We start from the raw sequence: 230,686 nt of genomic DNA, 5'->3' as shown, positions 1-230,686 counted from the left end.
AAGATCTTGTCCTCCGTCCAATGAACTGCCCGCACCATATGATGATTTACAAAAACGAGCCGCATAGCTATCGCGAATTGCCAATTCGGATTGCAGAGCTTGGTACAATGCACCGTTATGAAATGTCAGGTGCTTTATCCGGCCTTCAGCGTGTTCGAGGGATGACATTAAACGATGCCCATATCTTTGTTCGTCCAGATCAAATCAAAGACGAATTCATTCGTACAGTTCGCCTAATTGAAGAAGTGTATCAAGACTTTGGCTTGAATGACTACACATTCCGCTTATCTTACCGTGATCCAGAAGATACTGAGAAGTATTTCGACGATGATGCGATGTGGAATAAAGCGCAGTCTATGCTGAAAGATGCAATGGACGAGCTTGGACATGACTACTATGAAGCAGAAGGCGAAGCGGCATTTTATGGTCCGAAGCTTGACGTCCAAGTAAAGACAGCTCTTGGAAAAGAAGAGACTTTGTCTACTGTACAGCTAGACTTCTTACTTCCAGAGCGTTTCGATCTCACATATATCGGAGAAGATGGAAAACACCATCGTCCAGTTGTCATTCATAGAGGAGTTGTGTCCACAATGGAACGCTTCGTTGCCTTCTTAATTGAAGAATACAAAGGAGCCCTTCCAACATGGCTGGCACCTGTACAATTCCAAGTCATCCCGGTTTCACCATCTGTCCATCTAGATTACGCGAAAAAAGTGCAAGAACGTTTGCAGCTTGAAGGACTGCGTGTAGAATTAGACAGTCGTGATGAAAAAATAGGATACAAAATTAGAGAAGCGCAAATGCAAAAGATTCCGTACATGCTAGTTGTCGGTGATCAAGAAGCAGAAAATGGCGCAGTTAATGTAAGAAAATATGGGGAACAAGATTCAGAAACAATGGACCTCGAAGCTTTTGTGAAACATGCAGTCGCAGAAGCAAAAAAATAATGAAGGCGAACGAAACAGTCAGTGATCTCATCTATTGAGGTTGCTGGCTTTTTTCTTATGGAAAAAAATTCTCCACTAGTGATCCATTTGCGCAAATGATACGTTTAGATAGTACGAAAGTATGGGTAAGTATGTACTATTAGAGAGAGGCAAATTGGGGGAATGAAAGCGATGATTCAAACAACAAATACTATATCAACACAAGTATTAGAGCAATCAGCTGTGCTTCGTGCGTTAGAGCACTCACTGGCGATGATTGAATTTGATGTCACAGGTAAGGTCCTATGGGTCAATGATATTTTTGCAAAAGCCATAAGATATTCAAAGGAAGAAATGATTGGTTTAAAGCATAGACAGTTTTGTCCTCCGCATATTGCAGAAGACGCAAGTTATCAAATGTTTTGGAAGCGTTTGAAGAATGGTCAAGTGTTTCAGGAAAAGGTGCAGCGGATCACGAAGTACGGTGACACCTTATGGCTTGAAGCGACGTATACACCAGTGCTCAATGAAGAGGGGAACGTAGTGGCTGTCGTGAAAGTGGCAACAGATATTACGGAGAGAGAAAACACAATGAAGCAGGTAGTAGAAGACCTAAAGGATATGTCTGCTAAATTAATGGAGCGAGCGGAAATCGGCATCCAGCATAGTCAAAGTGTAAATGCTTCTTTTGAACATATTGCGAATGAAACGGATCAAAACATGAGTTTGCTAGAAGGGTTAACAGAGCAGGTGGAGTCGATCAGCTCAATTGCTACAACGATTAACAGTATCGCTTCCCAAACACAGCTGCTCGCATTGAACGCGGCCATAGAAGCTGCGCATGCGGGTTCCTATGGAAATGGCTTTAGTGTCGTCGCGGCAGAAATCCGTAAGCTTGCGACAGATTCAAAGGAAGCGATTGTAAAGGTGGATCGTTATGTGAAGGCGATCCATTTAGAAGTTGAAAAGGTCAGCAACGGAACAAGCCGTGCAAAGACAAGCGTGTTTACAAACCGGGATCTTGTCAAGCAAGCAAGCGAGGAATTCATGAATGTAGGAGATGCAGCACGCGGCTTAGATCGTCAAGCACAAAGTCTAGCAGCAATTGTATAGCCGAAAACGAAAAAACACCAATCTCGATCAGGAGAAGGGTGTTTTTCCTATGGTTTATTTTAAAATATCAAACAATTCGTGTAAGTCTTTAATTTCATAATCTGGTGTCACATCTGTTTCATTTTTCTTGCCATGACGATTGATCCAAACCGTTTGGATGCCAGCGCGAGAAGCGCCGAGAATATCTGTTTTTGGATTATCCCCTACCATGATGACATCATCTTTTGTGAGATTTAACAGCTGAAGGCAGTGCTCAAAGATGCCAGGATCAGGCTTTCCTTTCCCGTAATCTCCTGAAATCACAATTTCATTAAAGTAAGGGGCAAGTTCCGGGACACCTGCAAGTTTTTCTTTTTGCAGACTAGGATCTCCATTTGTTAAAAGAAGTAATTCATAGCTGCCCTTCAGGCGCTCTAAAACAGGATACGTTTCTTCATAGACATACGGGCGTTTTCTGCGCTCTGCTGCAAAGAAGTCTGCTAAGTATTGACCAAATGCTTCATCGTCAATTCCTGCCTCTTTTAAGCCGTTCGTCCAAGCATTTTTGCGATACTCTGGTGCAAGGGCGTTCAGCTTTTGAAAGCCTTCGCTAATCGGCTCACTAAAATTGGACCACAGTCCTTCAAAAGGATTAATGCCAATCATGACAGTATAATCATATGTTTCATAAGAAGAGTACAGCTTTCTTGCTTCTTCACGCACAATCTGTTCAAACGATTCTGGATCAAGTCCATATTTCTTTTCCGCTTCCCTGCATGTTTCCTGAAAAGTGGTATGAATGCTTTTTTCATCCCAAAGCAAAGTATCATCTAAATCGAAAAATACGGCTTTCATGATCTTCTCCCTTGTTATGTATGTAGTTACCCTCAATTGCATGTGACAGGCTCATGTTCATTTTACAATAGAAGTTTTAGAGTTTAAATAGATTATTTAGTAATAAAAAAAGTGCACAAAAATGTGCACTCTTACATTATTTTGATAAATCAATGGTCTTATACTTACCGCCAGTCCATCCTAATCCTGATGAGACTTGAAGTGAGAATTTCTTTTCGTTTGGAACTTCAAAAGCAATTCTACCTTTTTTAGATAATTTAGGATTTATTTGTTTTAAGAAGAAACTTGAATCCGTATCATTTACATACATATTATTTGTTGCAAGTGATTTGTATTCTGTGCCGTCTTTGCCAATTAACCTGAACATCTCAGTATCTACCATTCTACCTTTTTTACCTGTATTTTTGACCGTTACTTCAACAATTACAAATTTGCCGTCTGTCGTTACATCGCTCAAATACTGTTTTTGCAAAGATTTCGCTTCTGTTACGCTGTTTACTTGATAAGTAAAGTCTTCGACTGCTACTTTATCTCCAATTTTATGCGTTTTTTCTTTATCATTTTTCTTTTCGCTACTCGTTACTGCATTTTTAGAACCAGTATTTGATGTATTATCTTTTTTGCTGCCGCCCCCAGCCATACAAGATACAAAGATAATAATCAAAATGAGAATAATGATACTAAGACACCCAATCTTAAAAAACTTTTTCAAATAAATCCCCTACTTTTCCTTATTTTATTAAATGAATTTGAATACTTCTCCAATGATAAGTCTAAAGAATTATAAAATCAATCATTTTTTTGAAAAAATAGATATAATACCCTTTTTTATATGGAATATGGTTTATATTTTGGTTTTTTATGTATACAACTTGATTTATATCGGTGTGTTAATGAAATATTGAAGGAATTGAAGAGACTTTTTTACTTTTTAAATAAGTCTTGCTCAAATCATTTCGTCATGCTAAAATGAAAAAGTTGTTTCAAGAGTTCGGTTACTTGACGGACAAATGAAAATTGTGTAGAATAATTAACGAATTGAATAGATATCACAAGCAGAAGCACCCGCTTCTCACCTGATTGACACATGTTTGTAGTTGACAGGTTGACCGTACATTTATTTTTTCATGCAAATGTTCGCAGTGTGGGTGTTTTATATGCCCACACTTTTTGTTTGCCTGTAAAACATACAACGAAATGGTCAAAATGAATTGTGAACTCAATTCAAAATCTCATGGAGGTGGCTCACTATTAGCAAAGATCAATTAGTTAATGAAGGTATTCGTGCGCGTGAAGTTCGTTTGATCGGACAAAATGGCGATCAGCTTGGGATTAAAACCCGCCAGGAAGCTCTGGAAATTGCTACGAAAGCCAATCTTGACCTTGTGTTAGTTGCTGCAAATGCAAAACCACCTGTTTGCCGAATCATGGACTATGGTAAGTTCCGATTCGAACAACAGAAGAAGGAAAAAGAGGCACGTAAGAATCAAAAAATCATTAGCTTAAAAGAAGTTCGGTTGAGCCCGACAATCGATGAACATGATTTTAACACGAAGCTCCGTAATGCAATCAAATTCCTTGAAAAGGGAGATAAAGTGAAAGCTTCTATCCGCTTTAAAGGCCGTGCGATTACGCATAAAGAAATCGGACAGCGCGTGTTAGACCGTTTCTCTGAAGCTTGCGCTGAAGTAGCAACAGTAGAAACAAAACCTAAGATGGACGGACGCAGCATGTTCCTCATGCTTGCACCAAAAGTCGAAAAGTAAAAGTAACAGAGGGAGGAAACATCCAATGCCAAAAATGAAAACTCACCGCGGATCTGCTAAACGTTTCAAAAAAACAGGTTCTGGTAAACTTAAACGTTCTCATGCGTACACAAGTCACTTGTTCGCTAACAAATCTACAAAGCAAAAACGTAAATTGCGTAAGAGCGCAATCGTAAGTGCTGGAGATTTCAAACGTATCAAACAACAACTTGCAAACATCAAGTAATCTGGAATAGGAAACATAGGAGGGAATTACAATGCCAAGAGTAAAAGGCGGAACTGTGTCGCGTCAGCGTCGTAAAAAGGTTCTTAAATTAGCAAAAGGTTATTTCGGTTCAAAACATAGATTATATAAAGTAGCAAACCAACAGGTGATGAAATCTGGAAACTACGCTTTCCGTGACCGTCGTCAGAAAAAACGTGACTTCCGTAAACTATGGATCACTCGTATCAATGCTGCAGCTCGTATGAACGGTCTTTCTTACAGCCGTTTAATGCATGGCTTAAAGCTTTCTGGTATCGAAGTAAACCGCAAAATGCTTGCTGATCTTGCTGTGAATGACCTAAACGCATTCAACCAGCTTGCTGATGCTGCAAAAGCACAACTAGACAAGTAAGTCATATAAAAGATCATTCCGCCAAGGAGTGATCTTTTTTTCTCATCATGTGAGGTGAAATCAATGAATATCGCTCTGATCGTGCTGCTCATCTTGGTCAATGTCTATGGGTTTTGTCTCATGGGAGAGGATAAACGCCGGGCGAAAGCACACAAATGGAGAATATCAGAAGCGCACTTATGGAGTGCCGCAGTACTTTTTGGTGCTGCTGGGTCATTTCTTGGCATGCAGTATTTCCGTCATAAAACGAAGCATCCTGCTTTTCAAATGGGTATGCCTGCTTTAATTGTTGTCCAATTGGTGATATTGGTCTATTTCAATCTCATCTGAAAAGGGAGCAGACGCCGTTAAGTCGGCGTGTCTGCTCCCTTTTTTTGTTTGATTTTTTTGATGGGCTGATCCCAATCAATTTTTGTTTGAGGATACCGTTCAATGATGTTTTCCTCAAGTTTTTCAAAGTCTTCTAATATGAATTCATTTAGCTTCTCAGGTGACTCCGTCCAAACGTAAATGGAGTGGACAAACAGAGGATGATCCTTAGAAGGAACATGCTTCTCCCCTTCAAACAAGACACCTTTATAGACGAAATTAAAATTTTTACGGGCATTTTGCTGTTCGTCCATAAAATAAAAGCCTTCTTTTAATTGTGCTTGTTTCAGCTTTCTTCTCGGGTTTGAGAAGAATTTTACCGCCATGTAGAAAATATAGACAAGCAATGCAACAAGAGCAAGTCTAATGAGGATGACAAACATGACAGGATGCACCTCCAATACCGTTATCTGATGTACTACGAATGAGAAAGACAAAAGGTTTCAACTTTTTTTAAAAAAATATTTCGATTAACGAAAAAATATTCATAAAAAGATCGTATTGAACGAAAGAGGTTTTGTATAATAAGAATGCACCATGAAGAAAAAGGAGGATACACAGAATGACAAAACTAGATCAAACATTAACTATGCTGAAAGACCTAACGGATGCAAAAGGGATTCCAGGAAATGAACGTGATGTAAAAAAAGTCATGCAGTCATACATAGAAACATATGCGGATGAAGTCTCTACAGACCGCCTTGGCAGCTTAATTGCTAAGAAGGAAGGAAATGCAAATGGGCCTAAAGTGATGCTTGCTGGTCACTTAGATGAAGTAGGATTCATGGTGACAAAAATCGATGACAAAGGCTATATTCGTTTTCAAACGGTCGGTGGCTGGTGGTCTCAAGTGATGCTGGCGCAGCGTGTCACCATTGTGACGAAAAAAGGAGACATTACAGGTGTGATTGGTTCTAAACCGCCACATGTCTTATCACCAGAAGCACGAAAGAAATCAATCGAAATCACAGATATGTTCATTGATATTGGGGCTTCGAGCAAAGAACAGGCAATGGAATGGGGAGTCCTCCCTGGAGATCAAATCGTACCTTACTTTGAGTTTACGGTAATGAATGACGAAAAAATGCTTCTTGCAAAAGCCTGGGACAACCGTATCGGCTGTGCAGTAGCGATTGATGTCATGAAGAATTTAAAGGATACTCAGCATGAAAATATTGCATACAGTGTAGCAACTGTCCAAGAGGAAGTTGGCTTACGCGGAGCTAAAACAGCTGCAGCTACCATCCAGCCTGATATTGGATTTGCTATTGATGTTGGAGTAGCAGGTGATACACCAGGTATTACTGAAAAAGAAGCAACAAGCAAACTTGGCAAAGGACCAACGATTGTCGTATTCGACGCTTCCATGGTTTCTCATAAAGGGCTTCGCGATTTTGTTGTCCAAACTGCGGATGAATTAAACATTCCTTATCAATATGATTCCATGCCAGGTGGAGGAACAGATGCTGGAGGTATTCACTTAACAGGTCATGGCGTTCCATCACTATCCATCGGGATTCCGAGCAGATATATTCATACCCATGCAGCCATGATTCATCGAGATGATTATGAAAATGCGGTGAAGCTTTTAACAGAAGTCATTAAAAGACTTGACCAAAAAACGGTAAACCAAATTACGTACGGTTCTTAAGACGAAGCCTTTCTCCAATATGGGGAAAGGTTTTTTAATTGCGTTGAATTTCCCAGGAAATGAACGTTGGAATGTAAGTTGTGTCAAAAGAACTGTTTTCAAGTAAATGAAGTGATATTTTTCTAGTGAGGAAGGCACATGTGATCCATCTTGTATTTATGTAAGATGAAATCAATAAAAAAGGACAGAGCCTCAAACTTGCTCTGTCAAAAGAGAGTTTATGGAAGTAGGTGAAGCTTATTTTAGATTAAATCAATTATTCATATTTGTCAACTTGGTTTTAAAAGAAAGAAAAATCACTCAATTTATGTTATATTTGTAACAAATTGTTTATACAAAGGGGATGGTTAAATGAATGCGGTTTCAATTGTGATAGGATCGATGTGTATTTTAGCGATTGCCTATCGCCTCTATGGCACGTTTATGATGGTGAAGGTACTAAAGGTCACAGATGATCATCCTACACCGGCTCATGCACTCGAGGATGGGAAAGATTATGTGCCAACAAACAAATGGGTCACATTTGGGCATCACTTTGCTGCAATTGCCGCTGCCGGTCCATTAGTTGGTCCGATTTTAGCCGCACAATTTGGGTATTTACCTGGTCTCCTTTGGCTCTTAATTGGAGCGGTGATTGGCGGAGCTGTTCATGATCTTGTGGTCTTGTTTGCTTCGATGCGAAAAAAGGGGAAATCACTATCCGAGGTAGCGAAAGAGGAGCTTGGTCCTGTGGCAGGATTTTGCACAGGGCTCGCCATGTTATTTATTATTACAATTACAATGGCAGGACTGTCCATGGTTGTGCTTCATGCTTTAGAACGAAATCCTTGGGGAACCTTTGCAGTTGGTATTACCATTCCAATAGCGATGGGAGTCGGCCTTTATTATAAAAAGACAGGCAATTTAAAGCTGGCGACATCTGCGGGATTCATATTACTGATGTTGGGGGTATTCCTTGGACCGAATATTCAAGGAACAGCACTTGGAGAATTGTTAACACTTGATACAAAAACGCTTGCCCTTGCCCTGCCAATCTATGCGTTCTTTGCTGCGGCCCTGCCGGTTTGGTTGCTTTTGGCACCAAGAGACTATTTAAGCAGTTTTATGAAAATTGGTGTTTTCATCGCGCTGATTGCGGGAATCTTTGTGGTTAATCCAACCATCCAATTTCCGGCGTTTACGGAGTTTGTAAATGGAGGAGGGCCTGTCTTAGCTGGACCTGTATGGCCTTTTATTTCGATTACCATTGCTTGTGGCGCGATTTCTGGTTTTCATGCATTTGTTGGCTCAGGCACAACGCCAAAAATGCTAGATCGTTGGAGTGATATGAAGCCGGTGGCGTTTGGCGCGATGCTCGTAGAATGTTTAGTGGGAATCATGGCGTTAATTGCCGCTACTGCGCTTCATCCGGGAGATTATTTTGCAATTAATAGTACACCTGAAGTGTTCCGTACGCTTGGTATGAGTGTCGAGAATCTTCCTCAACTAAGCAAAGAAATCGGTCTTGACTTAGAAGGAAGAACAGGTGGAGCTGTTACATTAGCTGTAGGGATGGCGTACATCTTTACGGGTATTCCGTTCTTTAGTCATTTGGCCTCTTATTTCTTCCAATTCGTGATTATGTTTGAAGCCGTCTTTATTTTAACGGCGATTGACGCAGGAACCCGTGTCGCGCGATATTTGATCCAAGACTTCTTTGGAGAAGCATATAAACCGCTGAAACGAAATGACTGGGTACCAGGGTCAGTCTTTGCGAGTGCACTTGCTTGTTTTATGTGGGGATACTTGCTTTACTCTGGAGACATTGGGTCCATTTGGGCACTCTTTGGTGTGTCAAACCAACTAATGGCCTCGGTCGGATTAATCATTGGGGCGACGGTTGTGTTAAAAATTGCGGATAAAAGGCGGTATATGTTGACTTGTTTAATTCCACTTGCTTACTTATATGTGACGGTGAATTATGCGGGTTATTGGATGGTTGCGAATGTCTATCTCAATCCTGAAGCATCTGGCTACAGTGTACTAAATGCCGTGCTTTCGATGATTATGCTGATTTTAGGTTTTGTCATTATCGTGTTCGCTATTAAAAAATGGGTCGAGATCTGGCGCGATCCAGCTCTTCGAATGGAGACGCCAATCACTGGCTAAATGAACAAAGCCGGCTTGCTTATAGATAAGCAAACCGGCTTCTTGTTATTGCTGATGCTCAGGCTTTAAGCCCTGCTCTAATGTTTCAAGAATTTCATTCTTTTCATCTTCTGATGCCTCTTGCCATAACACCTCAAACAAAACGCCAAGCCCTGGTAGCATTTTTTCCTCGCCACTTTGAATCGCATCTAAAATCGTATGCTCAAGCTGCTCTTGATTATGGCCAGTAATGTTTTGAATCACTGCGCCTCTTAAATTAAAATCCATTGCCCACACTCCTTTTTTGATGGTGATAGCCCTATTCTGTCTCAAAGACAGGTTTATTATGTAGTGTGCTTGAGATATAATAAATTCATGATATTTAAAGGAGTTAAAGTCGCTTGAAATATATAGAATCAGCTAAAAACGCACACATTAAACAATGGAAAAAGCTCCATACAAAAAAAGAACGAACGAAAACAGGGCTATTCCTTGTTGAAGGAAAACACTTAGTAGAAGAAGCATTAAAAAGCGGGGTTGTGAAAGAGTTAATGATCACAACACCTGACATGCTCCCTGCTGACATCGAGCCTGACATTGAGCTGTATGAATTAAGTGAAGAGGCTTTTACTGCGATGACGGAAACGGAAACACCTCAGCAAATCGCAGCTGTTTGTACCATTCCTGTATTTGAGGAGAAAAAGTATGAACGAATGCTTCTGTTAGATGCAGTGCAGGATCCGGGGAATTTAGGCACACTCATTCGGACAGCAGATGCAGCGGGGCTTGATGCTGTGGTCCTAGGGGATGGAACCGTTGATGCGTTTAACGGAAAAACGCTCCGTTCAGCACAAGGGTCTCATTTTCACCTGCCTATCTTAAAACAAACACTTCAACAGACAATTCCAGCATTAAAGGCGCAAGGTATACCTGTATATGGCACTGCTTTAAAAAATGCGAAAGAGTATAGACACATAGCATCAGAAGGTCCATTTGCATTAATTGTTGGCAACGAGGGAGCAGGCATTGATCCAGAGATTTTGCAAATGACAGACCAAAATTTATATGTGCCAATGTACGGCCAGGCAGAATCTTTAAATGTAGCTGTGGCAGCAGCGGTTCTTGTCTATCATTTGCGCGGATAGTGTTGCAACACGTCCTGTTTTTCACTATAATGAAACTAATATTTTAAAAACCATGATAGAGGAAGATTGTTTCACGGAGCGTCCTAATAGGGAGAATGCATCGTAGACTGAAAGTGCATTTAAGGAATGCTGAAACAGGAATTCACCTCTGGAGTTGTCACCGGGACCGCAGGTTTTGCGTAAAGGTGGACCGGATTCGTTTGATTCCGTTATGTCAATGAAGCTTATTCGCACATATATTTGTGCTTAACAAGGGTGGTACCGCGACCACAACTCGTCCCTTCTTTTATGGAGGAACGAGTTTTTTTATTGTCTTCAAACAATCAAACACCCGTTTATTCAGACGGTTTTGTATATTAAAAGGAGGATCACACTCATGCAAGAAACGTTAAAACAGCTTGAAACAGAAGCGATAGCGAAGGTAGAAGCAGCCAGCTCGCTCAAAGAAGTCAATGATATTCGTGTTCAATATTTAGGGAAAAAAGGTCCGATTACAGAAGTGCTGCGCGGAATGGGCAAGCTTTCCGCTGAAGAAAGACCAAAAATGGGCGCACTTGCAAATGAAGTGAGAGAGCAGATTGCTGGTGCCATTGCTGAAAAAAATGAGCAGCTAGAAGCAGAAGAAGTGAAAAAGAAACTGGCTTCTCAAACCATTGATGTCACATTACCAGCAAGTCCGATCAAAATCGGGGCAAGACATCCATTAACGATTGTCGTAGAAGATATTGAAGATTTATTTATCGGCATGGGCTATACCGTTGAAGAGGGCCCTGAGGTGGAAACAGATTACTATAACTTTGAAGCGCTCAATCTTCCAAAAGAACATCCGGCACGTGATATGCAGGACAGCTTCTATATTACTGAAGACACACTCATGAGAACGCAAACATCACCCGTTCAAGCACGTACACTTGAGAAATATAAAGGCCAAGGCCCTGTGAAAATCATCTGCCCTGGTAAGGTATATAGACGTGACAGCGATGATGCCACTCACTCCCATCAATTCATGCAAATTGAAGGACTTGTGGTCGATCACAATATTAGCATGAGTGACCTCAAAGGAACGCTTGAGACAGTCGCAAGAAAAATGTTTGGTGAGGATCGTGAAATTAGACTGCGCCCAAGCTTTTTCCCATTCACAGAACCTTCCGTTGAAGTTGATGTGTCATGCTTTAAATGCGGCGGGAAAGGCTGTTCTGTATGTAAAGGAACAGGCTGGATTGAAATTTTAGGTGCAGGAATGGTTCACCCGAATGTATTAAAAATGAGCGGATTTGATCCAGATACTTACCAAGGCTTTGCTTTTGGAATGGGTGTTGAACGTATTGCGATGCTCAAATACGGCATAGATGACATTCGTCATTTCTACACAAATGATATTAGATTCACGAAGCAATTTAAGCAGGACTAAGAGGAGGAAATCAACATGTTTGTTTCATATAAATGGTTAGAGGACTATGTCGATTTAGAAGGCATTCAGCCGGATGAATTAGCAGAGAAAATCACAAGAAGCGGAATTGAAGTGGAAGCCGTTGAGTATAAAGGCGAAGGCATCAAAGGTGTTGTCGTTGGACACGTCATTGAACGTGAACAGCATCCGAATGCGGATAAATTAAACAAATGTCTTGTTGATATCGGCGAAGACGCACCGGTGCAAATTATATGCGGGGCTCCAAATGTGGATAAAGGACAGCATGTGGCCGTCGCAACGGTTGGTGCAGTCCTTCCTGGAAACTTTAAAATTAAAAAAGCAAAACTGCGCGGTGAAGAGTCTCATGGCATGATTTGTTCTCTGCAAGAATTAGGCGTAGAGAGCAAGCTCGTACCAAAAGAATATGCAGAAGGCATCTTTGTTTTCCCGAATGACGTGAAACCAGGGGATGATGCCCTTCAAGCACTTCAATTAGATGATGCGGTACTTGAGCTTGGCTTAACACCAAACCGTGCTGATGCCCTTAATATGCTAGGTGTCGCTTATGAGGTTGCCGCCATTTTAGGGAGAGACATCAAGCTTCCTGATACAGCGCATGACACTTCTTCTGAAAAAGCAGCAGACTATATTTCTGTTAAAATTGAGGATCAAGAAGCGAATCCACTTTATGCAGCGAAGATCATTAAAAATGTAAAGATTGGACCAGCACCACTTTGGATACAAACAAGATTGATGAATGCAGGTATCCGCCCAATTAACAACGTCGTGGATATTACGAATTTTGTCTTACTTGAATACGGCCAACCTCTACATGCCTTTGATTATGACCGCTTTGGTTCAAAGCAGGTGGTCGTACGTAAAGCGGCTGAAAATGAAATGATTCAAACTCTGGATGAACAAGAACGTACATTGTCTTCGAAGCATCTTGTCATTACAAATGGCACAAAAGCGCATGCTGTTGCAGGCGTCATGGGCGGTTTTGAATCAGAGGTGCGTGATGAGACGACAACGATTCTTTTAGAAGCGGCATATTTCAACGGTCAAACCGTCCGTCAAGCATCTAGAGACTTAGGGCTTCGCAGTGAATCAAGCACAAGATTTGAAAAAGGGCTCGATCCGCAGCGGACGAAATCAGCAGCCGAAAGAGCAGCGCAATTGATCAGCATCTATGCAGGTGGTGAAGTGTTAAGCGGGACTGTGGAGGAAAACCACCTTGAAACAAGTATGAATGTCATCCACGTATCAACTGAGCGTGTGAACAAGGTGCTTGGTATGAGCATTTCAAAAGAAGATATGATTCAGATTTTCAACAAACTAGGCTTTACTGTGGGCGAATCAAATGATGTGCTTGTCGTAACGGTTCCTTCCCGCAGAATGGATATTACGATTGAAGAAGACCTCATTGAAGAAGTCGCGAGATTATACGGCTACGACAATATTCCATCTACACTCCCTGCGACAGCTGGTACCGTTGGCGGTCTCACGCCATACCAAGTGAAGCGCAGAAAGGTGAGACGTTTCTTAGAGGGCGCAGGGCTTTCTCAAGCGATTACGTATTCATTAACGAATCAGCATAAGTCCACAGCCTTTGCTTTAAATCCAGCTTATCAAACAAGACTTTCCTTGCCGATGAGTGAGGAACGAAGTGTGTTGAGACAAAGCCTTCTGCCAAACTTACTTGATTCTGTTGCATATAACTTAGCAAGACAAGCTGATTCTTTTGCCTTTTATGAAACGGGTTCTGTGTTCTTAGCAGAAGCTGAAGGGGCAAAACCGGTGGAGAAAGAACATGTCGCTGGTGCGCTGACAGGCTTATGGCATAAAAATCTTTGGCAGGGCGAGAAAAAAGCTGTCGATTTTTATGTAGCGAAGGGTATTGCAGAAGGGCTGTTTGAAAAGCTTGGTGTATCAGGAGAGATCACGTATGTTCAAGCAGAGCGTGAGGGCCTTCACCCAGGACGTACAGCCGATGTTCATTTAAATGGAAAAGTGATTGGCTTTGTAGCTGCACTTCATCCAGTAGTGGAAAAGGAATTAGATTTAAAAGAAACGTATGTATTTGAATTTGATTTAACAGATGTAATGACGTCTGAAACAGAGGATATGAAATATACGGCTATTCCAAGATTCCCAGCAGTGACAAGAGACATCGCACTTGTCGTCGATCAGCATATTTCAAGCGGACAGCTGGAGCAAGTCATTTATGAAGCTGGCGGACAATTGCTCACAGATCTTTCCGTCTTTGATGTGTATGAGGGTGAGCATATGGAAGAAGGTAAAAAGTCTGTTGCATTCTCTCTGCAATATTTGAACCCAGAACAAACGTTGACCGAGGAAGAAGTCACGGCTGTTCATACAAACGTATTGAAAGCATTAGAAGATACGTATCAAGCCGTCTTGCGCGGATAATCAAAAGAGCTATCGCTTTATGGGCGATAGCTCTTAGCGTGTAGACAAACCCTCGCATTCGTTGTCAGTCCTGCGCGCTGGTACTCACGAATGTCAAATTCGCTCTGTGCCAGTGCTCGTCCTTCCTAGGGCTGCAAAGGTTTTCTATCACGCTAAAAGAAGACAAAGGGCTAAAATCAAGTTCATTTTAGCCCTTTGTCAATAATCTGAGAGCTATCACCTTATGGGCGATAGCTCTTTTTTAATTATAACCATTTTTTCGCTTTTTGGGTGTTGGCAAAATGAAGTTTTGTAAATTGGCGTAAAGCCTCTTCGCCGTGCTGTTTCATCAGCTTTGCTGCCGCTTTGTCAACATGCGGACCGGCCCCTTTTGGAATGTCAAAGCCCGCTGCTTTTGATAATTTATCCATTTCAATTAAAAAAGCATATCTTGCAATAATAGAAGCTGCAGCAACCGATAAGTGGATGCCTTCTGCTTTCGTACTAAAATATGTACGCTCCCGAATGATCTTTTTCCCCGCAAGGTGCCTGAAATAAATGCCTGGTTCGGCAAATTGGTCAATGAGAATGGCTTCTGGTTTCTTGCCATCCAGTTTTTCTAGCACGGAGGTGATGACTTGGTTATGAAGCAGTGCCTTCATTTTTCCTTGGCTCATACCCTTTTCCTGCATCGCATTGTATTTTTCATTCCGAAGCACGAGAAGGCTGAACGGGATGGTTTTGATCAAGTCTTTGGCAATGTTGATAATCTGCGGATCTTTGAGTCCTTTTGAGTCTTTCACCCCGAGCTCTTTCATGAGAGCAAGCTGACTGGAATCAACATAAGCCGCACAGACCGTAATGGGTCCAAAATAATCGCCAGTACCGACCTCATCTGAGCCAATAACCGACATGGAAGCAATGCCGGGTGGTGGGCTGTACTGTGTGATGGATGGTGTTTTTTTGCTTTTTGTTTCAGCTGCTTGTAAATGGTTGAACTGACTCGCTTCAGCTTCTGCCTTTTGTCCTTGGAACAGCACTTTTCCAGATTTGTAGGCTGTAATCGTACAGCCGGGAACCTTTGCTTGAAATAGAGCGCCTGGCGGCAAAGTGTCAGTTAAATGCTGAGCGTACACGCTCTTCATTTTTTTCATGTCTTCTGATGTTGCTTTTAAGACGGATTGGGGCACAGTGGATAACTCCTTTTTACCTTGATATCATTGATTTCTAAAGTGTACCATAACAGGGAAGGGCTCGTCTTTCCATTCAATGTCTAAACATGTTATGATAGAGACTAGGATTCTCGTGGAATGGAGGAGAAACGTTGTCTGACGGCGGTAAAACGAAAACAACAGTTGAGATTTACGGACAGTCCTATACGATCATCGGTCAAGAAACGAAGATGCATATGCGACATGTTGCTTCAATTGTTGATGATAAAATGAGAGAAATCAATGAAAAAAATCCATACCTTGATATAAACAAATTAGCTGTACTGACAGCAGTCAATGTCGTCCACGACTACTTGAAATTAAAAGAGCAATACGAAAAACTAGAGCTTCATCTAAAAGAAAAGGAATGAAATTACCGTGATCGATATCATCATTTTGTTTTTGCTTCTTATGGGAACGCTTGTCGGTCTAAAACGCGGGTTTATTCTTCAATTTATTAAATTGATTAGCTTTGTTGTTTCTATTTTAGTGGCTTCTCTGTTTTATCAGTCACTTGCACCACAGCTTACGTGGATTCCAGCACCTAATTTTAGCGGCGGTCAAGCGCAGCTTGCTTTCTTTAGTGGGAATCTAGAAACAGCTTATTATAATACCATTGCGTTTATCATTCTGTTTATCTTGACGAAAATCCTGCTAGCTATCATCGGCGGATTGCTCACAACCATTGCAAGTATCCCTGTGATTAAACAGGTCAACAAACTGCTTGGCGCTGTTTTAGGATTTCTTGAAACCTATCTATTTGTGTTTATTCTATTGTTTGTGGCCGCATTACTTCCAGTCGATGCGCTTCAAACGATGATGAGCAAATCAATGTTAGCAGATGTGATCGTAAATAGCACCCCTTACCTGTCCGGTCTTGTCAAAGACCTCTGGTCGACGTATGGAGTTTAAGAACTTCTCCTTTCTTGGAGAAGTTTTTTCTCATTCCATGACAGAAAGTTGTCGGATGAAGGGAAAGTTTGTATATTTATATAGGAAGATGCCAAAGCGGCTGGAGGATGAGAGATGAATAAAAAAGATATTATCAAACTTCTTGAAACAATTGCAGTTTATATGGAGCTAAAAGGAGATAATCCTTTTAAAATTTCTGCCTTTCGTAAAGCAGCTGCGGCACTGGAACAAGATGACCGCAGCCTTTCTCAAATAGATGACCTATTAGCATTACCCGGCATTGGCAAAGGAACCTTTGCTGTGATCACAGAGTATATCGAAAAAGGACAGTCTGAAACACTCGAACAATTAAAAAAAGAAGTGCCTGAAGGACTTGTCCCGCTCTTAAAATTGCAAGGACTCGGCGGGAAGAAGATTGCTAAGCTCTATCAAGAGCTTGGTGTTCACGATGCACAGTCTTTAAAAGAAGCATGTGAAGCGGAAAAAGTACAAACGCTTGCTGGGTTTGGCAAAAAAACAGAAGAAAAGATTCTTGCCGCTCTTGAGGAGGCAGGAAAGCAGCCAGAACGACTGCCAATTGGCTTTGCATTAGATGTGGCAGAGCGAATTGATGATGCGCTGGAACAGATGGAGGGAATCATCCGTTTTTCAAGAGCGGGCAGTTTAAGACGTGCGCGTGAAACGGTTAAAGATTTAGATTACATCATTGCGACTGATAACCCTGAACAAGTGAGAGAACAACTTGTTGCTCTTGATGATGTCAAAGATGTCATTGCGAGCGGTGATACGAAGGTATCTGTCATGCTTGCACTTGATTTTGAAATCAGTGTAGATTTCCGGCTTGTGACAACGGATCAATTTGCAACAACGCTGCACCATTTCACTGGCTCAAAAGATCATAACATTCGTATGCGACAGCTTGCGAAGGAGCGCGGTGAGCGTATTAGTGAATATGGGGTTGAAACGATCGAAACTGGGGATGTGAAAACATTTGAAGACGAAAGCGCTTTTTATGCACATTTCCAACTTCCGCTCATTCCGCCAGAAATTCGTGAAACCGGAGCAGAGATTGATACGTATAAAGAAAGTATGCAATTTGTGGAACGAAAAGATATCAAAGGCGATCTTCATATGCACTCGACATGGAGTGATGGCGCTTTTTCTATTCGCGAAATGGCAGAGGCATGTATCGCAAAAGGCTATGAATACATGGCCGTTACAGACCACTCACAATATTTAAAAGTAGCAAACGGTTTAACAAAAGAACGTTTGCGTTTGCAAGCAAAAGAAATTGACAAGCTGAATCAAGAATTCGAGCATTTTCACATTTTCAAAGGGGTCGAAATGGATATTCTGCCGGATGGATCGTTAGATTATGATGATGACTTTCTAGCAGACATGGATTTTGTCATTGCGTCTATTCATTCTAGTTTTTCTCAGCCGGAGGAAGTCATTATGGAGCGCCTAGAAAATGCCTTGAATAATCAGCATGTGGATTTAATTGCCCATCCAACTGGCCGTTTGATCGGTAGACGAGACGGCTATGCTTTAAATATTGATCAGCTCATAGAGCTTGCGAAAAAAACGGGCACTGCACTGGAACTCAACAGCAACCCGTCAAGACTTGATTTAAAAACAGAGCATTTAATGAAAGCAAACGAAGCGGGTGTGAACATCATGATCAACACAGATGCACACAACATCGCCATGCTCGATCATATGGACGTCGGTGTCACAGCTGCAAGAAAGGGCTGGACACCAAAAGCAAATGTCGTGAATACATTTTCACTCAATGAGATGAAAAAGTTTTTAACGCGTGACAGGTAGTCGTTAGGAGGCTGGACCATGCTGCAACAAAAAGTGTTAGCATCATTAGAATTTCATAAAGTAAAAGAAAAAGTCATGTCCTATACTGCTTCGACTTTAGGGAAAGAAAAAGCGCAGGACTTAATACCACTCACAGATATCGAGAGCATTCAGCATCTGCTAGAAGAGGTAGCAGAAGCGCAAGATGTGATTCGTTTAAAAGGATCTGCGCCGTTTGGCGGGTTAATGGATATTAGACGAGGCGTCAAACGAGCAGAAATAGGCAGTATATTAAGCCCTGCTGAGCTGATGGAAATTGCGGCGCTGTTATATACCACAAAAAACATGAAGCACTTTCTCACCTCTATGTATGAGGACGGAGTAGAGATACCCCGTCTTCATACATATGCAGAATCGCTGATTTTACTGCCAGACGTGAGAAAAGAAATCGAAAGCTGTATTGGTGATAATGGAGAAGTGCTTGATCACGCAACGCCTGCACTCCGCACCATACGAACGCAGTTACGATCACTAGAATCAAAAGTACGAGATAAATTAGAATCAATGATTCGTTCACAATCTGCCTCGAAAATGCTGTCAGACACCATTGTGACCATTCGTAATGATCGGTTTGTCATTCCCGTAAAACAAGAGTACCGCTCGAATTATGGGGGGATTGTTCACGATCAATCTTCTTCAGGCGCAACTCTTTTTATTGAGCCGCAGGTGGTCGTGGATTTAAATAACACCTTGCAGCAAACTCGCCTAAAAGAAAAGCAAGAGATTGAAAAGATTTTGCAAATGCTAACAGCGAGTGTGTCAGAGCATATTGATGAATTGCTTCATAATGTGAATGAACTTCAGACATTAGATTTTATTTTCGCCAAAGCCAAATATGCAAAAGCAGAAAAAGCCACAAAACCTACTGTGAATAACCAGGGGGAGATTTATTTAAAACGGGCAAGACATCCCCTATTGCCTCGAGATCAGGTTGTGGCAAATGATATTGAGCTGGGCAAAGATTTTTCTACGATCGTCATCACGGGTCCAAATACAGGCGGTAAGACCGTCACTTTAAAAACACTTGGACTTCTTACGCTGATGACGCAGGCAGGTCTTCATATTCCAGTCGAAGAAGGATCAGAAGTGGCTGTATTCGATCAAGTCTTTGCTGATATTGGAGACGAGCAGTCTATTGAACAGAGCTTGAGTACATTCTCATCTCATATGGTCAATATTGTGGATATCTTAAAGCATTTGACGTCTAATTCACTTGTGTTATTTGATGAATTAGGTGCAGGGACAGATCCTGCTGAAGGTGCAGCACTTGCAATGAGCATCTTAGATGAAGTTCATCAAACAAATGCGCGCGTCATCGCAACGACTCACTATCCTGAGCTGAAGGCATACGGGTATAACCGAGAAGGCGTCACAAATGCGAGTGTAGAGTTTGATATTGAAACCTTATCACCTACATATCGCTTGCTCATCGGGGTGCCGGGGCGAAGTAATGCATTTGAAATTTCCAAGCGTCTAGGATTGCCTCATCATTTAATTGACCGTGCAAAAGCAGATATGCATGCGGAACATAATGAAGTCGATCAGATGATTGCTTCATTAGAAGACAGCAAAAAACAAGCAGAAGAAGAACTGCATGAGACGGAATTCTATAGAAAAGAAGCAGAGAAGCTCCATAAAGAATTGCAAAAACAAATCCTTGAATGGAATGAACAAAAGGACAAACTGCTTGAAGAAGCCGAACAAAAAGCGGCAGAAAAAATTGAACAAGCAACAAAAGAAGCAGAAGAGATTATTCAAGAGCTTCGGTCCATTAAAAGTGAGCATCGTTCGTTCAAAGAACATGAACTCATTGATGCGAGAAAGCGTCTTGAAGAAGCTGTCCCTGAGTTTGACCGTAAGAAAAAATCAGAGCCAGTGAAAAAAGCAGCAAGACAGCTAAATCCAGGCGATGAAGTCAAAGTGCTGACGTTTGGCCAAAAAGGAACGCTCATCGAACAAACGGGTAACAAAGAATGGAGTGTCCAAATGGGCATTCTGAAAATGAAAGTAAAAGAAAAAGATATGGAATTTATCAAATCAGCACCGGAATTTAAGCAAGAGAAAGCCATCACGGCGGTCAAAGGAAAAGACTATCATGTATCACTTGAGCTTGATTTAAGAGGAGAGCGGTATGAGAATGCCTTAAGCAGAGTCGAGAAATACTTAGATGATGCCGTCTTAGCTGGCTATCCGCGTGTGTCGATCATTCACGGTAAAGGCACTGGCGCCTTGAGAAAAGGGGTCCAGGAATTATTAAAACAGCACCGTAGTGTAAAAAATGCTCGTTTTGGAGAACAAGGCGAGGGAGGATCAGGCGTCACCATCGTCGAATTAAAGTAAAAAGGAGAAAACGCATGAAAGCCTTTTGGGAAAATGAACTTGTGGAAATTGCCGCCTATTACAGCGTGGCCGTCCTATGTCTTGTCTTATTTCTGACCATATTTGAACTCGTGACCTCCTATAAAAACTGGGAAGAGATTCAGCGGGGGAACTTAGCTGTTGCTATGGCAACCGGCGGGAAGATTTTTGGGATTGCCAATGTCTTTCAGCATTCCATCGCCCAGCACAACTCGCTTCTTCAAATGGTCGGATGGGGCGTATACGGCTTTGTGATGCTGCTCGTCAGCTATTTCATTTTTGAATTTTTAACACCACGATTTAAAGTAGACAAAGAGATTGAGAATGATAATAGAGCGGTCGGGTTTATTTCACTCATTATTTCTGTTGGGCTGTCTTATGTAGTAGCAGCCGGCATTTAAGGAGACGACATGGAAAAACTAGCCAAAGTATTAATTGTAGTTGCCTGCACTTTTGCGGTTATTGGTGCCGTTTACATGTTCCTGTAAAATGAAGAATACATTCTAGAAAGCTGTCAGGGAAAACCTTGACAGCTTTTCACTCATCAAAGGCGGCGAATCAGAATGAATCAAATCTTGCAAAAAGACGAACTCATAAAGCGCATTGACACTTGTCTCAAAAAGACATCTCTTCCCCAAGACATATATGAACCGTATATTGCACGTCCTTTTCAAACGACTGGTTTTTTTGATGATTTGAGCCCCTATATTGAAATTGATCCAGCCGGCTATATTCTTATTCAATATGAACGAGGGATTAAAGTGCTTCATAAAAGAACAAAAGAGGCGGATGAAGTCGTTTATTGGATTTTAGAAGACACCATCTTTCTAACTGTGTATCTAGACATGATGAGACAATATCAAGTGGACAACATCCACACACATTTACCTAATGACCCTAGTATCCATAAACAGATCGTGGAGAGAGTCCATGAGTCATTTCGTGCGATCGGTGGATTATACGAAAAGTGGCATCATGAAGGGAAAAGAGCCTCTATAGAAACACCGTCGAAAAAATGAAGATGTGTCATGGAACGAGCTCGATTTGAAAAAAGCAAACAGCCATAAGGAAAAGTTTGCTATAATAAAATAGTACGAAAGTTCAGGAAGGAGGGTTTTTATGCAGTCAGATAAACGTTGGCTTCTGCATTACCCGAATCAAATTCCCCACGAACTCACCATCCCAAATGAAACGTTGCAATCTTACTTATTCAGCTCCGCAGAGGCAGCACCTGAGCATACAGCCATTCATTTTTTAGGAAAAAACATCACCTACCAGCAGTTACAAGAAGATGCACTGAAATTAGCCAGTCACTTGATTGACATCGGTGTCAAAAAAGGCGACAGAGTAGCGATTATGCTGCCAAACTGCCCGCAATCGGTGATTTCTTATTATGCGGTTTTAATAGCAGGCGGCATTGTCGTTCAAACCAATCCGCTTTATACGGAGAAAGAACTGGAATATCAAATGGAGGACAGCGGCTCTAAGGTGCTGATCACTCTCGATCTACTGTATCCAAAGGCCTATAAAATGAAAGCGCTGACAAGTATGGAGCATTTGATCATCACAAAATTACAAGATTACTTGCCATTTCCGAAAAACATATTGTTTCCGATTGTCCAGCGAAGGAAAAACAACATGGTCATCCAAGTGGAGAAGAGTGATTCCATTCATCATTTCTCACAGATCATGAAAGAGTCGTCAGGAGAACAGATTCCGCAAATATCCTTTCAACCGAAAAAGGATGTCGCAGTTTTGCAATATACAGGCGGAACGACCGGTTTACCAAAAGGGGTCATGCTCACACACGAAAATATAGTAGCCAATACAGAAATGTGTACATCCTGGATGTATAAAACGAACCGCGGAAAAGAGCGGATTCTTGGAATCATTCCGTTCTTTCATGTATACGGCATGACGACCGTGCTAAACCTTGCAGTCAAAGAAGGTCATCAAATGATTCTTCTTCCGCGTTTTGATGCAGCGGATGCCTTGAAGACCATTGAAAAACAGAAACCGACGCTGTTCCCAGGAGCACCAACGATGTATATTGCCCTGCTTCATCATCCGAATATTGAGAAGTATGACCTATCATCCATCACCGCATGCTTAAGCGGATCGGCCGCTCTTCCTGTTGAAGTCAAACAGAGTTTTGAAAAACTAACAGGAGGAAGGCTGGTGGAGGGGTATGGACTTTCAGAAACTTCTCCTGTCACTCATGCCAATTTCTTATGGGGAGCGAACAAAATAGGAAGTATCGGGTGCCCTTGGCCGAATACGGATGCCGGTATTTATTGTGAAGAAACGGGTGGACTCAAAGCGCCATATGAGCATGGAGAGATTATCGTCAAAGGTCCTCAAATCATGAAAGGGTACTGGAATCAGCCGGATGAGACAGCGGCAGTGTTAAGAGACGGCTGGTTTTTCACAGGAGACATTGGGTATATGGATGAGGATGGTTTTTTCTATATCGTAGACCGGAAAAAAGATGTCATCATCGCGAGCGGCTATAATATTTACCCAAGAGAGGTTGAAGAAGCCCTTTATGAGCATGAGCTTGTACAAGAAGTGGTTGTGGCGGGTATTCCAGATCCGTATAGAGGGGAAACAGTAAAAGCCTTTGTTGTCCCGAAAAAGGATGCCTATGTAACAGAGGATGAACTGGATCGTTTTGTTAGAACAAGAATTGCCTCATTTAAAGTGCCGCGTGTCTACGAATTTAAGGAATCACTGCCTAAAACGGCTGTAGGGAAAATCTTGCGCAGAGTGTTAATTGAAGAAGAAAAAAGAAAGCAATCGTCTTCAACAGAAGAACCAGTCGATCAATGAGAGAATGAACCAGCATCATCCGGTCAAGCGGCCGGATGATTTGAATTGTACGTGTCTGCTCTGGTATGCTAAAGGTTGAAAAGAAAAAAGAACATCACTTGACAAATCACTCGTTTCTTTTTAACATAAAGTTATGAATGAATGCTCATTCAATTTAGAAAGGGACGAAGCACATTGAAGCAGAAAAGACCGAAGTACATGCAAATTATTGATGCAGCCGTTGTGGTGATTGCAGAGAACGGCTACCATCAATCACAAGTTTCAAAGATTGCCAAACAAGCAGGAGTAGCAGACGGAACCATTTATCTCTATTTCAAAAACAAAGAGGATATTCTGATCTCGTTGTTTAAAGAAAAAATGGGACAATTCATCGAACGGATGGAAACAGATATTCAAAAGAAACCGTCTGCCAAAGAAAAGCTTCTTCTCCTCATTCGAGAACACTTTCGCCTGCTATCGCAAGACCATCATTTGGCCCTTGTGACACAGCTTGAACTCAGGCAGTCAAACCTTGAACTGCGCCAAAAAATCAATGAGGTGCTGAAAGGGTATTTAAATATGCTCGACTCCATTTTAACCGAGGGAAAGAAGACAGGAGAATTTAGACAAAATCTAGATGTCCGCTTAGCGAGACAAATGGTATTTGGGACGATTGATGAAACCGCTACAACATGGGTCATGAATGATCAAAAGTATGACCTGCCTGCACTCGCAGAAAGTGTACATGATCTTCTCTTAAACGGAATACATCAATCTTAAAGACAATTGAAAAAGGATGATTGACATGGAAAAAATACTTAGCTTACACCAAGACGAACAGACAGCACTCATCACGATTCAACACCCGCCTGCAAATGCCTTATCCTCTCAGCTTCTCACTGAACTCAATGACATGTTTGATCAGCTTGAACAAAACAGTGAAGTGAGAGCGATTGTCATTCATGGAGAAGGTAGATTTTTCTCAGCAGGTGCTGATATTAAAGAATTTACGACCTTGCAGGAAGAGTCTGATTATGCCAGCCTTGCAGACAGAGGACAGCAAGTGTTTGAACGAATTGAACAATGTCCAAAACCGGTGATTGCTTCCATTCACGGGGCAGCATTAGGCGGCGGGCTTGAGCTGGCGATGTCGTGTGATATTCGAATTGCAACAAAAGATGCAAAGCTGGGACTGCCGGAATTAAATCTCGGTATTATCCCAGGATTCGGCGGAACGCAGCGCCTGCCTCGCTATGTTGGATCAGCTAAAGCACTTGAAATGATGGGAACAGCTGAGCCAATTACAGGAGAAGAAGCATTTGCCTGCGGACTTGTTTCAAAACTTGCGGAAACAGAGGAAGAAGCGCTGGAAACAGCGAAAACATTGGCGGCGAAATTTGCAGCGAAAAGCCCTAAAACGCTTGAGTATGTGCTTGAGTTATTGAATGCGACAAAAGTGTACTCATATGATGGCGGAATGAAGCTGGAAGCCAAAAAGTTTGCTGAAGTGTTCCAGTCGAATGATGCCAAAGAAGGCATCCAGGCTTTTATTGAAAAACGTAAACCGAATTTTAAAGGGGAATAAGGGATTAGTACGACACAAGGGGGAGAAATGAATGAATATTTTTGTTTTAATGAAGCGTACGTTTGACACGGAAGAGAAAATCTCTATTCAGTCTGGTGCTATTCAAGAAGATGGGGCAGAGTTCATTATTAATCCTTATGATGAGTACGCAATTGAAGAAGCGATTCAGCTTCGGGATGAGCACGGGGGAGAAGTAACGGTCGTGACAGTGGGCAATGAAGATGCGGAGAAGCAGCTTAGAACAGCACTTGCAATGGGCTGCGATCAAGCCGTTTTATTAAATGTTGAAGATGATTTGGAGGAGTGGGATCAATTTTCCGCTTCTACAATTCTATATCACTATCTCAAGGATAAAGAAGCTTCCTTGATCTTAGCAGGGAATGTAGCGATTGACGGCGGGTCTGGACAGGTGGCTCCGCGTCTTGCTGAATTACTCGGCTTTCCATATGTCACAACCATTACAAGTATTCAAATCGACGGCGGCTCAGCTTCAATTGAGCGAGATGCAGAGGGTGATGTGGAAGTGATTTCTGCCGAGCTCCCGCTAGTGGTCACCGCGCAGCAAGGTCTCAATGAGCCTCGTTATCCATCGTTACCAGGCATCATGAAGGCAAAGAAAAAGCCTTTAGAAGAATTAGAATTAGACGATCTAGATCTAGATGAAGACGATGTGCCATTTAAAATCAAAACAATCGAACGTTTCTTACCGGAGAAAAAAGAGGGTGGCAAGGTGCTGAGCGGCGAGCTTCAGGATCAGGTCAAGGAACTGACAGACCTGCTAAGAAATGAAGCAAAAGTCATCTAAACATCCACTTTACGATATCACGAGAACAAGGGGGAGCTTAAAGGATGAGTAAAAAAGTTGTTGTACTTGGAGAAAGTCGTGACGGTAAATTAAGAAATGTGACGTTTGAAGCGATTGCTGCCGCTCACGAGGTGGCTGATGGCGGTGAAGTGATTGGCGTTTTAATAGGGGATCACGTCAAAGATCAAGCGGATGAACTGCTTTATTATGGAGCGGATCATGTGATGATCGTCGAGCACCCGCATCTTTCTTATTATACGTCTGATGGTTTTGCGCAGGCGCTTCAAGCAATATTAGATCAAGTCAATCCTGATGCAGTGCTCTTCGGTCATACATCGATCGGAAAAGACTTGTCACCCAAAATAGCTGCGCGCCTGCAAACTGGCTTAATTTCAGATGCAATAGATGTAAGCGTTACCGGTGAACATCTTGTTTTCACTAGACCGATTTATTCAGGAAAAGCTTTTGAAAAAGTCATTTCAACAGATCGTCTGCTTTTGGCTACTATCCGCCCAAACAACGTGGCACCGCTGGAGCGTGATGCGTCACGCAGCGGAGAAGTGACGCCAGTTTCTGTCGATATTCAAAACCTAAGAACAATTGTGAAGGAAGTCATTAAAAAAACATCAGAAGGTGTAGATTTATCTGAAGCGAAGGTCATTGTCGCCGGAGGACGAGGAGTTAAAAGCAAAGAAGGCTTTGAACCGCTGAAAGAACTTGCCCAAACGCTTGGTGCAGCAGTCGGTGCCTCGCGTGGTGCATGTGACGCTGACTACTGCGATTATGCCCTGCAAATTGGTCAAACCGGTAAAGTGGTCACACCTGACCTTTACATTGCTTGCGGGATTTCAGGAGCTATTCAGCATTTAGCCGGTATGTCCAACAGTAAAGTCATTGTTGCGATCAACAAAGACCCAGAAGCTGAAATCTTCAAAATCGCTGATTACGGAATAGTTGGTGACTTATTCGAAGTCGTTCCGCTTTTAAATGAAGAGTTAAAAAACATGAATATCCACTCTTAACGCTCATACACTCAGAATGCCTAGGTATTCTGGGTTTTTTTGTATGTCATCACGAAACAAAGGAGCGGTTTATAAGTGAATGGGACAGTAAAAGTCAATGAAGTGATTGGACGCATTTCTAAACACATCTATGGGCACTTTCAAGAGCATTTAGGAAGAGGAATTTATGACGGAATTTGGGTAGGGAAAGATTCAGAGATTGATCATGTTGAAGGGATTCGTACTGATGTGCTAAAGGCCCTTCAAGCATTACATATCCCGGTGCTGAGGTGGCCGGGTGGCTGTTTTGCAGACGAGTATCATTGGGCAAACGGCGTCGGTGACCTTAGTGAACGAAAGCCGATGGTGAATACTCATTGGGGTGGCACCGTTGAATCAAATGCGTTTGGTACACATGAATTTATGAGACTGTGTGAATTACTTGAATGTGAGCCTTATATTTGTGGAAACGTTGGAAGCGGCTCTGTTCAAGAATTAGCAGAATGGATTGAATATATCACATTTCCTAAGGGGACACCTATGTCGGATTGGCGCATTCAAAATGGAAAACAAGAACCGTGGGAGCTGACGTATGTTGGTGTAGGCAATGAAAGCTGGGGATGCGGTGGAAATATGACGCCAGAGTATTATGCAGACTTATATAAACGCTACCAAACGTATGTGAGAGAATTTGCTGGTCAGCGCATTTACAAAATTGCATGCGGTGCGAATTCAAATGATGTGAATTGGACAAAAGTATTAATGGAGCGTGCAGCGCCTTGGATGGATGGGCTCAGTTTGCATTACTATACGGTCCCAGGAACATGGGAGAAAAAAGGGTCAGCGACCGATTTTGATGAGGATGAGTGGTTTACAACGCTGAAAAAGGTGTATGAAATGGAGCGGCTTGTCGTGGAACACGGAAAAATCATGGATCGTTATGATCCAGACAAGCGAATCGGGATGATTATTGATGAATGGGGGACATGGTATGATCCAGAACCGGGGACAAATCCAGGGTTTTTGTATCAGCAAAACACATTAAGAGATGCCCTAGTCTGTGCCTTGCATTTTCATATTTTTCATCGCCATTGCCAGCGGATTCATATGGCGAATATTGCCCAGACCGTCAATGTGCTGCAAGCGATGGTGTTAACGCAGGACGAAAAGATGCTCCTGACGCCAACCTATCACGTATTTCACATGTTTCAAGTACATCAAGAAGAAGAAGCGCTTGAAGTAGAATTGAATGCCCCTTCGTATGAACGCCGGGGTGAAAAAATCCCTCAAGTCAGTGTGTCAGCCTCGCGGTCATCTGACAAGATGCATATTAGTTTCTGTCATGTGAATCCCCATGAAAAAGCAGACGTATCTCTTGCGATAGAGGGAATCGATGCAAAAACGAAGGTCACTGGCCTTGTGCTGACAGCTGATCGGATGAATGCGCACAATACGTTCGATGATCCTCAATCCGTTCAGCCTGCGGACTTTCGGCAATTTGCTGTTAAGCACGGCGAGCTGACTATTGATCTGCCGCCTATGTCGGTTGTCATGTTGACCGTCGATCTGGCTTGATCGCATATTTCAATGTTTGATGAGAAGAATGTTGGGGCATCATACATTGTAAATGAAGCGGAAAGGGAGTTATGTCATATGCTTAGAACCATTCTGATGATCATTGGTGCGATTGTTGTTATTGGTGCGATTATACGGTTTGTTTTTTAATTCATTTCATAAAAAATGATTCGTAAGCATTTCATTCGCAAGTCACTTTGGTAGATGCTATACTAAAAAGCATAATTTACATTGGAGGAATGAATAATGGCAATCGTAAAAGCTACTGACGCAACATTTTCACAAGAAACTGCAGAAGGTGTTGTTCTTGCAGATTTTTGGGCACCTTGGTGCGGACCTTGTAAAATGATTGCTCCAGTTCTTGAAGAACTTGATCAAGAAATGGGCGACAAAATGAAAATTGTAAAAATTGATGTAGACGATAACCAAGAAACTGCTGGTAAATACGGCGTTATGAGTATCCCAACACTTCTTGTTTTAAAAGACGGTGAAGTCGTCGAAACGTCTGTTGGTTTCAAACCAAAAGAAGCACTAGCTGAGCTTGTAAACAAACATCTATAAACCGATCTATGCCCGCGTGGCATGATCTCAAAAAGCGGTTCTCGTATAGTCGAGAGCCGCTTTTCTTTCATCATGGTATAAAACAAGTGTTCGTGATACACTAGAAGGAGTGAAAGAGGAAAACAAGGACGGATGAAAATATGAACAAATTAATTAAAGAAAAGCTGTCAGTCCTGCCGGATCAACCAGGCTGTTACTTAATGAAAGATAGACAAAATACGATCATTTATGTAGGTAAGGCAAAAGTTTTAAAAAACAGGGTACGCTCTTATTTCACTGGATCACATGACGCCAAAACGCAACGGCTTGTCAGTGAAATTGAAGACTTTGAATACATTGTCACCTCTTCTAATATCGAAGCGCTCATTTTAGAGCTGAATTTAATCAAAAAATATGACCCAAAATACAATGTCATGCTCAAGGATGACAAAACGTACCCTTTTATTAAAATTACGAATGAACGTCACCCTAAGCTGATTGTCACCCGCAATGTGAAAAAGGATAAAGGGAAATACTTCGGTCCATATCCGAACGTACAAGCAGCAAGAGAAACGAAAAAGCTGCTCGATCGTTTATATCCACTTAGAAAATGTGCAACACTCCCTGACCGAGTCTGTCTTTATTATCATCTTGGACAATGTCTTGCTCCGTGTGTGTATGACATTTCTGAAGAAACGAATAAACAGCTCGTGGACGAAATCACAAGATTTCTAAACGGAGGTCATCAGCAAATCAAGAAAGAATTAACAGAGAAAATGCAAGAAGCGGCCGAACAATTAGAATTTGAGCGGGCAAAAGAACTGAGAGATCAAATCGCATACATTGACTCAACGATGGAAAAGCAAAAGATGACGATGAGTGACTTATCTGATCGCGATGTGTTTGCCTATGCTTATGATAAGGGCTGGATGTGTGTCCAAGTCTTCTTCATCAGACAGGGGAAATTAATTGAACGTGATGTCAGCCTATTTCCGATGTATCAAGACCCTGAGGAAGAATTTCTCACGTTTATGGGGCAGTTTTATGAAAAGAACAACCACTTTCTGCCGAAGGAAATTTTGGTGCCAGACAGCGTCGATCAAGAGTTGATTGAGCAATTGCTTGAAACGAATGTTCATCAGCCGAAAAAAGGAAAGAAGAAGGATTTGCTTTTACTTGCCCACCAAAACGCCAAAATTGCTCTCAAAGAAAAGTTCTCGCTTATAGAGCGTGATGAAGAACGGACAATTGGTGCAGTGAAGCAGCTTGGAGATGCACTCAATATTTATATGCCATACCGGATTGAGGCTTTTGATAACTCCAATATCCAAGGAGCAGACCCCGTTTCCGCTATGGTTGTCTTCCAAGACGGGAAGCCGTATAAAAAGGAATACCGAAAATACAAAATTAAAACCGTTGAAGGGCCTGATGATTATGCTTCCATGCGTGAAGTCATTAGAAGGCGGTATACCCGTGTGTTAAAAGATGAACTGCCGCTTCCTGACTTGATTTTAATCGATGGAGGAAAAGGACAAATCAACGCAGCCATAGATGTGCTCGAAAATGAATTAAATCTGTCTGTTCCTGTGGCAGGTCTTGTGAAAGATGAAAAACACAGGACATCGAATCTGATGATGGGTGATACGCTTGAAATTGTTGCGCTCGAACGTAATAGTCAGGCCTTTTATTTATTGCAGCGTATTCAAGATGAAGTGCACCGATTTGCGATTAGTTTTCACCGGCAGCTGCGCGGGAAGAATGCATTCCAGTCTATTTTAGACGATGTCCCAGGTATCGGGGAAAAGCGCAAAAAGCAGTTGCTTAAACATTTTGGCTCTGTGAAAAAGATGAAAGAAGCCTCTATCCAGGATTTTCAGGACGCTGGTATTCCGAAACAGACGGCTGAACTTTTAATGGATGCATTAAAAAAATAGATTGTACTTTTTCCGAAAGTCTGTTAAGATGTGACTAATTTAATAAATGAACGTGTTGTTTGTTGAAGATAGAGGTGCGAACTTCAAGAGTAAGCCTTCAGAGATCGAGGGGATCTAGGAAGAGGGCTGAAAGGGGAGCGTCGCCGAAGTGAATAAAATCCACTCATTTTATTCGCTGGCTGTACATTGAAGAAATGTAGGGCTGTCAAGAATGTATTTCTTGGAGGGCTATCTCATTGTTTGCATCGTTTGATGATGATTTTAAAGCAATGGGAGATTTGTTCTCTCATTGCTTTTTTATTTGCAGTGACGAGAGCAGTCTCCGCAGCCTCTTCTCTCACACGTGATCTTTTGAAAAAGGGTGGTAGACATGGGACTAATTGTACAAAAATTTGGTGGAACATCTGTTGGATCGACAGAAAAAATTCGCAATGCCGCAGAGAGAGTCATCGCTGAACGCGAGGCAGGAAATGATGTGGTCGTGGTTGTGTCTGCGATGGGAAAATCAACGGATGTTCTAGTAGACCTAGCGAAAGAACTCACAGATGATCCAAGCAAAAGAGAAATGGATATGCTACTGACAACTGGTGAGCAGGTGACCATTTCATTATTAGCGATGGCACTGCAAGCAAAAGGTTATGATGCCATTTCCTTTACAGGCTGGCAAGCTGGGATGAAAACAGAGAAGGTGCACGGAAATGCAAGAATCGTGGACATCGATGAAGCAAGAATCAAAGAAGAACTGAGTGCGGGAAAAGTCGTCGTCGTAGCAGGTTTCCAAGGAATTGCGGATGATCTACATATTACAACACTTGGGCGTGGTGGATCAGATACGACAGCAGTGGCATTAGCTGCGGCACTCAAAGCGGACAAATGTGATATTTATACGGACGTACCAGGTGTGTTTACAACAGATCCCCGTTATGTGCCGTCTGCGCGAAAACTTGCAGGAATTTCATACGATGAAATGCTTGAGTTAGCCAATTTAGGAGCAGGTGTGCTGCATCCGAGAGCGGTCGAATTTGCGAAAAATTATCAAATCCCACTAGAAGTCCGTTCTAGTATTGAAAATGAATCGGGTACGTTAATTGAGGAGGAATCATCCATGGAACAAAATTTAGTTGTAAGAGGCATTGCATTTGAAGATCAGATGACACGCGTGACGGTATGCGGCCTTTCAAGCGGTTTAACAACGCTATCGACGATTTTTACGACACTTGCAAAGCAAAATATCAATGTCGATATCATCATTCAGTCTGTCACAAGCACCAATCAGACCTCCATCTCTTTCTCTGTGAAAACGGATGATTTGTCTAAAACAGTTGAAGTATTAGAAGAATACAAAGGTGCGCTTGGTTATGAGCAGATTGAGACAGAAAGCAAATTAGCCAAAGTATCTATCGTTGGCTCTGGTATGGTCTCAAACCCAGGCGTTGCGGCTGAAATGTTCGCTGTGTTAGCTCAAAAAGACATTCAAGTGAAAATGGTCAGTACGTCTGAGATCAAAGTCTCAACAGTCGTTGATCGTGAAGATATGGTGAAAGCTGTAGAAGCCCTTCATGATGCGTTTGAATTATCAAAGGTGAGCGCCGCTGCTCATTCTTAAATCTTTAAAAGAGGTGTATCCCATAAAAAGATACACCTCTTTTTTATATTGGAAATCATCAGCATATGAAGAAAGAAAAACATGCGTAAACCGGTACGCCAACTGTGCTATGATAGAAGGGTATATAAAAAAGGCGTGACACGAAGTCATCGCCTTTCATAAACAGTGTTAGCTAGGGTCTCTTAAATCCCATTTAACGGTTAAAATGACTTTATCAGCACGCTTTTTTACTTGTTCATAGGATTCAGCCACGTGCTCATTGAGAAGCTGAATCTGTTCAGCGATAAAACCTGCTTCCATTTGAAAGCATGGCTCCTTTTGATAGCTGAGTCGATTCGATACAAGTGGACCTTCGAGCTCAAACTCAATTTCCTGTTTTTTAGAATGGACCATCGTGAGAGTTCCCCATCCGGCATCATGGAAAAATTCGGGGATCTTCTCCCATGACTCTTGAGGAAATTTACGAGCAAGCAGTTTACCCGCAAAATACATCATAGATGAATGATCCTGACCAAGAATGTCAGGCAGCAGAACTTCGCGTATCAGCTCGTAGGCAAATCCATTGACTTCAATTTCTTTTAGCTGTTCTAAGTTAGATTCGAATTTATTCATTGTATGGCTCCCCTCTTTCAACAATTTATTATAGCTTATGTGGGCATATGATGACAGAGTTTTCCCTGAAGTCTAAGAAATTCTTATTGTAGTAAAACGAATTTTGATTTAAAACTTTTAAATTTCGGAAAATTTTAATTTATGTACGCGGTTTCTTGACGCTTTTTTGACATAGGAGTAAAATGAAATTGTCAATAAATTTGAATAAAGTGCTTACAATTGAAAGAAGCGGGGGTAAGACAATTTTCAAGCAATTGCACTTTTTTTACTAGGGGGTAAAGTAATGTCGGGGAACAAAGAATTTTTTTATCGGAGATTGCATTCTTTGCTTGGCGTCATTCCGGTCGGTCTATTTTTAGTACAGCACTTAGTGATTAACCACTTTGCGACGAATGGACCAGAGGCGTTTAACAAAGCTGCACACTTTATGGAACAGCTTCCATTCAGATATGCACTTGAGCTGTTCGTGATTTTCTTACCACTGATCTATCATGCTGTTTATGGGGTGTACATAGCCTTTACGGCACAAAACAACACGTCTCGCTTCAGTTACTTAAGAAACTGGTTGTTCAGACTGCAACGGATTACAGGTATCATCACATTGATTTTTGTCACTTGGCACGTATGGGAAACACGCATTCAAGCGCAGCTTGGAGCTGAAGTAAACTATGACATGATGGCGAATATTTTAAGCTCTCCATTTATGCTAGGTTTCTATATTGTCGGCGTTTTATCTACTATTTTCCACTTTGCTAATGGCTTGTGGTCATTTGCTGTCAGCTGGGGAATTACAGTTTCACCACGCTCACAAAGAATCTCCACATATGTGACATTAGGTATATTTATAGCGCTTTCATATGTAGGGCTAAGAGCAATTTTCGCTTTTGTTTAAGAGGAAATAGATTAGTAGAAGAGGGAGAGGGGCTACAATGAGTAATTCTAGCATCATCGTTGTCGGAGGCGGCTTAGCTGGTCTCATGGCAACTATCAAAGCAGCAGAAGCGGGAACAGCTGTTAAACTATTTTCAATCGTACCTGTGAAACGTTCGCATTCTGTTTGTGCACAGGGCGGAATTAACGGAGCGGTCAATACAAAAGGTGAAGGAGATTCACCTTATGAGCATTTTGATGACACGGTATATGGCGGAGACTTTTTAGCTAACCAGCCGCCAGTAAAGGCAATGTGTGAAGCAGCGCCGTCCATTATCCACTTACTTGATCGTATGGGTGTAATGTTTAACAGAACACCAGAAGGATTACTGGACTTCCGCCGTTTCGGGGGAACACAGCACCACCGTACAGCATTTGCTGGTGCGACAACAGGTCAGCAGTTATTATATGCACTAGATGAGCAGGTTCGCCGTTATGAAGTAGCGGGGCTTGTGACGAAATATGAGGGCTGGGAATTCCTTGGTGCTGTGTTAGATGACGAGGAAGTATGCCGAGGCATTGTGGCGCAGAACTTGACGACAATGGAAATTGAATCCTTCCGTTCAGATGCTGTCATCATGGCAACAGGCGGCCCTGGTATCGTATTCGGTAAATCAACGAACTCCATGATTAATACCGGATCAGCTGCATCGATCGTTTATCAGCAAGGTGCTCATTATGCTAATGGAGAATTCATTCAAATTCACCCAACAGCGATCCCAGGAGATGACAAGCTGCGTCTCATGAGTGAATCAGCTCGTGGTGAAGGTGGACGTGTTTGGACATATAAAGACGGAAAACCTTGGTACTTCCTAGAAGAAAAGTACCCAGCATACGGGAACCTTGTACCGCGTGACATTGCAACGCGTGAAATTTTCGACGTATGTGTGGAGCAAAAGCTTGGCATCAACGGAGAGAACATGGTGTACCTAGATCTTTCTCACAAAGATCCAAAAGAGCTTGATATTAAGCTTGGTGGAATCATTGAAATCTATGAAAAATTCATGGGTGATGACCCGCGTAAGCTTCCGATGAAAATTTTCCCGGCTGTTCATTATTCAATGGGCGGATTATGGGTTGATTATGATCAAATGACGAATATCAAAGGCTTGTTTGCTGCAGGAGAATGTGATTACTCTATGCACGGCGGAAACAGACTTGGTGCAAACTCATTGCTTTCTGCGATTTACGGCGGAATGGTTGCTGGACCAAATGCTGTGAAATACATTAGCGGTCTTGAAAAGTCTGCAGAAGATTTATCATCTGCAACATTCGACAGTGCCGTGAAGAAAGAGCAGGAGAAATGGGACAACATCCTTAGCATGGATGGCACAGAAAATGCATATGTGCTTCATAAAGAGCTTGGAGAATGGATGACGGACAACGTGACAGTGGTTCGTTACAACGAGAAGCTCTTAAAAACAGATCAGAAGATTGAAGAACTGATGGAGCGCTATAAGCATATTAACATCAACGATACAGCTTCATGGAGCAACCAAGGCGCTGCCTTCACGCGTCAGCTTGACAACATGCTTCAGCTGGCACGCGTCATTACGATTGGGGCTTACAACCGGAATGAAAGCCGAGGCGCACACTATAAACCGGAATTCCCAGAAAGAAACGATGAAGAATTCCTAAAAACAACGATGGCTACGTTCAAAGGGAAAAACCAAAAACCTGCATTCCACTATGAGGACGTCGATGTATCGTTAATTGCACCTCGTAAACGAGATTACTCGAAGAAAAAGGTGGAGAAATAAGATGAGTGAAAAAAACACGATTCAATTTATTATCACACGTCAAGATACAGCAGATGGCAAGCCTTATGATGAGGAATTCGAAATCCCTTACCGTCCGAATATGAACGTCATTTCTGCACTTATGGAAATCAGACGTAATCCGGTCAATAAAAAAGGTGAAAAAACAACGGCGATCAACTGGGACATGAACTGTCTTGAAGAAGTATGTGGCGCTTGTTCCATGGTCATTAATGGAACGCCTCGCCAGTCATGTACAGCACTGATCGACAAGTTAGAGCAGCCGATTCGTCTTCAGCCGATGAAAACGTTCCCGGTTGTGAGAGACTTGCAGGTTGATCGAAGCCGTATGTTCAATTCATTGAAAAAAGTCAAAGCATGGGTGCCAATCGATGGCACATATGATCTTGGACCTGGACCAAGAATGCCTGAGAAAAAGCGTCAATGGGCGTATGAGCTTTCAAAATGTATGACATGTGGTGTCTGCCTTGAAGCTTGTCCAAACGTGAATGATAAGTCTTCCTTTATGGGCCCTGCACCGCTTTCACAAGTTCGTCTATTTAACGCACATCCGACAGGTGCAATGAATAAGTCTGACCGTTTAGAAGAAATTATGGGTGATGGCGGTCTCGCAAACTGCGGGAACTCTCAAAACTGTGTGCAGGCTTGTCCGAAAGGAATCCCGCTCACAACATCAATTGCAGCACTTAACCGAGATACAACATTACAAGCTTTCCGTAACTTCTTCGGAAGCGATCACGCAGAATAACATCACATTCAGTCCTCCTTGCCAATCATGATGAGTGTTTACAAGAGGCTGGATGCAAAAACATAACAAACGCCTCTTCCAATACGGGAGAGGTGTTTTGTTTGCGAATAAGGAGTGGATCAAATGAGACTGCCGTCATATATTGAAGAACCGTTTGAAGAGTGGAGGGCATCGTTTCGATTTTATGTGGAAACAACCGTCCGTTTTTCAGAAACGGATATGTTTGGTCACATGAACAATGTCACCCCGTTTGTGTATTTTGAAGAGGCGCGGATTGCCTTCTTTCAAAAAACGGGAATTGTAGATAAACGAATGAAGCGAGCGAGAGAGACGATTACGGTCGTGGCAAACCTTCAATGTGATTACATCAAGCAAGTGGAAATCGGTGAGAGGCTGCGTGTGTATGTAAAGCCAGAAAAGGTTGGATCAAGCTCTCTCATCCTTCATTATTTAGGAGAAAATGAACAGCAAGAACCGTGTTTTACAGGCTCAGTCACGATGGTGCAAATAAGTAAAGACACCGGTGCCCCTGTACCGTTTACAGAAGAGGAAAAAGAGACTTTTCAGGCCCAGCGACATTAAAGAATCACGGTCACATGTTTCATTTTGTTATAATAAAAAGATCATATGAAGATGAAACAAAAGGAGAGCACATGAAGATTTTTCAATACGACACCATTGATAGTACAAATAATGAAGCGAAAAGGCTCATTCAGCAAGGAGAAATCCCTTCATTTGCTGTATATGCCCGGCAGCAGACAGCAGGGAGAGGCAGGCTTGGCAGACCGTGGGAAACGCCTACAGGAAATGTGGCTGTCACGATGACAGTAAAACCGCCAGTAGATATCTCCACCCAATCAACGATTGCCCCGCTGACGGCACTCGCGATTTATGATGTACTCAAACCACTCATGAGAGCAGAGGATCAGCTGGCGATCAAATGGCCAAATGATCTATTGATTAATGAAGCGAAAGTATCTGGCACATTAATTGAAGCAGACCGTAGCGCCATTTACATCGGTGTGGGCATCAATGTAGAGACAAAGCCCGAGCACGTTCCGTATAAAACCGTTTGCCTATCAGAACTGACTGAGGTGAAAGCGGACCAGCTAGTGAAAGATTTGGTAGCGGCCTTTGAAAAATACCATGCACGCTGGCAAATGGAAGGATTTGAAGCCCTCACTGCCCTTTATAACAAACGATTATATCGGCTGAATCAACCGCTTCGTATTTCACTAGATCGTGAAAAGCAAACATGGCAGGAAGGAACTTGCTGTGGTGTGAACCGTTATGGTCATATTCAGTTAAAAGATGATCAAGGACATATAAAAGCCCATTCAGCAGGAGATATTGATGCACCGCCCAATTAGACAATTTCTCGTTCGATGAGTGTGTATAAAACCGTTGCATTCGATGTTAGAACGGATTGCTTTAAGATCTTCACACTGAAAAAAAGACAAAGAGCTAAAATCAGTTCATTTTAGCTCTTTGTCGACATGATGACGTCTCATTTATGCTTCTCTTTTTATTTGAGGTTGAACCATGTAGTCTTTTTTTGTAAAGACCACTCCATCTAGGATTTCTCTTGCGGTTCGAATGACTTTCACTCTATTTTGTGAGATATCAATTTCAGTTTGCATAATACCAGCAGGATGACCAATTCGAAGTGTATCATCTTGACCTTGAAACAGCTGTGCCGGAAGCGTTTGATCCATGAAACAGCTGGCTGACACACAGACAGATCCGGTGATGGCAAGTGCTTGGTGCGGTCTTTGCATCGATAGCATCCGAACGATGATGTCCATATCTGCTGCTCTTCTCAATATTCCATTTGTATCTACATAATCAGCAGGCTCGCTGATAATTGCAAGCTTAGGAACAGCTGGAGACTGTAATGTGGCCAGTTCTTTTGGTGCAAAGTGGCACATTTCAGCAGCGATGGAACGAATCTCTTCTAAATCATCCAGCAATTCGTCTGTAAACTCCTCAGGCAATTCAGTTCCTTTTAATTGAATATCTTTGGCACGGACAAAGGCGATTGGATTTGCAATGTCTACGATTGAGATCGGAATCTCTCCAAACTTTGTCTGGATCGTATCCATTTTGTTTCCAGTCGGAAAGGTTTTACCTGTGACAGCGCCTTCAGGTTTCTCAAAGGATAAATAAATGGGAGAACCTGTTCCTTTCACTCCTGGAATTTCTGCCTGTCCTTCAAATTTCACTTCTCCATTCTCGACTTCTACCTCTGCCACAATGATTTTATTCGTGTTGGTATTCAAAATACGTACCGTTGTGACAGGCTCAACTGCTTGGACAAGTCCTTTAATGATGGCATACGGTCCAACTGCTGATGAGATATTCCCACAGTTTCCTTTAAAGTCGACAAACCTTTCATTGATGCTGACTTGTGCAAACGTATAGTTTACATCCACATCTGGACGAGTGGCTTTATCGATAATGGCCACCTTACTTGTTAAAGAATTACCGCCCCCGATTCCATCAACTTGCAGCCGGTCAGGGCTGCCCATAATGTCTAATAGAAATGCTTCGAGCTCATCGTGTTCGTAAGGTGCATCATTTGCTTGAATGAAGACCCCTTTGCTTGTACCGCCTCGCATGATTGTGATTGGAACTTTTCTCATTGCTCTCACCCTCAATTGTTTAGTTACTATTTATCTAATCAAAATGGTAAAGTATAATAAGAAATAAGTTAAATACATTATTTTAAGAGAAACTGATAAAATATTTTTATAACAAGGTCAAAAGGAGGGCACACAATGGATGAGAAAGATTGGCGGTTTTTAAAGGTGCTATATGAAGAGAAGAACATCACAAAAGCGGCAGAAAAATTATTTGTATCGCAGCCTGCCTTAAGTTATCGATTGAAACAGCTTGAAGAGGAATTTGACATGAAGCTTTTCTTTAAAAGAAAGCGAGGCATTGAATTTACATCAGAGGGCGAATACTTGGCTAAATACGCAAATGACATGCTCAAGCAGCTCCAGCAAACGAAAGATGGCATGCTCAATATGCAAAAAAAGGTCAAAGGAACGATCAGGTTAGGGGTGTCGAGTAACTTTGCTCAATATAAACTGCCGGAAATTTTAAGAGAGTTTTCTAAGCAGTATCCACATGTTCAATTTATGGTGAACACAGGATGGAGCACAAAAGTCATGGATTTATTAGGGACATCAAGTGTACATTTAGGGATTTTAAGAGGAGATTACGACTGGAATGGAGAGCGATTTTTGCTTGATAAAGAACGCCTTTGTATCATTTCAAAATCAGAAATACAGCTAAAGGACCTTCCGAAACTGCCGCTCATTGACTATCACACGGATAGTTCATTAAAACGATTGATTAACAGATGGTGGCAGGAGACGTTCACGATGCCTCCGCTTGTGACAATGGAGACAGACAGGCAAGATACATCAAAAGAGATGGTGAAGCATGGTTTAGGTTATGCCATTGTCCCGGAAATTTGCCTCAGACCAAGTGATGAGCTATTTGTAAAAGGTCTTTCGTATAAAGATGGACAGCCTGTTTTAAGAGATACATGGCTCATGTACCAGCCGGATTCCCTTCATTTGTCTGTTGTGAAAGCATTCATTGAGTTTTTAAGAAGTCAGCAAGGCTAATTATAAAAAAAATTTATTGAATAGACGAAAAAATCGATATTTTCATTATAAAAAAAGCTATTATATCCTTGAAATAGAAAGCGCTAACATTTCGGGCCGCAAGTGCAAAAGGGGCGCTTGTGGATCGTGTAAAGAAGAGGATGGAGGGATATGAAGTGCTAGCTATTTTAGGGATCTTGATGGTTGTGACTTTTACATTTCTTATTATGACAAAACGTATGCATCCGGTGGTGGCTCTAACCGTTGTGCCAATCATCTTTGCATTAATCGGTGGATTTTACAGCGGATTAGGGGACATGATGCTTGATGGACTCAAGACCGTTGCACCATCTGCTGCTTTATTGTTATTTGCCATCTTATTCTTCGGTGTCATGCTGGATGCTGGATTGTTTGACCCATTGATCAAACTGATTTTACGTCTTGTGAAAGGCGATCCGGTGAAAATTGCTTTTGGGGTAGCGATTTTGTCTATGCTTGTTGCATTAGATGGTGATGGAACGACAACGTACATGATTACCGTATCAGCTATGCTGCCACTTTTCTTAAGAATTGGGATGAACCCACTGATTTTAGGGACGATTTCATTATTATCATTAGGCATTATGAGTGGAATGACGCCTTGGGGCGGTCCAGCCACTCGTGCGATTGCTGCACTTGGTTTAGATGCAGCGGAATTCTTCATTCCATTACTCCCGACGATGATAGGGGGCGGTCTTTTTATCCTTTTTACAGCGTATGTTCTTGGAAAAAAAGAACGGAAGCGCATTGGGGTTGCCGAGATTCAGTATAAAGAAGAGGTCTCGATCTCTCCTGAATTGGCGGCATCAATTGAAGATGGCGTTGCAGATATGAAGAGACCAAACCTGATTTGGGTCAACTTCTTCCTGACGATTGCTGTCATGGTGACACTTGTATTGGATATCGTACCGATTCCTGTACTCTTTCTCATTGGCTTTGTCATTGCGCTTATGATCAACTATCCAAAAGTTGAAGATCAGCGTGAGCGGATTTTATCGCATGCAGGAAATGCCTTAACGGTCATTACCCTTGTGTTTGCAGCAGGAATTTTCACAGGCATTTTTTCGGGAACAAAAATGGTGGAGTCCATTGCTCACTTGGTCATTTACATGATTCCAGATTCATACAGCTCATTTTTTCCACTCATTGTCGCGTTGACGAGTATGCCATTTACATTTGTTCTTTCAAATGATGCGTATTATTTCGGGGTGCTGCCAATCTTAGCTGAAGCCGGCGCAGCTTACGGAATTGATCCAGTAGAAATTGCGCGCGCCTCTATTATCGGACAGCCTGTCCATTTACTGAGTCCGCTTGTGGCTTCCACATTACTACTTGTGAGTATGCTGAATAAAGATATCGGTGATTTGCAAAAGTACGCACTGTTATGGACCGTACTCACAGCCCTGTTTACAACACTTATTGCTCTTTTAACAGGAGCCATTTCGATATTTTAAAAGCTTGTTTGATCAAGGACGATGTCTCTATAGGGGACTCGTCCTTTTTTGTGCGGTTTGAAGGGGAGCAAATTGGACGCTCATCTACGGGAATTCTCGATTTTAACGTCACCTACCTCAAGTACCCGGCATATGATATCTCGACTATACAGAATCCCATTCTATAGAGACTAGAGCTCTCACCTTAGCAAGGAGGGTTACAATACTTGAAGGAGAAAGAGTTTCAATCCAAGCCGCTATTAACCAAAAGAGAAAGAGAAGTATTCGAATTGCTCGTCCAAGATAAAACAACAAAAGAAATTGCAAGCGAGCTTTTTATTAGCGAAAAGACTGTTCGAAATCATATTTCGAATGCCATGCAAAAGCTAGGAGTCAAAGGTCGTTCACAGGCCGTAGTCGAGCTTCTGCGTATGGGTGAGCTAGAGCTCTAACGTCAGCCGGTTTTCCTTCCGCACCAGGGAGGAGCCGGTTATTTCTATATGGTTTCCATGAGTCTCTTCTTGCAATTTCATTGAAAAACAAGGAAAATAGGAATGTACGTTTTAATCAAAGTGAGATGCTATAGTGAGGTATCAATGAAATGGAAACGAATGAGTCAGGCCATGTTGCAGAAATTGAAAAATCATTGCGTCATATTGCTGCAATCATTAAGCAAAAAGGTAGAGAAATTCTGAATCAATATACGATTACACCTCCTCAATTTGTAGGGCTTCAGTGGCTTTATGAATTCGGAGATATGACAATAGGTGAGTTATCACAAAAGATGTATTTGGCATGCAGCACGACAACCGATTTAATTGATCGAATGGAAAAAAGTGAACTTGTTGAACGGGTGAAAGATCCGTCTGACCGCCGCGTGGTTCGCATTCATTTATTGCCTGAAGGTGAGCGGATCATTCAAGAAGTGATTGTCAAACGCCAAGAATACGTCAGTGAACTTCTAGGGGCTTTCTCAGAAGAAGAAGCCATCGTTTTCAACCAATCTTTAACGAAACTACAGCAGCAAATGAAAAGAAAATGAGGCGATTTTGTTGGATCAACCAATCGGCGTGATTGATTCCGGCGTAGGCGGTTTAACCGTTGCGAAGGAAATCATGAGACAACTGCCAAAAGAAAAGATTATTTATGTAGGCGACACAAAACGATGTCCATACGGCCCTCGAGCAGAAGAAGAGGTTCTTCAATATACATGGGAAATGGCACACTACCTATTAAGACATCACCATATTAAAATGCTTGTCATTGCGTGTAACACTGCGACGGCGATAGCACTTGATGAAATTAAAGCAACACTTGATATCCCGGTCATTGGCGTAATCCAGCCCGGAGCCCGCACAGCGATCAAGGTCACAAACAATCAGCATATTGGCGTCATCGGCACAGTCAATACGATCAAAAGTGAGGCCTATAAAGAAGCACTGCTTTCTTTAAAAGCAGGACTAACTGTTCAAAGTTTGGCATGTCCATTGCTTGTGCCATTTGTGGAAAGTGGTACGTTTTTAGATCATGCAGCAGATGAAGTCGTAAAAGCTTCTCTTGAACCGATGAAAGAAACAGGCATTGATACACTCATTCTGGGCTGCACACACTACCCGATTTTAAAAGAACCGATTCAGCGCTTTATGGGCAGTGGCGTCAACATCATTTCTTCAGGAGACGAGACAGCGAGAGAAGCGAGCACCATTCTTTCATATAAAGGGCTGTTAAATGACTCGAAGGAAGAGCCTGTTCATACGATTTACACAACAGGGCAGCAACAAAACTTTCAAAACATCGCTCAAGACTGGTTCGGCTACCTGCCAGGAAAGGTCGAAACGGTTTCGCTTGAACACGTATATCAGCAATAACCTACTTCTCATGGAAGTGGGTTATTTTTTTATGAAAAGGGTCTAATCCTCTGAGGGAGCTCGTATACATACTAGTACAAACCACTAGAGGAGGGTGAAGTATGCTGAAAAAAGGAACTACAGCAGCTGTTACGTGTATTGCGTCAGCCATGCTTTTATCAGGATGCGGATTGTTTCAAACAGACCAAGCGAAAACAGAGATTGATCCACCACAAAATGTCACGTTTGTGAAAGAAAATAAAGAAGAGAAACAAACAGCGAAAGAAGGAAAAGAAGAGAAGCAAGCAGATACCGTCATGAGAGAATTATATTTAATTGATAAAAATGGCTATGTTGTGTCTCAATCCATTCCGCTGCCGAAAAACGAAGGAAGTGCGAAACAAACACTTGAATACCTCGTAGACGGGGGACCGATTTCTAACCTGATGCCAAATGGATTCAGAGCCGTGCTGCCGGCGGACACGAGCGTATCTGTCGATATTAAAGATGGCACTGCGGTTGTTGATTTCTCAAATGAATTCAAAAACTATAAAAAAGAAGACGAACAGCGCATTTTGCAATCAGTCACTTGGACATTAACGCAGTTTGACTCAGTAGCGAAAGTCAAATTAAAGATGAATGGCCATGAATTAAAAGAAATGCCTGTGAATGGGACGCCGATTTCAGATGATTTAAGCAGAGAGGACGGCATTAATATTCAGCACGAGGCTGCGGCTGATATGACATCGACAAAGCCTGTGACCGTCTACTATTTAGCTGAATCTGATGAACAGACGTACTATGTCCCGGTGACCAAAAGAGCACCAAAAGACGAGGATGATCCAATTACAGCAGCCATTGATGAGCTCGTCTCTGGGCCAAGCAAAACAAGCCAATTGCTGACAGACTTTGATCAAGATGTGAAGCTAAATGATGTCCCGAAAGTAAAAGACGGTCATGTGACCCTTGATTTCAATGAATCCATTTTTGGTAGTGCAGATGAAAAGAAAAAGGTCATATCACAAAAAGTTCTTGATAGCATTGTGCTGACATTAACAGAGCTGCCAGATGTGAAAAGCGTGTCTGTGAAGGTAAACGGAAAGGCAGAGCTTGTGAACGAAAAAGGAACAGAGCTTACAAAGCCGGTTTCACGACCAGAACAAGTGAATACAGGTAGTTTTTAACGTCACACATTGATATAATGGATAAAAAGAGGCATGCACATTCGCTGCCTCTTTTTTATTCCAAGCGATTAGAACGGATCGAGGTTGTCAAAGTTAATAGGAGAACCCCGCTGACACCCGCGCGGAATGTATATTGTAACGGAGGTAAAACATGAGATTAGATGAAAGACAATACGACGAATTAAGAAAAATTGAAATACAGGCAGGCTATATTACGCACCCAGAAGGCTCTGTCTTAATCTCAGCGGGAAATACGAAGGTGATTTGTAACGCATCTATCGAGGACCGCGTACCTCCTTTTTTAAGAGGAGAAGGAAAAGGCTGGATTACAGCAGAATATAGCATGCTTCCAAGAGCAACAGCTCAAAGAACGATAAGAGAATCATCTAAAGGAAAAGTCACAGGACGTACAATGGAGATCCAGCGTTTAATTGGACGAGCTCTGCGCGCTGTCGTTGATTTAGAAAAGCTTGGTGAACGCACCATTTGGATTGATTGTGATGTTATTCAAGCAGACGGCGGAACACGCACAGCTTCTATCACAGGTGCATTTGTGGCCATGACACTAGCGATTCAAAAGCTTCAATCAGAAGGCGTTTTGAAAGAAAATCCGATCACTGATTATTTAGCCGCGATATCCGTCGGAATTGATTCTAAACAGGGACTTCTGTTAGATTTAAATTATGAAGAAGATTCTTCAGCTGAAGTGGATATGAATGTCATTATGACAGGCGCTGGACGCTTTGTTGAACTTCAAGGTACTGGCGAAGAAGCGACATTCTCAAGAGAACAACTAAACGGACTGCTTGATTTAGCCGAAAAAGGCATCAAAGAATTAATTGAAAAGCAAAAAGCAGTGACAGGAGAAGTTATCGAATAAAGAGAAGGGTTTGATCAGGATGAAAACTGCCATCATCGCAACGCACAATGCGGGCAAAGCGAAAGAATTCAAAGCCATTCTTGAGCCAAAAGGATTCACGGTCAAAACACTTGCGGACATCGGATTTACGAAAGAGATCGAAGAAACAGGACATACCTTTGAAGAAAATGCGATCATCAAAGCCGAGGCCATTCAAGCCAAAGCAGGTGAAATGGTGATTGCAGACGACTCGGGTCTGTCGATTGATTACCTTGGCGGAAAACCTGGCGTCTATTCAGCGAGGTACGCGGGCGAGCATAAAGACGATGCCGAGAACGTGGAAAAGGTGCTAAGTGAGCTGCAAGGCATTGAAAAAGAAGACCGCACTGCTAGATTTAGATGTGCCCTTGCTGTCAGTATACCGGGGAAAGAAACAAAAACGGTAGAAGGATCAGTAGAAGGCTTTATCGCAGAAGAACCGATCGGCGAAAACGGCTTCGGATACGACCCAATTTTCATCGTCAAAGACAAAGACCAGACGATGGCCGAGTTATCACCAGAGGAAAAAAACAAGATCAGCCATCGAGCGGTCGCGCTTCAAAAGCTTTCATCATTGCTAGACGCAAATGAATAAGGGGGAATGAAGCCATGAAGATACTCATCATTAGTGACAGTCATGGACTCACAGACGAACTTCAAACCATTGCCAAACGGCATGCGGCTGAAGTGGACATGATGATTCACTGCGGAGATTCAGAACTCGAAACGAACCACCCAGCACTCGAAGGATACAAAGTCGTCAAAGGAAATTGTGACTTTATGGGCGATTTTGAAGAAGAGCTCCTGCTCCCACTGGATGGAGGCGGAAAACTATTTCTCACTCACGGACATCTGCATGGCATCAAACAATCCTTGCTTCAAGTCTACTACCGTGCAGAAGAGCTAGGCGCAGACATTATCTGCTTTGGCCACTCGCACATCCCTGGCAGTGAACTGCTAAGAGGAAAACTCCTCATTAACCCAGGCAGCGTGCACCTGCCAAGAGTGCGCAAAGAGCGCAGCTATGCTATACTGACACTAGATGGAAGCGAAGCAAACGTACAGTTTTTCACGGACGAAGGTCACGTCATACAAGACCTCGAAAACACTGTCACATTGGAAGGTATTTCATAAGGGTGCAGCATTTGCCCCTTATGAAAAAACTTTCGAAAAACCGTTGACTTTAAAGAACAATAGTAATATAATAAATCTTGTCGCTGAGGTAATACGCCAAAGCACACTACATAACAACATGTCCCAGTAGCTCAGCAGGATAGAGCAACGGCCTTCTAAGCCGTCGGTCGGGAGTTCGAATCTCTCCTGGGACGTCATAATACTTACATATAAACGGTGTTAATGCCGTATTGTATAAGCCTTTTAATTCGTTAGTTGAAACGGTCGAAGAATCGGTCAACAAACAAATTAGGAGGTTTATTTTTTATTTCAAAAAGAAAAAACATTAACTGTGAAAACTGATCTTTCTGACATTTTCAACGCAAAACAAGAGTGCAAAGTTATGCAAGGTTATCCAGTAGAAAAAGTACTTGCAGCTGTCCTTCGTCAAATGAAGGTAGCAGGACTAAGAGAACGCACAATAAGTATTTAAGAGCTTCATGTGACCCATTTCAATAAATTCGCTGGAGTAAAAGTAATTGAGGAATTGACAGCAGACCATATTTATTTATGGTTGTCTTCTATGAATGTTAGCAATCAAACAAAATTAACTCGGCTAAAATGCCTGAAGACTTTTTTCAGCCGTTGTTTTAATAATGCTTGGATTGAAGTTGATTTTTTGAACAATCTCAAAATAAAAGTCGATAATCTAGTAAAAAAAGAGAAACTGATCGAGAAATAAAAATATTACTTTCCATGCTTGAATTAAATCAACCAAATATAAAAATACTCGCTAAAGCATTAGTAGACATTTATATAGACGGAATTAGACCAACTAGGGATAACCAAGAGAGTTGTATTGGAGAGATAGTGAACTTTACTGAAAATAAATATCTATTGGTGAAAATTTAAAGCTTTCCCTTGTGGAGAGCTTTTTTCTTTGTAAACTACTAGCCTAAAGTGTCCTTTTTTGTAATAATTTGAATTATAGAGATTGGGGGAATACTTTTGTTAAATAAACGGACAATCCACACTTTTTATGACTTACTAACAGGCTACGGCACACTTGCAACCATTCAAAAGCTTTTTGAATGTGAATACATTTTTGAAGCTGAAAATCATGTTTCCACTTTAAGTGGACAAAGACGTTTACTTGCTGACTCTTACGTTTCTTCGATTAATTTAAATAATCCTAGCGATCTACGAAAATTGTTCAATGTAATCGAAATGTTCTACCTCGAAAATGAAGAAAACGAATACTTTCAAAACGATACAACTTGGAAGCAATTTGTAAAGTTGTTAGAACGCGATGGCTATGCTTTTGCAAATGGGAAGGTTCAATATGAAAACTCTACATTCATTCCACATGAACTTGAGAGCTTCACTGGGGAGTACAACATTCAACACGTTGAGAATGATTGGAATAGAGCTTTAAGTCAAGCAAAGACTGATCTAGAAGACGCAATTACTGCAACAAGAGCGATGGTTGAAAGTACATTGAAATGGATTCTAGACGACATTGGAGAAGAATATAAAGAAACGGACAACTTGAACCAATTATATAAGAAGGTTGCTCAATTGCTTAATATGTCTCCAGACCAACATGGTGAAGAAATTTTTAAACAAGTTCTTGGTTCAATTAATGGGGTTGTAACAGGACTTGGAGCATTGAGAAATGCTTACGGTGACTCACACGGTAAGTGGAAAATCTATTATAAGCCAAGTGAACGACACGCAAAATTTACAATCAATTTAAGTGGAACACTTTGTATTTATCTTTTAGAAACATACTTGGTCAGTAGAAAGACTCCTTCAACTAAGTGAGCAAAGAGGTGAGGAATTTATGGCAGCAAAAGACGAACATTTAGCTCTCAGTTCTGGTATTGGTTTAGCAGGATTAGCTGTTTCGAATTTTTGGGATTATAGTTCAGAAGCATTTTCTTGTTTCAAAGACGAAATTATTGAGAGTATTGTTAAACCAAATAAAATGACGGCAATTCATCACTATTTGTATTTCTTTCAAGACATTGAAGATGAATTGGACAAAATATATAAAAACGTCGACGAGCTAGAATGGATTTATAACTTCATGGTGAGAACACTTGAAGGAGTAAACTTGCAACCAAACATACCGACTCCAGTCTTTAAAAGTTGTAAAGACGAATATCATGAAGAATGTAATTGTAGAGATATTGTTGAACAGCTAATGGACTACATAAATGAACACCAAGAAGAAATTGATGAACTGATTGTTCACGCAGCATTTCAATTTATTTTTCAAGATAGAAAGTTCTTGCATGATTTTCATTTGGAGCTTTCTGCATTTATTCAAAAACACATGGACGAAATTGAGGAGCAATATCCAGAGTATGTTACAAGTAAGAAACGGATTAAACGAGTTTACTTTCCGAAATGGTTGACCGAAGCTGTTTTTTATCGAGACAAAGGAACTTGCTCAAATCCAGCATGTCGTTGTGACCTTTCCAACTTGATCAGAACACAAAACACAAAGCACATTGACCATATTGTTCCATTGGACTTGTATGGCAGCAATGACGCTTCCAACTTTCAGTTGTTGTGTCAACCATGTAACACTTCAAAAGGAGCAAGGTCGACTGCGAGTAGTTCGGTAAATGCACCGTATTGGAATTTAGATAAGCCAGATAAAGTGTAAGGAGGGAGAACGAATGAGCGAACAGGTTCAGTTGAACGTGTGGTACCTAAACATAAAAGAGAGCAATTCATTTTAATTTATAAAAAATTGCAAGAAAAGTTCGGTACAACAATGGAGACCCTTTTTAATGATATTGAAGGTTCTGCAAATGATTATAAAGAAAGATTGGCTGAAGAATACGGAACTGCCTACAATTATGAAATCGTTGACCCTAGTCACATTTTTGAACAAATTGAAATGAAATCTTACGAGTATTCCAAAGCTGAAAAACTCATGGAATACAATTTCCAATTATCGTTGTTAGCAACAGCATATCAAATTTTTGAGCAGCAATTGAGAGGATTTATTTATTCGGAGCTAAACCATAGAACAAGTCCGATAAAAACTAAAGAGAAATTCTCTAAATTTGGTTTTAATATGGCTCAAATAAAAGAAGCGTACGAATTTTTAAAGTACGATTTAACAAAGACTTCCCAATGGGAGACGGTAGAACTATTAGCTGATCTTGTGAACACATACAAGCACGGAGACGGGCGTTCTGCTAATAGGCTGTATAATAAGAATCCAGACTTGTTCTTAAAAGGTTACCTTGGTGACGAGAGACTTATGGACGTTGAGCTAACAACCAATAGTGAGATTGTTTTCGATATTGAGAAGGTTGGTTTTAAGAAATATACAAAAGCATTAATTGGATTTTGGGAAGACTTTCCTGAACACTTAAATCCTATTGTGACAATTGATTAAATGTAAGACTATTTTCTCTCTTTAATCGTCTTATGCAAGAAGAACGCCGCATCTTGATTATGCTCTACATGCACGCCGTAGAAATGTATAATTATGAAATTTATGCTGACTTTGCTCTAAGCAGGCAAGGGGAAAATAAAGCTATAGATAAATCAGTGGCATACCGCATTCTTAGAGAAGCAGCTGAACAAGTAAACATTACTGAAATAGGCGCACACATTAAGGAAGACCTTCGGCTACCATTTCTATAAAAAGACAAAGGATGTGGCCATACTACAAGAAATATTCAATCATTCTAGTCCAGATATCACATTGAGGTACATCGGAATTAATCAAGACAATATGGATTACGCAATGATGAAGTTTAAGATATAATTGTTAAAATATTACTACATCAAAAAATATCATAGAGTGCAGTCGTTAGAGAGGTTTAGAATTACCTTTATGTATTAAGGGTTACAGCGATTCCGCGAGTACAACACACTATATGTTATGGTGTAGTGAGAAGGAGAGAAATATTGATGTCTATCAAGATTGAAATTCCTCAAATGATATTCAGTTTTAAAAAGGGTGAACTGCATAACATTCCACATCGAAGCGGGATATATATCATCTTTGGATGTAATGATGACGTTTTGTATGTTGGTAAGGCAAAAGAATTGAGAGGTAGAGTGAAAGGACATTTCGCAGGGACAACATCGCTGAAAGATGTGGCTCATAACTTTTATGAAGTGAGTGGTTTCTTTAGTGATGATGAAACGGAAAGAGACATCTATGAAACATACATAATCAATATATTGAAACCTAAATTAAATATTGAAAAGGCATATACCTATAAAACTTCAAGGTTCGATGATGTATTTCTAAGTGAAGAAGCTAAGCAGCGTAGTTTGGAGAAGCTGAAGAGAATTGATGAGTCAATGGATCAGTTTGGACTTTAATGTGAAAATGGTGGGAGGGACTACTTTGTTTAAAGAAGAAGATTTCTGCAAGTGTCAGGATAATCCGGGAGTTTATACGGTAAATGGAGAATGGGGTTACTGGATGCATTGTACAAAATGCGAAAGGCCATTAGAGGATGAATTTCATTATTATAATGAACCTGAATTATATTGATTTGAAAAAGGCACACTTTTGGCACGATATTGGCAAAGCATTTTGTCTGAGAGCGGCTTCCATTGCAGAGGTCGTTTTTTCGTTCGACAAAATTTGCGAATAATAAAATTTTCACATGACAGGTCGATATATCATCTGGGGGATCATATATGACTAGGAAACTTGGAGAATCTAAAGCTGTTACAAAATATTTAAAAGGTCGTTATAAAAAAAAGTATAAAAAAATATTAAAAACAACTTTCGACGAAGATGTTAAATTACAAAAAGACATTATCTTAGATCATGATAAAGATGAATTAAACATGATGTTAAAAAGAATTGAAGCTTCTATAGAAGTAGAGAAAGACACTCAATCTTTATACAGTCAGCCTTTTTCAATAATACTTGTTATGGTAACTGTTATGATGTCAGCATCAATGGCAATGGTATCAAGTTTTATGTCACTTATGAATAATATCTTTGGTAAATATTTAGACAGTCAAGATATTAAAAAGATTAATTTTAACGAGTTGTTTGACTCTCTATCTAGTTTTAAACATGTAATTCAATATGTGTTAGTAAGTGCTGCTGTGCCTTTTTTGGTTTTGATGGTTTTTTGGACTTGTATTTATGCAAAGCGGCATAAATCCATTGGAAGGTTATATGCAACCTTGGTTTTATTGGAAGAGTGTATAGAGAATTATGATCAAGTAGTAAAGCAGCAAGTTAATACTTGATTAATATAAGAAATGGAATATGGTATTAGGTGATAAATTGAGAGCGGTTTCCATTGCGGAGGTCGCCTTTTTTATTGGTAAGAGAATGGAGCATTAAAAGAAATGATGAATTAATGAAGTGTATTTTTTTGAATTATCAGCTCTGAATGATATGTAATAATTTTCTAGTGGTCTTAAAAATACTTTTAAAAAACCGATGTTAAAAGAAAAAAGGTGATTATGAATGGAATTTGATTATGTGCATAACAAAATTAATAACTATCTACAAATGGATCAAGAGTTAAATCCTTTATATCATTATACTAGTGTGCACGGATTAGAAGGAATTATAAAGAATAAAGAACTCTGGGTTTCGCATTCAGATTTCTTAAACGACAAGACAGAGCGACAATATACATTTAATTTATTTTATAAGATATTAGTAGAGAGAGTTAAAGAGGCTTCGTTAGATTTTCTTTATGTGGAGTGGATAATACAAACTATAATTAAATTGGAATATCCAGCATATGTTTTGTCTTTATCTAAAAATGAGGATTCAAATTTACTCTGGTCAAATTATTCAAAAAATGATGGTTATAACATAAAATTTGATTTTACCTCTTACAGATCAGACTTCTTCATAGATCAAGATAAAGTTGCTGGTCGCAATGGTTTATTTAAATCTAAAGTTATATATGATGAAAAAACACATCACCAAGCTATAAATGAACTAGTTGATGATTATATAGGATTATTTAATAAGTACGTTGATCTTGATAAAAAGAGCCTTGAGGAAGATCCGTATATTACTCAAACAGCAACTAGTCTACATATAACTTTCCTGTTATTTTCAGCTTTTTTTAAAGATGCGTGTTTTAAACAAGAGGAAGAGCATAGAGTTGCCATTGTTCCAACAAAAACAGGAAATATAAATTATGATTGTCGAATCTTAAACGGTGCATTTATCCCTTATATAAAAATTAAACTTAAAGACAGTCAAATTAAAGGAGTTACAATTGGACCAAAAAATAAAATGGATATATCCGAGGAAGGTCTAAGATACTTTTTGGAGCGAAATAATTTGAGTGAAATAGATATTAACCAATCAAAAATTCCTTATAGATATTGATGTTTTGGCTTAAGAATGGCACACTTTTGGCACGATCTTGGCATAGCATTTTGTCTCAGAGCAGTTATGATGGTATTAGGTGATAAATTGAGAGCGTCTTCTATTGAGGAGTCGCTTTTTTATTGAATTATTATAAATCAATCAATCCCTTCCGATATATGTATAAGGAGGGATAAGATGTCTAGTGATGAAAATAAATATATTGAAGCGGCGAGAATAGCAGCAGAAACAGCCTCAAGTAATACACAACTAACGATGATTTTTTCTATAGTAGGTGCCATATTAGCCTTTATAGGTGTGTGTGTTACTGCATGGATTACTTATAGGAATGCAACTCGGAGCACTGTAATTGATGCACTCACAAAACAAAGGATAGAATGGTTAAATAGTGTAAGGAAAAATTTTGTTGATTTTAATAATTTAACTCATGAGCTTTTTTTTGCATTCAATCTTAAAGAAGAAAAAAGCTACATCCATGAAAAATATTACATGTTAGAGAAAGCCAAAACTAATATTAGCTTATTGTTAAATCCAAAAGAGATATGGGTTCGAAGTCTTAATGATAAATCTAAGGAGTTATTAGATGAGATTATGTCAACAAATACTGAGGGAAATGAGATGGATAAGATAAAATCTCTTCGTGAATCTATTTATTTCAATCAACAAGTTATCTTGAAATCTGAATGGAAGAGAATAAAAGATGAAATAAAAAAAGGTAGAGAACTCAAACCAAATGAGGTCGATTCCATTTACGAACAAACATCTTTTGAAATCAAAAAGTTTATTTGAATTAAGTTAATTTTTAAGCATCCTTCGGGGTGCTTTTTATTTTGGGGAGGGACACAACGTGGACAGCTCACTCAGGGAACTAATCATTAACACAGCAATTGGACACGCAATAAGGACAGACCAATTATATAACGGTCTTAAAGCTCTTAATAAAAGGGGGTGTATATGGGCGGATGGGGAGATCATCAGGGGGGTAGGGATGCTTGGGTCTTATGGTGTGAGGGATAGGCAAGCTATAGACAGCCTTCTACATGTCAGCCAGTCGATGACCTATGAAGCAGCTCGATCCTATCTAGCGTCATATCAAAGGCAGTATAGGGAGTTTTATGCTGTACAGAAAGTGGGGCATCTTCATGCCTTTGTTTTGGTTGCGATGATAGATGAGAGGAAAGCTGGTGAATCCAATGCCACCTAAACCATTGAGGGAGTGTAAGGTGCGAGGGTGTAGAGAGTTAACAAGGGATGGTTATTGTCCTACTCATGCTGATGGCAAGCAACAGGAAGCGAAGTATTACAACAAACATGTTCGCGATAAACAATCAACAAGTTTTTATAAATCAAGAGAATGGAAACAGACAAGACAACTTGTTCTAATGCGAGACAATTACCTTTGTCAAAGCTATTTAAAATAAGATCGTGTGTTTCCTGCTGACATGGTTCATCACATATTGGAATTAGACTTAAACAAACGCCTAGACTTAAACAACCTTGAAAGCATGTGTATATCACGTCTGCTTCTGAATATCACGATGGGTAACAATAGTAAACTGAAAAGCCCTTCCATAATAATGAAGGGACTTTTTTGTTATTTAACACGATCGATGTTAGTATCTACTTCCGAGATCCATTTTTTTGTTGTGGTTGTTTTGTATTTGCCGTTAACATATATTTTTGTGGTTGCTTGGTATTCAGCTTTAGTATACTTTTTAATCCATCTATACTTTTGTACTGCTTTTAATTTTATTTCACCTTTTGCCGAGACATAACCAGATACCATCCAAGCAAACGCAGCAGCTGCAGCAGGTCCAAGCTGTAAAGTTGCGGTTAAGTATCTTGTAATATGAAACATCCCATAGGTGGCAGCTGATGCAACTACATAAGAAGGTATAGTGTAATTAGATGAGAATTGTCCGTCCCATTTTGCTCGAGCTTCCAATTCATTATTTAATAAGTTCTCACTAGTAACATATAGGGAAGGTTCATAGTTTATTTGATTTTTAGAAATCACTTCATTCTGCTGCGCCAATAAAGGAGTGCTGTTGACAGAAAGCATTAACACCAAAGACATACTAACAAGAAACAAAGATCTAAAGAAAATGTAATATAATTTATTATAAGCAAAAAGGTGTTTTAATTCCAATTTTTATGTAATAAAATGTATATGATTTAAACAAAGGGGTGAGATGGCGGTGAAGCATTTTTTAACGGCAATCGTAGTAGCTATCATTGTGGGGATCATTGTTTATGTTGCAGATAATCGTTTAGGTATGTTTCCGTTGATGCTAATTTTAGCGGTTGCGATCTATATCGTAAGCAGGATTAGTGAATCATTGATAAAAAAATACTCCAAAGAAAATAGTTAATAACACAGCCCCTCCCACTGGAAGGGCGTTTTTTAATGAACCTTCATTTTTTCTTCTCTTTATCTCATCCTAATACACCATTAATTAAGACAAGCTTCTTAACAGCCTTACGAATCTCCTGCTCAGTCATCGCAGAGATTAATGTTAAATAGAAAGAACATTCTTTCTCTAACTTAAAAAATTAAGGTGTATAGTAGAAGGAGAATATGAAATGAGTAAGGAGGAATTCTGGGGTGTACAAAATCAAATCAGTGATTGACAAGGGGAGCAGTTCTTTGGCTATAGAGTTGATACTGGAAAAGGGTATTTTATAGAAGAGCATGCTTTGAGATTTATACTTTCCGAACATGATTACATATATGATGCACTTGAAGAGAAATTTGAGAAATGTTATGAGGATACAAGAAGCTAGTTAGTCACGCGCTTTCAGGAGAAACCTGATTTAGAGATCTTTTCTATTGGTTTTGGGGACAGTGTGTATCAAAGCTTTTGAGGGCTGGATGAAAACGTGGAACTTGTTTGCCTTGTGACGGATTTTTTAATAACGGACTGAGAAGAAACCCATGAATCATGGGTTTTTTTGATGGAGGAATACAAAAATATGAATTGATTCTAATGAGGAAGTCTGATTTTGGAAATTTATAGGCGCATTGGGGAAGCAGTAAGTAAATAAGTAATAAATATATATATAAGTAACAAAAACATGAAAAAAATAAATAACTATCCGATATTTGTTGTGTAAACAAATTGAAGGAGTGTGGTTATCTTGAAAAAATGGTTTTTTATTTTCATTTTATTATTTTCTGCATTAAGTTATCCATTACAATCAATAAAAGCAGAAACGCTTGAATGGGAAAAACGAGAAGAGCTACCAGATGCAAGAGTAGGAGCTGTAAGTGAAGTATATGATGGGAAAATCTATGTAATAGGTGGAACGGGTCCAAGTAAGGCATATTCTAATACTACTTATGTATATGATCCGAAGTTAGATAAATGGTCAGAAAAAGCTGGTATGAAGACAGGCCGCATGGGTGCTGCTAGTGTAATTGTTGATGATCGTATATATGTAATGGGGGGGAGAACAGAACAAGGATTAACAAATAGCGTAGAAGTTTATAATATCAAAATGGATACTTGGGAAGATTCAGTAGAGCTCCCGTTTGAAAGAAAGGTATCTGCTTACAATTTATATGCAGGTGCCATTGATGGGAAGATCTATGTAGTTGGATACGATAGTGCATTAAAGGCAGATAGGTACAACAATACCTTTAGTTATGATTTGAAAACAAAAGAATGGACCAAAAAGAAAAAATTTAATTTTGAAGCTACTTCGGGAAATGCAGTGGTTGTGAAGAATAAGCTTTACATTTTATCTGGATCAGAGGTCTTAGTAAAAGGAATTTATGAATATGATCCTATAGTAGATCAATGGAGGGGAGTTAGTAGTGGTGGAGCTATTGCACCCTATTATTCTGCAGTCATGTATGAAAATTATATTATAAGAACGGGTGGAGTTTCTAGAGTTACACTCTATGATTTAGAAACTAAGACATCAAAAACTATACCTAACACTTCTGCACCTTATCGAATGGGACATGTATCCGCACTTGTTAATGATACGCTCTATGTAATTGGAGGAGTTGAACAAAGTTCAAGTGCCCCAACTAACGCTAGAGCAAATTTCAAATCTAATTTATCTATCTCATTAAAGAGTCTTAAAAACACTGAAACTGAACCACCTGGCGACAAAGACCCAGAACCAACCACACCACCAAAAGACGATACAACAGATGAAGACGGCGATGCTCTCCTCATCATCACAATGGTCAATGGCTTACAGAAAGAGTATGACCTTTCAATGAAAGAAGTCAACGCCTTTCTATCCTGGTACAAAAAGCGAGATGCCGGCGAAGGTCCAGGGTTTTATGAGATTGACGAGCATGACAACAACAAAGGTCCTTTTGAAAGTAAAAAGGACTATGTGGTATTCAACAACATTCTCATGTTCGAAGTGAATAAATATAAAAAGTAAATAACAACAAAGCCATCTAGTCTAACTAGGTGGCTTTTGCGTTTGTTCGACAGCTTTCACCAATTTTAAGGCAAATTTAAGCTTCTATTTCATTTCAATTACATTAAATCTTTGTTACAATAAGACAGCTTTGCCTGAAGACACGTTCATACTTTGGACATCTTTTTTTCATCAATTCTTAAAATTTTTATGTTTTGATATGAAACTCTTTTGATGATCCATGCGTCTTTATAAGTGTCAAAAGAAAAGAGGTTATCAATATGCTATTCAAAAAGCTATCAGAAAATAAGTCTGTAAAATGGATAGGATATACAAGCTTTCACTTACTTATTTTGCTATTATTGTTCTTTATTTACGGATTCCATACAGCAAATACGGGATCATTCATTTACAACGATTTTTAATTGGAGATTAAACTATGAAACTATTACACACGATTCATGAATACCAACAAACGAAACCGACACAGCCAGCATTTGTTTCTCAACATGCTTCGATCACATATGATGAGCTTTGGCGTCTATCAGACCAAATGGCTGGTGCGATCGATGCAGTCGCAGCTGGCAGTGAACCTGTCATTGTATACGGTCATATGGAGCCAGAGATGCTGATTTCTTTCTTAGGTACTGTGAAATCAGGCAGACCCTATATTCCGGTCGATATCTCAATACCTGTCGAGCGCATCGTCTCAATCATTGAAAGCTCAAAAGCCAGTCTATTGATATGTGCAAATGAGCAGAATGTATTAGATGTAGAAGAACATATTGAAGTGAAGAGTGCGGCATCGCTTTTAGCACTTGAAAAAGAAGCACCCCCATCCACGCAGTGGGTTCAACAAGATGATGTTTTCTACATTATTTACACGTCTGGCAGTACCGGAAAACCGAAAGGCGTTCAGGTAACAGCCAATAATTTAGAAAGTTTTACAGAGTGGATGTGCCGCGATTTCCCAATTGGTGAGGGGCGCACGTTCTTAAATCAAGCGCCGTTTTCTTTTGACTTATCAGTGATGGATCTCTATCCAACGCTTCAATCAGGCGGCACGCTTTACTGTTTAGTGAAAGATCTTGTGAATAAGCCGAAGGATATGTTTGCAGCGCTTGGTCAATCTGACGTTGAAGTGTGGACATCCACACCTTCCTTTGTGCAAATGTGCTTAATGGATCCTTCCTTTACAGGGGAGCTTTTACCAAAGCTAAACGTTTTCCTTTTCTGCGGTGAGGCACTTCCTGTCTCTGTAGCAAGTGCGCTTCTTGAGCGTTTTCCTAAGGCGCAGGTCTTTAATACGTATGGTCCAACTGAAGCAACTGTTGCGATTACATCGATTGAAGTCACGCAGGAGATTCTTGATCAGCACGATTCTTTACCAGTGGGTTATGCCAAACCGGATACAGATATCGTCATTTTAGATGAAGAAGGCAAGACACTCCCTGATGGGGAAAAAGGGGAAATTGTCATCGTGGGGCCAAGCGTCACGAGAGGCTACTTAGGTGAACAAGCCTTAACGGATAAAGTGTTCTTTGAATACGAAGGACGCCCTGCTTACCGCACAGGTGACGCAGGTGTGGCGCAGGATGGTTTGATTACGTGCCACGGTCGTCTGGACTATCAAATTAAGCTACATGGATACCGAATGGAGCTTGAAGAAATTGAATATCATGTAAGCGAGACAACCTATGTCAATGCTTGTGTGATTGTGCCGTTTCAGCCAAACGGGCATGTGGAGTACTTAATTGCAGCAATTGTCCCAACCGAGCATTCCTTTGAAAAAGAATATCAGCTGACAAGTGCGATTAAGAAAGAAATGGCGGATTCACTGCCTGCGTACATGATTCCAAGAAAGTTTGTCTATCTTGAGCAGCTGTACATGACGCCAAACGGGAAGGTTGACCGTAAAAGAATCGCGAAAGAGGTTCTTCTATGATTCCGTTTAGTTCATTCTTTTTCTTCATTCTAATTGGTATTCTTCTTTTGCCGACGATGATTCTTGGTCTTCGCGGCAAAAGAATGCAGGGCTACAACATGTTTGCAACGGTTGTGGCGCTGGCGCTTATTTTCTCAAAGGATGCACATGGCGCTTTGCTGCTGTTCCTGTTTACAGTATGGCAAGTCTTGATTATCCGCCTATATCTTGCGTACCGGTTGAAGGCGAACAAGGCGTCTGTCTTCTATATGGCAGTGGTGGCATCTATTTTGCCGCTTGTACTATCAAAGGTTTTACCGTTCTTTTTAACTCATCAGCCGCATCAACCGCCGCCAATGAACTGGCTGAGCTTTTTGGGGATCTCGTACTTAACATTTAAAGGTGTTCAGTTAATTATCGAGACAAGAGACGGCTTGATTAAAAAGAAAATCCCGATTCACCGTTTGGTTTATTTCATCGTCTTTTTCCCGACGATTTCATCAGGTCCAATCGATCGTTACCGCCGGTTTGAAAAGGATATGGATACACCGCCTGAAAAAGAAGCGTACAGTGACCTTCTATATGCAGGGATTCATAAAATTTTTATTGGGTTCTTATATAAGTTCATTATTGGTTATCTCATTCACACGTATATTCTCATGAATATTCATCACATTAGCAGCAGTCACTTTGTTCAACAGTTAACGTATATGTATGCGTACAGTATGTATTTGTTCTTTGACTTTGCTGGATATACAGCATTTGCTGTAGGTGTGAGTTATATCATGGGCATTAAATCACCAGAAAACTTTAATAAACCGTTTATCAGCCGTAATATTAAAGACTTCTGGAATCGCTGGCACATGTCGCTATCCTTCTGGTTCAGAGATTATGTGTTTATGAGATTTGTGTTCTTTATGACAAAGAAGAAGTGGATCAAGAACCGGATGGCTGTATCAAATATTGGGTACTTTGTCCTCTTTCTATTGATGGGTGCTTGGCATGGTCTAGCCCTTCAATACATTATTTACGGACTATATCACGCAGTTGTGATGTCCGGTTACAATTTATTTGAGAAGTGGAATAAAAAGCACAAGTGGTGGCCGGATAATAAGGCCACAATGGTTGTGTCGATCATTATTACATTCCATGTGATTTGTTTCGGATTTTATATTTTTTCAGGAAAACCATTTCATCATTAATGATTAAGGGAGTAGAAAATTATGGAATTTAAAAATCAAGTATACGGTATTATTGCAGAGGTTTGTCAGGACGACGTTGTGAAAGAAAATCCAGAGATTGCAATTTTTGACGAAGGTCTTCTAGATTCATTTGGTACAGTAGAACTACTTATGGCAATTGAAAGTCAACTTGGAATTACTGTTCCGATTACAGAGTTTGATCGTGATGTGTGGGATACACCGAATCACATTGCTGAGCAGCTGGCAGAGATGAAGTAATGAAAAAGCGTTTTTTTGGGCCGCTTATTTTAGCGGCTGTTCTATTCATTGGTGTTCTTCTTGTACCAAATGCATGGCTCTCACATCTGATCCCAAAAGACAAATTACAAAAGTCAGCCACAGAATTAGATCCAGGGATGTTTCAAGGGCTTTATTTACAAGATGAAATGCTAAAAGATCCAACTTATTTGCCGATCTATGGATCTTCTGAACTATCACGTTTTGATCCATATCACCCTTCGAATTTCTTTCATGAAAATCCTCAAGGGTTTACACCTTATCTTGTTGGAAAAGGTGGATCGCAATCATTAATTCATGCCATGAACTTTGCAGCGCATATGGATGAATTAAAAGGGAAAAAGCTTGTGTTTATCGTGTCCCCGCAGTGGTTTGTCAAATGGGGATCAGACGAGAATCACTTTGCTCCTAACTATTCAGCGCTTCAGGCGCTTGATCTCGCTTATAATAAAGAAATTGATCCAGCTGTGAAAAAAGAGCTCATCAAAAGAATCATGAAGTTTAAGGCAGTAAAGAACGACATGGTCATCACAGAGCTTTTTAAAGCAGAGCTTTCTGGGAACAAATTCGCCTATGGCGCGATTTCTCCTATTGCAAAAATGTATTATGGCATGCTTCAAAAGAAAGACATGTACTATACGATCGGGTCTGGGCATGAGCGCAAGCTTCGTCCGTCTCCTTCAGTGAAAGGGAAAACATGGACTGAGCTTGAAAAAGAAGCGAGCGTATTAGGATCTGAAAAAGCAGGGGACAACCCGTTTTATATTGATCAGAGACTGTTTGACCGCAAGCTGAAGCCGATCATGAAAAAGATGAAGGATTCTCGTCGCGACAATTCTTATGCAGAATCACCTGAATATAAAGATTTCCAGATCATGCTGGATATTTTAAAACAGGCAGGGGCGAAGCCTTTATTTGTGACGATTCCCGTCAACGGAAAATGGTATGATTACACTGGTTTTCCGAAAGAGGGACGTACAGATTATTATCAAAAAATCAATCGTCAAATTCGAGATAATGGGTATGAAGTCGCAGATTTGACTTCTCATGAGTATGACCCATATTTCTTTAAGGATACGATTCATGTGTCGTATAAAGGATGGGTATACATCGATAAGGCGATCGAAAAATTTTACAAAGAGCAGTAGATTGCAGCAGCTTTCTGCTGCTTTTTGTTTGTCGAATGAGTGGATTTCTTGTATAAATAAGGTGGAAGGGCTATGCTGAATATGGAGGCGATACGATGAATCGTTCTGAGAAAAAAGAACTATTAAAGCGTTCAAAGAAGCATTTTAATGATCATGCCTTTTGGAAAAAGTTAAAAAAGACGGCACAAAAAGCTGGAGTTTCTCTTGTCTATGCTGTGTTATTACTTTATTATACATTGCAAAAACCCGAAGTACCGGTTAAAGCGAAAACCCTCATCATTGGGGCGCTAGGGTACTTTATCCTTCCGATTGATCTGATCCCTGATACATTGGTGGGGATCGGCTACACAGATGATCTAGGCGCCATCACATTTGCTCTGCTTCAAGTGGCAATGTACATTGATGACGATGTCAAAGGAAAAGCGAAAGACAGGCTGGGAAAATGGTTCGGTGAAAAAAGCGATACGTCTTTCATTGATCAAAAGCTTGAAGATGGCGGTATGCCGTCTGCTTAAAGAAAAGCCTCTTAAAAGTGTAGACAAACCCTCGCATTCTTTGTCAGTCCTGCGCTTCGGTGCTCGTTCTTCCTAGACTTCAAGGGTTTTCAACTACGCTGAAAAAAAGACAAAGGGCTAAAATAAAGTTCATTTTAGCCCTTTGTCAACAATCTAATGCCTCCTAAACGGAGGCTTTTTTCATTACCCTAAAAATTTCACGCAAACCGGATGCGGAACGGTGATGTCTGATTGTAAGACAGTGAGTCGACCGGTTTCTTTGTCACGTTTGTATAACACAAGGTTGCTAGATTCTTGGTTTGAACCAACGAGAAATTCTTCTGTTGGATCAAGGACAAAGTCTCTAGGCCAATTTCCTTCAGATGAAGCAATTTCAACGAGGCTTAGTTTGCCGTCATGATCTGCTTTGAAAATGGCAATGCTGTCATGTCCACGATTTCCTGCATACACAAATTGACCGTCAGAAGACACATGAATGGCGCTGCCTTGATTATTCTCTGTGAAGTCATTAGGAATGGTTGCGATCGTTTGGATCTCTTCGAAATGACCATCTTCAAAGTAACGAAGTACAATGACCTCTGAGCTGAGCTCTGTCATGACATATGCCACAGGTTTCGTTGGGTGGAATGTGATATGACGAGGGCCGCTGCCTGGTTTTGTTTCAAATGTATGGGCAAGCTCAAGTTTGCCGTTTTCTTTCTTATACGTATAAATACCGTCTGTGCCAAGGTCAACAGCCACCGCAAATTGTTCATCAGGCGTCAAACCCATAAAGTGGGTGTGCGGTTTTTCTTGACGGTCTTCGTTTGGTCCAGTGCCTTCATGCTGCGCCTGTGACAGTGTGCGGATCAATGAGCCGTTTTCAGCATCAATTTCATACATCTCTGCTGTTCCTTTATGATAGTTTGCTGTAAACGCCGTTTTCGTTTGGCTGTCCACGCTGACGTGACAAGGAGAAGCCCCATCGGCAAGCTCTTGGTTGATGAAACGAAGTGCGCCGGTGTCGGCATCAATTTGATACGCAGCAAGACCGCCCTGTGCTCCTTCTTTCACAACAGCATACACAAACTTTTGAGAATCTGAGACAGTTAAATATGTAGGATTTTCAAGTTCTGCAGCCACTTCTACTTGTTCAATCTGCTGCTTGTCCGTATTTAAAGTAAAAGAATAGATTCCTTTGCTGTCTCCCTTTGTATACGTTCCGATATAACCTCTGATGTTAGCCATGTATTGCCCTCCTTCTATTAGATGCTCTCATTCTATCACAAATTCATAGGAAAACGCTTTAGAAAGGCATACTGAAGGAAAAAACAAACGCAATGAAATCTCACAATATTCTTCAAAAACCATGTGAAAAAATATCACAAAAGCTTGTTCAAAAGAAAACCGTTCATGTAGAGTAAATAAATTGAAGAAAAAATACAAAAAATTTTAGGTTTTTTCATTCCTTGTCTAGCAAAGGTGTAAGCGTATACATTTTATTTTGATTAGTCTAAATTGTCTAATAATTTTAAAAATGCTGTTGACACTGTATGGAAAGCGGCGTAAGATGGGTTCAACAAAAGCAAACAGACACGCAGAGTAAGCGTGAGACACTTCAATATAAAGTGTCTGAAAATTCAACTACTTTTTGTTTGAAAGAGAGGGTGCTCACTGAAGATGGAAGACCAAAAGGAACAGTGGATCTTTTTAAACGATGAACTCGTGAAAAAAGAGGATGCGAAAATTTCAGTTTATGATCATGGCTTCTTATATGGTGACGGTGTGTTCGAAGGAATACGTGTATATAACGGAAATATCTTTCGAATGAAAGAACATTTAGACCGCCTGTATGATTCCGCTAGATCCATTATGCTGAACATTCCATATTCACTTGAGGAGCTCACTGAAAAAATGATTCATACAGTTGAAAGGAACGGCCTAAAAGATGCCTATATCCGCCTTGTTGTCTCAAGAGGAGCCGGTGATCTTGGCTTAGATCCAAACAACTGCGGGAGAGCCAACACAGTGATCATTGTAGAGCCGCTGGCCATCTTTCCAAAGCACCTATATGAAACAGGTATTGATATTGTGACAGTACCAACGAGGCGAAATCGTCCTGACGTATTGAGTCCAAAAGTGAAATCATTAAACTATTTGAATAACATCCTTGTCCGAATCGAAGCCCATATGGCCGGTGTGAGTGAAGCGCTGATGCTGAACGATCAAGGGTACGTGGCAGAAGGTTCTGCAGACAATGTGTTTATTTATAAAAAAGGTAAGCTCTATACACCGCCAGGTTATATCGGCGCTCTTGAAGGCATCACAAGAAATGCCATCATGGAGATAGCAGAAGACTTAGGCTACGAAGTGAAAGAAGAACCTTTCACAAGACATGATGTGTATACAGCTGAAGAAGTCTTCCTGACAGGAACCGCTGCCGAAGTCATCGCTGTTGTAAAAGTTGACGGTCGTATCATTGGCGAAGGAAAACCAGGGTTCCACACAAACAAACTTCTTGAACAATTCCGTAAGCGAGTCGTTGAAGAAGGAGAAAAAGTAGTCTTTACCGATGAGAACATTCACGCAAGCTAAATAGATATCGATAAACGTTGAAGAGGACTAGTAGCTTTAGAGTCAGTATCTACAGAGAGCCGGTGCTAGCTGGAAACCGGTGTTACTTTCTAAAGTGAACTCACCTCTGAGTGTCTGCTTGAAATGATAGTAGGGCAGACCGAGTGACATTGCATCACTCGTTACCAAAATGGATGAAAGATGTCCATGAGACGGCAGCATGATTTGCCGTGAACAAGGGTGGTACCGCGAAAAACAAAGCTTTTTCGCCCCTTTGACCTAGTGAAAAGTAGTGTCATTGTGGGGTGAGAAGGCTTTTTTATATGGTCTCATATCTCTATCTTGAATGGAAAAGGGTGAAAGGACTTGACTGAAGCAAGACAAAGAGGAGGAAATCAAATGGGGACAAATGTACAAATGGAGACGGAAAAATCAAATGCACCACAAACGATGAACGGTGCACTCATGTTAATTGAAGCACTCAAAAGAGAAAAAGTAGAAGTCATTTTTGGTTATCCTGGCGGAGCCGTTTTACCGATCTACGATAAAATTTACGATTCTGGTTTATTTCATGTCCTGCCAAGACATGAGCAAGGAGCGATTCACGCAGCGGAGGGATACGCAAGAGTATCTGGTAAACCAGGCGTTGTTATTGCCACATCAGGACCGGGGGCAACAAACCTAGTCACTGGAATTGCAGATGCGATGATTGATTCACTACCTATGGTTATCTTTACTGGACAGGTGGCAACCTCAGTCATTGGATCAGATGCTTTTCAAGAAGCAGATGTACTTGGTATCACAATGCCAATCACAAAACACAGCTATCAAGTGAGACGCCCAGAAGAGTTACCAGGTGTCATTAAAGAGGCATTTCACATCGCAACAACCGGCAGACCTGGTCCAGTCTTGATTGATATTCCAAAAGATGTCGCTGGCATTGAAGGGACATTTGAATACGATCAGCCAATCGATTTGCCTGGTTATCAGCCGAAAATTGAGCCGAATTATTTGCAAATTCGCAAGTTAGTAGAAGCTGTAAGCAGAGCAAAGAAACCAGTTATTCTAGCAGGAGCTGGCGTTCTACATGGCAAAGCGTCGGAAGAATTAAGGCAATATGTAGAGCAGCAGCAAATCCCTGTCGCTCATACATTGCTTGGACTTGGCGGATTCCCGGCAAAGCATCCTCTTTTCCTAGGAATGGCGGGTATGCACGGCACATATGCAGCGAACATGGCACTTCATCAATGTGACTTACTCATTTCAATCGGAGCGAGATTTGATGACAGGGTAACCGGCAACCTCAATCATTTTGCAAAACATGCGAAGGTGGCTCATATTGATATCGACCCAGCGGAAATTGGTAAAAACATTCACACTCATATCCCTGTTGTTGGTGATAGTAAGCTAGTGCTTCAAGAACTGATCAAACAGGACGGGAAACAAGGTGAATCAGACGAGTGGAAGAGCCAGCTAAATCAGTGGAAGGAAGAATATCCACTCTGGTATGTCGAAAACGAAGCTGAAGGCTTTAAGCCTCAAAAGCTGATCGAATACATTCATCAATTTACAAAAGGTGAAGCCATTGTGGCAACCGATGTTGGGCAGCACCAAATGTGGGCTGCACAGTTCTATCCATTTGAAAATGCCGATAAATGGGTGACATCTGGTGGGCTTGGCACAATGGGATTTGGTTTACCGGCAGCGATTGGCGCGCAGCTAGCTGATCAAGAGGCAACGGTTGTGGCGATTTTAGGAGACGGAGGTTTCCAAATGACCCTGCAAGAACTTGCCGTTATCCGTGAGCTGAACCTTCCGGTGAAAGTGATTGTTCTCAATAATCACAGTCTTGGAATGGTAAGACAATGGCAAGAAATTTTTTACGAAGAACGCTACTCACATTCTAAATTTTCAGAGCAGCCAGACTTCGTGAAATTATCTGAAGCTTATGGCATTAAAGGGATCAGAATCTCATCAGACGAAGAGGCGCAAGAAAAACTCGAAGAAGCCTTAACCTCTAGAGAGCCTGTTTTCATCGATGTCAATGTAGCGAGAGATGAAAAAGTATTCCCGATGGTAGCACCGGGGAAAGGACTTCATGAGATGGTGGGGGTGAAACCTTGAAAAGAATTATTGTGTTGACTGTATTAAATCGATCAGGCGTACTGAACAGAATCACAGGCCTCTTTACCAAAAGACACTACAACATTGAAAGCATTACGGTCGGCCATTCTGAGATTCAAGATGTATCACGCATCACGTTCGTCGTCCATGTAGACCAAGAAAAAGACATCGAACAGCTGACAAAACAGCTGAACAAACAAATCGATGTTCTGAAAGTAACAGACATTACAAACCAATCAATCGTTCAGCGAGAGCTGGCTTTGATAAAAGTCGTATCTGCACCAGCATCTAGAATGGAGATCACGGGGGTCATTGAACCTTTTAGAGCTTCTATTGTAGATGTGAGCAGAGAGAGTGTCGTCATTCAGGTGACAGGTGAGTCTTCAAAAATTGAAGCACTCATTGAATTACTTAAGCCATACGGCATTAAAGAAGTCGCCAGAACTGGCACCACGGCCTTTGCGAGAGATAATCAGCAAAAGCTGCAAACAAATAAAACAATTTCAATTGTCTAAACAAAAGGAGAGAGTCAAATGGTAAAAGTATATTATAACGGTGATATTCAAGAAAACGTATTAAACGGTCAAAAGGTAGCTATCATTGGTTACGGATCACAAGGTCATGCACATGCATTGAACTTAAAAGAGAGCGGCGTAGATGTGATTGTCGGTGTGAGAAAAGGCGGATCTTATACAAAAGCACAAGAAGACGGTCATCAAGTATTCACAGTAAAAGAAGCAGCAGCACAAGCAGATGTCGTCATGGTATTACTTCCTGACGAACAGCAAAAGAAAGTATATGATGAAGAAATCAAAGATCAATTAGAAGCTGGCAACTCTCTTGTATTCGCACACGGATTCAACGTTCACTTCCATCAAATTGTTCCTCCAAGTGACGTAGATGTGTATCTTGTGGCTCCAAAAGGTCCAGGACATCTTGTCAGAAGAACATATGAGCAAGGCGCTGGTGTACCTGCACTATTTGCTATCTATCAGGATGTATCAGGTCAAGCGAAAGACAAAGCACTTGCTTATGCAAAAGCGATTGGCGGAGCAAGAGCGGGCGTTCTCGAAACAACATTTAAAGAAGAGACGGAAACGGATCTATTCGGTGAGCAGGCAGTTCTTTGTGGAGGTCTTACTTCATTAGTTAAAGCAGGTTTTGAAACATTAACAGAAGCTGGTTATCAGCCAGAGCTTGCATACTTCGAGTGTCTGCATGAACTGAAATTGATCGTTGACCTTATGTATGAAGAAGGATTAGAAGGTATGAGATATTCAATCTCTGATACAGCGCAGTGGGGTGACTTCGTATCAGGACCACGCGTTGTGGATGCAAAAGTAAAAGAATCAATGAAAGCAGTTTTGACTGACATCCAAAACGGAACATTCGCGAAAGAATGGATTGTTGAAAACCAAGTGAATCGTCCACGTTTCAATGCGATCAATGCAAATGAAAATGAGCACCAAATTGAAATCGTCGGAAGAAAGCTTCGTGAAATGATGCCTTTCGTTAAACAAGGAAAGAAAAAGGAAGCGGTGAGCGTCGGTGCGAAAAATTAATTTTTTTGACACAACACTTCGAGATGGAGAGCAATCACCAGGAGTGAACTTAAATGCACAAGAAAAGCTAATCATTGCTAAGCAGCTTGAGCGCCTTGGGGTTAATATCATTGAAGCGGGTTTTCCCGCTTCATCCCGAGGGGATTTCTTAGGCGTACAAGAAATTGCAAGAACGATTAAGAACTGTTCAGTTGCAGGACTTGCACGATGTGTGAAAGGTGACATTGATGCTGCATGGGACGCATTAAAAGATGGAGCTCAACCAAGAATACACGTCTTTATTGCGACTTCTGACATTCACCTCAAACATAAACTAAAGAAAACACGTGAAGAAGTGGTTGAACAAGCTGTTTCAATGGTGAAATACGCGAAAGAGCGCTTCCCAGTTGTTCAGTGGTCAGCAGAAGATGCATGCCGGACAGATCTTTCTTTCCTAGCAGAAATTGTAGAAAAAGTGATCGACGCAGGCGCAAGTGTCATTAACTTGCCTGATACTGTTGGATACCTAGCACCAAAAGAGTACGGAAATATCTTTAAATATATGAAGGAACACGTTCCAAATATCGATCAAGTCATCTTGTCAGCACACTGTCATGATGATTTAGGAATGGCTGTAGCGAACTCACTTGCTGCCATTGAAAATGGAGCAGATCAAATTGAAACAGCTGTCAACGGTATTGGAGAGCGCGCAGGGAATGCTGCTTTAGAAGAAATAGCAGTTGCCCTTCATATTCGCAAAGACTTTTACCAAGTCGAATCAACTATTCAGTTGAATGAAATTAAGCGCACAAGTGATGTAGTGAGCAAATACTCAGGTATGATTGTACCGCGTAATAAAGCAGTCGTTGGAAACAATGCATTTGCCCATGAATCAGGTATTCACCAAGATGGATTCCTCAAAGAAAAAACAACCTATGAAATTATCTCTCCAGAGCTTGTAGGCGTCACAACAGATGTGCTTGTCCTTGGTAAACACTCCGGAAGACACGCGTTTAAAGACCGCTTAAAAACACTCGGCTTTAAATTGACTGAAGAAGAAATCAATAAGTTCTTCGAAACATTTAAGAACTTAACAGAGAAGAAGAAAGAAATCACAGATGATGATTTGATCTCTATTATATTAGAAGAAAAAGTAGCAGACCGGAAAATCGGCTATGAATTTGAAAGTCTTCAAGTTCACTATGGGACAGAGCAAATGCCGACAGCAACAGTCTCTCTTAAAAATCAAGAAACGCAGGAAGTCATTCAAGAAGCAGCTACAGGTGCAGGCAGTGTAGAAGCTGTGTACAACACGCTTGAGCGCTGTATGGAGGAAAGAATTCATTTGCTAGATTATCGTATTCAATCCAATGGAAAAGGCAGAGACGCACTAGCGGAAGTATATGTCACTGTTTCAATAGAAGGAAAAGAAACAGCAGGACGCGGTGTAGCACAAGATGTGCTGGAAGCATCGGCTAAAGCTTACGTCAATGCAGTGAATAGACATTTAATCTTTAAATCAAACCTAATAGAAATTGAGAAACATCACGCCATCTCATAAGAAAGGAGGAAGGGACTCATGAAAAAGAAAATTGCACTTTTGCCCGGCGATGGAATCGGACCGGAAGTCGTCACATCAGCCGTCGCTGTCCTGAAAGAGACAGCGGCTCAATTTCAACACGAATTTGAATTCGAAACAGCTCTCATTGGCGGTATAGCGATAGATGAAAAAAACAATCCGCTCCCTAAAGAAACAGTAGAAGTGTGCAAAAGCGCAGATGCGATTTTATTAGGAGCCGTTGGCGGACCAAAGTGGGATCAAAACCCGCCAGAACTTCGCCCAGAAAAAGGCTTGCTCTCCATTCGCAAGCAGCTGGACTTATTTGCGAACATCCGCCCTGTCAAAGTATTTGATAGTTTGAGTGAGGCTTCACCGTTAAAACAAGATCACATTAGCGGAGTAGATTTCGTCATCGTTCGTGAATTAACTGGAGGCCTCTACTTTGGCGAACCAAGTGAGCGCTACACGGATGATGAAGGAAAAGAAGCTGCGGTTGATACACTTCTTTATACAAAGGAAGAGATTGTTCGTGTATTAAAAGAAGCGTTCGACATGGCATTAACGAGACGGAAAAAAGTAACGTCTGTGGATAAAGCAAATGTTCTCGCTTCGAGTAAACTATGGCGGGATGCTGTAGAAGAAGTTGCATCCCAATATCCAGATGTCGCATATGAGCACATGCTCGTCGATAATGCCGCGATGCAGCTGATTTATAAGCCCGCTCAATTTGATGTCATCGTGACAGAGAATATGTTTGGTGACATTTTAAGTGACGAAGCATCTATGATTACTGGCTCACTCGGCATGCTGCCATCTGCTAGTTTATCAAGCACCGGCCTTCATTTATATGAGCCGATTCATGGTTCAGCACCCGATATTGCGGGGCAAAATGTCGCAAACCCTCTGGCTACTATATTGTCAGCAGCCAGCTTGCTTAGAACATCCTTTGCTTTAGAAGAAGAAGCGGCTGCAATTGAAGCAGCTGTGGAAGCCGTGCTTGCCTCTGGCAAACGAACAAAGGACCTAGCATCAAAAGAGGGAACGTATGAAACGACTGATGATATCACGAAAGCCGTTGTAGATGCACTCAAACAACGGGCGAAAACCATTGTATAAATAGAAATCTTGTTGAATTAGGTAGAGGGAGGAAAAAGGGTTATGCCTCGAACAATCATCGAAAAAATATGGGATCAGCATGTTGTCAAAAATGGCGAGGGAAAACCAGACCTTTTATATATTGATCTGCACTTGGTGCATGAGGTGACGTCACCTCAAGCATTTGAAGGATTAAGACAAAAAGGGCGCAAGGTGCGAAGACCACAAAACACATTTGCGACGATGGATCACAACATTCCGACTGTGAATCGATTTGTGATCAAAGATGAGATTGCGAAGAAGCAAGTCAGTGCTCTAGAGCGCAACTGTGCTGAATTTGGGGTCCGTCTAGCTGACCTTCACAGTGTAGACCAAGGAATCGTTCATGTCGTTGGACCAGAGCTTGGTTTAACACTTCCGGGGAAAACAATCGTGTGTGGAGATAGTCATACATCTACTCATGGCGCATTTGGTGCACTTGCCTTTGGGATTGGCACAAGTGAGGTTGAGCATGTGCTTTCCACACAAACACTTTGGCAGCAGCGTCCGAAGACACTAGAAATTAGAGTAGACGGAACGCTTCAAAAAGGGGTAACAGCCAAAGATGTCATTTTAGCAGTCATTGGCGCACATGGCGTGAAGTTCGGTTCAGGTTATGTCATTGAATACACTGGGGAAGTATTCAGAAACATGTCAATGGATGAGCGGATGACCGTTTGTAATATGTCAATTGAAGCAGGCGCAAGAGCAGGGTTGATCGCACCTGATGAAGTGACCTTTGAATATTGCCGCGGACGCAAATACGCACCGCAGGGTGAAGATTTCGAAGCAGCGATCAAAGAATGGAAAGAACTAAGAACAGATCCGGGTGCGACCTATGATAAAACCATTGTTTTAGATGGAAATCATATTTCACCAATGGTCACGTGGGGAATTAACCCAGGAATGGTGCTACCTGTGGATGCAGCCATTCCAGGACCTGAAGACTTTGCACAAGAAGATGACCAAAAAGAAGCAAAACGTGCTTATGAATACATGGGGGTTCACCCGCATCAGCGTATTGAAGATATTACGATTGAGCATGTGTTTATTGGCTCATGTACGAACTCAAGAATGACTGATTTACGCCAAGCCGCTTCTATGATTGAAGGACAAAAAGTAGCTGATCATGTCAGAGCGATTGTGGTTCCTGGCTCACAAAGTGTCAAACTGCAAGCAGAAGAAGAAGGTCTTCATGAAATTTTCCTAGAAGCAGGATTTGAATGGAGAGAATCTGGCTGTAGTATGTGCCTCAGCATGAATAACGATGTGGTGCCAGAAGGTGAACGCTGTGCATCTACATCAAATCGTAACTTTGAGGGACGTCAAGGGAAGGGTGCAAGAACGCATCTTGTCAGCCCGGCAATGGCTGCAATGGCTGCCATACATGGCCGATTTGTCGATGTCAGGAAGTTTAATCAAGAGAAAACAGTCGTGTAAGGAGTTGTGTCATAGATGGAGCCTTTAGTCACTCATAAAGGAAAAGCCGCTGTGCTTAACCGTATAAATGTAGATACAGATCAAATCATTCCGAAACAGTTTTTGAAAAGAATCGAACGAACAGGATATGGCCGATTTGCCTTCTTCGACTGGCGATATTTAGCAGATGGCAGTCCGAATCCAGATTTTGAACTCAATCAGCCGATTTATGAAGGAGCCTCTATTTTGATCGCAGGCGAAAACTTTGGCTGCGGATCATCAAGGGAACATGCGCCTTGGGCACTTGATGATTATGGTTTCAAAATTGTCATTGCCCCATCTTTCGCCGATATTTTTCATCAAAACTGTTTTAAAAACGGGATGCTTCCAATCCGCCTTGATTATGATGTGTGGAAAACGTTTGCTGCATCATATGAAAACAAAGGATATGAAATGACAGTTGATCTGGAAAAACAACAGATTCAAGACCATGAAGGGAATGTTACTCCTTTCGATGTAGATCCACACTGGAGAGAAATGCTCCTGAATGGCTATGATGAGATTTCATTAACATTGTTACTAGAAGATGAGATTCAAGCATTTGAAGAGAAACGTAGCAGCTGGCTGCGTGCATAAACAACGAGAAGCCGTCCCCGTGGTGTGACGGCTTCTTTTTTGCATGAAAACCTCTCGTTACTTGTGTTTACTAACCTTCGTTGGTAAACTGATAAAAAATATGCGCCCGAAAGGAACGTAAGCATGAAACATGACAAGAAGAAAGATAATGTCATTTTGTTTCCTGGTCTGAAAGAAAGACTGATTGAAAAAGGAATGGCAGCATTAAAAGATAAACAGTATCAAGAGGCGCTTCACTTATTTTCAGAAGCGAAATCGTATGATGACGATGAAGAATCCGATATTCATCTCGGTATGGCGATTTGTTTTCTAGAGCTTGGTGAGCTGCAGGATGCAAAGCGAGTATGTGAAAAGATGCTACATGAAGGATATGGACACTATTTCACTGTGCTTCAAGTGTATATGACCATCTTAATTCAGCTGAAAGAGTACGAGGAAGTCAAACAAACAATTGAGGCTGTCCTTGAAGAAAATCATCTTCCAGCAGAAAGTGCGGAGCATTTTTATAAGCTGCTTGAATTTAGCAGAAAGATGATTGAATCACCAGAAGAGATTTTAGACGAAGACGAGGAAGGCAGCGGAGAAATCAATATAGATGAAATGCTCGAGCGGCCAGAAGAGCAGGTGCAGTTCATCCATTCGCTGAAAGACCGAAACATCACGCCGCATATGGGTCTATTAAATACGATCCTACAAAAGCCTGATGGAAACCCTTTGGTCAAATCATTGATCCTGCAACTTCTGTCAGATCATGATGTGGCAAAGCCGGTTCATGTGACGAAGTTCGGTGATTCATTAACGCTTGTTCCTTCTGAGGCTGTCAAGCCAGAGCAAATGCCACTGCTTCAGCAAGTCCTTCGAAAGCTCGATGACACACTCGGCAATGAGAACCCAACCCTTTACCAAGGGGTTGAAGAGTTATGGCGCCGTCACTTATTTGTGCTGTATCCATTTCTTCCTAAATATACGGATCCGAGTCTTTGGGCTGCGGCACTTCATAAAGTCGGCTATGAAATGCATGGAATCGAGATTGACCTCGAAGAATTGCATTTATTGTATGATTTTAACGAACGAGAGCTGAGAGAAGCTTGTACAATGCTGAAAGATATTGAAGAAATTTCTTATTTGTAATTTGTCGATTTAGTTGAAAGACGGACTTGTTATGTTATAATATAATGGTTGTATTTGTGCATATATCGTGCGGTTGTAAGATTCCAACGGTTGAAAGACGTTATGTATAATCAAGTCAAATGTTGTATACATAAGACCGCTTCTTTAGCGGAGTGCGTGGTTTTTGATTGGACGAAGTCTTTATGATGCTTTAGAATGTAACAACGCACAATCTGAATAGATTTTTGGAGGGAAACACACATGTCAGTAAAATGGGAAAAACAAGAAGGTAACGAAGGCGTCTTAACAGTAGAAGTTGACGCTGAAACATTTAACAAAGCACTTGATGATGCATTTAAGAAAGTAGTTAAGCAAGTATCAATCCCTGGATTCCGTAAAGGGAAAGTACCACGTGGTCTTTTCGAGCAGCGTTTTGGAGTAGAATCTCTTTATCAAGATGCACTAGATATTCTTCTTCCAGTTGAATATCCGAAAGCAATCGACGAAGCTGGTATCGAGCCGGTTGACCGCCCTGAAATCGATGTTGAGAAAATCGAAAAAGGCGAAAGCTTAATCTTCACTGCAAAAGTAACAGTGAAGCCAGAAGTAAAACTTGGTGACTACAAAGGTCTTAACGTAGAAAAAGACGACACATCTGTATCTGATGAAGATGTCCAAGAAGAGTTAAAAGCTATGCAAAACCGTCAAGCTGAGCTTGTTGTCAAAGAAGAAGGCGCAATCGAAAACGGCGATACAGTTGTTCTAGATTTCGAAGGATTCGTTGATGGAGAAGCATTCGAAGGGGGAAAAGCTGAGAACTACTCTCTTGAAGTAGGTTCTGGTTCATTCATCCCTGGTTTCGAAGAGCAATTGGTTGGTCTTGAAGCAGGTGCAGAAAAAGACGTTGAAGTGACATTCCCAGAAGAATATCATGCTGAAGACCTTGCAGGTAAACCAGCTGTATTCAAAGTAAAAATTCATGAAATCAAAGCAAAAGAACTTCCAGCACTTGACGATGAGTTCGCTAAAGATGTTGATGAAGAAGTTGAAACGATTGCTGAATTAACTGAAAAAACGAAGAAACGTCTTGAAGAAGCAAAAGAAAACGAAGCAGAAGGCAAACTTCGTGAAGAGCTAGTAGCAAAAGCTTCTGAAAATGCGGAAGTTGACGTTCCTCAAGCGATGGTTGACACTGAGCTAGACCGCATGATGAAAGAATTCGAACAACGTCTTCAAATGCAAGGGATGAACCTTGAGCTTTACTTCCAGTTCTCTGGACAAGATGAAGAGGCGCTAAAAGAGCAAATGAAAGAAGATGCTGCTAAACGCGTAAAATCTAATCTTACTCTTGAAGCAATTGCTGCTGCAGAAGACCTACAAGTGTCTGATGAAGAAGTGGAAGAAGAACTTTCAAAAATGGCTGAAGCATACAACATGCCAGTTGAAAATATCAAACAAGCGATCGGTTCTACTGAAGCAATGAAAGAAGATTTAAAAGTTCGTAAAGCAATTGATTTTCTTGTAGAAAACCGTTAATATGGTGCATAATAATAAAACAGGGCGCGAGTGACTCGTGCCTTGTTTTGTACAATTTTTGACTTATCATCGCTTCTTTTGGAAACGATAGTGTAAGTCGCATCTTTCTGTCATACATATCTCAATGTGCAGTGTTACAAACACATCATTACCGTCTTTTAGGAAAGTATGGTAAAATGCATACATACTGGACCCAGAAGGGTAGCTGACTGTTAGCTACAGGCAAGTGAAGAAGAATAAGGGGTGAAAGAATGTTTAAATTCAACGAGGAAAAAGGTCAATTAAAATGCTCGTTTTGCGGAAAAACGCAAGATCAAGTGCGTAAACTGGTCGCAGGACCTGGCGTATATATATGTGATGAATGTATCGAGCTTTGCACGGAAATAGTTGAAGAAGAGCTCGGTACTGAGGAAGAAGTTGAATTCAAGGATGTTCCGAAACCTCATGAAATCCGGGAAATTCTTGATGAATATGTCATCGGACAAGAGAATGCGAAGAAATCCTTAGCTGTAGCGGTTTATAACCATTACAAGCGAATTAATTCCAACAGTAAGATTGATGATGTTGAGCTTTCGAAAAGTAACATTTCTATGATTGGACCTACAGGAAGCGGTAAAACATTACTTGCTCAAACGCTTGCACGTATTTTAAATGTTCCATTTGCGATTGCAGATGCGACGTCTTTAACAGAAGCAGGTTACGTTGGGGAAGACGTAGAGAATATTTTACTAAAGCTGATCCAAGCAGCAGATTATGATGTAGAAAAAGCTGAAAAAGGCATTATCTACATCGATGAGATCGATAAAGTAGCAAGAAAATCAGAAAACCCTTCTATCACTCGTGATGTATCTGGGGAAGGTGTACAGCAAGCCCTTTTGAAAATTCTTGAAGGAACAGTCGCTAGTGTACCGCCTCAAGGTGGACGTAAGCATCCTCATCAAGAATTCATTCAAATTGATACAACAAATATCCTCTTCATTTGTGGTGGAGCCTTTGACGGCATTGAGCAAATCATCAAACGCCGCCTAGGTCAAAAAGTCATTGGATTCGGTGCGGAAAATAAAATTGAAGATCTTGAAAAAGAAGTCCTTCTATCAAAAGTTCTGCCAGAAGACTTACTTCGCTTCGGTTTAATCCCAGAATTCATCGGTCGTCTTCCGGTTATTGCAAGCCTAGAGCCGTTAGATGAAAAAGCACTTGTAGAAATCTTGACGAAGCCTAAAAATGCGCTCGTTAAGCAATATACAAAAATGCTTGAGCTTGATGATGTTGAGCTTGAGTTTGAAGAAGATGCTCTTAGCGAAATTGCGAAAAAAGCAATTGAGCGTAAAACAGGAGCTCGTGGTCTTCGCTCCATCATTGAAGGCATCATGCTTGATGTGATGTTTGATCTTCCATCTCGTGATGATATTGAGAAATGTGTCATTACTGGTGAAACGGTTGCTGATGGTGAGCCGCCACGTCTTGTCTTAAAAGACGGTACAGTCGTGAATAAAGATACAAAAACATCAGCATAAGCCCATTTGATGACTCCTGAATCTTTTGATTCAGGAGTTTTTTATTTATCGTGGAAGTTGTGTTTATTCCGTCCAGCTCTAGGAAATACTAGCAGACAGAAACCAATTACATAACGATAGATGAAGGAGGGAGCACCGATTGAGCTGGACAGGAATCGTATTATTCATACAACTGTTCTTTGGTATCGTCATCGGGTTGTACTTTTGGAACTTACTGAAAAATCAGCGCACACAAAAGGTGACGATCGATAAAGAATCAAAAAAAGAAATGGAAGCACTCAGAAAGATGCGATCCATTAAACTGAGTGAACCTTTATCAGAGAGAGTCCGGCCAAAGGGGTTTCAAGATATTGTAGGGCAGGAAGACGGTATACGTGCACTTAAAGCTGCCCTGTGTGGACCGAACCCGCAACATGTCATCGTCTACGGGCCGCCTGGTGTTGGAAAAACAGCTGCTGCTCGTCTAGTAATGGAAGAGGCGAAGCGTCACGCTGATTCACCATTTAAAAAAGATGCAGTATTTGTTGAACTTGATGCCACAACGGCAAGATTTGATGAACGAGGCATCGCAGACCCCTTAATTGGTTCCGTACATGATCCCATTTATCAAGGAGCAGGGGCCATGGGACAGGCAGGCATTCCGCAGCCGAAACAAGGAGCGGTCACACATGCTCATGGCGGCGTTCTCTTTATCGATGAAATTGGAGAACTGCATCCGATTCAAATGAACAAAATGCTCAAAGTGCTAGAAGATCGAAAAGTGTTTTTAGACAGTGCTTATTACAGTGAAGAAAATACGCAGATCCCGAATCACATCCATGATATTTTTCAAAATGGGTTGCCCGCTGATTTTCGACTGATTGGTGCTACGACAAGAACACCGGACGAAATTCCGCCGGCTATTCGATCAAGATGTTTGGAGATTTTCTTCAAGGATTTGGATCAGCATGAGCTGAAAATTGTTGCAGCTAAAGCAGTCGAGAAAATACAGAAGGAATTAAGTGACGAAGGACTGAACCTGCTAACATCCTATGTGAAAAATGGACGTGAAGCGGTCAACATGGTACAGATTGCCGCAGGTATGGCTGTCACTGAAAACCGAAAGGATATTACGATCGCCGATGTAGAATGGGTCATTCATTCAAGCCAGCTGACACCAAGATATGAACAAAAAGTACCGGAAAAGCCAAAGGTAGGAGTAGTAAATGGTCTTGCCGTGTATGGACCGAACAGCGGGGCTCTGCTTGAAATTGAAGTGAACATTTGTAAAGCGCTTGAAAAAGGCAGTATCAATATTACTGGTATTGCGGAAGAAGAAAGCATCGGCAATCAGTCGAAATCGATCAGACGGAAAAGTATGGCGAAGGGCTCAGTTGAAAATGTCTTAACCGTGCTTCGAAACTTAGGCATACGAACAAATGAATATGATATCCACATTAATTTTCCGGCTGGTGCCCCGATTGATGGGCCATCTGCTGGAATTGCGATGGCCACAGCCATTTTCTCAGCCATTCATCAAATCCCGATTAATCATTTAACGGCGATGACCGGTGAGATTGGATTACAAGGTCAGGTGAAGCCGATTGGCGGTGTCATACCAAAAATCAAGGCAGCCAAACAAGCGGGTGTCAAAACAGTGATCATCCCTTATGACAATCAGCAGTCGATCTTAAAAGAGATTGAAGGGGTTACGATTGTGCCTGTGAAGCATTTCCAAGAAGTGCTGGATCAGTGTTTGGTCAATCCGCCAGATGAGAAGAAAGATGGACTAGAAGAAGAAATGAAAAGGAAATCTGTTTAATCCCCATCTCATATGGGGATTTTTTAGTGAAATAGATCTTTTTTTCTTTTTCAAGATAAAAAGAAAGGGTATACTACGGTAAGATCATCATTTCTCAAGTCTTTTACATTGTACAAGACTGAAACAGGTATATTATAATGATTCATACTAGTGACGGAGGTGTCTATCAACATGGCAGATGAAATCAAAAAGAATGTTCCGCTCCTTCCACTGCGAGGCTTGCTTGTTTATCCAACAATGGTCTTGCATTTGGACGTTGGGCGCGAAAAGTCTGTTCAAGCATTAGAACAGGCCATGATGAACGATCATATGATTTTTCTAGCAACACAGCGGGAAATTTCAATAGATGAACCAGGTGAAGAGGAAATTTTCAAAGTCGGCACCTACACAAAAATTAAACAAATGCTGAAGCTGCCAAATGGAACGATCCGTGTGCTCGTCGAAGGCTTAAATCGAGCGCAGATCGAATCCTACATGGAGCTAGAAGACTATACGTCAGTCGATATTAAAGAGTTGACAGAAGAAGAATTAAAGGACGCAGAAGCAGAAGCACTCATGCGCACTTTGTTAGATCACTTTGATCAGTACATAAAAATTTCAAAAAAAATCTCAGCTGAAACATATGCAACGGTGACGGATATTGAAGAACCTGGAAGAATGGCGGATATCGTCGCTTCCCACCTTCCTTTGAAATTAAAAGACAAGCAAGAAGTGCTGGAAACAGTCGATGTCAAAAAACGGTTGAATCGGGTCATCAGTCTCATTCACAATGAAAAAGAAGTGCTAGAGATTGAAAAGAAAATTGGCCAGCGTGTCAAACGTTCAATGGAGCGAACGCAAAAAGAATATTATTTGCGCGAACAAATGAAAGCTATTCAAAAAGAGCTTGGAGACAAAGAGGGGAAAACAGGCGAAGTCAGTACGCTTATGGCTAAAATTGAAGAGTCCGGCATGCCAGATTCCGTTCGTGAAACGGCTTTAAAAGAACTGAACCGTTATGAAAAAATCCCTTCAAGCTCTGCTGAGAGTTCTGTCATTCGCAATTATATTGATTGGCTGATCAATCTGCCGTGGGGCACTTATACAGAAGATCGTCTAGATTTAAAGCTTGCAAGCGAAATTTTAGATGACGAGCACCACGGGCTTGAAAAAGTAAAAGAGCGGGTACTCGAATATCTTGCTGTTCAAAAACTAACAAATTCATTAAAGGGACCGATTCTTTGCTTGGCAGGACCTCCTGGGGTAGGGAAGACGTCACTTGCAAAATCCATTGCTAAATCACTTGATCGAAAGTTTATCCGTATCTCTCTTGGCGGTGTACGTGATGAATCTGAGATCCGTGGTCATCGAAGAACCTATGTAGGTGCGATGCCGGGCCGTATCATTCGCGGGATGAGCAAGGCGGGCACAATGAATCCGGTCTTTCTTTTAGATGAAATTGATAAAATGTCTTCTGACTTTAGGGGAGATCCGTCTTCTGCGATGCTTGAAGTGTTAGATCCAGAGCAAAATCATAATTTTAGCGATCATTATATTGAAGAGACATTTGATTTGTCTCAAGTCTTATTTATCGCAACTGCCAACAATTTAGCAACCATTCCAGGTCCACTTCGTGATAGAATGGAGATTATCACGATTGCAGGGTATACGGAAGTTGAAAAAGCAGAAATTGTGAAAGATCACCTTCTGCCGAAGCAGCTAAAGGAGCACGGATTAAAGAAAGGGAACTTGCAGCTTCGTGAAGCAGCGATTTACGATATGATTCGCTATTACACGAGAGAAGCAGGAGTCCGCGGGTTAGAGCGTCAGCTAGCGGCGATTTGCCGAAAAGCGGCAAGAGCAATTGTGGCTGAAGACCGCAAACGCATCACAGTGACGGAAAAGAACTTATCTGAATTCCTCGGAAAAAGACTTTACCGTTATGGTCAGGCGGAAACGACCGATCAGGTCGGCGTTGTCACAGGCCTTGCATATACCACAGTTGGCGGAGACACCTTGTCCATCGAGGTCTCACTCTCGCCGGGTAAAGGCAAGCTTTTGCTGACAGGTAAGCTTGGTGATGTCATGAGAGAATCTGCGCAGGCGGCATTCAGTTATATTCGTTCAAAAGCAGATGAACTGAACATTGATCCTCAATTTAATGAAAAGCACGATATTCATATCCATGTTCCAGAGGGTGCGGTTCCAAAGGACGGGCCATCAGCTGGTATTACCATTGCGACGGCTCTTGTATCAGCACTCACAGGACGTCCTGTTTCAAAAGAGGTTGGCATGACAGGAGAAATTACGTTAAGAGGAAGAGTGCTTCCGATTGGCGGATTAAAAGAAAAAGCATTAGGCGCACATCGTGCAGGACTGAAAACGATTATTCTTCCAAAGGACAATGAGAAGGATATTGATGATATTCCTGAAAGTGTGAGAGAAGGATTAACTTTTATTCCGGTTTCACATTTAGATGAGGTGCTTGAGAAAGCGTTAGTAGGAGAGGGAAGATGAAAGTAACAAAATCAGATATCGTCATTAGTGCGGTGAAACCAGAGCAGTACCCGAGCGGGGGACTGCCTGAGATCGCACTTGCTGGACGATCAAATGTTGGAAAGTCCTCGTTCATTAACTCATTGATTAATCGGAAAAATTTAGCGCGTACGTCTTCTAAACCAGGAAAGACCCAGACGCTTAATTTTTACATTATTAATGATATGCTCCATTTTGTGGACGTCCCAGGTTATGGCTTTGCCAAAGTATCAAAAACAGAGCGCGAAGCATGGGGGAGAATGATCGAAACGTATATTACAATGCGTGAAGAGTTAAAAGCAGTCGTCCAAATTGTGGATCTGCGTCATAAACCATCCGCAGATGATGTGAACATGTATGAATTCCTTAAATACTATGGAGTTCCTGTGATCATTATTGCGACAAAGGCCGATAAAATTCCAAAAGGCAAATGGGAAAAGCATGCGAAAGTCGTCAAACAGACACTCGACATCGATCCATCAGATGAATTAATCCTTTTCTCTTCTGAAACAAAAAAGGGAAAAGATGAAGCCTGGAATGCGATCCTTGCGAAGATTAACAGCTAAAAAAAGGCATCTGCTATATGCAGATGCCTTTTTATTGTATAAGTTATTTCCTTTTTAAAAATAATAAGAGGAGACTGACGGCAATCAATACATATGGCCAGTACAATTCAAAACCGGAAGTAGGGATCGAAAGTGTGCTAAGTTGCTTTGTAATTTGTTGAAAGAAATAAAGGAATAGACCGAGTGCAATGAGAACAATACTTTCTATTCGATATTCCTTTTTCTGTGATGACTTCATCAAAAGTGCGAGGCCGACGATGAACACAATCATCGTAAATGTATCTGGCCAGTGTTCTAATTTCGGCTGAAGGATAAAGTGTAGCGCAAGGCCTGTCATGAGCATACCGATAAACACATGAGAGGTTTCCTGTTCCTTCTTTCCTTGATATAAGAAAGCAAGGCCAAAAAGCAGTACAAGTGTATACCATTTCTCCTGATCTTTCCAAATGTCAAATTGATCTCCTGAGAGAATGGCATATAGCGCTACAGCCAGCAAAGTGAGCGGCAGCAAAATAGATTTCTTCTTCAAAGATGTCACCTTCTTATAAGCAGATCATTTGTCCGCACGCGCCAAATCTGATAAATTGCTTGAAGTGATGATATGGCATTCGATGTCGAACATTTTTCTACTATATCACAACATTTTTGAAATCTGTTCACAATTTTTATCCAGTTAAAAATGAATATATGTTATAATCATTATAAATAATAAATTCTATATTGTAATTATTATAAATTAGACAGGGCGTTGGGGGTGCAAGCTGAAGTTATGCATATTCTTGTTGTGGGTTTAGATTATAAAACAGCCCCTGTTGAGATACGGGAACAGCTGAGCTTTGAACCGAGCGAGCTCGGAACAGCGATGTCCAAGCTTAAAGAAGAAAAAAGCATTCTAGAGAATATCGTCATCTCAACATGTAATCGGACAGAGATCTACGCAGTTGTAGATCAGCTTCATACTGGTCGGTTTTATATAAAAAGATTTTTAGCAGATTGGTTCGGTTTAGTAAAAGAAGATGTCTCTCCATATTTGAAGTTTTATGAAAATGATGGAGCGGTTGAGCATTTATTCCGTGTTGCCTGTGGACTTGATTCTATGGTCATTGGTGAAACACAAATACTCGGTCAAGTGCGCTCAAGCTTTAAAGTCGCTCAAGAGGAGAAGACCATTGGTACCGTTTTCAATTATTTATTTAAGCAGGCGGTAACAGTTGCGAAGCGCTCTCATGCGGAAACAGATATTGCGTCTAATGCTGTATCTGTCAGCTATGCGGCAGTGGAACTTGCCAAAAAAATCTTTGGACGTCTTTCTGATAAGCATGTCCTTATTCTTGGTGCGGGTAAAATGGGCGAGCTGGCGGCTCAAAACCTTCAAGGTCAAGGGATTGGTCAGGTAACAGTCATCAATCGAACGTTCGAAAAGGCCAAAGAACTGGCCGGCCGTTTTTCAGGAGAGCCTAAGAGCTTGAATCAATTAGAAAAGACATTATCTGAAGCGGATATTTTAATTAGCTCTACTGGGGCTAAACAATTTGTGATTACAAAAGAAATGGTCGAAAAAGCGAACAAACAGAGAAAAGGCAGACCTCTATTCATGGTGGATATTGCAGTACCGCGTGATTTAGATCCAGCTATTTCTGAAGTAGAAGGTGCTTTTTTGTATGACATTGATGACCTTGAGGGCATTGTGGCAGCTAACCTGAAAGAGCGACGTGCAGTAGCTGAAGAGGTGGAGCTTCTCATCGAAGCTGAAATTGTGGAATTTAAGCAATGGCTTAATACGCTCGGAGTGGTTCCTGTGATTTCTGCTTTAAGAGAAAAAGCACTCTCAATTCAAGCGGATACGATGCAAAGCATCGAACGAAAGCTTCCAAATCTCACAAATCGTGAAATGAAGCTGTTAAATAAACATACGAAAAGCATCATCAATCAAATGCTGAAAGATCCTATCTTAAAGGCCAAAGAAATTGCCGGGGAGCCGAATGCAGAGGAAAAACTTTTACTCTTTAAAGAAATCTTTGATTTACAGGTTGAAGATGAAGAGCAAAAGGCAGAGCCGATGCAGGTGGAGCAAGGGGCATTTCAGCTGTTCAAATCAAATATGGCACAAGGCCTTGCTACAGTTGCCAGTGAGTGATTAGGCGATGATGGAATCCATTGTAGCGAGACTAGGCGAAGCGACGATCTTGATCTATGCACTCAGTGTCTTGTTCTATTTCATAGATTTTCTTCAACACAACCGGAAGGCTGGAAAAATGGCTTTCTGGTTGCTTTCTATTGTCTGGCTGCTGCAAACAGTCTACATGTTTTATATTATGATGGAAACAGACCGATTCCCTGTGTTGAATGTAGCAGAGGGGTTATATTTTTATACGTGGGTGCTTGTGACATTGTCACTTGTTTTGACAAAAGTATTACGCGTTGAATTTATTGTCTTTTTTACAAATGTGATTGGTTTTTCCATGATGGCGATTCACACCTTTACACCATCCGATCTTCATTCTGCCGAACTGACGGGAAAGCTGACGAGTGAGCTGCTCGTCATTCATATTACGATGGCCATTTTATCATACGGCGCTTTTTCACTTTCATTTGCTTTTTCACTACTCTATCTATTTCAATATCGTTTGCTGAAAAAGAAAAAATGGGGAAAATGGCTTTTGAGAATTGAAGACTTATCAAAGCTTGATCATATGGCGTATGTCTTAAATATTATTGGCGTACCGATGCTCTTGCTTAGTTTAATTCTTGGCATTATATGGGCATATATTTCGTATGATACGTTGTACTGGACAGATGCAAAGGTGCTCGGTTCGTTTATTATGCTGTTTTTATATGGCTTTTACTTATACATTAGACTGGTGAGAAATATGCAAGGCAAAATTGTGGCGCGATGGAATGTCGCTTCATTTCTTGTGCTGATGATCAATTATTTTCTGCTTGGTAGCTTATCAACCTTTCATTGGTTTCAATAATGATGAGTCTTAAGGGCATTGTCGGGAGGAAGACGTAATGCGTACAATTAAAGTAGGTTCTAGACGAAGCAAACTTGCGATTACACAAACAAAATGGGTCATTCAAAAGTTGTCTGAACTAAACCCTTCTTATTCTTTTGAAATTAAAGAGATTGTGACAAAGGGTGATCAAATTTTAGATGTGACCTTATCAAAGGTTGGCGGAAAAGGTCTGTTTGTTAAAGAGATTGAACAGGCAATGCTGAACCATGACATCGATATGGCAGTACACAGCATGAAAGATATGCCGGCTTCTCTTCCAGAAGGTTTAGTCATCGGCTGTATTCCTGAGCGTGAAGATGTGCGGGATGCATTGATTTCAAAGGATCATCTCCGTCTTCATGAACTACCAAAGGGAGCGATTGTGGGAACGAGCAGCTTACGGCGCAGTGCTCAGCTTCTTCAGGAGAGACCAGATCTTGAGATTAAATGGATCCGTGGAAACATTGATACGAGACTCGAAAAACTGAAAAATGAAGAATATGATGCGATTATTCTAGCGGCTGCCGGATTGTCTAGAATGGGTTGGAGTCAAGAAGTCGTGTCGGAATTTTTATCTCCTGATACTTGCCTTCCTGCTGTGGGGCAGGGCGCATTGTCGATAGAATGCCGCGGAGATGACGAAGAGCTCTTGCAGCTGTTAGCTCAATTCACAAATGAGTATACAAAGAAAACGGTCCTTGCTGAAAGAGCCTTCCTTAAGCAAATGGATGGAAGCTGTCAAGTGCCGATCGCTGGTTACGCAACGATGAATGAGCGTGATGAAATTGAATTGACAGGTCTTGTGGCATCTGCGGATGGGCATACGATTATTCGAGAAACCGTAACAGGTACTGACCCTGAGGCAATCGGAACAGCATGTGCGAAGCACATGGCTGATAAGGGAGCAAAGGATTTGATCGACAAGGTGAAAAAGGATCTGTCTTCCCAATGACGATAGCCAAATCGCTTTACGGACAGACGGTGCTTGTCACTCGAAATGAACGTCAAGCGGGTGCGTTTCAGCAGAAAATTGAAGCGCTGAACGGCCATGCTGTTTTAACCTCTCTTATCAGGTTTGAACCAACGCTTACAAAAGAAAAAGCGAAGGCATTTTTAGAAGACTTAGAAGCAAGCCATTGGCTTGTGTTTACAAGTGTAAATGGTGCGTCTTTTTTTCTTAGTTATATAGAGAAGCATCAATTACATCAAAGCTTATCCCACTTGAAAGTGGCGGCTGTAGGTGAAAAAACATCTGCCTATCTGATGCAGCACGGCTTAAAAGTGGATGTGGTTCCAGAACGTTTTATAGCAGAAGAACTGGCAGATGCTTTAATTGAACATGTACATCCAGAAGAATGTGTCTTTGTAGCAAAAGGCCACCTGTCACGAGATGTGGTGAAGAATACCCTCGTTCCGCTTGGCATTGACGTAAAAGAGTGGATTATATATGAAACAGTGAAGGATGAGGACGGAATTATCGCACTCAAGTCGGCAATGATGGAGCAATCATTTGATTTTATTACATTTACAAGCTCCTCCACTGTTCATTCTTTTATGCACGCCATGGAGGCTGATATCGATAGATTAGCTGCATCAGACACATGTTTTGTGAGCATTGGTCCTCTTACACAAGAGGCACTGCTTCAATACGGGATTTCTTCTGAAACCCCAGATACTTATACGATAGACGGGATGCTTGATTTGATGTGCCGTTTATCTGAAAGGAAGTTGAACCAATGATGAAATTTAACAGACACCGCAGATTGCGTACAAGCGCAGGAATGAGAGAATTGGTGAGAGAAACATTTTTAAGACCCTCTGATTTCATTTATCCCATCTTTTTTGTAGAGGGAGAGAATGTCCGGAAAGAAGTCCCTTCAATGCCGGGTGTCTATCACATTTCAGTTGATCTTGTGAAAGAAGAAGTCCAAGAGCTTGTTGACCTTGGGATTAAATCTATCATTGTTTTTGGGGTACCAGACCATAAAGACCATGTAGGCAGTGAAGCTTATCACGATCATGGGATTGTTCAAAGAGCAACGCTTGAAATCAAAAAGCATTTCCCTGAGCTTGTGGCCATTGCTGATACTTGCTTATGCCAATATACAGATCACGGACATTGTGGAATCGTTGAAGATGGAGAAATTTTAAATGATGAATCTCTTCAGCTCTTAGCGAAAACCGCTGTCAGTCAGGCTCGTGCAGGTGCAGATATCATTGCTCCATCAAACATGATGGATGGCTTTGTTATCGCAATTCGTGAGGCGCTTGATGAGGCCGGCTTTGTTCATGTGCCTGTCATGTCATATGCTGTGAAATATGCAAGTGCTTTTTACGGTCCGTTTCGTGATGCGGCGCATAGCACACCGCAGTTTGGAGATCGTAAAACGTATCAAATGGACCCTGCAAACCGCTTAGAAGCACTGAGAGAAGCGCAGTCTGATGTAGAAGAAGGCGCTGACTTCCTGATTGTGAAGCCGTCACTTTCATACTTAGATATCATGCGTGATGTGAAAAATGAATTTACACTTCCTGTTGTTGCTTACAATGTGAGCGGAGAGTATGCAATGGTGAAAGCAGCAGCTCAAAATGGCTGGATTTCTGAAAAAGAGCTTGTTCTTGAAATGCTGACTAGCATGAAACGTGCAGGCGCAGAATTAATCATTACGTATCATGCAAAAGATGCAGCAAAATGGCTCTCAGAATAAAGAACGGATAGACAGGAGGACGTTGAAATGGGACGTAGCTATGAAAAGTCAAAGCAAGCATTTAAAGAAGCGCAGCAGTTAATGCCGGGTGGTGTGAACAGCCCTGTGCGCGCATTTAAATCAGTCAATACAGACCCGATTTTTATGGAACGAGGCAAAGGCGCAAAAATATACGATATTGACGGAAATGAATATATTGATTACGTCTTATCATGGGGACCGCTTATTTTAGGGCATACAAATGACCGTGTGGTTGAAAGCATTCAACGAGTAGCTGAACATGGTACAAGCTTCGGTGCTTCTACTTTAGTTGAAAATGAATTAGCTAAGCTTGTATCAGAACGAGTTCCTTCTATTGAGGTCATTCGTATGGTCAGCTCTGGAACAGAGGCGACGATGAGTGCGCTTCGTCTAGCACGTGGTTTTACAGGCAGAAACAAAATTGTGAAATTTGAAGGCTGTTATCATGGCCACGGTGATTCTTTGCTTATTAAAGCTGGTTCGGGTGTGGCAACGCTTGGACTTCCGGATAGCCCTGGTGTCCCTGAAGGTACAGCAAGTAATACGATCACCGTTCCATACAATGATTTAGAAAGCATCAAAGTCGCTTTTGAAGAATTTGGAGACGACATTGCAGGTGTCATTGTAGAACCAGTTGCAGGAAATATGGGGGTTGTCCCTCCGCAAGAAGGTTTCTTGCAAGGATTGAGAGACATCACCGAACAATATGGCTCTTTACTCATTTTTGATGAGGTCATGACAGGCTTCCGTGTGGATTATCATTGTGCCCAAGGCTATTTTGGCATTACGCCTGATCTGACATGTCTTGGTAAAGTCATCGGAGGCGGCCTGCCAGTTGGTGCTTATGGCGGTAGAGCGGACATTATGAGACAAATTGCGCCAAGCGGCCCGATTTATCAAGCAGGAACGTTATCCGGTAACCCGCTTGCGATGACAGCAGGTCTTGAAACATTAAAACAGCTGACACCTGAGTCTTATGAAGAGTTTAGACGCAAAGGAGATCGTTTGGAAGAAGGCATTTCAAAAGCGGCGAAAGCACATGGGATTCCATTAACATTTAACCGTGCCGGTTCCATGATCGGATTCTTCTTTACAAACGAACAAGTCGTCAATTACGATACAGCGAAAACAGCTGACCTCGCTTTATTCGCTGAATTCTACAAGGAAATGGCTGATCATGGCATCTTCCTTCCGCCTTCACAATTCGAAGGGCTGTTCCTATCAACTGCTCATACGGATGAAGACATCGAGTATACAATTGAGACAGTTGAAAAGGTATTTCAAAAATTAGCTCAGTAACCAAAAGCCGATATGGAGACATATCGGCTTAGATCGTTGACAAAGGGTTAAAATGAACTTTATTTTAGCCCTTTGTCTTCTTTTCAGCGTGAAAGAAAACCTTTGCAGTCTAGGAAGGACGAGTACTGGAGCGGAGCGAATTTGACATTCGTGAGCACCAGCGCGCAGGACTGACACCGAATGCGAGGGTTTGTCTACACGCTGAGCCGATATGGAGACATATCGGCTTTTTGCTTTGCATAAAACCAATCATATTTTCACTGCCTCCTTCATACACCTGTATTGACATCTAATTTTATTTTGAAGGATTAGATGAAAGGAGGACACCGACTTGTCTCAAAACAATCGATTACAGTTTTCGGTAGAAGAGTCCATTTATTTCAAAAACGGACAGGAAGTCAGTGAGCTACTGTCAATTTCTCTCGATCCTGACATTCTCGTTCAAGAAGTGAATGATTATGTTTCCATTAGAGGTTCACTCGAGCTAACAGGAGAATACAACATAAATCAAGAGGAGCTAATGGGTGAATCCAGTTCCTATGCATCATACAGGCAGGCTGATGAGGTGAAGGTAAGAGAGGACGGAACGGCGGAGCTGCTGCATCAATTTCCGGTGGATATCACGATCCCCAAGAACAAAATTAGTCATTTAAATGATGTATTTGTGTTTATTGATGCATTTGATTACCAGCTGACAGAAAGTCGTTTGCTCACGATTCAGGCTGATTTGGCCATTGAAGGTCTGTTAGATGAAGGAACGCCTGAACCGCTTGTAGAAGGGCCATATGAATTTGTCCATCGTGCTGAAGAGGAATATGGCGATGTCACTTATGAATATCAGGCGCAGCCTGAATATGAAGAGCAAGAAATGCTGCCACGTGAAGAGCATGAAGAAAATGCAGAACAGCATGCTGCTTTGCAACATGAAGCGCGAACTGAACAAGAAGAGGATGAAATAGACATCGAGACGGTGATGGTGGAAGAAGCAGAAGAAGAGGAGGGAAATGAGGAAGAAGAAGCCGTGGCGCTTGGGTATCGTTCCTTCCCAGAAGCTCAAGTACAAGAGCCGCCATTCTTTGACCCGCCTAAGCTGTTAGAAGAAGAGGAGCGGGATGATACGTTCTTTGAGGTGGAAGTGAGGAAAGACCCTGAAGCAGAGAGCAAGGAAGAAGAAGAGCCGCCAGCTTATCCAGCCTTTGAATCACCTGCTTATCAGATGGAACAGACACAGGAAGAGCGGGATGACAGCTATCAGTTCGAACGATTATATGAACGTGAAGCACCAAAGGTGTATGAATCAGCTCAAGAAGCTGAGGAGTTTGAACATGACCAGAGAGAAGCGTCTGGCAGTGAGAATTCTCTTTATTTAACGAAGCTGTTCGCTAAGCAGGAGGAGGAAGATTTTTCTCGCATGAAAATATGTATAGTTCAGCAAGAAGATACGGTCGATCGTATTTGTGAGCGATATCAGTTGAATGTGCAGCAGCTCCTTCGAACGAATTCATTGTCGGTGGATGCAGAGCTTGAAGAAGGGCAGATTCTTTATATTCCTGAATATCAAAAAAGCAATGCATAGTATGAGATGATGGACCGAGAAAATGTGGTGAGAGAACGTGGATGAAATCCAATCTGTCCTATACGAATATGGGCTTGAGGCTGAATATATCGAACCTGTCAGTCCAGCTGTCGTTAGAGTGTATACAAAGCAGGGCGTATTTGCACTAAAGCGAGTAAAACCCCATCGACACATGCAATTTACAGAGCAAATGCTTGAACTAGAATCAAAAGGCTATCGCTCCTTTGTGCCGATTTATCGCACGAAGAGCGGTTCCTTTTTCTCTAATCATCGAGAAAGCCAGTACACGTATTATCTCATGCCATGGCTGACGAATGAAAAGAGAGAAGAGCAGGACGATAAACATGAATATTTATTTCAAGAGATTGCAAGACTTCATAAACGAACAGAAGTCATGATGGACATTACTGAGCAGGAAATAGAGGCTCACTACACCCAAATGAAAAGCAAATGGGAAACAGAGAAAGACATGTATGAACGATTTATCGAGCGGGCAGAACAAACATGGTATATGTCGCCATTTGAGCTGGCTGCTGCTATGTATTTTTCAGAAGCGATGTCTGCAAGTGAATTTGCACTTGAACGTTTAGAGGATTGGCATGAGGAAATGAAAGACCAAGAGACGACACGTATTGTGTTAAACCATGGGCAATTGTCAATCCATCATTTTTTGTACAATGATGTAGGTACAGGACATTTCACCAATTTTGAGCGGTCCAAAAAGGCTGCCCCCATTTATGACCTTTTGACCTTTTACTATCGCACATTCAAAACCTACCCTACTCCTTGTCCTGAATGCACATCTTTGTTTTATACGTATCAAAAGGGAAATAAACTTCGTGAGGAAGAGATTCATTTGTTCTTGAGCTACCTCGCTTATCCGCAGGGTTTGTTTGATACGGTGAAAGCCTATGAAGCAGGCGGACAGGATGAGATGGAAAGTTGTCAGGAGCTGTTAAGGGCGTATTGGCAAATGAAAAATTCTGAGCCGACCGTCATGAAAATACACGAAATTGAGCAGGCTAGACGCCTTGAAGAAGAACAAAATGCCTCGTCATCAGAAGAGTGACGAGGTTGTTTGCTGTTGCGCTATGAAATGTCTAACGAGGGATGACCTATACATAAGAGTGAGCCTGCAGCTTTCAGCTCTCTTAAAACCAATCAAGATGAAAGGCACAGGCGAGAAATATAAGAATTCCTAAGATGAGGACGTCAAATGTTGTGGGAAAAATGATCGTGCGAAAGCCTTGAAATATGGCAATCGGGAGAACGACTTGGGAGGCAACTGCCCGAATTTGTCTAAGCCATGGGGGGAGTGTGTAAGGATTGATCTTTTTCAAAATAAAACGCCCTCCTTCTTTATTTTGTTATTATCATATGGGCAAAGAGGCAAAGGGTGCCTGCCCAATTTGTATAAAGAAGAAGAAAAGCGGAAAAGATGATTGACGAAAACAAAAGGCATTTAGTAATATTAATAAAAGATGAGTATAAGCTGATGAACGTGATATATCGTAAGCGTGGATCAGGAAGAGTACGAGCAAGACCCTAAAGAGAGGGAAACCAATAGCTGAAAGGTTTTCTAGGATGCACTTGTTTGGAAGGTCGCCTGTGAGCTTAATTTCTTGAAACATGTAGTAGAGAAATTCGGGAGATCCCCGTTATCCTTTAGAGAGTACGGGACACGTCTAAGTGTTTCGTGAAAAAAGGTGGTACCGCGAAAAAGCTTTTTCGTCCTTTTATAAGGATGAGAAGGCTTTTTTATGTTTCATCAGCCGAAAAAATGTGGAGGTAACACAAATGGAAACAAATAATCAAGAAATGCCAACAAAGTACGATCCAAATGCGATTGAAAAAGACCGCTATACGTACTGGCTTGAAGGGAAATTCTTCGAAGCACAAAATGACAAAACGAAAGATCCATATACAGTCGTCATTCCTCCACCAAACGTGACAGGAAAATTACACTTAGGGCATGCTTGGGATTCAACCCTTCAAGACATCGTGACTCGTATGAAACGGATGCAGGGCTATGATGTTTTATGGCTGCCAGGAATGGACCATGCGGGTATTGCAACACAAGCAAAGGTAGAGGCAAAGCTTCGCGAAGAAGGCGTGAGCCGCTACGATCTCGGACGTGAAAAATTTGTAGAAGAAACGTGGAAGTGGAAAGAAGAGTATGCCGATTTTATTCGCAGCCAGTGGGCGAAAATGGGTCTAGGTCTAGACTATTCGCGTGAGCGTTTCACATTAGATGAAGGCTTGAATAAAGCAGTCCGCCAAGTGTTTGTTCAATTGTATGAAAAAGGATTGATCTATCGCGGAGAATACATCATTAACTGGGACCCAGCAACAAAAACGGCCCTTTCTGATATTGAAGTCATCTACAAGGATGTGCAAGGTGCGTTTTATCACTTGAGATATCCGCTTGCAGATGGATCAGGTTCGATTGAAATTGCGACAACAAGACCTGAAACGATGCTGGGAGATACGGCAGTCGCTGTACATCCTGAAGATGAACGCTATCAGCATTTGATTGGGAAAACAGTTATTTTACCAATTACAGGCCGAGAGATTCCAATCGTCGGGGATGACTATGTTGATATGGAATTTGGATCAGGAGCTGTAAAAATTACCCCGGCTCATGACCCGAATGACTTCGAGCTTGGAAACCGTCATAACCTAGAGCGCATTCTTGTGATGAATGAAGATGGCACAATGAATGGAAACGCACTTCAATACAAAGGAATGGACCGCTTCGAATGTCGTAAACAGCTTGTGAAAGATCTTCAAGAAGAAGGCATTTTGTTCAAAATTGAGGACCACATGCATTCAGTTGGTCACAGTGAGCGCAGTGGCGCTGTAGTGGAGCCATATTTATCAACACAATGGTTTGTGAAAATGCAGCCGCTCGCAGATGAAGCCATCAATCTGCAAAAAGGTGATGAGCAAGTTCAATTTGTTCCAGACCGATTTGAAAAGACGTATTTACACTGGATGGAAAATATCCGTGACTGGTGTATTTCTCGTCAACTATGGTGGGGACACCGCATTCCAGCTTGGTATCATAAAGAAACGAAGGAAGTATACGTGGGACTTGATGCGCCAGAAGATATTGAAAACTGGGAGCAAGATAACGATGTACTTGATACATGGTTTAGTTCAGCGCTTTGGCCTTTCTCTACAATGGGCTGGCCAGATGCAGAAAGTGAAGACTTCAAGCGCTACTACCCAACCAATCTGCTTGTAACAGGCTATGACATCATCTTCTTCTGGGTATCTCGTATGATCTTCCAAGGTCTTGAATTCACAGGAGAAAAACCATTTAAAGACGTCCTCATTCATGGTCTTATTCGCGATGAACAAGGGCGTAAAATGAGTAAGTCACTTGGCAACGGAATTGATCCAATGGAGGTCATCGACAAATACGGTGCGGATTCACTGAGATATTTCTTAGCGACTGGAAGCTCTCCAGGTCAAGATTTACGTTTTAGCTTTGAAAAGGTTGAATCCACTTGGAACTTTGCGAACAAAATTTGGAACGCATCCCGTTTTGCTCTCATGAATATGGATGGTTTAACGTATGATGAGCTTGATTTGACAGGAGAAAAATCAGTTGCTGATCAATGGATTTTAACACGCTTAAATGAAACAATTGAAAGTGTCACACAGCTTGCTGATAAGTATGAATTTGGTGAAGTGGGCAGACATTTATACAACTTCATTTGGGATGATTTCTGTGATTGGTACATTGAAATGGCGAAACTTCCGCTTTATGGAGAAGATGAAGCGGCGAAGAAAACGACTCGTTCGATCCTTGCGTATGTATTAGATCAAACGATGAGACTTCTACATCCGTTTATGCCGTTCTTAACAGAAGAAATCTGGCAGCATCTGCCTCACGAAGGTGAGTCTATTACGGTTGCGAAATGGCCTGAAGTGAAGCCTGAGCTTTCAAACGAACAGGCTTCTGCTGACATGAAGCTGCTTGTTGAACTGATTCGTTCTGTTCGTAACATTCGCAGTGAAGTCAACACACCAATGAGCAAACAAGTCGAGCTATATATCAAAGCATCCACATCTGATGTACAGGAACGTTTAGAGAAGAACCGTTCATATATTGAGCGCTTCACGAATCCAAGTGTGCTTGAAATTGGCACGGATGTTCCTGCTAGTGATAAAGCGATGACAGCAGTTATTTCTGGAGCAGAGCTCATTCTTCCGCTTGAAGGTTTAATCAATTTAGACGAAGAAATTGCCCGTCTGCAAAAAGAGCTTGATAAGCTGACAAAAGAAGTTGAACGCGTACAGAAAAAACTTGGCAATGAAGGCTTTATGAAAAAAGCGCCTGAAAGTGTCGTAGAAGAAGAGCGTGCGAAAGAACGTGATTATGTCGCAAAACGCGAAGCTGTTCAAAAGCGTATTGAAGAGCTGAAAGCATAAGAGTGAAAAGACGGCTCCTAATGAATTGGAGTCGTCTTTTTTGAAAATTTCGTATGAAATGAGAGATGACATTGTTTACAACCTATCATGAAGCCATTGAATGGATTCATAGCAGACTCGCTTTCGGTGTCAAACCGGGACTTGAACGAATGAAATGGCTGATGGACAGACTAGACCATCCTGAACAAAAAATAAAAGCGGTGCATGTAGCTGGAACAAATGGAAAAGGATCAACGATTGCATTTACTCGATCCATTTTACAGTCAGCGGGCTATTCAGTTGGAACCTTCACCTCACCATTTATTTTAACGTTCAATGAACGAATTAGTGTTAATGGGGAGCCGATTTTGGACGAAGAGTGGCTGAGTTTGGTGAACGACATCAAGCCTTTAGTTGATGAATTAGATGATACAGAGCTTGGTGCAGCAACAGAGTTTGAGATCATTACAGCCTGTGCGTTTGCTTATTTTGCCCATGTGCACCAAGTAGACTTTGTCCTCTTGGAAACAGGGCTTGGCGGAAGACTTGATTCTACAAATGTGGCTGCGCCCATCTTAACAGCAATTACGTCGATTGGTCACGATCATATGGCCATTTTAGGCGACACACTTAATCAGATTGCAGCAGAAAAAGCTGGCATTATTAAAGCTGGGATTCCGATGATCACGGCCGTTCATCAAGCGGAAGCTCTTACTGTGATTCAACACAAAGCAGAAGAAAAGAATGCGCCGTTTATCTCGTTACATGATACTTGTACCTTTAAGGACCAGCAGCCGACTGAAACAGGTGAACGCTTCACATTCACTACCCCAAAAAGGGAGTACTCGCAGCTAGAGACAGGGTTAATCGGAACGCATCAAAGGCAGAACGCCTCCCTTGCCGTTCTACTGATCGAATGGCTGGAGCAAGAAGGATATATCCATGTGCTAGATGAGCAAGTGTATGAAGGAATTCGGCAAGCGGTGTGGGCTGGAAGATTTGAAAAGATCCAAGATCAGCCTCTTGTTTATTTAGATGGTGCTCATAACGAAGAAGGAATGGACCGTTTAATCGAAACTGTACAAGCTCATTTTTCCAGTAAACAGGTTCATGTTTGTTTTAGTGCGTTAAAAGATAAACCTTACAAACAAATGATCGAAAAGCTTGAAAGGATTAGTTCATCGATTCATTTTGTTTCCTTTGACTTTCCAAGAGCTGAATCAGCGGAAAAGCTTTATGCTTGCAGTCATTTAGAAGCAAAATCGTTTGATGAAGACCCTCGTGCAGTGCTTGAGTTCATTCAGAAAAAAAGCGCTGATCCTGCAGCAATGATTCTGGTGACAGGTTCGCTTTATTTTATCTCAGATGTACGAAGTCGTATTTTATAGTAAGGAAAAGACGCAAATTGCTTCTATGCAGTGTGCGTCTTTTTTCTTTTGATATGTAGGAGAGGGGGAAATTCACTTTTTCGCAAGGTGATCAAAGGTGAATCGCTATGGTACAATCCGGTCTATTCTATTTCCGGAAGGAGTCACCTAATTTGATCGATTTTTTTATGTTTTTCACAGGCATGGTCATGGGGTCATTTCTTCACCTAGTTGGTGAGAGGCTTCCAATGAAGCGGTCTATTCTTTTTCCTCGTTCACACTGCGGAGCTTGTAAAGAGCCGCTTTCTTTTCACGACATGCTCCCGCTTGTTTCTTATGTTGTATTGAAAGGGTCATGTAAGCATTGTGGAACCCGGCTCTCTTTGCTTTATCCACTGGTTGAGCTGTTGACAGGCGGCCTTTTTTTACTCGTTTATAGACATGCTGGTTTCTCTTTTGAGGGCCTTTTTCTTGTGAGTCTATGTAGTTTATTCGTGATTGCTGTCGTGAGCGATCTTTTTTATATGAGAGTACCCAACGAGCTCTTTCTCTTCTTTTTTCCTCTTTTCGTCATATACCGCACGCAAGAACCGCTTTTTATTTGGTGGGAAGGAGCGGCATCCCTTAGTTTAGAACATTTCAAGCCAAATAGTATGGGGGGAGCGGATGTCAAACTATTTGGTGTGCTTGCATTTTGCTTCGGATTTAAGCCATTTCTGATCATTCTTTTTCTTTCGTCTGTCACGGGAATGGTTTACGCAAAGGTGTTTTCTTACAAGGCAAATGAACCCTTTCCTTTTGTTCCTGCCATCGCTTGTTCTTTCTGGCTTTATCTTTTTTGTGGTGATTTGTTAAACCCAATTCGCGATTTTTTTGGATGAGAAAATTGGCGAACACTTTTTGAACCTGCCGACAAAAGTCTTGTTCTTTTTTTTATTGGCTATGTTAAAGTGTGAAACAGAAAGAAGGACGGGTTACATTCGCGCTATTTCATTGGACAGAAAGGTCTTTCTTACAAACAATGTCAGAAAGCGGGGAATGACAGTGAAAAAAAGGCAGGCAAAAAAACAAGGGTTAAAGGTCAATATTAATGGCAAGGAAGAAATGCTGCATGGAGAAGAGCATCAACCTCAAAAACAGCAAGAGGATCAAGTGACGTTTTCGAACTGGGAGGAAAAGAGGCAGTCGGAACAGGAGACAGCCGCTTCCGAGGAGGAACCGTCCAAACCGAAAGAAGAAGATTTTCAATGGGACGATGCAGCTGATCACATTTACCATTCGGATCCAAAGGTCGTCACACCTTATCAAAAGAAAAAAGGTTCTTTTGACCAGAAGTTCAGTAAAAACCGCGGTCCCTTCAAACGAGTGATGACTACGATTGTGTTTGCAGTCGTTCTAGGGACAGGCCTCGGTGTATTTGCATTAAGTTTAAGTAAAGATGGGTCTGCCAATCCATCAGGAGGCGATCATATCAGCGTCTCAGCATCTGGAAGCGGACCTTCGGCGAAAGCTGGGGGAGATGCGCCACCGGCTGATCTTGCAGATACGTCAAAGGACAATGAAGGTGAAAAAAGTGCATCAGGTCATTTTTCAACCTTTGTGGTGCAGGCTGGAAAGTTTTCTTCTGAAAAAGGAGCAGATGACTTAGTTGACAGTTTAAAAGAGGCTGGATATGCAGGTAAAAAGGTATCAATGGATGATGGATATTATGTGATTGCCGGACTTGCCACAGAACAGGGCATGACAAGTGCCGTTGGGAAAAAATTGATCGATCAGCATTTTGAAGCATGGGGAGGAAAAGAGCTCTCGTTTCAAGTGCCAGATGAACTGACAGGTTTAATAGAGAAGGCATCTGTCTTATCCTCTAAGGTGATTGCAGGAGAAGATGTGGATCAAAAAGAAGTCACTCAGTTGATTTCTGAGCTTGAAAATGCCAAAACAACCGACGCACCAGCTAAAAGCAGTTTGCTGAAAGCTGTACAGCTTTTAAATGACCCATCTGCTGAAAATGGCTGGAAATCTCAGCAAGCGCTATTAGATCAACTAAATACGTAAAATCATGTTTTTAACAGCCAAACTAGTCAAAAAATGACTAGTTTTTTTCTTTTGCTTCCAACATAATGATGTAGGAACATGAAAATGGCATTTTCGTCAATTGTCGGTAAGATGTTCATTTGATAGGATGAATGGGTATCTTACTTCTTAGGCTAAACCCTGAAAGGATGAACAAACATGAACCAGTTAATACTCGCATCTCAATCACCTAGAAGAAAAGAATTGCTTGATTTAGCAGGGTTTTCTTATGACATTCAAGCAAGTGATTTAAAAGAAGAAATAAATCGAAACCTTTCTCCTGCTGAGAACGTCCAATGGTTGGCAGAACAAAAAGCAAATGATATTCAAAAAATACATCCCAAAGCTGTGATCATTGGTGCAGATACAATTGTTGCAATTGATGGCAACTGTCTTGGAAAGCCAAAAGACAAGGAAGATGCAGCCTCAATGCTTCAATTATTGTCAGGTAAGACACATCAAGTCTTGACTGGTGTCACGATTCAATCAGAGAATAGAAAAGAAACATTTTATGAACAGACAGACGTGACATTTTGGCCACTTACACAAGATGAAATAGACCGCTATATTGAAACAGGTGAGCCTCTTGATAAAGCTGGAAGCTACGGCATTCAAGGAAAAGGTGCCCTGTTTGTACAAAAAATAGACGGTGATTATTTTTCCGTTGTAGGACTCCCTATTGCTAAAACAGTCAGAGTGCTTGAAACATTTGGTATCACCCCTTTTTGATGACGGGAAGGAATCAAAAAAGGAGTGTAGATCTTGAATCATTTCCCTATGCTGCTGAAGCATTTTCCTCATGATGAAAAGCCGCGCGAACGATTTGTCAAATATGGTCCAAGCAGCTTATCAAACCATGAACTTGTCGCGATTCTTTTGAGAACAGGCACAAAAAAGGAATCAGTTCTTCAAGTGTCCGCAAGACTTTTACAAACATTTGGTGGTCTTCGTTCTGTGAAGGAAGCTTCGATTGAAGAACTGTCAAAGATTCGAGGAGTTGGAAAAGCGAAGGCGATCTCTCTTTTAGCTGCTTTAGAACTCGGCACTAGATTACACCATCAAACGACGGACAATCGTTATGTGATCCGCACGCCGGAAGATGGTGCGAATTTTGTGATGGAAGATATGAGATTTTTGACGCAGGAGAATTTCGTTTGTCTTTATCTCAATACCAAAAATCAAGTTCTTCATAAACATACTGTGTTTATCGGAAGTCTAAATTCGTCGATTGTTCACCCGCGCGAAATTTTTAAAGAGGCCTTTAAACGTTCGGCCGCTTCATTTATATGTGTGCACAACCATCCATCTGGAGATCCGACGCCCAGCAGGGAAGATATTGAAGTCACACAGCGACTTTTTGAATGTGGGAAGCTGATTGGAATACAGCTGCTTGATCATCTAGTGATCGGTGATCAAAAATTTGTGAGTTTGAAGGAAAAAGGGTATTTGTAACACTTTTTTTTTCAATGTTTTACGATATAATAGAGTTTATGAGTTTTTCCCTAAAGGGAATTTTGGTTTAAGAAAGGAAGATACATACATATGTTTGGAATTGGTACAAAAGACCTTGGAATAGATCTTGGAACAGCGAATACGCTTGTTTTTATTAAAGGAAAAGGCATTGTTGTGAGAGAACCTTCGGTCGTAGCTTTGGAAACTGATACGAAGTCTATAGTGGCGGTTGGAAATGACGCTAGAAACATGATCGGTCGTACACCTGGTAATGTTGTGGCACTGCGCCCAATGAAAGACGGAGTCATTGCAGACTACGAGACGACAGCAACAATGATGAAATATTACATTAATCAAGCATTAAAAGGTAAAGGGCTTTTTGCTCGTAAACCGTACGTGATGGTGTGTGTACCATCTGGTATTACAGCAGTAGAAGAGCGTGCAGTCATTGATGCAACAAGACAAGCTGGTGCTCGTGACGCATACCCTATTGAAGAGCCATTTGCTGCGGCAATTGGTGCTAACCTTCCTGTATGGGAGCCAACTGGAAGCATGGTTGTAGATATTGGCGGCGGTACAACAGAAGTAGCCATTATCTCACTTGGCGGTATTGTGACATCTCAATCGATCCGTGTTGCAGGAGACGAAATGGATGATGCGATCAGCAGCTACATTCGTAAAACGTATAATCTTATGATTGGTGATCGCACGTCAGAAGCGATTAAAATGGAAATCGGTTCTGCGCAGCCTGACGTACATGATGAGATGGACATTCGCGGCCGTGACCTTTTAACAGGTCTGCCAAAAACGATCTCTATTACGGCAGAAGAAATTGCAAAAGCGCTTCGCGATACGGTGGAAACAATTGTCGATGCGGTCAAAATGACACTTGAAAAAACGCCACCTGAGCTGGCAGCAGATATTATGGACCGTGGAATTGTATTAACAGGCGGCGGTGCATTGCTACGTAATCTTGACAAAGTCATTAGTGATGAAACAAAAATGCCGGTCATTATTGCTGAAGATCCGCTTGACTGTGTGGCGATCGGAACAGGGAAAGCACTAGAACATATTCACTTGTTCAAAGGAAAATCTAAAGATAATCGATAATTGGGCGTAAATAAAGAGGTGTAAGACATGCCGCAGTTTTTTATGAATAAAAGATTAATGTTGCTCCTTGTCTGTGTCATCGTACTGGTGGCCATGATTGGTTTTTCAGTGAAAAGCGGCAGAGGTGCTTCATGGCCGGAAAAATTAGTGGGGGATACGACAGGCTTTTTTCAAGGTGTCTTTCATAAACCATCACAATTTATTGCCGGTATTTATGGGAACGTACAAGATTTAAAAAACACATATGATGAAAACGAGCGTCTTCGAAAAAAACTTGATGGACAAACCCAATATGAGGCGAAACTTCAAGAACTAGAAGATGAGAACAAAAAGCTTCGCAAGCAGCTCGGGTATGTGAACTCTATTCGTGACTACACGCCCATTCTTTCAACAGTCATTGCGAGAAACCCGTCCCTTTGGGATAGTTTTGTCATGATTGATAAAGGAAAAAAACAAGGCGTTGAAAAAGATATGGCGGTCACCAATGAGAGCGGTGCGTTAATTGGGAAAATTGAAAGTGATAAGCTCAACAATTTTACGTCGACTGTAAGGTTGCTAAGCTCTACAGATCAAAATAATAGAATTTCAACGAAAATTTTTGCGAAAAAGGGCAAAGAAGAACTCAATGGAATTATTAACGGTTATGACAGCAAGAAAAAAATGCTGACAATGAACATTTTAAAATCCGATGCTGATGGGGATGTCAAAAAAGGAGATCTTGTTGAAACATCTGGAGCGGGGGGCGTATTCCCGCAGGGCTTGACGATTGGGAAGGTAAGTGAAATTGAGCCGGACCATTACGGACTGACAAAAATTATTTATGTAGAACCAGCTGCTGAACTCAATAATTTAGACCGTGTGATTGTTGTGAATCGCAGCACAAGTACGGCAGATGCATCTCAATTAACGAAGGAGGAAGGCTCGTGAAACGTGTCCTTCTTGCTTTCGTCATGTTGTTTATTTTCGTATTTGACAGTATTTTTGTCGATTTAGTGAAGCTCCCATTTGTTTCAGACAATCAAATTTTAGCACCTCATTTCATCTTACTCGCACTTGTATTTATGACAGCTTTTGTGAATCAAAAATATGGTGTGATTTATGGATTTGTCTTTGGACTTTTATATGATATTTCGTATACAGGTATTCTTGGTGTTCATATGTTTGGCTTTGGTGCGCTCTGCTATTTGTTAGCAAAAGCCTTCAGAGTCCTCCAAACGAATATGTTAGTCGTTGTCTTTCTGTCGGTGATTGCTGTTGCAGTGATGGAGTTTTATGTGTACGGTGTTCAAGCGACGATTCAACCAAATATTATGCCTTTTAATACGTATGTCATCGAACGCTTTATTCCAACGATTCTTTTAAATACTGCTGCGTCTCTCATACTTGTTGTGCCGCTTAGGCTCTTTTTCATCAATGTGAAACAAGGACTGATCGACGAATAAAAGCAGGAGTTTGTCCAATTACGGCGAAATGAGTATGTTGTTGAGGTGAGCATCTTGAAAACTCAAAAACAGCAGTATGTGACAATAAAAGGTACAAAAAACGGATTAACATTACAGTTAAATGATGACTGTTCGTTTGAAGACCTTCTTTCTGGCTTGCGAGAGGTTCTATTACTTGAGCAATATACAGACGGAAGAGAAGGACATAAAGTCAATGTGCATATTAAACTTGGTTTTCGATATTTAACAGAGGATCAAGAGGCGCGTTTAACTGAAGCGGTGTCTGAAAATGAACATCTTGTCATTCACTCTATTGAAAGTGACGTCATGTCAACTGAAGAGGCGAGACGTTTAAAAGCAGAGGCTGAGATTACTTCTGTAGCAAAAATTGTACGCTCTGGACAGGTGCTTTATGTCGAAGGGGATCTCTTATTAATAGGAGATGTCAACCCTGGCGGAACCATTCGTGCAGGGGGGAATATTTTTGTGCTCGGTGCGTTAAAAGGTGTAGCGCATGCTGGATGTAATGGAAACAAGCAAGCTGTGATTGCAGCATCTCATATGATTCCAACCCAGCTTCGCATCGCACAGGTGTTTAACCGTGCACCGGATCAAAAAGAAGATGGAAATGAAATGGAATGTGCTTATTTAGATATAGATGGCAATATGATCATTGAACGCCTGCAGCAATTGGCTCATATAAGACCTAATCTGACAAGGCTTGAGGGAGGAATGTGAAATTGGGCGAGGCTATTGTGATTACCTCAGGAAAAGGCGGCGTTGGCAAAACAACAACATCTGCAAACTTAGGCACAGCACTAGCAATTCAAGGAAAAAAAGTGTGTCTAGTTGATACCGACATCGGCCTTCGGAATTTAGATGTCGTGATGGGGCTTGAGAACCGCATTATTTATGATCTAGTCGATGTAGTAGAAGGAAGATGCAAGATTCACCAAGCGCTTGTGAAGGATAAGCGGTTCGAGGATCTTTTGTATCTTTTACCTGCTGCTCAAACAAGCGATAAAACGGCGGTAGAGCCGGAGCAGATCAAAGAATTAATTCAATCATTGAAACAAGACTTTGATTATGTTGTCATTGATTGCCCTGCTGGAATTGAGCAAGGCTTTAAAAATGCTGTATCAGGTGCTGACAAAGCGATTGTGGTCACGACACCTGAAATCTCAGCTGTGAGAGATGCAGACCGAATTATCGGCTTGCTGGAACAAGAGGATATTGAACCGCCTCGTTTGATTGTGAACCGCATTCGTACACACATGGCGAAAAATGGCGATTCGATGGATGTGGATGAAGTTGTCCATCATTTATCAATTGATCTTCTCGGCATTGTAGCCGATGATGATGATGTCATTAAGGCTTCAAACAATGGTGAACCGATTGTCATGGATGCTAAAAATAAAGTTTCCATTGCGTATCGCAATATTGCTCGCCGCGTACTAGGTGAATCTGTTCCTCTTCAATCCTTTGAAGAAGAAAACAAAGGGATGTTTGCAAAGCTGAAAGCATTTTTCGGTGTAAGAGCATAATGATTTACTTGAGATGAGACCGATTCGATGAGAATCGGTCTTTTTGTTGCATATCATATGATGTCGCCACATAAAATGTACAAACTGTTTGTATGTAAAGGGTGATCTTATGAAAAGAGTGGACGAGTATCGAAAGAAAATAGCGCAGCGCCGTAAAATGAAGCAGCCAGCTGCTGCCCCTAAGAAGGCAGCTTTCAAGAAGAAAGATGATATTCCACCATGGGTCATGTTGACAGAAGAAGAAAAGCATTCTGGCTCGGCTTCCTACGAGTCAAATTCTCATCAGCCGAAAAAATTTCGCCATCCGTTATTTCATTCAAATACATTTGTGCTTAAATGTTTACTTTCTGCCTCTCTTGTACTGATTGCCGCTATTTCATTTAAAGGGCAGGCGGGGCCTTTTCAGCAGCTGAAGCCGATGATCAGTCAAACGTTTGAACAAGATTTCCAATTTGCCGCCGCCAACCGGTGGTTTGAGAAAACTGTCGGAAACCCACTTGCCTTTTTAACCGATAGAAAAGAAGGGCAAAAGGACGTACAAGCCAATCAAGAGCTGGCTGTCCCTGCCTCTGGAAAAGTGCAGGAATCCTTTACGCAAAATGGTGCCGGAGTGAAAGTTGAAACATCTGCTGAAGCCATCGATAGTATGAAAGAAGGCTATGTCGTAGAAGTGAAAAAGAAAAGTGATACAGGGCTCACCGTCGTGGTGCAGCATGCAGATAACAGCTACAGCTGGTACGGCCAACTAAAAGAAGCTGATGTGGCTTTATACGATTTTGTCGATAAAGGGGAAAAAATTGGTCAAATTGCGCTTGATGAACAAGGCAAGGGGACATATTACTTTGCCATTAAGCAAAATGAACAGTTTATTGATCCCATTCAGGTGATGACCTTTGAATAGATGGCTGCTCATGCTGACAAAGGTCCATGTTCACCCGCTCCTTTGGATAGTCATGGCATTTGCCATGCTATCAGGTCAAATTAAGCCGCTGCTTTGTCTGCTCATTATCGTCTGTGTCCATGAGCTTGGACATGCAGCGGCTGCTTGTTATTATCACTGGCGGATTCGGCGGATTTTTTTACTGCCATTTGGCGGGGCGGTAGAAGTAGAAGAGCATGGCAACCGTCCGCTAAAAGAAGAACTGGCGGTCATTTTATGCGGACCGATTCAGCATGTCCCGCTCCAGCTCGTCGCCTGGCTTCTCATGGAAGCCTCACTTATTTCATATGACGTCTTTACGATGTTTACTTTTTATAATATAGCGATTTTTCTAGTGAACCTTTTGCCCATTTGGCCGCTTGATGGCGGAAAATTATTCTTTTTGCTCTTATCTGTTTTTTACCCTTTCCAACAGGCACATGCCCTTGCAATAAAAGGCTCACTCATTTTTTTCGGTCTTTTGACAGCAGGGTTACTCTGTTTTGCTCCGCTGCAATTTAACGGATGGATCCTGCTCACTTTTTTAGCCTACTCGCTTGTGATGGAGCACCGGCAGCGGCATTATATCAGGGTACGTTTTTTACTAGAACGTTATTACGGTAAAAAAGAGCAAAAGGTAGAGAAACTCATTCCGCTGAGAGCCAGTGCTGAGGAGAAAATATATGAAGTGATGGCGCGATTCCAAAGGGGCTGTAAACATCCCATTATTATCGAACGAAATGGTGTGAAAATGAGCCAGCTCGATGAAAATGAATTGCTCCATGCTTATTTTTCAGATCGAAGAACCACCTCTTCCATGGAAGATCTTCTTTTGCCGTACTAATGGTGAAAATACATTGACATTCAGCGTCTAATTTGATATATTTTTTAATGTTATGGATATGTAGCACCCGTGCTACAACCGCGCGGAGCAGGTGTAAAGTGCCTATTGGCCCCCTGTATTCGGCGAGTCTGAGTTTATTAGGAGGTGCAGAGATGTACGCAATTATCGAAACTGGTGGTAAACAAGTAAAAGTTGAAGAAGGTCAAACTGTTTATGTTGAAAAACTAGCTGCTGAAGCAGGTGAAACAGTTACTTTCGAAAACGTATTGTTTGTCGGCGGAGACACTGTCAAAGTGGGTAACCCTTCAGTTGCTGGAGCAACAGTAACGGCTAAAGTTGAAAAACAAGGTCGCGGTAAGAAAATTACTGTGTTCAAGTACAAACCGAAGAAAAACAACCACAAGAAACAAGGTCATCGTCAACCTTACACTAAAGTTGTTATCGAAAAAATCAACGCTTAAGGCGTGTGAGTGATATGATCAAAGCAACCATTACTCGGTCGCCAGCAGATGAAAGCATTACGTCTTTTCAGATGACTGGACATGCCGAGTTTGCTGAAAAAGGTCAGGATCTCGTTTGTGCAGGTGTATCTGCTGTTGTTTTCGGGTCAGTCAATTCAATTATTGCACTGACAGGAATGGATCCACTGCTTGATATTGGAGATGAAGGCGGGTATTTCTCTTTTGAACTGCCAGCTGATACAGATCCAGTCACCTTTGAAAAAGCCCAGTTGCTTTTAGAAGGCATGGTCGTTTCCTTAGAAACAATTGAACGAGATTATCACGATTATGTGAGAATATCTACAAAAAAATAGGAGGTGAACTTCATGCTTAGATTAGATCTTCAATTTTTCGCATCTAAAAAAGGGGTAGGTTCTACAAAGAACGGACGTGACTCTGAGTCTAAACGTTTAGGCGCTAAACGTGCTGATGGTCAATTCGTAACTGGTGGTTCTATCCTTTATCGTCAACGTGGAACGAAAATCTATCCAGGTGAAAACGTTGGACGCGGAGGCGACGACACTCTTTTCGCTAAAATCGACGGAACAGTTAAATTCGAACGTTTCGGTCGTGACCGTAAAAAAGTGAGCGTATATCCTGCGGCACAATAATTGCTAAAAACTCCGGTCATTGACTGGAGTTTTTTTCACTATTCAGGGAGCTTTTGCGCTTTTTACAAGTAGTACCGAAGATGATAAAAGAAGATGCACTCCATAGAATATCAAAGAATGTTTGCTGACTTTGCCTCATTTTCTCCTATACGATCAGAAAAAACAACCTTTCCTCACATAACTAGTGTTTTTCTAAGCTGTCTTCTCTGTTATAATTCAGGGAGACATATTGATGATAAGACTCCTAAAAGAGAGACCAAACGATTGGGAGTGCGATAATGGAAGAGATACCAAGTAAACAAAACGAAAAATTAACTCACGTTGCATTAACGAATGAATTGATCCATCTGCTTAGTCGTTCAAGACACGACTGGATGAATAAATTGCAGTTAATCAAAGGCAACTTGACATTAGAAAAATATGACCGAGTGTTCGAAATAATAGAAGAAATGGTCATTGAAGCACAGCATGAATCCAAACTCTCAAATTTAAAAATTCCCCAATTGGCCTATTACTTTCTAACCTTTAATTGGGAGTCGCATTTTATCACCCTAGAATATGAAGTGCTTGGTGAAACCCGAGACTTATCAGCATATGAATCGCAGCTGCTAACGGTATCACGGGAGTTGTTTTCGATATTCGATCAATCAGTTTGCCAAAAAACTGAAAATCATTTAACGGTCACTTTCCAAACGGATCATGAAGAGAATGATGTGATCTTATATTTTGATTTCAAAGGAAAATTAACAAGTTTGGATGCGTTAAATGCGTTTCATGACGCAAACTATCCATGTATGAGTATAACGCAATTTCATGTGACGAATCATGAGTCCATGATTGAGCTTTGTTTGAGGCAAGAACGAGATATGTGATGCAGAGAAACGGAGGAAGTTATGTTTGTAGATCAGGTTAAAGTGTATGTTAAAGGCGGTGACGGCGGAAACGGTATGGTGGCGTTCCGTCGTGAAAAATATGTGCCAAAAGGCGGGCCAGCAGGCGGCGACGGCGGAAATGGTGCAGATGTAGTATTTGAAGTAGACGAAGGACTTAGAACGTTAATGGACTTTCGTTATAAGCGTCATTTCAAGGCGGACCGCGGTGAGCATGGAATGAGTAAAAACCAGCATGGCCGAAATGCGGAAGAAATGATTGTTAAAGTTCCGCCGGGTACAGTTGTGACAGATGCTGAGACGGAACAAGTACTAGCTGACTTGACAGAGCATGGACAGCGGGCTGTGATTGCCAAAGGTGGACGTGGCGGACGTGGAAATTCACGCTTCGCAACACCAGCAAACCCTGCACCACAGCTGTCTGAAAACGGTGAGCCAGGTAAAGAACGTGACGTCATCTTAGAATTAAAAGTACTTGCAGATGTTGGACTTGTTGGTTTCCCAAGTGTCGGGAAGTCAACACTGCTTTCGATTGTCTCTTCTGCGAAACCAAAAATTGCGGATTATCATTTTACAACGCTTGTGCCAAACCTCGGAGTTGTTGAAACAGACGATAACCGAAGCTTTGTCATGGCGGATCTGCCAGGACTGATCGAAGGAGCGCACGAAGGTGTTGGCTTAGGTCATCAATTTTTACGCCACATTGAACGTACACGTGTCATTGTCCATGTCATTGATATGTCTGGACTTGAAGGACGTGACCCATACGAAGATTACGTGACGATTAACGAAGAGCTTGAGCAATACAATATGAGATTGACAGAGCGTCCGCAAATCATTGTAGCGAACAAAATGGACATGCCGGATGCAGCTGACAATCTAGCGGCATTTAAAGAAAAATTAACAGATGACTATAAAGTGTTCCCAATTAGTGCGATCACAAGAGAAGGGCTTCGTGAGCTCTTATTTGAAATCGCCAATCAGCTTGAAACAACACCGGAATTCCCGCTCTACAATGAAGAAGAGCTCTCTGATAACCGTGTGATGTACAAGTTTGATGAAGGAGAAGCAGCATTTGAGATCTCAAGAGATCCTGATGGTACGTTTGTCTTAACTGGTAAAGCACTTGAGCGACTGTTTAAAATGACAGATTTCTCAAGAGACGAGTCAGTGAAACGATTCTCTAGACAGCTGCGCGGAATGGGCGTTGATGATGCCCTGCGTGAACGTGGTGCAAAAGATGGAGACATCATTCGTCTGCTTGAATTTGAATTTGAATTTATCGATTGATCAAAAGGAGGGTCCAGTTCATGGGCTCTCCCGTTTTTAAAAGGGGAGAAAACAGGTGAAAGAAGAAACGTTCTATTTAGTAAGAGAGGATGTACTTCCGGATGCGATGCGAAAAACGCTTGAAGTCAAAAAGCTTCTCGATCGCAAAAAAGCGGATTCAGTTGCCGATGCTGTTCAAAAAGCGGATTTAAGCCGCAGTGCTTTTTATAAATATCGAGATGCTGTTTTTCCATTTTATACGATGGTCAAAGAGCAGATCATCACATTGTTTTTCCACCTGGAGGATCGGTCTGGGGCTCTGTCTAGGCTACTGCAAATTGTGGCTGACTCTGGTTGTAATGTGTTATCCATTCACCAAACGATTCCGCTGCAAGGAAGAGCGAATGTTACCCTGTCGATCAGTACGGCCGGCATGGCAGATGATATTAATACAGTCATGAATCAATTAAGAAAACTTGAATTTGTCGAAAAAGTTGAAATTCTAGGTTCTGGGGCGTAAAAGGAGAGATCATAGCAGATGAAGCAATTAACGGTAGGTTACTTTGGACCAGAGGCCACATTTACTCATTTGGCTGTCTGTTCTTGTTTTCCAAAAGATGCAGAGCAGCGGGCTTATGCAACCATTCCGCAATGTATGGATGCCGTGTCAAAGGGAGAAGTAGATTTGGCGGTCGTTCCACTTGAAAATGCACTCGAAGGATCTGTGAACTTAACAATTGATTATTTAATTCATGAGGACGCTTTGTCCATTGTGGGCGAAATGACAGCACCAATTCGCCAGCACCTGCTTGTCCATCCATCGAGAGCGGAGAGCTGGGAGACATTAGATGTGATTCAGTCACATCCGCACGCCATTGCGCAGTGTCATCAATTTTTGAAGAGACAGTTTCCTGATATTCCGCATCGGCCAGTGGAATCAACAGGCTATGCAGCAAAATACATCAGTGAGCATCCAGATGAAGCTGTTGGTGCGATTGCAAATGAAATCGCCGCAAAAACGTATGGATTGACGATTGCGAAAAAAGACATTCATGATTATCCGCACAATCATACACGCTTTGTTATTTTACATAAAGAGGCGAAGGCATCGTTCCCAATGAATTCTGGTTTTTCTTCAAAGCCAAAAACGACCATTGTTGTCAGCCTGCCAAAGGATGATCAGTCAGGTGCATTGCACCGCGTGTTATCAGCTTTTTCATGGCGGAATCTCAATTTGTCCAAAATTGAATCGCGTCCGACAAAAACAGGCCTTGGACACTATTTATTTATCATTGATATCGAAAAAGAGATGGATGATGTACTTGTCCCTGGCGCCATTCAAGAATTAGAAGCGATTGGCTGTGAAGTGAAACTACTCGGCAGCTATCAAACATATGAATTAACGAATGAAAAATAGTGTCCTCATGGGGACACTATTTTTTAGTCTTTAATGAGAAATCCAGCGTCATCAAGCGCTTGAATGGCTTGGTCAATCTGCTTTTGGCTGTAGGAAGTAAGGGTATGTAAGTGTACGCCGTCTGTCAGCTCTGATAAGTAGGAGGCGCCCGTATTAGAAATATGATGAACGAAGTCAGCCACTTGTTTGCGCGTACTCACTCGAATAGAGGCCGTCAGCTCCCCGTAGACAGGGTGCTCAATGATCACATCTTTCACCGTTACACCGTAGTCTACAATCAGTGTCAGCTCCTCTTCTGTACGATGAGGATCGTGCTTGCAAGCGATAATCTGTTCAATTTCAGTTTCCGGTGTATGCTGCGCCATATACACATAGCCTTGGCTTGTGGCAATAATGGGTTCATTTTTTGCTTTGAGTAATGAAATATCTTGTACAATGACTTGTCGTGAGACAGCGGCTTTTTTAGCTAAAAAACTTCCGGTGAGTGGTGTATCAGTCTCTTTCAGCCACTTTAAAATGGCGTTTCTTCTTTCTTCGCCAATGAGTTTTCTCTCTTGTTCCACGTTTATGCTCCTTTCTTCTCCTTTTGCAAGCTTTCAAATGTATGCAAAAGCTGATCGATGTCATCCTTTGATGATCCACGACCAAATGATAGTCGAATGAATTGAAGGGCATCACGATCTGATACATGTAATGCCTTTACAGCAGGGGAAGGGTGATGATAACCAGAAGCGCATGCACTTCCAGTAGATATACAAATTCCCTGCCGATTACAAGCTAACATTACATATTGTCCTTCAAACCCTTCAAAAAAACAACCAATAATATGAGGGAGCGTGCGGCGCTGGTCACTTTCTTGCAGCATACGGACAGACAGCTTCCGTTTTTTTAGCTGCTGAAGAAAATAATCGCGAAGCTGAATATCCAGCTGCTGCTGTTGATCTATTTTCAACATGATTTGCTCGCTCGCGGCAACAAAAGCACCGATGCATGGCACGTTCACTGTCCCTGGGCGTAGACCATTTTCCTGTACAGTATGTTGATATATAGGCTTCCAAGGGACATGTGCCCCCATATAGACAGCACCGGCGCCCTTAGGTGCATACACTTTATGACTCGAAATGGAGAGGGCATCAACCCCAAGTTCTTTAATCGACACATGCATTTTTCCGAATGTCTGCACTGCATCTGTATGAAAAAGAATATCTCTTTCTTTTAAGAGCGTTGCTAATTCAGCTAATGGCTGAATAATCCCAGTTTCTGAGTTGGCATGCTGGATGGATACTAGTCCGGTTTCAGGCAATAGAGCCTGTTTGAGAATCTCCTTTGTGATAATTCCTTCTTGATTCGGTTCTATGACCGTCACCTTCACACCGAGACGCTGTAAGGCATTGACCGCATGATGAACGGAAGGGTGCTCTACTGATGTGGTAATGACATGCTGTTTATGTGGAGGCAGCCCATTTATGATCGATTGAATCGCAAGGATATTGGATTCAGTTCCGCCACTTGTAAAGTAAATACTATCAGGTTCGCCCCCTAGAATCGCTGCAAGTGATTGTCTGCTGTAAGCCAAGATTTCATTTGCTCTTCCTCCTGCATCATGCAGGCTGCTCGCATTTCCGTAACATTCTTTGCTCAACTGCTGAAATACATGCAGTGATTCCTCAGAAACAGGTGTAGAAGCTGCATAATCTAAATAAATCAAATCCATCCATCTCCTGTGTGAAAATTTTTTCTTGTATTTATTGTAGTGTTGTGTAATGATATGTGTCAAGACAGGTGTAAATGACAGGAGGGGCGATTGTGTCATCTATCAAAAAAGTCATTGTGGTGGGGTCGGGCATTGCGGCTCTTTCCTTTGTGAATACGATCTCGGAGAACTGCCAAGTCATCATGATGACAAAAAAACAATTTTCCTCTAGTAATTCCATGCTCGCACAAGGGGGAATCGCTGCAGCCTTTTCCGCACATGATTCTGTCGATCAGCATGTGCAAGACACTTTAGCTGCGGGGTGTGGTCACAATGATGACAAAACTGTACAGGAGATCGTCCGTCATGGAAAAGATCTTGTAAAGAAGCTCGTAGAAGAGGGCTGCCCATTTGATCGAGATGAAACGGGAATTCCGCAGTTAGGTAAAGAGGGAGCCCATACGACCCATCGTATTCTGCATGCAGGAGGAGATCAAACGGGAAAAACCCTCGTGCAGTTTTTGAAAGGGAAGCTCGGCTCACACATTCATGTATACGAAAATCATCATGTCATGGATCTATTAGTTCATGAAGGGGTATGTACCGGTGTTGTGTGGAAAGACGAAAAAGGTCATGTACATACAATGACCGCGGATGCAGTTGTATTATCCACTGGCGGCTGTGGATCCTTATATGAAACAAACACAAATGATCCGTCTGTGACAGGAGATGGTCTGATGATGGCCTATCGCGCAGGGGCACAGCTAGTAGATCTCGAATTTGTGCAATTCCATCCGACCCTTTTGACCACTTCAGGTAAAGCGATCGGTCTCGTATCAGAGGCAGTCAGGGGAGAGGGCGCCTATTTAGAAGATGAATCAGGCAGGCGGATCATGAAAGGAATCCACCCGCAGAGCGATTTAGCGCCTAGAGATGTGGTGGCAAGGACCATTTTCCATGAGCAGCAACTCGGTCATTCCATTTATCTTAACATCCGTGATATTCCGCATTTTTCTGCACGTTTTCCTGCGATTGCTTCGATGTGTCAGCGTGCGGGAGTTGATATGGCAAGCGGAAGGCTGCCAGTTTCACCCGGTATGCACTTTTTAATGGGTGGAATTAAGGTGAATGAACATGGAGAAACAACTGTTCCATCACTTTTCGCCATTGGTGAAGCAGCTTGTACAGGTTTACACGGCGCCAATCGACTGGCAAGTAATTCGCTCTTAGAAGGTCTCGTTTTAGGAAACAAGGCGGCACGGTATGTTGAGCGGTTGCAAGCCCAGCAAGATAAAAACCCTGCTCTTTCCATTCAAGAAGTATGGTCTGTCCCAACGGTGTCACAGGCTCAGCTCAGAAAATGGATGACAGCATATGCCGCAATTGTGAGAGATGAGAAAGGCTTACAGACTTTGCTCGATCATTTAGAACAAGTCTCTTTTCAGCAAATTAATGTGAAAAATATCACAAATGAACAGATCGAAATAACGAATCAATGGGCTTTAGCCATATGCCTTATCAAATCCGCATTACTCAGAACAGAAAGTAGGGGCGGTCATTATCGCACAGATTATCCTAATCGGCATGATGCTTCGTGGCGAGCAAAACAGATTGTACATGAACAGGGCCATATTTACATCGTAAAAAATGAAAGGATTGGTGCCAAATGGAACGTTTACAGTTAAAGCAAATGCTCACTCATTTTTTAAAAGAAGATATTGGGTTTGGAGATGTATCCGCTGATGCCATCTTTGGAGACAAGAAAGGAACAGCTTACATCATGGCGAAACAATCAGGCGTATTGGCCGGGACACAAGTCATTGATATGGGATACAAACTGCTGAATGAACAAGTTCAAACTGAGCTGTTTTTCCAGGAAGGTGATTGGATTCATGAAGGGGCTGTACTGGCACAAATAACTGGCCCCGTCAACGATTTGCTGAAAGGGGAGCGGGTGGTGTTGAATATCCTGCAAAGAATGACAGGGATTGCTACACTAACGCATGAAGCAGTAGAGCGATTAGCTGATCCATCTATTACGATTTGTGATACGAGAAAGACGACACCCGGTTTGCGCATGCTGGAGAAGTACGCAGTAAAAGTCGGAGGCGGAAAGAATCATCGTTTCGGCTTATCCGATGGTGTGATGATTAAAGATAATCATATTGCGGCTTGTGGTTCTATCAGGGAAGCTGTGGAGAAAGCAAGAGCATACGCCGGTCATATGGTGAAAATTGAAGTGGAAATTGAATCAGAAGCACAGCTGATGGAAGCCATTGATGCCAAAGCAGATGTCATCATGTTTGACAACTGCTCTCCAGACGAAGTGAAGCGCTTTAAACAAATGACCCCTGAAACCATATTGACAGAGGCATCAGGCGGCATCACGTTAGAGAATGTGGCTAACTACCGGGGGACAGGTGTAGACCTTATTTCACTTGGATTCCTCACACATTCTGCTCCATCATTCGATTTTAGTATGAATATGGAATTCAGCCATAAAGGGGGAACGACTCATGTCCATGCTTGATGTGTTAGCAGCGCAGCATACAGCCATGATGCCAGATGAATATAAACAGCGCTCTTATGATGAAATGAAAGAGAGAGTATTAGAGATTAAACGCGCTTTTGGATCAAAGCTTTTTATACCGGGTCATCATTATCAAAAAGATGAAGTCATCCAATTTGCTGATGTGACAGGTGATTCATTGCAGCTTGCACAAATTGCTGCTGACAATCACGAAGCAGAATACATTGTATTTTGCGGGGTTCATTTTATGGCAGAAACGGCCGATATGTTATCAAAAAAGAATCAGCACGTCTTTTTGCCAGATATGAGAGCAGGTTGTTCAATGGCAGATATGGCGAATATGAAACAAACAGACAGGGCGTGGGATCAGCTCACTGAGCTGTTTGGAGATACGATCCTTCCGCTGACTTATGTAAACTCAACGGCTGATATTAAAGCATTTGTCGGCAAACATGGCGGATCGACTGTCACATCTTCAAACGCTAAAAAAGTATTAGAGTGGGCGCTGACCCAAAAAGAGCGAATTCTTTTTCTTCCTGATCAGCATTTAGGGCGTAACACAGCCTATGATTTAGGGATTCCGCTAGAGGAAATGGCTGTCTGGGATCAAATAGAAGAAAAGCTCATCACCGACCAACCGCTTCATCGAATCAAAATGATTTTATGGAAAGGTCATTGCTCTGTTCATGAGAAATTTACCATTGAGAATATTGAACAAACGAGAAAACGTGACCGTGACATACAGATTCTTGTTCATCCAGAGTGTACGCATGAAGTCGTAAAGGCTTCTGATCTAGCTGGTTCAACGAAATTTATTATTGATACGATCAAGCAGGCACCAGCAGGAAGTAAGTGGGCCATTGGAACAGAAATGAATTTAGTGAAACGCATCATTGACCAGCACCCTGACAAACAAATCGAATCCCTCAATCCAGATATGTGTCCATGTTTGACAATGAACCGTATTGATCTGCCTCATCTACTATGGTCACTTGAAAGCATTGAAAAAGGGGAGCCGGTCGGTTTGATTCAAGTGAATGAAGAGACGACAAAAGAGGCATTGCTCGCTTTAAATAAGATGCTCACCATTAAATAATGAAGTGTCCCCTCCTATCAGAAAACAAGTTTTTATCATATTGGCTTGTAAATAGGCATAAATTTATGTTGAAACATATTGTACTTCTGACATAACCGCTACGTTCACGTTTTGCATAGGAGGGGAAAACGTTGAAAATTCATATTGTGCAAAAAGGAGACTCCCTTTGGAAAATTTCAAAGAAGTACGGAGTCGACTTTCAAGAATTGAAAAAATTAAATTCGCAGCTCAGTAATCCAGATTTGATTATGCCAGGAATGAAAATCAAAATTCCATCTAGTGGTGTTCCTGTCAAAACCGATCATCACAAAGCAAAAGAAATGCCAAAAGCAAAAGAACACCCGTATGTAAAAGAAAAGCCAAAGGATGTCGTGCAAGTTCAAGATACGAAGCCGAAGGAAAAGCCGAATGAACCGGTACCTTATGTGCCACCAGTACCAAAGATTGAACAGCCAGTTTTTCCACAAGTTGATGTAAACTATTATCAGACGAATCTCTACCAGCCATTCACGCCTCCTCCCAAAAAAGAACATCATGAGAAAAAAGATCACGTTCATGAGAAAAAGGATCATAAAGATCACAAGGACCATTTTCATCATGAAAATAAGGATCATTTCAAAGATGAAGTGGCAAAGGGATATGATCCATTCATTCATATCCCACATCAAAAAGAGGAGGGAAAAGATATGGAACATAGTAATTACCCAAACCTTCCTAATTTCCCGCAAATGCCGAATGTTGGAGGGGCAGCAGTAGGGGGCATGGCTGAAAATAAAGAGCATCACCACCATCATCAAGAGTCATATGATCCTTATTATGGTTATGGTCATTACATGCCAGCAATGTATCCATATCCGCAGCAAATGGTACCCGCTTCTCCTATTTTACCGGGATCAGGCCTTTGTTATCCGGTACAGCCGTATTATCACCATCACATGATGCCGTATCCTTACCCGGCGGCTCAGCCTTATTATCCTGCGTATCAAGCACCGGCTTATTATGGTGAACATCATGAGCATCATGCAAACGATGGGCATCACTGGCACCACCATATGCATCCAAATGCAGGAGCGAATGCGAATGCCAATCAAGGCTTTTATCCAAACGCTCCAAATGAAGCATATGGCAAGGAAGACTGCGGATGCGATGATGGTATGAAGCATCATCAGCCATGGCCTGGACATTATCCAAACCCTGTTCCATATGGTCAAATGGGTGCTTATCCAGCTCAGCCTTATATGCAGCAGCCTTATCAAAACCCATCTGTCTTTGCAAGACCAGAAGAAGACGAAGAAGATTAATGACACAAGGGACGATCTCAATCGTTCCTTTTTTTGTTTATAACTGACAGCTTGTTTTTGTCCTCAACTGTACATGCTAAAACAGAGCCTGTTTTGCGCTCATGAGATTCAATTTGTACAGGGGGTTTTTCGTTTGAGACAAAAATGGCAAAAAACAATCGCCTTAGTGCTTCTACCTATTGGATTAACGGCATGTGGTACAAATAACAATGCGGGTGTAGATACACGTCATAATCAATCAGGCCAGCCAGTTGGATACCACTCCAATCAACAGGCAACAGACAACAATCAAGATCATCAAGGACCGGTTTCTGAGCTTATGGAGGGAATGAACGGAAGAAATACAACGAATGTTGATGATCGTTCACGCCCTACACAGGATCAAGTGAGAATGCCGCTTACTGGTGGAGATGGACGCTACAGTCATGGAGATATGAACTATCATAACCAAATGTCGTTCTCTGGCTACGATAAACAAGAGAACATCCAGCGTTCAAGAAAAATCGCCAACCGAGTGAACAAAATGAACCATGTGACAGACTCACAAGTCATGGTGACGGATGAAAATGTGTATATTGCTCTTAAAACAGATGGGCGCTTGACATCAGAGGGTGTATCACAAGTAGAAGAAGCAGCGACTCGTTATGCAGATGGAAGAGCTGTCCAAGTCATTAAAGACGAAGGCGTATTTACACGCTTCAGAGATATGAGAAAAACGCAATTTGAAACAGGTCAGACAGGCATGACCCGCTAGGCGGGAATAAAAAAGGCTAAAGTTCATGACGAACTTTAGCCTTTCTTTAAAAATAAACTTTGATCCCGATATAAAATTCATAAAAGAAATAACAGCCAAACCCAAGTAATAAAATACCGGCAATAATGGATGTCCACTTGATCATTGTTCGATTCATCACTTTTCTTGTTAGGGAAACAATCGTGAGAAGACCGATGTCATGAAGAAGAATCCCTGCCAAAATACCCGCAGCAGCCAATATAAATTCAGATGAATTTGTATTCGTATAAGCATCTGCCAGTACAGCACCAAACACAGATACCCAGAACACAAGGTTTCCAGGTGATACCGCGACGAGCAGCCCATTTCGGTATGTTTTAGCGAATGATTTATTCACTTTTTCTCCTGCTAAATGGATGTCTTGATCCGCATTTTTAATCGAATCGTAGGCAAGAATCATTAAAAAGATGGCACCGATCAGCCAGAGCGGAATTTGGATAAAGGGCAAAGATAAAAATTGAGCAAATCCAGCATATAAAGCCAAGATGAGCAATATATCGATGGTCATACCACCAGCACCTACAGTTAATCCATGAAAGAATCCGTTTTTTAATCCCTGCTTTGTCATTTCAACCGTGATCGCTCCAACAGGTAGAGCAATTGAGAATCCAACGACGATAAATGTAAGAAATGTTTGCAATCGACTAGAACTTCCTTTGAATCATGTTTGTATAAAAATTCTCCGTTTAGATTAATTATACATATTAGGAGAAAAGGATCAATGATTATTTCTGATTTAATCGAAATGAGAGAGATAAATCGTGTATAGAAAGATGTATATCGTGAAGATCGTGTATTCATTATAGGGGAAAGGAACTATTTTCCTGAAACTTCTTTTTTTCATTTCTCAGCTATGCTACACTGTTGTGGAAATCAATATAAGTGACTAGGGGTGCCCGGAAATGCGGGCTGAGAGAGAAGACAAGCTTCTTAACCCTTTGGACCTGATCTGGCTCGTACCAGCGTGGGGAAGTTGAAGATGATACATGTGCCATATGAATGGCATACATGTTTTTTTCTGACGACGAAACCAGGTTCTTTACATAGAATCTGGTTTTTTGCTGGTGCTGATTCCATCCTGTCCAGTGACACGAAAAGAAGGAGAGAACAGCAAATGAATGAAAAGACAAATGTTCCATCAACGCAATCTTTATTATCAAACTTTGAAGGCAGTCGAAAGGTATATGAACAAGGCTCAAGACCTGACATTTTGGTGCCAAAAAGAGAAATCGTGCTCACAAATACAGTGACACAAGCAGGTGATATCCAAAATGAACCGATTCGTGTGTACGATACAAGTGGACCGTATACAGATGAGGAGGCTCATATTGATGTCACAAAGGGATTAAAGCGCCTGAGATCAGCATGGATTAAGGAAAGAGAAGATACTGAAAGCTATGAAGGGCGTCAAGTAAAGCCAGAAGATAATGGATATCGCTTGAATGGGAAAGAATCCTTTCAAGCTGCCCAGACAGATTTTCATCATATACCACTCCGCGGGAAACAAGGTGCTTGTGTGACGCAAATGCATTATGCAAAAAAGGGCATCATTACACCTGAAATGGAGTTTATCGCTTTGAGAGAACAGCTAAGTCCTGAGTTTATTAGAGAGGAAGTGGCTAGTGGGAGAGCGGTCATTCCAGCGAATATCAACCATCCTGAAAGTGAGCCGATGATCATCGGAAAGAATTTTCACGTGAAAATTAATGCGAATATTGGCAATTCAGCTGTGACATCGTCCATTGAAGAAGAGGTGGAGAAGATGACATGGGCAATTAGATGGGGGGCAGATACGATGATGGACCTGTCTACAGGAAAGGACATTCATACAACGAGAGAATGGATTATCCGCAATTGCCCAGTCCCAGTAGGAACTGTCCCGATTTATCAAGCACTTGAAAAAGTGAATGGAATCGCAGAAAATTTGACGTGGGAAGTATACCGAGACACATTAATTGAACAGGCAGAGCAAGGGGTTGACTACTTCACCATTCATGCGGGCGTCCTGTTAAGGTATATTCCGCTCACAGTCGACCGGGTCACAGGAATTGTTTCCAGAGGCGGAGCCATTATGGCAAGATGGTGTCTCGCTCATCATCAAGAGAACTTTCTGTATACCCATTTTGAAGAAATTTGTGAAATCATGAAAACATATGACATTGCCTTTTCGCTTGGGGACGGACTCAGACCTGGATCCATTGCGGACGCAAATGACGAAGCGCAGTTTGCAGAGCTGGAAACGTTAGGGGAATTGACAGAGATCGCTTGGAAACATGATGTACAGGTCATGATTGAAGGACCTGGTCATGTTCCAATGGATAAAATCAAAGAGAATGTCGATAAGCAGATGGAGATATGCAAAGAGGCACCTTTTTATACGTTAGGCCCTCTAACAACAGATATTGCACCGGGATATGATCATATTACATCCGCAATCGGTGCGGCGATGATCGGCTGGTACGGAACAGCCATGCTGTGCTATGTGACACCAAAAGAGCATTTAGGTCTGCCGAACAAAGAAGATGTAAGAGAAGGCGTCATCGCCTATAAAATTGCCGCACATGCAGCTGATGTAGCAAAAGGACATCCTGCTGCTCAAAAGCGTGATGATGCCTTATCAAAAGCGAGATTTGAATTCAGATGGCGGGATCAATTTCACCTGTCACTTGACCCAGAACGAGCGCTGGCATTCCATGATGAAACATTGCCTGCTGAAGGTGCTAAAACCGCTCATTTCTGTTCCATGTGTGGACCAAAGTTTTGCAGTATGAAAATATCCCATGACATCCGCAACCAATCAGAAGAAGTGAAAAGAGAGATGGAGAAGAAGGCAAAAGAGTTTATCAGTCAAGGAAGTCAAATCTACCAATCCTAAAAAAAACCTCGCACTCCTCTAGTGCGGGGTTTTATAAAACGGCTGAAATGGCTTTTCTCACGAGGTGGAAAAATGCTTTTACTGCAATCGCCATCGTTTCAATACTTGGGATGAGGGCATCTGTTAAATGAAACAGGACTGTTTGTCTCTCTGGAGATGTTCGTTTTTTCTTTTGTTTCATAAAGGCAGCCTCCTTTTCATTCAATATACTTCTTTTGAAGAGTATATAGATAGATATGTTGTGCGAATTTAAACAAAATTTAAACTTCTTGTGTTTAGAAGGAAAGAAGCAGGGGAAACGGATTGAATAGAGAATGAATGAAAAGAGCTGACCGATCCGGTTAGTGAACAAGACAGAGTGGAAGGTGATCTTATGATGAAAGTATTTAAGGTAACATTTCATATGAACAATGGGGAAGTGCTCGATTTCGAGCTGAAACGTCCAGCTACCTATGATGTGTATAAAAAAATTGAGGAAGCCAATCATTGGTTTAAGCTGAATAATGAAATCATTAACCTATTAAATGTGAATAGTATCCATGTAGAAACAGAATAAAACAGAAAGCCGCTCAAAGAGAGCGGCTTTCAGCGTGTAGACAAACCCTCGCATTCGGTGTCAGTCCTGCGTGCCGGTGCTCACGAATGTCAAATTCGCTCCGCGCCAGTACTCGTCATTCCTAGGGCTGCAAAGGTTTTCTATCACGCTGAAGAGAAGACAAAGAGCTAAAATAAAGTACATTTTAGCCCTTTGTCAACAATCTGAAAGCCTCTCTTTTCGAGCGGCTTTCATTATGCAGTAAAATCATTTCGATTGTTCAGCTGACCTCGAGACAGCCAGTTTTTCTTATACAAATAGGCAATCACTTCAAGCCACAGACGCGGCGCTTTTTTAGGGAAAAAAGGTTTTTGATAATAGGCGTATGCAGCTTTTAAATCATCCCATTGATGACATGTTTTCGTTTGCGTGAAGCGGGCGACGTCAATGACCCTGACGCGGCCATCCTTTGTTAAAATTAAATTTCGCAGATGAATATCAGAAGGATTTAAACCTTTCGCGCGTGCTTCTTCCAATGCATCATCTACTTGTTCAATCATTTGTTTTTTGATCGGAATTCCTTTTGTCAGGCATTCATAGAAAGTATAACCTTTAATATATTCCATTAAAATATACTGATCCCCAGACTCGTAAATCTCAGGATAATAGGAGGAGCCGGAAAGTTTTTCATAAATTGCAGCCTCTTTGCGGGCGATGTTTCGATAAGAAGGAAAAAAGACTTTTAACGCCATTTTCTTGCCGTCTTTTTTGTATGAAAATACATAGGCACTTCTTCCTTTGCCGCACAGCTCAAGCTCAGCCGGTTTAAAGACGAGCTTATTAAAACGCTTTTCTTCTTGATACTGAATCGATTCGGCTAATCTTTTGACATCTGACATTGACTTCACCTTCTTTGGTTTCAGTTTATGCGGCTGAAAAACGAATGATGAAAAAACCATGTGATTCGGTAGAGCAATGGATTGTATAAAACATAACATTTACGCACGAAGGATACAACGAAAGACGCTCAATATGTGTCAAGACATCGATTTGGTTAATGTGGAGCAAAATGGGTCAAACTACATATGTCATGCATCGATCTTATGTTCTAAAGAGGTGTAAATAGTGAAAGTGAAAATAAAGTATTTCGTTACAGGACTTATCATGACAAGTGTACTCTTTTTCGCTGTTGATATGGAAGCAGCAGAACACTTGCAAAAAGAGTCAAAAACCATCAACGTTCAGCTTGAAAAGGTCTATCTAGACGGCGATGTAAGTATTGAAAGACAGCGGGCATCATTAGAAGACAAAGACACATTTTGGGCCCAGTATAAGGGCTGGACATTGGTAGAACAGCGAGAGGATTTTGCCCTTTTTAGAAAGCAAATTGACGATATATCGCCTTTAAGTAAAGCAAATGGATATATCGGATTATCAGAAGACGGCGTGATTTCTACGTTTCATGGAAGGCCTGACGGGTGGGCGGAGCCTATTCATCTCTTTTTTCAAATTGATACGTCCCGCTTGGAAAGTCATGTAGAGCAACAGCTTGCACAAGGCATTCCGTTTCGAACAAAAGATGAATTTGAGCATGTGCTTGAAGTCATGAAACCTTACCGAAATGAACAATCGTTTTAATCGTATGACAGCTTGCTGGTGTGAAGACCGCAAGCTCTTTTTCATGGGTTGACGATGAAAAAAGGCTGAGCGAACGTATGTTAACTTTTATTACGGTTTTCTCTTCGATTTATGTTACAATGGAGAACAGTCAAAGAGGTGAAAACGGTGATAGAGTTTGTAAAAGGGACCATTGATTATGTGTGCCCGCAATATGTTGTCATTGAAAACGGCGGAGTGGGATATCAAGTCTATACCCCAAATCCGTTTATCTATCGAGTAACAAAACAAGAAACGATTTATACGTATCATTACATAAAGGAAGACGCTTTTTCGTTATATGGATTTCAAACACGAGAAGAAAAAGCGTTGTTCACAAAACTGTTAAATGTCACAGGGATTGGACCGAAGGGTGCGCTTGCGATTCTTGCTTCCGGTGACCCTGGCGCTGTCATTTCAGCGATCGAACGAGAGGATGAAGCTTTTCTCATTAAATTCCCGGGTGTTGGCAAAAAAACAGCACGTCAGATCATTCTAGATCTGAAAGGGAAGCTCGCAGATGTGGTGCCTGAAATGATAGGAAACTTATTTAACCACGAGGATCATATCCAGATTGAAACGCAGCAAAGCGCTTTAGATGAAGCGGTTGAAGCCTTAAGTGTCCTTGGGTATGGTGATCGTGAAATCAAAAAGGTTCTTCCTTTATTAAAAGAAGAGAAGAATCTTACAACCGATCAATATGTGAAAAAAGCTTTACAAAAAATGTTGAAATAGGGTGATGTCTCATGGATGAACGGCTCGTCTCAACTGAAGCAGACAACCATGAATCAGCCATTGAGCAAAGTCTGCGTCCACAGACGCTTAGTCAATATATTGGCCAGCAGAAAGTAAAGGATAATCTCAGCGTATTTATTGAAGCTGCACGAATGAGGCAGGAAACGCTGGATCACGTTCTTTTATATGGACCGCCGGGACTTGGGAAAACAACGCTTGCGTCGATCATTGCCAATGAAATGAATGTTCAGCTGCGTACAACGTCTGGACCAGCGATTGAACGCCCTGGCGACTTGGCGGCGATCTTAACATCTCTTGAACCTGGCGATGTTCTGTTTATTGATGAAATTCATCGCTTGCAGCGTTCAATAGAGGAAGTGCTATATCCAGCGATGGAGGACTTTTGTCTAGATATCGTGATTGGAAAAGGAGATACAGCACGCTCTGTGCGGCTTGATTTACCGCCATTTACGCTTGTAGGTGCTACAACCCGTGTTGGGCTTTTAACAGCGCCGCTTCGTGATAGGTTTGGGGTTCATGCAAGATTGGAATACTATGAGCAAATAGATTTGGCTCACATTGTAGCAAGAACAGCCGAGCTGTTTGAGATTGGGATCGACATTCGTTCAGCTGAAGAGATTGCAAGAAGATCTAGAGGCACACCGAGGGTCGCCAATCGTCTGCTCAGAAGAGTAAGAGATTTTGCGCAGGTGCTAGGAAATCATGCGATCACACAAGACATTGCAGAAGATGCTCTTGAGCGTCTGCAAGTTGACAGACTCGGACTTGATCATATCGATCATAAGCTACTTTTAAGTATGATTAAAAAATTTAGAGGCGGTCCTGTTGGACTTGATACGATCTCAGCGACAATTGGAGAAGAATCACATACGATTGAAGATGTGTACGAACCGTATTTACTGCAAATTGGTTTTCTGCAAAGAACGCCAAGAGGGCGGGTCGTCACAAGAGAAGCGTATGAACATTTTCATATGGAGGTTCCGATTCGTGACTGAATTCCCTAAAATGTTGATGATTTTAGGTGGTGTCCTTTTTGCCGCAGGTTTAGTGTTTCAATTGGTTGGGAAACTTCCAGGCGATATTTTCGTGAAAAAAGGGAACGTAACGTTCTTTTTTCCTGTGATTACATGCATTGTCATTAGCATCGTCCTAACCATTTTACTCAATGTCTTCGGACGGATGAAATAACGTTAACTAGTTAACTACAGAATAGGTGAAGGAAATGAAGTTAGAACTATTTGATTTTGATTTACCAGAAAGATTGATTGCACAAGTCCCGCTTGAAAAACGAGATGCATCAAGACTGATGGTCTTAAATAAACAAACAGGTGACATCACACATGATACATTCTCGCAAATCACAGATTACTTTCAAAAGGGTGATTGTCTCGTTTTAAACAATACACGTGTATTGCCTGCACGTCTGTTTGGAACGAAAGAGGATACGGGTGCTAAAGTGGAGCTGCTTCTTTTGAAACAAGAAGAAGGAGACAAATGGGAAACGCTCGTGAAACCAGCAAAACGTGTGAAAAACGGAACAGTCATTACATTTGGTGATGGACGATTAAAAGCGGTATGTACAGAAGAACTGGAACATGGCGGAAGAAAAGTTGAGTTTCAGTATACAGGCATTTTTTATGAAGTACTTGAATCCTTAGGTGAAATGCCGCTGCCTCCGTACATTAAAGAGCAGCTTGACGATCGTGAGCGTTATCAAACCGTTTATTCCAAAGAGGTTGGTTCGGCTGCTGCGCCTACTGCCGGTCTTCACTTTACAAATGAACTGCTGGATGCACTGAAAGCAAAAGGAGTGCATATTGCGTTTATTACGCTCCATGTAGGGCTTGGCACATTTCGACCGGTCAGTGCTGAACGCATTGAAGAACATGAAATGCACGCAGAGTTTTACGAAATGAATGAAGAAACGGCAGAAGAACTTAATCGCGTGCGCAAAGAAGGCGGACGGATTATTTCAGTCGGAACAACTTCGACAAGAACGCTTGAAACCATTGCAAGTGCTTATGATGGTGAATTCAAAGCGTCAAGCGGCTGGACGTCGATTTTTATTTATCCAGGCTACACATTTAAGGCAATTGATGGCATGATCACGAATTTCCACTTGCCAAAATCGTCTTTAATTATGCTTGTCAGTGCATTAGCTGGACGAGAACACGTCCTAAAAGCGTACAATGAGGCTGTAAAAGAGGAATACCGATTCTTCAGTTTTGGCGATGCCATGCTGATTCAATAACATCATACAACAAAGACAGGAGGGCTCATTTTTGTCGCAATTACCGATACGTTATGAGTTCATTAAATCATGCAAACAAACAGGTGCACGTCTTGGACGCGTTCATACACCGCACGGCTCCTTTGAAACACCTGTATTTATGCCAGTTGGTACACTGGCTACAGTGAAAACAATGGCGCCTGAAGAGTTAAAAGCAATGGAAGCAGGCATCATTTTAAGCAATACGTATCATCTATGGCTGCGCCCGGGGCATGACATTGTCAAAGAAGCAGGCGGCCTGCACAAATTTATGAACTGGGATCGAGCGATTCTAACAGATTCAGGCGGTTTCCAAGTGTTTTCTTTAAGTGAATTTAGAAAAATTGAAGAAGAAGGCGTTCACTTCCGTAATCACTTAAATGGAGATAAGTTGTTCCTTTCTCCTGAAAAAGCGATGGAGATTCAAAATGCGCTCGGCTCAGATATTATGATGGCATTTGACGAATGCCCTCCGTATCCAGCAGAGTACGATTATATGAAACGTTCTGTAGAGCGGACAAGCAGATGGGCAGAGCGCTGCTTAACAGCGCACCAGCGTCCAGAGGATCAAGGGCTGTTTGGCATTGTGCAGGGCGGAGAATACGAAGAGCTTCGTAAACAAAGTGCAAAAGATCTTGTTTCACTTGATTTCCCAGGCTACGCCATTGGAGGTTTATCTGTTGGTGAACCAAAAGATGTGATGAACCGTGTGCTGGAGTTTACAACGCCATATTTACCGGCAGACAAGCCAAGGTACTTAATGGGTGTCGGCTCGCCAGATTCATTAATTGACGGTGCGATTCGCGGTGTCGATATGTTTGACTGTGTACTGCCGACGCGAATTGCCAGAAACGGTACGCTCATGACAAGCGAAGGACGTCTTGTTGTGAAAAATGCTAAATATGAGCGTGATTTCAGACCAATCGATGAAAACTGCGACTGCTACACATGTAAAAATTACACACGCGCTTATATTAGACATTTGATCCGTACAAATGAGACGTTCGGAATTCGATTAACAACTTATCATAATCTTCATTTTCTGTTAAAATTAATGGAGCAAGTGAGAGAAGCTATCCGTGAGGATCGTTTAGGTGATTTTAGAGAAGAGTTTTTTAAGCGTTATGGCTTTAACAAACCGAATGCGAAAAACTTTTAACGCATAAACGAAAAGCTTTACAATGCTTTAGAAAGGGGTGAGATAGAATGGATGGTGGTATGGGTTCAATCATTATGATTGTTGTCATGTTTGCTGTGCTTTACTTCTTGTTAATCCGTCCACAGCAAAAGCAACAAAAAGCTGTGCGTCAGATGCAGCAATCTTTATCAAAAGGCGATAAAATTGTCACAATCGGTGGTTTACACGGTGAAATCGACTACATTGATGAATCAAAAGTGGTCATCAAAACAAGCGAAAACAACCGTTTAACTTTTGACCGACGTGCTATTAGAGAATTAGCTGACAAAGGTTAATCCTCCAATACATAGCGATAAAAAAAGAGCGATATCATTCGCTCTTTTTTTATTTGCCCCGAAGATTAACGCCAATCATTCCCCCTAGCATACAAATTCCCAAAAAGGCTGCATGATAGATGAATTGTTCTGGTGAAAAGGTTTCTCCAAACCCTAAATATTGAAATAAAAAAACAGTGAGTGAAAAGATAAAAGAGGTCATGGCGCCAATGAGCCAGCCCCGTTCCTTTGCTTTCCCTCCAGAAATCATTCCTCCTAGAAAAAGTGCCGCAAAGGACAAGATCATGATCATCCATTTAAACGATGATTCCTGCATACTTGTGAAGGTAAGCATCAGTGATACAAGTAAGCTTGTGACAATCATCACGACAAAAATAGCAATTAAGCCAGATAAAATGCCTTTTCCTATTTGTTTCGTTTCCTGCATGTGATTCGTCTCCTCTCCAATTGACCGAAGCTTGTCTTTTACTAAAATGTATTCACGGAGAAGAAAAAATAGACATGTTTCTCGTGATAAAAACCGAGGCTTTCTTTTCTACATAAATAAAGTGTTTTGACGCAAGCTATGGTGGAGAAGGAGGGGTTACATCATATGCAGGACATCTTAATTATCTCCATGAGAACGATCATTTTATATTTTCTCATTTGGTTTATCTTTCGTTTAATGGGCAAAAGGGAGATTGGGGAACTGAGTATTTTAGATCTTGTTATTTTTATGATGATCGCTGAAATTGCGGTGCTCGCCATAGAAGAAGTAGAGGATCACATGTTACATACAGTATGGCCGATCCTGCTGTTAACCTTCATTCAAATCACCCTTGCCTATTTGTCATTAAAATTTCAAGGTGTCCGGCGTTTTCTCGACGGTAAGCCAGCCCTGCTCATCATCAACGGAAAAATAGATGAGGGTGCGATGAGAAAACAGCGATACAATTTTGATGATTTGCTGATTCAATTAAGAGAAAATAACATCGATAGTATCCAGGATGTCTCATATGCCATCTTAGAGCCTTCAGGGAAGCTCGCCGTTGTTGAAAAAGAAAACAAGCGCAAACATGCAGCGCTTGAGCTCCCTCTTATTGCAGACGGTGTGGTTCAGCATGATCATCTTAAGCAGATCAACCATGATGAACAGTGGCTGATAAAGGAGCTTGCCAAAAGAGGCTATGATGACATCGAGCAGATCTCCTACTGTAGCTTTAATCAGAAGGATTTTTATATTGATTTGAAAGATGAAGTGATCAAGAAAGAATGAGCTAAAGCAGCTTCCCAATAAACGGGATGCGGCGAAGCTCTTCTCGTTTCACTAGCCCAAGACAGATTAATAGAATGACATACAGCACGCACGTCAAAAAGATCATCATGACAAGCTCCAAAGGGGCGGAAAAGAGTCCGCTCGCTTGATGTTTCATCCATAAACTGACCGCCCCAGTACCGATGATCACAAGGACGCAAAGTCCATATTCTTTTAATGGTAAATGAATAGGCAGCACTTTACCGACAGTTGCCGCATGGAGCAATGTGACAAGGACGATGCCGATGAGTATCGCAAGCGCTGCGCCCATAATGCCAAAGCTTGGCTGTGAAGCAAGAACAAAGATCATGCCTGTTTTCACAACAGCTCCTATCAAGCTGTTGGTCATCGCTGCCCCAGCTAAATTTAATGCTTGAAGGACAGCCTGCAACGGCCCTTGAAAGTAATAGAGCAAAAAGAAGGGGGCCATGAATTTTACATAGACAGCGGCATGAGATGAACCATACATGAAGAGGGTTAAATTTTCTGCATACACGAAAAGGATAATACATGAAATGCCCCCGCTTAATAAACAAAGGCGCATCGCCTGCTTGAGCCGGTATTCGACCGTTTTGCGTTTGTTCTGTTCCATCCCCTCACTAATCGCTGGAACTAGTGCGGTGGAGAGAGAATACGTGATAAAACTAGGAAGTGTCAAAAGGGTGAGCGCAAGTCCTGTCAATTCTCCGTACTGCCTTGTTGCTTCTACAGCTGCATAACCGGCAATCGCAAGGCTTTGCGCGACGACAATCGGTTCTAAAAACCAAGAGATATTGCCGATGAAACGGCTGCCTGTCGTTGGCAGGGCAATACTCATGAGCTGTTTAAACGTATCCTTCCCATCATGAATTGCCTTGAAAAAACGTTTTCGGATACGGATGGTCTTTTTATAACGAAAGGCAATCAGTAAGTAAGCAAGTGAAATCATTTCCCCGATGACAGATGAAATCATGGCGCCTGCTGCTGCATATTCAATTCCATAAGGCAGGAATGCTGTTGTACATACTGCCACGAGTGAAATTCTTGCGACCTGTTCTAGTACTTGTGACATCGCAAGCGGGCTCATTTGCTGTCTTCCTTGGAAATAGCCCCTTAACACACTAGAGATCGCAATAACGGGTACGACTGGTGTAATGGCAAGCAGAGGATAGACCGTTCTAGGATCTGTCAGCATATTTTCCGCCATAATAGGGGCAAACCATAAAAAGAGCGGCGTGAAAATCAGGCTGAGTGTTCCTGTTATTGCAAGGGACATCACTAGAATGCGTTTTGTTTTCTGTTTGTCACCACGGGCTTCTGCTTCTGCGACTAGCTTACTAATCGCAACAGGAAGTCCGAATTGTGTCAGCGTCACGGCGAGAAAAAAGGTAGGCGCTGCCATCATATAAAGCCCTACGCCTTCTTCACCAATGAACCTTGCAATCACAATTCGATTGACAAAACCCAATATTCTTGTAATAAAACCTGCTAAAATTAAAATAATCGTCCCTTTTAAAAACGTTTGCTTCGTCAAATCACAGATCACCTGCCTTCTCAAACGACATAGAATCATATACAATAAGATATGCGTGTATATCGTCCAAGCATGACAAGTCTCTCGATAAAAAACTGAAAAGGGGGAGCCTCACATTGACACAACATCCGGCTGCTATATACAAAGACCATCTAAAGCCTTTTCTGTTCAGTAAGCTTGAAGAATTCATCGTTTTGGGCTATAAAGATGTAGATTTAGAGGAATTATGGTCATACTTAGAGAATAAGAAGTGGAAGAAAAAACAAGAGTATCCGATTCATGAAATGGTTGCAGATATTTTATCTGTGAAAATTGGCGAATTTATGAACTATGCAACCGTTCAGTCGTTTAAAACGTCTGCTTTTTTGGACAGTGAAGATGGCAAGAATATGCTGGACGAACTGTTGAAATAAGCCATCTAAATGGATTCAGGTGTTTAAGGAGGAAATACATAATGAAAAAAGGGCGCATACTTGCGTTTTTCTTAGTGGTTCTGTTAATCGGAACTGGTGTGGGCTTATTAACGAAGCCCGTTGCGAAAGATATGACGCTAGGGCTGGACTTACAGGGTGGATTTGAAGTTCTGTATGATGTACACCCAGTGAAAAAAGAAGACAAGATCACAAATGGTGTTCTCGTCAGTACAGTAGAGGCTTTAAACCGAAGAGCCAACGTGCTTGGGGTCAGTGAGCCGAACATTTCGATTGAAGGAAACAACCGTATCCGCGTACAGCTTGCGGGTGTAAAAGATCAAAACAGAGCACGGGAGATTCTATCGACTGAAGCACAGCTTTCCTTCAGAGATACGAATGACAAAGAGCTTCTAAACGGATCTGATCTTGTTGAAAATGGTGCAAAACAAACATTCAATCAAACGAATGAGCCGATCGTGACAGTCAAACTAAAGGATGCGAAAAAGTTTGGTGACGTGACAAAAAAAGTAGCGGCGATGGCACCAAACAATCAGCTTGTCATTTGGCTTGATTATCATAAGGGAGATTCCTTCAAAAAAGAAGTCTCTAAATCAAATCATAAGTATGTATCTGCGCCGAATGTAAACCAAGAAATTAACAGCAGTGACGTACAAATCGAAGGAAACTTTACGGTTCAAGAGGCAAAAGACCTTGCGAGCATTTTAAATGCCGGCGCATTGCCAGTAAAATTAACCGAAAAATATTCAACATCTGTAAGTGCACAGTTTGGTGAGCAAGCACTAAACGAAACAGTCTTCGCAGGAATTGTAGGAATCGCATTTATCTTCTTATTCATGCTGTTTTATTACCGATTACCAGGTCTTGTTGCTGTCATTACACTGTCAGCTTATATCTATATCACACTTCAAGTCTTTGACTGGATGGGTGCGGTCATGACACTGCCTGGAATCGCTGCATTGATTCTTGGGGTAGGGATGGCTGTCGATGCCAATATTATTACGTATGAACGGATTAAAGAAGAGCTCAAGCTCGGTAAATCTGTCCGTTCTGCTTTCAGATCGGGTAACCGCAGATCGTTTGCCACGATCTTTGATGCAAACTTAACAAGTATCATTGCCGGAGGGGTTCTGTTCTTCTTTGGAACAAGCTCTGTCAAAGGATTTGCAACTATGCTTATCCTATCGATTTTGACAAGCTTTATCACGGCTGTCTTCCTATCAAGATTCCTTCTTGGGTTACTTGTAGAAAGCCGCTATCTCGACCGCAGAAAAGGCTGGTTTGGGGTTCGTCAGAAAGACATTATTGATATTCATGAAACAACTGAAAATACTGAACCGAAAACACCATTTGATAAATGGGATTTCGTCAGCAAACGTAAAGGCTTTATGATTTTCTCAGCAGCCATTACCATTGCTGGAATCATTGTGCTTTCAATCTTCAAGCTCAACGCAGGTATTGACTTTGCAAGTGGTACTAGAGTTGATATTCAAAGTGACCATAAGCTGTCAACAGAACAGGTGGAGCAAGATTTTAAAAAGCTAGACCTTGAGACAGACAGTGTTGTGTTATCGGGTCAAAAAGAAAATCAAGCAGCAGCTCGATTTGTCGGTGTTCCAAATAAAGAAAAAATTGCTGAAGTGAAAGATTACTTCAAAGATAAATACGGAACGGAGCCTAACGTAAGTACAGTGTCTCCGACAGTTGGAAAAGAGCTTGCGCGTAACGCATTATACGCTGTCATCATTGCTTCTATCGGGATTATCTTATATGTATCCGTCCGATTTGAGTATAAAATGGCGATTGCAGCGATAATCTCTCTGCTTTACGATGCATTCTTTATCGTTGCCTTCTTTAGTATTACGCGCTTAGAGGTGGATGTCACCTTCATTGCAGCGATACTCACGGTCATTGGGTACTCGATCAATGACACGATTGTCACCTTCGACAGGGTGCGTGAGCAAATGAAGAAACGCAAACCGAAAACGATCGAAGATTTATCGTACATTGTGAATTTAAGTTTACAGCAAACCTTTACACGTTCTGTGAACACTGTACTCACTGTACTTGTAGTGGTGATTGCACTTCTCATTTTCGGTTCAGCATCTATTACAAACTTCTCCATCGCCTTACTTGTCGGCCTATTAACAGGGGTGTATTCATCCCTTTACATTGCGGCACAAATTTGGCTGATATGGAAAGGCCGTGAGCTGAAAAAGCCGGCTAAAATAGATACAGAACAAGATATTTAAACAAGAAAGACTGCCACCTTGGCAGTCTTTTTTTCATGCATCATACTTGTCATCGTCACAACAATAAGATGATATGTAAAAACATTTCGGGTTTCATTGATCTTGAAATGGTCTTTTGCTATAATGACATACGTTTAGATCAGTATAGAAAGCAAGTGTCCGTTTGGGGCATTTGGCTTTTATTCATTGGAGGGGCTGTTATGAAGGTTCGGGAAACTGAACTGCCAGGTATCGGTCACAAAGCCGAAATGATCACAAGAAATAATGAGAAGCTTGCTATTATCACACATGATGACGGCAGAAGAGAGATGTATCATTTTCAAGAAGATGATCACGAAGAATGTATTTCTGGTATCTTGCTTAGCGATGAAGAAGCAAGACAAATCTCGGCTATTTTAGGCGGCATGGTCTATAAACCAAAAGCGCTTGAGACAGTGGAGGTGGCCATTGATGAACTCATCATTGAATGGTTTAAGATTGAAAAGAACGCACCGGCTGTTAACCAGACGATCGGAGACCTGAGTGTTCGCCAAAACTATCAAGTGACAGTCATTGCCATTGTGAGAAAATCACATGAGAAAATTTTAAACCCAGGACCAGATACGGTGATTGAAGAAGGAGACACCCTTGTCATCTCTGGAGAAAGAAAAGAATTAAAGAGCCTCATTAAAGAAAAACTCAGCAGCTAAGCGCCCATGCTGATAGAAAACCTTCCGCAATTTTCTTTCTGTGTTTAAAAAGGACAAGAAAGAGGGAAGAATAAAAGAAAAAGCTTGGGGGATTTGTAGATGAATAAACAACAATGGACCATCATACTCGCATTTATTTTCGTATTAATTGTCTCAGTATTTGCTGTTATTAACGTGCGGCCTGTACAGGTAGACTACTTATTTGGAACGGCTGAATGGCCGCTGATCCTTGTCATTATCGGTTCTGTTCTTATGGGCGGACTCATTGTGGCTTTTGCGGGGATTTTCCAAATTGTGAAACTAAAACGTGAATTAAAAACATTAAAAGCTGAACACGCAGCCGCTAAAGCAAGCCCTGCTTCTTCTCATAAAAAGGCGGACAAAGACGTTCAAAAGAAAACGAATGTCACACCTTTAAAAGAACAGCCAGCGTCTTTTGACCGGAAGGAAAAATAATCTTCCAGTACAATTTCATAAAATAAAAATTGAAACCCCTCAGTCCACTCTAGTATAATAGTGTGGTTGAGGGGTGAATTTATGTTATTATCCAAAATGCGTTGGGAATATGAACATCCTAGCGAAGAAAAAGTGAAATCACTCTCTGAAAATCTGAATATTTCAGCGCTGACTGCATCACTTCTTGTACAAAGAGGGCTCGAAGAAGTAGAAGAAGCGAGGTCTTTTTTATTTGATCAAAAAGCCGAATTTCATGATCCATTCTTATTAAAAGGAATGAAAGTAGCAGTAGAGCGCATCAACAAAGCGATCGAAGAGCAGGAATCGATTGTGATCTTCGGAGATTATGATGCAGATGGTGTGACAAGTACGTCTGTACTTTTACATACACTTAAAGAACGATCTGCGAAGGTAGACTTTTATATTCCAGATCGATTTAAAGAAGGATATGGGCCAAACGAACAGGCTTTCCGATATATCAAAGAGCAAGGAGCATCGCTTGTCATCACCGTGGATACAGGGATCGCTGCTGTAAATGAAGCACGTATTGCAAAAGAAATAGGATTAGACCTGATCATCACAGATCACCATGAACCAAGCGAGGAACTGCCTGAGGCACTTGCAATTGTACATCCTAAGCAGCCTGGGTGTGAGTATCCGTTTAAAGAGCTGGCGGGTGTCGGTGTTGCGTTTAAAGTGGCACATGCACTCCTCGGTAAACTCCCAGTAGAATTATTAGATCTTGCTGCAATCGGTACAATTGCGGATCTTGTCCCGCTGCATGATGAAAATAGATGGATTGCCAAAAAAGGTCTTCTGCAGCTTCGACAGTCTAGACGGCCTGGGTTAAAAGCGTTATTAAAAGAAGCAGGCGCCACTCTTGAAGAAGCAAATGAGGAAACGGTCGGCTTTCAAATTGCCCCAAGGCTGAATGCTGTTGGACGAATTGAGCAGGCAGATCCGGCTGTTCATCTTCTCATGACTGAGGATATGGATGAAGCAGAAGAACTCGCTCGTTTTGTACAAGAATTGAACAAAGAACGGCAGAAAATTGTGAGTACGATCACGGAAGAAGCCATTCAAATGGTTGAAGAGACAGGCGCTGACCAGTCTGCTATCGTCGTAGCAAAAGCTGGCTGGAATCCAGGCGTTGTCGGCATTGTTGCCTCAAAATTGACGGATACATTTTCTCGTCCGGCGATTGTGCTTGGAATAGACGAAGAAACGCAGATGGCGAAAGGGTCAGCACGAAGTATTCCTGGCTTTGATTTATTTTTCCATTTGAGTAAGTGCCGTGACATCCTGCCGCATTTCGGTGGACACCCGATGGCAGCAGGAATGACACTTCAAGCGGATGATGTTCCTTTACTTAGGGAAAGATTGAATCAATATGCAAATGAAACGTTGACTGAAGAAGATTTTATTCCAATTCAACGGGTCGATGCAGTATGTAAAGTGGACGAAATGACGGTGCAAGCCATTGAAGAAGTAGGACTGCTGTCCCCGTTTGGCATGCAGAATCCTAAGCCGTTCATTATGATTGAAGACGCCCAGCTTGAAGACATCCGAACGATCGGGGCCAATCAAAATCACATTAAAATGTCACTAAAAGACGAAGACAAGCTGCTCGACTGTGTCGGTTTTCATCAAGGCAAACTAAAAGAAGAACTTGTCCCAGGGAGTCAAATCTCTGTCGTTGGCGAGGTCTCGATTAATGAATGGAATAACCGAAAGAAACCTCAGCTCATGCTAAAAGACGCTAGAGTAGATGAATGGCAGCTCTTTGATTTACGCGGGAAAAAAGATTGGGAAAAGAAAGTATCAACACTTGATCCAGCAAAAACGATGGTCTTCTGTTTTGACGAAGAAACAAAAAAGCAATCGGAGCTAGTGGATATTCCGATTCATCTTATTGATGCAGAAAATGTATCCACGTTTGATGTGCAGGAAAAGTATGTGATCTTTGCCGATGTTCCTGCCGATGAACACTTGCTCAAGCTGCTTTTAGAAAATCAACAACCAGCAAGAATTTATACGGTGTTTCAGCGGAAAGAAGATCACTTTATGTCCTCATTCCCGAGCCGTGATCAATTCAAATGGTTTTATGGGTTCTTGTTCAAACGGGGAAGTTTTCCTATTAAAGAACAAGGCATGGAGCTTGCCAAACATAGAGGTTGGACAAAAGATACAATCATTTTTATGACAAAGGTGTTTTTTGAACTCGGTTTTGTTAAAATAGAGAATGGTGTGCTGTCAATAGTGCGTGATGCCCCTAAAAAAGATTTAACCGCATCATCGTCTTATACAGCAAAACAACGATTGATGGAACTCGATCAAACACTAACATATTCCTCAGCCAAAGAGCTGAAGGAATGGCTGAATAGCATGATGAGCGAAGTCTCACCTGTGCTTTGACGTACGAGGAGGAAAAGGAAAAGATGGATTTAAAACAATATGTGACAGTTGTACCTGACTACCCAAAGGAAGGTGTACAATTTAAAGATATTACAACGTTAATGGATAAAGGCGAAGTGTACCGTTATGCAACGGATCAAATCGTTGAATACGCGAAGGAAAGAGACATTGATCTGATTGTTGGACCTGAAGCGCGTGGATTCATTATTGGCTGCCCTGTAGCATACGCACTTGGTGTAGGTTTTGCCCCAGTTCGTAAAGAAGGAAAGCTTCCTCGTGAAGTCATCAAAGTCGATTACGGTTTGGAATACGGTAAAGATGTATTAACGATTCATAAAGATGCAATTCGTCCTGGTCAGCGTGTACTGATCACAGATGATTTGCTTGCGACAGGTGGAACGATTGAAGCATCCATCAAGCTGGTTGAGGAATTAGGCGGCGTTGTGGCAGGGATTGCATTTTTAATTGAGCTGACGTATCTTGATGGCAGAAAGAAGCTTGACGGTTACGACATCTTGACGTTAATGCAATACTAATGGAGTTTTACGCAAAAAGCACTCAGTAAGAAGGGTGCTTTTTTCCTATCAAAAATCTTTTAGCGGACTTCTTCTCTTTACATCTATCGAATTTTTCTTGATAATAAACTACAATACAGTTTTCATTTAAAAAGGTGATTCCATGGCGAACGAACAAGTTTTAACGGCGCAGCAGGTCATTGATAAGGCAAGAGAATACCTGTCCGCTGAACATATTCAATTTATAGAGCGTGCATACGAATATGCTGAAAATGCTCACAAGGAGCAATACCGGAAATCCGGTGAGCCCTATATTATCCATCCTATTCAAGTGGCGGGAATTCTTGTTGATCTTGAAATGGACCCTTCGACCATTGCTGGCGGCTTCTTGCATGATGTTGTCGAAGACACGGATGTGACATTAGAAGATTTAAAAGAGCATTTTAACGAAGAAGTGGCCATGCTTGTTGATGGTGTGACAAAGCTCGGAAAGATTAAATATAAATCACAAGAAGAACAACAGGCTGAAAACCATCGTAAAATGTTTGTTGCAATGGCGCAGGATATTCGCGTCATCTTAATTAAGCTGGCAGACCGTCTTCACAATATGAGAACACTCAAACATCTTCCGCAGGAAAAGCAGCGAAGAATTTCAAATGAAACCCTTGAGATCTTTGCACCGCTTGCGCACAGATTAGGGATTTCAAAGATTAAGTGGGAGCTTGAAGATACAGCCCTCCGCTATTTAAATCCGCAGCAATACTACCGGATTGTGAATCTCATGAAGCGCAAACGAGCGGAACGTGAGGAATACTTGGACGAGGTTGTTAATGAAGTAAAAGACCGCGTGTCTGAGGTGAACATTAAGGCTGAATTCTCCGGCAGACCGAAACATATTTATAGTATTTATCGAAAAATGGTCATGCAAAATAAGCAATTTAATGAAATATATGATTTGCTGGCTGTTCGTATTTTGGTTGACAGCATTAAAGACTGCTATGCGGTACTTGGTATTATTCATACGTGCTGGAAGCCGATGCCAGGCAGATTTAAGGATTATATTGCGATGCCAAAGCCGAACATGTATCAGTCTCTTCATACAACGGTGATTGGTCCAAAAGGGGACCCGCTTGAAGTTCAGATTCGTACAGTGGAAATGCACGAAATTGCGGAATACGGAATTGCGGCACACTGGGCGTATAAAGAAGGCAAAGAGTCAGCAGAATCGACGGAAGAAGCCGTTTTCCAGAAGAAGCTGTCTTGGTTTAGAGAAATCCTTGAATTCCAAAATGAATCCACAGATGCGGAAGAATTTATGGAATCGTTAAAAATCGATCTCTTCTCTGATATGGTGTTTGTATTTACACCAAAAGGAGACGTCATAGAGCTGCCGTCTGGTTCAGTTCCAATTGATTTCTCATACCGGATTCATTCGGAAATTGGGAATAAAACAATCGGAGCCAAAGTCAACGGTAAAATGGTCACACTTGATCATAAGCTAAAAACAGGTGACATTATTGAAATTCTGACATCTAAGCATAGCTATGGACCAAGCCAGGATTGGGTCAAACTTGCCCAAACCTCCCAAGCGAAGCACAAGATCAGACAGTTTTTCAAGAAACAGCGCCGTGAAGAAAATGTCGAAAAAGGCCGAGAACTTGTGGAGAAAGAAATCAAAAACCTTGAGTTCGATGTTAAAGACATTTTGACCGCTGAAAATCTGCAAAAAGTGGCTGATAAATTTAATTTCTCAAATGAAGAGGACATGTATGCAGCCGTTGGTTATAACGGAATTACGGCACTCCAAGTGGCGAATCGTTTAACGGAAAAAGAAAGAAAACAAAGAGATCAGGAAGAACAAGAGAAAACCGTTCAAGAAGTGTCTGTAGAGTCAAAACCATATCACGGGAAAAAACGGGAAGCTGGCGTGCGAGTGAAAGGCATTGATAACTTGCTTGTCCGTTTATCTAAGTGTTGTAATCCTGTTCCTGGTGATAGCATTGTTGGCTTTATTACAAAAGGCCGTGGCGTATCTGTTCACCGTGATGACTGTCCGAACGTAAAGACAGGAGAAGCGCAGGAACGGTTAATCCCGGTTGAGTGGGAGCATGAACAGCCTGCTCGAAACCGTAAAGAATACAATGTGGAAATTGAGATATTAGGATATGACAGACGCGGCTTACTTAATGAGGTGCTTCAAGCAGTCAACGAAACCAAAACGAACATCTCGTCGGTTTCTGGTAAGTCTGATCGTAACAAAGTGGCGACGATCCATATGGCGATCTTTATCCAAAATATTAACCATTTGCACAAAGTGGTAGAACGCATCAAACAAATCAAAGACATTTACTCTGTTCGCCGATTCATGAATTAGAAAGGAAGTATATCGTCTATGAGGCTTGTTGTTCAGCGTGTGACGAGTGCATCTGTGAAAGTAGGAGAAGAGATCACAGGTGCCATCAATGAAGGCTATATGGTGCTCGTTGGGGTTACACATGAAGACACAGAAGAAGATGTGCATTACTTAGCTGAAAAGCTCGCACACTTGCGTATTTTTGAAGATGAAAACGGGAAAATGAATCTTTCGTTATTGGATGTAAAAGGAAGCGTGCTGTCTGTATCTCAATTTACTCTTTATGGTGATACGAGGAAAGGCAGACGGCCGAACTTTATGAAAGCTGCCAAACCGGATGTGGCGAATTCACTTTACGAATGCTTCAATGAAACGCTTAGAGAAAAGGGCATCCATGTTGAAACTGGACGTTTTGGGGCGATGATGGACGTCTCATTGACCAATTCGGGGCCAGTCACCATGTTGATGGACAGCAAAGAATAGAAAGACATTAGACTGTAGATAAACTCTTGCTGAGAGTTTGTTTAGAGTCTTTTTCTTTTGCGATCAAACAAAAAAGAGGCGCAGCGGCCTCTTTTTTCTATCGGAAATATTGTTTTAATCCTTCTGTCATTCCTTCTGTCACTCGTTCTTGGTAAGAGGCGCTATAAATGATCGCTTCTTCTTGAGGATTGCTTAAATAGCCGAGTTCATATAAAAGGGAAGGGCGCTTGTTTTCTCTTAAAACAAAATAATCTCCAAATTTGACTCCTTTATCAGGGATCTGTGATCGTTTTGCGACTTCCGTATGAACGCTTGTCGCCAGGCTTTGATCTTTGGATGCCTGATAATAATATGCGGTGCTCCCTCTGATACTTGGGTCCATAAAACTATCATAATGAAGACTAATAAATGCATCTGCATTTCGGTAATGTGAAGTGGCAACCCTCGATTGAAGGCTGATGAATGTATCATCACTTCGTGTTAAATAGACATTTGCTCCAGAAGCTCTTAACTTACCCGCCAGCAAATGAGCGGTTTTGATCGTGATATTCTTTTCAAATGCACCGTCTGCGCCGATCGTGCCGCTGTCTTTTCCGCCATGCCCAGGATCAAGAACAATTGTTTTGCCTTTTAAAGATCCAGTGCCAGACGATGAATCCTGCTGAGGTCTTGGTGCTTCGCTGCTATTTTTCTTTGTTTGAACGACCCAGCTCGCCACGTAGCCTGTTCCGCCGTTTGATAATGTCACCTCGTACCAGTCACCTTGCGTACGAACAATTTGATAAGCAGCTCCTTTTGTTGCTCTTTCTGCAATACCAGCAGAGGTAGAAGCGCTTTTTCTAATATTCGTTCCATCATAAACGATGTACGCTTTCTGATGAGATGACGAAGAGGAAGAATTCTTTTCAGGTGCTGCACTTGTTCCTTGGCTTGAGACAATATAATAACTTGCAACCCAACCTTTAACGCCTTTTGCTTCGATTTCATACCAGCCATTTTGCTCCCGTAAAATGGTGACTTGAGTGTTGCGGGAAAGTGAAGCGGCCACTTGTGCATTTGGTGCCGCCGATTTTCGAACATTCAAGCTTGATACGCCAACTGTGCCGGACTGTTTAGAACGAGCGGGCTCAGCTGAACTGGATGAAGAAGCGTTTTGTCCGCCAGAAATATAATCAGAGTGGACCCAGCCTTCCGCTTGTTTGTACGATATTTTTGTCCATTCGCCGCTTGTGTCCAGCTTTTTAGCGGAAGCGCCCTGCGGAAAAGTGCCAATGACTTGATAGGAAGTCCCTGGGCCTGTCCGAATGCGAAGGTCGGAGGCTGTTGACGTAATCGAACTGCTTCCTTGCGTACTTTGACCTTGCGTCTTTTGCTTAGCAGGCTTTTGTGCATCAGATGACTTAGTAATCAGCCATGAGACGACCCAGCCTTTTTGTCCGTTCGATAGCCCGATCTGTACCCATTCTCCTTGTTCAGTGAGAATCGGGTAGCTTTCTCCTCGTTTCACAACTGCTGCGATCCCGTAGCTTAAACCAGGTCCGGTTCGCACATTGATTTCATCTGTTGCAACGACAGCTTGATCTGTTTGAGCCGTCGCATGTGTCATTGGCCAAGTGCTGGCAATGAGGACAAAACAGGTGAGCAGCAACATCATGTGATGGTGTGTTTTCAGATTCAAAACGGTGTTTTCCCCTCCCTTGTAAAACCGATGAATGTTAATTCGTTATGTAATGGATGAATTCCTTGCGGTTTCCCTAATAAAAATGAATCAATCTGTTTATACTAGATAAAAATGTGATAAAAGGATGTACAAACATGAGATTAAGCAGAAAATTAGGACGAGTGCAATATAATGGACATCGTGATATCGATCGCTGGCAGCACGACGAAATGGATCAACCAGGCTTCCTTGAAGAAACGGCATCTGAATACGGATGCACGTCAAAAGAAGAGCTGGAAAAGAAAAAGAGACACGGCAAGGGTTGACAGAGTGGCAGCACCGACCTTATTATAATATAAATCAACACACTTGAAAATTTAAAATGTGGAACTGATGATAGAGAATAGTAGGGTAAATTGCGTGAGCAGAGAGGAATCGCCTTAGGCTGAAAGCGAATCCGCATGGCATTTATCACGAAAGAACACTCTGTAGGTTTCCTGCTGAACACTCAAAAAATGAGTCATTAGGCGGAGAACGTGAATCTGCGTTAAGGATTTGAGCGGGAACATGGCTAGATCATGTTCCAACTAGGGTGGCACCACGGGTATAACTCTCGTCCCTACTATACACATAGTAGAGGCGGGGGTTTTTTATATGTCCACATAAAAAATGAATGATGGTCGTAGGAGGACGAAAAATGAGTTTTAATATTCCAAGAGGCACACAGGATATTTTACCGGGAGAATCAGAACGCTGGCAGTATGTTGAACAAATTGCGAGAGATACATGTGCAGCCTTTCAATACAAAGAAATCCGCACACCGATTTTTGAGCATACGGAACTGTTTGCACGAGGAGTAGGCGAGTCAACAGATATCGTTCAAAAAGAGATGTACACATTTGAAGACAAAAAAGGACGTAGCATCACACTTCGCCCAGAAGGAACAGCTTCAACTGTCCGTTCTTATGTTGAAAATAAACTGTTTGCACAGCCTGCACAGCCTACAAAGCTGTACTACATTGGACCAATGTTCCGCTATGAGCGTCCGCAAACGGGAAGATATCGTCAATTTTATCAATTCGGAATTGAAGCGATCGGTTCAAAAGATCCTGCCATTGATGCAGAGGTCATTTCATTAGCGATGAGTGTGTATGAGAAAGCGGGTCTTTCCAACTTAAAACTCGTCATTAACAGCCTTGGTGACAAAGAAAGCCGTGCAGATTACCGTCAAGCACTTGTCGAGCATTTTGAACCAAGAATTGATGAATTCTGTCACGACTGCCAAATTCGTTTACATCAAAATCCATTGCGTATTCTTGATTGTAAAAAGGACCGCGATCACGAACTGATGGCAACGGCACCATCCATTCAAGATTACTTAAATGAAGAATCACGGACTTATTTTGAAAAAGTAAAACAATATTTAACCGATCTAGGCATTGAATATGTCGTCGATCCGAACTTAGTGCGCGGTCTTGATTATTACAATCACACTGCCTTTGAGATTATGAGTAATGCAGAAGGCTTTGGTGCGATCACAACATTAGCCGGCGGCGGCCGTTATGATGGACTCGTTGAAGGAATTGGCGGTCCTGAATCACCAGGTATCGGCTTTGCGATGAGTATTGAACGTTTCCTATCAGCGATTGATGCAGAGAAGATTGAGCTTCCTGTTCAAGACGGCATTGATTTATACATTGCGGCATTAGGAGATCAAGCAAAAGATTATGCTGTTGGCTTATTGAATCGCCTAAGAAAAGAAGGCATTTCAAGTGAAATGGACTATACAGGGAAAAAGCTAAAAGCACAATTTAAAGCGGCAGACCGCTTGAAAGCCAAGTTTATTGCAGTTCTTGGTGAAGATGAGCTCGCGCAGCAAATTGTAAACGTAAAAGATACGACAACGGGTGAACAAATTGAAGTGAAGCTTGATGAGCTGATTCAAATGATGAAAGCCCACCAGAAAGCGTAAAGAAGGAGTGGAATGTTTGTGTTTGGTAGAACTTTTTATTGTGGAGAAGTAACAGAAGACCAAATCGGTCAAACCGTTGTATTAAAAGGATGGGTACAAAAACGTCGTGACCTTGGCGGATTAATCTTTATTGACCTGCGTGATCGTACAGGCATTGTGCAAGTTGTCTTTCATCCAGACCAATCAAAAGAGGCTCTTGAGACAGCAGAATCGATTCGGAATGAATATGTCCTTGATATTAAAGGGACAGTGGTCGCAAGAGAAGAAGCCACGATCAACCCAAATTTAAAAACAGGCAAAATTGAAATTCAAGTCGACACAGTCACTGTTTTAAATGAAGCCAAGACGCCTCCATTTGTCATTTCTGATCAAGCAGATGAGGTATCAGAAGATGTGCGCTTAAAATACCGCTACCTAGATCTTCGCCGCCCTGCGATGTTTGAAACGATGAAAATGCGACATGAAGTCACAAAAGCATTCCGCCATTTCTTAGATGATCACGGCTTTCTAGACATTGAAACGCCAATTTTAACAAAAAGTACGCCAGAAGGTGCGCGTGACTATCTTGTGCCAAGCCGTGTACACGAAGGAGAATTCTATGCGCTGCCGCAGTCTCCGCAATTATTTAAGCAATTGCTCATGGTGTCTGGGATGGACCGCTACTATCAAATCGCTCGCTGCTTTAGAGATGAAGACTTGCGTGCTGACCGTCAGCCGGAATTTACACAAGTCGATATTGAAATGTCCTTTATGAGCCAAGAAGACATCATGACGCTTGCTGAAGAGATGATGGCAAAGGTGATGAAAGATGTCAAAGGTGTTGACCTGACATTGCCATTACCTCGTATGACGTACGATGAAGCGATGAATTCCTATGGTTCTGACAAGCCAGATACCCGATTTGACATGAAGCTTGTCAACATTTCAGACACGGTAAAAGACTCAGATTTCAAAGTCTTCAGCGGTGCTGTAAACAATGGCGGAGCTGTCAAAGCGATTAATGTCAAAGGGGCTGCAGCAAACTACTCAAGAAAAGACATCGATGCACTTGGTGCATTTGCAGCGAACTATGGTGCAAAAGGTCTTGCTTGGCTAAAAGCTGAAGGGACAGAGTTAAAAGGACCAATCGCTAAATTCTTTGATGAGTCAAAACAAGCAGAATTAAAAGAACAGCTTCAAGTTGAAGAAGGCGACCTTTTACTCTTTGTTGCAGATAAGACGACTGTTGTCCATGATGCGCTTGGCGCACTTCGCTTAAAACTTGGCAAAGAGCTTAAACTTATCGATGAGTCTGTCTTCAATTTCTTATGGGTTGTCGATTGGCCGCTGCTTGAAAAAGATGAAGAAGAAGGCCGCTTCTATGCTGCCCACCATCCTTTCACAATGCCAGTTCGTGATGATCTTGAATTAATTGAAACAAGTCCAGAAGATATGAAAGCTCAAGCGTATGATCTTGTGCTGAACGGCTATGAGCTTGGCGGAGGTTCTATTCGTATTTTTGAAAAGGACATTCAAGAGAAAATGTTTGGTTTACTTGGCTTTTCTAAAGAAGAAGCGTACGATCAGTTCGGCTTCCTTCTTGATGCATTTGAGCATGGGGTGCCTCCGCACGGCGGAATTGCGCTTGGACTTGACCGCCTAGTGATGCTGCTTGCCGGCCGATCTAACCTAAGAGATACCATTGCGTTCCCGAAAACGGCAAGTGCAAGCTGTGTTCTCACAGATGCTCCTGGCACTGTAAGCGAAGCGCAGCTAGATGAACTGAGTTTGGCGATTAAAACAAAAGTAAAACAGTAAAATAGGCGCATGTTTATAGGCATGTAAACGCTTGTAAAAGGGACATGCCTATGATATGCTTTCATCAACCAATAAATAAAGTCCTGATACGTACGGTGGTTACCTAGTTTTGACCGAACATTTTTTTCTACGGGAGCTTGCCTTTCCTTTCTGCATAAATGCCTCTTCTGAGGACTTATAAAGTGAGGAAGAAAGCACCCACCTGCATGGTGCGGGGTTCAAAACGAAGGAAAAGCTGGCGGCGTGATCGGGACTTTTTTGTGTTTTTTTCTATTTGAGAAGGATGACGGAGAACGCTGAATATGATATGATTCTTTCGATTCATTTTAAATAAAGGTGGAGTGAGGCACTTGTTACATCAGTTTTCAAGAAACGAGCTTGCCATTGGCAAGGAAGGCTTAAATATATTAAAAAACAGTACAGTTGCAGTGCTTGGAGTAGGCGGCGTAGGTTCTTTTGCAGTAGAAGCCCTTGCTCGTTCAGGTGTTGGCCGTATTGTTCTTGTTGATAAAGATGATATTGATATTACAAATGTAAATAGGCAGCTGCCAGCTTTGCTATCAACGGTTGGTCAGCCTAAAGTTGACTTAATGCAGGCAAGAATTGCTGACATTAACCCAGAATGTGAAGTTGTTGCGCTCAAAATGTTCTATACAGAAGAAACATATGAACAATTCTTTGAGTATCCACTTGATTATGTCATTGATGCATCAGATACAATTCATTATAAAATTCATTTAATGAAAGAGTGCCTGAAACGCGATGTGAACATTATTTCGAGTATGGGTGCTGCAAATAAAACAGATCCGACACGTTTTAAAATTGATGACATCTCGAAAACACATACAGACCCAATTGCGAAAGTCGTCAGAACACGCCTGCGGAAGGAAGGCATTCGTAAGGGAATTGAAGTTATTTTCTCTGATGAAAGTCCGATTGTCATTCGTGAAGATGTGAGAAAAGAAGTGGGAAATGATGAAGCGAAAATTCGTAAGGCACAAATGCCGCCGTCATCCAATGCTTTTGTTCCATCTGTGGCTGGACTGATCATGGGTGGTCATGTCATTATGAAACTGTTAAAAGACATTCCGATTACACGTGTGAAAGATAAATAAACAGCCCGCCTGCTTAGAGCAGGGGGCTTTTTTTATTTTTGCCGTCTTAAATTTTCGTACACTTGCTTTAGTGCACCTTCAAATTTTCCAGTTTGCTTTGGTTCATAATATTGCTTGTTTTTCAGCGGGTCAGGTAAATATTGCTGCTTCACCCAGCCATTTTCATAATCGTGCGGATATAAGTAATCGGCGCCTCTTCCAAGTGCTGCTGCCCCTTTATAGTGGGCATCTTTTAAATGAACGGGAACTTCACCAATTTTCCCCGTGCGAATATCATGCAATGCCGCATCAATCGCTTGGTAAGCGGAGTTTGACTTTGGAGAAAGACACAGTTCAATCACGGCATTAGCGAGTGGAATTCGTGCTTCTGGGAAACCAACTCTCTCAGCTGTTTGAACAGCGCTTAACACACGTGGCCCTGCCTGCGGACTGGCTAAGCCAATATCTTCATAAGCCATCACAAGTAATCGTCTCGAAATGCTTTCAAGGTCTCCCGCTTCAATGAGTCTTGCAAGGTAATGTAGCGCAGCATCTGCGTCAGATCCTCTGATGGATTTTTGAAAAGCCGAGAGGACATCATAATGGGCATCACCGTTTTTATCATGCGAGAAGCTCTTTTTTTGTAAACATTCTTCTGCTGCAGCTAGAGTGATCGTGATCTGTCCAGATTCATCCGCTTTTGTCGATAAGACGGCTAGTTCAAGCGCATTTAAAGCGGAACGCACATCTCCTCCGCATCCATTTGCAAAATGATTCATTGCCTCCTCATCAACTTTGACCGAATAACCGCCAAGCCCGCGATGTTCATCCTGTAAAGCTCGAGATAATGCAGCTTTGATTTGCTCTGTTTCCAGCGGCTTCAGCTCAAATATTTGTGTCCGGCTACGGATGGCTGGGTTGATCGCATGATACGGATTAGCTGTTGTCGCGCCAATTAAAATGATCATGCCATTTTCTAAATACGGAAGAAGGAAATCCTGCTTCCCTTTATCGAGTCTGTGGACTTCGTCTAAAATCAAGATGACTTGACCACTCATTTTCGCTTCAGCGGCGACAGCTTCCATATCTTTTTTGTTATGAATCACCGCATTCAATGTACGGAAGGCAATGCTTGTACTGCCAGCGATTGCAGTTGCAATGGATGTTTTGCCGATTCCCGGCGGCCCGTATAAAATCATCGAGGACAAATGTTTCGCCTCGACCATTCGTCTAATAATTTGACCTTCTCCAACGAGATGCTCCTGCCCAATAATGTCTCCAATATGACTTGGGCGCATCCGATACGCTAAAGGTTTCATGATTATCTCTCCTAAAGCAATGTCTTGTTTGTATAGAGTACCGAAATTTCTTCAAATAGAAAAGGGATGCGTCCTCGTTTTGAGCTCAGAACCCGCAAATGAAAGTTGGCTAAAAGTATGATATAATTGCTTTTGGTCTATATAAGCGTATATGAAATCAGAAAAATAATTGATGACATAGAAATAGAAAACGCAGAGGTGTTTAACTTGAAAATTTCTACTAAAGGCAGATATGGTCTGACGATCATGATCGAATTAGCCAAAAAACATGGCGAAGGCCCTACATCATTAAAATCAATTGCTCAAAACAATGATTTGTCTGAGCATTATTTAGAGCAGCTTGTATCACCACTTCGCAATGCACGTCTTGTGAAAAGTATCCGAGGAGCGTATGGCGGCTATGTGCTTGCCCATGAGCCAAACGAGATTACAGCCGGTGATATTATTCGTGTATTAGAAGGACCTATTAGTCCTGTTGAAGTGATCGAAAACGAAGAGCCAGCAAAGCGTGCACTTTGGATTCGTATTCGTGATGCAGTAAAAGACGTACTAGACAATACAACTCTTGAAGACTTGGCAAGTTATAAAGATGACGAGGATCAAGAGGCGTATATGTTCTATATTTAGATCAGAGGTGTACCGGAAATGGAACGTATCTATTTAGATCATGCAGCCACAACGCCGATGGATCAGCGAATTGTGGACAAGATGATGCCCTACTTTACAGAGATATTTGGCAATCCCTCTAGTATTCATTCATATGGGCGCGAGGCAAGAAAGTGGCTCGATGAAGCAAGGGAAGTCATTGCAGGAGAATTACACTGTAAGCAGCAGGAGATCATCCTCACAAGCGGGGGAACAGAGGCAGACAACTTGGCCATTACAGGTGTGGCAATGGCAAGGCAGCATGAAGGAAAACATATTATCACAACAAAAACTGAGCATCATGCAGTGCTGCATACATGCGAACGCTTAGAGAAGCTTGGTTTTGATGTGACGTATTTAGATGTGGATCACACTGGATTGATTCATCTTGATCAATTAAAACAAGCACTAAGAGACGATACAATTCTTGTGACCATCATGTATGGCAATAATGAAACGGGTGTGATTCAGCCAATCAAAGAAATTGGTCAACTTTTACACGAACACACTGCTTATTTTCATACAGACGCAGTACAGGCATTTGGGACAATATCAATTGATGTCACAGAACTTCATATCGACCTCTTATCTGCGTCCGGTCATAAACTAAATGGCCCGATGGGAACAGGCTTTTTATACGTCAATGAGCGTGTAAAACTTTCTCCGCAGCTATTCGGAGGAGAACAAGAAAGAAAACGCCGTGCTGGCACTGAAAATGTGGCGGGAATCATTGGGCTTGCAGAAGCAGTTCAATTAACAAAGCAAAATAGAAGAGAAAAAGCAGTGCATTATGGTAAGCTCAAAGAAGCGATGCTGCAAGTATTCAAAGAGGAATCACTCAATTTCTCTATCAATGGACACCCGAAAGAGACATTGCCGCATATTTTAAATGTCCACTTCCCGGGCGTTTCTATTGAATCGTTACTTGTGAACTTAGATATGGAAGGGATTGCTGTTTCAAGCGGGTCAGCATGTACGGCTGGATCTGTCCTTCCTTCGCACGTATTAAGCGCCATGTATGGTGAAGAAGCAAAAGAGCTGACATCCTCAGTCAGAATTAGCTTCGGTCTTGGAAATGAAGAGGAACATGTGAAGCAGGCGGCGCATAAGATAGCGGCTGTCGTGAAACGCCTAGCCAAATAAATGCTCCCTTTTGTTCGTGTGTGAAAAATGAAACAGCTAGGCACCTGAAGAACGAAACGCGCACGTTGTTTCATTGAAATTGGAGTTGATGAAGATGACAAAAAGACCTGAAGACACAAGAGTTGTGGTCGGTATGTCCGGAGGCGTCGATTCATCAGTTGCTGCGCTCATGCTAAAGGAGCAAGGCTATGATGTGATCGGCATATTTATGAAAAACTGGGATGACACAGATGAAAATGGTGTATGTACAGCAACGGAGGACTATGAGGATGTCATTCGTGTTTGTAACCAGATTGGAATCCCATATTATGCAGTGAATTTCGAGAAACAGTATTGGGACAAAGTGTTTCAATATTTTCTTGATGAATATAAAGCAGGCAGAACGCCGAACCCAGATGTCATGTGTAACAAAGAAATTAAGTTCAAAGCATTTCTTGAGCATGCATTGTCGCTTGGAGCGGATTATTTGGCAACAGGCCACTATGCCCGTGTCGACAGAACCGGCGATGAAGTCAAAATGCTAAGAGGTCTTGATACAAACAAAGACCAAACTTATTTCTTGAATCAGCTGACTCAAGAACAGCTTGATAAAGTGTTGTTCCCAATCGGCGATTTAGAGAAAAAAAGAGTGCGTGAATTAGCGAAAGAAGCAGAGCTCGCAACAGCAACGAAAAAAGATTCTACGGGCATCTGCTTTATTGGGGAAAGAAACTTTAAAACGTTCCTTAGCCAATATTTGCCTGCACAGCCCGGTGTGATGCAGACAATGGACGGAGAAGTAAAAGGTGAACATGATGGACTGATGTATTACACGATCGGTCAGCGCCAAGGACTTGGCATTGGCGGAAGCGGTGATCCGTGGTTCGTTGTTGGGAAGGACTTAGAGAAAAATATCTTATTTGTTGAACAAGGCTTCCACAACCCGCTTTTATACTCTGAAAGTATTTCAGCTGTTAACATCAGCTGGACTCGTCCTCATATTGTCGGCGAAAACGGTGAACTCACATGCACAGCGAAATTCCGATACCGTCAAGAAGACCATCATGTAAAAGTCAAAATGACAGGTGAGCAGGAAGCAATGGTGATCTTTGATGAACCCGTTCGTGCTGTCACTCCAGGACAAGCTGTTGTTTTTTATGATGGCGAAGAATGTCTTGGCGGCGGGACCATTGACGATGTCTTTAAAGATGGCCAAAAGCTGTCGTATGTGTAACATGTGTTAAAAACCTCAACGTCGCTGTTGAGGTTTTTTAATGAAAGGATGAAGAGAGCGAATGAATCATAACGAAATCGGTATTGAAGCTTTAAATCAAGGGAACATCGAACAGGCAGCTGAAGCTTTTACGAAAGCCATTGAAGAAAGCCCAAAGGACCCGGTTCCATATATTAACTTTGCGAATTTACTTTCAAGTGTTCATGAATTTGAACGTGCATTGAACTTCTTTCAAAAAGCCATTGAACTTGATCATACAGCAGCTGCAGCTTATTATGGGGCAGGAAATGTCTACACGATGAAAGAAGACTTTATGAAAGCGAAAGACTATTTTGAGCAAGCGCTACAAGCTGGAATGGAAAACAGTGATTTGTTTTATATGTTAGGGCAGACACTGATGAAATTAGAGCAGCCAAAGCTTGCGATGCCTTATCTTCAGCGTGCAGTTGAGCTAAACGAAGAAGATAACGAAGCAAGATTTCAATTTGGCATGTGCTTAGCGAATGAACATCTGCTGGAGGAAGCGGTCGCAGTCTTTACTGAAGTGATTACGCGAGATCCGCAGCATGCAGACGCCTTTTATAATGCAGGCGTTGCGTATGCGTATTTAGAAAAAAAAGATGAAGCGCTTGAAATGCTAGGAAAAGCCATTGACGTGCAACCTGATCATATGCTTGCATTGCATGCGCAAAAGCTGATTCAAGAGGCAGAATAACCGGAAGGAGGGAAGACCTGTGCAGGAACATCCAGATCAAATGAAGCTTGAAGATGAACCGTTTTTAAAAGGGACGGTTCAAGCCGTTATTTTCCATAACAAAAGTAATTTATACTCGGTGTTAAAAGTAAAAGTCATTGAAACATCAGAGAATTTAGAGGAAAAAACAGCATCTGTCACAGGGTACTTCCCAGCGCTTCATGAGGAGGAAACCTACACCTTCTATGGCAAGGTCACAAGTCATCCGAAGTTTGGCGAGCAGTTTCAAGCCACTCATTTTCAAAAGGAAGTCCCTACAACAAAACAAGGCATCATTCATTATCTCTCTAGTGACTTGTTTGAAGGGATTGGAAAAAAGACAGCGGAAGAAATCGTCGGCAAGCTAGGCAATCAGACGCTTCATCAAATTATGCGTGATCCGTCTGTTTTGTATGACGTCCCTCGCCTGTCAAAAAAGAAGGCTGATAAGCTGGCTGCCGCACTTCAGGAGCATCAAGGGCTTGAGCAAATTATGATCAGCCTGAATCAATATGGCTTTGGTCCTCAGCTTAGTATGAAGATTTACCAAGCGTACGAGAGTGAAACGTTGCAGAAAATTGAAGAAAACCCTTATCAGCTCGTCAAAGACGTCGAGGGGATTGGATTTATTAAAGCAGATGAACTCGGCGCTAGAACAGGGATATCTGGAAATGATCCAGAACGCATTCGTGCAGCCCTTTTGTATACCGTTGAGACAGCAAGCCTGCAAGACGGTCATACGTACATACAAACGAAAGATCTGATCATCGAAACCCGTAAATTGCTGAATCAAACAGGCAATGACTACAAAGTGACTGAAATGGACGTTGCCAATCAGATCATTGCACTTGGTGAAGGGAAAGACATGATCATTGAAGATGATCGCTGTTATCATCCGTCGCTCTTTTATGCGGAGCAAAGTGTGGCAAAACGTATTCAAAAAATTGTCTCTCAAACAGAATATGCAGATCAATTTCCTGAATCAGAATTTCTGCTTGCACTCGGTGAACTGGAGGAACGGCTTGGTGTCCAGTATGCACCAACCCAAAAAGAAGCCATTCAAAAGGCACTCATGTCTCCAATGCTGCTTTTAACAGGCGGACCGGGTACAGGGAAAACGACGGTCATTAAAGGGATTGTCGAGCTTTACAGCGATCTTCACGGCGTATCTCTTGACCCGGGTGATTATAAAAAAGATGAAGCATTTCCGTTCGTGCTTGCCGCACCAACTGGACGTGCTGCGAAACGAATGACAGAATCCACTGGACTTCCTGCTGTGACCATTCACCGGTTGCTAGGCTGGAATGGATCAGAAGGCTTCTCACATGATGAAGACCAGCCGATTGAAGGAAAGCTTGTTATCATTGATGAATCGAGTATGCTGGATATTTGGCTGGCGAACCATTTGTTTAAGGCGATCCCAGATCATATTCAAGTCATTATGGTTGGAGACGAACATCAACTTCCATCTGTCGGGCCTGGTCAAGTGTTAAGAGACCTGCTTGCGTCACAAGCTATACCGGCAGTTACATTAACTGATATTTACCGGCAGGCAGACGGTTCAACAATTGTTGAGCTTGCGCATGATATGAAAAATGGTGTTTTGCCAAAGGATATTACTGCACGCTCGAAGGATCGATCCTTTATTCAATGCTCTAGTGACCAAATGAAAGAAGTCATCGAGAAAGTGGTCAGCAATGCTGCTCAAAAGGGGTATTCAGCAAAGGACATTCAAGTGCTCGCCCCGATGTATAAAGGAAAAGCAGGCATTAATGAACTGAATAAAATGCTTCAGCAAATTTTGAATCCTAAAAAGCCAAAAGGAAGAGAAATTCCTTTTGGTGATGTCGTCTACCGGACAGGTGATAAGGTACTTCAGCTTGTCAATCAGCCCGAGAATAACATTTTTAATGGAGATATTGGCGAAATTGTCTCGATCTTTTATGCGAAAGAAAACACAGAAAAAGAAGATATGGCGGTCATCTCCTTTGATGGAAATGAAATCACGTTTACGAAAAAAGATTTTCATCAATTTACACACGCTTATTGTTGCTCGATTCATAAATCCCAGGGCAGTGAATTCCCAATCGTGGTGCTGCCAGTCGTGAGAAGTTATTATCGAATGCTTCGAAGAAATTTGCTTTACACGGCCATTACACGAAGTAAAAAGTTTTTAATTTTGTGCGGTGAGGAATCAGCATTAGAGTGGGGCGTAAAAAATAATGAAGACTCCCTCAGACAAACGTCTTTAACCATGCGTCTTACTGAAACGGAAGAAATCATGGACGCTGAGCTAGCAGCCCTCCAAAAAGAACTTCCTTTCAGCGTACACGATGCCAATATTGGCATGGAGGGAATCACTCCGTTTGATTTTATGCAAGAGTAAATGGCTTCCTTCATGGAAGCCATTTCTTCGTATGAGTCATAGAGGAAACGCACACGATAAGACTGTTCCGAAAAGGTGGTTGATCACATTTTGAGAACATGTCGAGAGCTTGAAGGACTGACGATCTATACAGACGAGCTGTCTTATTCACTTGGGGCGATCAAAGATATTTGCTTTTTAGCCGGCGGCAGCTGCGGGGGATATGTTTTAGATGGGAAAAAGAAAGACTGTGCTTTCATTCCATTCTCAGCTGGCGACAAACTGACAGACAAAGGTCTATATGTGAGCTGCCAGAAGGGCATCGAGATAGATACCACCGCCCCATCCTTTTTCTTTTCGAAATTAAAAAAGAAAATGATCCGTACGCCAGATGGTGAAACATTAGGTGTTTTGGAAGATGTATACTTTTGCATGAATTCGGGCACAATCGTAGCATATGAACTCTCGGACGGCTTCTTTACAGAGCTATCAGGGATTCGAAAGCAGCTGCATGCTGCCGGAACCTTGATGGATGTTCAAAAGGAAGCACTTGTTCTAAACCGAACGTAAAGAGGTGCTGAATATGCTCATTTGCCCAAATTGCAAATGTAAAGACATCGGAAAAATTGGGGTCAATCAATATTATTGCTGGGGCTGTTTTATTGAATTGACACTGTCAAAAGGCAAAATATCTACTCACCAAGTGGAGGAAGACGGTACACTAAGCAGTTTAGACGACCTGTTTAGTGACGATGAACGTTCAATTCAACTATAAGTGTTAAGGGGGAATTTCGAATGGGCAAAATGACTTCTTCACTATTAACGCTTGGTGCAGGTGCACTCGCATATCACTTTGCAAGTCGATATGATATGCCATCTAAGCGGGATATGAAAAAGATGAGAAAACGAGTTATGCGAATGCTTTAAACAAAAAGGGACATCCACCATGAGCGGATGTCCTTTTTTTATGCCTGCCTGTACTCTAATCTCCGTGCAAGTATAGACAAGCTGAAGTTGACAACAAAGTACATCATGGCCGCCAAGAGGAAAATAGGAAGTAAATAAGATTGGCTTTGACCATTTAAAATCTGCGCGTGATGCAATAACTCTGGAAGGGCAATTACAACGGCGAGCGATGTATCTTTTAAAAGAGAAATAAATTGACTGACAATCGGCGGTACCATTCGGCGTAACGCCTGTGGCATGATAATCATTTTTAATGTTTGAATATAGGTTAAACCAGAGGATCTGGCCGCCTCGATTTGTCCTTTATCAATTGATTTTAATCCGCTGCGAATGATTTCTGACAGCATAGCGGATTCAAACACGGTTAAAGCCGCAATGGCAGAGGCCGTGATGCTCAGCTTAATGCCAATTTCAGGCAGGGCGAAATACGTAAAAAAGATGATCAGCAAAAGCGGTAGGTTCCGAACGGTTTCAACAATGACCGCAAGCACCTTTGATAAAATAGGGATTTGTGCGAACCTCAATGTGCCAACGACTAATCCGATGATAAAGCTTAAAATGATGGAGATAAAAGCCACTTTTAAGGTGACAGCAAATCCTTCAAGTAAAAAGGCGAGATGATCGGGCTGGTAGGCACCTATAAAATCCATTGTGTTTCCTCCTTTCTAGTGGCTTCGGGCTAATCTTTTTTCTAAATAACCAACGCCTAGACTAAGTGGAATGGTCAATAGAAGATAGAACATGGCAACAAAAATGTATACATCAAATGTCACAAACGTTCTCGAAGCGATAAGGTCTCCTTGGTACATCAGATCAAACCCTGCAATGACACCTAAAATAGACGAGTTTTTCACAAGGTTGATAAATTGATTCCCAAGTGGTGGAATGACAATTTTGATGGCCTGCGGCAGAATAATATATCGCATCGTTCCGCCATATGTCAGACCAGAAGCTCTAGCTGCTTCCATTTGTCCAAGCGGTACAGCTTGTATACCTGCACGAATGGCTTCAGCGATAAAAGCAGACGTATAAATGGAGAGGGCAATGGTTCCTGCTGTAAAGCCATCTGCCACAATGCCAAGTACCGGTAAACCAAAAAAGAACACAAAGGTGATCAATAATAACGGAATATTCCGAATAAATTCCACGTAAGCCGTCCCTAACCAGTTGAGCGGCCTTAGTGGCGCAATTCTCATAATGGCAATGAGTGTACCGATGAAAAAGCTTCCAATCAACGCAATGACACTTGCACCAATCGTATATTTAAACCCTTCTAAATAAAGATGGAAGTTCTCAGTTAAAATGGAAAACCGCAGCAATCAGTTCACTTCCTTCCTAATCAACAGAGGAGCCGGCAAGCGGCTCTCCTGAGGGTGTTGAGATTGATCGAGTCAATTGATTATTCTTTGATCCATTTTTTATGAATCTTGTCATACTCTCCATTGTCTTTTAATGCCTTTAACGCTTTATTAATGGCTTCTGTCAATTCTTCATCGCCTTTTTTCACAGCGATACCATAAGGCTCATCGGTAAATGTTCCGCCAACGACTTCATAATTTGAATCTTCGTCTGCCATGCCAAATAAAATTGCATTATCAGTTGTCAGAACTTGCCCTTGATTTGATTTTAAGGCTGTAAAGGCTTCTTGGTAATTTTCAAATTCTAAAACGGATGCTTCTGGTGCCTTTTCGCGAATGTTTTGAGAAGAAGTGGACCCTTTCACTGCAAGCACCTTCGTACCTTTTTTAAGATCATCAATCGATTGAATGTCGCTGCCTTTTTTCACAAGCAGTGATTGTCCTGCTTCAAAGTATACGTCTGAGAAATTGACCTCTTTTTTACGCTCTTCTGTGATCGTCATTGTGGCAACAATGGCATGAATATCTCCTTTTTGCAGTAAAGGAATTCTTGTTTTAGATGTCACTTCTTTGAATTCTGCTTTTCCTTCATCACCGAGCATTTCTTTAGTGATCGCTTTTGCGATATCAATATCAAACCCTTCAATATCCCCGCTACTAGGATTTTTTAGACCGAATAAACGAGTATCGTTTTTCACACCGAAAACGATTTTTTTGTCTTTCTTAATGGCTTCTAATGAGCTGCTTTGTTTTGCATCGGTTGAGCCTTTCTCGGCAGAGCCGCAGGCAGCGAGAGCGATCATACAGCAAGTCATCAACAGTAATAGGCCAAAGCGTTTCATTTTTTTCATCAAATTCATTCCCCCTAGTGATTTAAAATACGGCTTAAAAAGAGCTGAGCGCGTTTCTCGCGCGGTTTTTCATAAAAGGCAGCTGGTGTAGATTCTTCAAGAATTCTTCCTTCATCAATAAACACAATACGGTCTGCGACTTCACGGGCAAACCCCATCTCGTGCGTGACAACGACCATTGTCATTCCTTCCCTTGCCAGCTGTTTCATCACATCTAGCACCTCACCGATCATCTCTGGATCAAGAGCTGATGTTGGTTCATCGAAAAGCATGACCTCAGGTTTCATTGCAAGTCCCCTTGCGATTGCCACACGCTGCTGCTGTCCTCCTGAGAGTCTAGAAGGGTAGGTGTCTGCTTTTTCAGGAATGCCAACTTTATTTAAATAAAATTCAGCTGTTTCCTTTGCTTCTTCTTTGCTCACTTTTTTAACCTTCATCGGCGCAAGCATAATGTTTTCAAGCACCGTCTTATGCGGATAAAGATGGAAGTGCTGAAACACCATCCCGATATTTTGCCTGATGAGATTGATGTTGGTTTTCGGATGCTGAACAGACACTTGATTGACAAGGACTTTTCCTTCATCAATGCTTTCAAGACGATTGATACACCTGAGCATCGTGCTTTTTCCAGATCCTGAAGGACCGATGATCACAACAACCTCACCTTTTTGAATATGTAGGTTAATGTCCTTAAGTACATGGAACTGGCCGTAATGCTTGTTGACTTCTTCGAATGTGATCATGAAGAACCTCCTCTTCTAATGATTGAGCTAAAGCGGATTCTAGCATAAATGAGGCGAAAATAAGAAAATAATGGAATATTTTCTAACGAGATTTTTACAGCAAACAGTGACTTTGGATGGAGCCGTATGTTTCATGTGTATTCATTTTTAACAAAGTTAGGACAAATTTTATTTACATGGATAATTGCAGAAGTTGGTTAAACAATAAGAAGAGAGGTGAAAAAGGTGAAGAAACGTCCGATCGAGTTTCTAATATATGCTGCAGGTGTACTGCTTGTCCTTGCGTCTTTACTCATTTTGGTTCAGCTCGACGAGTTATGGATGCCTATTTTTTTATTGCTCAAAGCGGTTTTGATCCCGCTTCTTATCGCTATTTTTATTTCTTATCTTCTTTATCCAATTGTTGAAAGACTACATAAGCGAGGTTTGCCAAGGACGGTCAGTCTCTTATTGATATATGTGCTGTTTTTTGGCGGCATTGGTTTGGCTGTGTATAAAGGGGTACCGGTTTTAATCGCTCAGTTAAATGAATTGTCGGAGCAAATTCCCATGCTTGCCGAAACGTATAATGGTGCTTTATCACATGTTCATCGTCATACAAGCCACTGGCCTGATGGACTGCATGAACGGCTGGATCGTTTTATTGTCCAATCTGAAACGTATGCCGCAAATGGGGCAGAGCGGATGATTCTTAGCTGTAAAGTACTGCTTGATTACGCCTTAGTTGCTGCACTTATTCCTTTTCTTGTCTTTTATATGGTGAAAGATATGAACACGATGAAGCGGGCAGCATGGTATTTAACCCCGCCAAGCTTCCGAAAAAGGGGACATGCCTTTGTGAAAGCAGTGGATGACTCACTTGGGGATTATATTAGAGGGCAATTGCTTGTCTGTTCTTTAATTGGAGGTGCTGCCGCCATTGTTCTTTGGCTGTTTCATATTCCATATCCGCTTGTACTAGGTATGTTAATCGGCGCAACGAATGTCATTCCGTATTTTGGTCCGATTATTGGAGCGATTCCAGCTGTCTTTATCGCTTTTACCATCTCAGTGAAGTCAGTGATCATTGTGCTAATTACAGTAGCCGTGCTTCAATTTTTAGAAAGCAATGTACTGAGTCCGATCATTGTCGGGAGAAGCCTGCATATGCATCCTGTCGTAATCATGCTGGTGTTACTCGCTGGAGGTGAGCTGTTTGGCTTGATTGGAATGATTTTAGCCGTGCCGTCCGCAGCCATTATGAGGGTCATTATTGTGCAATATATTCACATGAGACGAAGCGTTCATTGACAAGACGAGCCGAGTTGTCTATAATAATTTCGATTCATACATATTGAATTCAATGACGGACCCGAGTACGTTAAAAAGCTGTTGCAGAGAGAGGCTTTGTTTGCTGAGAAAAGCCTTATCAGACCTTTAACGGAAGCTAGTCCCGAGTGCAGATAAACACTGCCGCTCTCTTCCGGCGTTATCGGATGTGAAGGTGATAGACGCATATGTCTATAATCAGGGTGGTACCGCGAGAGCATCTCGTCCCTGTGTAAGTAGTTTTTTGCTTGCATAGGGCGGGATGTTTTTTCGTTTGTGTGAAGATTGAGAATAAAAAAGGGAGGATTTATGATGAAAACTTTAACTTCAGCTCAAGTACGTCAAATGTTTTTAGATTTTTTCAAAGAAAAAGGACATGCTGTCGAACCGAGTGCGTCCCTCGTACCGCATGACGATCCAACACTTTTATGGATTAACAGCGGGGTGGCAACATTAAAGAAATACTTCGATGGCCGCGTCGTGCCTGAGAATCCGCGGATTTGCAACGCACAAAAATCAATTCGTACAAATGACATTGAAAATGTAGGGAAAACAGCACGTCATCATACGTTTTTTGAAATGCTGGGCAACTTCTCTATTGGAGACTATTTCAAAGAAGAGGCAATCGAATGGGCTTGGGAATTCCTCACAAGTGACGAGTGGATTGGCTTTGATCCGAATCTGTTATCTGTAACGGTACATCCAGAGGATGAAGAAGCATATGTTCTTTGGAGAGATAAAATGGGTGTCCCTGAGGAACGAATTATTCGTCTAGAGGGCAACTTCTGGGATATTGGCGAGGGGCCAAGTGGTCCGAATACAGAAATTTTCTATGATCGCGGCGAAGCATATGGCAACGACATGAACGACCCTGAATTATATCCAGGCGGAGAAAATGAACGTTATCTAGAAGTATGGAATCTTGTTTTTTCTGAATTTAACCATAATCCAGATGGTACATATACACCGCTTCCGAAGAAAAACATTGATACAGGAATGGGTCTTGAGCGTATGGTCTCTGTGATTCAAAACGTACCGACGAACTTTGATACAGATCTGTTCATGCCGATTATTCGTGCAGTAGAAACGATTTCTGGAGAAAGCTATGGGGAGTCAAAAGAAAAAGACACAGCATTTAAAGTCATTGCTGACCATATTCGTACTGTTGCCTTTGCCGTCAGTGACGGAGCACTTCCTTCTAATGAAGGCCGAGGTTATGTGTTAAGACGTTTGCTGCGCCGTGCTGTGCGTTATGCAAAAACGATCCATATCCACCGTCCATTTATGTATGACCTAGTTCCAGTTGTTGCGGAGATCATGAAGGATTTCTATCCAGATGTTCAAGCAAAAGAAGAATTTATTGCAAAAGTGATCAAAAATGAAGAAGAGCGTTTCCATGAGACACTGAATGAAGGGTTAGCCATTTTATCAGAAGTGATCAAAAAAGAACGAGACAATGGCAGCTCACAAATTTCCGGTAAAGATGTGTTTAAGCTTTATGACACATATGGATTCCCGGTCGAACTCACGGAAGAATATGCAGAAGATGAGAACATGACAGTCGATCGTGAAGGCTTCCAGCTAGAAATGGAGAAGCAGCGTGAACGTGCAAGAAATGCCAGACAAGATGTAGGTAGTATGCAGGTTCAAGGCGGGGCTTTAGGCGATATTAAAGCAGAAAGTACGTTTGTGGGCTACGAAAATTTAACTGCAGATGCTCGTGTTATCGAATTGCTTCAAAACGGTGAAATTGTCACAGAAGCTCACGAAGGGGAAACGGTGCAAATTTTATTAGATGAAACACCTTTCTATGCGGAAAGCGGCGGACAAGTGGCGGATAAAGGAACGTTAAAAAGTGCCGAAGCGATCATTGATATCAAAGATGTGAAAAAGGCGCCAAACGGCCAGCATGTCCACGAAGGAGTCGTCGTAAGTGGTACGGTTCAAAAAGGCATTGAAGTCACTGCAGAAGTCGAATCAGCGCTTCGAAAAGGCATTGTGAAAAATCACACAGCGACACATCTTTTGCACCAAGCGCTAAAAGATGTATTGGGCAGCCACGTTAACCAAGCCGGTTCACTTGTGAATGAAAACAGACTTCGCTTTGACTTTTCTCACTTTGGACAAGTAACGAAAGAAGAATTGTCACAAATTGAAAAAATCGTCAACGAAAAGATTTGGGAAGGCATTTCGGTTGCCATTGACCTGAAACCAATTGCTGAAGCAAAAGAAATGGGTGCAATGGCGCTGTTTGGCGAGAAGTATGGCGATATTGTCCGTGTGGTGCAAGTGGGTGATTACAGCATCGAGTTATGCGGAGGCTGTCACGTTCAAAACACTGCGGAGATCGGATTGTTTAAAATTGCATCTGAATCGGGTATTGGTGCTGGAACACGCCGTATTGAGGCTGTAACAGGTAAAGGTGCTTATGAAGAATTAAATGATCAGCTTGCGATTTTAGAAAAGGCAGCTAATGAACTGAAATCAAATACAAAAGATGTACCAAAACGCATCGCTTCCTTGCAGGCTGATTTAAAAGAAGTTCAAAGAGAAAACGAATCACTTCTTGCGAAATTAAGTCAAGCAGAAGCTGGCTCTATTTTAGAAAAAGTCATCGAAGTTGGCGGAGTGAACGTGTTAACTGAAAAAGTAAACGCTAAAGACATGAACCATTTAAGAACGATGGTTGATGACTTAAAAGCGAAATTAGGTTCAGCTGTCATCGTACTTGGTGCTGTTCAAAATGGAAAAGTCAACATTTCAGCCGGTGTGACAAAAGACGTCATTGAAAAAGGTCTTCATGCAGGAAAACTTGTGAAGCAGGCAGCTGAAATTTGCGGCGGAGGCGGAGGCGGACGCCCAGATATGGCACAAGCAGGCGGGAAACAGCCAGAAAAGCTTGAAGAAGCACTGGCAACTGTCGAAGAATCTGTCAAATCCGTTTTATAATCAGTCAATGTAGTGTAGAATAATGGTATTAGATGAGCGGTTAGAAAAAAGCTTGCTAGTAGAATGTTGGAAGAGAGGTGCAAGAAGCAGTGAGTTCATTTGATAAGACAATGAAGTTTAACTTCTCTGATGATTCAGCTGAAACCAATGTGAATGAAGTGCTCATAACAGTTTATGACGCACTCCAAGAAAAAGGATACAACCCGATCAATCAAATTGTCGGATACTTGCTGTCAGGCGACCCTGCTTATATTCCAAGACATCAGGATGCACGCAACCTAATTCGTAAATTAGAACGAGACGAATTAATTGAGGAATTGGTTAAATCGTACTTAGAGACACATAAAGAGGCGTAAAACATGAGAATTTTAGGCTTAGATTTAGGCACGAAAACCCTTGGTGTGGCAATCAGTGATGAAATGGGATGGACAGCTCAAGGGATTGAAACCATTAAAATTGATGAAGCAGGCGGAGACTTTGGTCTCAGCCGCCTGTCTGAGATCGTCTCGCAATATGGAACGGATAAAATTGTCCTTGGTTTTCCAAAAAATATGAACGGTACGGTCGGTCCAAGAGGCGAGGCCAGCCAATCATTTGCGAAAGTGTTAGAAAACACGTACAATGTTCCTGTTGTGCTTTGGGACGAGCGTCTGTCAACGATGGCAGCAGAAAAAATGCTCATCTCTGCAGATGTGAGCAGACAAAAGCGTAAAAAAGTCATTGATAAAATGGCGGCTGTTATGATCCTTCAAGGGTATTTAGACAGCTTAAATTAAAATGAGGTGAATCAAATGGAACACGGAGAAAAGCAAATTACAATCGTTGATGATAATGGAAATGAGCAGCTTTGCGAAGTACTATTTACTTTTGAAAGCGACCATTTTAACAAATCATATGTTCTTTACTACCCAATTTCTGAACAAGATAACGAAGAAATTGAAATTCATGCATCAAGCTTCACACCAAATGAAGACGGTGAAGATGGCGAATTAGAGCCAATTGAAACGGATGAAGAGTGGGACATGATTGAAGAAACGTTAAATACGTTCTTAGATCAAGAAGACGAAGAAGAATAGAACGAATAAAAGGCCTGTGAACATGATCTCTGTGATCTTTCTTCACAGGTCTTTTTTTACATTCTATATGTAAACTATTATTGAAATTTAGTTGACATATATCACTCGACCTTTTACGCTATTTTTAATAATGAATCGAGTGAGGGGTATGAAAATTGAAAATTCACGATATGATGCAAATGGCATTAATGACAGCAGTTATTGGGATGTTAGGATTGATTCCGCCTATTTTTCTTGCGTTTACACCTGTACCAATCACCTTACAAACCGCAGGTCTTTTGCTTGCTGGAGGGCTGTTAAAACCAAAGCAAGCGCTGATTAGTTTACTTCTGTTTCTTCTAATAGTGGCAGCAGGCGCACCTCTTTTATCTGGAGGAAGAGGCGGAATAGGGGTCTTTTTTGGGCCAAGCGGTGGTTTTTTACTTGCTTATCCAGTGGCTGCCTTTATGATCAGCCTGTGGCTTAACCGGCTGAAGAAAGTGACGGCCTTACGACTATTTTTGATCTATGCGGTATGCAGTATCGGGATATTATATATAGGCGGAATTCCCTTTCAAGCCATGATGATGCATATAAAGATCACGCAAGCAGCTCTGTTCAGCGTCATTTATTTACCGGGTGATCTGATCAAAGCAGGGATATGTGCTGTCTTCACGGTGAAAATCATTCAAGCGATGTCATATCGAAAAAGGGACTTACATAGAGGGAGGCGAGCAGTTTGATGAGAATAACGGAAAGCTATGCGGCTCATGCAAAAGTGAAGCCAGATCAGATGGCGATCATAGATGAAAAAGAGCAGATCACTTATGAAGAATGGCATGAGCGTGTGCAGTCAACTGCACAATGGTTAAAAGAAACGCCTCATCAGCAAAAAAGAGTCGCTTTTTTAGTATCAAATGGTGTTCCGTTTCTTCAACTATTTGCTGGCGCAGCTTCTGCAGGATGGACAGCGGTGCCTCTTGATCCGCGGTGGAGTGACAAGGAATGCGCGGAAAAGCTCTTATTAAGCGACGCGGACCTTGTCATTGTGGAAGATCGATATATCAAAAGGATTGAAAAGTACAAGCTGGACATGCCAGTGCTCTCTTTATCTGAATGGAAAGAAAGAATCAGCCTCAGCATAAACGTTCAATCGAACAAAGGTGAACCGGAGGAAGATCCTGCTTTTTATATGGGATTTACTTCAGGATCAACGGGATCGCCAAAAGCCTTTATAAGACGCCAGCAGTCATGGATCGAGAGCTTTCAAATGACAACATCCGTCTTTGGGATCACACATCAAGATCATGTACTGATTTTGGGCACACTTTTATCCTCTCATTTTTTATACGGCGCGATCAGCACACTTTATTTCGGGGGCACCGTGACATTGTTAGAAAAATTTGTGCCAGAGAAAGCAAAAAACATCTTAGAAAGAGGAGACATCACGGCTATTTATACGGTTCCGACCATGACAGAATCGTTACTGCAAATGGATGCTTTCGGAAAGAATCCGCTTCTTGTCCTGTCTTCTGGTGCAGATTGGGGAAACTCTTCAAAAAAACAGCTCGTCAACCGCTATCCTCACATCACATTTTTTGATTTTTATGGAACATCAGAATTGAGTTTTGTTTCCTATTTATCTTCTGATGACTTTCTGCAAAAACCTACTTCTGTCGGAAAACCTTTTCCTTCTATTCAGGTTGAAGTCAGGAGGGCAGATCAAACCGTTTGCAAGTCAAATGAAATAGGGAGAATTTATGTGAAAAGCCCAATGTCTTTTTCAGGCTATTTACAAGATGAAAAGCCGCCCGAAGAGTGGCTGACCGTATATGACATGGGGTGGCTCGACGAAGATGGTTACTTGTATATGAGCGGCCGCGAGAATGGCATGATTGTCTATGGGGGACTGAATATTTTTCCAGAGGAAATTGAGCGTGTGCTGAATGAACAGCCAGAGGTGAATCGGTCAATCGTGATTGGACTTCCTGATCCATATTGGGGCGAAATCCCTGTTGCCATTATTGAGAATGTACAGCAAACAAAAACCATTCGGCAAGCTGTAAAAGAAACATTAGCGGCATACAAAGTACCAAAAAAATGGCTCGTCACGGACAAAATGATCGAAACATCAGGAGGGAAAATCGCTCGTGCCAGTATGAAAAAGTGGGCGGAGGAACAATTATCATGCAAGCCGTGATCGTACAAGCGAAGCGGACGCCCTTCGGTGAGAAAAATGGAATGTTGAAGGATTACCAGCCAGAGCATCTAGCCGCGCCCTTGATCCAGCATTTTTCAAACGTGACCAAGCCAGATGACATCATTTTAGGCAATGTCGTCGGGGGTGGTGGCAACATTGCCCGTCTGTCCTCGTTAGAAGCAGGGCTTTCATTACATATTCCGGGTATGACCATTGATAGGCAGTGTGCTTCCGGTCTTGAAGCCATTAGAACGGCGTGCATCATGATTCAGTCGGGGGAGGGATCAATGTATATCGCTGGTGGAACGGAAAGCATTTCTCGGTCACCAATGAAAGAAAGGGCCCGCTTTTCTCCAGAGTGGATAGGGGACCCTCATATGGGGGAAGCGGCAGAGCTGACGGCGTCGAGATTTTCAGTTGCGAGACAAGAGCAAGATGACTATGCACTTTTAAGCTGGGAACGAAGTATAACCGCATTCAAGCAAGGAACGTATTCAGAAGAAATTGTTCCGATTAGCGGGATGAGTACAGATGAAGCGGCAGCTAAAATAAGACCGATTGCAAGCTTGATAAAGCGGGCAAAACCTGTCTTTTTACCAGGCAAAGGTACTGTGACTGTGACCAATAGCTGTAAAGAAGCAGATGGTGCAGCTGCCGTCGTTGTGATGGAAAGAGCGGAAGCGGAGGCAAAAGGCTTCAGCCCTATGCTGCGGTATATCGGGAGTGCCGTGACCGCTATGGACCCGCATTATCCTGCTGCTTCACCAATTGATGCAATCAAGAAACTTTTACATAAAGAACAGGTGAAGATAGAAGATGTTGCACTTTTTGAAATCAATGAAGCGTTTGCGCTCAAAGTAGTACTCATTGCCCGGACACTAGGTATTCCTTATGACCGTATCAATAAAAGAGGCGGTGCGCTTTGTCTTGGGCATCCATATAGCGCCTCGGGAGCTGCTATGATGGTGAGACTGTTTTACGAAGCCCGCGCCTTACCGAATGGAAGCTATGTCATGGCTGCAATTGGCAGTGGAGGCGGTGTCGGTTTAGCCACACTATGGCAAGTTCTGTCATGACATGCATGAGCAAGTAATTGCCGAACTCCGTCGAATCATGTACTATAAAAGCTAGATGTGAGGAGGGCCATGCATGTTTTCAGAACAAAAGAAACGACCATTTTTTAAACGAAAAATGGGGATCGTCCTGTTATCTGTACTTGCTGTGATCATCATTGCAGCATTATCAGGTTTTTTATATGTAAAATCAGCACTCGGGCCGGTCGATCAAAAAAGCAAACAAACCATTAATATTCATATTCCAAATGGGACATCTGTCAGCGGAATTGCGAGCATTTTAAAAGAAAATGAGCTGATTTCAAATGACACGATTTTCACTTACTATGCAAAGTACAAAAAAGCATCAGGCTTTAAAGCGGGCTATTTTCATCTCAAACAAACAATGGATGCGGATCAGCTAATTCAAAAGCTGACATCTGGCGGGACAGATTACGCATTTCAGCTTGTGATACCTGAAGGGAAACAGTTGTCTGATATTGCAGCTATTATCGCAAACCAGACGAATTTTTCAGCGAAAGAAGTTGAAGCGAAGCTGGATGATCCAGCCTTTATTAAAAAATTGATGAAAAAGTACCCGAAAACGGTGACATCACAAGTGAACGGGAAACAAGTCAAGCATCCGTTAGAGGGATATTTATTCCCGGCGACGTATCCGTTTTATCGTGAGGATGAATCACTTGAAACCATCATTGACACAATGATTAAACAAACAGATCAATATGTAAAAACGTATGAAAAGGACATGAAAAAGAGAAAGATGTCCATCCATGATGTCCTAACGATGGCATCCCTGATAGAAATGGAAGCAACTGAAAAAACAGACCGGTCAAAAATATCAAGTGTGTTTTATAACCGGTTGAAAAAGGATATGCCGCTTCAAACAGATCCAACCGTTCTTTATGCGCTTGGCGAGCATAAATCCCGTGTTTATTACAAAGATTTAAAAGTAAAATCACCATATAATACGTATACAAACAAAGGGCTGCCGCCTGGACCTATTGCCAATGCTGGAGAATCTTCTTGGAAAGCAGCACTCCATCCAGAGAAAACAGATTTTGTTTACTTCCTAGCAAAGAAAAATGGCGAAGTCGTCTTTACGAAAACGTTAAATGAGCACAACAAAGCAAAAGCGAAATACATCACAGGCAGCAACTAGCGCTCATGTGAAAGGAAAAAGACTGTAGACAATGGTGAAATTGCCTGCAGTTTTTTTCGTTGTTATATCCATTTTATAGGTTCGCAATTACCACATCTTTGTGGTAAAATATATCGGGTTGTTTTTACTTAGATGAACGAAAGATTGACGAGAAAGAGAGCTGCAATAGGCAGAACTCTTCTTTTTCAGGTCATGAAGGAGCTAGACATATAATGACAATCGAAGATGATCAAATAAATGATTATATTGAAGATTTAATTGAGCCGAGTCCTGATGCCATCGCTCAATTAGAGGAGTATGCGAAAGAGCATCATGTGCCAATCATGGAAAAGGTGAGCATTGAACTGTTATTGCAGCTGCTTTCTTTGAAAAAACCGAAGAAGATTCTTGAGGTTGGGACAGCGATTGGCTATTCAGCGATTCGAATGGCAGAAGCTCTGCCAGATGCTGAAATCTATACGATTGAGCGAAATGCAAAACGTTATGAGGAAGCGACACGGAATATTGAAGAATTACATTTCAAAGATAGAATTCACGTGTTTTTTGGCGATGCGATGGAATCAGCTAAAACGGTTCAGACGATGGCGCCCTATGATGTGATCTTCATTGATGCGGCAAAAGGTCAGTATCAACGCTTTTTTGAGCTGTTTGAACCGATGCTGTCCGATGACGGAATGATTATTACAGACAACGTATTATTTAAAGGCTTAGTTGCGACAAATTATGAAGAAGAAATTGAAGATAAACGAAAAAAACAATTAATAGGCAAAATTGATCGATACAATCAATGGCTGATGTCAAATCCTGACTACCAAACGTGTATCATTCCGGTTGGAGATGGGATCGCCATTAGTACAAAAAGAGGTGACCAATCATGAAAAAACCAGAATTGCTTGTGACGCCAAGCAAGGTGTCGGATGTACTGCCGCTCATTGAAGCGGGTGCTGACGCATTTTTAATAGGTGAACAAACATATGGAATCCGTCTTGCAGGTGAATTTTCAAGAGAAGATGTGAAACAAACGGTTCAACTCGCGCATGCACATCACAAAAAAGTATATGTCGCCATGAATGCGATTTTTCATAATGACCGTGTGGCACTGCTTGGAGATTATTTAACCTTTCTCGATGGGTTAAACGTGGATGGTGTCGTTTTTGGAGATCCGGCAGTGATCATGGCCGCAAAAGAAACAGGTGTCAACTTGAATCTGCACTGGAGTACAGAAACAACTGGGACAAACTATTACACTTGTAACTACTGGGGCAGAAAAGGCGCAACACGTGCTGTTCTTGCCAAAGAACTCAATATGGATAGCGTGATTGATATCAAAGAAAACGCCGAAGTGGAGATTGAAATTCAAGTCCACGGCATGACCTGTATGTTCCAATCCAAACGGACACTTGTTGGCAACTATTTTGAATATCAAGGCAAACAAATGGACGTGGAAGGCAGAAATATGGAAGAAGGTCTATTCCTTCACGACCAGGAGCGTCAAAACAAATATCCTATTTTTGAGGATGAAAATGGCACACACATTATGAGTCCAAATGATGTATGTATGATTGATGAATTAGAAGAATTTGTCGACGCAGGCATTGACTCATTTAAAATTGACGGAATTTTAAAGTCACTTTCTTATATGACAGAGGTGACATCCCTCTATCGAAAAGCCATTGATTTACTAGTGACTGATAAGGAAGCCTATGAAGATCAGAAAGATGAATGGGTGGAGCGTATTGAAGAGATCCAGCCTGTCAACCGCTCAATCGATACAGGATTTTTCTTTAAAGAAACGGTTTATTAAGATAAAAGGAGGCAGAGGAAATGGCACTTTTAAAAGATGGAATTTCTGAAGTGATCGATGGAAAACGTGTCATTACAAAAAAACCAGAACTGCTTGCGCCAGCAGGAAACTTAGAAAAACTAAAAATTGCAGTGCATTATGGAGCAGACGCTGTTTTTATTGGTGGGAAAGAATTTGGACTTCGTTCAAATGCAGATAACTTTTCAATCGAAGAAATGGCAGAAGGTGTCGCATTTGCGAACAAATACGGTGCTCGCATTTATGTGACAACGAATATTTTCGCCCACAACGAAAACATGGACGGGCTGGAAGAATATCTTCAAGGGATTGAAGGAGCGGGTGTAGCGGGAATTATTGTCGCTGATCCACTCATCATCGAAACATGCAAACGAGTAGCTCCAAAGCTTGAAGTTCACTTAAGCACACAGCAGTCTCTTTCAAATTGGAAAGCGGTGCAGTTTTGGAAGGAAGAGGGGCTTGAGCGTGTGGTCCTTGCACGTGAAACAAGCGCTCTAGAGATTAAAGAAATGAAAGAAAAAGTGGATATTGAAATCGAAACGTTCATTCACGGGGCGATGTGTATTGCTTATTCTGGCCGCTGCGTGCTCAGTAACCATATGACAGCGAGAGATTCAAACCGCGGAGGCTGCTGCCAATCTTGCCGCTGGGATTATGACCTTTATAAACTAGAAGGCTCTGAGGAAGCGCCTTTATTCGGTGAAGAAGATGCACCATTTGCGATGAGTCCAAAAGATTTAAAACTCATCGAATCCATACCGCAAATGATCGAAATGGGAATTGACAGCTTAAAGATTGAAGGACGAATGAAGTCCATTCATTATGTAGCAACAGTTGTCAGTGTCTATCGTAAAGTCATTGATGCTTACTGTGCGGATCCAGACAATTTCGTCATTCAACAAGAATGGCTCGATGAATTAGACAAATGTGCCAACCGTGACACGGCTCCTGCCTTTTTTGAAGGTGTACCAGGAACGGATGAACAAATGTTTGGCATTCACGGAAAGAAAACGACCTTTGATTTCGTCGGACTTGTGCTTCATTATGATGAACAAGAACAAATTGTCACATTACAGCAGCGTAATTTCTTTAAAGCTGGCGACGAAGTTGAATTTTTCGGTCCAGAAATCGAAAATTTCACATGTAAGATTGAGACGATTTGGGACGAAAAAGGGAACGAAATCGATGCCGCTCGTCATCCACTGCAAATTGTGAAATTTAAGCTTGATCAAAAAGTATACCCTAGCAACATGATGAGAAAGGGGAAATAACCGGCACATGGGGAAAAAACCAGTGGTGATTGGAATCGCTGGCGGCTCGGGTTCAGGTAAAACGAGCGTCACCAATTCCATTTACGAAAAATTTAAAGGACATTCAATCCTCATGCTTCAGCAAGATTTATATTATAAAAATCAAAGTCATATGCCATTTGAAGAGCGCCTGCTGACCAATTATGATCATCCGCTTGCATTTGACAATGACCTGATGATTGAGCATGTAGAAGCGCTGCTAAAGTACGAGTCCATTGAAAAACCGATTTATGATTTTAAACTAAACACACGTTCAGAAGAGACGGTACATGTTGAACCCAAAGATGTCATCATCGTTGAAGGAATCTTTGCTCTTGAAAACGAACGTCTAAGAAACTTAATGGATATTAAACTGTATGTGGATACTGATGCAGATCTTCGGATCATTCGCCGTATTTTACGTGATACGAAAGAAAGAGGCAGATCGATTGATTCCGTGATTGAACAATATGTATCTGTCGTCAGACCGATGCACAATCAATTCATTGAACCGTCAAAACGATACGCGGATATCATCATCCCAGAAGGCGGTCAAAATCATGTGGCCATTGATCTCATGGTGACAAAAATTCAAACGATTCTTCAAAACCGCGGAGAGTAAATGGTGGAGAAGAACAAAGACCTTTACGACGTAAAGGTCTTTTCAACATCATGCTCTTGTAGTCAATACTTTAGTAATGGCTAGTCCGAAATCATCGATGAGCATTGTAAGAAACAGCCCTCTGAATAAAAGATTTGATATGATAGGAAAACAATGCTGCGAAATGAAGACAGGAAAATCACGATGGGATGCTGAAAGTTTCAGTTATTCCTGCTTTGTAAAAGTATATTAAAAAAACGACAAACAAATCATCACAAATTTTCAAACAATTCTTGATCAAAATGCAATTTTGTAATAATATAGCATAGACATATCGTACACTGACCATATTATGTATTGAAAGATGGAGAATGGGTAAGCTATTCTTCTACATATGATCGAAATGGCCGAACGAGGTACAGGAGCTTCCTGTGCCTTTCCACAGTTTGTGCGATGAAGATAATACATCATCATGAGACCGCTGCTGTTCCTGCCTAATAAAAAGGCATAATAGTTGCATCTAAAAGGGACGCCATGTAAGATGGACTTTTACGAATATGGGACAGAAGGAATGAGGGCCGGAATATGTCCTCATTCTTGTATATTTCAGTCGTCACTCACATGCAGAAAGCTTGTATGATGAGGATTAATAGAAGGAGTGAATGATTCATGGCACAAGAGAAAGTATTTCCAATGACAGAAGAAGGAAAGCGCAAATTAGAAGAAGAGCTTGAATATTTGAAAACGGTTAAACGTAAAGAGGTTGTAGAGCGTATTAAAATCGCTAGAAGTTTTGGAGACCTCTCTGAAAACTCGGAATATGATTCTGCTAAAGAAGAGCAAGCGTTTGTAGAAGGTCGTATTACAACGCTTGATAATATGATTCGTAATGCCAAAATTATTGAAGATGAAGGTAACTCAAATATTGTTTCACTCGGTAAAACAGTGACATTCGTTGAATTACCGGACGGTGAAGAAGAGTCTTATACGATTGTAGGAAGTGCAGAAGCTGATCCGTTTGAAGGCAAAATTTCAAACGATTCACCAATTGCAAAAAGCCTTTTAGGCAAACAAGTAGACGACAAAGTCACAGTTCAAACACCTGGCGGAGAAATGTTCGTCCAAATTGTAAAAATTTCATAATTACGTTTATACGATAAACACCTCGTCCACAATAGGGACGAGGTGTTTTTATGCTGAAAACAAGAAGAATCCAATGGACAGGTGTCATTATTTTTATCTTATTGCTCGGCCTCCTATTTAGACTAGCGGAAATTCAGTTGTTTTTCACAGAATCTTTTTCAAAGCTTGATATTAATTTGATCCAAGAAAGTGTCAGGCAGCGGACAGAAGAAGTAGTCATTTCAGACGGACGAGGTGAATTTTTAGATCGAAACGGCGAGGCACTTCTCACAAAAGAAGAGCCTGCGGTCATCATATTTCCTTTCCTGCAATATGACCTCCCTCACTTAAAACAAACCGCTTCTATACTTGAGATGAAAGAAGATGAACTGAAAAGCCAGCTGACAGAAACGAAGAAACCACTCATTTTAAAAGATGATATCACGAAAAAAAAGCTGAAAGACATCAATGATATGAAATATTCAGGTGTTTACGGCGTATATATGAAAGAGAAGGACAAAAAAAGACTTGCCCTCCACACATTAGGTTTCACAAGCGAGAATCCAGAACTCTTGAGAAAGCGTTATCCGGACAAAAAAGAGCTTTCGATTCGCACTGAGATCGGTACATTTGGTTTGGAAAGTACATTTGACGAATTTCTATTACCAGAGCAAGACACAAAATTGTTATATCATGTGGACGGAAGGGGAAACCCTTTGTTTGGGATGGACGTCAAATATACAGCAGAAGCTCATTCGTTTTATCCGCTGCAAGTGCAGACAACTATGGACGAAGACATGCAGAGGGAAATGGAGAATGTTCTCAAAGCGCAAGGTGTTGAAAAAGGCGGAGCGGTTCTGCTCGACATTCAAAATAGCAGTGTGCTGGCGATGGCAAGTGTTCCAAATGTGACCAGCAAAAACCGGCATGAGGCAAGAAATTACATGCTGACCGCAATGGCTCCCGGTTCTGTATTTAAAACGGTCGTACTTGCCGCAGCGATTGAAAAAAACTTGAACCAGCCACAAACGATGTATGATTGTCGAAAGAATTTATATGGAGAGCCAGAAGGAAAGCAGGAAGTACTGAATCTGTCTGAAAGCTTTGCGCAAAGCTGTAATTATACATTTGCGACACTCGCTGAGCAGCTCATCCAAACAGATGATCAAATCATTGAAAAGACAGCTTCAAAGCTTGGGCTTGTGGATCGAGCAGGCTGGGAAGGGGATGTATACCATAAGCAACAATTCAAACAGTTTGATCGTGAAGAAACAGGCAGTGTGTGGGGAGATAAAAGAGACAAGCATGTCAAAAAAGCCATTGCGCAAACGGCGATTGGTCAAAAAAATGTCAAAACAACTCCCTTGCAAATCGCCAATATGATGGCAACGATTGCAAGGGGCGGAGAACGAAAAGAAGTGAGAATTGCAGATAAAGTGCTGTATCAAAACGGAACAACGATGCTATCCTTTCAAAACAAACGACCTGATGGTGACAGTATTGACCGCTATACAGCTCAAACCTTGCAAAAGTACTTAAGGCAGGTGGTGACCTCTGACAAAGGAACAGGAAGAAGATTTCAAGACCTGCCGTTCCATATAGCAGGGAAATCAGGCACTGCCCAAACCGGCAGCAAAGATAAACAGGGGAATCCACTTTATCACAAGTGGTTTGCCGGATACTTTCCGGCAGAAAAACCAAAATACGCTCTCGTCGTTGTTCATCTTGATGAGGCAAGTGGCCGGGCTAAGACAAATGAAGCGTTTTATGATATTGTAAAAAAGGTCAATGAAATTGAAAAGAAACAGACATAGAACATCCCTTCATGTCATGTTAGAATAGTAACGACTTAGGGAACAGAGGCAAAGGAGTGCAGAGATTTTGAGTAGAAATTCTCGATTTGAACATCGTGATAAGCGCAGAAAGGCGAATATGGTGCTTAACATATTAATTGGTATCGTTGTGGTGCTTATTTTGGTTGTCGCATCGAGTTTGTTAATTTTTAATAGACCACCGAAAGATGTAGCCAACGAACCATCCAAAACAGCACCTGCATCGAGTGAAAATAAACAAAACTCAGAAGAAGATGTGAAAGATCAAAAGAAAGATACATCCGATGATGCGGATGCAAAAAAAGACGATTCATCTGACAAAAAAGACGATACAAAGAAAACAGATGAAGAAGAAGAGCCAAACAAAGATGCGTTAAAAGACGCCACAGAAACAGATGGCGGTAAAACAAGTGACGTAGACAAAACATATGAAAACGATAACTGGGAGCCTGTAGGAACAGAGCAATCGGGATCACATACAGCAACCTATGATGCTAACTCAAAAGACTGGAAAGAAATGATCAAAGCCATGTCCTATGCGACAGGAATCTCAGAAGATCAAATGACTGTTATTTGGTTAGGAAATAACGGAGGACCTCAAGATGCAAAAGGAACCATCCGTGATAAATCAACAGGTGAACGCTACCGTGTAGAAATTACGTGGGTGGATGAAAAAGGCTGGAAACCTGTGAAGGTTGAAAAATTAAAATAAAATAAAAAAGATGCATGCAAAAAGGCTAAAATGAACTTCATTTTAGCCTTTTTCTTCTTTTCAGCGTGATAGAAAACCTTTGCAGTCTAGGAAGGACTAGCACCGGCGCACAGACCTGACTGCCTACACGCTGATCTTTTTTATGAGACATTCGCTTTAAAATGAACAACTGCTGTATACAAAATCTTATCATCAATGACAGTCGTTTGATGACTCACAGAATGAACAGTCAGCAAGATCGCCTGATTATGTTCAATTTGTTTTTGGATCTTTTGTTCAAGTTCTTTTAAAGACGTTGCTTCAAAAAATTCAATTTTGTCCTTTAAAAAATCCAGTTGAAAATCCATTTCATTCATCCCTCCATGCTCTAGATTCATCATAATCTCTCCCATTCAAAAGGGCAAATATTTTTCTACCCCGCCCAGTATTTTTTAGTAGGAAAGAATCAGAAGATGTGGTAGGATAGGAACTGTTCGACGGAATAAAACATACTATACGGATAGGAATAAATAGATAAAGTGGAGGGAAAGAAAAATGGGACGTGAGTTTCTTTCTTTATTTGATCATTGGGCTGAATCTTATGATGACACTGTAAGTGGTCATGACGAGCAGTATAAAGAAGTGTTTCGCCGGTATCCGGCCATTCTAAAAGAGATTACTCGCCGTGCAGGTCAACATGTCATTGAGTTTGGAAGCGGCACAGGAAACCTAACGGCGGCACTGCTTCAAGCAGATAAGAAAGTGTTTGGCGTTGAACCTTCAGAGGCCATGAAGAAAGCGGCTCTTCAAAAAGGAATACCAAATGTATTTCATGACGGGGATTTTTTATCGTTTCCATCTCCACCTTTTGAGCCTGATACGATCGTCAGTTCATATGCTTTCCATCATTTAACGGACGACGAAAAAAAACAAGCCATCCACACCTATGGCAACATCCTTCCCTCAGGTGGTAAAATAGTCTTTGCTGATACAATGTTTCAAAATCAAGCAGCACATCAAGCTGAAACGAACAAAGCGAAAGCCGCTGGATTCGATCAGCTTGCAGAGGATTTAGAAACGGAATACTATCCATCCATAGGTGTGTTAAAGCAAATCTTTGAAGAAGAAGGTTTTAGCACATCTTTTCATCAAATGAATGATTTTGTGTGGATCGTAGAAGCGAAGAAAAGGGAATGAAAGGATGTTTTTGATTTGAAAATCGCAGTGATAGGTGCAATGGAAGAAGAAGTGACGATTTTAAGAGACCAACTAAAGAATGCCACACAAGAAAACATCGCTGGGTGTGAATTTACAACAGGTGTTTATGAAGATAAAGAAGTGATTTTATTAAAATCAGGGATTGGAAAAGTAAATGCAGCGGTCAGCACAACACTTCTGCTTGACCGCTTTCAGCCAGATTATGTGATCAATACAGGATCAGCTGGCGGTTTCCATCACTCATTAAATGTAGGTGATATTGTCATCTCTACTGATGTGAGACATCATGATGTGGACGTGACGATCTTTGATTACGAATATGGACAAGTGCCAGGATTACCAGCTGCTTTCATCGCAGATGATCAGCTTGTGAAGCTGGCAGAGGAATCTGCTTCAGAAATCGATCATATTCAAGTGGCAAAAGGGACGATTGCAACAGGAGATTCATTTATGGATGATCCTGGTCGTGTCGCGTTTGTGAGAGAGAAATTCCCAGAGCTGTATGCAGTGGAAATGGAGGCAGCAGCAGTTGCGCAAGTTTGCCATCTATTTGAAACGCCATTTGTGGTCGTTCGAGCGTTGTCAGATATTGCTGGGAAAGAATCCAATATCTCTTTTGATCAATTTCTAGAGCAAGCAGCGATTCACTCAACAGACCTTGTCCTGCGTATGATAAAGCAAACACAATAAAAGAAGGGGTTTCCCCCTTCTTTTCCATACAAAGGAAGGGATTTATATGGCTGTCATACATGATATTACGGAATTAATTGGCCACACACCGCTTTTAAAACTGTCAGGGATGGGTGTGCCGGCAGGTGTTGATGTTTATGCAAAACTTGAAATGATGAACCCAGGCGGAAGTATTAAGGATCGCTTAGGTGATATGCTGATTAAAGAAGCGCTAGCATCGGGCAAACTGCGCCCAGGCGGAACCATTATTGAAGCAACTGCAGGAAACACAGGCATCGGGCTTGCGCTAAGTGCAAGAAAACATCAATTGCATCCGATCTTCTGTGTACCAGAACATTTTAGTCAAGAGAAACAACAGCTCATGAAGGCGCTTGGTGCAGAAATTATTCATACACCAAGAAAAGATGGGATGAAGGGTGCGATTGATCGAGCCCTTGAACTAGAGGCAAGCCTTGACAATGCGTATTGTGTCTTACAATTTAAAAACCAAGTAAATCCATTGACTTACTATAAAACGCTCGGGCCAGAAATATGGTCTGACCTCCAGGGGAACATAGACGTGTTTGTAGCAGGAGCGGGCTCTGGTGGAACGTTTCAAGGCTGTGCTGCCTATTTAAAAGAGCAAAAAGAAGCGCTAAAAACAGTGATCGTGGAACCAGAAGGATCTATTTTAAATGGCGGAAAGCCGGGACCGCATAGAACGGAAGGAATTGGCCTTGAATTTATTCCAGATTATATGGAATCGACTTTATTTGACGAAATTTATACCGTCAGTGACGATGATGCTTTCCGAATGGTGAAAGAAGCAGCTGAAAAGGAAGGTGTTCTGATCGGAAGCTCGTCTGGAGCCGCTCTATTTGCCGCTTTAGAGGAAGCGAAAAAGGCATCACCTGGGACGGTGATCGTCACTATTTTTCCTGATAGCAGTGAGCGTTATCTAAGTAAAGGTATTTATGAGGGAGGAAAATAAAATGAAGCCAAAAACAATGATGATTCATAGTGGAATCACTGGTGATGAAAAAACAGGAGCCGTGTCTGTTCCTATTTATCAAGTCAGCACCTATAAGCAGCCTAAAGCAGGCGAGCACACTGGATATGAATATTCCAGAACTGCGAATCCAACAAGAACAGCACTGGAAACAGTCATTCGTGATCTTGAAGGCGGGGCAAACGGCTATGCATTCGGTTCAGGGATGGCTGCAATTACAGCCGTGATGATGCTGTTTAACAGCGGAGATCATATCGTACTGACTGATGACGTGTACGGTGGAACCTATCGTGTGATGACAAAGGTGCTCAACCGGATTGGCATTAAAGCCACATTTGTAGACACAAGTGATCCTGAAGCGGTGAAAAAAGCAATTTTACCAGAAACAAAAGCCGTCTATATTGAATCACCAACCAATCCATTGCTGAAAATGACCGATCTACAAGCCATAAGCCGGATCACAAAAGAAGCTGGCATCTTGATGATTGTCGATAATACGTTTTTTACCCCATATTTTCAAAAGCCGATTTCATATGGGGCTGACATTGTCTTGCACAGTGCCACAAAATATTTAGGCGGCCATAGTGATGTGGTGGGCGGACTTGTCGTGACAGCTACTGAAGAGCTTGGTGAAGAACTGCACTTTGTTCAAAATTCTACAGGCGGTATTCTTGGACCGCAAGATGCGTGGCTTCTAATGCGAGGGATGAAAACGCTCGGACTAAGAATGGAAGCACATCAACAAAACGCGCAGAAAATCGCTGAGTTTTTAGAACAGCATCCTGCGATTACACGTGTCTATTACCCAGGTTTAAGCGCTCACCCAGGTCATGAGCTTGCAAAAACTCAAGCAACAGGCTTTGGCGGTATGATTTCTTTTGATATTGGAAAAGAAGAAAATGTCGACGTGTTTTTAAGCCAATTAAAATTGTTTACAATCGCAGAAAGCCTAGGGGCGGTTGAAAGTTTAATCTCTGTTCCTGCTCGCATGACCCATGCATCCATTCCAAAAGAGCGCAGAGAAGAACTTGGCATCACAGATGGTTTAATCCGTATTTCTGTCGGTATTGAGGATATTGATGACTTATTACATGATATTGAACAAGGGCTCGACGCAGTAACGAATGGATAGATTTACATGCCCCTCGCTTTCTCTCACTATGGTAAGCTATCAATAGACATTGATAACGGGAAGGTGAAACAAGTGAAGAAAAAGTGGGATGGTTTAGTGACAGATTACAAGCAATACGCTTTTATTTTGCTTGCTGTCAGCACCTTTTTATATATTGGTACGATTTTACCGAATCAGCACATAGAAGCATCACCAAAAATGCTGATGCTGGCAGTTGATTGTGTTTTCCTATTGGCTGCTTTCCTTTGCGTGAAACGTGCGATCTTTTTTCAAAAAAAGCTACAAGAACTAGATGAAGATTAAGTCGAAAAGTCTCCTCATATGATGAGGAGACTTTTTTAAATTGCACTGGATAATCGGACAAGAATCACTGTGGAAATTTAGTCAAACACACAAAAATCATCTAATTTACTAAAAACAGGTTTACAAAATGGTGCTTGCTGGATATACTTACAAAGTAATTAAAAACGTAAAGGAGGCTGAAGAATATGTTATTCGTATCTACTTGTGATCAATTCAACAACCAATTTCATCATGTCATCAGCCTGTGGAAGAGCTCGTGTCCTTCCTTTACCTTTTACGGTTCACGCTACAAAACTGTTTAAGTAAACGAGGATTTCACGTATCATCCATCGCAGGTTAGAAGACACTGTCTTTTGATCTGCATTTTTGTGTGCCCGCAGGTCAACTGATAAAGAAGATCTGCGGGCTATTTCGCGTGCTGCGAACTGAAGGGAGGTGAGCGTATATGACAATCCATTTATTTTTTATTACTTTGACGATCCAACGTAAATACAAAGACATTGAAACGGTTCTTTATGAACAACAAGTCGAAACATTTTATGAAGAAATGAAGCAGAAACAACTAAAGTACATGAACTAAAAAGGACAATAAAAACATGAAAAGGAGGAGATTGACATGTTTATGATGCTTGCAATGCTTGATTGTTATACAAGGGAGAAGGACCAGGTTTAGACACGCTCCACATTGATCACCTGCACATATGATAACCGTAAAAGGAGATTGTGAGGTGATCAATGAATGTCGATGTCACCATATATGAGGTTTCCATCAGTGGGGCACGGATATGCGTCTATTCCGCATTCTTTAAAGCACGGATACGGCAATCCATACAGAATGCAAAGAGAGCAAGAAGAAATGCTCAGACGCTATATGTACAATTATCCAACCTATTGGTATTAAAGAAAAGGAGCAGGAAACGTTATCGTTTCCTGCTCCTTTTACATTAGCAAATCCAGCTTGCACCGATGATGATTAACAAAATGAACAGTACAACAAGCAATGCGAATCCGCCTGCAAAACCGCCACCGTAGCCACCGCAGTAGCCTCCAGAATAACCGCCAAAGCCCATAATCTAGCACCACCTTTATCTAATCAAGATACATTCATAAAATATGCAGCTCATGCGGAAAACGAAATCATTCTGAGCACAATTAATGAAAATGCCTATTTGTTTAAATATTTTTCATGACGTGCGAAACATTTTCAGAAAAGGTGCCGTCTAATAAAAGACAAAGAAATTAGGACTAGGTCTTAACTTTTGTTAGGCGAGAGCCGATATGAAAAGTAAGAAAATTCGTAAATAGTTTTATTTACTGGTGCAAAGCAGGTGTTGACATTGATTCAAAGCTGGATTGGAAAACAAATGAGGGAACCAAAGGGCTTGTTCTCAAAATGGGTTGCCCGCTATATGGAAAAAAATCATCATAATATCAATCAATGGACGATTCAACTCTTAAATATACAAGAAAACGACCGGATTTTAGAAATTGGTACTGGAAGAGGTATGACATTATCTAAAGTAGCGGAAAAACTTGATCGAGGGAAAGTATATGGAATCGATGCTTCGCGTCATATGGTAAAATACGCGAAAAGAAAACATAAGAGGCTTGTCGAGCAGGAAAAAGCCGTTATCACACTTGGAAAAGCTGAGCAATTACCTTTTGAAGACAGATCATTCAATAAATTGTTCACAGTGCAGACCATCTATTACTTGCCAGATATCGAACAAGTTATGAAAGAGGTATATCGTGTTCTTCAAGTGGATGGAGAAGTATTCTTATCTTTTCAAAAGCAGGAACTAATGAAGGAACAAAAACGCTCACATTCTCTTTCAACGTACAGTGAAGAAGACATTAGCTGTCTTTTTTCAGCGTATCACTTTAGAGACGTCTCTGTTTACCATTATGATACATACATCTGTATCAAAGCCTTAAAATGATGATGAAAATATTTCCCAGGTAATGAACAAGCAATTAAAAAAGGCTCTTCGTCAGAAGGGCCTTTTTTGCATGTGGGAATTGATCATTCATCAATAAAAAAGACACTTCACAAGAAGAGTCTTTTGCATTCATTTCATATGTAGGGGCCAGCCAGGTGTGTAAGGAATGATAGTATATATAAGGAATTTGTTTGTCGATTAAGGATACCTGTCTGGCTTATTCCTTATATCGACAATGTTCTGCAAATGTTTAGCTTTTTTTTCAATATTTTCTTTTTTATTTGACTGGAAAGTACATTTTTCTCTCCTAGATAGACATTTGTCACTTACTTTTTGAGTCAATGTGCGGTTAAAAGAAGGAAAAAGCCCGAGAAAGAGAGAATTTTGGAGAGACTTCATTTTTAAACAAAAAGGGAGGAATGAAAACATGTCGGGAAACAAAGGTGTCGTTTACAAAGGAGCAGGAAATGTAGCAGTTGAGGATATTGGATACCCTGATTTGGTTTTAAGAGATGGCCCTGGTGTACCTAAAGCCAATGTTGGACGTAAGTGTGAGCATGGCGTCATTTTAAAAGTGGTGACAACAAACATTTGCGGGAGCGACCAGCACATGGTAAGAGGGCGTACAACTGCGCCTGAAGGACTTGTCCTTGGTCATGAAATTACTGGTGAAGTCGTTGAAGTTGGACGAGATGTAGAGTTTATCCAAAAGGGTGATCTCGTATCAGTTCCATTTAATATTGCCTGTGGTCGCTGCGTCATGTGTAAAGAACAAAAAACCCATGTGTGTTTAAATGTGAACCCCGATCGACCTGGCTCAGCTTATGGATATGTAGATATGGGCGGATGGGTTGGCGGCCAATCGGAGTACGTCATGGTGCCATATGCTGATTTCCAGCTACTCAAATTTCCGGACAAAGATCAGGCGATGGAAAAAATACTTGATTTGACGATGCTTTCTGATATATTCCCGACAGGTTTTCATGGTGCTTATACGGCTGGCGTAAAGCCGGGCTCTACCGTCTATATTGCTGGTGCAGGGCCAGTAGGTCTAGCAGCAGCGCATTCCGCTCAGCTCCTTGGCGCTTCTGCTGTCATCGTCGGCGATCTCAATGAACAAAGGCTCGAGCAGGCGAGAAGCTTTGGCTGCGAAACGATTAACTTACGAAAACATGATCGAATCGGTGAACAAATGACAAATATCCTTGGAGAGCCAGAAGTCGACTGTGCGGTCGATTGTGTCGGCTTTGAAGCTTCAGGTCATGGAGATCAAGGAGAAGCACCAGCCACCGTTTTAAATACAATTATGGATATTACCAAAGTTGGCGGTAAACTTGGAATTCCAGGACTTTACGTCACAGAAGATCCAGGTGCTGTGGATGAAGATGCAAAAGTTGGATCTCTGAAAGTGCGAATTGGACTTGGCTGGGCCAAAGCCCATACCTTTGTGACAGGCCAAACCCCTGTCATGCAATATCATCGCAGCTTGATGAAATCTATTTTAAGCGGAAGAGCACAAATCGCCAAAGCCGTTAATGCCACCGTGATTTCCCTTGATCAAGCCCCTAAAGGATATAGCGATTTTGATTCGGGTGTGGCGAAGAAATTTGTGATTGACCCGCATGGCATGATTTCTAAATAATGATCCATCGAAAAAACTTACAGGATTTTTCCTGTAAGTTTTTTTGTTTATAAATATAAAAAGACCTATACTGTTCTTCTACATTTCATAACGTGGTAAAATGAGTAAATTGGAAAAAATAATCTTTAGTTGAAAGACATACCATAAAACAGTTGGAAATGATTGGATAGGATTATGATAGATAGGAAGAATAGAGGAGAGATTACAATTGCTAAAAGTACAGAACATCATCAAAAATTATGAGGGTAAACAAGTATTAAAAGGGGTTAGCTTCCACTTGAAACCTGGTGAATCATTTGGGCTTTTGGGTCCTAATGGTGCAGGGAAATCAACCTTAATCGGCATCATGACAGGACTTCTACCTGCAACGAGCGGGACTGTTACGATTGGAGGCATTGATCTACATAAAGAAACAAAGCATGCACAGCAATTGATTGGCATTGTTCCGCAAGAGATCGCTTTATATTTAGATTTGTCAGCAAAAGAAAATTTAACGTTTTGGGGGAAAATGTACGGACTTAAAGGAGAAGAATTAAAAAGCAGAGTACAAGAAATCCTTGAATTAATTGGTCTGGACAATAGAGCGAATGATAAAGTGAAAGTATTCTCAGGAGGGATGAAAAGAAGAGTGAATATCGGATGTGCGATTTTGCATCGGCCAAAACTATTAATAATGGATGAGCCTACAGTGGGTATAGACCCGCAATCCAGAAATCATATATTAGAAACAGTTAAAACGTTAAATAGTGAAGGAATGACGATTATTTATACGAGTCATTACATGGAGGAAGTCGAATATCTATGTGAAAAAATAGCTATTATGGATCAAGGTTCTTTCATTAAGGTAGGTGATTTAAGTGAATTGGCTGAGCTTGTTGGAGAAAAAAGAGAAATCATTTTTACGATTAAATGTGAACAAGGACAAAAGGATATGGAGCGAGTGTGCCAATACATAAATGAATACCACCCACTGAATGACTTTGTGGTACAGGAAAATCAAATCACATTATTTGATGACGACCCTCAGCATTTACTAAGTCAACTTATTCAAGGTGTAACCACATTAAATGTTCAATTAATTTCAGCAGAAGTGGTAGAACCAAATTTAGAAAATGTATTCTTGTATTTAACAGGTAAGAAATTACGAGATTAGACCGAATAGAGGTGAGCATATGAGCATTTGGGTTGTACTGAAAGATCTATTATTGTTTTTTAGGGATAAGAAAAGCTTTTTTACACTTTTTTTTATGCCTATCATATTAATTGCTATATTAGGTGCAGCATTTGGAGATAACATGAAGAAAGATAGCGAAATTAGGATCAATTCATTTCGAGTAGGAATAACAGATCAGGATAAGTCCGCTACAAGTAAAATGTTTCTTTCAACTTTGTCTAAGAGTGAACTCAGTGACATATTTGAGGTGAAGGTCACCTCGAAAAATCAATTAGAGAAAGATTTAAATAGTAGAGACATTACAATGGGTATAATCATCAAGCCGAATTTTGAAAAAAGCCTATTAAATCACGATCATGTGCAATTGAATATTTTGAAAGGACCTAATTCAAACTTACAGGAAATGGTTCTAGAGAATGTGGTTGTGCAATTCTTTCAAAATTATCATATGAATCGTATTCTGGTGCCGTTGAATCAAGGTAAAGAAGTGGAGATCGTGTCTGATCAACTGAAAAAAGAACTAGTGAACGAAAGGAATATTCATATCAACAGCCAGCCGATTACATCCTTCCAATACTACGCAGGCGGGATGGGTGTGCTTTTTTTATTAATGACTGTTGTTTTCTTGGTTGGCAGTATGATAGAGGAAAAAGAAGAAGAAGTTTATAAAAGACTACTAGTATCAAAATTAAGCAATACTAGTTATATCATTGGAAAGTTATTGGGCATTATTTTAATGAGTATGATTCAACTTGCGGTCATTATTTTATTTACTAGCTTTGTCTTTAAGGTGAACTGGGGAGAGCCTTTTACTGTTGTTATGATCGGATGTAGTTTTATATTAAATGCTGCGGGTTTTGGGGTGCTGATTGGTTCTTTTATCAATAGAGAAAAAACGTTTAACAGTGTGGGGATTTTAGGAACTCAAGTGTTAGCTGCTTTAGGTGGGAGTATGGTGCCCTTATACTTATTCCCACAATGGGTGATGAATATCAGCTATTTTTTACCTAATTCTCTTGCACTTCAAATGTTTTTGAAAAGTATGGCAGGTGCTGATTTTAGTGAAATTCAAAGCGGATTATTACTTAGCTGTGGGATGGGAATGGCTTTCTTCATCATTGCTTTATTAAGAATGTCTTTTGAAAGGAAGCATCGTTATGCATAAAATATTAGCCATTATCACGTTAAAGTTAAAAGAAACATTAAAGTCCCCATTGACCCTCATTTTTTTATTTGTGATGCCAATTGTATTTAGTTTTATCTTTGGTAGTACCGCATCTGATACAAAGAAACCGACAGTTGCTTTTATTCTAGAGCCCAGTCAAGGTAAACTAGATCAAGAAATTTTTCAAATTCTCGAAAAAAACACCAAATTTCTCTGGGTAAAGGCAACTGAAAGCGACGCAAAAGATTTAGTATCTGAAGAAAAGGTAGTTGCGTCTGTGAAAGTCGTAAACCAATTAAAGTCCCATCTAAAAGAAAATAAAGAGATTTTTGATGTGACAGTTTATAAAAAAACTGAAGAATATGCAGTCTTATCTCCCTATTTAAAAGAGACAGCTGCCATCATTTATCAAATCAATCAGGGTGTGAAAGAGCAGAAAAGTGTTTCTCTCACCAATGCATTGAACAAGTTAAATGAATCTGGCACGATTTCATTGGCCGAAAAAAATCAAAATGGTCAAGCAAGCCAACAACCCAATTTGATACCGCTTGGCTTTACCATTATGTTTATGATGTTTGCGATTTCAAGCTCTTTGTCATCTATACATTTGGAGTATAAAAATTATACATGGCAAAGATTGCTTTCGAGTCCAATCCATAAAATATATGTACTTCTAGGCTATTTAATGGCATATTTCCTTCTTGGATGGATACAATTGGGTGTTCTTTTGACCATCTTATCTATTTTCTTTAATGTCTACTTAGGCAACCTGTTTCTTATTTTATTGTTCGGATCGTTTGTTATAGGCCTTGTCGTAAGTTTAGGATTTATGATAGCTACTTTATCTCAAACAAAAAAACAAGCTGAAGTATTTAGTGCAATTGTCATTGTAGGATCATGCATGCTAGGTGGTATTTATTGGCCTTTAGATATCGTTCCAGACATTATGAAGAAGATCTCTTTGGCTATACCGCAAACGTGGATGATGTCTGGTTTTGGTGAGATCATGAGCGGCAATGTTAATCTTTCTATCTTATTATTAGATGCGACGGTTTTAATTGCTTTTACGGTGGTCTTTATGATCATTGGTTTGAAGAGTATCAGATCCTATTAATCCTTTGTATTTACATTGTATCTTCTAAAAAGCCCTCTATAGCTATGTAGAGGGCTTTTTGTATACATGTGATTTACTTAAAATGATTGGATAACTCGTTAATATTTTCTGAGGTACAATGGTGAAAGAAATTGAAGGCTGCCCAAGTAAATATTTCACATTACCCATTGAGAAGGATATAATCCTCTGTTAAATCAACAAACGCCTTCAAAGCAGGAGACATCCATTTATTTTTATGCCAGAATAGTTGGATTTTCGTTGTGAGACAGGGTCCCATCCAATTGATTTTAATCATATGGCCTTCTGTTATTTCTCTTTTTATAGAAATTTCGGGAAGTACAGCAATTCCTAAACCAGCCATTACACATTTTTTTATGGCTTCTACATCTGCTAGTTCTAGTTTACTTCTCGGTTTTGCTCCTGCCTGTGTCAAAGAGTGTTCGAAGGCGTAACGATAATCGCAGTCTTCGGTTAACAACAATCTTTGCTCGTCTAAATCGATAGGATATACTTTTTGTTTTTTGCTCAATGGATTTGTTGGACAGCATACAATCGCCATCGGTTCATCTTTTAATTCTTTTACAATTAAATGTGAGGATACGACAGGATTCATCGATAATAGGGCGACATCAATTTGTCCTTCCAGTAATAGATTTAAAACATCCTTTTCAGCTATTCCGGGACGAAAAATCAGTTCTACTTTAGGATACGTTGTTTGAAAGTCCGTTAAAATATGAGGAAGTCGATAGGTACATTGTGTTTCAGATGCACATATTCTCAAAATGCCGCTTGGCTCACTCATCCCACCAACAGCCTCTAATGCTTCTCCTGTTAAACCTAAAATCTTATCCGTATAATCTTGAAACTTCATGCCAGCTTCTGTTAAAATGACCCTTTTTCCAAGCCTTTCAAATAGAGGGGTTCCTAGCTCTTCTTCTAATGCAGCGATATTTGCCGTGATACTAGATTGAGCATAGCCAAGTATTTGTGCTGTTTTTGTAAAGTTTAATACTTTTGATGCTGTTTGGAACATCATCAGTTGCTTTATTTCCAACGTCAATCCCTCCTAAATCGGATGAGCCGATTGATGCAATCAGAAAACTTCTATAGATAGATCATAACATTTTTACTATGATAAAAGTAGGCGCTTTCATTATTTAGAATGTTCAGATTTTATAGGGGGGATGGCTTTGTTTGAAACGATTGTCAATTCAATAAATGACTTTTTATGGACATATATTTTAGTCGTTATGTTAATAGGGATTGGAATCTACTTTACGGTGAGAATGAAGTTTATGCAAATTGTCTTACTAAAAGAGATCTTCCGTTCTATTTTTGAAAAAGCCCCAAAAATAAAAGGGAGTCAAGACATTTCTTCAATGCAAGCTTTCTTTATCGGAGCAGCGACGAGGATTGGAACTGGAAATATGGCAGGTGTTGCTATTGCCATCACAGTTGGTGGTCCTGGAGCTATTTTCTGGATGTGGTTTGCAGCGGTTTTAGGGGGAGCTTCTGCATTTGTCGAAAGCACACTCGCTCAAATATATAAAGTGAGAACAAGTGATGGTTTTAAAGGGGGTCCAGGCTATTATATACAAAAGCAATTTGGACTGAAATGGCCAAGTAGGATCTTTGCCTTTTCTGTTATTATTAGTTTTGGCTTAATTTTTAATGCAGTACAAACGAACACCATCACAAATGCCTTTCGATATTCATTTGGTATCAGTCCAATTGGCATGGGGGTATTCGTAACCATTCTTACGGCTCTCATCATTTTTGGTGGTGTAAAGAGAATTGCCCGCTTTACCCAAATCATTGTGCCAATCATGTCCTCGTTTTATATTATCTTAGCACTTTATGTGATTGTGACAAATATCGCTGATGTACCCGCAGCATTAGCAAGTATTATGAAAAGTGCGTTTGGATTAGAGCAAATGGTTGGAGGCGGAATCGGCGCTGCAATAATGAACGGTGTCAAACGCGGTTTATTTTCCAATGAAGCAGGAATGGGAAGTGCACCAAATGCCGCTGCTGCTGCCCATGTTTCACACCCAGTAAAACAAGGGTTTGTTCAATTATTAGGCGTATTTTTTGATACATTAGTTGTTTGTAGTTGTACAGCATTTATTATTATGCTATCAACAGTAGAAACAGCAGGTGATTTGTCAGGTATTGAAATTACTCAAGCTGCAATGGCGCAGCATTTCGGTTCTTGGGCTAGTATTTTCTTAGCATTTGCGATCTTTACTTTTGCATTTAGCTCTATTGTAGGTGGCTACTATTACGGTGAAGCCAATATCGGTTTTATTCATAACAGTGTAACCGCGCTATTCGTGTATCGAATCACTGTTTTAATGATGATTATGTTTGGTGCTCTCGCCAACTTACAAATCGTTTGGACGTTAGCGGACTTGTCGATGGCGATTATGGCTATTGTTAACTTGGTTGCCATTGCGATTTTAGGCAAATTTGCTTTTGCGGCTCTAAATGATTACATGGGACAAAGAAAGGTAGGAAAGAACCCTGTTTTTTACGCTTCTACCATTCCTGGTTTAAAAGGAATAGAATGGTGGGGAGCAGAAAAACAAGCGATTAAATCAACAAATGAAGGGGTAGAAAATCAATGATAAATTTTGAATATGATTGTCATACGAAAATGATCATGGGGGCGGGGAAATCTAAAGATATTGCCTCTATTGTAGAGGACATTGTATTGCCTAGTGCTACAATTATGATTGTAACTGACCCTGGTGTAAAAAGCGCAGGATTGGTGACGCCTATTGAAGCGTATTTGCAAGAAGCTGGTTATTCCGTTGTCGTCTTTGATCAAGTATCACCAAACCCTAGAGATCATGAATGTCTAACGGGTGCAGAGCTCTTTAGAAAAGTACAAGCATCAGCGGTTATTGCGATTGGTGGAGGCAGCCCAATGGATACGGCAAAAGCCATTGCTTTATTAGGTCCAAATGGCGGTAATCCTGAAGAGTATATAGCAGGCAAGAAAGCGTACACAAATGTATCACCCTTAATTTGTATTCCAACCACGGCTGGAACTGGCTCTGAGGTGACCCGTTCATCTGTGATTACGTTAGCTGCTTCACATAAAAAAATCACCTTAAAACATGCCTTGCTTCGACCAACTATTGCGATTTTGGATCCTGCTCTTACTTCTACGGTGCCAAAAAGTATAACAGCGGCAACAGGTGTTGATGCACTGGTCCATGCGATTGAAGGCTATACATGTAAAGAAACAAACCCTATTTCTAAGGCGATGGGGGCAAGCGCAATGAAAACCATTGTGATCTATTTACCGAAGGCGTATGAAGACGGATCTGATTTAGAAGCAAGATACAAAATGCAGGAAGGCAGTTTACTCGCTGGCTTATGCTTCGGTTCCGCTGATGTAGCAGCCGTGCATTGTTTAGCCGAAGCGCTCGGCAGTCTTTATGATACGCCTCATGGTATCGCAAATGCTGTATTTTTACCTTATGTCATACAATTTAATGCAGCTGAAAACAAATCATTGCACATAGAGCTTGCAAACATCATGGGCTTTGCAGATAAAACGGATGCAGATGATGTGGCGATTCAAAAATTAATGGATGGTATGTATACATTCACAAAGAATTTAGGTATTCCATCACTAAAAGAATTATCTTATGTAAAAGTAGAAGATTTTGAAAAAATGGCTGAACTAGCAGAACAAAACAACTCTTCAAAAAGCAATGTTCGTGCCGTTACGAAAGCGGACTACTTAGATATACTAAAGGCTGCTTTTTAATATAATCATACAGAAAAAGAGCCGAATAGAATGACTGAATGATAAACACAAACCTTCCCAGACTTTACACAAGAAGCAAACGACTATGTCGTCAATATGGAGAATTACAAATATACCACCCTCCTAATGTATGATTTAGGTGGTGGTTTTTCTATGTCCCATTTGACTAGGTATCATGTATACATGAGTGGTATGATAGACGACAACATCTCATGAGAGAAAGGATAGGATAAACGATGAACTTTCACAATAAAACCGTCATCATCACTGGCGCAGCCAATGGAATTGGTGAATCGATCGCGTATGGCTATGCGAAAGAAGGGGCGCGTGTTGTGCTTGCGGATATTGACGAAGAGAAGGGCAAGCGCTTGGAAGATCAGCTGAAAAAGGAGTCCTTTGAGGCTTTTTTTAAAAAAACGGATGTGAAACAAGAGAAGGATATTCAAGACATCATGTCGGCTGCTGTGGCTCGTTATCAAACGATCGATATTCTCATCAATAATGCAGGGGTTATGTGTACAAAATCGCCTTATGAGCTAACGGTTGATGAGTTTGATCATGTGCTGCATACAAACCTACGAGGTGCTTTTTTATGTGCAAGGGAAGCGGCACGTTATATAAAAGAGAATCAATCAGGCGGTTCTATCGTTAATATCTCATCCACTCGCGCGACCATGTCAGAACCAGATACAGAAGCGTATGCTGCATCAAAAGGTGGGATATCAGCACTTACTCATGCGCTGGCTGTTTCCTTTAGTCAGGATCATATAACAGTAAACAGCATTTCTCCTGGGTGGATTGAAACGAAGGATGAGAAAAATTTGCGAGAAATTGACCATCAGCAGCATCTTTCCAATCGAGTAGGAACGCCAAAGGATATTGTCAAAGCTTGTTTTTATTTAACAGATGAAGACAATCAATTTGTGACAGGAACAGATTTGGTTGTTGATGGCGGCATGACTAGAAAAATGATTTATGCGGATTAACATGAAAAAAAACATTGACGCCTTGACGGAGGCGCAGTACAATATGTAACAATTCAGCTGAAGATCGTGATGAAAAAAAGATAAAGCATAAATAGAGAAGAGTATGTAATGGCTGCCTCACACAGAGAACTCCGTAAAGCTGAGAAGGAGCTGGGAAGCGTTACAGAACCAAGCCTCTTAGCTCTGTACCGGATTCATTGTGATGGTGGTGCAGCGGCATTCTCCCGTTATAGAGAAGGGTTAGCGATAACCTGCTGAGGTTCATCTGGTAACAGGTGAATGAACTGAGGTGGCAACGCGGAGTCAATCCCGTCCTCAAGACAGAAATGTCTTGGGGGCGGGATTTTTTTGATGAAAAAAAGGAGGCACTACGATGAAAAAACATTGGCGGGATATGAGCATGTTACTTGGAGCGATTGGTATTGCGAACATAGGAGAATGGATTTATATGATTGCTCTCCACCTGCTGATTTTTCAGGAAACGGGCTCCGTTCTTGCTGTAACAGCCGTCTATATGTTAAGACCTGTCTCGGCTCTTTTAACAAATAGCTGGTCTGGTAGTTTAGTAGATAGACTGAATCAGCGGAATGTCATGATCAGTCTAGATCTATGCCGGGCCGTTCTGATTGCTTGTTTACCCTTTGCCTTATTTTCAGGCCACTTATTGATCGTATATGTGATGCTATTTCTCATTCATATGGCACAAGCCATGTTTCATCCAGCTTCGATGGTGTATATGACAGCACTAATCCCGGCGGATAAACGAAAACGGTTTAATGCCATTCGATCCTTGCTGCAGTCTGGTGGATTTTTACTCGGACCCGCCGTAGCAGGGCTGCTTTTTCTCATTGGTACACCAGTCCTTTCAATTTATGTAAATGCAATCTGCCTTTTGATATCTGCTGTTTTGACGATGTGTTTACCGATTTTGTCAAAAGCAGACGGGGCACAAAAGGGGTTTTCTCTCTCGGTATTAAAGGAAGATGCAAAACTTGTCTTTCGTTTCAGTCTCACATCCAGGCAAGTGATGGCCGTGTATTTATTATTTAGTGCCGCCATCACGGTGCTGCCGACTGCGATTGACTCACTTGAAGCAGCTTTTGCAAAGGAAGTGCTGATGTTGACCAATACCGAATATGGGTTTCTTGTCAGTGTAGCTGGAGCAGGGATTATCGCAGGGGCATGTCTCAATACGGTCATTGTCGAAAGGCTGCCTGTTTCAGTGATGCTTGGTGCGGGGAGTTTGCTTGTGGCTTTTGGATACTTGATCTATGCTTTTTCGAACACATTGACTGTCGCAGCAGCTGGCTTTTTTGTTCTCGCTTTCTTTTTAGCATTTGCAAACACCGGTTTTATCACTTTTTATCAAACGAATATCCCGGTAGAGGTTATGGGGAGAGTGGCAAGTTTTTATGCGTTATGTGAAGCTGTTCTGACGATGATGATGACAGGAATATGCGGCGCATTGGCGCATGTGTTATCGATACGTACTTCTGTCATAATCGGCTGCCTATGTATGCTTCTTATTTGTCTGTTGCTATGTTTTGTCATTTTTCGTCCATTGACTGTCAAAAAAATAGTGCATCTTACTTAGAAAATTAAAAAAATTATGTTATCATTATTTAAGTAAGTTAATTAAATTGATGAGAAAAGGAGTCTTACAAATGAAAGCACTACGCTGGCACGATCAAAAGGACATTCGACTAGAGGAAATTGACGAACCAACAGTTGCTCCAGGAAAAGTGAAACTGAAAGTAAAATGGTGCGGCATTTGTGGTAGTGATTTACATGAATATTTAGGCGGGCCGATCTTCATTCCTGTGAATGAACCTCATCCACTTACAAAAGAAAAAGCACCCATTACACTGGGACACGAGTTCTCTGGTGAAATTGTAGAAGTTGGAGAAGGCGTGAGTAATTACAAAGTAGGCGATCGAGTGGTTGTTGAACCTATTTTTGCAACTCACGGGCACCAAGGTGCTTACAACTTAGATGAAAACATGGGCTTCTTAGGACTTGCTGGTGGCGGTGGAGGATTCTCTGAATATGTATCTGTCGATGAAGAATTACTTCATTTGTTACCAGACGAAATTTCATATGAGCAAGGTGCACTTGTTGAACCTTCTGCAGTTGCTTTATATGCCGTTCGTTCTAGTAAAGTACAAGCTGGGGATACAGCAGCTGTATTTGGCTGTGGACCAATTGGTTTACTTGTCATTGAAGCATTAAAAGCAGCTGGTGCTACTGACATTTATGCAGTGGAATTATCAAAAGAGCGCCAAGAAAAAGCAAAAGAACTTGGAGCGATCATTGTAGATCCTTCTCAGTATGAAGATGTTGTTCAAGAAATCGCACGCCGCACAAATGGTGGAGTCGATGTTTCTTTTGAAGTGACAGGTGTACCTGTTGTATTGAAGCAAGCAATCCAATCAACTAGAATTTCAGGTGAAACAGTCATTGTAAGCATTTGGGAAAAAGGCGCAGAAATTATGCCGAATGACATTGTCATTAAAGAACGTACAGTCAAAGGAATCATCGGCTACAGAGATGTTTTCCCATCTGTATTAAACTTAATGAGAAAAGGCTATTTCTCTGCAGACACACTCGTCACGAAGAAAATCAAGTTGGACGATGTGATCGAAGATGGCTTCCATGCATTAATCAATGAAAAAGATCAAGTGAAAATTTTAGTCAGTGCTGAATAAGTAGGACGAAAAAGAGAATGGCATCTGCCATTCTCTTTTTTTTAACGTCCAAGAGATTTTCCGTACACGCTGACTCGTTTCTCTAACAAAGCAAAAGCGAGTTCAAAGAAAATACTAAGCATCCAATAGATCAAAGCAGAGACAAGATACGTTTCTAAAAACTTGTAGCCATCATTTGCAATGATGCGCGAGATTCCCATGATTTCCAGTACACCAATTGTAAACGAAAGGGATGTGGCTTTTAACAGCTGAATGAGCTGATTCCCTAGGTTTGGCAGGGCAACCACAAACGCTTGCGGTAAAATAATGCGAATCATCGCCTGTCTGGTGGTCATGCCAACGATTTTCGCCGCTTCAAGCTGCCCTCTGTCTACTGCAAGAAGTGCGCTGCGGACCACTTCTGTTAAATGTGCGGCTGAATGCAGGCTGAAGGTGATAAGGGCAACGGTAAGCGGGGAGACCATATCCGGGTGAAAGGTCAACCCAAAAGTGCTATTCATTTTGGTCAGAACAAATGGAATGCCATAAAAGAAAGCAAACAACTGAACAATGAGAGGTGTTCCTCTAAAAAATGAGACATAGAGCGTGACAAGCTGGCGGAGCACAGGGATACGAAAGAGGCGAATGAAAGCAAAAACAGATCCAATCAAAAGGCTCACAGCCATAGAAACAAGTGCAATCAATAAGGTAAAGGGAACGCCTTTTAGAATATGTGGTATTTGGTCAATCGCAAATGATATATCAATGGTTTGCATCAAATCGCCTCCTTAGCGTGACAGGCTGGTGCGGCCTTTCACAAATTTTCTTTCCAGTAGCATCGTGATCAGTTCAATACTGATGCAAATCAGCCAATACACAATTGCAATGATGACGTACACTTCAAACATCCCTATCCCGTAGTTATTACCTAGGATGATTTTGACCTGTCCCATCATATCAATGAGTCCGATTGTAAATGCAATGGCAGTATCTTTCACGAGATCAATGGTGTAATTTCCGAGGTTCGGAAGTGCAATGAGAAAGGCTTGTGGAATAATGATCCTCATTAATGCCTGAGTATCTGTCATCCCAACAATGTAAGCTGCTTCAAGCTGATCTTTCCCAACAGAAGAATATGCACTGCGAAAGACTTCAGATAAATAAGCGCCCGTATGTAACGAGAATGTGATCATCACAAATAACACACGATCCCAATGATTGATTTGAATTCCGGCCATGAGTAAAAGCTGAGGCAGACCAAAATAAATCAGAAATAACTGAACAATGAGCGGCGTACTTCGTGTAAATGACAAATAAATGACCGCCAATTGTTTCAGCACTGGAATTTGTTTGATTCGAATGCAAGCAAACAGCAATCCGATGATGATGGCAAAAAACAACGACACCACAATCATAAGAAATGTGAGTGGTAGGCGATCAACCACCTGTAAAAAGATTCTTAGCCAATCTCCAGCTGTAAACGTCATGGCGCTTCCTTCCTTTCTTCATATTGATAGCCTTGCTCTGATATATAGTCAATATCTTGAAAGAAATCAACGCCAAACCATTTCTTCGCAAGGTCAGGTAATGTTCCGTCTTCTATCATCTCTTGTGTCACTCGGTCCAATTGTGATGCTAGTTTCTTTTGACTAGGCTGTAAGACAAGATAAATAGGTTCCTTTGAGACAATGCCTCCCACTTTGACTTTCAGGTGTAGATGTTTTTGAATCGTATCAAAGGTCGAAATATTCATAAAAGCCGCATCGGACCGTCCACTTTCGACTCGTTTTAAATTGAGTTCGTTTGAAGGGCTTTCAATGGTCGTGAGCGGAATTTTCCGATCATTTTCTTCATTATATTGATTTAATATGGAACGAAGGCCGCCACTAGGACTGACGGGAGCGAGCTTTTTTGATGTCATATCGTCTAGAGATTGAATATCTTGCTCTGATTCATTCACAATTAAACCTGTCATCGAAAAGCCGTATGGAACCTTAGGATAAAGAAAGCGTTTTTCACGTTCAGGATTACTAAAAAACCAATTAGCCGCCATTTCAAATTTCCCAGCGCCGATCCCAATTAAATTGGATTCTTCCTCGCCAAAGATATAATCAAAATGAATGTGTGGCAAACGTTTCTCGACTTCATTTAAATAATCGATGTTATAGCCAATCGGCTCGTTGCGGTCATTTGTGGCTAAAAAAGGCGGATTGACTTCTGCGCTTAGTGCGACTTTGACAATTTGTCTGCCATCATCTGTTGTCGTTTTCACACTGCTACAGCCAATGAGAGAGAGGAGAAACAGAAGGATACTAGCGGCAGTGAATAAAGTCTTGCGCTTCATCTGTCTTCCTCCAATCCTTGCCACATCCCGCGATGAATTCTTGATAAAAATTGTTTCGTCCGTTCATGCTGAGGCTTCATCAGGACGTCTTCTGGTGAGCCTTTCTCAACGATTTCCCCATCTGCCATAAAGATCACTGTATCCGCTACATCCTTTGCAAACGAGATTTCATGCGTCACAATGACCATCGTCATGCCTTGGCTCGCAATATCTTTCATCATTTCAAGGATTTCTCCGACCATCTCTGGGTCTAGTGCAGACGTTGGTTCATCAAACAAAAGCACCGCAGGATTCATCGCAAGCGCACGGGCAATTCCGATACGCTGCTGTTGACCGCCGGATAATTCACTTGGAAACGCATCTTTTTTATGAAGCAGCCCAATTCGCGTTAACAATTGCTCTCCGATTTTTTCCGCCTCTTTTTTAGACATGTTTTGAGACACAATCAATCCTTCTGTGATGTTTTCAAGTGCTCGTTTATTTTGAAACAAGTGATAATGCTGAAACACCATAGACGATTGCTGTCTGAGTTTTAAAAGATCTTTTTTTCGATATTGTTCAAATTGAATCGTGGCTTCTCCAACTGTCAGCGTTCCTTTGTCTGGGATATCAAGGCTGTTTAAACTGCGGAGAAGGGTTGTTTTTCCTGATCCGCTCGGTCCAATAATGGCGACCACTTCACCTTCTTGTACGGTGAAATCAATTCCTTTTAACACATGAGTTGACCCATAGGATTTATGTAGATTAGTAGCAGAAATCATAAAAGCATCACGTTCCTTTGACATATGTACTTAATATTGATAAAATTTAACACATTAAATCCTATAAGTAAAGTGTGTTTTAATAATACCTATTGGATAAATCGGATATGATAGATTGCGAGAAACAGAGGAGTTGGATACGTTTTGTCTAAAGCATTATTTGTCGATACAGATTTTCAAAAAAATTGGCTAAATCAACTAGAATCCCTTCGTGAAACGATCGAACAATCTGCAAAAGAACATGATGAGGGTGCCTATTTTCCTAAACAGAATATCGAATCATTAGTAGAACTGGGCTATACAACGTTGTCTCTGCCTGTTGAGTACGGGGGCGGGGGTCAATCTGTAAAGGATATGGTCCTTTTTCAAGAAACGCTGGGAAGTATGGATGGAGCAACTGCCTTATCGATCGGCTGGCACCAAGGAGTTGTTGGTGAAATTTATGAAAAGAAACTATGGAATGAGAAGCAGCTGCAATTTTTTGCTGAAGAAATCAAAAATGGGGCTCTTGTGAACCGGGCTGTCAGTGAAGCGCAAACAGGGAGTCCAACAAGAGGAGGCAAACCTGGAACAACTGCAACGAGATCAGGAGATCAATGGGTGATCAGTGGCAGGAAAACATTCACAACGATGTCACCAGCGCTCACATACTTTCTCGTCGGTGTATGGATCGAAGAAAAAGAAGCGATGGGCTTCTTCTTAATTCACCATGATACAAAAGGTGTTTCTATAGAAGAAACGTGGGATGTTGTTGGCATGAGAGGAACAGAGAGCCATGATTTAATTCTAGATCATGTGGAAGTTCCAGATGACATGTTGGTTGAAGTGCAAAAAGGACCTCGGGGCGTTACGTTAAACCCTTGGATAGCACATATTCCTTCCTGTTATTTAGGGATTGCACAAGCGGCAAGAGACTATGCTGTTCAGTATGCCATCACCCATTCACCGAACAGTATTAGCGGAACGATTAGCGAACTGCCAAATGTCCAAACACTGATTGGCGAAATTGATTTACTACTAAAGCAAGCACGCCATGTCATCTATTCAACGACAACATTGTATGAGCAGCCAGAGAAAAGAGAGCTGTTAATCAATGAATTCGGTGCTGTGAAGCATACAGTCGTCAATTATAGTCTGCAAGTGGTCGATAAAGCCATGCGTTTAGTCGGTGCAAAAAGCTTAAGCCTTAGCTGCCCGCTTCAACGTTACTATCGAGACATTCGTGCTGGCCTTCATAACCCACCAATGGACGATATGACAATTTCAAAAATTGCAAAGCAAGCGATTGAAGAGAAAAAATGGAACGTACAATAAACAGAAAGCCGGATAAAACCGGCTTTTTTTTTTGGCAGAAAAGAGGACAAGCGTACCTTATGTCTTATCGCTCAACATGCTAAAATCGATACAATTCATGGGAAAAGGAGCGGTTTTTTTGAAGAACCATATAAAATGGCTATTTTTCACTATTATGCTGATGGCACTTTTTATCGGCCAACCTTCATCAAGCGAAGGAACATCTCCAAAATGGTCCGTCGATGAATTCATGAAAGATCGGGATGGCACATTTGTAATTCAAGAAGTAAAAGAAAAATCACCATGGGTGTATAACAAAAAAAGAGCGAACAAGCGCTTTGCACCACAATCAACGTTTAAAATAGCAAATGCCTTAATCGGACTTCAAACTGGCGCAGTTAAAGATGAATACGACATCAAATATTGGGACGGAGTAAAAAGAGAGATTGATAACTGGAATAAGGACCATACACTGGGCTCTGGCATGAGAGATTCAGTCGTCTGGTATTATCAAGCCATGGCGCGTGACATCGGGGAAGAACGCATGAGCCATTGGATAAAAGCCATTCATTATGGGAATCAAGACATATCTGGCGGAATCGATCAATTTTGGCTAAGCAGTACGTTGCGCATTTCTCCAGTAGAACAAGTTCATTTCCTTAAACAGCTATATGAAGAAAGTCTCCCATTTGACCTATCGGTTATGAGAACCGTCAAACGAATGATGATACAAGAAGAAGAAAAACACGCCACGTTATACGGAAAAACAGGCTCCGGATCAGGAATCGGCTGGTACGCAGGCTTCATCAAACATGAAAACAAAACCTACATCCTCACCACAAATATAGAAGGCACCGGACTAGAAGCAAAAGAAATCACCTATCGTATTTTGAAAAAATATCATTTGGTAGAAGCATCCGTTTAGGGTGCTTTTTTATGTGTGAAAAAGGGGATATATAGATAAGTTGATGATATATGGATTAGTTTGAAAGTACGGTATATTTATAGAAATATATTGAAGTGAAATAGTAATCATTATCTTAACAACTATAGGCAATGCAAGAGGTGAAAAATTTGAAAAAAATTAAATTGAATACTTTGACCAAAGAATTTATCACAGATATCGAAAAAGAAATAACAAAAATCGCTTTGAATATAGTGAATGAAAAACAAATAGATTTTAGAGATTTAGGGTTAACAATCAATGCTGCATTTGGACGATTCGGATATGGGAAGAAATTTAGCGGGAGAGAAGTTCATGTTTCAGATTGTTTTAAAGCAGGTTATCATTCATCCATATATTTTTCAGTAGATTATCTAAATGGCGAAGAGTTTCATGATGGTGATGAGGGAGATGAAGGTTATTGTATAGACCATCTGGATATCTGGGATTGTGTATCAAATAATCTGATCAGCAAAAAAGGATATTTAATTGCATTTGAAAATGAAGTGGATTTGCGAGGAATTATTATACAACTAGTTAATGAATTGTACAAAGAAGCAACAGAAATTCTTCAAATTCTAAGGAGCTAATATTTTAAACTAGCTATATTTAGAAGGGAAGAAAGGGCATTTTAATGGGAATGAGATAGAGCATTTACACCTAAGAAAGCAAGTTTTGAAAAAAGAGTGAGCAAACATTCACAATCTTATTAGGAGGCTTACAAGAAGTGTATTTGAAAAATATACAATTAATGTCAGATGACGACCGTGGGAACTTAGCCAGCCAATCCCTTTGTATGACTGAAATGTTTTTATACGAATTAGAAAAGAAATTTCAAACGAAAGATTGTGAGGCTATTGTTTTGATATGTGGGCCTTTTAAAGACTACAAATTAATTAGTACTTCAAAAGATGAACCAGACATCTTATTTATAAAAAATACGTACGAGCTGGAAGTACCCTTCCGTTACAGTGAATTTGAAAATGCAACAAATAAGAAAAAGATCTTAGCAGATACTTTGGAAAAAGCGATACTCTATCTTTGTGAACTGAAGAATTGGGACAGTCAGCTAGTCAAAGCAACATTTAAGAAAATGAAGGAGAAGGAATATAAAGCGGAGATTAAAGGGAGAACAAAACTAAGTCCCGATAAAAAAAGAAAAGCTTACCCACTTATCGAATTAGATTTAAAACAGTTTACTCTTTATCTTGTTGTTGAAGACAATAAAAGAAATATCTTAGATAAAAAATTAATTGCTAAAACCGATACTTACTTAGAAGAAATTTCCTATCATATGAGAGAGCTTAAGTGGTTAACGGATCATGAAGTGGCACTTTTCAAACGTGCACATAAAACAGTTTATACAAGTATACGTTTATCGTGATAAAGCAAAATGAGAATAACATAAAGAACACAATATATAAAGGGGGTATTCTAAATGGGCTTTTGGGAAGAAGTACATAAGAAAAAGAACATCATAATTGGTGATGATGGATTAGATATTTTTGAAGAAGCGATTGAACAATTCTATGAAATGACTGAGGAACATTTGAAGAGAAAGCCAACGATTGATGAGATGCTTTTGACAATTATGATGGCTTTAAACAATGGAGGTAGTCACTATTTTGATGATTTAAACGACAAAGAAGTAACGGATATTAAAATAACAACTAAAAAAGTAAAAACTTTAAGTAAAGTAGAACCAGGAGCTATATTTGAACTCCCATTAAAAGAAGTTGGGAAATTGAGCTATGCTTTGATCATTTCGGGTGAGGGGAAAAATCAATATGATGATATTTTAATCCAATACTATGATTTGTTTGTTGATGAAAGAATAGAAAAAAATGAGTTAAAACAATTGATAAAAAAAGAGAAAGGACTATTCGTTGCAAATACAGGCCTGACAGGCTTTTTAAGTGGTTCATGGAAAGTCATCACAAAAATAAATCAAGATTTTATAAAAGAAGAGGATCTTCAAAATCTGAAATTCGTGGAATACCGAAATGGAAATTATTACGTAAGCGAGGGTAAAGAAGGTTCCGATACACCTGCTATGGACTTAGAGGTTGCTGATCCAAAAACGGCTAAGACTATATTTAACCCGATGGGTATACGTAGCGAATACACTATTAAAAACATTCTTACTTTATATTTTAAAGGTATGTCAATGGAGGATATTATTAAATATGAAATATAGGCAGTTTACAGCGTAAAATGAGTTTTGAGAAAGGAATGGTGTAATAAATGGCTGAACCAAAAATGCTAGACTGTTTAAATAAAATACGAAATGTCTTAAAGGGGACGATCACAAGAGAACAAGTGTCTGATTGGGCTGAAATTTACGTTTCTGCAGACGATCCAGAAATAGACGATGATCAAGTTTGGGATATGCTGATTCTTTTAAGTGGAATTGATTTGAAAGATTCACCTAATTCTTACTTACATCCTGTAGATGATTTGAATGACTGGTTAGAAGAATACAAATAGTTTCTATATATGAGCTTGCTAAATTCTTATGGTTAAGCCCATTTATAAATAAAAGGAGTGACGCAATATCCATGCATCCGAAAGAATTAGAAACCACCATGCAATTACCTGCGAAAAAGCGTTATGACTATTTCATCAAAAAGATTGTTGATTTTGAAGAGGTTTGGTCATTAAGAAACGAGAAGGGGTGGGTGATGTCAGAGGATGATTATCGTGTACCGCAGCTTCATTTTTGGCCGACAGAGGATCATGCCGCTTATTGTGCGATCGATCAATGGGAAAAAACAGTACCAGAAATGATTGATTTAGACGATTTTATAGAAGAATGGCTGCCGGGAATGATAGCAGATGGAATCAATCCGTCCATTTTCTATAATCGAAATAATTCGGTGTCAATTGAAATTCAAACATTAAAAGAAGATATAGAGGAAGAATTAAAAAACTACTAGTTCGACAAGAGTGGAGGTAGTTGTTTGAAACGGCTTGAAGACTTATTTATTCGTTCAGAAAAAGAATTCAAATTCTATCAGAATTTAGTAGACCATGTGTTTGAAACAAATAAAGAGCTGCCACAACAAGTCTTTCGTAAGACATTTGATTGTTTTTTGTTTCAAGAGTTTGATTGGGCATTGAGTGATGATATTTTACCAACCATAAAAGAGTTATCAACTGTTACACAAGATAGAGAATTTTTGACTGCAGTCCTTCAACCAGATCCAACTGATTATTATTTGAAGGAATTTGGTTATTATCATTGGCTGAAAGCGAGTGTGAACATTTCAGGTGAGGATTATGTAAATGCACTATGGATGCACCCAAAAGGTGCCATAGCGGATAATATAATCACGAATTCGAATATAGTTGTCTGGTTATCTCATTCTTTGCAGTGGGCGATTTGGGCAGATAGAGATATGGAAATTTGTATCATAGGGATGGTATCAACAAAAGATTCTGCAAAAAATATGTTATTAAAAGAAGGATGGAAGCCACTGGATCACCCTGTTTTAGCAAAATGGCTACAACTATTATTAAAGGATCAAAAAACATTCGATAACTATTTCACTCAAATGCTTTCTAGTTATGCATAATGTTCCAAGCGGTGGAATTGAGAATCAATGACTGATAATAGCCTTACCCGAAGATATGAAAGGAGCATAAAGTGAAACATTTGTTTATATCCGATCCAAAAGAATTTGAACATGTTCTATCGTTTGTTCATTCGCTCGTTCATAGTACGAAGACATTCCCTGATCAAGTGTTGAAAACGAAAACCCCTCATTATTTATTCGAAGAATTCCATTGGTTGTTATCAGATGATGGCTGGGAAATGTTAAAAGGTTTAGCTTTGAATCATCATGATGACTATATACTCATGGCTGTATTAGATGAGCAGAAGAGCATGGATGATTATTATCATGATTTTGGTTATTATCCTTGGGTGAAAGTACCGTTAAACCTCACACCAAGTGATTACCTCGATCTCTTAACCGATTATCCGATAGAGAGTGTAAATGATAGCATAATGGATATTGCTTCACGTGTGATATGGGTTTCCCCTTCTGCGAAATGGATCATTTATGGCGACAGAGGTTATGAGATAGGAGTACTAGCGATTCTTCAATTAGAACAAATGAATAAACAATTGTTAAAAACGTGGAGAATTTTAGATGAGATTGTATTAGGCTGGATTTCAGTTGTATTTCCGAATCAAAAACTTCCTGATGATTTTAAAAAAGAACTGATTCGAAATTATACTAACTTTGAAGAAATGACTTCATAAGGAGGAAGAAATGAAACAAATAGACCATGTATTAAACACATTAGATAAGTCTTTTCTAAATAAAGAGTTTCCGCTATTAGATAACGAGAACTTTGATTTTGCCAAAGGGAAGCTTTCTCTATTTACTAGAGATGGAAATTGGCTGATCACGATTCAATTATTCGGTTTATCGAAGTTAGGACCGGCTATTGATTTTTTTGCGTTTGGTCATGAGTTGAATAATGGATCCATCAATTTTCTATTGGATGAGCTCTTTGTTTTCGTGGATCAGCATGATGAAATAATAGATGATGATGAGATAGAACCTGGATTCACCAAACAACCATTACGAATTAAATTGAATGGTGGCTATTTTAATGTTCAAATACCAGAGTCATGCCAATCTGATGTAACAGAGGAAAATGAATGGATTACTCTGTTAAGAGAAATGGCCAAACATCGAGATTTGCTGGATAGTTTATGGATGACAGATCAAGAACAATTTGACATCGTTCAGCATGTATATGATAAACCGCTCTATACAACTGAATCATGGTTTCATCCAGAAACGCATAGCCAACTCCCTAGTCAATCTCCTTTTTTTCAATCGGTTGCGAAGAGTTTGATCTATCAAGATCCAACATGCATTGTAAATATAAACACGAACACTGACTGGAGATTATGGTCAGATTTTGATACTGTGGAATATTTTTAGTTTCGTCTGATGTTTTAAATCGGTGAGGTGGAGCAAGTAATGAGAATCGTATTAGCAAAAGAGAAAAATCTATTCGAAGTAAATGAATTAATAAAGAAAATCAATTTAAACGTAGAAGAGTATCATTGGGTCATAAGTGATGTGACACTCCCAATGCTTCATGATCGGAATAATCAATCTCATTCAGAAGTCATGCCGGATTATACGGATTTTTTATTTCTGAAGGGTGAACATTTCAAAAAATTCTTACATGACTATTCTTATTCTTTTATTTTCGCTGTTTTGACCGCATTGCCTCGTCATGTAGATCATTTGAATATTCATTCAATACCTCAAATTGAAGATAATGAACGATATTGGAACGTGAATTATACACCCGTTATCCCTCAAGCCGTGTTTGAAATCGGATTTTTTGATTCGACAGATGTTATTTTTACAGGAGATCAGAAAATCTTAAGCGAATTTCGAAAAAAAGCGGACTTTATTTCATTTGAAGAATATTTACAAACTCCATGACACGATAAGAATAGAGTTCATTCTGAAAAAATAGGGGAATACGTTAGGGGAGTGAATGAGATGTTTAGCAGTATAGAGAAATGGATCGATTATTTAGATGGTGTCTGTGATGTACTGGCATTCTCATTTGATTTTTTTCGTAAAGAACTAGTCATAAACATTAGTATAAGTGAAATAAATGATGCTCGGTATCATGAATTGCGATTTATGAATGTGGCGAGTCTTTATTATAATGGGGGTGAAGGTAATGATAGATTTGAAGAATTGATACAAGAAGAGATGAATTGGCAAATTTTTGAATGCAGTTACCATCCTTATGGGATAGGGAACCTTAAAAATGTACTTCTTGAAGAATTTGATTCAAATGCAAATTTTCTATTTAACATCAATGGGATGTTACTCGCAATAGAATCGAAAAACGTATGTTTCGATTCACAAGAATTTATTTGCAGTGTATAGGAAGATCGCATTAGCATCTAAATAAGAATTAAAAACAATGAGAGATTGGGGAAAATCCATGAGAATCAGCCGTGATAAACAAGGTTTATTCGATGATTTAAAACAACGTTATCAATACTTATTAGATTCATCTTATCCAGATGAAATCGTCTCTTTTGAAGAGGAAACTGGTATATGTTCAGATGACTTTTATTTATTTTTTTCACTTGTTGCAGGTAGCCTAAGTTATGTGATCGATCATAAACGAATACCGAAAAAACAGTTAAACGTGCTACGTCAGTCATTTGAAGAGCAATATCCCCAAATCAAATCATATCAACAGATCCTTGAATCGTATCCTTTATTGCATTCCTATGTTCAATGCCATGAAGAAACAAGAAAACGAATCATTGCACTTATACAATAACCTCTTGGAGGCCAAACAATGACATGGTTTTTAAATGAAAAAATCCAGAAACAAATCCCTAATTTCAATATCAACCATCTAAAGCAAATCAATGAATTTCACTACTTTAAAGAGTATAATGAACATTACGACTTGATCAACTGTATTGTAATACACATCCCATATGATTCCCCGAATCTGCAAGCAGACATACATCTGAAATTTACCAACGTCTCTTCTGTTCAAATCAAAGATTTGGAGTTAACAAACGATTCCTCTCTTTTTTTGAACATTCAACTTTTGGATAGAGGCTGGGAATATTTGAATTACTTTGTCGAAGATTATGAAGAACAGTATTTTTCTTTTTATTGTGAAACGATTCAAGTCATACAAGTCGTATCAAATGAATCGGGCTAGTCGCTCTACATATGTGCGAATCATGCTTCCCCATCCTAACACAGAAAGGTGCAATGACATTGAATCGAATGATGAAGTGGCTTTTATTTGCGGCAGTCATCGCTGGCTTATTGGTATGCGCATTCTTTGTGTTCCGTTTCAACCAGCCTAAGCCGACGACAAACATCCATTATGCAGACACACAAAACAAACAGCAAACACTGGATATATATATGCCAAAGGGAAAAGATGAAGACAAAAAGAAGAAGCATCCAGTCATGATCTATCTCCATGGCGGCGGCTGGACAGGCGGCGATAAGAATAGAGTCGCTTCAAAGGCTGATTATTTTACGGGTCAAGGGTATGTGTTTGTTTCAATGAATTACAGGCTTCACCCTGATGCCAATTATGGGCAGATGGCAGATGATACGGCGAATGCTATTAAGTGGGTCAAGGATCATGCAGATGAATATCAAATCGATTCGTCAAAAATCAATGTCATGGGACACTCAGCGGGCGGTCATTTGACGGCATTGGTTGCCACAGATTCGACCTACTTAAAACATGTGGGGCTGTCGCCAAAAACGATCAATTCTATCGTGATTTTAGATGGGCCGTTAAACATCAATCAATTTATACAAGCCATTCCATCGTACAAAAAAGTCTTTGGCAAACAAGAGGAAAACTGGACAAAGGCATCACCTGTCACTTATATGAATCAAAAGAATGTACCTCCTGTCTATTTGGTCACAGGCTGGGAAAATCCTGAAGTGTACCGATTTGCAGAAAAACTCAATCATGAGAAAGGCTCTAATTTTGTGTTTCGGGTTCATTCGCTGAGCCACAGTGATTTAAATAAATGGTTTGGATCTGACAGAGCGCCAAAAGAAGCGCAAGAGATGACAAAGGCTGTGATGGCTTTCGTCAAAAAACAAAATCAATAACAAAGACTGTATGCTAGGGCAATCCATTTTGCCGCAGTATATGATAAAGTGGTTTGAGATCAAAGGAGTGTATGTCGTTGTCATCACGTATGGAAAATAAAGTGTTCAATTGCGAAAAAGAGCTGACGCTGAATATTATCGGCGGGAAGTGGAAAATGCTGATCTTATGGCACCTTGGCAGAGAAGGGACAAAACGGTTTGGTGAGTTAAAGTCGTTAATGCCTGGGATTACGCAAAGAATGCTTGTCAATCAGCTAAGAGAATTAGAGGAAGATCATATTGTGCATCGGGAGGTTTATCCTGTCGTTCCGCCAAAGGTTGAGTACTCTCTCACAGAACTCGGAGAAAGCTTAATGCCTATTTTAGAGGCGATGTATGATTGGGGCAAACAATATCTCGACAGCAATTTTTTAAAGGATGATAAATAGAAAGACGATGGATGTAGACAAAGAGCTAAAATCATTTTATTTTAGCTCTTTGTTTTCTTTTCAGCGTGACTTGAAAACCTTTGCAGTTTAGGAAGGACGAGTACTGGAGCGGCATCACAACACAGACTTGACACCGAATGCGAGGATTTGTCAGTACGTTTAGATACTGGTCGAAAAGACAGTGTCTTTTTTGTAACCATATGCGAAAAAGTATAGTATGTAAAAAAAAAGTGCGTACTTGGATTGCTTCCATCCTGTTGTTATACTCATTTCATCGTTCAAGAAGCCCTATTCACGGAGCTCTTGAAAATGAAATGATAAAACAGGAGTGAATGTTGATGAAATTACAATTAGCGTTAGATTTAGTGAATATACCAGAAGCGATCGAGCTGATCAAAGAAGTAGAAGCGTCTATTGATGTGGTGGAAATTGGGACACCTGTTGTGATCAACGAAGGCTTGCGTGCCGTCAAAGAAGTCAAACAGGCATTTCCAAACTTACGTGTACTCGCCGATCTGAAAATTATGGATGCTGCTGGTTATGAAGTGCAGCAGGCATCTGAAGCTGGAGCGGATATCGTCACCATTCTTGCGGCGGCGGAAGATATGTCTATCCAAGGAGCGGTGAAGGAAGCAAAAGCAAGAGGGAAACAAATTTTAGTCGATATGATTGGGATCAAAGATATCGCCGGCCGCGCGAAAGAGCTTGATGAGCTTGGGGTAGATTATATTTGTGTGCACACAGGCTATGACCTGCAAGCGGTTGGTCAAAACTCATTTGCTGACCTCATGACCATAAAACAAGTGGTCAAACAGGCGAAAACAGCGATTGCAGGCGGTATTAAGCTTGATACATTGCCTGAAGTCGTCAAATTAAATCCAGATTTGATTATTGTCGGCGGCGGCATAGCGAGCCAAGACAATAAAGCAGAAGTGGCTGCGCAAATGAAGCAGTTGATTGCACAATCATGAAAACAAGTGACTATGTGAGAGCGATTCTAAGCGAGCTTTCTGAGCACTCGCCCGCGATTCAAGACGAACAAGGAGAGCAGCTTGTCAAAAGCATTTTAGCGGCTCGAAAGGTCTTCGTCGCAGGGGCTGGCAGGTCTGGTTTGATGGGAAAATCGTTTGCGATGAGACTCACGCATATTGGTCTCGAAGCTTATGTGATCGGTGAAACGAATACGCCTGCTTTTACATCTGAGGATTTATTGATTGTAGGGAGCGGTTCTGGCCGAACAGAGACGCTGCTTGTGCTCGCGAAAAAGGCAAGGGCGATTGGCGGAAGCGTGGCGTCGTTCACACTTTCAGCTGAGTCACCTATAGCTGATCTATCGGATGAAGTCATCTTACTGTCAGGTGCGCCAAAGGATCAACATGAAGGAAACCATCATACGATTCAGCCGATGGGCTCATTATTTGAGCAAACTTTGCTTCTTATGTACGATGCGGTCATCTTGAGATTGATGGAATTGAAAGAGCTCGACACCCATAAAATGTACGGTCACCATGCGAACTTAGAATAGCCGTGATGAAAACCTTTCCTTTTTTGAAGGAAAGGTTTTTTTAATACATGAAACTTAAAAAGAAGGACCACTTGACATAAAGGAATGGATGTAACTATAATAGTTACATCTTGAAAGAAAAAACGTAAGCAGTGGAAGGAAGATGAAGATGAAAGTGCAAATTTGGTCAGATATCGCCTGTCCTTTTTGTTATATAGGAAAAAAACAGTTGGAAACAGCGCTTGAGCAATTCCCTCATAAAGAACAGGTAGAAGTAGAGTTTAAAAGCTTTGAGCTTGATCCGAATGCACCTGTTGCAGTGGATTATGATGTGCATGATATGCTTGTCAAAAAATATGGCATGAGCCGCAGCCGGGCCATCGCGATGAATGAACAGGTGAAACAGGCGGGCAAGGAGAAAGGAATCGATTTTCAATTCAATCAACTCGTTTTAACAAACACCTTTGATGCCCACCAGCTCGCTCAATATGCTGGAAAAATGGGAAAAGGCGATCTCGTCATGGGAGAGCTGTTTCAAGCGTATTTTACAGATGGAAAGCATGTTGGTGATCGTCAAACCCTTTTAGATATCGCAGAAAAAGCAGGCCTTGATCAGAACGAAGTACAAAAGGTTCTAGACGGGCAAGAATTTGCAGACGATGTGCGAGAAGACGAAAAAGAAGCAAGACAGCTCGGGATTTCTGCTGTGCCTTTTTTCTTGATCAATGATCAATATTCGGTTGCTGGTGCACAGCCAGCAGATACGTTCCTTCGTGCACTTGAAACGGCTTGGACAGAAGAGGCAGCGCAAACGGAGAAAGCGGCTGATGCTTCATTTGAAGAAGCATGTGCAGATGGCGTATGTGCAGTGCCCTCGCCAAAAGAAGAATTATAATCGGCATTTTCCCTATCTTTGATAAAAGATAGGGATTTTTGTTGATTAATAATTAATACACCTTTATACTTAAGTTATCTTAATTATGAAGGTGATGACAGTGACATCCAAAACAACGATGATTCAAGAATTAAACCAAATCGAAGCGCGCATCCATCAAAAGCTCCGATTAGAGTTTGAAGAGTTATTTGTAGATGAGTTAACTGATAAGCAGCACATTGTCCTTGATTTCGTAGAGCGAAAAGGGGGAAGCTCACCTATTCAAATTGCTCAGCAACTAGGCATCACCCAAAGCGCTGTGAGCCAGTTGTTAAACACGCTTGAAAAAAAAGAATGGGTTCGCCGCAGCATCAACCCGCAAAATCGTCGGGAATTGCACGTTGAACTTTCTGAAAAGGCAAAGACGTACTTGGAGAATATGAGAAAGATAGAACTTGCGATCATTGAAAAATACTATTCAAAATTAAGCCTCGAAGAGATCAACACATTGACATCCATTTATACAAAGCTTGATCAATTGATTGTAGATCAAAATGAAGGGGAAGGATGATGATCCATTGATGATGCTCAAACAAGAAGTACAGCGAATTGCCTCTTCTTATACGGAGAAAAAGAAACAGGCACTGCTTGTGATCGGACTGATTCATCAAGGAGAAAGACACGTTTTTCATTTCGGAGATCACCCCATACGGCAGCGCGTCCAGCCTGAGGAGGTCATTTTTGAAATCGGCTCTATTTCAAAAGTCTTTACGACAAGTATATTGGCAAGCATGATTCAAAAAGGGCAGATGAAGCTAGACGATTCCATTTCACTGTATTGTCCTGAAATAAGAAAGAATCACCCCATTCAAATAGAACAGCTGGCAATCCATACGTCTGGACTTCCTTCATATCGTTTTCTCAGAGATTTACAACTAAGGTTCCTTCCAAAAGTGAGAAGAGATATGTACTGTCAATACTCCCTTGATGAATTAATGAAATTGTTACACTCGAAAAAATGGAATGAGCGAAAAGAATACCCATCTCGTTACTCCAATGTAGGGATGGGACTCCTCGGGTTGATCATGGGATGGTCTCTTCACAAAACATATGAAGAGCTGCTGACTGAATATATCGTGGATGAGCTGAAACTATCGAACACCTTTATTACGATCAAGGAGGACGTCAAAGAGAAGATGATCCTCGGTCATCAAGAGAATGGAAAAGAGGTTCCTCCGCTTCAGATGCATGACTATCAAGGGGCTGGTGCGATTCGGTCGACGGTCACTGATTTGCTTTCATTTCTCTCTGCACACATGAGTGCAGACGCCGCTTCTCCATGGAAAATGACCCACGAGCCAAAGGTGAAGATATGGAAAAACATGTCAATGGGACTCGGGTGGGTCATAGATGATACGGGATTGATTTGCCATAATGGTGCAACTTCTGGTTTCTCCAGCTTCATGGGCTTCCGCCCGCATTCAAAAACAGGAGTGGTCGTCTTGTCTAACTATCGCAATCGTATCACGCAAGACTCTCCCGACCGAATTGCCTATGATGTGATGAATATGCTTGAACAGGAGCCTAAAGTCAAATGAGCCTTCTATGAAGAGGGCTCATTTTTTCTTACGTTTAGCTCTTTAATCGTTTCACCAGGAACGAGTTCAGGCTCATAAAATGTTTGATCAGGGAGATTCTTTTTCCCTTGTACTTTTTTAATCATCCAGTCTGCCGCATCTCGTCCCATTTGCTCTTGAGGGTGTGTCAGCGTTGTCAGTTTCACATGGGCATTTTTTTGGGCAATATACGAGTTATCCTGTCCAATAATGGAAAGATCATCTGGAATAGATAAACCCATTTCACTACATACATTTGCTACTTCTAACCCGACTTCATCGTTATAGCAAACAAGGGCGGTCAGCTCATGCTGGTGTGCTTGTAAAAAGGTTTTGATATGATCCCCCAAATACTGCTTCGATTCTGTATCGAAAAAAAGGACATGCTCTGGTAGGAAATTGAGCTTCGCTTCACCGAGTGCCTGAATATAGCCTTTCATTCGATATTTTCCTTGTAAATCATCTGTTTTTGAAATCAGTCCAATGTGCTGATGCCCAGAGGTGATCAGTTCCTTTGTCGCTAAATAGCTGGACTTTACATCATCCAAACAAAGGAAGGGGACCTCTAACTGCTCATAGTAGGCATTGATCATAATAAGCGGGACACCCTGCTCTTTAAAGGATAGGTAGTACGAAATGTTTGGATTATATAAATTGCTTTTTGTCGGTTCGACAATTAATCCGTCCACACCAAAGGACAACATCATTTCAAGCGCTTTTTTCTCCTGCTCCACATCGTTATTTGTACTCGCCAGTAACAAAGAATAGTTCTCTTCATTTAATCGGCTTTCGATGCCCCGAATGATCGACGGGAAAATGTAATCGGATATGTATGTGGTGATGACGCCAATCGTTTTCATATGAGCATGTCCAGCAGGTTTTGTTTGATATTGATTGGTGACAAATGTGCCTGAGCCTTTTTCGCTTCGTAAAAAACCTTCACTTGATAATTCTAAGATGGCTTTTCGCACCGTATGTCTGCTTACTTGATACATCTCTTGTAAGCTTGATTCGGTTGGAATACGCTCCCCGATCCGGTAATCCCCTGTCAGTATTTTGCTTTTTATATCATCCATAATGATCTGGTACTTCTTTTTCATCGTTTCACTTCTTTCACAGTTGATCCTCTACTCGGGTTGAGAAGAACTTGTATGGACATATTCTAACATGGTTGCTTAATCAAAAACAGGCGCTTACAGTGTCTATCGTCTGTTCCTTAGAGAATATGAAAGTTTTTGTCTAATTGTGTATGCACAACTATATTTATTATTGACATATGTACGGACAAATATTATATTGTTTTTGTGCACAGGTAAAGATGAATCAAACAAAAAAGATATTTGAAACCGCTATCATCTTGGAGGTGAACAAAATGAATCGTGAAAAGACGGCCAAAGCCATTAGAGAAGGACGGACATCTTTGGGCATTGAATTTGGTTCCACACGAATTAAAGCGATTTTAATAGATGAAGAGTTTCAGCCAATTGCGCAAGGTGCATTTGAATGGGAAAGTTCTCTTCAAGAAGGAATATGGACGTACAACTTAATTGAGATCATTACAGGTCTTCAAGTGGCATACCGTCAGATGAAAGAACAGGCTGCACAATTGTATGGGGTGACGATTCAAACCATTGGCTCCATCGGGATATCTGCGATGATGCATGGCTATGTTGCCTGTCATCATACAGGAGAAGTCCTCGTCCCGTTTCGAACGTGGCGGAATGGAACAACGACCGAGGCGAGTCAAAAGCTAACAGATGTATTCCAATTTCATATTCCAGAAAGATGGAGCATCGCTCACTTATATCAAGCGATATTAGGAGAGGAAAAACATCTGTCCCGGTTAGAGTATGTGACCACTTTGTCAGGCTACATTCACTGGCTGCTAACAGGGAAGCAGGCCATCGGAATTGGCGATGCGTCGGGAATGTTCCCCATTGATGAAAAAACGAAGGATTACAACGAAGTGATGCTTCATCAGTTTGAAGCATTGATTGCAGAAAAAGGCTACCTGTGGAAGCTACGTCATCTTTTGCCGCGCATCTATTTAGCAGGCGAAGAAGCTGGTGTGTTAACAGCAGCTGGAGCAGCGATTTTAGACCAAGGTAAACAGTTGCAGCCAGGTATCCCTTTTTGCCCACCAGAGGGTGATGCAGGAACGGGAATGGTCGCAACAAACAGTGTGGAAAAGAGAACTGGGAATATTTCAGTTGGGACATCTGTATTTGCCATGATTGTGTTAGAGCATCATCTAAAAGGTGTGTACCCAGAAGTGGATCTTGTCACGACACCAGATGGCCTGCCAGTCGCGATGGTTCATGCCAACAATTGTACAAGTGACCTCAACGCTTGGATGAATCTATTCAGAGAAGCGTTTGAAGCAATGGGGCAGCCAGTTGAAACAGAAAGATTATACGAAAACCTATTAAATCAAGCTTTAGAAGCAGATCATGATGGGGGCGGGCTTTTAAGCTATGGCTATTATTCTGGTGAAAATATTACGAGACTAAAAGAAGGAAGACCTCTTTTTGTTAGATCTCCTCAAAGCCGGTTTACACTTGCTAATTTCATTCGGACGCATCTCTTCTCTGCATTTGGCGCAATGAAAATCGGGATGGATCGGTTAAAAGCACATGAACAAGTCAAGATTGATCGTTTACTAGGACATGGCGGTTTATTTAAAACACCAGTAGTTGGGCAAAAAATGGTCGCTGCTGCACTCGGGACACCTGTATCCGTCGTATCAACGGCGGGAGAAGGCGGCGCGTTTGGGATGGCGGTCCTTGCTTCATATATGATCAATCACCAGCAGCAAACACTGAGCCATTTCCTCAAGCATCAAGTATTTGCCCATACATTAGAAGAGCTTATTGATCCTGATCCACTGGATGTTAAAGGTTTTGAGGCATTTATAAAGCGCTATCAAGAAGGACTCCCGATAGAAAAAGTAGCAGTAGAACATTTGACGCCACAGAAAGGAGCGGCACCTGTATGTTAGAGCGGTTAAAAGAAGAAGTGTTTCAAGCGAATCTAGATCTGCCAAAGTACGGACTTGTGAAATTTACATGGGGCAATGTCAGTGCGTGCGATCGTGACAGTGGACTGTTTGTCATTAAGCCAAGCGGCATAGCGTATGACAAATTATCAGCAAAAGACATGGTCGTGGTCGATTTTGACGGTCAAGTGGTCGAGGGGGAATTCAATCCTTCTTCCGATACTGCCACACATGCTGTTCTTTACAAACACTTTGAGGAAATTGGCGGCATTTCACATAGCCATTCAATGTGGGCAACGGTATGGGCGCAAGCTGGACTTGATTTACCAGCAATGGGCACAACACATGCAGATACATTTTACGGACCTGTTCCGTGCGCTCGATTTCTCACAGAAGAAGAGGTGAATCGCGGGTATGAGGTGGAAACAGGACACCTGATCATTGAAACGTTTGAGAAAAGACAGATAGATGTCATGGCGGTTCCTGGTATTTTGCTACAAGGTCATGGGCCCTTTACGTGGGGAAAAGATGCAAAAAGTGCGGTAATGAACAGTGTCATTTTAGATGAAGTAGCGAAAATGAACCTGTTTGCAAAGCAATTGAACGAATATGCGGAGCCTCTTCCGCAGGTGATTTTAGATAAACATTATTTAAGAAAGCATGGAACACATGCGTATTACGGACAAAAACCTTCAAGATAAAGAAAAGAGGGATTTCTATGTTAACAAGTCAGAAGAAAGAATGTTGGTTTGTCGTCGGTTCACAGCACTTATATGGGGACGAGGCACTGAAGCAAGTGAAGGCAGATGCGCAAAAGATAACAGATGCCTTAAATGAGAGCGGTTTGCTGCCTTATCCAATTATCCTGCAGGAACTGGCGGTTAGTGCGGATCAAATCACACAGCTGATGAAAGAGGTCAACTATCGTGATGAGGTCATCGGTGTGATGACTTGGATGCATACGTTTTCTCCAGCAAAAATGTGGATACGTGGTACGTCTCTTTTGCAAAAGCCTCTTTTGCATCTCGTCACGCAATACTATGAAAACATTCCGTGGGACACGATTGATATGGACTATATGAATCTCCATCAATCGGCACATGGAGACAGAGAGTACGGCTATATCAATGCACGTTTAAATAAGCAAAACCAAATCGTTGCAGGTCATTGGTCGAAGCAGGAGGTGAAGCAGCAAATCGCTGATTGGATGGACGTTGCGGCTGCCTATCATGAGAGCTTCCAGATCAAAGTGGCCCGGTTTGGTGACAATATGCGCCACGTTGCGGTGACAGAAGGAGATAAAATTGAAGCGCAGATCCAGCTGGGCTGGACCGTTGATTACTTTGGAATTGGCGACCTTGTTAATTATGTAAATGCCGTGGAGGAAGCAGAAGTTGATGCTCTATTTGCTGAGTACTTAACGTTATATGACGTGGATTATGGGAGCTATTCGGCAGAAGAATGGGAACAAAGTGTAAAAGTGCAAGCAAGATATGAAATTGCCATCAAACGTTTCTTAGATGAAGGTGGCTACAATGCCTTTACGACAAACTTTGAAGATTTACATGGCATGAAGCAGCTTCCGGGTTTAGCTGTTCAGCGCCTCATGGCAAAGGGGTATGGCTTTGCCGGTGAAGGCGATTGGAAAACCGCCGCACTGGATCGTTTATTAAAGGTGATGAGTCATCATCAATCGACTGGTTTTATGGAAGATTACACATATGAAATGACCTCTGGTCAGGAAGCAGTGCTCCAATCTCATATGCTAGAAGTAGATCCAGCGCTTGCACATACAAAACCTGTCATTATCGTGTCTCCGCTAGGCATTGGAAACCGAGAAGACCCAGCACGTCTTGTGTTTGATGGAAAAGCAGGCGAGGGCGTTGTTGTCTCCATTGCTGATTTTGGAACACATTTCAAATGGCTGATTCAAGAAGTGGAAGCCTTTGAGCCGCAGGAAGCAGCACCACATTTACCGGTGGCACGAGTCCTCTGGAAAATCAAACCGAACTTTCAAGATGGCGTCAAAGCATGGATTAAGCACGGCGGAGGTCATCATACAGTCGTATCTCTCAATTTAACGGTTGATCAAATTGTTCATTTTGCAAAGCTTGTGAATGCAGAATATGTGGTTTTATAAAGAAGGGTGAAATGCATTCTACTGTGAACGGTAGAATGGCAGGGAGAAATGAAAGCGGTTTATTAAGTGAGGGGGGTCATCCACTTGGAGAAAAAAGTATCAAGTAAATTTATCTTCTTTTTCGGGTCCTTTGCAGGCATCTTATTTGGATATGATATTGGTATTATCGCAGGGGCGGAAGGGCACATTCAGGAAGAATTTCAGCTCAGCCCGTTATGGCTTGGCATCGTCGTCTCTTCACTAATGGGCGGGGCAATCATTGGTTCCATTTTAAGCGGTCTAATGGGGGATAAGTTTGGCCGCAGAAAGCTCATTTTGGTGTCATCAATTATCTTTTTTGTCGGTGCGCTTGGCTCAGCCATTGCACCAGAAGAAATCTCATTAACCATTGCCCGGATTTTCTTAGGAACAGCTGTAGGGACAGCCTCATCGCTCGTGCCTGCTTACATGTCTGAAATCGCTCCGGCCAAAATTCGCGGGAAATTGTCCGGCCTGAATCAGCTGATGATTGTGAGTGGATTATTGCTTAGCTATATCGTCGCATTTGTGTTTGAACCAATTCCAGACAGCTGGCGCTGGATGCTGGGAAGTGCTGCTTTATTTGCGATCGTGCTTTATATTGGCATGCTGAAACTTCCTGAATCTCCTAGATATTTAATTAAACACGGAATGGCTCATAAGGCACGTGAAGTATTAGGATCACTTCGTTCCTCACGTGAAGAGATTGAAGCAGAAATGCAAGAAATTTTAGAAGTAGCAAAAGAAGAACGCTCAGGCATTCGTGAATTATTTCAAAAGAAATTCCGTATGGCTCTCTTTATTGGGGTCGGAATGGCGACACTCCAGCAAATACAGGGTGCGAACTCCATTGTGTATTATGCAACGAGTATCGCAAGAAATGTAGGTCTTGCTCCGCAAGTTGCCGCAGGTTTTACCGTCATTGTTGGAGTCATATTTGTTGTGACGACCGTGATCTTTTTACAATTCGTCGACCGGTTCGACCGCCGAACGATTCTCACAGTTGGGGGAACGGGGATGGCCCTGTCTTTCTTTGCACCAGCGGCATTAGGTGCGCTCGGAGTGAGTGAAGGCATATTAAACTGGGTCACATTGATTTCACTTTGCTGCTTTATTTTGTGCTATGCCTTCTCATGGGCACCGATCACATGGATTATTATTGGTGAAATTTTCCCACTTTCTGTAAGGGGCATTGGAGCGGGCATTTCCTCTGCCTTTAACTGGACGGGATCATTAGCAGTTGGCCTTGTGTTCCCTATCTTGGCTGACCAATTCAGCTTTGGCGTGATTTTCTCCTCATTTGGGGTCATCTGCTTAATTGGCCTGTTGTTCACGCGCTTTGTATTAGTCGAAACAAAAGGAAGAAGCTTAGAACAAATCGAAACCGATATGGCTGCACGTGTCTAAAGGAAACCATCTATCCTGTGTGGATAGATGGTTTCAGCGTGTAGACAAACCCTCGCATTCGGTGTCAGTCCTTCGTGCCAGTGCTCACGAATGTCAAATTTGCTCCGCGCCGGTACTCGTCCTTCCTAGAATTCAAAGGTTTTCTATCACGCTGAAAAGAAGACAAAGGGCTAAAATCAAGTTCATTTTAGCCCTTTGTCAACAACCTGAACCCTCTATCCTGTGTGGATAGAGGGTTTTTTTAATCAAGTATTTGTTTCAGTTCATCTGGCAGTAAATCCATTAATTGATCAGATGAGGATACGTCCAGCACTTCAAGAAGCGCATAATATTTCGCATAAATTTCACTCAGCTGATCAGGATGATTTGCTTCATATCGATTCAAGTGCAATTGCGTCAGTTCAAGTGCAATGTCCAGTTTGTTTCGTTCGATGGTTTGTGTTGTGTTGATCAAATCGTTCACCTCTTATTTTAAAGTTATTGAAAAATGTTACGGTGCAGTTCCGCAGCTGACCTTAAATTCATGGTCTTCTATCTTTTTTGAATAACAGACGGAAGGCGTCATTCCCGTCTCACTTTTCCAAGCCTGCCAATACACATCATACAGCTGACCATATTGAGGGTCTACACCGTCCTTTTTTTGCAAAATAGCAAAATAGCTTTGGTAAGGGTAGCCTTCTTGATAAATGGCATGCCGTATCGCTCCTCTTTCAGTCGCATTTGTAAAAACCATAGGCGACAGCAAGGGAAGGGTGATGATCACGACGAGCAGGATGAAAAATGAAAAAAGCTTATGTCTTGTTTTCATCAATGAATGTCCTTTCCTTCACAAGAGATCATTTGTATAATATGTTAAAATTGTCCTATTGTAAAGAAAGAGACTACTAGATCACCAGCGGATTTTATCAAAAATAGACAAGCATCTAATCACTAATCGTACCTCTGACATAAGATAGAGTGTAAGTGAAAGACAACTTGAAGGGGTGTTGAGATGAGCCGGAATCGATTAGACAATTTTTTCTTTGGACCTCGCAGGGGGAATCATGGAGAAGTTGAAACGGTTGTATCCCCTACACGTCAAATTGTCAACACGACAACAAATGAACAAACGATCAGAAAGATTCATCCTACTCATATCACAAACGTCAATAAAAACATCAAAAGAATTGAAAACTACTACCCTGTGACGCAATCTACTCGAAATGAGTATATTGTGGAAGAATATGACTGTGGCAGTGATATCAAGAATCCTTGCTGCCGCCCGGTCAAACGCTGTAAGTGGTAGTTTAATGGTAAAAAGAAGTGAGGCATCCTGTGATGGGATGCCTTTTGTATGTTCAACGCTCTATTTCATTTAGTTGTCCGTGATCAAGCTCGAAAAAACGATTTCCTAATTCTGAATAAAGGTAGCGCTGATGGCTTGTAAATAAAACACATTGATCAGAGAATTCTTCTTTTAATAAAGAAATAGACTGCATTTGAGATGCCTCATCAAGAGATGTAAAAGGTTCATCAAGAATGATTAGCTCTGGTGATCTGGCCGCCATACAATTAAAGAAAAGCTTATATCTCATACCTAGTGAATATTGTTTGACAGGCATCTTAAGTGCATGAGTTAAATCAAATACATCACAAAGCGAGAGAAAGGTCTTTTTGTATACCTCTTTTTCTGACTGATTCATTTTCCATAGCGACTGTATAAGATTCATATGCTCGATACCAGTCAGCGCATCATAAACCAAAGGCTTATCTGGGATGTACGCGACCAACCCTTTATAAAGAGCTGACCCAGGATGATGCTGTTCGTTGAGTAAAACCGTTTCGGATACTGAAGGAAGCAGACCTGCGATGATCTTTAAAAGTGTCGATTTACCGCTGCCGTTTTTCCCGATAATACAAGCACGATCACCTTCTTTCAGATGAAAGGATACTTGATCAAGGAGGGGAGAGCTTTCTTCAGTTGTTTCATAACGAAAAGATAGCTGAGACACTTGCAAACTAGCCATTGATAAATCCTCCAATAACAAAAACAATGGTCACCAGCATATACAAGATGACGGTCGCAAGGGCGGCTTTTTTTGATCCTTCAGCATAATAAATGATCCCATCATATAGGATGCGTAAAAGGTACAAGTTGATCAAAAAAGAAACCGCTTGGATGATGATAAAATAATGATCTAAATCGAGTACCATCACACAATAGATCGCTGCGCTATTCACTAATAGAAGCAACGCATTATAAAGCAAGATGACAAAATACATTTTGCGCAAAATAAACGTTTTATGAAAAAAGTACATATAAATCGAAGTCACGACAGTACCGAGAAAATTCAGTATGAAATAAAGTGGGATTGTCAGTAAAAAGATAAACACAATGCTGGCTAATTGTTTTCCAGCAGATAAAGGCTCTTCTACTAACAAATCAATAATGAAAAATGTTAAAAAAACAGTTGAAACAAATAAAGATAGTAAGACTAAGCCTATAACGGTTTTGGTTGATTGATGTTGGTTAAAAAATTGCTTAGGGCGTAGAAGTAGCTCCATAGAACCACATTCTCCTTTCTTCTAAGATAGATGTACATGGCTGACATATTCCTCTAAAAGAGAGGCAATCAACAAGAGCACTACAGCGGAAAAGATTAACTGAATCACAGTCCGAGTCAGCTTTCTTACATCAATGGACTTACCTTTCATAAACCGGTAAAGATAAATAAATGGAAAAGCACTGACGATTGAAAATAGGATCAAACCAAGAACCTCAACAAAAGCATGTGGCATGAGGCCAGTGAATAACTGCTTCACTTCATGCTGAGCTATCAAAAACTGAATGAGTTTTCCAATGATATAGCCATTATAAAAAAGAATGCCAGCAGACATAATGCCGCCAGTAAAAGCCCCGATACCTAGAATGGCAAGCCCAACCTGTAAATTATTTGAAAAAATAGAGAGAAAAAACATGTCTTCATCCTTTTTTAAATAAGGAATCTGATCATAAGGAAGGAGACTTCCAATGAGCAAAGCTGCAATAAATACACCGGCGTAAAGATAGCCGAGACGTAGAATCAATCTATTCTCCGATAGAAAATATCTTATTTTTTTCAACATAATCAATTCCTTTATAAATGGTCTTGCGGCATAATATCCAGCAAATCACTGAAACGATCGCAAAATATATAGCGAACAGCACGTTTACGAGCCCTGAGGATTGCTGCAATATAGGGAGAAAAGAGGTCAAAATTAAATAGTACATAAAAGGCAGCACAAGAAAGTTTCTGGCAAATGCCTGACCTTTATCGATGATCTCTAGTTCCTCATTTGTTGTGCCTATTTCATGCTCATGAATAAAATTGAATTTCGTTGTGAATGGAAACAAGTACAGTTGGATTAAAGGAAAAATGAAAAAGCCAATCCCTAATGCCACCAGTTGAATGAGCATCTGAACATGAAACAGTTGATACACAGTCATGATAGATAGATTAATGAATAGTAAACAGAGTGCTGGTATGGAAAATAAACAATAAAATAACTGGATTTTTGATAAGAAAAATTGCAATAGAGATATTTGAGAAAGCTCGTAAAGCCAAATGTTCTTTTTTTCAGCACTTAAAGCAAAAATAGAAGGTGTCAGCATTCTCATCTCATAAGATTGATTCGCTAGTATCATAATATTGAGTGTGAATAGCAGCTGAATTTGCAAGGCTTGATGATCGATGATCGAGATCAATCCGGTAAAAACACCAATATAAAAGAAGGCTTCATATGACATGAACATATAATTAAAAAATTCTTTAGATAAGAGCCACCTTTTTTCTTTCAGCAGCTTGATGTCTTTTTGGATCAACACATTTTGTCTAAACAGCGAACCCTGAATTTTATGCAGTACTTGAAAGTACCAATAAAATAAATCCCGAAAATGCTTTGAGCTTTGGTCTTGATCTTTTTCCGTTGGAATCCATCGAACAGGACTTCTCATGACAAGCGCACTACCTAGTATCACAACAATCAATGTAATAGGTGAATTAAAAAGGGCTTGAAATTGTAGAAAAACAGAGCCATCTGAAAATAAAGCATGATGCATTTGCTGAAGATCATGTTGATATAAAGAGATCAGCTTGTTTGAAAGAGTGATCCAAAACGAATCCTCTGCAAGCGATGAGATCGATTGAAAAAGTTTTTGGAAGGTGTGATAAAAAGGGAAAATGATGTTTAATATGAGAACCCTTCCGAATAAGAAAAAAAGCAAAGCGATGCTTGCAAAAAAGAGGACACGAATAGCTCCGATTTTTTTCACGACGATGTTATAGATATAAGCACCGAATATCTTATTGCTGATGATAAATAGGAAGATACTTGTCAGCATCACATTGACATGTTTTAACCAGAATGCCAGATCGTGTGTTTGAACAATATTATATTGGAACAAAAAATAGATCAAATAAGTGCTCAAACTCGTAAACACAAGCCAAATCAATTCAGAAAACAGAAGCGTTTGAAAAAGTTGTCTAGAGGAAACAGGTGCTAGCTGTATCAATTCTTTAAAAGGAAGAAGATGAGTTCTTCTATAAGATTCAATTCCTTTGACGATAGAATATAAAAATAAAAACATCACAAAAGCACTTTCCCATTCTATTTGATAGACGGGGGAGTAAAGAAATGAAGAAATCACGAATACAATCATGCATCCGAATATGATATCAAGAATACAAGAAAAAAATATGTACTGTTTTGAAGAAAACGACTTGAGAAATGGAATTTTTCGTATAACGAACTGAGCGATATTAGAATACTGTTGCTCCAGTCTAATGGATAGAAGTAGTGATAATAATGGATATAACATCTTCTCACCTGCACAAAAATTTAAATAGAAGGAGAACAGAGTCTCCTTCTATTGAGTCGTTAAATAAATTACCAAGCGATAACGGCTTTACGGCCTTTTTTCTTAATTTCGTTTTTAAGGTATTGACGAATTGTCTCTTTACCAGCCGCAGCAATAAGAGAAAGACCGCCTGAACCTACAGCAGTTAAAATGGAGACAATTGTAGTGACAGCTCCACCCGCTTCAACCACATTAAGAACCACAGCGGCAACACTGCCTGGAATACCAAATTCTTTTGCTAGATCAGCAACTGGCAGTACTTGTAGCGAGAAGGAAAAAAGAGCTAGCATAAGGAATCCTACTGCTAAAGCACCAAAAAGAACATGTAGTTTGATTTCATTTCTTGTTTCTGTCATATCAAATTCCTCCCTTTTTTGTCTTTTTATTACTATTCTATCTTATGATATGTTTTTGTTCATATCAATCCTTTTTTTTCATGAATTAGTTATAGGTTAATATAAAATAAGTGAAAAGATAAGTGAGAAAAGAATCGTTTTGGATAGGAAATATCGAGTGAACATGATCAAAATGACCTTGTTTTCACAAAAACGAAAGAGAGCCTAAAAGTCTATAAGAAATGTGCTATATGTAAATGAACCAATATTCTTTGATCAAAAGCTTCTTTCAAGATAAAATTGGAAGTATCAAATGATTCTTTTGGAGGCGCTTTTCTGAATATTCGATTGTTAACACCAGAAGATGCTCAAGAATATGCGAACTTGAGATTAGAAGCACTCCGATTAAATCCAGAGAGTTTTGCTATGAGTTACGAGGAAGAGAAGCTAGATACGAAGAATAAATATAAGGCTCGTTTTGCCTCTACACAATCTATGTGGACATTCGGTGCCTTTCATCAAGGTCAGCTGGTCGGCTCGGTCACACTCATACAAGAAACCTTGCAGAAATTAAAGCACCGTGCCAATGTGGTAGCGATGTTTGTAGCGGCTAATGGACGCGGAAAAGGAATGGGGAAGGCACTCCTGACAAAAGTACTTTCTTTTGCACGTGAAAAAAAAGACATCGAACAAATATATTTAACAGTGGTCACAACAAACGACCCAGCCAAACATCTTTATAAGTCTGTTGGATTTAAGTCGTATGCGGTAGAAGAAAAAGCACTAAAAATAAATGGTGCATATGTAGATGAGGAAAAAATGGTGCTATGTTTATCATCGTTTGGAGGGGATATAAATGAGCCAGCCAGTCATGCGCATCACATTGGCAGCCGGACCAAATAGTGAGCTGGAATCCTTTGCGCTTCGTGCAGCACTTGAAAACTTTGGCGCAAAAGTCGATATGCATTGGATAGGCAGACCGAATGACCTGATTAATGTTTTATCCGGGAGGAATAGAGGCGAGACGGATTTCATTCTTTTATCCTTTCACGGAGAAGAAGGAGCGTTTCTCATGCCGGAGTTAGGAGAAGATGTATACGAAGAGGGTGAGCCGAGAGGTGCTGCTTTTGGTGCGGATGACATAAAGCGGTATGCTTCGTTAAATGGAGTCCACATCATATGTACAGGCTGTACACTAGGCGAAAAAAAGGTGGCAGAAGCTTTTTTAGAAACAGGGGCGATATCCTATACAGCGCCCGATGACTACATTGATGGAAATGCGTCATTTATTTTTGTTCTCACCATGCTGTATGAGCTGGTGAACAACTCAAAGACAGTCAGAGCAGCTTTTGACCAGGCACGCTCTATTGATGAAGAAACAAAGTTATTCCAACTGTATATGCAAAAATAAGGGCTGAGCAATCAAGCCCTTTTTATATGTCTCTCGTAAAATATGTCGAAAATGTGACAAATGTGTTTTTTGCAAACTAAAAAGGGGCTTCGAAAAGTCTATCCTACAAACACACGCCATTTAGACAGGACGGCATCACGAGAGGAGAATCATTGTGTCAACGAAAGGGAAGATCAGTCTCGTCCTATGTGTACTTGCGGTCGTCATCGGTATCGCTGCGTTTTATCATAATCAGCAAGCAAGCGGGACAGAGAGGAAAAAAGTAGAACAAGATGCGAGCTACAAACAAGTTGAAATAGTCACACTTGTGAATGACGGGAAATTCATGAGATATGCTGTCAACTATCCGCTGTTTCATCAAGAAAAACTAGATCAGGAGATCAAAAGATTTGCAGAGACAGCGTTAGAAAAGTTTAAAACATCATTTAGTCAAGCGAGTGATGTCAATGAAGAAAAACGATACGAATTAAACATCGATTATGAGATCATTCATTATGCCAAGCAAACCGTCGCAATCAAATTCAATACATATGAAGTGAAGGGCGGAAAGCAAGGCGTCAATCAAACGAAGGTGATGAACTTTGATTTCAAGAAACAGACATTTTTATTAATCAACGATATCTTTCTATCAAAGAAGGATAATCTTCAAAAATTATCTCATATGACTTTTGAGGAATTAAAAAAAGATCGAACGCTAGCTGAAAATCAGCCGCTGCTCAAACAGGGAACGTCTCCTGTGGCGAAGAATTATCAGTATTTTGCCATCAAGGATCGCTATATCGAATTCTACTTTCCAAGAGGACAAATCGCTCCAAATCATCAAGGCCCTCAAGTGCTGGCGATTAAAAAAACACTGCTTAAAGGAATGTTAAAGCCAGAATACATCAATAAAGAAAAGAACAAAAACGAGAAAAAAGAACCGATCGCAAAAAGAAAGATCGTAAAACTGCCAAAACAGCGAGTAATTAACCCACATCAAAAAGCCATTGCCCTTACATTTGATGATGGACCAAATCCATCAACGACTTCAAAAATCTTAACAGCTTTAAAAGAAAACAAAGGACATGCGACATTTTTTGTATTAGGCAGCAGGGTTCAGTATTATCCCGATATGTTAAGTGAAATCAGAAAGGGTGGAAATGAAATTGGAAACCATTCCTATAACCACCCTTTGCTTACAAGACTTCCTTTAAAACAAGCGGTCAAACAAGTAGAAGACACGCAGCAAATCATTGAAAAAGCGAGCGGGTTCACACCGACTCATTTTAGACCACCATATGGCGGGACAAACGGGCAAATCAACGAAGCTCTTCACATGAAAGTGACCCTTTGGGATGTGGATCCTGAAGACTGGAAATATCGAAACAGCCAATACGTCGCGAACTACATTCTAACTCATGCATCTAGCGGTGAAACGATCTTAATGCACGACATCTATGACACCTCAGCCAACGCAGCCGTCACGATTATCAAAGAACTCACCAAACAAGGATATCAATTATTGACGGTGTCTGAGCTTGAGCAGTGGAAGGAAGCGCGTGAGAAGAGAAATGAGCCGAATAGGTAATACCCCTTTTGGTGTGAATCTTAGTGGATTCGCATCTTTTTTTAAGCAGGTCATGAAAATAAAGGGAAAATCTGTTAAGGTGAATATGAAGGGGGACTTCAAGTGGTATTGATAAGGTTTATTAGCCTCATTATGCTGACAGTAGTTGGTTTGGCTTTTGTCATAAACAATGTACCTGGTTTGATGCTGCCTATCTATATTCTCGCGATGATCGGGCTTATGTTCTGTCTCGGTCATATTGCGCTCCATTATCTACAGCGGATCAGATATATGTTATGTGATGAGAAACAATTGAAAGAGAATCAAATAAACAAACCTCCCGCTAAATGAAGGAGGTTTTTTACTTTTCTGTTTTCGATGATTTTCTCATTTGATTCCTTAATTGTCTCAAAAGAGAGACGATGTTCCTCGTAAATCTGATTTGGACAATCAGCAAGAGCATAATGATCCACGAGCTAAGCCCTCCACTCTTTCGTAACAAGGATACAGTATAATGAGAAAAGATTGATATGAACCGCTCGTTTTATATTTTCGACAATGGGTGAGGAGGATTCAATTGAAGCGAGTTGACGTGGTATCAGCTTTGATTTATGACATGGATGAAAATATTTTAATGGTGAAGAATGTCAAAGGTTATTGGGAGTTTCCCGGTGGTGCAGTGGAAGAAGGAGAACATCTGCAGCAAGCTGTGATCCGTGAGGTGAGAGAAGAAACAGGATATGTGATCAAAATAAATGAACTTCATTCTGTTCGGGAAATACTCTTTCAAGATAACATGCATCACGCACTTATTTTTACGTTTTTTGGGGAAATCATCGGGGGAGAGATGAATATTTTAGATCCTGATCATGATATTGAAGAAGTAAAATGGGTAAGCACTCAAGATGCTGAAAAACTAAATCCGCAGTTATTCAGCATGCTAAAATTAAATAAACAGACGCGTCCATTTTACACATTTGAAGGAAAGAGAACAAGGGATCAATAAATGAATAAGGAGAGAATGGAATGTTATTGTATTATGGACCAACCGGTGCTCCAGTGGAAAATCCAGGAGAAGAATGGGTGAAAGAAATCTTCTTCCATAAGGGTGAAGACTATTGGAAACAAGGGAATGGAGAATCTTCTATTGAAGTGGATGAAGATTGGGAAACGGAAAGTCTTGTTTTCTTTTATCATGAACCTTATGGCTTTTTTCTTATGAGATATCCAGATTTTTTGGTTCCTTTTAAAAAAGAAGAGAAGATAGAAACGATCAAGCATGTCGTTGCAGGCGCACCATTGTATGTACCTTCATGCAGCTACGTCGATCGACATCAAGCTTATGAAATCGTTCAACATTTTCTAAAAACAAAATCGGTACCTGATAGTGTTGAATGGGTGGAGTTGAGGACGATTGATTTTCAGCAAGGTCTATAAAGTTTTACGGGGAACGAGAAGGAGAATAAAATGTGTCGTTTAGATGATACCATGCATGTACATGTTGGCTATTACGAACAGGGTCTTGATGTTGAAGGGGTGTTTTTTAAGAGTTTAGAAACAGGAAAGTGGCAATTATTCTTTGACCATACATGGTATGAGATAACGCTTTTAAAACATTATGAAAAATATGAAGATTTAGGGCTGTTGATTGGGGAGTATTCTATTGAAGATGACAAAATTGAAGAGGAAGGGAATCAGCTGTTTGAGCGTTTTTTAAAAGAAAACGGGGTAGTGAGATAAATACAGAATGTGAAACATCACTCAATGAAAATGACGAGTGATGTTTTTTTATGTTGGATACTGATTTTCTAAAATTTTGCTCTATGTAATCTAAAGAGCATCTAATACAAATCTGCATTGATTGTTTAAAAATTCAAAAAATAGATAGACAAATGCTTTCAAGAATTGTATAGTGTTCTCATAAATTACTTGTCATACAAGTGAACAAGTAACTAAGAATATAAGATTGGATTTCAAATAATAAAATGAGGTGATCCAGTGAAAGATGTAAGTTTGGCGAATTTAAAAGCAAAAGCGATTGAACTTAGACAAACGGCGATTACGATGATTTATGAAGCGCAATCGGGGCATCCTGGCGGCTCTTTATCAGCTGCTGATATCATCACGGCCCTTTATTTCAAAGAGATGAATATCGATCCCCAAAATCCTAACTGGGAAGATCGAGATCGTTTTGTTTTATCGAAAGGCCATGTTGCACCTATTCAATATGCTGCCTTAGCGCTAAAAGGTTATGTCCCTTTTGAAAACGTATACAAATTGAGACAGTACGGTTCACCGTTCCAAGGTCATCCTGATATGAAGAAATGCCCTGGAATTGATATTTCAACAGGTTCATTAGGCCAAGGACTTTCTTGTGGGGTTGGTATGGCGCTTGCGGGTAAACGGGATGAAAAAGATTATCGGGTATTTGCGATGGTAGGCGATGGCGAATGTCAAGAAGGACAAATTTGGGAAGCGGTTCAAACCGCAGTCAAATATCGTCTTGATAATTTAATTGTTTTTGTTGACAATAACCGTCTGCAAATTGATGGTTTCTGCGAGGAAATCATGCCGCTGCAAGACATAGAAATGAAGTTTGAAGTATTCGGGTTTGAAACAAAGCGAATTGACGGACATTCGATGGAAGAGATAGTCGAAACATTGAATCAAGTGAAAAACATGAAAAATGGAAAGCCGAAATGTATTGTAGCAGACACGATTAAAGGCAAAGGCGTTTCCTACATGGAAAATATCTGCTCATGGCACGGTGTTGCGCCAAATGAGAAAGAGTATGAACAGGCATTAGAAGAATTAGCAGGAGGTTTGAGATCATGAGCCAAACTGAAAAAGCGGTCATTAAGAAAAAAGCGACACGTGAAGCCTTCGGTGATGAAATTGTTAAGTTAGGAAAAGAGAATCAACATATTTACGTGATTGATATTGATATCGGCAAATCATGCAAAACAGGAGAATTCATTAAGCAGCTTCCCAATCAGCATGTGAACGTTGGAATTGCCGAACAAAATGGTGCCGGGCTGGCAGCTGGTCTTGCGACAACTGGAAAAATTCCATTTGTAAGCACTTACGCAGTTTTTGGCTCGCTGCGCATGGCAGAGCAAATCCGTCAAGAAATATGCTATCCGAATTTGAATGTAAAGATTGCCTGCTCGCACGGAGGATTGACACCGGGAAATGACGGTGGAAGTCATCAAGCGATAGAAGATATGGGCGTTTTAAGAACATTTCCCAACATGACGGTCATCATGGGCTCTGATTACTATTCGACGAGAAAATTGATCAAAGAGGCAGCGAATACGTATGGCCCTATGTATTTGCGCTTTACCCGAGATGCTGTGCCGATGATTTATGATGAACATGAGGAGTTTGTGATTGGAAAAGCCAAAAAATTAAGGTCTGGCAAAGATATTGCGATCATTGCAAATGGTGATACAGTATACCTTGCTTTGGAAGCGGTTAAAAAACTAGAAGAACAAGGGATTGAAGCATCACTTTTAGATATGCATACGATCAAACCTCTAGATCGAGAGGCGGTTGTGGAGTGTCTCGATATTGGACGTATGATCACTGTAGAGGATCATAACATTTTGAACGGATTAGGCAGTGCTGTATGTGAAGTAGCAGCAGAAGAAGGTCGAGGAAAAGTCAAACGGATCGGAGTGCAAGACCGTTTTGGAGAATCTGCACCTTACGAAAAACTTTTAGAAATAAATGGAATAACAATCGAAAACATCATAAATACAGCAAAAGACATGCTGAACAATCACATTTGAAAGTAGGTTATTTACAATGTTTACATTAAACAATCAAGTAGCTATTGTAACAGGGAGCGGTTCTGAAAAAGGAATTGGCCGAACAATCGCTCTAACACTTGCTAAACAGGGTGCTGCTGTCGTGGTAGCAGATATCAATGAAGAAGGGATTCGCTTCACAGTAGAAGCCATTCAAAAAGCCGGAGGAAAAGCGTTAGGTGTAGTAGTAAATGTAACAAATAAGGAATCAATTGATCAAATGGTGGCTGTAACGCTTGAGGCGTTTGGCCGCATTGACATATTGGTGAATAATGCAGGTATTTCTCAAAAAGTAACCGTTCAGAACATGACACTTGAAGATATGACAAGAGTATTTAATGTAAATATGTTTGGTTTGTTCTTGTGTACACAAGCCGTGCTAGAACCAATGATCAAGCAGCAATATGGGCGTATTATCAACCTGTCTTCTGTATCGGCTAAAAGGGGAGGAGGCGTATTTGGAGGAGCACATTACTCAGCTTCCAAAGCAGCAGTATTAGGTTTTTCTAAAAACCTTGCCCGTGAAG

At 41.2% G+C, this 230,686-nt stretch carries 239 protein-coding genes, 1 tRNA gene, 1 other RNA gene, 3 pseudogenes, 2 riboswitches and 6 other annotated features (2 of these 252 running past the window's edge); of the genes and pseudogenes, 205 read left to right on the top strand and 39 right to left on the bottom strand.

Going from position 1 to position 230,686, the window contains the following annotated elements; translation table 11 throughout:
* Together thrS and FXF70_RS08650 are read left to right on the top strand one after the other, a co-directional pair.
* On the top strand, positions 1-947 hold the 3' portion of the coding sequence (gene thrS, locus FXF70_RS08655; RefSeq protein WP_007501674.1) for a threonine--tRNA ligase. It extends 994 nt beyond the left edge of the window; only the last 947 of its 1,941 coding nucleotides appear in the window; its start codon lies off the left edge, out of view; the stop codon is at positions 945-947.
* 171 nt (positions 948-1,118) lie between these two features.
* Positions 1,119-2,039: a methyl-accepting chemotaxis protein gene (locus FXF70_RS08650; RefSeq protein ID WP_148780114.1), complete on the top strand. Its 921-nt coding sequence runs from the start codon at positions 1,119-1,121 to the stop codon at positions 2,037-2,039.
* A 54-nt stretch (positions 2,040-2,093) separates the two neighbouring features.
* Here FXF70_RS08650 and FXF70_RS08645 read toward each other — a convergent pair whose 3' ends face one another.
* The gene (locus FXF70_RS08645) at positions 2,094-2,873 is read right to left on the bottom strand and encodes an HAD family hydrolase (RefSeq protein ID WP_039964096.1); all 780 of its coding nucleotides are present in this window, start codon (positions 2,871-2,873) and stop codon (positions 2,094-2,096) included.
* A gap of 136 nt (positions 2,874-3,009) precedes the next feature.
* A complete protein-coding gene (locus tag FXF70_RS08640) occupies positions 3,010-3,585 on the bottom strand; it encodes a DUF4352 domain-containing protein (RefSeq protein WP_025207763.1) in 576 nt (191 codons plus the stop codon).
* Between the two features lie 335 nt (positions 3,586-3,920).
* Positions 3,921-4,052: a sequence feature (ribosomal protein L20 leader region), on the top strand.
* 71 nt (positions 4,053-4,123) lie between these two features.
* Here FXF70_RS08640 and infC point away from each other — a divergent pair.
* The 4 genes from infC (at position 4,124) to FXF70_RS08620 (ending at position 5,586) form a co-directional block, all read left to right on the top strand.
* A complete protein-coding gene (gene infC / locus FXF70_RS08635) occupies positions 4,124-4,639 on the top strand; it encodes a translation initiation factor IF-3 (protein WP_024718649.1) in 516 nt (171 codons plus the stop codon).
* A 25-nt stretch (positions 4,640-4,664) separates the two neighbouring features.
* Complete coding sequence (gene rpmI, locus FXF70_RS08630; protein ID WP_003216324.1) at positions 4,665-4,865, top strand: 50S ribosomal protein L35; 201 nt, start codon at positions 4,665-4,667, stop codon at positions 4,863-4,865.
* Between the two features lie 31 nt (positions 4,866-4,896).
* Positions 4,897-5,256 carry a 50S ribosomal protein L20 gene (gene rplT / locus FXF70_RS08625; protein ID WP_007501659.1) on the top strand — a complete coding sequence of 120 codons (360 nt, stop codon included), beginning with the start codon at positions 4,897-4,899 and terminating at the stop codon, positions 5,254-5,256.
* Positions 5,257-5,319: 63 nt separating this feature from the next.
* Entirely contained in the window at positions 5,320-5,586 is a 267-nt protein-coding gene (locus FXF70_RS08620) for a DUF1294 domain-containing protein (protein WP_148780113.1), read from the top strand.
* Positions 5,587-5,603: 17 nt separating this feature from the next.
* Here the strand turns inward: FXF70_RS08620 and FXF70_RS08615 are convergent, their stop codons facing one another.
* Positions 5,604-6,008, bottom strand: coding sequence for a sigma-w pathway protein ysdB (locus tag FXF70_RS08615; protein ID WP_148780112.1), 405 nt, complete (start codon positions 6,006-6,008; stop codon positions 5,604-5,606).
* Between the two features lie 179 nt (positions 6,009-6,187).
* Here FXF70_RS08615 and FXF70_RS08610 point away from each other — a divergent pair, with 179 nt between their 5' ends.
* Positions 6,188-7,276 (top strand): M42 family metallopeptidase, encoded by a 1,089-nt coding sequence (locus FXF70_RS08610; RefSeq protein WP_008346014.1) that lies wholly within the window; start codon positions 6,188-6,190, stop codon positions 7,274-7,276.
* Between the two features lie 351 nt (positions 7,277-7,627).
* Positions 7,628-9,424: a carbon starvation protein CstA gene (gene cstA / locus FXF70_RS08605; protein ID WP_148780111.1), complete on the top strand. Its 1,797-nt coding sequence runs from the start codon at positions 7,628-7,630 to the stop codon at positions 9,422-9,424.
* A 45-nt stretch (positions 9,425-9,469) separates the two neighbouring features.
* Here the strand turns inward: cstA and sspI are convergent, their stop codons facing one another.
* Complete coding sequence (sspI, locus tag FXF70_RS08600) at positions 9,470-9,691, bottom strand: small acid-soluble spore protein SspI (protein ID WP_008346010.1); 222 nt, start codon at positions 9,689-9,691, stop codon at positions 9,470-9,472.
* A 113-nt stretch (positions 9,692-9,804) separates the two neighbouring features.
* On the opposite strand from sspI, the gene FXF70_RS08595 reads away from it, so the two are divergent.
* From FXF70_RS08595 to pheT, 3 genes are all read left to right on the top strand, one after another.
* Complete coding sequence (locus FXF70_RS08595) at positions 9,805-10,548, top strand: TrmH family RNA methyltransferase (RefSeq protein ID WP_017358254.1); 744 nt, start codon at positions 9,805-9,807, stop codon at positions 10,546-10,548.
* A 376-nt stretch (positions 10,549-10,924) separates the two neighbouring features.
* Positions 10,925-11,959 carry a phenylalanine--tRNA ligase subunit alpha gene (gene pheS, locus FXF70_RS08590; protein ID WP_008346004.1) on the top strand — a complete coding sequence of 345 codons (1,035 nt, stop codon included), beginning with the start codon at positions 10,925-10,927 and terminating at the stop codon, positions 11,957-11,959.
* 15 nt (positions 11,960-11,974) lie between these two features.
* Positions 11,975-14,389 (top strand): phenylalanine--tRNA ligase subunit beta, encoded by a 2,415-nt coding sequence (pheT, locus tag FXF70_RS08585; protein ID WP_148780110.1) that lies wholly within the window; start codon positions 11,975-11,977, stop codon positions 14,387-14,389.
* 245 nt (positions 14,390-14,634) lie between these two features.
* On the opposite strand, the gene rnhC is transcribed toward pheT, so the two are convergent.
* Positions 14,635-15,558 (bottom strand): ribonuclease HIII, encoded by a 924-nt coding sequence (gene rnhC, locus FXF70_RS08580; protein ID WP_035391180.1) that lies wholly within the window; start codon positions 15,556-15,558, stop codon positions 14,635-14,637.
* Positions 15,559-15,692: 134 nt separating this feature from the next.
* Here rnhC and zapA point away from each other — a divergent pair, with 134 nt between their 5' ends.
* From zapA to FXF70_RS08505, 15 genes are all read left to right on the top strand, one after another.
* On the top strand, positions 15,693-15,950 hold the full coding sequence (zapA, locus tag FXF70_RS08575; protein ID WP_008345998.1) for a cell division protein ZapA: 258 nt from the start codon (positions 15,693-15,695) through the stop codon (positions 15,948-15,950).
* A 7-nt stretch (positions 15,951-15,957) separates the two neighbouring features.
* The gene (locus FXF70_RS08570) at positions 15,958-16,491 is read left to right on the top strand and encodes a CvpA family protein (RefSeq protein ID WP_025207758.1); all 534 of its coding nucleotides are present in this window, start codon (positions 15,958-15,960) and stop codon (positions 16,489-16,491) included.
* A 114-nt stretch (positions 16,492-16,605) separates the two neighbouring features.
* Positions 16,606-18,318: a DNA polymerase/3'-5' exonuclease PolX gene (polX, locus tag FXF70_RS08565; RefSeq protein WP_148780109.1), complete on the top strand. Its 1,713-nt coding sequence runs from the start codon at positions 16,606-16,608 to the stop codon at positions 18,316-18,318.
* A 21-nt stretch (positions 18,319-18,339) separates the two neighbouring features.
* On the top strand, positions 18,340-20,697 hold the full coding sequence (locus tag FXF70_RS08560; RefSeq protein WP_148780162.1) for an endonuclease MutS2: 2,358 nt from the start codon (positions 18,340-18,342) through the stop codon (positions 20,695-20,697).
* Positions 20,698-20,711: 14 nt separating this feature from the next.
* The gene (locus FXF70_RS08555) at positions 20,712-21,116 is read left to right on the top strand and encodes a DUF350 domain-containing protein (protein WP_007501637.1); all 405 of its coding nucleotides are present in this window, start codon (positions 20,712-20,714) and stop codon (positions 21,114-21,116) included.
* 162 nt (positions 21,117-21,278) lie between these two features.
* Positions 21,279-21,734: an Imm63 family immunity protein gene (locus FXF70_RS08550; protein ID WP_019744088.1), complete on the top strand. Its 456-nt coding sequence runs from the start codon at positions 21,279-21,281 to the stop codon at positions 21,732-21,734.
* Between the two features lie 100 nt (positions 21,735-21,834).
* Positions 21,835-23,544 (top strand): AMP-binding protein, encoded by a 1,710-nt coding sequence (locus tag FXF70_RS08545; RefSeq protein ID WP_148780108.1) that lies wholly within the window; start codon positions 21,835-21,837, stop codon positions 23,542-23,544.
* A 174-nt stretch (positions 23,545-23,718) separates the two neighbouring features.
* Positions 23,719-24,303, top strand: coding sequence for a fatty acid metabolism transcriptional regulator FadR (locus FXF70_RS08540; RefSeq protein WP_017358246.1), 585 nt, complete (start codon positions 23,719-23,721; stop codon positions 24,301-24,303).
* Between the two features lie 25 nt (positions 24,304-24,328).
* Positions 24,329-25,108 carry an enoyl-CoA hydratase gene (locus tag FXF70_RS08535; RefSeq protein WP_017358245.1) on the top strand — a complete coding sequence of 260 codons (780 nt, stop codon included), beginning with the start codon at positions 24,329-24,331 and terminating at the stop codon, positions 25,106-25,108.
* 31 nt (positions 25,109-25,139) lie between these two features.
* Entirely contained in the window at positions 25,140-25,913 is a 774-nt protein-coding gene (locus FXF70_RS08530) for an electron transfer flavoprotein subunit beta/FixA family protein (protein WP_017367815.1), read from the top strand.
* 44 nt (positions 25,914-25,957) lie between these two features.
* The gene (locus tag FXF70_RS08525) at positions 25,958-26,935 is read left to right on the top strand and encodes an electron transfer flavoprotein subunit alpha/FixB family protein (RefSeq protein WP_007501631.1); all 978 of its coding nucleotides are present in this window, start codon (positions 25,958-25,960) and stop codon (positions 26,933-26,935) included.
* A 75-nt stretch (positions 26,936-27,010) separates the two neighbouring features.
* Positions 27,011-28,489: an alpha-N-arabinofuranosidase gene (locus tag FXF70_RS08520; RefSeq protein WP_148780107.1), complete on the top strand. Its 1,479-nt coding sequence runs from the start codon at positions 27,011-27,013 to the stop codon at positions 28,487-28,489.
* Positions 28,490-28,735: 246 nt separating this feature from the next.
* The gene (gene trxA, locus FXF70_RS08515; RefSeq protein WP_007501629.1) at positions 28,736-29,050 is read left to right on the top strand and encodes a thioredoxin; all 315 of its coding nucleotides are present in this window, start codon (positions 28,736-28,738) and stop codon (positions 29,048-29,050) included.
* 140 nt (positions 29,051-29,190) lie between these two features.
* The gene (gene uvrC, locus FXF70_RS08510) at positions 29,191-30,963 is read left to right on the top strand and encodes an excinuclease ABC subunit UvrC (protein ID WP_146270701.1); all 1,773 of its coding nucleotides are present in this window, start codon (positions 29,191-29,193) and stop codon (positions 30,961-30,963) included.
* Between the two features lie 61 nt (positions 30,964-31,024).
* Positions 31,025-31,202, top strand: a riboswitch (Lysine riboswitch).
* 131 nt (positions 31,203-31,333) lie between these two features.
* Complete coding sequence (locus tag FXF70_RS08505; RefSeq protein WP_007501626.1) at positions 31,334-32,569, top strand: aspartate kinase; 1,236 nt, start codon at positions 31,334-31,336, stop codon at positions 32,567-32,569.
* Between the two features lie 168 nt (positions 32,570-32,737).
* Here the strand turns inward: FXF70_RS08505 and FXF70_RS08500 are convergent, their stop codons facing one another.
* Positions 32,738-33,181 carry a YslB family protein gene (locus FXF70_RS08500; protein ID WP_008345974.1) on the bottom strand — a complete coding sequence of 148 codons (444 nt, stop codon included), beginning with the start codon at positions 33,179-33,181 and terminating at the stop codon, positions 32,738-32,740.
* Between the two features lie 283 nt (positions 33,182-33,464).
* Between FXF70_RS08500 and FXF70_RS08495 the strand changes: the two genes are divergently transcribed.
* From FXF70_RS08495 to FXF70_RS08475, 5 genes are all read left to right on the top strand, one after another.
* The gene (locus FXF70_RS08495) at positions 33,465-34,073 is read left to right on the top strand and encodes a succinate dehydrogenase cytochrome b558 subunit (RefSeq protein ID WP_007501622.1); all 609 of its coding nucleotides are present in this window, start codon (positions 33,465-33,467) and stop codon (positions 34,071-34,073) included.
* A 37-nt stretch (positions 34,074-34,110) separates the two neighbouring features.
* A complete protein-coding gene (gene sdhA, locus FXF70_RS08490; RefSeq protein ID WP_008345971.1) occupies positions 34,111-35,871 on the top strand; it encodes a succinate dehydrogenase flavoprotein subunit in 1,761 nt (586 codons plus the stop codon).
* 1 nt (position 35,872) lies between these two features.
* Positions 35,873-36,637: a succinate dehydrogenase iron-sulfur subunit gene (gene sdhB / locus FXF70_RS08485; protein WP_008345969.1), complete on the top strand. Its 765-nt coding sequence runs from the start codon at positions 35,873-35,875 to the stop codon at positions 36,635-36,637.
* 123 nt (positions 36,638-36,760) lie between these two features.
* Entirely contained in the window at positions 36,761-37,219 is a 459-nt protein-coding gene (locus tag FXF70_RS08480; protein WP_007501614.1) for an acyl-CoA thioesterase, read from the top strand.
* A gap of 71 nt (positions 37,220-37,290) precedes the next feature.
* Positions 37,291-38,007, top strand: coding sequence for a biotin--[acetyl-CoA-carboxylase] ligase (locus tag FXF70_RS08475; protein WP_129547754.1), 717 nt, complete (start codon positions 37,291-37,293; stop codon positions 38,005-38,007).
* Between the two features lie 141 nt (positions 38,008-38,148).
* Here the strand turns inward: FXF70_RS08475 and FXF70_RS08470 are convergent, their stop codons facing one another.
* Positions 38,149-39,279, bottom strand: coding sequence for a 2-methylaconitate cis-trans isomerase PrpF family protein (locus tag FXF70_RS08470; protein ID WP_017367811.1), 1,131 nt, complete (start codon positions 39,277-39,279; stop codon positions 38,149-38,151).
* Positions 39,280-39,414: 135 nt separating this feature from the next.
* Here FXF70_RS08470 and FXF70_RS08465 point away from each other — a divergent pair, with 135 nt between their 5' ends.
* From FXF70_RS08465 to FXF70_RS19215, 20 genes and pseudogenes are all read left to right on the top strand, one after another.
* Entirely contained in the window at positions 39,415-40,275 is an 861-nt protein-coding gene (locus FXF70_RS08465; protein WP_007501609.1) for a LysR family transcriptional regulator, read from the top strand.
* A gap of 155 nt (positions 40,276-40,430) precedes the next feature.
* Positions 40,431-41,747: a CitMHS family transporter gene (locus tag FXF70_RS08460; RefSeq protein WP_025207747.1), complete on the top strand. Its 1,317-nt coding sequence runs from the start codon at positions 40,431-40,433 to the stop codon at positions 41,745-41,747.
* Positions 41,748-41,953: 206 nt separating this feature from the next.
* Complete coding sequence (gene gerE / locus FXF70_RS08455) at positions 41,954-42,178, top strand: spore germination transcription factor GerE (protein ID WP_003184172.1); 225 nt, start codon at positions 41,954-41,956, stop codon at positions 42,176-42,178.
* Between the two features lie 149 nt (positions 42,179-42,327).
* Positions 42,328-42,768, top strand: a complete 441-nt coding sequence (locus FXF70_RS08450; protein WP_007501606.1) for a MarR family winged helix-turn-helix transcriptional regulator — start codon at positions 42,328-42,330, stop codon at positions 42,766-42,768.
* Positions 42,769-42,775: 7 nt separating this feature from the next.
* A complete protein-coding gene (gene racE / locus FXF70_RS08445) occupies positions 42,776-43,594 on the top strand; it encodes a glutamate racemase (RefSeq protein WP_206677428.1) in 819 nt (272 codons plus the stop codon).
* Positions 43,595-43,695: 101 nt separating this feature from the next.
* A complete protein-coding gene (locus tag FXF70_RS08440) occupies positions 43,696-44,757 on the top strand; it encodes a GerMN domain-containing protein (RefSeq protein WP_048003339.1) in 1,062 nt (353 codons plus the stop codon).
* A gap of 151 nt (positions 44,758-44,908) precedes the next feature.
* Positions 44,909-45,637, top strand: a complete 729-nt coding sequence (gene rph, locus FXF70_RS08435; RefSeq protein WP_007501599.1) for a ribonuclease PH — start codon at positions 44,909-44,911, stop codon at positions 45,635-45,637.
* A gap of 10 nt (positions 45,638-45,647) precedes the next feature.
* Positions 45,648-46,250 carry an XTP/dITP diphosphatase gene (locus FXF70_RS08430; RefSeq protein ID WP_148780106.1) on the top strand — a complete coding sequence of 201 codons (603 nt, stop codon included), beginning with the start codon at positions 45,648-45,650 and terminating at the stop codon, positions 46,248-46,250.
* Positions 46,251-46,264: 14 nt separating this feature from the next.
* The gene (locus tag FXF70_RS08425; protein WP_008345914.1) at positions 46,265-46,789 is read left to right on the top strand and encodes a YfcE family phosphodiesterase; all 525 of its coding nucleotides are present in this window, start codon (positions 46,265-46,267) and stop codon (positions 46,787-46,789) included.
* Positions 46,790-46,909: 120 nt separating this feature from the next.
* A tRNA-Arg gene (locus FXF70_RS08420) sits at positions 46,910-46,983 on the top strand.
* 793 nt (positions 46,984-47,776) lie between these two features.
* Positions 47,777-48,592 carry an abortive infection family protein gene (locus tag FXF70_RS19225; protein WP_148780105.1) on the top strand — a complete coding sequence of 272 codons (816 nt, stop codon included), beginning with the start codon at positions 47,777-47,779 and terminating at the stop codon, positions 48,590-48,592.
* Between the two features lie 19 nt (positions 48,593-48,611).
* Positions 48,612-49,442 carry an HNH endonuclease gene (locus FXF70_RS08410; RefSeq protein WP_148780104.1) on the top strand — a complete coding sequence of 277 codons (831 nt, stop codon included), beginning with the start codon at positions 48,612-48,614 and terminating at the stop codon, positions 49,440-49,442.
* Between the two features lie 39 nt (positions 49,443-49,481).
* Positions 49,482-50,186, top strand: coding sequence for a hypothetical protein (locus tag FXF70_RS08405; RefSeq protein ID WP_148780103.1), 705 nt, complete (start codon positions 49,482-49,484; stop codon positions 50,184-50,186).
* 119 nt (positions 50,187-50,305) lie between these two features.
* Positions 50,306-50,561, top strand: a pseudogene (locus FXF70_RS08400) (tyrosine-type recombinase/integrase); the annotation flags it as partial.
* 146 nt (positions 50,562-50,707) lie between these two features.
* On the top strand, positions 50,708-51,127 hold the full coding sequence (locus FXF70_RS08395) for a nucleotide excision repair endonuclease (protein ID WP_148780102.1): 420 nt from the start codon (positions 50,708-50,710) through the stop codon (positions 51,125-51,127).
* 324 nt (positions 51,128-51,451) lie between these two features.
* A complete protein-coding gene (locus FXF70_RS08390; protein ID WP_148780101.1) occupies positions 51,452-52,018 on the top strand; it encodes a hypothetical protein in 567 nt (188 codons plus the stop codon).
* A 223-nt stretch (positions 52,019-52,241) separates the two neighbouring features.
* The gene (locus tag FXF70_RS08385; RefSeq protein WP_148780100.1) at positions 52,242-53,126 is read left to right on the top strand and encodes a DUF2971 domain-containing protein; all 885 of its coding nucleotides are present in this window, start codon (positions 52,242-52,244) and stop codon (positions 53,124-53,126) included.
* Positions 53,127-53,303: 177 nt separating this feature from the next.
* A complete protein-coding gene (locus FXF70_RS08380; RefSeq protein WP_148780099.1) occupies positions 53,304-53,915 on the top strand; it encodes a hypothetical protein in 612 nt (203 codons plus the stop codon).
* A 199-nt stretch (positions 53,916-54,114) separates the two neighbouring features.
* Positions 54,115-54,330 carry a hypothetical protein gene (locus FXF70_RS19220; RefSeq protein WP_262368818.1) on the top strand — a complete coding sequence of 72 codons (216 nt, stop codon included), beginning with the start codon at positions 54,115-54,117 and terminating at the stop codon, positions 54,328-54,330.
* Positions 54,320-54,637: pseudogene (locus FXF70_RS19215) on the top strand (HNH endonuclease); the annotation flags it as partial. The gene FXF70_RS19220 and the pseudogene FXF70_RS19215, both read left to right, overlap by 11 nt.
* 83 nt (positions 54,638-54,720) lie before the next feature.
* Here the strand turns inward: FXF70_RS19215 and FXF70_RS19045 are convergent.
* Positions 54,721-55,194 carry a hypothetical protein gene (locus FXF70_RS19045; RefSeq protein WP_187424762.1) on the bottom strand — a complete coding sequence of 158 codons (474 nt, stop codon included), beginning with the start codon at positions 55,192-55,194 and terminating at the stop codon, positions 54,721-54,723.
* A 1,070-nt stretch (positions 55,195-56,264) separates the two neighbouring features.
* Between FXF70_RS19045 and FXF70_RS08360 the strand changes: the two genes are divergently transcribed.
* The 7 genes from FXF70_RS08360 (at position 56,265) to FXF70_RS08330 (ending at position 62,574) form a co-directional block, all read left to right on the top strand.
* Positions 56,265-57,530: a Kelch repeat-containing protein gene (locus FXF70_RS08360; RefSeq protein WP_148780097.1), complete on the top strand. Its 1,266-nt coding sequence runs from the start codon at positions 56,265-56,267 to the stop codon at positions 57,528-57,530.
* 254 nt (positions 57,531-57,784) lie between these two features.
* The gene (locus tag FXF70_RS08355) at positions 57,785-57,934 is read left to right on the top strand and encodes a teichoic acid D-Ala incorporation-associated protein DltX (protein ID WP_262368823.1); all 150 of its coding nucleotides are present in this window, start codon (positions 57,785-57,787) and stop codon (positions 57,932-57,934) included.
* A gap of 14 nt (positions 57,935-57,948) precedes the next feature.
* Entirely contained in the window at positions 57,949-59,454 is a 1,506-nt protein-coding gene (dltA, locus tag FXF70_RS08350; RefSeq protein ID WP_058213893.1) for a D-alanine--poly(phosphoribitol) ligase subunit DltA, read from the top strand.
* Positions 59,451-60,635: a D-alanyl-lipoteichoic acid biosynthesis protein DltB gene (dltB, locus tag FXF70_RS08345; RefSeq protein WP_129547752.1), complete on the top strand. Its 1,185-nt coding sequence runs from the start codon at positions 59,451-59,453 to the stop codon at positions 60,633-60,635. The genes dltA and dltB overlap by 4 nt, the downstream gene beginning before the upstream one ends.
* Positions 60,636-60,656: 21 nt before the next feature.
* A complete protein-coding gene (dltC, locus tag FXF70_RS08340) occupies positions 60,657-60,893 on the top strand; it encodes a D-alanine--poly(phosphoribitol) ligase subunit 2 (RefSeq protein ID WP_003216498.1) in 237 nt (78 codons plus the stop codon).
* Positions 60,893-62,059 carry a D-alanyl-lipoteichoic acid biosynthesis protein DltD gene (gene dltD / locus FXF70_RS08335; protein WP_017358151.1) on the top strand — a complete coding sequence of 389 codons (1,167 nt, stop codon included), beginning with the start codon at positions 60,893-60,895 and terminating at the stop codon, positions 62,057-62,059. Before dltC ends, dltD begins: the two co-directional genes overlap by 1 nt.
* Positions 62,060-62,154: 95 nt before the next feature.
* A complete protein-coding gene (locus tag FXF70_RS08330; protein WP_058213892.1) occupies positions 62,155-62,574 on the top strand; it encodes a YkvA family protein in 420 nt (139 codons plus the stop codon).
* 183 nt (positions 62,575-62,757) lie between these two features.
* On the opposite strand, the gene FXF70_RS08325 is transcribed toward FXF70_RS08330, so the two are convergent.
* A complete protein-coding gene (locus tag FXF70_RS08325) occupies positions 62,758-63,801 on the bottom strand; it encodes a lactonase family protein (protein WP_025207733.1) in 1,044 nt (347 codons plus the stop codon).
* 432 nt (positions 63,802-64,233) lie between these two features.
* On the opposite strand from FXF70_RS08325, the gene ilvE reads away from it, so the two are divergent.
* The 14 genes from ilvE (at position 64,234) to yihA (ending at position 82,586) form a co-directional block, all read left to right on the top strand.
* Positions 64,234-65,148, top strand: a complete 915-nt coding sequence (gene ilvE / locus FXF70_RS08320; RefSeq protein ID WP_008342856.1) for a branched-chain-amino-acid transaminase — start codon at positions 64,234-64,236, stop codon at positions 65,146-65,148.
* An 8-nt stretch (positions 65,149-65,156) separates the two neighbouring features.
* Positions 65,157-65,404 (top strand) — a binding site (T-box leader).
* Positions 65,405-65,526: 122 nt separating this feature from the next.
* Positions 65,527-67,251: an acetolactate synthase large subunit gene (gene ilvB / locus FXF70_RS08315; RefSeq protein WP_008342854.1), complete on the top strand. Its 1,725-nt coding sequence runs from the start codon at positions 65,527-65,529 to the stop codon at positions 67,249-67,251.
* Complete coding sequence (gene ilvN, locus FXF70_RS08310) at positions 67,248-67,766, top strand: acetolactate synthase small subunit (protein ID WP_041107116.1); 519 nt, start codon at positions 67,248-67,250, stop codon at positions 67,764-67,766. The genes ilvB and ilvN overlap by 4 nt, the downstream gene beginning before the upstream one ends.
* Positions 67,767-67,784: 18 nt before the next feature.
* Positions 67,785-68,813, top strand: coding sequence for a ketol-acid reductoisomerase (gene ilvC / locus FXF70_RS08305; protein WP_007501581.1), 1,029 nt, complete (start codon positions 67,785-67,787; stop codon positions 68,811-68,813).
* Positions 68,800-70,353, top strand: coding sequence for a 2-isopropylmalate synthase (locus FXF70_RS08300; RefSeq protein WP_008342850.1), 1,554 nt, complete (start codon positions 68,800-68,802; stop codon positions 70,351-70,353). The genes ilvC and FXF70_RS08300 overlap by 14 nt, the downstream gene beginning before the upstream one ends.
* An 18-nt stretch (positions 70,354-70,371) precedes the next feature.
* On the top strand, positions 70,372-71,469 hold the full coding sequence (gene leuB, locus FXF70_RS08295; protein ID WP_007501577.1) for a 3-isopropylmalate dehydrogenase: 1,098 nt from the start codon (positions 70,372-70,374) through the stop codon (positions 71,467-71,469).
* 42 nt (positions 71,470-71,511) lie between these two features.
* Positions 71,512-72,927, top strand: a complete 1,416-nt coding sequence (gene leuC / locus FXF70_RS08290) for a 3-isopropylmalate dehydratase large subunit (RefSeq protein WP_007501575.1) — start codon at positions 71,512-71,514, stop codon at positions 72,925-72,927.
* Positions 72,928-72,942: 15 nt separating this feature from the next.
* Positions 72,943-73,542 (top strand): 3-isopropylmalate dehydratase small subunit, encoded by a 600-nt coding sequence (gene leuD / locus FXF70_RS08285; protein ID WP_008342843.1) that lies wholly within the window; start codon positions 72,943-72,945, stop codon positions 73,540-73,542.
* A 123-nt stretch (positions 73,543-73,665) separates the two neighbouring features.
* Positions 73,666-74,673 carry a DNA damage checkpoint antagonist DdcA gene (gene ddcA / locus FXF70_RS08280; RefSeq protein WP_007501571.1) on the top strand — a complete coding sequence of 336 codons (1,008 nt, stop codon included), beginning with the start codon at positions 73,666-73,668 and terminating at the stop codon, positions 74,671-74,673.
* Between the two features lie 240 nt (positions 74,674-74,913).
* A complete protein-coding gene (gene tig / locus FXF70_RS08275) occupies positions 74,914-76,188 on the top strand; it encodes a trigger factor (protein ID WP_035701776.1) in 1,275 nt (424 codons plus the stop codon).
* A gap of 251 nt (positions 76,189-76,439) precedes the next feature.
* Positions 76,440-77,705, top strand: a complete 1,266-nt coding sequence (clpX, locus tag FXF70_RS08270; RefSeq protein ID WP_017358145.1) for an ATP-dependent protease ATP-binding subunit ClpX — start codon at positions 76,440-76,442, stop codon at positions 77,703-77,705.
* A gap of 139 nt (positions 77,706-77,844) precedes the next feature.
* Positions 77,845-79,506 carry an ATP-dependent protease LonB gene (gene lonB, locus FXF70_RS08265; protein ID WP_056705882.1) on the top strand — a complete coding sequence of 554 codons (1,662 nt, stop codon included), beginning with the start codon at positions 77,845-77,847 and terminating at the stop codon, positions 79,504-79,506.
* A 171-nt stretch (positions 79,507-79,677) separates the two neighbouring features.
* Entirely contained in the window at positions 79,678-82,002 is a 2,325-nt protein-coding gene (gene lon, locus FXF70_RS08260; protein WP_007501564.1) for an endopeptidase La, read from the top strand.
* On the top strand, positions 81,999-82,586 hold the full coding sequence (yihA, locus tag FXF70_RS08255; protein ID WP_007501562.1) for a ribosome biogenesis GTP-binding protein YihA/YsxC: 588 nt from the start codon (positions 81,999-82,001) through the stop codon (positions 82,584-82,586). Before lon ends, yihA begins: the two co-directional genes overlap by 4 nt.
* Before the next feature lie 43 nt (positions 82,587-82,629).
* On the opposite strand, the gene FXF70_RS08250 is transcribed toward yihA, so the two are convergent.
* Positions 82,630-83,115, bottom strand: a complete 486-nt coding sequence (locus tag FXF70_RS08250; protein WP_007501561.1) for a hypothetical protein — start codon at positions 83,113-83,115, stop codon at positions 82,630-82,632.
* Between the two features lie 240 nt (positions 83,116-83,355).
* On the opposite strand from FXF70_RS08250, the gene hemA reads away from it, so the two are divergent.
* The 8 genes and pseudogenes from hemA to ysxE all read left to right on the top strand — a co-directional run bounded on the left by hemA (position 83,356) and on the right by ysxE (position 92,255).
* Positions 83,356-84,723 carry a glutamyl-tRNA reductase gene (gene hemA / locus FXF70_RS08245; RefSeq protein ID WP_148780161.1) on the top strand — a complete coding sequence of 456 codons (1,368 nt, stop codon included), beginning with the start codon at positions 83,356-83,358 and terminating at the stop codon, positions 84,721-84,723.
* Between the two features lie 7 nt (positions 84,724-84,730).
* A complete protein-coding gene (locus FXF70_RS08240; RefSeq protein ID WP_008342830.1) occupies positions 84,731-85,561 on the top strand; it encodes a cytochrome c biogenesis protein in 831 nt (276 codons plus the stop codon).
* Positions 85,562-85,598: 37 nt separating this feature from the next.
* A complete protein-coding gene (gene hemC, locus FXF70_RS08235) occupies positions 85,599-86,534 on the top strand; it encodes a hydroxymethylbilane synthase (protein ID WP_008342828.1) in 936 nt (311 codons plus the stop codon).
* A complete protein-coding gene (locus FXF70_RS08230) occupies positions 86,531-87,322 on the top strand; it encodes a uroporphyrinogen-III synthase (protein ID WP_008342826.1) in 792 nt (263 codons plus the stop codon). The genes hemC and FXF70_RS08230 overlap by 4 nt, the downstream gene beginning before the upstream one ends.
* A complete protein-coding gene (hemB, locus tag FXF70_RS08225; RefSeq protein WP_008342824.1) occupies positions 87,319-88,290 on the top strand; it encodes a porphobilinogen synthase in 972 nt (323 codons plus the stop codon). The genes FXF70_RS08230 and hemB overlap by 4 nt, the downstream gene beginning before the upstream one ends.
* A gap of 27 nt (positions 88,291-88,317) precedes the next feature.
* Positions 88,318-89,610, top strand: coding sequence for a glutamate-1-semialdehyde 2,1-aminomutase (hemL, locus tag FXF70_RS08220; protein WP_008342821.1), 1,293 nt, complete (start codon positions 88,318-88,320; stop codon positions 89,608-89,610).
* Positions 89,611-89,941: 331 nt separating this feature from the next.
* Positions 89,942-90,421: pseudogene (locus FXF70_RS19475) on the top strand (LysM peptidoglycan-binding domain-containing protein); the annotation flags it as partial.
* A gap of 802 nt (positions 90,422-91,223) precedes the next feature.
* Positions 91,224-92,255, top strand: a complete 1,032-nt coding sequence (ysxE, locus tag FXF70_RS08210) for a spore coat protein YsxE (RefSeq protein WP_008342818.1) — start codon at positions 91,224-91,226, stop codon at positions 92,253-92,255.
* 82 nt (positions 92,256-92,337) lie between these two features.
* On the opposite strand, the gene FXF70_RS08205 is transcribed toward ysxE, so the two are convergent.
* Positions 92,338-92,526: a hypothetical protein gene (locus FXF70_RS08205; RefSeq protein WP_003216497.1), complete on the bottom strand. Its 189-nt coding sequence runs from the start codon at positions 92,524-92,526 to the stop codon at positions 92,338-92,340.
* A 169-nt stretch (positions 92,527-92,695) separates the two neighbouring features.
* Positions 92,696-92,925 (top strand) — a binding site (T-box leader).
* 58 nt (positions 92,926-92,983) lie between these two features.
* Here FXF70_RS08205 and FXF70_RS08200 point away from each other — a divergent pair.
* The 20 genes from FXF70_RS08200 to pheA all read left to right on the top strand — a co-directional run bounded on the left by FXF70_RS08200 (position 92,984) and on the right by pheA (position 111,043).
* Positions 92,984-95,626, top strand: coding sequence for a valine--tRNA ligase (locus tag FXF70_RS08200; protein WP_148780094.1), 2,643 nt, complete (start codon positions 92,984-92,986; stop codon positions 95,624-95,626).
* A gap of 65 nt (positions 95,627-95,691) precedes the next feature.
* Complete coding sequence (locus FXF70_RS08195; protein WP_050827523.1) at positions 95,692-96,993, top strand: bifunctional folylpolyglutamate synthase/dihydrofolate synthase; 1,302 nt, start codon at positions 95,692-95,694, stop codon at positions 96,991-96,993.
* A 152-nt stretch (positions 96,994-97,145) separates the two neighbouring features.
* Positions 97,146-97,853 (top strand): prepilin peptidase, encoded by a 708-nt coding sequence (locus FXF70_RS08190; protein ID WP_148780093.1) that lies wholly within the window; start codon positions 97,146-97,148, stop codon positions 97,851-97,853.
* 157 nt (positions 97,854-98,010) lie between these two features.
* Entirely contained in the window at positions 98,011-99,027 is a 1,017-nt protein-coding gene (locus FXF70_RS08185) for an SPOR domain-containing protein (protein ID WP_046527137.1), read from the top strand.
* A gap of 177 nt (positions 99,028-99,204) precedes the next feature.
* Entirely contained in the window at positions 99,205-99,774 is a 570-nt protein-coding gene (locus FXF70_RS08180) for a Maf family protein (RefSeq protein ID WP_046527127.1), read from the top strand.
* Positions 99,775-99,822: 48 nt separating this feature from the next.
* Positions 99,823-100,497, top strand: a complete 675-nt coding sequence (gene radC, locus FXF70_RS08175; RefSeq protein WP_026050121.1) for a RadC family protein — start codon at positions 99,823-99,825, stop codon at positions 100,495-100,497.
* 90 nt (positions 100,498-100,587) lie between these two features.
* Positions 100,588-101,607 (top strand): rod shape-determining protein, encoded by a 1,020-nt coding sequence (locus FXF70_RS08170; protein ID WP_007501538.1) that lies wholly within the window; start codon positions 100,588-100,590, stop codon positions 101,605-101,607.
* A 27-nt stretch (positions 101,608-101,634) separates the two neighbouring features.
* Positions 101,635-102,534, top strand: coding sequence for a rod shape-determining protein MreC (gene mreC / locus FXF70_RS08165; RefSeq protein ID WP_007501536.1), 900 nt, complete (start codon positions 101,635-101,637; stop codon positions 102,532-102,534).
* Positions 102,531-103,049: a rod shape-determining protein MreD gene (gene mreD / locus FXF70_RS08160; RefSeq protein ID WP_148780092.1), complete on the top strand. Its 519-nt coding sequence runs from the start codon at positions 102,531-102,533 to the stop codon at positions 103,047-103,049. The genes mreC and mreD overlap by 4 nt, the downstream gene beginning before the upstream one ends.
* A gap of 54 nt (positions 103,050-103,103) precedes the next feature.
* A complete protein-coding gene (minC, locus tag FXF70_RS08155; RefSeq protein ID WP_007501533.1) occupies positions 103,104-103,787 on the top strand; it encodes a septum site-determining protein MinC in 684 nt (227 codons plus the stop codon).
* A gap of 2 nt (positions 103,788-103,789) precedes the next feature.
* On the top strand, positions 103,790-104,593 hold the full coding sequence (gene minD / locus FXF70_RS08150; RefSeq protein ID WP_017358134.1) for a septum site-determining protein MinD: 804 nt from the start codon (positions 103,790-103,792) through the stop codon (positions 104,591-104,593).
* A gap of 109 nt (positions 104,594-104,702) precedes the next feature.
* On the top strand, positions 104,703-105,494 hold the full coding sequence (locus FXF70_RS08145) for a M23 family metallopeptidase (RefSeq protein ID WP_048002776.1): 792 nt from the start codon (positions 104,703-104,705) through the stop codon (positions 105,492-105,494).
* Positions 105,487-106,356 (top strand): M50 family metallopeptidase, encoded by an 870-nt coding sequence (locus FXF70_RS08140; RefSeq protein ID WP_076822351.1) that lies wholly within the window; start codon positions 105,487-105,489, stop codon positions 106,354-106,356. The genes FXF70_RS08145 and FXF70_RS08140 overlap by 8 nt, the downstream gene beginning before the upstream one ends.
* Before the next feature lie 66 nt (positions 106,357-106,422).
* Positions 106,423-106,496: a sequence feature (ribosomal protein L21 leader region), on the top strand.
* 12 nt (positions 106,497-106,508) lie between these two features.
* Positions 106,509-106,817, top strand: coding sequence for a 50S ribosomal protein L21 (rplU, locus tag FXF70_RS08135; RefSeq protein WP_003216781.1), 309 nt, complete (start codon positions 106,509-106,511; stop codon positions 106,815-106,817).
* A gap of 14 nt (positions 106,818-106,831) precedes the next feature.
* On the top strand, positions 106,832-107,170 hold the full coding sequence (locus FXF70_RS08130; protein WP_007501524.1) for a ribosomal-processing cysteine protease Prp: 339 nt from the start codon (positions 106,832-106,834) through the stop codon (positions 107,168-107,170).
* Positions 107,171-107,182: 12 nt separating this feature from the next.
* Positions 107,183-107,467: a 50S ribosomal protein L27 gene (gene rpmA, locus FXF70_RS08125; RefSeq protein WP_003216586.1), complete on the top strand. Its 285-nt coding sequence runs from the start codon at positions 107,183-107,185 to the stop codon at positions 107,465-107,467.
* A 278-nt stretch (positions 107,468-107,745) separates the two neighbouring features.
* Entirely contained in the window at positions 107,746-108,339 is a 594-nt protein-coding gene (locus tag FXF70_RS08120) for a sporulation initiation phosphotransferase B (protein ID WP_007501522.1), read from the top strand.
* 21 nt (positions 108,340-108,360) lie between these two features.
* A complete protein-coding gene (obgE, locus tag FXF70_RS08115; RefSeq protein ID WP_007501521.1) occupies positions 108,361-109,647 on the top strand; it encodes a GTPase ObgE in 1,287 nt (428 codons plus the stop codon).
* Between the two features lie 55 nt (positions 109,648-109,702).
* Positions 109,703-110,146 carry an ACT domain-containing protein gene (locus tag FXF70_RS08110; RefSeq protein WP_008342790.1) on the top strand — a complete coding sequence of 148 codons (444 nt, stop codon included), beginning with the start codon at positions 109,703-109,705 and terminating at the stop codon, positions 110,144-110,146.
* A gap of 18 nt (positions 110,147-110,164) precedes the next feature.
* On the top strand, positions 110,165-111,043 hold the full coding sequence (pheA, locus tag FXF70_RS08105; RefSeq protein ID WP_007501516.1) for a prephenate dehydratase: 879 nt from the start codon (positions 110,165-110,167) through the stop codon (positions 111,041-111,043).
* Between the two features lie 23 nt (positions 111,044-111,066).
* Here pheA and FXF70_RS08100 read toward each other — a convergent pair whose 3' ends face one another.
* Both FXF70_RS08100 and FXF70_RS08095 read right to left on the bottom strand, forming a co-directional pair.
* Complete coding sequence (locus FXF70_RS08100) at positions 111,067-111,606, bottom strand: transcription repressor NadR (protein WP_148780091.1); 540 nt, start codon at positions 111,604-111,606, stop codon at positions 111,067-111,069.
* Positions 111,607-111,608: 2 nt separating this feature from the next.
* Positions 111,609-112,757, bottom strand: coding sequence for an IscS subfamily cysteine desulfurase (locus tag FXF70_RS08095; protein WP_148780090.1), 1,149 nt, complete (start codon positions 112,755-112,757; stop codon positions 111,609-111,611).
* Between the two features lie 92 nt (positions 112,758-112,849).
* On the opposite strand from FXF70_RS08095, the gene nadB reads away from it, so the two are divergent.
* The 5 genes from nadB (at position 112,850) to FXF70_RS08070 (ending at position 118,417) form a co-directional block, all read left to right on the top strand.
* Positions 112,850-114,421 carry an L-aspartate oxidase gene (gene nadB, locus FXF70_RS08090; RefSeq protein WP_148780089.1) on the top strand — a complete coding sequence of 524 codons (1,572 nt, stop codon included), beginning with the start codon at positions 112,850-112,852 and terminating at the stop codon, positions 114,419-114,421.
* Positions 114,403-115,266, top strand: coding sequence for a carboxylating nicotinate-nucleotide diphosphorylase (gene nadC / locus FXF70_RS08085; RefSeq protein ID WP_017367720.1), 864 nt, complete (start codon positions 114,403-114,405; stop codon positions 115,264-115,266). Before nadB ends, nadC begins: the two co-directional genes overlap by 19 nt.
* Complete coding sequence (nadA, locus tag FXF70_RS08080) at positions 115,253-116,362, top strand: quinolinate synthase NadA (protein WP_007501511.1); 1,110 nt, start codon at positions 115,253-115,255, stop codon at positions 116,360-116,362. The genes nadC and nadA overlap by 14 nt, the downstream gene beginning before the upstream one ends.
* Before the next feature lie 131 nt (positions 116,363-116,493).
* Positions 116,494-117,663 carry a SafA/ExsA family spore coat assembly protein gene (safA, locus tag FXF70_RS19345; protein ID WP_148780088.1) on the top strand — a complete coding sequence of 390 codons (1,170 nt, stop codon included), beginning with the start codon at positions 116,494-116,496 and terminating at the stop codon, positions 117,661-117,663.
* Between the two features lie 133 nt (positions 117,664-117,796).
* The gene (locus FXF70_RS08070; RefSeq protein ID WP_072367488.1) at positions 117,797-118,417 is read left to right on the top strand and encodes a YhcN/YlaJ family sporulation lipoprotein; all 621 of its coding nucleotides are present in this window, start codon (positions 117,797-117,799) and stop codon (positions 118,415-118,417) included.
* A gap of 46 nt (positions 118,418-118,463) precedes the next feature.
* Here the strand turns inward: FXF70_RS08070 and FXF70_RS08065 are convergent, their stop codons facing one another.
* A complete protein-coding gene (locus tag FXF70_RS08065) occupies positions 118,464-119,096 on the bottom strand; it encodes a LysE family transporter (protein ID WP_008342767.1) in 633 nt (210 codons plus the stop codon).
* A 238-nt stretch (positions 119,097-119,334) separates the two neighbouring features.
* Positions 119,335-119,444: riboswitch (TPP riboswitch) on the top strand.
* A gap of 126 nt (positions 119,445-119,570) precedes the next feature.
* Between FXF70_RS08065 and thiC the strand changes: the two genes are divergently transcribed.
* Positions 119,571-121,331, top strand: a complete 1,761-nt coding sequence (gene thiC / locus FXF70_RS08060) for a phosphomethylpyrimidine synthase ThiC (RefSeq protein ID WP_148780087.1) — start codon at positions 119,571-119,573, stop codon at positions 121,329-121,331.
* A gap of 31 nt (positions 121,332-121,362) precedes the next feature.
* Here the strand turns inward: thiC and FXF70_RS19040 are convergent, their stop codons facing one another.
* Entirely contained in the window at positions 121,363-121,512 is a 150-nt protein-coding gene (locus tag FXF70_RS19040) for a hypothetical protein (RefSeq protein ID WP_164071257.1), read from the bottom strand.
* A 192-nt stretch (positions 121,513-121,704) separates the two neighbouring features.
* Here FXF70_RS19040 and FXF70_RS08055 point away from each other — a divergent pair, with 192 nt between their 5' ends.
* Entirely contained in the window at positions 121,705-121,887 is a 183-nt protein-coding gene (locus FXF70_RS08055) for a hypothetical protein (protein WP_008342761.1), read from the top strand.
* Between the two features lie 233 nt (positions 121,888-122,120).
* Here FXF70_RS08055 and FXF70_RS08045 read toward each other — a convergent pair whose 3' ends face one another.
* Positions 122,121-122,765 carry a serine/threonine protein kinase gene (locus FXF70_RS08045; RefSeq protein ID WP_017367714.1) on the bottom strand — a complete coding sequence of 215 codons (645 nt, stop codon included), beginning with the start codon at positions 122,763-122,765 and terminating at the stop codon, positions 122,121-122,123.
* A gap of 226 nt (positions 122,766-122,991) precedes the next feature.
* Here FXF70_RS08045 and FXF70_RS08040 point away from each other — a divergent pair, with 226 nt between their 5' ends.
* The 7 genes from FXF70_RS08040 (at position 122,992) to yajC (ending at position 128,020) form a co-directional block, all read left to right on the top strand.
* On the top strand, positions 122,992-123,504 hold the full coding sequence (locus FXF70_RS08040; protein WP_008342756.1) for an intercompartmental signaling factor BofC: 513 nt from the start codon (positions 122,992-122,994) through the stop codon (positions 123,502-123,504).
* 147 nt (positions 123,505-123,651) lie between these two features.
* Positions 123,652-124,257 (top strand): Holliday junction branch migration protein RuvA, encoded by a 606-nt coding sequence (ruvA, locus tag FXF70_RS08035; RefSeq protein ID WP_017358123.1) that lies wholly within the window; start codon positions 123,652-123,654, stop codon positions 124,255-124,257.
* A gap of 11 nt (positions 124,258-124,268) precedes the next feature.
* The gene (gene ruvB / locus FXF70_RS08030; protein WP_148780086.1) at positions 124,269-125,273 is read left to right on the top strand and encodes a Holliday junction branch migration DNA helicase RuvB; all 1,005 of its coding nucleotides are present in this window, start codon (positions 124,269-124,271) and stop codon (positions 125,271-125,273) included.
* On the top strand, positions 125,266-125,466 hold the full coding sequence (locus tag FXF70_RS08025) for a DUF2905 domain-containing protein (RefSeq protein ID WP_008342752.1): 201 nt from the start codon (positions 125,266-125,268) through the stop codon (positions 125,464-125,466). The genes ruvB and FXF70_RS08025 overlap by 8 nt, the downstream gene beginning before the upstream one ends.
* Positions 125,467-125,500: 34 nt before the next feature.
* Positions 125,501-126,529, top strand: coding sequence for a tRNA preQ1(34) S-adenosylmethionine ribosyltransferase-isomerase QueA (gene queA / locus FXF70_RS08020; protein WP_007501498.1), 1,029 nt, complete (start codon positions 125,501-125,503; stop codon positions 126,527-126,529).
* 31 nt (positions 126,530-126,560) lie between these two features.
* Positions 126,561-127,706, top strand: a complete 1,146-nt coding sequence (gene tgt / locus FXF70_RS08015; protein ID WP_148780085.1) for a tRNA guanosine(34) transglycosylase Tgt — start codon at positions 126,561-126,563, stop codon at positions 127,704-127,706.
* Positions 127,707-127,753: 47 nt separating this feature from the next.
* Positions 127,754-128,020 carry a preprotein translocase subunit YajC gene (gene yajC / locus FXF70_RS08010; protein ID WP_003216659.1) on the top strand — a complete coding sequence of 89 codons (267 nt, stop codon included), beginning with the start codon at positions 127,754-127,756 and terminating at the stop codon, positions 128,018-128,020.
* A 49-nt stretch (positions 128,021-128,069) separates the two neighbouring features.
* Here the strand turns inward: yajC and FXF70_RS08005 are convergent, their stop codons facing one another.
* Positions 128,070-128,447 carry a TIGR04086 family membrane protein gene (locus FXF70_RS08005; protein WP_007501492.1) on the bottom strand — a complete coding sequence of 126 codons (378 nt, stop codon included), beginning with the start codon at positions 128,445-128,447 and terminating at the stop codon, positions 128,070-128,072.
* A 165-nt stretch (positions 128,448-128,612) separates the two neighbouring features.
* Here FXF70_RS08005 and FXF70_RS08000 point away from each other — a divergent pair, with 165 nt between their 5' ends.
* Positions 128,613-129,275, top strand: coding sequence for a DUF421 domain-containing protein (locus FXF70_RS08000; protein ID WP_019743031.1), 663 nt, complete (start codon positions 128,613-128,615; stop codon positions 129,273-129,275).
* A 1-nt stretch (position 129,276) separates the two neighbouring features.
* Here the strand turns inward: FXF70_RS08000 and spoVB are convergent, their stop codons facing one another.
* Entirely contained in the window at positions 129,277-130,827 is a 1,551-nt protein-coding gene (gene spoVB, locus FXF70_RS07995) for a stage V sporulation protein B (protein ID WP_019743030.1), read from the bottom strand.
* 116 nt (positions 130,828-130,943) lie between these two features.
* Between spoVB and FXF70_RS07990 the strand changes: the two genes are divergently transcribed.
* From FXF70_RS07990 to dtd, 8 genes are all read left to right on the top strand, one after another.
* On the top strand, positions 130,944-131,240 hold the full coding sequence (locus FXF70_RS07990) for a post-transcriptional regulator (protein WP_003216788.1): 297 nt from the start codon (positions 130,944-130,946) through the stop codon (positions 131,238-131,240).
* A gap of 41 nt (positions 131,241-131,281) precedes the next feature.
* Complete coding sequence (secDF, locus tag FXF70_RS07985) at positions 131,282-133,510, top strand: protein translocase subunit SecDF (RefSeq protein WP_048001809.1); 2,229 nt, start codon at positions 131,282-131,284, stop codon at positions 133,508-133,510.
* A gap of 200 nt (positions 133,511-133,710) precedes the next feature.
* Positions 133,711-134,199 (top strand): cation:proton antiporter regulatory subunit, encoded by a 489-nt coding sequence (locus tag FXF70_RS07980; RefSeq protein ID WP_008342734.1) that lies wholly within the window; start codon positions 133,711-133,713, stop codon positions 134,197-134,199.
* 99 nt (positions 134,200-134,298) lie between these two features.
* Positions 134,299-134,655, top strand: a complete 357-nt coding sequence (locus tag FXF70_RS07975; RefSeq protein ID WP_017367707.1) for a LapA family protein — start codon at positions 134,299-134,301, stop codon at positions 134,653-134,655.
* A gap of 81 nt (positions 134,656-134,736) precedes the next feature.
* On the top strand, positions 134,737-137,070 hold the full coding sequence (recJ, locus tag FXF70_RS07970; protein WP_098680674.1) for a single-stranded-DNA-specific exonuclease RecJ: 2,334 nt from the start codon (positions 134,737-134,739) through the stop codon (positions 137,068-137,070).
* A 23-nt stretch (positions 137,071-137,093) separates the two neighbouring features.
* Positions 137,094-137,606: an adenine phosphoribosyltransferase gene (locus FXF70_RS07965; protein WP_008342729.1), complete on the top strand. Its 513-nt coding sequence runs from the start codon at positions 137,094-137,096 to the stop codon at positions 137,604-137,606.
* Positions 137,607-137,748: 142 nt separating this feature from the next.
* A complete protein-coding gene (locus tag FXF70_RS07960) occupies positions 137,749-139,959 on the top strand; it encodes a RelA/SpoT family protein (RefSeq protein WP_008342726.1) in 2,211 nt (736 codons plus the stop codon).
* An 18-nt stretch (positions 139,960-139,977) separates the two neighbouring features.
* Positions 139,978-140,421, top strand: coding sequence for a D-aminoacyl-tRNA deacylase (gene dtd, locus FXF70_RS07955; protein WP_048003401.1), 444 nt, complete (start codon positions 139,978-139,980; stop codon positions 140,419-140,421).
* Between the two features lie 97 nt (positions 140,422-140,518).
* Here dtd and FXF70_RS07950 read toward each other — a convergent pair whose 3' ends face one another.
* Positions 140,519-142,075, bottom strand: a complete 1,557-nt coding sequence (locus FXF70_RS07950) for an N-acetylmuramoyl-L-alanine amidase family protein (protein WP_429620837.1) — start codon at positions 142,073-142,075, stop codon at positions 140,519-140,521.
* Between the two features lie 161 nt (positions 142,076-142,236).
* Between FXF70_RS07950 and FXF70_RS19035 the strand changes: the two genes are divergently transcribed.
* From FXF70_RS19035 to FXF70_RS07930, 5 genes are all read left to right on the top strand, one after another.
* Positions 142,237-142,407 carry a YrzK family protein gene (locus FXF70_RS19035; protein WP_003216250.1) on the top strand — a complete coding sequence of 57 codons (171 nt, stop codon included), beginning with the start codon at positions 142,237-142,239 and terminating at the stop codon, positions 142,405-142,407.
* A 58-nt stretch (positions 142,408-142,465) separates the two neighbouring features.
* Positions 142,466-142,705, top strand: a binding site (T-box leader).
* Positions 142,706-142,778: 73 nt separating this feature from the next.
* A complete protein-coding gene (hisS, locus tag FXF70_RS07945; RefSeq protein WP_008342721.1) occupies positions 142,779-144,053 on the top strand; it encodes a histidine--tRNA ligase in 1,275 nt (424 codons plus the stop codon).
* An 18-nt stretch (positions 144,054-144,071) separates the two neighbouring features.
* Positions 144,072-145,850, top strand: a complete 1,779-nt coding sequence (aspS, locus tag FXF70_RS07940) for an aspartate--tRNA ligase (RefSeq protein WP_039956037.1) — start codon at positions 144,072-144,074, stop codon at positions 145,848-145,850.
* A gap of 77 nt (positions 145,851-145,927) precedes the next feature.
* A non-coding RNA gene (ssrS, locus tag FXF70_RS07935) (6S RNA) lies at positions 145,928-146,108 on the top strand.
* Between the two features lie 92 nt (positions 146,109-146,200).
* Positions 146,201-146,965: a tRNA threonylcarbamoyladenosine dehydratase gene (locus tag FXF70_RS07930; RefSeq protein ID WP_008342718.1), complete on the top strand. Its 765-nt coding sequence runs from the start codon at positions 146,201-146,203 to the stop codon at positions 146,963-146,965.
* 32 nt (positions 146,966-146,997) lie between these two features.
* Here FXF70_RS07930 and FXF70_RS07925 read toward each other — a convergent pair whose 3' ends face one another.
* The gene (locus FXF70_RS07925; protein ID WP_008342715.1) at positions 146,998-148,263 is read right to left on the bottom strand and encodes a replication-associated recombination protein A; all 1,266 of its coding nucleotides are present in this window, start codon (positions 148,261-148,263) and stop codon (positions 146,998-147,000) included.
* Between the two features lie 207 nt (positions 148,264-148,470).
* On the opposite strand from FXF70_RS07925, the gene cymR reads away from it, so the two are divergent.
* From cymR to FXF70_RS07885, 8 genes are all read left to right on the top strand, one after another.
* On the top strand, positions 148,471-148,890 hold the full coding sequence (gene cymR / locus FXF70_RS07920) for a cysteine metabolism transcriptional regulator CymR (protein ID WP_008342713.1): 420 nt from the start codon (positions 148,471-148,473) through the stop codon (positions 148,888-148,890).
* 18 nt (positions 148,891-148,908) lie between these two features.
* Complete coding sequence (locus FXF70_RS07915; RefSeq protein ID WP_099496641.1) at positions 148,909-150,051, top strand: cysteine desulfurase family protein; 1,143 nt, start codon at positions 148,909-148,911, stop codon at positions 150,049-150,051.
* 94 nt (positions 150,052-150,145) lie between these two features.
* A complete protein-coding gene (gene mnmA, locus FXF70_RS07910; protein WP_008342709.1) occupies positions 150,146-151,264 on the top strand; it encodes a tRNA 2-thiouridine(34) synthase MnmA in 1,119 nt (372 codons plus the stop codon).
* A gap of 61 nt (positions 151,265-151,325) precedes the next feature.
* Complete coding sequence (locus tag FXF70_RS07905) at positions 151,326-151,979, top strand: tetratricopeptide repeat protein (protein ID WP_008342707.1); 654 nt, start codon at positions 151,326-151,328, stop codon at positions 151,977-151,979.
* Positions 151,980-151,998: 19 nt separating this feature from the next.
* Entirely contained in the window at positions 151,999-154,383 is a 2,385-nt protein-coding gene (gene recD2, locus FXF70_RS07900; protein ID WP_148780084.1) for an SF1B family DNA helicase RecD2, read from the top strand.
* A 90-nt stretch (positions 154,384-154,473) separates the two neighbouring features.
* Entirely contained in the window at positions 154,474-154,932 is a 459-nt protein-coding gene (locus tag FXF70_RS07895; protein WP_008342703.1) for a PRC-barrel domain-containing protein, read from the top strand.
* Between the two features lie 13 nt (positions 154,933-154,945).
* Complete coding sequence (locus FXF70_RS07890) at positions 154,946-155,137, top strand: hypothetical protein (protein ID WP_003216308.1); 192 nt, start codon at positions 154,946-154,948, stop codon at positions 155,135-155,137.
* A gap of 20 nt (positions 155,138-155,157) precedes the next feature.
* A complete protein-coding gene (locus FXF70_RS07885; protein ID WP_008342695.1) occupies positions 155,158-155,289 on the top strand; it encodes a YrzQ family protein in 132 nt (43 codons plus the stop codon).
* 38 nt (positions 155,290-155,327) lie between these two features.
* Here the strand turns inward: FXF70_RS07885 and FXF70_RS07880 are convergent, their stop codons facing one another.
* The 4 genes from FXF70_RS07880 to FXF70_RS07865 all read right to left on the bottom strand — a co-directional run bounded on the left by FXF70_RS07880 (position 155,328) and on the right by FXF70_RS07865 (position 158,280).
* Positions 155,328-155,978 (bottom strand): amino acid ABC transporter permease, encoded by a 651-nt coding sequence (locus FXF70_RS07880; RefSeq protein WP_008342693.1) that lies wholly within the window; start codon positions 155,976-155,978, stop codon positions 155,328-155,330.
* A 15-nt stretch (positions 155,979-155,993) separates the two neighbouring features.
* Entirely contained in the window at positions 155,994-156,647 is a 654-nt protein-coding gene (locus tag FXF70_RS07875) for an amino acid ABC transporter permease (protein WP_008342691.1), read from the bottom strand.
* Positions 156,648-156,727: 80 nt separating this feature from the next.
* The gene (locus tag FXF70_RS07870) at positions 156,728-157,537 is read right to left on the bottom strand and encodes a transporter substrate-binding domain-containing protein (RefSeq protein WP_017367698.1); all 810 of its coding nucleotides are present in this window, start codon (positions 157,535-157,537) and stop codon (positions 156,728-156,730) included.
* A gap of 14 nt (positions 157,538-157,551) precedes the next feature.
* Positions 157,552-158,280, bottom strand: coding sequence for an amino acid ABC transporter ATP-binding protein (locus FXF70_RS07865; protein ID WP_007501456.1), 729 nt, complete (start codon positions 158,278-158,280; stop codon positions 157,552-157,554).
* 225 nt (positions 158,281-158,505) lie between these two features.
* On the opposite strand from FXF70_RS07865, the gene FXF70_RS07860 reads away from it, so the two are divergent.
* From FXF70_RS07860 to FXF70_RS07785, 16 genes are all read left to right on the top strand, one after another.
* On the top strand, positions 158,506-159,570 hold the full coding sequence (locus FXF70_RS07860) for an AI-2E family transporter (protein WP_035701703.1): 1,065 nt from the start codon (positions 158,506-158,508) through the stop codon (positions 159,568-159,570).
* Positions 159,571-159,613: 43 nt separating this feature from the next.
* Positions 159,614-159,821 (top strand) — a binding site (T-box leader).
* Between the two features lie 79 nt (positions 159,822-159,900).
* The gene (gene alaS / locus FXF70_RS07855; protein WP_046344100.1) at positions 159,901-162,537 is read left to right on the top strand and encodes an alanine--tRNA ligase; all 2,637 of its coding nucleotides are present in this window, start codon (positions 159,901-159,903) and stop codon (positions 162,535-162,537) included.
* A gap of 89 nt (positions 162,538-162,626) precedes the next feature.
* On the top strand, positions 162,627-162,893 hold the full coding sequence (locus FXF70_RS07850; protein WP_024718370.1) for an IreB family regulatory phosphoprotein: 267 nt from the start codon (positions 162,627-162,629) through the stop codon (positions 162,891-162,893).
* A gap of 3 nt (positions 162,894-162,896) precedes the next feature.
* On the top strand, positions 162,897-163,313 hold the full coding sequence (gene ruvX / locus FXF70_RS07845) for a Holliday junction resolvase RuvX (RefSeq protein WP_003216519.1): 417 nt from the start codon (positions 162,897-162,899) through the stop codon (positions 163,311-163,313).
* 15 nt (positions 163,314-163,328) lie between these two features.
* The gene (locus FXF70_RS07840) at positions 163,329-163,613 is read left to right on the top strand and encodes a DUF1292 domain-containing protein (RefSeq protein WP_017358102.1); all 285 of its coding nucleotides are present in this window, start codon (positions 163,329-163,331) and stop codon (positions 163,611-163,613) included.
* Positions 163,614-163,768: 155 nt separating this feature from the next.
* On the top strand, positions 163,769-164,335 hold the full coding sequence (locus FXF70_RS07835) for a biotin transporter BioY (RefSeq protein ID WP_007501449.1): 567 nt from the start codon (positions 163,769-163,771) through the stop codon (positions 164,333-164,335).
* Entirely contained in the window at positions 164,335-165,792 is a 1,458-nt protein-coding gene (locus tag FXF70_RS07830) for an acyl-CoA synthetase (protein WP_046344994.1), read from the top strand. The genes FXF70_RS07835 and FXF70_RS07830 overlap by 1 nt, the downstream gene beginning before the upstream one ends.
* Positions 165,780-166,868, top strand: a complete 1,089-nt coding sequence (locus tag FXF70_RS07825) for an acetyl-CoA C-acyltransferase (protein ID WP_148780083.1) — start codon at positions 165,780-165,782, stop codon at positions 166,866-166,868. The genes FXF70_RS07830 and FXF70_RS07825 overlap by 13 nt, the downstream gene beginning before the upstream one ends.
* Positions 166,869-166,941: 73 nt before the next feature.
* Complete coding sequence (gene mltG, locus FXF70_RS07820; RefSeq protein ID WP_025207696.1) at positions 166,942-168,024, top strand: endolytic transglycosylase MltG; 1,083 nt, start codon at positions 166,942-166,944, stop codon at positions 168,022-168,024.
* Between the two features lie 212 nt (positions 168,025-168,236).
* Positions 168,237-168,902: an O-methyltransferase gene (locus tag FXF70_RS07815; protein WP_035390950.1), complete on the top strand. Its 666-nt coding sequence runs from the start codon at positions 168,237-168,239 to the stop codon at positions 168,900-168,902.
* Positions 168,899-169,828 carry a peptidase U32 family protein gene (locus FXF70_RS07810; RefSeq protein ID WP_008342670.1) on the top strand — a complete coding sequence of 310 codons (930 nt, stop codon included), beginning with the start codon at positions 168,899-168,901 and terminating at the stop codon, positions 169,826-169,828. The genes FXF70_RS07815 and FXF70_RS07810 overlap by 4 nt, the downstream gene beginning before the upstream one ends.
* Before the next feature lie 20 nt (positions 169,829-169,848).
* Positions 169,849-171,117 (top strand): peptidase U32 family protein, encoded by a 1,269-nt coding sequence (locus tag FXF70_RS07805; RefSeq protein WP_007501437.1) that lies wholly within the window; start codon positions 169,849-169,851, stop codon positions 171,115-171,117.
* A 7-nt stretch (positions 171,118-171,124) separates the two neighbouring features.
* Positions 171,125-171,757 carry a uridine kinase gene (gene udk / locus FXF70_RS07800; RefSeq protein WP_007501435.1) on the top strand — a complete coding sequence of 211 codons (633 nt, stop codon included), beginning with the start codon at positions 171,125-171,127 and terminating at the stop codon, positions 171,755-171,757.
* Between the two features lie 648 nt (positions 171,758-172,405).
* Positions 172,406-172,879, top strand: a complete 474-nt coding sequence (greA, locus tag FXF70_RS07795; RefSeq protein ID WP_007501433.1) for a transcription elongation factor GreA — start codon at positions 172,406-172,408, stop codon at positions 172,877-172,879.
* A gap of 50 nt (positions 172,880-172,929) precedes the next feature.
* Entirely contained in the window at positions 172,930-174,672 is a 1,743-nt protein-coding gene (locus FXF70_RS07790) for a peptidoglycan D,D-transpeptidase FtsI family protein (RefSeq protein WP_148780082.1), read from the top strand.
* Between the two features lie 67 nt (positions 174,673-174,739).
* Positions 174,740-175,402 carry a YrrS family protein gene (locus tag FXF70_RS07785; RefSeq protein ID WP_113747145.1) on the top strand — a complete coding sequence of 221 codons (663 nt, stop codon included), beginning with the start codon at positions 174,740-174,742 and terminating at the stop codon, positions 175,400-175,402.
* 140 nt (positions 175,403-175,542) lie between these two features.
* On the opposite strand, the gene FXF70_RS07780 is transcribed toward FXF70_RS07785, so the two are convergent.
* Positions 175,543-175,749, bottom strand: coding sequence for a YrzA family protein (locus FXF70_RS07780; protein WP_024718362.1), 207 nt, complete (start codon positions 175,747-175,749; stop codon positions 175,543-175,545).
* Between the two features lie 187 nt (positions 175,750-175,936).
* Between FXF70_RS07780 and FXF70_RS07775 the strand changes: the two genes are divergently transcribed.
* The 7 genes from FXF70_RS07775 (at position 175,937) to FXF70_RS19030 (ending at position 180,613) form a co-directional block, all read left to right on the top strand.
* Positions 175,937-176,578 carry a class I SAM-dependent DNA methyltransferase gene (locus tag FXF70_RS07775; RefSeq protein ID WP_135226663.1) on the top strand — a complete coding sequence of 214 codons (642 nt, stop codon included), beginning with the start codon at positions 175,937-175,939 and terminating at the stop codon, positions 176,576-176,578.
* A 15-nt stretch (positions 176,579-176,593) separates the two neighbouring features.
* Entirely contained in the window at positions 176,594-177,289 is a 696-nt protein-coding gene (gene mtnN / locus FXF70_RS07770; RefSeq protein ID WP_007501428.1) for a 5'-methylthioadenosine/S-adenosylhomocysteine nucleosidase, read from the top strand.
* Positions 177,290-177,335: 46 nt separating this feature from the next.
* Complete coding sequence (locus FXF70_RS07765; protein WP_007501427.1) at positions 177,336-178,259, top strand: PLP-dependent cysteine synthase family protein; 924 nt, start codon at positions 177,336-177,338, stop codon at positions 178,257-178,259.
* Position 178,260: 1 nt separating this feature from the next.
* The gene (locus FXF70_RS07760) at positions 178,261-179,409 is read left to right on the top strand and encodes a bifunctional cystathionine gamma-lyase/homocysteine desulfhydrase (RefSeq protein WP_008342652.1); all 1,149 of its coding nucleotides are present in this window, start codon (positions 178,261-178,263) and stop codon (positions 179,407-179,409) included.
* 72 nt (positions 179,410-179,481) lie between these two features.
* Entirely contained in the window at positions 179,482-179,712 is a 231-nt protein-coding gene (locus tag FXF70_RS07755; RefSeq protein ID WP_017358091.1) for a YrhC family protein, read from the top strand.
* A 445-nt stretch (positions 179,713-180,157) separates the two neighbouring features.
* Positions 180,158-180,292 carry a YrzI family small protein gene (locus tag FXF70_RS07750; protein ID WP_008342648.1) on the top strand — a complete coding sequence of 45 codons (135 nt, stop codon included), beginning with the start codon at positions 180,158-180,160 and terminating at the stop codon, positions 180,290-180,292.
* A 159-nt stretch (positions 180,293-180,451) separates the two neighbouring features.
* Entirely contained in the window at positions 180,452-180,613 is a 162-nt protein-coding gene (locus FXF70_RS19030; RefSeq protein ID WP_154666048.1) for a hypothetical protein, read from the top strand.
* Between the two features lie 43 nt (positions 180,614-180,656).
* Here the strand turns inward: FXF70_RS19030 and FXF70_RS19440 are convergent, their stop codons facing one another.
* The gene (locus FXF70_RS19440) at positions 180,657-180,782 is read right to left on the bottom strand and encodes a YjcZ family sporulation protein (RefSeq protein WP_008342643.1); all 126 of its coding nucleotides are present in this window, start codon (positions 180,780-180,782) and stop codon (positions 180,657-180,659) included.
* Between the two features lie 267 nt (positions 180,783-181,049).
* Here FXF70_RS19440 and FXF70_RS07740 point away from each other — a divergent pair, with 267 nt between their 5' ends.
* The 5 genes from FXF70_RS07740 (at position 181,050) to FXF70_RS07720 (ending at position 186,747) form a co-directional block, all read left to right on the top strand.
* A complete protein-coding gene (locus FXF70_RS07740; protein ID WP_148780081.1) occupies positions 181,050-181,652 on the top strand; it encodes a class I SAM-dependent methyltransferase in 603 nt (200 codons plus the stop codon).
* A 427-nt stretch (positions 181,653-182,079) separates the two neighbouring features.
* Complete coding sequence (gene fdhA / locus FXF70_RS07735; RefSeq protein WP_017358089.1) at positions 182,080-183,294, top strand: formaldehyde dehydrogenase, glutathione-independent; 1,215 nt, start codon at positions 182,080-182,082, stop codon at positions 183,292-183,294.
* Between the two features lie 208 nt (positions 183,295-183,502).
* Positions 183,503-184,447 carry an ABC transporter ATP-binding protein gene (locus FXF70_RS07730; protein WP_148780080.1) on the top strand — a complete coding sequence of 315 codons (945 nt, stop codon included), beginning with the start codon at positions 183,503-183,505 and terminating at the stop codon, positions 184,445-184,447.
* Positions 184,448-184,466: 19 nt separating this feature from the next.
* Positions 184,467-185,633 carry an ABC transporter permease gene (locus FXF70_RS07725; RefSeq protein WP_148780079.1) on the top strand — a complete coding sequence of 389 codons (1,167 nt, stop codon included), beginning with the start codon at positions 184,467-184,469 and terminating at the stop codon, positions 185,631-185,633.
* Complete coding sequence (locus FXF70_RS07720) at positions 185,626-186,747, top strand: ABC transporter permease (protein ID WP_148780078.1); 1,122 nt, start codon at positions 185,626-185,628, stop codon at positions 186,745-186,747. The genes FXF70_RS07725 and FXF70_RS07720 overlap by 8 nt, the downstream gene beginning before the upstream one ends.
* A 160-nt stretch (positions 186,748-186,907) precedes the next feature.
* On the opposite strand, the gene FXF70_RS07715 is transcribed toward FXF70_RS07720, so the two are convergent.
* Entirely contained in the window at positions 186,908-187,801 is an 894-nt protein-coding gene (locus tag FXF70_RS07715; RefSeq protein WP_017367678.1) for a LysR family transcriptional regulator, read from the bottom strand.
* Positions 187,802-187,931: 130 nt separating this feature from the next.
* Between FXF70_RS07715 and FXF70_RS07710 the strand changes: the two genes are divergently transcribed.
* From FXF70_RS07710 to FXF70_RS07690, 5 genes are all read left to right on the top strand, one after another.
* Entirely contained in the window at positions 187,932-189,374 is a 1,443-nt protein-coding gene (locus FXF70_RS07710) for an alanine/glycine:cation symporter family protein (RefSeq protein ID WP_187424760.1), read from the top strand.
* Positions 189,371-190,528: an iron-containing alcohol dehydrogenase gene (locus FXF70_RS07705; protein WP_148780076.1), complete on the top strand. Its 1,158-nt coding sequence runs from the start codon at positions 189,371-189,373 to the stop codon at positions 190,526-190,528. The genes FXF70_RS07710 and FXF70_RS07705 overlap by 4 nt, the downstream gene beginning before the upstream one ends.
* Before the next feature lie 236 nt (positions 190,529-190,764).
* A complete protein-coding gene (locus FXF70_RS07700; RefSeq protein ID WP_148780075.1) occupies positions 190,765-191,514 on the top strand; it encodes a glucose 1-dehydrogenase in 750 nt (249 codons plus the stop codon).
* Positions 191,515-191,887: 373 nt separating this feature from the next.
* Positions 191,888-193,108: an MFS transporter gene (locus tag FXF70_RS07695; RefSeq protein WP_148780074.1), complete on the top strand. Its 1,221-nt coding sequence runs from the start codon at positions 191,888-191,890 to the stop codon at positions 193,106-193,108.
* Positions 193,109-193,178: 70 nt separating this feature from the next.
* The gene (locus FXF70_RS07690) at positions 193,179-194,219 is read left to right on the top strand and encodes a 2,3-butanediol dehydrogenase (protein ID WP_008342621.1); all 1,041 of its coding nucleotides are present in this window, start codon (positions 193,179-193,181) and stop codon (positions 194,217-194,219) included.
* Between the two features lie 41 nt (positions 194,220-194,260).
* On the opposite strand, the gene FXF70_RS07685 is transcribed toward FXF70_RS07690, so the two are convergent.
* From FXF70_RS07685 to FXF70_RS07670, 4 genes are read right to left on the bottom strand one after another with little or no spacing between them, the layout of a single operon-like run.
* Positions 194,261-194,974: an amino acid ABC transporter permease gene (locus tag FXF70_RS07685; RefSeq protein ID WP_008342619.1), complete on the bottom strand. Its 714-nt coding sequence runs from the start codon at positions 194,972-194,974 to the stop codon at positions 194,261-194,263.
* Positions 194,975-194,986: 12 nt separating this feature from the next.
* Entirely contained in the window at positions 194,987-195,685 is a 699-nt protein-coding gene (locus tag FXF70_RS07680) for an amino acid ABC transporter permease (RefSeq protein ID WP_008342617.1), read from the bottom strand.
* Positions 195,682-196,542: an amino acid ABC transporter substrate-binding protein gene (locus tag FXF70_RS07675; RefSeq protein WP_148780073.1), complete on the bottom strand. Its 861-nt coding sequence runs from the start codon at positions 196,540-196,542 to the stop codon at positions 195,682-195,684. The genes FXF70_RS07680 and FXF70_RS07675 overlap by 4 nt, the downstream gene beginning before the upstream one ends.
* Entirely contained in the window at positions 196,539-197,303 is a 765-nt protein-coding gene (locus tag FXF70_RS07670; RefSeq protein WP_024718348.1) for an amino acid ABC transporter ATP-binding protein, read from the bottom strand. Before FXF70_RS07670 ends, FXF70_RS07675 begins: the two co-directional genes overlap by 4 nt.
* A gap of 144 nt (positions 197,304-197,447) precedes the next feature.
* On the opposite strand from FXF70_RS07670, the gene FXF70_RS07665 reads away from it, so the two are divergent.
* The 21 genes from FXF70_RS07665 (at position 197,448) to FXF70_RS07565 (ending at position 211,604) form a co-directional block, all read left to right on the top strand.
* Entirely contained in the window at positions 197,448-198,617 is a 1,170-nt protein-coding gene (locus FXF70_RS07665) for an acyl-CoA dehydrogenase family protein (protein WP_148780072.1), read from the top strand.
* A gap of 118 nt (positions 198,618-198,735) precedes the next feature.
* Complete coding sequence (gene blaBPU, locus FXF70_RS07660; RefSeq protein ID WP_395947859.1) at positions 198,736-199,521, top strand: BPU family class D beta-lactamase; 786 nt, start codon at positions 198,736-198,738, stop codon at positions 199,519-199,521.
* 140 nt (positions 199,522-199,661) lie between these two features.
* The gene (locus FXF70_RS07655) at positions 199,662-200,129 is read left to right on the top strand and encodes a hypothetical protein (RefSeq protein ID WP_262368816.1); all 468 of its coding nucleotides are present in this window, start codon (positions 199,662-199,664) and stop codon (positions 200,127-200,129) included.
* 137 nt (positions 200,130-200,266) lie between these two features.
* Positions 200,267-200,923 carry a hypothetical protein gene (locus FXF70_RS07650; protein ID WP_046526836.1) on the top strand — a complete coding sequence of 219 codons (657 nt, stop codon included), beginning with the start codon at positions 200,267-200,269 and terminating at the stop codon, positions 200,921-200,923.
* A 54-nt stretch (positions 200,924-200,977) separates the two neighbouring features.
* Positions 200,978-201,736 (top strand): Imm26 family immunity protein, encoded by a 759-nt coding sequence (locus tag FXF70_RS07645; RefSeq protein ID WP_008342601.1) that lies wholly within the window; start codon positions 200,978-200,980, stop codon positions 201,734-201,736.
* A gap of 47 nt (positions 201,737-201,783) precedes the next feature.
* Positions 201,784-202,026 (top strand): DNA-binding protein, encoded by a 243-nt coding sequence (locus FXF70_RS07640; RefSeq protein WP_046526837.1) that lies wholly within the window; start codon positions 201,784-201,786, stop codon positions 202,024-202,026.
* Positions 202,027-202,097: 71 nt separating this feature from the next.
* On the top strand, positions 202,098-202,475 hold the full coding sequence (locus FXF70_RS07635) for a DUF2750 domain-containing protein (RefSeq protein ID WP_008342597.1): 378 nt from the start codon (positions 202,098-202,100) through the stop codon (positions 202,473-202,475).
* Between the two features lie 24 nt (positions 202,476-202,499).
* A complete protein-coding gene (locus tag FXF70_RS07630; RefSeq protein ID WP_125589841.1) occupies positions 202,500-203,114 on the top strand; it encodes a hypothetical protein in 615 nt (204 codons plus the stop codon).
* Between the two features lie 71 nt (positions 203,115-203,185).
* Complete coding sequence (locus FXF70_RS07625; RefSeq protein ID WP_008342593.1) at positions 203,186-203,806, top strand: hypothetical protein; 621 nt, start codon at positions 203,186-203,188, stop codon at positions 203,804-203,806.
* 10 nt (positions 203,807-203,816) lie between these two features.
* A complete protein-coding gene (locus FXF70_RS07620; RefSeq protein WP_035390914.1) occupies positions 203,817-204,500 on the top strand; it encodes a DUF7003 family protein in 684 nt (227 codons plus the stop codon).
* A 39-nt stretch (positions 204,501-204,539) separates the two neighbouring features.
* Positions 204,540-205,016 carry a hypothetical protein gene (locus FXF70_RS07615; RefSeq protein WP_008342589.1) on the top strand — a complete coding sequence of 159 codons (477 nt, stop codon included), beginning with the start codon at positions 204,540-204,542 and terminating at the stop codon, positions 205,014-205,016.
* Between the two features lie 60 nt (positions 205,017-205,076).
* Positions 205,077-205,475, top strand: coding sequence for a YxiG family protein (locus tag FXF70_RS07610; protein WP_148780070.1), 399 nt, complete (start codon positions 205,077-205,079; stop codon positions 205,473-205,475).
* Between the two features lie 58 nt (positions 205,476-205,533).
* The gene (locus FXF70_RS07605; protein WP_148780069.1) at positions 205,534-205,881 is read left to right on the top strand and encodes a YxiJ family protein; all 348 of its coding nucleotides are present in this window, start codon (positions 205,534-205,536) and stop codon (positions 205,879-205,881) included.
* Positions 205,882-205,899: 18 nt separating this feature from the next.
* Complete coding sequence (locus FXF70_RS07600) at positions 205,900-206,277, top strand: hypothetical protein (protein ID WP_035702675.1); 378 nt, start codon at positions 205,900-205,902, stop codon at positions 206,275-206,277.
* A gap of 53 nt (positions 206,278-206,330) precedes the next feature.
* Entirely contained in the window at positions 206,331-207,200 is an 870-nt protein-coding gene (locus FXF70_RS07595) for an alpha/beta hydrolase (RefSeq protein WP_148780068.1), read from the top strand.
* Positions 207,201-207,271: 71 nt separating this feature from the next.
* On the top strand, positions 207,272-207,628 hold the full coding sequence (hxlR, locus tag FXF70_RS07590; RefSeq protein WP_012010675.1) for a transcriptional activator HxlR: 357 nt from the start codon (positions 207,272-207,274) through the stop codon (positions 207,626-207,628).
* A gap of 338 nt (positions 207,629-207,966) precedes the next feature.
* Positions 207,967-208,599 (top strand): 3-hexulose-6-phosphate synthase, encoded by a 633-nt coding sequence (gene hxlA, locus FXF70_RS07585; RefSeq protein ID WP_024718772.1) that lies wholly within the window; start codon positions 207,967-207,969, stop codon positions 208,597-208,599.
* Positions 208,596-209,153 (top strand): 6-phospho-3-hexuloisomerase, encoded by a 558-nt coding sequence (gene hxlB, locus FXF70_RS07580; RefSeq protein WP_148780067.1) that lies wholly within the window; start codon positions 208,596-208,598, stop codon positions 209,151-209,153. The genes hxlA and hxlB overlap by 4 nt, the downstream gene beginning before the upstream one ends.
* Positions 209,154-209,301: 148 nt before the next feature.
* Positions 209,302-210,027, top strand: a complete 726-nt coding sequence (locus tag FXF70_RS07575) for a DsbA family oxidoreductase (protein WP_148780066.1) — start codon at positions 209,302-209,304, stop codon at positions 210,025-210,027.
* 94 nt (positions 210,028-210,121) lie between these two features.
* Complete coding sequence (locus FXF70_RS07570) at positions 210,122-210,577, top strand: MarR family winged helix-turn-helix transcriptional regulator (protein WP_202394234.1); 456 nt, start codon at positions 210,122-210,124, stop codon at positions 210,575-210,577.
* A 10-nt stretch (positions 210,578-210,587) separates the two neighbouring features.
* Entirely contained in the window at positions 210,588-211,604 is a 1,017-nt protein-coding gene (locus FXF70_RS07565; protein ID WP_187424767.1) for a serine hydrolase domain-containing protein, read from the top strand.
* A 5-nt stretch (positions 211,605-211,609) separates the two neighbouring features.
* Here the strand turns inward: FXF70_RS07565 and FXF70_RS07560 are convergent, their stop codons facing one another.
* Complete coding sequence (locus tag FXF70_RS07560) at positions 211,610-212,722, bottom strand: GntR family transcriptional regulator (protein WP_035702692.1); 1,113 nt, start codon at positions 212,720-212,722, stop codon at positions 211,610-211,612.
* A gap of 272 nt (positions 212,723-212,994) precedes the next feature.
* Here FXF70_RS07560 and FXF70_RS07555 point away from each other — a divergent pair, with 272 nt between their 5' ends.
* The 4 genes from FXF70_RS07555 to FXF70_RS07540 all read left to right on the top strand — a co-directional run bounded on the left by FXF70_RS07555 (position 212,995) and on the right by FXF70_RS07540 (position 218,182).
* A complete protein-coding gene (locus FXF70_RS07555; protein ID WP_144739904.1) occupies positions 212,995-214,620 on the top strand; it encodes a xylulokinase in 1,626 nt (541 codons plus the stop codon).
* A complete protein-coding gene (locus tag FXF70_RS07550; protein WP_046527161.1) occupies positions 214,614-215,318 on the top strand; it encodes an L-ribulose-5-phosphate 4-epimerase in 705 nt (234 codons plus the stop codon). Before FXF70_RS07555 ends, FXF70_RS07550 begins: the two co-directional genes overlap by 7 nt.
* Positions 215,319-215,335: 17 nt before the next feature.
* Complete coding sequence (gene araA / locus FXF70_RS07545) at positions 215,336-216,757, top strand: L-arabinose isomerase (protein WP_148780064.1); 1,422 nt, start codon at positions 215,336-215,338, stop codon at positions 216,755-216,757.
* An 84-nt stretch (positions 216,758-216,841) separates the two neighbouring features.
* Complete coding sequence (locus FXF70_RS07540; protein WP_007501378.1) at positions 216,842-218,182, top strand: sugar porter family MFS transporter; 1,341 nt, start codon at positions 216,842-216,844, stop codon at positions 218,180-218,182.
* A gap of 241 nt (positions 218,183-218,423) precedes the next feature.
* On the opposite strand, the gene FXF70_RS07530 is transcribed toward FXF70_RS07540, so the two are convergent.
* Positions 218,424-218,645 (bottom strand): hypothetical protein, encoded by a 222-nt coding sequence (locus FXF70_RS07530; RefSeq protein WP_224558471.1) that lies wholly within the window; start codon positions 218,643-218,645, stop codon positions 218,424-218,426.
* 27 nt (positions 218,646-218,672) lie between these two features.
* Positions 218,673-218,990 (bottom strand): hypothetical protein, encoded by a 318-nt coding sequence (locus tag FXF70_RS07525; protein WP_035391001.1) that lies wholly within the window; start codon positions 218,988-218,990, stop codon positions 218,673-218,675.
* Between the two features lie 183 nt (positions 218,991-219,173).
* On the opposite strand from FXF70_RS07525, the gene FXF70_RS07520 reads away from it, so the two are divergent.
* The gene (locus FXF70_RS07520) at positions 219,174-219,467 is read left to right on the top strand and encodes a CotD family spore coat protein (protein ID WP_008342559.1); all 294 of its coding nucleotides are present in this window, start codon (positions 219,174-219,176) and stop codon (positions 219,465-219,467) included.
* Between the two features lie 52 nt (positions 219,468-219,519).
* On the opposite strand, the gene FXF70_RS07515 is transcribed toward FXF70_RS07520, so the two are convergent.
* From FXF70_RS07515 to FXF70_RS07495, 5 genes are all read right to left on the bottom strand, one after another.
* Complete coding sequence (locus FXF70_RS07515; protein ID WP_008342557.1) at positions 219,520-220,188, bottom strand: ABC transporter ATP-binding protein; 669 nt, start codon at positions 220,186-220,188, stop codon at positions 219,520-219,522.
* On the bottom strand, positions 220,181-220,726 hold the full coding sequence (locus FXF70_RS07510; RefSeq protein ID WP_148780063.1) for a hypothetical protein: 546 nt from the start codon (positions 220,724-220,726) through the stop codon (positions 220,181-220,183). The genes FXF70_RS07515 and FXF70_RS07510 overlap by 8 nt, the downstream gene beginning before the upstream one ends.
* 21 nt (positions 220,727-220,747) lie before the next feature.
* Complete coding sequence (locus FXF70_RS07505; RefSeq protein WP_148780062.1) at positions 220,748-221,248, bottom strand: stage II sporulation protein M; 501 nt, start codon at positions 221,246-221,248, stop codon at positions 220,748-220,750.
* A gap of 1 nt (position 221,249) precedes the next feature.
* Entirely contained in the window at positions 221,250-222,788 is a 1,539-nt protein-coding gene (locus FXF70_RS07500) for a hypothetical protein (RefSeq protein WP_262368815.1), read from the bottom strand.
* 299 nt (positions 222,789-223,087) lie between these two features.
* Positions 223,088-223,414 carry an uberolysin/carnocyclin family circular bacteriocin gene (locus FXF70_RS07495; protein WP_017358050.1) on the bottom strand — a complete coding sequence of 109 codons (327 nt, stop codon included), beginning with the start codon at positions 223,412-223,414 and terminating at the stop codon, positions 223,088-223,090.
* Between the two features lie 363 nt (positions 223,415-223,777).
* Here FXF70_RS07495 and FXF70_RS07490 point away from each other — a divergent pair, with 363 nt between their 5' ends.
* The 10 genes from FXF70_RS07490 to FXF70_RS07445 form a co-directional block, all read left to right on the top strand.
* Positions 223,778-224,296 carry a GNAT family N-acetyltransferase gene (locus FXF70_RS07490; RefSeq protein ID WP_395947858.1) on the top strand — a complete coding sequence of 173 codons (519 nt, stop codon included), beginning with the start codon at positions 223,778-223,780 and terminating at the stop codon, positions 224,294-224,296.
* Positions 224,250-224,804 carry a hypothetical protein gene (locus FXF70_RS07485; protein WP_017358048.1) on the top strand — a complete coding sequence of 185 codons (555 nt, stop codon included), beginning with the start codon at positions 224,250-224,252 and terminating at the stop codon, positions 224,802-224,804. The genes FXF70_RS07490 and FXF70_RS07485 overlap by 47 nt, the downstream gene beginning before the upstream one ends.
* A gap of 154 nt (positions 224,805-224,958) precedes the next feature.
* The gene (locus tag FXF70_RS07480) at positions 224,959-226,371 is read left to right on the top strand and encodes a polysaccharide deacetylase family protein (RefSeq protein WP_148780060.1); all 1,413 of its coding nucleotides are present in this window, start codon (positions 224,959-224,961) and stop codon (positions 226,369-226,371) included.
* A gap of 102 nt (positions 226,372-226,473) precedes the next feature.
* The gene (locus tag FXF70_RS07475; RefSeq protein WP_035390884.1) at positions 226,474-226,701 is read left to right on the top strand and encodes a hypothetical protein; all 228 of its coding nucleotides are present in this window, start codon (positions 226,474-226,476) and stop codon (positions 226,699-226,701) included.
* Between the two features lie 226 nt (positions 226,702-226,927).
* On the top strand, positions 226,928-227,356 hold the full coding sequence (locus FXF70_RS07470) for an NUDIX hydrolase (RefSeq protein ID WP_148780059.1): 429 nt from the start codon (positions 226,928-226,930) through the stop codon (positions 227,354-227,356).
* 20 nt (positions 227,357-227,376) lie between these two features.
* Positions 227,377-227,787: an Imm1 family immunity protein gene (locus tag FXF70_RS07465; RefSeq protein ID WP_148780058.1), complete on the top strand. Its 411-nt coding sequence runs from the start codon at positions 227,377-227,379 to the stop codon at positions 227,785-227,787.
* A 30-nt stretch (positions 227,788-227,817) separates the two neighbouring features.
* Positions 227,818-228,090, top strand: a complete 273-nt coding sequence (locus FXF70_RS07460) for a DUF3986 family protein (protein ID WP_035390879.1) — start codon at positions 227,818-227,820, stop codon at positions 228,088-228,090.
* Between the two features lie 258 nt (positions 228,091-228,348).
* On the top strand, positions 228,349-229,185 hold the full coding sequence (locus FXF70_RS07455; protein WP_017358041.1) for a transketolase: 837 nt from the start codon (positions 228,349-228,351) through the stop codon (positions 229,183-229,185).
* Positions 229,182-230,141: a transketolase family protein gene (locus tag FXF70_RS07450; protein ID WP_017358040.1), complete on the top strand. Its 960-nt coding sequence runs from the start codon at positions 229,182-229,184 to the stop codon at positions 230,139-230,141. Before FXF70_RS07455 ends, FXF70_RS07450 begins: the two co-directional genes overlap by 4 nt.
* Before the next feature lie 16 nt (positions 230,142-230,157).
* On the top strand, positions 230,158-230,686 hold the 5' portion of the coding sequence (locus tag FXF70_RS07445) for an SDR family NAD(P)-dependent oxidoreductase (RefSeq protein WP_017358039.1). Its footprint extends 230 nt past the window's final position; the window shows 529 of its 759 coding nt (coding positions 1-529); the start codon lies at positions 230,158-230,160; the stop codon falls past the right edge of the window.

It is taken from the genome of Bacillus sp. Y3 (assembly GCF_008123875.1).
Classification (GTDB): domain Bacteria; phylum Bacillota; class Bacilli; order Bacillales; family Bacillaceae; genus Bacillus; species Bacillus altitudinis.
The sequence above is the reverse complement of the archived record's forward strand: the minus strand, read 5'-3'. Positions and strand labels throughout refer to the sequence as shown.

Coding starts and splice junctions, on each gene's coding strand:
- FXF70_RS08650 (WP_148780114.1), top strand. CDS start 1,119: ATGATTCAAACAACAAATACTATATCAACACAAGTATTAGAGCAATCA.
- FXF70_RS08645 (WP_039964096.1), bottom strand. CDS start 2,873: ATGAAAGCCGTATTTTTCGATTTAGATGATACTTTGCTTTGGGATGAA.
- rpmI (WP_003216324.1), top strand. CDS start 4,665: ATGCCAAAAATGAAAACTCACCGCGGATCTGCTAAACGTTTCAAAAAA.
- rplT (WP_007501659.1), top strand. CDS start 4,897: ATGCCAAGAGTAAAAGGCGGAACTGTGTCGCGTCAGCGTCGTAAAAAG.
- FXF70_RS08620 (WP_148780113.1), top strand. CDS start 5,320: ATGAATATCGCTCTGATCGTGCTGCTCATCTTGGTCAATGTCTATGGG.
- FXF70_RS08615 (WP_148780112.1), bottom strand. CDS start 6,008: ATGTTTGTCATCCTCATTAGACTTGCTCTTGTTGCATTGCTTGTCTAT.
- FXF70_RS08610 (WP_008346014.1), top strand. CDS start 6,188: ATGACAAAACTAGATCAAACATTAACTATGCTGAAAGACCTAACGGAT.
- cstA (WP_148780111.1), top strand. CDS start 7,628: ATGAATGCGGTTTCAATTGTGATAGGATCGATGTGTATTTTAGCGATT.
- sspI (WP_008346010.1), bottom strand. CDS start 9,691: ATGGATTTTAATTTAAGAGGCGCAGTGATTCAAAACATTACTGGCCAT.
- pheS (WP_008346004.1), top strand. CDS start 10,925: ATGCAAGAAACGTTAAAACAGCTTGAAACAGAAGCGATAGCGAAGGTA.
- pheT (WP_148780110.1), top strand. CDS start 11,975: ATGTTTGTTTCATATAAATGGTTAGAGGACTATGTCGATTTAGAAGGC.
- polX (WP_148780109.1), top strand. CDS start 16,606: ATGAATAAAAAAGATATTATCAAACTTCTTGAAACAATTGCAGTTTAT.
- FXF70_RS08555 (WP_007501637.1), top strand. CDS start 20,712: ATGAAAGCCTTTTGGGAAAATGAACTTGTGGAAATTGCCGCCTATTAC.
- FXF70_RS08550 (WP_019744088.1), top strand. CDS start 21,279: ATGAATCAAATCTTGCAAAAAGACGAACTCATAAAGCGCATTGACACT.
- FXF70_RS08545 (WP_148780108.1), top strand. CDS start 21,835: ATGCAGTCAGATAAACGTTGGCTTCTGCATTACCCGAATCAAATTCCC.
- FXF70_RS08535 (WP_017358245.1), top strand. CDS start 24,329: ATGGAAAAAATACTTAGCTTACACCAAGACGAACAGACAGCACTCATC.
- FXF70_RS08530 (WP_017367815.1), top strand. CDS start 25,140: ATGAATATTTTTGTTTTAATGAAGCGTACGTTTGACACGGAAGAGAAA.
- FXF70_RS08525 (WP_007501631.1), top strand. CDS start 25,958: ATGAGTAAAAAAGTTGTTGTACTTGGAGAAAGTCGTGACGGTAAATTA.
- trxA (WP_007501629.1), top strand. CDS start 28,736: ATGGCAATCGTAAAAGCTACTGACGCAACATTTTCACAAGAAACTGCA.
- uvrC (WP_146270701.1), top strand. CDS start 29,191: ATGAACAAATTAATTAAAGAAAAGCTGTCAGTCCTGCCGGATCAACCA.
- FXF70_RS08505 (WP_007501626.1), top strand. CDS start 31,334: ATGGGACTAATTGTACAAAAATTTGGTGGAACATCTGTTGGATCGACA.
- FXF70_RS08500 (WP_008345974.1), bottom strand. CDS start 33,181: ATGAATAAATTCGAATCTAACTTAGAACAGCTAAAAGAAATTGAAGTC.
- FXF70_RS08495 (WP_007501622.1), top strand. CDS start 33,465: ATGTCGGGGAACAAAGAATTTTTTTATCGGAGATTGCATTCTTTGCTT.
- sdhA (WP_008345971.1), top strand. CDS start 34,111: ATGAGTAATTCTAGCATCATCGTTGTCGGAGGCGGCTTAGCTGGTCTC.
- sdhB (WP_008345969.1), top strand. CDS start 35,873: ATGAGTGAAAAAAACACGATTCAATTTATTATCACACGTCAAGATACA.
- FXF70_RS08480 (WP_007501614.1), top strand. CDS start 36,761: ATGAGACTGCCGTCATATATTGAAGAACCGTTTGAAGAGTGGAGGGCA.
- FXF70_RS08475 (WP_129547754.1), top strand. CDS start 37,291: ATGAAGATTTTTCAATACGACACCATTGATAGTACAAATAATGAAGCG.
- FXF70_RS08470 (WP_017367811.1), bottom strand. CDS start 39,279: ATGAGAAAAGTTCCAATCACAATCATGCGAGGCGGTACAAGCAAAGGG.
- FXF70_RS08465 (WP_007501609.1), top strand. CDS start 39,415: ATGGATGAGAAAGATTGGCGGTTTTTAAAGGTGCTATATGAAGAGAAG.
- FXF70_RS08450 (WP_007501606.1), top strand. CDS start 42,328: ATGGAAACGAATGAGTCAGGCCATGTTGCAGAAATTGAAAAATCATTG.
- FXF70_RS08440 (WP_048003339.1), top strand. CDS start 43,696: ATGCTGAAAAAAGGAACTACAGCAGCTGTTACGTGTATTGCGTCAGCC.
- rph (WP_007501599.1), top strand. CDS start 44,909: ATGAGATTAGATGAAAGACAATACGACGAATTAAGAAAAATTGAAATA.
- FXF70_RS08425 (WP_008345914.1), top strand. CDS start 46,265: ATGAAGATACTCATCATTAGTGACAGTCATGGACTCACAGACGAACTT.
- FXF70_RS08410 (WP_148780104.1), top strand. CDS start 48,612: ATGGCAGCAAAAGACGAACATTTAGCTCTCAGTTCTGGTATTGGTTTA.
- FXF70_RS08395 (WP_148780102.1), top strand. CDS start 50,708: ATGTCTATCAAGATTGAAATTCCTCAAATGATATTCAGTTTTAAAAAG.
- FXF70_RS08390 (WP_148780101.1), top strand. CDS start 51,452: ATGACTAGGAAACTTGGAGAATCTAAAGCTGTTACAAAATATTTAAAA.
- FXF70_RS08385 (WP_148780100.1), top strand. CDS start 52,242: ATGGAATTTGATTATGTGCATAACAAAATTAATAACTATCTACAAATG.
- FXF70_RS08380 (WP_148780099.1), top strand. CDS start 53,304: ATGTCTAGTGATGAAAATAAATATATTGAAGCGGCGAGAATAGCAGCA.
- FXF70_RS19220 (WP_262368818.1), top strand. CDS start 54,115: ATGCTTGGGTCTTATGGTGTGAGGGATAGGCAAGCTATAGACAGCCTT.
- dltA (WP_058213893.1), top strand. CDS start 57,949: ATGAAACTATTACACACGATTCATGAATACCAACAAACGAAACCGACA.
- dltB (WP_129547752.1), top strand. CDS start 59,451: ATGATTCCGTTTAGTTCATTCTTTTTCTTCATTCTAATTGGTATTCTT.
- dltC (WP_003216498.1), top strand. CDS start 60,657: ATGGAATTTAAAAATCAAGTATACGGTATTATTGCAGAGGTTTGTCAG.
- dltD (WP_017358151.1), top strand. CDS start 60,893: ATGAAAAAGCGTTTTTTTGGGCCGCTTATTTTAGCGGCTGTTCTATTC.
- FXF70_RS08330 (WP_058213892.1), top strand. CDS start 62,155: ATGAATCGTTCTGAGAAAAAAGAACTATTAAAGCGTTCAAAGAAGCAT.
- FXF70_RS08325 (WP_025207733.1), bottom strand. CDS start 63,801: ATGGCTAACATCAGAGGTTATATCGGAACGTATACAAAGGGAGACAGC.
- ilvE (WP_008342856.1), top strand. CDS start 64,234: ATGGAAGACCAAAAGGAACAGTGGATCTTTTTAAACGATGAACTCGTG.
- ilvB (WP_008342854.1), top strand. CDS start 65,527: ATGGGGACAAATGTACAAATGGAGACGGAAAAATCAAATGCACCACAA.
- ilvC (WP_007501581.1), top strand. CDS start 67,785: ATGGTAAAAGTATATTATAACGGTGATATTCAAGAAAACGTATTAAAC.
- leuB (WP_007501577.1), top strand. CDS start 70,372: ATGAAAAAGAAAATTGCACTTTTGCCCGGCGATGGAATCGGACCGGAA.
- leuC (WP_007501575.1), top strand. CDS start 71,512: ATGCCTCGAACAATCATCGAAAAAATATGGGATCAGCATGTTGTCAAA.
- leuD (WP_008342843.1), top strand. CDS start 72,943: ATGGAGCCTTTAGTCACTCATAAAGGAAAAGCCGCTGTGCTTAACCGT.
- ddcA (WP_007501571.1), top strand. CDS start 73,666: ATGAAACATGACAAGAAGAAAGATAATGTCATTTTGTTTCCTGGTCTG.
- tig (WP_035701776.1), top strand. CDS start 74,914: ATGTCAGTAAAATGGGAAAAACAAGAAGGTAACGAAGGCGTCTTAACA.
- clpX (WP_017358145.1), top strand. CDS start 76,440: ATGTTTAAATTCAACGAGGAAAAAGGTCAATTAAAATGCTCGTTTTGC.
- lon (WP_007501564.1), top strand. CDS start 79,678: ATGGCAGATGAAATCAAAAAGAATGTTCCGCTCCTTCCACTGCGAGGC.
- yihA (WP_007501562.1), top strand. CDS start 81,999: ATGAAAGTAACAAAATCAGATATCGTCATTAGTGCGGTGAAACCAGAG.
- hemA (WP_148780161.1), top strand. CDS start 83,356: ATGCATATTCTTGTTGTGGGTTTAGATTATAAAACAGCCCCTGTTGAG.
- FXF70_RS08240 (WP_008342830.1), top strand. CDS start 84,731: ATGATGGAATCCATTGTAGCGAGACTAGGCGAAGCGACGATCTTGATC.
- hemC (WP_008342828.1), top strand. CDS start 85,599: ATGCGTACAATTAAAGTAGGTTCTAGACGAAGCAAACTTGCGATTACA.
- FXF70_RS08230 (WP_008342826.1), top strand. CDS start 86,531: ATGACGATAGCCAAATCGCTTTACGGACAGACGGTGCTTGTCACTCGA.
- hemB (WP_008342824.1), top strand. CDS start 87,319: ATGATGAAATTTAACAGACACCGCAGATTGCGTACAAGCGCAGGAATG.
- hemL (WP_008342821.1), top strand. CDS start 88,318: ATGGGACGTAGCTATGAAAAGTCAAAGCAAGCATTTAAAGAAGCGCAG.
- FXF70_RS08200 (WP_148780094.1), top strand. CDS start 92,984: ATGGAAACAAATAATCAAGAAATGCCAACAAAGTACGATCCAAATGCG.
- FXF70_RS08195 (WP_050827523.1), top strand. CDS start 95,692: ATGACATTGTTTACAACCTATCATGAAGCCATTGAATGGATTCATAGC.
- FXF70_RS08185 (WP_046527137.1), top strand. CDS start 98,011: ATGACAGTGAAAAAAAGGCAGGCAAAAAAACAAGGGTTAAAGGTCAAT.
- FXF70_RS08180 (WP_046527127.1), top strand. CDS start 99,205: ATGAACCAGTTAATACTCGCATCTCAATCACCTAGAAGAAAAGAATTG.
- radC (WP_026050121.1), top strand. CDS start 99,823: ATGCTGCTGAAGCATTTTCCTCATGATGAAAAGCCGCGCGAACGATTT.
- FXF70_RS08170 (WP_007501538.1), top strand. CDS start 100,588: ATGTTTGGAATTGGTACAAAAGACCTTGGAATAGATCTTGGAACAGCG.
- mreC (WP_007501536.1), top strand. CDS start 101,635: ATGCCGCAGTTTTTTATGAATAAAAGATTAATGTTGCTCCTTGTCTGT.
- FXF70_RS08145 (WP_048002776.1), top strand. CDS start 104,703: ATGAAAAGAGTGGACGAGTATCGAAAGAAAATAGCGCAGCGCCGTAAA.
- rplU (WP_003216781.1), top strand. CDS start 106,509: ATGTACGCAATTATCGAAACTGGTGGTAAACAAGTAAAAGTTGAAGAA.
- FXF70_RS08130 (WP_007501524.1), top strand. CDS start 106,832: ATGATCAAAGCAACCATTACTCGGTCGCCAGCAGATGAAAGCATTACG.
- rpmA (WP_003216586.1), top strand. CDS start 107,183: ATGCTTAGATTAGATCTTCAATTTTTCGCATCTAAAAAAGGGGTAGGT.
- FXF70_RS08120 (WP_007501522.1), top strand. CDS start 107,746: ATGGAAGAGATACCAAGTAAACAAAACGAAAAATTAACTCACGTTGCA.
- obgE (WP_007501521.1), top strand. CDS start 108,361: ATGTTTGTAGATCAGGTTAAAGTGTATGTTAAAGGCGGTGACGGCGGA.
- pheA (WP_007501516.1), top strand. CDS start 110,165: ATGAAGCAATTAACGGTAGGTTACTTTGGACCAGAGGCCACATTTACT.
- FXF70_RS08095 (WP_148780090.1), bottom strand. CDS start 112,757: ATGGATTTGATTTATTTAGATTATGCAGCTTCTACACCTGTTTCTGAG.
- nadC (WP_017367720.1), top strand. CDS start 114,403: ATGGAACGTTTACAGTTAAAGCAAATGCTCACTCATTTTTTAAAAGAA.
- nadA (WP_007501511.1), top strand. CDS start 115,253: ATGTCCATGCTTGATGTGTTAGCAGCGCAGCATACAGCCATGATGCCA.
- thiC (WP_148780087.1), top strand. CDS start 119,571: ATGAATGAAAAGACAAATGTTCCATCAACGCAATCTTTATTATCAAAC.
- FXF70_RS19040 (WP_164071257.1), bottom strand. CDS start 121,512: ATGAAACAAAAGAAAAAACGAACATCTCCAGAGAGACAAACAGTCCTG.
- FXF70_RS08055 (WP_008342761.1), top strand. CDS start 121,705: ATGATGAAAGTATTTAAGGTAACATTTCATATGAACAATGGGGAAGTG.
- FXF70_RS08045 (WP_017367714.1), bottom strand. CDS start 122,765: ATGTCAGATGTCAAAAGATTAGCCGAATCGATTCAGTATCAAGAAGAA.
- ruvB (WP_148780086.1), top strand. CDS start 124,269: ATGGATGAACGGCTCGTCTCAACTGAAGCAGACAACCATGAATCAGCC.
- queA (WP_007501498.1), top strand. CDS start 125,501: ATGAAGTTAGAACTATTTGATTTTGATTTACCAGAAAGATTGATTGCA.
- yajC (WP_003216659.1), top strand. CDS start 127,754: ATGGATGGTGGTATGGGTTCAATCATTATGATTGTTGTCATGTTTGCT.
- FXF70_RS08005 (WP_007501492.1), bottom strand. CDS start 128,447: ATGCAGGAAACGAAACAAATAGGAAAAGGCATTTTATCTGGCTTAATT.
- FXF70_RS08000 (WP_019743031.1), top strand. CDS start 128,613: ATGCAGGACATCTTAATTATCTCCATGAGAACGATCATTTTATATTTT.
- secDF (WP_048001809.1), top strand. CDS start 131,282: ATGAAAAAAGGGCGCATACTTGCGTTTTTCTTAGTGGTTCTGTTAATC.
- FXF70_RS07980 (WP_008342734.1), top strand. CDS start 133,711: ATGAAGGTTCGGGAAACTGAACTGCCAGGTATCGGTCACAAAGCCGAA.
- FXF70_RS07975 (WP_017367707.1), top strand. CDS start 134,299: ATGAATAAACAACAATGGACCATCATACTCGCATTTATTTTCGTATTA.
- recJ (WP_098680674.1), top strand. CDS start 134,737: ATGTTATTATCCAAAATGCGTTGGGAATATGAACATCCTAGCGAAGAA.
- FXF70_RS07965 (WP_008342729.1), top strand. CDS start 137,094: ATGGATTTAAAACAATATGTGACAGTTGTACCTGACTACCCAAAGGAA.
- FXF70_RS07960 (WP_008342726.1), top strand. CDS start 137,749: ATGGCGAACGAACAAGTTTTAACGGCGCAGCAGGTCATTGATAAGGCA.
- dtd (WP_048003401.1), top strand. CDS start 139,978: ATGAGGCTTGTTGTTCAGCGTGTGACGAGTGCATCTGTGAAAGTAGGA.
- FXF70_RS07950 (WP_429620837.1), bottom strand. CDS start 142,075: ATGATGTTGCTGCTCACCTGTTTTGTCCTCATTGCCAGCACTTGGCCA.
- FXF70_RS19035 (WP_003216250.1), top strand. CDS start 142,237: ATGAGATTAAGCAGAAAATTAGGACGAGTGCAATATAATGGACATCGT.
- hisS (WP_008342721.1), top strand. CDS start 142,779: ATGAGTTTTAATATTCCAAGAGGCACACAGGATATTTTACCGGGAGAA.
- FXF70_RS07925 (WP_008342715.1), bottom strand. CDS start 148,263: ATGAAACCTTTAGCGTATCGGATGCGCCCAAGTCATATTGGAGACATT.
- FXF70_RS07915 (WP_099496641.1), top strand. CDS start 148,909: ATGGAACGTATCTATTTAGATCATGCAGCCACAACGCCGATGGATCAG.
- mnmA (WP_008342709.1), top strand. CDS start 150,146: ATGACAAAAAGACCTGAAGACACAAGAGTTGTGGTCGGTATGTCCGGA.
- FXF70_RS07905 (WP_008342707.1), top strand. CDS start 151,326: ATGAATCATAACGAAATCGGTATTGAAGCTTTAAATCAAGGGAACATC.
- FXF70_RS07890 (WP_003216308.1), top strand. CDS start 154,946: ATGCTCATTTGCCCAAATTGCAAATGTAAAGACATCGGAAAAATTGGG.
- FXF70_RS07885 (WP_008342695.1), top strand. CDS start 155,158: ATGGGCAAAATGACTTCTTCACTATTAACGCTTGGTGCAGGTGCACTC.
- FXF70_RS07880 (WP_008342693.1), bottom strand. CDS start 155,978: ATGGATTTTATAGGTGCCTACCAGCCCGATCATCTCGCCTTTTTACTT.
- FXF70_RS07870 (WP_017367698.1), bottom strand. CDS start 157,537: ATGAAAAAAATGAAACGCTTTGGCCTATTACTGTTGATGACTTGCTGT.
- FXF70_RS07865 (WP_007501456.1), bottom strand. CDS start 158,280: ATGATCACATTCGAAGAAGTCAACAAGCATTACGGCCAGTTCCATGTA.
- alaS (WP_046344100.1), top strand. CDS start 159,901: ATGAAAACTTTAACTTCAGCTCAAGTACGTCAAATGTTTTTAGATTTT.
- ruvX (WP_003216519.1), top strand. CDS start 162,897: ATGAGAATTTTAGGCTTAGATTTAGGCACGAAAACCCTTGGTGTGGCA.
- FXF70_RS07840 (WP_017358102.1), top strand. CDS start 163,329: ATGGAACACGGAGAAAAGCAAATTACAATCGTTGATGATAATGGAAAT.
- FXF70_RS07830 (WP_046344994.1), top strand. CDS start 164,335: ATGAGAATAACGGAAAGCTATGCGGCTCATGCAAAAGTGAAGCCAGAT.
- FXF70_RS07825 (WP_148780083.1), top strand. CDS start 165,780: ATGCAAGCCGTGATCGTACAAGCGAAGCGGACGCCCTTCGGTGAGAAA.
- mltG (WP_025207696.1), top strand. CDS start 166,942: ATGTTTTCAGAACAAAAGAAACGACCATTTTTTAAACGAAAAATGGGG.
- FXF70_RS07815 (WP_035390950.1), top strand. CDS start 168,237: ATGACAATCGAAGATGATCAAATAAATGATTATATTGAAGATTTAATT.
- FXF70_RS07810 (WP_008342670.1), top strand. CDS start 168,899: ATGAAAAAACCAGAATTGCTTGTGACGCCAAGCAAGGTGTCGGATGTA.
- FXF70_RS07805 (WP_007501437.1), top strand. CDS start 169,849: ATGGCACTTTTAAAAGATGGAATTTCTGAAGTGATCGATGGAAAACGT.
- udk (WP_007501435.1), top strand. CDS start 171,125: ATGGGGAAAAAACCAGTGGTGATTGGAATCGCTGGCGGCTCGGGTTCA.
- greA (WP_007501433.1), top strand. CDS start 172,406: ATGGCACAAGAGAAAGTATTTCCAATGACAGAAGAAGGAAAGCGCAAA.
- FXF70_RS07790 (WP_148780082.1), top strand. CDS start 172,930: ATGCTGAAAACAAGAAGAATCCAATGGACAGGTGTCATTATTTTTATC.
- FXF70_RS07780 (WP_024718362.1), bottom strand. CDS start 175,749: ATGGATTTTCAACTGGATTTTTTAAAGGACAAAATTGAATTTTTTGAA.
- FXF70_RS07775 (WP_135226663.1), top strand. CDS start 175,937: ATGGGACGTGAGTTTCTTTCTTTATTTGATCATTGGGCTGAATCTTAT.
- FXF70_RS07765 (WP_007501427.1), top strand. CDS start 177,336: ATGGCTGTCATACATGATATTACGGAATTAATTGGCCACACACCGCTT.
- FXF70_RS07760 (WP_008342652.1), top strand. CDS start 178,261: ATGAAGCCAAAAACAATGATGATTCATAGTGGAATCACTGGTGATGAA.
- FXF70_RS07750 (WP_008342648.1), top strand. CDS start 180,158: ATGACAATCCATTTATTTTTTATTACTTTGACGATCCAACGTAAATAC.
- FXF70_RS19030 (WP_154666048.1), top strand. CDS start 180,452: ATGTCGATGTCACCATATATGAGGTTTCCATCAGTGGGGCACGGATAT.
- FXF70_RS19440 (WP_008342643.1), bottom strand. CDS start 180,782: ATGGGCTTTGGCGGTTATTCTGGAGGCTACTGCGGTGGCTACGGTGGC.
- fdhA (WP_017358089.1), top strand. CDS start 182,080: ATGTCGGGAAACAAAGGTGTCGTTTACAAAGGAGCAGGAAATGTAGCA.
- FXF70_RS07725 (WP_148780079.1), top strand. CDS start 184,467: ATGAGCATTTGGGTTGTACTGAAAGATCTATTATTGTTTTTTAGGGAT.
- FXF70_RS07720 (WP_148780078.1), top strand. CDS start 185,626: ATGCATAAAATATTAGCCATTATCACGTTAAAGTTAAAAGAAACATTA.
- FXF70_RS07710 (WP_187424760.1), top strand. CDS start 187,932: ATGGCTTTGTTTGAAACGATTGTCAATTCAATAAATGACTTTTTATGG.
- FXF70_RS07705 (WP_148780076.1), top strand. CDS start 189,371: ATGATAAATTTTGAATATGATTGTCATACGAAAATGATCATGGGGGCG.
- FXF70_RS07700 (WP_148780075.1), top strand. CDS start 190,765: ATGAACTTTCACAATAAAACCGTCATCATCACTGGCGCAGCCAATGGA.
- FXF70_RS07695 (WP_148780074.1), top strand. CDS start 191,888: ATGAAAAAACATTGGCGGGATATGAGCATGTTACTTGGAGCGATTGGT.
- FXF70_RS07690 (WP_008342621.1), top strand. CDS start 193,179: ATGAAAGCACTACGCTGGCACGATCAAAAGGACATTCGACTAGAGGAA.
- FXF70_RS07685 (WP_008342619.1), bottom strand. CDS start 194,974: ATGCAAACCATTGATATATCATTTGCGATTGACCAAATACCACATATT.
- FXF70_RS07680 (WP_008342617.1), bottom strand. CDS start 195,685: ATGACGTTTACAGCTGGAGATTGGCTAAGAATCTTTTTACAGGTGGTT.
- FXF70_RS07675 (WP_148780073.1), bottom strand. CDS start 196,542: ATGAAGCGCAAGACTTTATTCACTGCCGCTAGTATCCTTCTGTTTCTC.
- FXF70_RS07670 (WP_024718348.1), bottom strand. CDS start 197,303: ATGATTTCTGCTACTAATCTACATAAATCCTATGGGTCAACTCATGTG.
- FXF70_RS07645 (WP_008342601.1), top strand. CDS start 200,978: ATGGGCTTTTGGGAAGAAGTACATAAGAAAAAGAACATCATAATTGGT.
- FXF70_RS07640 (WP_046526837.1), top strand. CDS start 201,784: ATGGCTGAACCAAAAATGCTAGACTGTTTAAATAAAATACGAAATGTC.
- FXF70_RS07635 (WP_008342597.1), top strand. CDS start 202,098: ATGCATCCGAAAGAATTAGAAACCACCATGCAATTACCTGCGAAAAAG.
- FXF70_RS07620 (WP_035390914.1), top strand. CDS start 203,817: ATGAAACAAATAGACCATGTATTAAACACATTAGATAAGTCTTTTCTA.
- FXF70_RS07615 (WP_008342589.1), top strand. CDS start 204,540: ATGAGAATCGTATTAGCAAAAGAGAAAAATCTATTCGAAGTAAATGAA.
- FXF70_RS07610 (WP_148780070.1), top strand. CDS start 205,077: ATGTTTAGCAGTATAGAGAAATGGATCGATTATTTAGATGGTGTCTGT.
- FXF70_RS07605 (WP_148780069.1), top strand. CDS start 205,534: ATGAGAATCAGCCGTGATAAACAAGGTTTATTCGATGATTTAAAACAA.
- FXF70_RS07600 (WP_035702675.1), top strand. CDS start 205,900: ATGACATGGTTTTTAAATGAAAAAATCCAGAAACAAATCCCTAATTTC.
- FXF70_RS07595 (WP_148780068.1), top strand. CDS start 206,331: ATGACATTGAATCGAATGATGAAGTGGCTTTTATTTGCGGCAGTCATC.
- hxlR (WP_012010675.1), top strand. CDS start 207,272: ATGTCGTTGTCATCACGTATGGAAAATAAAGTGTTCAATTGCGAAAAA.
- hxlA (WP_024718772.1), top strand. CDS start 207,967: ATGAAATTACAATTAGCGTTAGATTTAGTGAATATACCAGAAGCGATC.
- hxlB (WP_148780067.1), top strand. CDS start 208,596: ATGAAAACAAGTGACTATGTGAGAGCGATTCTAAGCGAGCTTTCTGAG.
- FXF70_RS07575 (WP_148780066.1), top strand. CDS start 209,302: ATGAAAGTGCAAATTTGGTCAGATATCGCCTGTCCTTTTTGTTATATA.
- FXF70_RS07570 (WP_202394234.1), top strand. CDS start 210,122: ATGACAGTGACATCCAAAACAACGATGATTCAAGAATTAAACCAAATC.
- FXF70_RS07565 (WP_187424767.1), top strand. CDS start 210,588: ATGATGCTCAAACAAGAAGTACAGCGAATTGCCTCTTCTTATACGGAG.
- FXF70_RS07560 (WP_035702692.1), bottom strand. CDS start 212,722: ATGAAAAAGAAGTACCAGATCATTATGGATGATATAAAAAGCAAAATA.
- FXF70_RS07555 (WP_144739904.1), top strand. CDS start 212,995: ATGAATCGTGAAAAGACGGCCAAAGCCATTAGAGAAGGACGGACATCT.
- FXF70_RS07550 (WP_046527161.1), top strand. CDS start 214,614: ATGTTAGAGCGGTTAAAAGAAGAAGTGTTTCAAGCGAATCTAGATCTG.
- araA (WP_148780064.1), top strand. CDS start 215,336: ATGTTAACAAGTCAGAAGAAAGAATGTTGGTTTGTCGTCGGTTCACAG.
- FXF70_RS07525 (WP_035391001.1), bottom strand. CDS start 218,990: ATGAAAACAAGACATAAGCTTTTTTCATTTTTCATCCTGCTCGTCGTG.
- FXF70_RS07520 (WP_008342559.1), top strand. CDS start 219,174: ATGAGCCGGAATCGATTAGACAATTTTTTCTTTGGACCTCGCAGGGGG.
- FXF70_RS07515 (WP_008342557.1), bottom strand. CDS start 220,188: ATGGCTAGTTTGCAAGTGTCTCAGCTATCTTTTCGTTATGAAACAACT.
- FXF70_RS07510 (WP_148780063.1), bottom strand. CDS start 220,726: ATGGAGCTACTTCTACGCCCTAAGCAATTTTTTAACCAACATCAATCA.
- FXF70_RS07500 (WP_262368815.1), bottom strand. CDS start 222,788: ATGTTTTTATTTTTATATTCTATCGTCAAAGGAATTGAATCTTATAGA.
- FXF70_RS07495 (WP_017358050.1), bottom strand. CDS start 223,414: ATGACAGAAACAAGAAATGAAATCAAACTACATGTTCTTTTTGGTGCT.
- FXF70_RS07485 (WP_017358048.1), top strand. CDS start 224,250: ATGAGCCAGCCAGTCATGCGCATCACATTGGCAGCCGGACCAAATAGT.
- FXF70_RS07465 (WP_148780058.1), top strand. CDS start 227,377: ATGTTATTGTATTATGGACCAACCGGTGCTCCAGTGGAAAATCCAGGA.
- FXF70_RS07460 (WP_035390879.1), top strand. CDS start 227,818: ATGTGTCGTTTAGATGATACCATGCATGTACATGTTGGCTATTACGAA.
- FXF70_RS07450 (WP_017358040.1), top strand. CDS start 229,182: ATGAGCCAAACTGAAAAAGCGGTCATTAAGAAAAAAGCGACACGTGAA.